Source organism: Maribellus sp. CM-23, from assembly GCF_021354595.1.
Lineage (GTDB): Bacteria > Bacteroidota > Bacteroidia > Bacteroidales > Prolixibacteraceae > Draconibacterium.
In genome coordinates this window covers 1-230,686 of record NZ_JADWYJ010000007.1, presented here as the reverse complement: position 1 = coordinate 230,686, position 230,686 = coordinate 1, and the positions used below count along the sequence as shown (strand labels likewise).

Here is a 230,686-nt window from a genome sequence, read left to right as displayed (position 1 = left end):
CGCTCGGAATTCAGTTGTCAGCATTGGCAATTCAGGATTGATCAAATAACACCGTGATTTCTGCAGTTCCAGGGCGGTTTTCCGAACACTTTATTTTCAGGTAGTTTTTCGCATCGAGTACGCGTTCGTTTCCAGCATTTTAAGACTGGTGCAATGAGTGAATGGTTTTAGAATACCGCTGTGATATCAATTGAGCTGTTGGGTGATCGTGGTGATGTAAACAGGGGTTATGCTTACCTGGCACACGTTGAGAGTTTGGAAGTATAAGGAGAGAGTAGTTTTTCGTGTTATGCACAATGATGTTGTTCAGATGGTTTATTGCATAACTGCATACACCGGAGAAACTTCCTGGCTCATCGGAGGAGCAGGTATTGCTTTAATCCCTGTTTTTTAGACGATTATTTACCCGGAACATGTGAGCCCCCAATCACATGTTTTTTATCCGGTAAGGATGTTTTTCACACATCTGTGTGATTTCACAGCTCAGCCGGAATGCAGAAATTTGTAACATGTAATACAACACTTAGAAGAAGTGAAAACAATAGAAACAGAAAACAATGAGCAAAAATTTGTCCCCGGCCTTCAACGCCGCAGGGACAAATTTCGGCGACAAGGGCAACAAAAACTGCTTCTGATCGCGGCCTTGCTTCTCCTTTTTGTGCAACTGAGTTATCAGTTCAGACACCAAAAGGAATTGCTACATCTGATTGCATTTTCTGAAAATCATCCTGTTCAGATCAGGATTGAAAAGCCGGAATGTAAAACGATAAAATTCTTACCCAAACTAAGCATTCATTTAATTAAAAAATAGCCACGAAAAACAATGAGAACACTTTCTTTATTCACACTATTAATCGCTCTTTTTTTTGTTGCCTGTGCACCACAAAAGAGTGAAGTACCTGTAACAACAGCTGAAATTTCTTTATCAGAATTGATTGTAAAAGGAGAAAAACTTGTAACCGTAATGGGGTGTAACGACTGCCATTCGCCCAAAGTAATGACGGCAATGGGGCCGGTTCCCGATTCTTTGAGGCTTTTGTCGGGACACCCCGCCAGTGAGCCCTTGCCTGAATACGATAAACAAGTTCTCCGGTCGTATGTATTGTTCAATATGAACAACACAGCAGCCATTGGCCCGTGGGGAACTTCTTTTGCGGCCAATCTTACCCCCGATCAGACAGGTATTGGCAGCTGGACCGAGGAACAGTTTATCAGGGCCATGAAAGAAGGTAAATGGAAGGGCCTCGAAAACAGCCGTTCTTTGTTGCCTCCAATGCCCTGGCAATCGTACAGCCATATGCCGAAGGAAGACCTGAAAGCCATTTTTGCGTACCTGAAAAGTATCAAGCCGGTTAAAAACCCAGTACCAATGGCAATTCCACCCTCGGAGTAGTATTCGGCAGCTTTATTGAAACAAGAGTTTTTATAGTCCCTCAATTATGACTATCCTTTAAAACCTGGCGGAAATCAATCTGCCAGGTTTTTATTATAAATGAACTTTAGTCTTTCTTCCCCCAGGACAGGACGATGACCAGCCCGGTAATGGCCGAAATCACCAAATAAGCCAGCACGTCAACAACAATGGCCGAAAGATTTAGAATCACATTGGTCATGGAGTAATAGCCCAAGTCAATGCTAAGAGCATACAGTGCCCCAATAATGGCTGCAATTTTAACGCCGTCGACAATTGTTTTGGCACCGGCCCATTTCAAAATGAGTGTGTACATAAGAGCCAATGCCAGGTTGGAAACAATCATTGCCCACCAGATCATTTCGTCTTCAGGAAGATAAATCTCCGTGTTGTAATTGTTCATTGAAAAATCCATCAGCAGGATTCCCCAAACCAGCCAGCCCAGAAAAAAGAAGGCGATAGCACCAAAAATGGTCCCTTTTAAAATTTTCATGTTTTTCGTTTTTTATGTTAGCGTATGAAAGTTATGTAAAAGACTCTTTGATCAGTAACAGAGAGAGTTAAAAACTATGTGGTGAGGATTTAAGTGCGGGTGTGAACCATCAATTTTCGAACTTGCAATTCAACTATTTTAGATTTTTTATGTCTCAGATACTGTCCGTTCAAAAAATTGTATTTTTAGTCCTTTCGAAAATTTGATATACATGAAAACAGTAACATTCGCCGTCAGTTTGCTATTACTGACAAGCGTAACCCTTGTTAAAGCACAGGAAACAACCGATCAGGAGAAATTACGAAACACTTTTCATACGATCTCGAGCAACGAGATTCTGGGGTATGTGGAAGAACTGAGTGCTCCGCAATACAAAGGACGTTTATCGGGCTCTCCCGAATACCTGGAGGCCGCCCAGTGGTGTGCCGGAAAATTCCGGGAGTGGGGGATCCAACCCGCCAACCAGGGAAGTTACTTTCAGTATTTTCAGAATGCATATTCCGAAGTTCCGTCGCTGGGAGAGGTTGTTTATTCAAATGGCAATAACCGGCAAATTCTGAAATTTCCGGACGATTATCTTCCGGGTTCCAATTCGGCAAGCGGAACAGTGGAGGCCAACCTGGTTTATGTCGGTTACGGAATTACCGCGCCCGAGCTGGGATACGACGATTATAAAAATGTGGATGTAAAAGGGAAAATAATTGTGCTGGAGCCCGGAATTCCTTACACAAAAAACGATACCACAATGATGAAGTGGACTCCCTATGCAGAGCACCGGTACAAATTCAGAAATGCAGTGAAACACGGTGCGATTGGGATGGTTTACCCAAACCTGATTGCGAACCCAAACACGGTCAACCTGGATGGATTTGTTTATGCACATGTGAGTCCGGGGTTGGCGGAGCAGATTTTTTCGGATGCAGGAAAAGATTACGCGGAAACAAAAAAGCAGCTCCAAAACGGTGATATTCCTTCGTTTGCTTTTGGTGCAGGGCAAAAAATAAAGATTTCTGCTGAAACCAGGTATTTCCTCGATGCGCAGTCGTGCAACGTAGTTGGATGGATCGAAGGCTCAGACCCGGTTTTAAAAGAAGAAGTTATTATTATCGGAGGGCATCTCGATGGTCAGGGACAAATGGGGGATGTGGTTTTTCCCAGCGCACTTGACAATGGCTCGGGAGTAGCCGATATTCTGGGGGCAGCCAAAGCTTTGGCAACTTCTGAAATCAAACCCAAACGCTCGATTCTGTTTATCCTGATAGGTGGCGAGGAATGTGGCTTGTACGGTTCGAACTTTTATGCCGAAAATCCGCTGTTTCCGATTGCCAAAACCCGTTTAATGATCAACCTGGATATGGTTGGCAACGGAACAGGATTCTATTTAACGGGGGGCAAGACCTACACCGACTTGTACCGGCATTTCGAAAAGGCCAATAACCAATGGATACACCGAAAAATGCAAACCAACGAAGTACGGAAAAATTACGGTCGTCCGCGTTCGGATGCTTCCATCTTCGAAAATGCCGGAATCCCAACTTTTGGTTTGTGGACATCGGGCAGTGTTCACCCCGTATATTATCATCATCCGATGGATAAAACGAATGTGTTGACACCTGAAATCATGGAAGATGCGGCCAAACTGCTTTACCTGGGGGTGATGGGAGTTGCCAACGATGAAACGCTCTGATTTTCTTTGAAGTGTTTGTTCAACTTTTTGGAGATTTGTCTTGTTATCGTAGTAGATTGATCAACAATGAAATCGAAAAAAGAACACTACAAACAATCGCTGCTTGATCTGGCCAACAATGAAAATCTTGTGCCCGGTATTTATAACTTTTGCGATCGTTGGTGCGAACGTTGTACCCTGACGCAAAAATGCCTGACTTACCTGCACGAACAGGAGATGAAAGAAGATCAGGATCAGCAGAATCCCGATGCGGAAAACAAGAACTTTTGGGAACAGATTCGGCTGGCCTGGGAAGTTACCATGGAATTGATTGAAGAAGATGCAGGGCGGCTGGGAATCGATCTGGATAATATTCCTGACGTTGAAATACCGGAACACATCGAAACTCCGCTGGAAGTGAAGGCCAACAGCTATGGAACAAAAATGCACAAATGGCTGGAGACGAACAGTGAATTTGTGGCTGAAAAAGCCGAAGAACTGGTAATGATCAACGACGAAGCATCGATTGTTAAATACAAAGATGCCCTGGAAGTGATCGAGTGGTATTACTTTTTTATCGGAGCCAAAGTTCACCGTGCGCACCTCGATCTGGAAGAGCGGCAAAACGATCCGGATGATGAGTACAACGTTTATTCTGATAACCTGGGGTCGGCGAAAATTGCCATCATTGCCATTGAACGATCGATGGATGCTTTATCGGTTTTTTATACCGAATGCAAAGAAAAGGAGGATGACATTCTGAACTTTCTGCTGGAATTATCCTCCATCAAAAAGCAATTGCTGCAAACATTTCCCGGGGTGATGGATTTTAAACGCCCGGGATTTGATGATTAAACACCTGCAAACTTTGGATAGTGCAACTTCTGTACTACCTTCACCTCTGAAAAATTTGACTTACACTTTATGCAATACGAAGGCAACATCCTGAAAATGCTTACCGAGCTTTGCAGCCCGGTTCACTATAAATTACCAGTGGGCGACCAGCTGGTGGATATGAATGCCCTGATCGGGAAAAACATAAAAATGCAGTTTGACGGGCGGATTAACTGTATCTCGTGCGGAAAGCAAACCAAAACATCGTTTGGCCAGGGATTTTGCTACAACTGCCTGCAAACAGCTCCTGAAGCCAGCGAGTCGATCATGCGTCCCGAATTATCGAAATCGCATTTCGGAATGGCACGTGACATGGAGTGGGCTGAAAAGCACGATTTGATCGATCACTATGTTTACCTGGCTGTTTCAAGCGAACTGAAAGTGGGGGTTACCCGGAATCACCAGGTTCCTACCCGCTGGATCGACCAGGGGGCCAGCTTTGCCATTAAAATTGCGAAAACTCCCAACCGTCATATTGCGGGAGTGATCGAGGTGTTTCTGAAAGATCATTTCACCGATAAAACCAATTGGCGGGCCATGCTGAAAAACGAGGTTTTACAGGATTTTGATCTTCCTGCCGAAAAGAAAAAGGTGATGGATCTTTTGCCGGCAGAACTTCGGAAATATGCCGAACCGGATGATGAGGTAACAGCCATTAATTACCCGGTTGAAAAATATCCTGAGAAAATCACCAGTCTTGGTTTCGACAAACAATCTGTGATTGAAGGAACACTGTCCGGTATAAAAGGGCAGTACCTGATATTGGATGAAAACAATGTGTTGAACATGCGTAAACACAACGGCTATTTCATCCGCTTGGAAGTGTAGGAAGGTACAGCTGACTGTATTTCTTGAGTTTTGAATGCATGATTGCGTGAATATTCAGCATCTAGACGCTTAGCGGTTTCGAACCGCTTAGCGCATGAAAAAAGCCAGTGCCCGCGAAATGCGTTTTTACCACCAAATAAATTGTGAGAAATACGGCTTTTAATCTGCCCCGCTGATTCTATTTTTTCCGTGTTGTAATGTATTCCATCAGCTCGATCAGCGATTCGCGTGCATCACTTTCCGGAAACTCCATTAACCCGGCTACAGCTTTGTCTTTAAATTCGAGCATGCGCAACTCGGCGTATTCCAGTCCTCCGCGGTCGATAACCAGCTGGATGAGCTCTTTAACAGACTGGGTGTTTTTATTTCTGCGTTTTACCATGCGCAAAATCCGCTTTCTTTCCGAATTGTCCGAATTATTCAGAATGTGAAGCAGGGGCAAGGTGATCTTTTTTTCCTTGATGTCGTTACCGATCGGCTTCCCGATGATGCCTTTCGATTGGTAATCAAAAATATCGTCCTTGATCTGAAAGGCAATACCGGCATCCTGGCCAATGCGGTACATTTTCTCCACTATTTCCTCGTTTTCGGTAGCCGAAGCAGCTCCAATCGCCATGCTTGTTGCAATAAGCGAAGCTGTTTTTTTGCGGATAATTTCAAAATAAGTATCGTCGTCGATGTCGAGTTTCCGGCTCTTTTTCATTTGCAGGATTTCACCTTCGCTCATGTCCTGAACCGCTCTTGAAATTAGGTGAAGGAAGTTGTATTTCTTGTTTTCGAGCTGGAGGAGCAAGCCTTTTGCCAGGATGTAATCGCCGACTAAAACAGCCAGCTTGTTTTTCCAAAGTGCTTTTACCGAGAACATTCCGCGGCGTTCGTACGATTCGTCTACCACATCGTCGTGCACCAGGGTGGCTGTATGAAGCAGCTCCACCGAGCAGGCTGCCAGTTTTGACGATTCGTTGGTTCCTCCGTGTAATTTGGCCGAAAGGAATACAAACATGGGGCGAAGTTGTTTGCCTTTGGTTCGGTACAGATAATTTAATATGGTGGCCAGAAGTGGAATATCACTTTGTAACGATTTTTTGAAATATGGTTCAAAATCAATTAACTCCTGCTCAATTGGGCTCTTTATCTTTTGTAATGCTTTCATTCTCTGAACTGTCCTGATTTCTTTTGGTGAACGAACATAAAACAATTTCACTTAAAAAAAGATTGTTTCATAAAAAAAAGTTTATCATTGTGCTGGTATTAAAGGTTTTACCCGAAGGGGAAGTCGGTTATTCTTAATTATTTATATATTTGCAGACGTAAAAGTACAAAGATGGAAGAGGTAAAGGAACTAAATGTTGAAAGATTGGAAGTAGCGGCGAGCATGTTAAAAGCAATGGCTCATCCGATGCGTATTGCCATTCTGAAGCACCTGGAAGGAGGGAAAAAACTGACTGTTACAGAAATTCACGAACTTCTGAAAATCGAGCAATCCACTACTTCTCATCACCTTGGAATTCTGCGTGACAAGGGAGTACTTTGTTCAAAACGCGACGGAAAGAACACTTACTATTACCTGAAGTTTGATATTCTGAGCCAGATCGTGGATTGTCTTCATACTTGTACCTGCGAGTAATTCTCATTTTTACCAAATATTAATTCAGGTTTCGTTGCGAAAACGAAATTGTACATCTCCGATGTAAGGATTTGATTTTGTTCTTGCGGTAATCTTTTCTCACACTAAGAAAATAGTCTTAATATTACCATCAATTTGAAATTGTAGCAGAACTTATGGTAGCTTTCCCAAAAAGGATAAATCCGTATTTTGCATTGTTGGTAGTAGTGATTTTGGCTTACTGGCAAGTGTCATTTCTTGTATCTGCCTTAAAGTGGGACCTCATTGATGTTGTTTTCCCTTTTCGGTTTTATTTCTCCGAATGCATTCAATCCGGATATTTTCCATTCTGGAATCCTTATCTGCAAACCGGGACACCTTTTTTTGCCGATTTACAAGCTCCTGTATTTTATCCCGAACTTTTTCTTACCGGTATTTCCACGGGCTATAGCATTCTTACAATGCACTTTCTGTTTGTGTTGTATACCTTTATTGCCGGTGCCGGAATGTATAAACTTTCCTTTTATTTCAACGGCGACCGGACTGCTTCTTTTATCGCAGCCCTTGCATACTCGCTTAATGGTTTTCTGGTGGGGCATGGCCAGCATTTCTTTTTGCTGGTTGGTGTGGCCTGGTGTCCTTTTGTGGTACAAAGCTACCTTCAATTATTGCGCGACCGAAGAACAATATATGTGTTAAAAACGGGGGTCTTTGTCTTTCTGATGATAACGGGTGCCTATCAGGCTTTGTCGTTTGCTTTGTTCTATTTGCTCATGCTTGTATTCTTCTATTTTCTTATAAAGGATTTGAAAAGCAGGAGTTTAAAACGCATACTCGAATTAGTACGGCTTAATTTGATGCTGTTGTTGCTTGTGATACTGTTGGCGTTGCCTCTTATCGTTTCAACCTTTGATATCCTGGATTCAGTAGACAGGCTTGAGAAAGGTATTGCCCTTGAAGAAACGCTGAGTCAGGGAATGAGCTTAAAAGCGCTGATCTCTTTTGTTCTCCCTTCTGCAACACTCAACTATCCCGAGTTTTTTGGCGGAGTGGATACTTCCATGCGAAATCACTATTTCGGGTTGATACCCTTGGTTTTACTGGCGGGTGCATTACTAAAGAAGCGAACAACTCTCGAATACCTGCTGTTGGCTTTTGGGGTAATTATTCTGGCCTCTTGTTTTAGGGCTTTGCCTGTGAGAGAGTTTCTGTTTGCCCATGCTCCTTTTATGAACCTCTTTAAGTATGCCGCTTACATCAGGGTTTTCGGGCTATTTGCCTTTATCCTTCTGGCAGCAAATTACCTGGCTTACTTCCGGGGAAATATCGAAAAAGAAAAAAAGAAAGTGATTTTTATTGTTCTCCTGCTTTTGGCTTTTATTCTGTTTCTGATTGTTTATTCCGCCGGAGAACTTAGCCCTGAAGAACAGAAGGCTATATTCGGACTACAGATTTTTAAACAACTGCCGGACGCCTTGTCTTTTCACCAGCACATTGTGGTGCAAGGTATTTTTCAATTGATTGTAGCTTCCGTTTTTCTTGTACTTGTTCTTTTCTCGCAAAAGATTAAACGTTACGATGTACTGATGGTTGGGTTGGTGGCTGTTGAATTAATTGTAGCCCTTCAATTCAACATTAATATTACTGTTACCGACAAGGAGCACAAGCCCTTGCAAATGGCAAAAGATCTGGCTTTGTATCCTGAAAAATTCCCGGTTCCGGTCGATGACAAAATCATCTATAATGATGATTTGCATGTTTTGTCCCCGCCGTTTTGGAGGAATACATATGTTTTTTCAAAACAGGTGAGTTTCGATTCGTTTTCTTCATTCAGGCTTAAATCATACGACTCATTGGATAAAAATGAAACGCTCAGGCAAGCCGTGCTAAACAATCATCTGTTCTATTTTTCAGATAAAATAAGCCCGTTGAAGCAGCATGATGAAAGGAGTATGGAAGGTTTATCAGCAACAAAAGATTTGTTTTTAAACGATGAGGATTTTCTGAAACTTTCATCGGTAAGTGTTGCAACTGACAGTGCGGATGGGTTTGAAATCAAAGTGTTCTCACCCAATAAAGTGGTGGTTGAAACAAATACCCAAAATGATCAGTTCTTTACCATGCTGCAAACAAATTTTAAAGGCTGGAAAGCTTATGTTGATAATGTTGAAATGCCACTTTATACTTCCAATTTTAATTACAGGACCATACTGCTACCGAAAGGGAGACATACTGTTTTGTACCAATACAAGAACAATAAAATACTTGTTCTTTACGTGGTTTCCAATGTCCTTTTCATTCTCGCCCTTGTTTTTCTGCTGGGGTATGGTTTAAAAAAGGTAAACAGAAAGAGACAAGTGTTTGTCGGAATTCCGGTAGCCTTTTTGCTTATAATGGCAATTTTTCTGGTAATACGGCTTAGTTATAAAGATAAAAGCCCAAAAGTAATGGATACATACAATGCCCGCTGGTCTGAAAATAGCGCGGTGTTTCATGTATCGGAAACTTTTGATCACGAGCCTTCCGGGAGTAAACAATTAACGGGTGACGATTCATATTTTACGCTGGCAAAAGTAAAGAACGAAAACGGAGCGTTGAAACAGGGAACACTTGTATTGAGAGCCAAAGTATTGTCGGATGAATATGTTGATGCTTTAATTGTCAGCGATGTGGAGGGTGAAGATAAAGAGGAGCATTGGCGAGCATCTAAAATTTCAAGGCAAATGGAAAAAACAAACAGATGGAACGACCTGATTTATTTCCGTAATTTTTACGATTTGAAGAGCGGAGATGAACTTAATTTATACCTCTGGAATAACAACAAGAATAACTTCTGTTTAGATGACGTTAAAGTGGATTTTTATCCGTTTTAACCAAAGTTACCGCTGGGTTTAACCCATTTCGGGTAAATTATCACACTGGATTATTTTCCTTACTTTTAGCAAAATTTCAAATATGGAACTTGTTTTTGCAACAAATAACAGGCATAAACTGGAAGAACTTCAGGAGCTTTTGGGAAGCGAAATAAAACTATTGAGTTTAGGAGATATCGGCTGTTACGAAGATATTCCTGAAACCCAGCCTACCTTGGAAGGGAATGCCCGTCAGAAATCTTTCTTTGTTTATGAAAAGTATGGTTACAACTGTTTTGCCGACGACACCGGGCTGGAAATAGAGGCGCTTGATGGTGAACCGGGAGTTTATTCGGCCCGTTATGCGGGAGATGCCAGGGACTCAGATGCCAATATGAAAAAAGTATTGGAAAAGCTGGTCAAAATAAATAGCCGCGAAGCACGTTTTAGAACAGTAATTTCATTGATTTTAAACGGAGAAGAAACGCAATTTGAAGGCATTGTTGAAGGTGCTATTTTAACAGAAAAAAAAGGAAATTCCGGCTTTGGTTACGATCCGGTTTTTCAACCAAAGGGTTATACACAATCTTTCGCGGAAATGAGCCTGGAACAAAAAAATAAAATAAGCCACCGCGGGCGGGCGGTAGAAAAGCTGGTCAACTTTCTCAAAAGCGGAGTGAAAAATTAAATACGATGCAAAAAGTATTACTACTGTTTACATTCATCCTGGCAGGGTGGTCGCTGAGTGCGCAACAAGCAGGAAAATGGAATAATTACCTTTCCTATAGCAATGCAACAAAAGCTATTGCTTCAGAAAATAAGGTGTTTTGTGTGACGGATGGTGGAATATTCTACTACGATCTGGAAGATCAAAGCATCAATAAACTGGACGATATAGTGACCCTTTCCGATTTTGGTGTGAAAACCATTGCATACAGTACCGAAAATAAGGTACTTGTAATTGCCTACAAAAACAGCAACATCGATTTGGTGTACAGTAACGGGAAGGTTGTCAATCTCTCTGACATCAAACGCAAAACATTATCGGCCGATAAATCCATTAACAACATTGCTTTCTCTGGTTCCGAAGCCTACCTCGCCTGTGGTTTTGGCGTTGTAGTGATTAACCTGGCTAAAGAAGAGTTTAAGGATACTTATTTTATTGGGGATCAGGGCTTGCCAATCGTCGTAAACGATATTGAAATATATAACCAGGAAATTTATGCGGCGACTAACGAAGGAATATTCAGGGCTCCAGCCAGTGGGGTCAATCTTTTGGATTATGCCAATTGGATCAAGGTTGACAATATCCCTCATTCAGATGATAAATTTAGTCAACTGGAAGAACATGGCGGAAAATTAATTGCCAATTACACTCCTGATGAATGGGCTCTTGATGAGCTATATGTGTTGAACGACGGAGACTGGAACCCTTATTTAACGAGTATAAGGTACGCCAACGATATGCAATCAGCCGGAGGGTATTTGGTCGTTGCCGGGCGAAATGCAGTTTATGTGATTGATAACAACCACAATCTTATCGGTACAATTCGGGCCTATGATTTTGGAGAAGAACAAGTTCCCGAAATAAGTCCGAGTAGTGGTATTGTAACTTCTGACGGATCCGTGTGGGTTTCGGATTACAAAAATGTGATGGTTCGTATCAAAAATGAAAATTTTGAACGTATTGCAACAGATGGCCCCATTAACAACGATATTTTTTCGCTAACGGTATTCAAATCCCAGCTATGGGCTGCTCCGGGAGATTTGTCGGGTTATAAAACTCCTTATTTTCAGGGGTACCAAAATGGTACTTGGGAGCATTTTGCCTACAAAACCAACCCTGAGTTAAGAGATTTTCACAACATTCTTGAAATTGCAGTTGATCCCTTTGATGAGAATCACTTTTTTGTGGCAAGTTGGGGAGGAGGCTTGCTGGAGTATCGGAACAATGAATTTGTTACCCGCTATTACAACAAAAACAGCCCATTGGAAACTGCGTTGCCCGAACAACCTGATGAACCGTTTACCCGTGTTGGAGGTCTGGATTTTGACGATGAAGGGAATTTATGGATGAACAACGCCGAGTGTGTACACAACTTACATCGCCTCTCTCCTGATGGAAAGTGGCAATCGTTTGTTTTGCCCGAGTTGGCAAACAAAGACAATCCAACCAAGTTGATTGTAACCCAAAACGGGGACAAATGGATGCTTGTCAGAAATCATGACGCATATGTTGTGGATAAAACTGGAGAACAAAAAAAGCAGTTATTGGTAACTACTTATTTTAGCAACGGCACCAATGAGTACTTTACCCGAATGAGTGATGTTTACTCCATTGCCGAAGACAAAGACGGAGCTATTTGGATGGGTACGTCTCTGGGAGTGGCGGTGTACAACAACCCGTCCCGTATATGGAGTACTGATAATTTTTATGCAAGCCAACCCGGACTCGATCTGAAAGACGGTATATATCACCCGCTGCTTGAAACTGAAACCGTAACAGCCATTGCCGTGGATGGCGCGAATCGGAAATGGTTGGGAACCAAAAGTTCGGGAGTGTACCTGGTTTCTGAATCGGGAGAAGACGAGATTCTGCATTTTACCGCCGAAAACAGTCCGCTGCTGTCGAACAACATCACCGCTCTTGCCATTAATGATAAATCGGGCGAAGTTTTTATTGGAACAGATAAAGGGTTGATCTCGTATCAGAGCGATGCCAACGAAGGCAACAATACCTACAGCAATGTTTATGTGTATCCGAACCCTGTGCGCGAAACGTACGATGGTCCGGTTACGATCACTGGTTTAATTGCCGATACAGATATCAAGATTACAGATATAAGCGGCAACCTGGTGTACAAAACAACATCGCTTGGTGGCCAGGCAAGCTGGGATGGCCGGAACCTGAACGGGAACCGGGTGAAGACTGGTGTTTACCTGGTTTTGTGCAATGACAAACAGGGCAACGAAACCCACATTACCAAGCTGCTGTTTATCCATTAGGGAGAGAGGGATTGAAGGATTGAGGGACTGCTGAAAAGCTGATGGACTGATGGATTGAGTTTGTGAATGCGGGAATGCAGAAATGCTATAATGCGCAAATAGAAAATAATTGGAACTGACTAAGATGGACTTAATTATTGACATCCCCATGATAGTCTACTTTGAACACTGAACTTTAAACTCTAAACTAAAGTATGCTCGCTGCCACTGAAGGAATTGTACTCCATTTCATCAAATACGGTGAAAGCAGTGTGATTGCCACTGTTTTTACCCGCGAATTTGGCCGGGAGAGTTACATGGTAAATGCTTCACGTAGCCGCAAGTCAAAAAACAAGGCAGGTCTTTTGCAGCCGCTTTTCCTGCTCGACATGGAGGTTTACCAAAAGCAATCGCGCGACATTCAACGGGTAAAGGAATTCAAAAGTTTACACGCTTACCAGAACATTCCCTTTGACATTAAGAAAGCAACACAGGCTATTTTTTTGTCAGAAATGCTTTACAAGACCATTCATGAACAGGAAAGCAATCCCGAATTGTATGACTTTATAAAAGGCAGCTTGCTGTATTTCGACCTGATGGAAGAGGGCTGGCAGAATTTTCACCTCTATTTTCTTTTTCGGCTGACCGAATATTTTGGGTTTATGCCCGACACCCGCAAAGCGGCTTTTGAATCGTGGTTCGATCTTCGGAAAGGCGCGGTGGTGCCCAACGAGCCTTCTCATCCCTTGTTCGCCAATAAAGAGGCAACCGGACACCTTCTGACACTTTCCGGGTTAAAAATCAACGAACTGGGGCAGTTTCATATCTCCCGGTCCTTGCGCGATACCCTGCTATCGGTATTGGTGGATTATTACCAACTTCATTTCGAAAACCTGGGGGAAATAAAATCGCTGAATGTATTGAAAGAGGTTTTCAGCTAAAAATTGAAATTGCAGTCGAAGCATTGTAAACAAACATTTAAATGATTTTGATTTGTCGGCCGGAAGAATCTGAAAAGACCCGATTCGGATTAAATTTACAGAAACCAATTATTCCGGGATGGAGAGATCGAAACAGGAGAAGATATTTCAATTACTTGCTGCGGCCGGTGAAGCGATTGTAGAGGTGTATAACAGCAAGGATTTTGCCGCTCAAACCAAGGCAGACCATACGCCTGTTACCCGTGCCGACAAAGCTTCGAGCCGGATATTAAATCAGGGCTTGAAAGAACTCTTTCCTGAAATTCCGATTATGGATGAAGAAAACCCCATTCCTGCCTACGATGTCCGGAAAAACTGGGAACAGTATTTTTTAATTGATCCCCTCGACGGAACCAAGGAATTTATAAAACGAAACGGTGAGTTTTGCATCAACCTGGCGTTTATAAAAGGAACTTCGCCCGAGGCCGGATGGATTTACCAGCCCCTGATAAAAACCGGTTGGTATTGCCACCGGGGAGAAGGGGTACTGGAGTTCAATGCAAAGAGAGAAACAACTCAGCTTAAGCAGCCGATGATCGACCGCGATGTGATTTGCATAGCAGCCAGTCGCTCGTTTTTTAAACCGCGTGAGGCAGAACTGATCGAAAAAATGCAGCGGAATTTTCAGGTGGAGATACTGCATTGCGGAAGCTCCAGGAAGCAGGTGCAGATGGTAAAAGGCAATGCCGATATGTACCTGAAGGCCGGCCCCTGCTCGGAATGGGATACCGCCCCGGGGCAACTGATGGTAGAAGAATTTGGCGGCGCTGTTTTGCGGCACGACAATTTCGAGACCCTGCAATACAACCGGAAGGATTTGATCAATCCTCACTTTGTGATGCTGAATGCGCGCTTGAATAATCCTGCGTTTATCCGCTTTCTGAAGGAAATTATCCGGGAGTGACCAGGTATTTTCTTTGCTTTCTGCTTGCTCTTTCGTGCAAAGTATAATACCTTGAAGGTGATTCATATTCAGAAATATTCACCAATCAATACTTTTACGCATATGAAACGATACCTTCCGCTTCTGCTTGTTGTGTTAACCGCCGGTTTACTGTTTACGGGGTGTGCGACCCAGTCTTTCGAAAACATTACCGATCCTCCCGGATTTTTAAAAGGATTGCTGCACGGATTCATTTTGCTGTTCAGCTTTATCGCCAGCCTTTTTACTGATTATGAGATTTATGCCTTTCCCAATGCGGGCGGGTGGTACAACTTTGGTTTTTTGCTCGGAGTGATGTTGTTTTTTGGCGGTGGTGGCGCAAAAGCAAGATGTTAACAAAATAAACACCCAACCCTTCCCGTTTTTAGTTGCAAACAGAATTCTGTGTAAAACTTGCCCGGGTTTCGTGCATTGATGGTACGCTTAATGTGTATCTTCGCTTTGTTCAATAACTGAAAAACAGGAATAAAATGAATAGAATAGCATTTTTTGTAGCACTTGTTGTGGTGCTTAGCGCTTGTAAAACAGTAAAGCAACCCGCACAGTCGGAATACACCAGCGACAACACGGTTCCGACCAAGGTATTCACGGTTCCGGGATCGGAAACCAAGACCGAAGTAAGCAAGCCGGTTGAAACCGTAGCCGATGAAAAACCAATCGCTATCCGTAAAGAACAGGTTTCTTTTACCGATCAGCAGGATCAGACCAAAAACGAGGGAAACACTTATTTTGTGATTCTTGGTTCGTTCGGACAGCTTGATAACGCAAAGAATTACCGGACTACCTTGTTGCAGGAAGGTTTTACCCCGATTATTTTGCACAGCGAAACCGGTTACTACCGTGTTTGTGTAAACTCGTACAAGCAAGAGGCAGAAGCCAGAAGCCGGGTGGCACAAATCAGACAGGCATTCGAAAAATATTCGGATGTTTGGTTATTGATCAAAGAATAATCATTCAGTATTTTGATACTTCAACGCCGCAATTTGCGGCGTTTTTTGTTGCTGAAAGTTCGGTTTTCCGGGGAAAAGCATTAAAAAAAATTAAAATCAAACACTGAGTGGCTCAGTGCGTTATAATTAAGCCGTTTTTCTAAAATCAATGTTACTTTTGTAATCAGGAGTAGAAAACGCTACCTATTTAAGAACAATACATAACTATGTCGAAGGATAAAAAACAACAACTGCTCGATCAGCGTTACCTTAAAATGGCCGATATCTGGTCTCAGAATTCTTACTGCAAACGGAGACAGGTAGGGGCCTTGATTGTGAAAGACAAGATGATCATTTCGGACGGGTATAACGGAACGCCGGCAGGTTTTGAGAATGTTTGTGAAGACGAGAACAACCAGACAAAGCCCTATGTACTGCATGCCGAAGCCAATGCCATCACCAAAGTGGCAAAATCGGGGAACAGCAGCGACGGAGCCACCTTGTATGTAACTTCTTCGCCGTGCCTGGAATGTTCGAAGCTGATTATTCAGGCAGGTATTAAGCGGGTGGTGTTTACCGAGAGTTACAGGCTGGAAGACGGGATCAACCTGCTTCGAAGAGCCGGAATCGATGTCGTACAGGTAGATATTTAAGCGACGTGCGGCCCATTATTTTTAACTTGGAGAAAAGAAACAATGAATAAGAAAACAGTTATACTGGTTCCCCTTTTAATTGCCATTTCAATTGCCATTGGTATTCTGATCGGGAACATGATGAAAACCAACTCGAGCACAGGCTTTAGCGGCCTGGCGATGAGTCAGCCCAATAAAATATCGACCATTCTTGATTTGGTTGATCACGGTTATGTCGACAGTGTAAATACGGGCGAGATTGTGGAAGAAACCATTCCGGAGATACTCAAAAAGCTCGATCCGCATACTTCCTACATTCCGGCGCGCGACATGCAGGAAGTAAACGAAGAAATGCGGGGTAACTTTTCGGGAATCGGTATTCAGTTTTCGCTGATGGAAGACACGGTACGCGTAATTGAAGTGATCTCGGGAGGGCCTTCGAGCCAGGTGGGCATTCAGCCCGGTGACCGCATTGTAACGGTTAACGACTCACTGATTGCAGGAGTTGGCAAGGAGAGTAACGACATTCTTCATTTGCTCCGGGGCGAGAAAAATTCGAAAGTGCGCATCGGAGTCCAGAGAAAGGGAGAGGACAATGAACTGGAGTTTGAAATTACCCGCGGAGACATTCCGCTTTACAGTGTGGATGTGACCTACATGATCGATCCGGAAACCGGGTTCATAAAAATCAGCCGCTTTGCTAATACCACTTACCAGGAGTTTGTAGACGGAATGACCGTCTTGAAAGAGGAGGGAGCCAAACGCGTGATAGTGGATCTTCGCGGAAATCCCGGCGGTGCTTTGATGGGCGTTTTGCAGATGCTGGACGAAGTACTGGAAAAAGGGGAGGCCATGCTTTATACCGAGGGTAAAAATCAGCCACGAAAGACCTACAATGCCTCGGGGAAAGGTTCTTTTGGCGATGTGGAGATGTACGTGATGATCGACGAGTTTTCGGCTTCGGCCAGCGAGATTTTTGCGGGCGCTCTTCAGGATAACGACCGCGGAATTGTGATTGGCCGCCGTTCGTTCGGAAAAGGCCTGGTACAGGAGCAGATCCTGCTGAACGATGGTTCGGCACTTCGCCTTACCGTAGCGCGTTTTTACACCCCCAGCGGACGTTGTATTCAAAGTCCGTACGAAGACGGTAACGAGGAGTATTACAACCATATTTACGAGCGTTTCCACAACATGGAGCAGCTGGTTGCCGACAGTATTCATTTTGATGATTCGCTGAAGTACACCACCAAGGGCGGCCGCATTGTTTATGGCGGCGGCGGAATTATGCCCGACTTTTTTGTCCCGGTGGATACCACAGGTAATTCGGAGTATTACGGCAAGTTGTTCCGGCGCGGACTGATTTATTCGTATGCCTACGCTTATGCCGATCAACACCGCTCAGAACTGGCGGAATTGACCGCTGCTGATGAGTTCGATGCTTATCTGGAGAAACACCATGTAATCGACGACTTTGTTAAATACGCCGCCGAAAAGGGCGTTAAAAAGGATGCCGACGGGTTGAAGGAGTCTGGGAAAATCATTAACACGCAGCTGAAAGCCTACATCGCGCGGAATATAATCGGCGAGACGGGTTTTTATCCGATCATTCAGAAGATTGATAAAACCCTGCTACAGGCCATCGAAATTTCGCGGCAGGATTTGCTGGTGCAGAACCTGATCGAAGCAGCTGATTCCACATCAACCGATATTCCAAAATAGCGGAACGATTACTACGAAATTTCAAGCATGCGCTGGATCGGGATCCTTGCTTGTTCGATGACATCTTCGGGAAGCGTAACCTCCGGTAACTCGTGTTTCAAACAGATGTACAGCTTCTGCAGGCTGTTCAGTTTCATGTACGAGCAGTCGTTGCAGGCACAGGTTGAATCGGCCGACGGAGCCGGAATGAAGATCTTATCCGGGCAAGCCTTGGTCATTTGGTGCAGAATACCGCTTTCGGTCGCTACAATAAATTTGCGGGCGTCGCTTTTTTGCACATAATTCAGCAACGCAGTGGTAGAACCAATGTGTTTGGCCAGCAAAAGAACCGGTTTTTCACATTCGGGGTGAGCAATAAATTCTGCATCGGGGTGCTGTTCCATTAATTCAATAATTCGTTCCACCGAATATTGCTCGTGAACCATGCAGGCACCGTCCCAAAGCACCATATTGCGGCCAGTAATGCTGTTGATGTAATTCCCCAGGTTTTTATCGGGGGCAAAGATCAGCTTTTCATCCTGCGGAAAACTGTTCACTATTTTCGCGGCATTGGCCGAAGTACAAACAATGTCAGACATGGTTTTAAGGGCCGCTGTAGCGTTAATGTAGGTAACCACTTTGTGGTCGGGATACTGAGCTTTAAACGCGGCAAATTTATCAGCAGGAGCCGATTCTGCCAGCGAGCAGCTTGCTTTCAGGTCGGGCAGAATAACTTTCTTCGAGGGATTGATGATCTTGGCGGTTTCGGCCATAAAATGAACACCCACAAAAACGATCATTTCGGCATCAGTTTCGGCAGCTGCCTGTGCCAGTCCGAGGCTGTCGCCCACGTAATCTGCAATATCCTGTAAAGGGCCATCTACGTAAAAGTGGCTAAGGATTACCGCATTCTTTTCCTTTTTCAGACGCCTGATTTCTTCTGCCAGTTTGATTGCCGGATCAATCGCTTCATCGATGTATCCCTTTTCTTCCAACATTTGATTGATGCTTGCCTGTTCCATCATTTCCCTTTTAGAATTCCTTTAAAAGACCGCAAAAGTAATAATTCATCTGTTTAAATTGCTTATTTATTATCGTAACAGATGGAACTCCCATGATATTAATCATTCACCTATGTGTTCCCGACTATTCGGGATCATGGTCGTTTCATTAAAGATAACATTACTATATACGGTCTGGTTTATCAGAATATGAATCCTTATCCCCACAAATTTAAAATTAGTACACTACAGGAGCTTATTGTTTGCTGAATTTGGCAAATGCGTTTTTCCCTTTTGTCGTTTCAAATTGGATCAGGTAAATTCCCGGATTTAACGAACTGACATCAACCTGATTTGTTTTCATCTCTTTCCCCAGAACCAGAGAACCTTGTGTCGTGAAAATGCGAATGTATTTTAGGTTTGAAGCATCAGAAATATGAAGAATATTCTGAACCGGGTTTGGGTAAACCGTGATCATTTCTTTTAGCTGAACGATGTCGTGAATGGCTGTCGGAACATCCAAATCTTTTATTTGGCGCGGAAGAATCTGGTAGGTTCCATTGTATTCGCTTACCACACCGACTAAATTACTGGCTGTTGACGGAAACTTTTTTTGAACAAGACGAGAGGTTCTATTAATATAAATCACTGCACTTCCGGTATTATCTGTAACGGTATACGTTGCATTCTCTTCCGGAATAACGCTGCCGGGTTTATTGTAGGTTACGTTATTTATTTGTACAAGCATACCTTCATAATCTTCGTTTATCTGCGACGTAGTAATCACAAGTGGTTCAACCGGCTTGTTGTTGTTGAAATTATAGATATAGTCTGGATTAATGATTTCCGTGAGTCGGTTGTATTCGAGTGGCTTTCCGCGAACAACCAAACTGTCGCCCACTTTTCCGGTAAATAAGGTGCCATAAACATTTATTCCTGAACGTAATTCGTTTCCTGTTTGCAGGTAAAACGAATTATCAAAATTGGCAGTTACGCGGCCTGCAATAGTAACTTGCTGGCTCAGCAATGGGCTTGCACTGCCCGTTCCCTGAACTGCTTTTATAGGGGTGATGTTTTCAGCCTGAATTATTTCAGGGATGAGGTAACTGCCCCTCATAACTGTTGAATCTTCACCTGACCGGGCTTTGATTTTAAAGTAAATCATTTGGTTCGGCAGCTCGTTGATTTTAATATTGCCCGAATAGAGATCGCCCGTTTTATTTAATCGAACAAACTGCTGGGCAGAACCGTAGTCTGGCCCGCAATAAAGCAGAACGCTGTCGGGAGTATTGTTGGATGAAACACGACAGGAAATGGTTACATTTTCGCCCGGAAGAGGTTTTTCGGGTTGCATAGTTAATTGGCCAATGCTCGTTGTGGCGGGTTCCCGGCTGCCCCAAATGAGATCAACAAATTCCGGATGATCTACAAAGGGGTTTCTGTTTTGCTGAATGCGGAAAATGCGTTCATTTCTCCTGCGCTCGAAATCGGAAGGAGGGTAGTCCTTGTTCCATTTTATGAGGGTGGACAATTTCCCGAATTTGGCCGATGGGAAAGTATTGAGTTGATCTGCAAGTTCCAGATCAATTTCATTGCCATCACTTTCGTAACGGGTGGCCATGTAAAACAAGATGCGCGCCACTTGTCCTTTGGTTAAGGGGCCTGGTTCCCAGGCGTTAGAACTGTACCAGCATTCGGTGGCTTCGGGGTGCCTGGTTCCGTTGGGTTGAACGTTGTCAAAATCCAGATTACTGCGATCTTCGTTTACCGATGCATCAGCCGGACGAAGATTTAGTGCGTCGTCATTCATCGAGCGTATATCTTCGAAATACCCGTGTGATTTGGCCCAAACATGCTCGCGGTTAATGTAGTCACCGCCGGTTCCGTAATTACTTGCATTCCGCGATACCTGGGTGTAAAAGAGAATCACCTTGTTGGGATCGTTGGGATCAGCATCGGAGTAATTAATGATATCCCGGGCGAATGAATACGAAAAATCCACATGGTCCTTTATAATATTATGCAAGGCCGTTTTTAATTCTTCTCCCGAGAGGTTTTCTGTTCCATTATAATACCCGACTGGCTGGGCCAGAAGAATTCCGTTTAGGCACATCAAAAACGTAATGACAACTGATTTTTTCCAACTTATTGAGTGATGCATTTTATTTATTTTGAAAGATTAGCAAGACAAATAACAGTATTTTATTTTATACGGTTTTAAAACTAACAGGTAAAATTACTGTAATCAAAATAAAAACAAAGGCTGTCCAATTTTACTTTTTGGACAGCCTCTTTTTATTTACTCCATTCAATTAAAATGGAAGAATGGCACATTTTATTCTGCACTTACGTGGCTGAAATAAAAAGTTGGTGAAAGTTCAATCGTCGATACTCCTGTTGTAGAGTTTACAAAGGTAATCTTCGGTCCAATTAATGTTAGTGTATCGCCAACTTTCAGACCTTTGGCAGCTATCAAACCTTTTCTGTCATTACCGCTTGCACCATAGCCCGGATAACATCCATATACGTAGATTTCACTGGCACCGTCTTTCAAATAAAGATTACCATATGTTTCGCTGGAAATTGATTTAATTTCACCGGTTACCATATAGTAAATATTTTCATCGTCAGGTTTGGTCAGCGCCTCAGCAACAGTAGCAGGAATTACCGAAGCAATAATGCTTTCCAATACAGCACCACTTACCTGTGGAGATCCGTTATATGCAGCACGTTTTCCAACAATTGTGATGATGTCACCTTCTTTTAACCCTTTTGTGGCAAAATCCTGAACTTTATAAACATAGGTTTCACCGGAGAAATCGCTTAAGTATAATTTGCCGGATGTAGCATCGTCAATCTTGGAAATAGCTCCTTTCAAACGATATTGTCTGTCACCAACCGGAGCTGCAAGGAATTCTGCAATCGTTGCATCTACAATCGCTCCTGCCTGGCTAATAGTTGTTTGAGTGCTATAGTTTTTAGATCCATCGGTAGTGCGGAAAGTGAGCGTAGTTTCACGATCTTCATCGTTATTCGCTTCGGCTTTGAATTTCACTACAGTATTGGTTCCTGCTGATTGGATGGAAGAAATGGATAACCAAGACTTGGCATCTTCAGGAATTTCTACCGATACGCCTTGTCCTTTGCAGGTAAGGTAGGCAACAAATTCGCCACCTTGGTCAGTAAGTGCTGCGTTTTGTACCGAATCAACTTTCACCAGTGATTTGTTGATTTGGATAACCATTACATTCACCATTTGAGGGTCTCCTTTGTAAGAACCTTTTGGACCTTCAATCGTCACTTCATCTCCCACTTCAAGACCCAGACTCAGGAAATTTTTTGTTCCGCCCTTCTTGTCAAGCGTACCATAAATGTATAATTCGCCTGTATCATCAGTTAAATACCAGTTGCCATAAAGTGTGTTGGTAATGTTGGTACAAACCCCTGTTATACGGAGAGTTTTTCCGTCGGGAGCAGCTTTAGCCTCTTCAACAGTAGCTTCGGAAATCTGTGCCAACCCTTGCATGATGTTAATTCTCTGGGTTTTGCCAGCACAGTTAAGTAGTACCTCTGCAGTGCGGCCATCTATGGCAGATGGGGCAGAAAAGCTAATCTCCGTCTCACCGGCAGCACCGGTAGTTGAAGAGATTGTTAACCATTTAACCGAATCTTTCTCGGTAGTTACTTTCTCTGCCGTCCAGCTATCTTTAGCCGTTACGGTAATGGATGTAGAACCTCCGTCCTGCGGGAGAGTGACGAACGATGACGATACTTGAATCTCTGGAAGTAAAGTCATGGTTTCTTCATCGTCACAACTTGTCATTAGGGCAAGCATTGCAACGAAAAATGGAAATATGTTTTTTAATTTCATAATTGTCAGAGCTTTTTAATTAGTTGAAAATATACTTGATACCAATAGAAGCATACCAGGTTTGACCCAATGTGTAACTTGGCGTGAATGTTTTGGTATTGCCATGGATTGAAGCGGGTGTAGAGAATGTAGCAATACCGTCAGCATCAACACCTTCGTATTTGAGGATGCGGGCTTCCGAGCCAATTTCCGGGTTCAAATATTTAGCCACACCCCAATTGGAGTTGAAGAAGTTCATTACGTTTTTGATATCCAGGCTAAGTTGCAGTTTGTGTCCGTTATTACCTGCTTTAAGAGCAAAATCATGTTTGTAGCTGAAGTCAACGCGATGTACCCAGGGAGAGTAAACGCTATAGGCTTCTGCATACTTACCTTGTTGATCTTTCAAATAATCATCGGCATGTACGTAGTCCATAAAACGAGTTTGATCGTCTGCAGAAACAAAGCGGAATTCGTTGTTTGCCACTTCCTCATCTGTTGGAACATAGATTGCATCGTAGTTATAACCGTCACCATTGATGTCGTTAACCGTCATATAAGAGTAGTTGGCTCCACCGCGCCATCCTTCATAGATGATACCATAGTGGTTGCCACTCTTGTCGTGGGCAGTAATCGATGCCACAAGACGATCGGGAGTGTTGTATTGAGAATTGTGCAATTTAATGTGGTTAGGACCTTCCACTGTAGGAACGTATGTAAATGCAGATTCTGCATTAGATCCCGGCATACCTGTTACATCTTTAGCAACTGTATGTGTGTAAGCGGCCATCAAACTGATCCATTCTGCTGGTTGGGCATTAAGTGTGATGTTGCCTGACCAACCGTAACCACGGCTTGTGTTTTCCAAAATAAATGCTTTTGTGCCGCTGCGATAACCATCAGGGTAAATGGGGCGATTGTCGACACCGTTAAAACGGGCAAAACCACCTACTGTTGGAATACTCCAGTCAGAAATAGAAACACCGTTGATTGTTTTGTTGTAGATTCCTTCAATTGTTGCAGATAATGGGAAAGATGTCGGGAATGCATAGTCAACAGCAAATGATGTTTTCCATACTTGCGGCATTTTGAAATCAGGATCTACAGCTGCAATAGCCGAAGGAACAGTACCATCTTCAGGCGAAATAGTTGTAGGATAACCTAAGCCTGCCAATTTATCATGTAGTGCTGCTATTGTAGCCTTGCCTTCGGCATCCGTTACAAGTCCGCCGGCAAATTCATCCATTGTAAAACCTTTCTTCGCAGCATTGCTTGCGTTTATTTGTGCCTGGTATTGAACCATACCACCGTTGGTTGGCATGTTAGTGAAGAATACAAGCGGTAAGTTACCTGAGAAAAGACCGGTACCTCCGCGAACTTTCAAGCTCTTGTCACCGGAAGCATCCCATACAAAACCTATACGGGGAGAGAAGATGATATTGGTAGAAGGCCACTCGCCTGTATCAATACTACGACCCGAATAATCAAGTTCCTTGATGGCTTGATTTGTCATCAAATCACTGTTGTTAAAGAAAAGTGCATCAAGGCGAAGACCGTACGAAAGTTTGAGTCTTTCGTTAATACTCCAATCGTCCTGAGCATATACACCAATTTTGTTTGTTGTTACACGAGCGGCAGGGTTGCTTTCTCCGTCGTATCCATAGGTCAGGTTTACAATTTCAGGAGCTTCTTCGTTTAAAAAGGCATCAAGACTTGTGTAGCGATAGTAACCTGTGCCGTTACGCATATAAGCATTATCGGCCATTTTGTATTCGTAAGCAGCACCACCAACAATTTTATGATTACCTAAATAATAGGTCACCTCATCTTTAATGTTCCATACATTGTTGTGAACACCGTTGTTCCAGGTAAATAGCTCGTAACCCAAAGAGAGGTATGCCTGGTCGTCTTTCAAAATGTCGATAAAAGGAAAAGCATCAGAATTTGTTCCGCGGATATCGTCAAGTTTAGAGAATGTTGCCAGGAATTGATTAGAGATGTTTTCCGATAAACGGCTGTTTAAGTCAAAAGAGAATGAATGAACAAGGTTGTCCATCGAATACATCGAGTTGGCATATGACATGGAGGCCTGTGACATCCTGGCCTCAGACATACGAGTACCTGCGTCCATCGAAGAAGCGTTCGGTGATCTCCATGAAACGTTCTTAGTGTAGTTATATCGTAATGCTAAACGATGTTTGTCTGTGATATTCCAATCCAAACGGGCAAGAAATTTTTTGTTGCTTTCATCCGCAGGGAAATTTGTGTAAGATCCTGTTTCATATCCATATTTACTTCTTACAAAATCGGAAACTGTCTTAAGATCTTCTTCTGTTGTGCGGGATATAAAATTGTCCGGATCAGCCACGCCATCAGTCGAGGCTCTCCAGCGATTTACAATTGTTGGTGTTTTCTCCTTTTCAGCGTTTACGAAGAAGAACAATTTGTTTTTGATGATCGGGCCACCTATTGTGAAACCGTAGGTTGTATTACGGTCTTTTTCGCGCGCTCCTTCAATTTGTTGATTTCTGACGGCATCTCCGCGCATGTTTTCATTTCTGTGATACGTATAAGCACTGGCTTTGAAGGTATTTGTACCAGATTTTGTAATGGCGTTTACACCACCGCCAATAAAGTTGGTTTGACGCACATCATACGGAGCGATTACAACTTGCAATTCTTCAATAGCTTCAATAGAGATTGGGTTACCTCCACCAGGAAGAGCGTCACTCAAACCGAAGTTATTGTTAAAATTAGCTCCATCAACTGTAAAGTTGGCCGTACGACCATCTGTTCCGGCAAAGCTCATATCGTCACCCCCATAAGGAGAAAGACGGGTAATGTCCATGATGCTGCGGTTTACTGTAGGCAAATTTTCGATCTGGTCGTTTGTGATGTTGGTCACTGCTCCGGTTTTCTCATTAGAGAATTTTGTGCGGGTTGCCGTAACCAGGACTTCATCTAATGATAATGCTTCTTCAGAGAGCACAACATTCATTACATAGTTTTCACCTAAACTCAACGTAATGTTGTTTTGTGTGTATGCACCATATCCAATGAAAGTAACTTGTACTGTATAAGGTCCGCCTACACGCATACCGTTTAGGTTGAATCGGCCCTCTACGTTGGTTACAGTGCCATAAGTTGTTCCTGAAGGGGCGTGTGTGGCAATCACCGTCGCACCTATCACAGTTCCTTCAGCATCAGTGACACGCCCACTCATACTGGAAGTGGTTACCTGTGCTTGCATTATAGTAGCTGAGAATACAATGAGTGCTACTAATAAAAAACTGATTTTTTTAATCATAGATTTGGATTTTAAATAATTATAGAATTAATGTTTCTCAAAATCAGGTTATAAAGTGTTTGAGTTTGAAGTACGCCGATGACGTTGGCAGAGTTTTCCAATCGTGTATTTGCTTTATTTCTAAATAACCAAAATTCATGTGAATAACAGTGCGTTTTTATTCCTTCTTTTTTCCTGTTATTTAGTGTTCTAACGACAGGGTAAAGGAAACCTTTCTTTGTGAACTTTATATTAACCAGAAGTTAAATTATTTAATGTGTTTTTCTTCCCTTCAGCCCAACCGTTGCGCGATTAAATTTGCCACTAAAAGTATTTAAAAACAAATGAACGCATATATAGTTGTTAAAAAAATTAACATAGTTTTTAACAAGTTATAAAGGTGTTTTCAACAGGTGCGCCCGCTGTTTTTCTCAAGTTTTTGAAATATCAAACCGCACATTATTGTTAAATATCAAAAAATCACTTCAGAATTCCCAAATTTTATTTGTCGATTAATGATTGCTTAAGTGTTTGTTAATTAGTCTAATGTGAGAAAAGGATAAAATATTTTCTAAAAAATATGGTACTATGTGTTGCATGGTACTAGAAATTATACATATATTTGTAATGCAAATAACAATGTAAAACTTAGTAGTTTTTTAAGAAAAGTTCTTTGTACAGTGTAACGGAAACAAAAAGACATCGTCTTAACAACAGAAAACAAGAAGCAGAAAAGCCTGAAAACAGGTCATGAAAACAAGAAACAATTAACAGAAAGCAGAAAACTAAAAACAGATCACCATGAAAACAAAAAACAATGTTCAGAAAGCAGTATTAAGATCAGCAGCCGTAATAGTAAGTCTTGTGCTGGTTAGTTATACGGTAAGTGCCCAGGGGTTTTGGGAAAGATTATTATCCAACAGTAGTTTTGGCGATATTGCCCTTGCGATGACCGAGACCGGCAAGATGAATGTAGAAGCTACCGGAACAAATACCGGTAATGCGCAATTTGCCACAGAAGCAGAGCAGGCTTTGCAGCTGGAAGGCTGGATGATGGATTACTCAAAATTCAACACAGCAGCATTTCACATTGAAACAGCAAGCGATGCTGAGCTGACAATTGAACCCTGGATGATGGACGAAAGTCTGTTTGAACCTGCCGAAAAGGCGCTGGAGCTGGAAGACTGGATGGTATCTGATGCAATGTGGAATATTTAGCAGGCAGATAAACAGAGCTTAGGGAGATTAACAACAAAGGATCAATTAACGAGGGACACGTTATGAAGTTAGAAAACACAAAAGCACAGATGAGGAAGGGGGTACTGGAGTACTGCATTTTGCTCGTTCTTGATGGAAAACCATTGTATGCCAGCGATATTATTGAGGCTCTGAAGGAAGCCAAAATGATCGTAGTGGAAGGAACATTGTATCCCCTGCTTACCCGCTTGAAAAATGCCGGATTACTGGCATATCGCTGGGAAGAATCAACACAGGGACCACCGCGCAAGTATTACGAATTGACCGACTCGGGCCGTAGTTTAATGGTCGAACTCGGCGATTCGTGGAGTGAGTTGGTAAATGCCATTGAGATGATAAAAACCAAGAATGCTTAAATCGTTACCGGATAATTTCAAACAAAAAACAAAATGAAGAAGACATTCACAATCAATATAAGCGGGACTATTTTTCACATCGAAGAAGATGCTTACGAAGTACTGCAAAAGTACCTGATCAATCTTAAAAATCATTTTGGAGGCGATGAAGAAGGAAAGGAGATACTTTCTGACATCGAAGCCCGTATTGCTGAGATTTTCAGCGCCAAATCGGACAACGACAAGAACGTAATAACACTGGATTGGGTGAACGAAGTAATCCAAACCATGGGTACTCCGGAAGATTTTGCTGAAGAAGAAGGCGAGGACGATTCCATCGCATCGGAAACCAAACGGAAACGTCGCCTGTATCGCGACCCTGAACACCGGGTACTTGGAGGTGTTTGTGGTGGTATGGGAGCATATTTCAACATGGATCCGGTTATTCTGCGAATCATTTTTGCCATCCTTTTCTTTGCTACTACCGGTGCGGCATTGCTGGCATACATTATTTTGTGGATTGCAGTGCCCAAGGCTTCCAGTACAACACAGCGCCTGGAAATGCGCGGACAGGAAGCTACGGTAAAAAATATTGAGAAATCGATAAAAGAGGAGGTAAAGGAAGTAAAAGAAAGCTATCAGAAATTTAAGGAATCGGATACCTATTCAAAAGGAAGAAAATCGGTAGAAGGTGCCGGCGACGTGGTTTACAACATATTTAAAGTAATACTGAAAGTATTTGTGGTGATTTTTGGCGTAGTGCTGATTATTTCCGGATTCTTCGGTTTACTCGGATTGATTTCTTCTATGGTAATCGGTCATTCGTTTGTATCCAGCTGGCCTTTGATTTGGAGTCCCGAAGTGTATGTTCCTGACATTCTGAACTATTTTGTTGAGCCCGGAACCGTAACTTTTGGGTTGGTTTTGGTAGGGGTTTTAATTGGCTTGCCTTTATTGGCCCTTCTTTTCTTCGGAACCAAGCTGGTGTTTCGTTATAAGTCAAACAACGCAGCCATTGTGTTGTCGATGATCGGGGTTTGGTTTGTGTCATTGATCGTGCTGCTGTCACTTTCGGCCACGCAGGTAAAACATTTCAAAGACCGCTCGTCCATAACAACAAGCCAGGTAATTGATTGCGACTCTTGCGAGACACTGTATCTCAACATTGCAGAAAACAAATACGAAGATTACACCAAGTTGGATGCTGATATCGAAGGCTTTGAAGTGTATGTGGTTGATGGCGAAGAAGTATTTGTGGGTGAGCCCGAATTGGATGTGGTTCGCTCCAGCTCTGACGAATTTGTAATAACCGTGAAAAGTGTTTCACGCGGAAGTTCGAGAGACGAAGCCAAAGAAAACAGCCAGCGGGTGATCTATCATTTCAATTCAAACGACTCGACCATTGTTTTTGATCCATACTTTTTCCTTGCCAAAGACGATAAATGGAGAAACCAGGAAGTTTTTATTACCGTGAAAGTGCCTGAAGGAAAAACCATTTACCTGGGAGAAGGAATGCAGGAAATAATCTACGACATTGAAAATACTTCCAATACCTGGGATAAGGACATGATTGGGAAGTACTGGGAAATGATGCCGGAAGGATTAACCTTGAAAGAAGCAAAATAAGAACGATTATAAAAAGAAACCGGTATGCCGGAAGTCAGACCGCTGACTTCGGCCCGGTTCATTAAGTGCCATCATTAAACAATTATACACTTATGAAAACATTAACTACACTTTTTTTTCTTCTCGGACTTTTGCTGGCCACGCTGTTTACTTCGGGCCAAAGCAAGGCTGATAAAATGTACGACGCATTTACCGATGCCGATGGGGTGACCAGCTTTACTTTATCAAAAGATTTTAGCGATGCGTTTAACATCGATCTGGGAGATAACGGTGACGAGAGTAATGTAACCGGCAGTTTGACACAAGTGCGTTTTATGACTTACAACCCTGAAAAAGGAGAGTTGAGCGGAGATGCTTTTATTGCCAAAGCAGTATCCATGCTTTCGTCAAAGTATCATCGCTTCGAAGATGACGAGGATGATTCGAATGCTGAAATCTGGCTTTTAGGCAAAAAAAGCAAGTACACTGAGTGTCATATTTTTATTCGGAACGAGAATAAGCAAGGTAATTCTTTTGTCGTTTCTTTTTACGGCGATTTTAACGTAAACGATCTGGAGGAATTAAAAGAAACAGGGAAGAACTTCTCTGAAGAATAGCAGGAAACAAGAAATAAAAAGACAAAAGGTGCTCTGGTTTTTACTGATCAGAGCACCTTTTGCTTTTTACTGAACAACAATTTTTCGTGAAACAGGCTCGCCGTCCAGAATAACCCTTAAAAGATAGATCCCCGGCGAAAAGTCCTCCACATTCAATTGCTTTTCTTTGCTTCGGTCAGTGTTTCTGGTCATCAGTTTCCCGGTTAGCGAATAAATTTCCACCTGATCGATCCATTTCTCCGCCGAAACAAAAAGCGTGTTTTGTACCGGATTCGGGTAGACATTCAGCTGATATTTTGATGATTGAATATCACCCACATCGGTGGTTATGTGCGGCTCCGCAAATTTTCGGGTCGAATACAGCCGGTATTCTCCTGGCTGAAGAATAAGAGTACGGTTTTGATTGGTAACTTCGGTGGAATCGCCTTTAAAAAATTCGTACCATTTACCTGTCTTGGGAAAACTGATAGTGGGCGTGCTAACCTGTATATCAAAATTTCCTACAGCTAATACTTTATTTTCTCCCGAGTTGAGTATAAACCACTTTACCGCCCCCGCTAAATCGTAAGTAAAGTTGTCGGGGGTAAATTCTTCGTACGTTTGTTTTAGTTCATTTAGTTTGGCCATTACGTCAAACAGGTCTGTCCGGTCAGTGTTTCCAAGGTAATCCCATAGGGGAGGTTTTGGGTAAGTCCGGCAGTTGTTGTTGATCGAACCATCCTCGCAACGGTTGATAGAAAGGTCGTAACCGCGCTCCCCAAACTGCCAGATCATTTTGGGGCCCGGTAAAGGCAAATGAAATACGGAGTTAAGTGCGATTCTTTTTAAGGCTGTTTTTTCGTCTTTAACATCGTAATCACCATTTGCGATACCCGATAATTTCAAATCGTACATCAGGCGTTCTTCGTCGTGGCTTTCGGGATACGAAACCAGGTTGGGAACATTCCAGCCGCGTTGGGTGTACAGGGCATCATTCAAATTTGATCCGGCAACATTTCCTTTGGCGGCCTGTAGGTAGCCGTTGTGCATATTTCCCCAAAGCATTAGGCCATAGTTGGCCAGTTCTTTTTCTTCTGAATTGTCAGTCAGGTGTTCCAGTATGATGAGGTTATCCGGGTCGCGTGCCCAAATTTGATCGGCCATACGTTTCAGAATAGCGATACGGGAGGCATCGTAAGCCCAGCCATCGCCTGTTTTCTGGGTAAATCCTTTGGTAAAATCGAAGCGGAAACCATCCACTTTATACTCACTGATCCAGAAACTGTTTACACTGTCGACTAACTCTTGCGTAGCCTGCGATTCGTGGTTAAAATCGTAGCCCCACGAATAAGTGGAATTGGGCGATGAAGTATTGTACCACGGATTGTCGGCTGTTACGGTCCAGTTGTCCATGTACATTTGTACCAGCGGACTTTGCCCGTAACTATGGTTCAGCACCATATCAATTACCACAGCAATCCCGCGTTTATGGCATTCATCAATCAGCTGCTTTAGCTTGTTCTTTGTACCGTAAAATTTGTCGGGGGCAAAATAAAACGATGGATTATAGCCCCAACTGTTGTTTCCTTCAAACTCGTTCACCGGCATTAATTCGAGCACATTAATGCGCAAATCTTCCAGGTAGTCAAGTTTTTCGATAACGGCCTGGTAATTCTGTTCGGTAGTAAAATCGCGCACCAGTAATTCGTAGATCACCAGTTTGTCTTTTTCGGGTGCTTCAAAATCGGTAACTTGCCAGTTGTAGGGTTGCTGTGCGGTTTGAATCACCGTAGCAATCCCGTCTGTTTTTCCTTCGGGGTAAGCAATCAAATCAGGATAACTGGTTTCCGGAATGTACTTATCATCCCAGGGATCTAAAATTTTCTCGGAATAAGGATCTGCAATTTTTAGCTCACCATCAATGAAATACTGAAAAATATATTCTTTGTTTTTTTTCAGATTCGGGATTACAAGCCAGAAAAAATCGCCGTCTTTTTTCATCTGGAAGTCAGTATTAACTTTCCAATCGGTAAAATCTCCAATTACAAATACATATTCTTTCAGGGGGGCATACAGAACCAATGCCACCGTATTGTCATCCACGTAATTAATACCTTTTCTGTAAGCAGCTGGTTTCGTTTCAGTCACTACATCATCGCGTACAAAAATACTGGCGGTGTCGTAAACGGTTTCATTTCCAACACTTGCTTCCGCTATAAGTTCGTAAGTACCGCCATTGGTAAAAGTATATTGCGTTGAAATACTTGTTCCGGTGGTTTCAGTCAGAAGCGTACCATTGAGGCTGAGTTTTAAGGCTGCCTCGGTTGACGTGGCTGCTGTAAGTGTTACGGCTGTATTTTTTTCAAAAATCGGATTTCCTGAGGGCTCCGTGATCTCAACAATCAGCCCTTCTTCGTAAACCGTAACATACAGGTTGTTCGTTTGCTTCGATCCGTCAGAAGAGCGAAAAACAAAAGCCATTTTTAATACTTTCTCACTGCTTGGGATGCTGTAAAATGTATAGATATCGGGTGAAATGGTCAGCTCGTAAATGCCGTTTCCCTTGTTGGTAAGTTTGGGCTGAACAGTATTGTTGCCCCAATTTCCAATCACATATTTCCAGTCATCGTTGTCGGTACTTTTATCGGTAATTACGCCGGTATGTGCATACAAGTCTGTCGTGTAGTATCCCAGGCGACTTTCTTCTGCCGAATTAAAAGTAAGGACCACCGCTTTCGATGCCACCGGCAATGCCGGGCTTGTAGTAAGCTGTGCGTTTCCGGCAAAAGCCCAAAGGAGTAAAATGAATAGGAGAGAAGTTCTTGAAAGCATGGCTTTAAATTTATTTTATGAAATGGCTGTTCATGAAAACAGAAACCTCTTCAGACGAAGAGGTTTCTGTTTGATTACGAAAAAATTAGTTTTTCTTTATTGTTGCTTTTTTGTTCCACGGATCGAGAGTAAGGGTATAATTTCCCGCTTCGGTAACAGACAGGTTAGAGCCGTCCTGAGTGAGGTTGTTAAGATCTCCTCCAAAGTTAACACCCCAGCCATCATCTGCCCTGAATTTAAACTCGCCTGGAGTAAGGTCGATTGTGATGGTAAATACCCCGTTTACTGCATCCCAGGCCATATTAAAGTCATTGGTCCAGGTTGGATCCGGAGTAGCACCTCCAACAACTCCCCATCTGTGAACAGAATAGGTATATTCGTTCGGCTTGCTTAAATCCAAGGTCACGGCATAATCATCTTCCATTTCAATTGGAATATTATTACCGCCGGCCTGCAAGGTTCCGTCGGCTGCATTGCTTCCGTAATTGTAATCCCAATTGTGGTTTGCTCGGAACTTAAATTCAGCAGCTTTTAAATGAACACCACCAATCCATTGGTTCAAATCGGCATTGAAACTTAGCGGTGTTTCATCATTCCAATCCAGAGGGGTCGCGCTCCCGATTACTCCCCAGTCGGTTTTTAATAACGAATAAGTCATTTCGCTCAGATTGGCTCTTACCCGGTAATAACCGTCTTCGGGAATGGAAATATTATTACCGGGATTGGTTAACTTACCGCTTCCGTCGTCTCCAAAAGTGTGTGCATTGTCCCAACTGTGGTCGGTGACCAGTTTAATACCGCCCTGCTTCAGATAAATATATCCTTCTGCCATTCTGTTGCTGGTAGGAGTGGAGATAATGAATTTTGCATTATCGTTGTTGCTCCATCCGTTGTAATCTCCAACTACGTAAATTGGACGGTTCCAATTAACGAATTCGATGTATACTTCATAAACGTCTTTCATCCATTCAAGGTCGGTGCTTATGGCTTTTACTGTCCAGATATACGAGCCTTCTTCAATGCCGTTTTGTCCCAGCAGAGTATTCCATTCCCCGTGTGTTTTTGAAAGCTGGCTGGCTGTTCCTTCGTCATCGGCATCCAAAACCAGAAGAGGATCTGAGAAATCGTTACCCAACGCATCAATGTATAGTTGGTAGGTAACAGCACCTGAACCTGAAGTGGCGTCGTTCCAGTCGAACACAACAGCATCATTTTCCTTGCTGCCGTCAATCTGTAAAATACTTTTGTTTAGAGGACTTACAAGATCGAAATTGCTGACACCATCTGAACTTAAAGCTATTTTCAGGTTGTTGGCAACCTGTCCCATTTGTACGTTCGGCGAACCGTTTTCGGCTTTTACATTCCACTTCAGGGAAGCTACACCAGCACCACCGGCTGCTGCATATATTTGCTGCAATTCTTCGAAAGTAAGAGTCGCTTTGGCTGTAGCTCCAGAGTTATCCGATTTTTTTGACCATACCGGACTGGAAAAATCTCCGTCAGTTCCGTCAAACAGAATGGTATAGGTAATAGGGCTTCCAAGTCCTGATTCAGCTGTTGCCCATTGAAAAACAAAGGTTTCAGTAAGCGCCTCCGTATTGATTTTTATGGTATCGTTATTGTCAGGCCCCTGCAATTCGAAACCGGTTATGGCCTCTCCGTTTACCGTAAAATCGCCCACTTCTTCCATACACGATGAGAGTATGGAAACAAGGGCAATAAACCATATATAATTGATAATTTTCTTCATCTTGATTTAACTAAAGTTATTCGTAATCCTGAAAATCAAATTCAAAAACCTTTGTCGAAACTGTTTCGAAAGATTCATCCTGGTTGTAGACTTTTCCTGAGAAAACCACCTGGCATTTTGAAACATCGTCGAGCGATTTGCCTTCCGGAAAAGCTCCCAGCATTTCGGCGATAAAAGAAAAGGCATGTTCTTTTTCGCTGGTGAAAGTAGTCTCGAAGGCCTCTGATGTAAGTAATACGGTTCCGTTTTCATCCAAAAGTGAAACAGTTGCTGTAAAAGCATCCGAAACACTTAGTTTTTGATTTTCAGAAGATTCAATCAAACTGAGGTTCAGGTAGGCCGTCACCACATCATTTTTGGAAACTTTTGCCGGAAATGTTCTGAAATAAGAGGGTTCAAATTCCAGAGGAAGCAATGTTATGGAGGTTTTCATGTCTCCGGGTGTTTGTTTGCCTCCACTGCCTCCATCCTGAGATCTAAGAAGGAACCCAAATTCTTTAATCTTTCCCGGAGTATCGCCTACTCCAAACAATTCGGCAACGTTGTTAAAAGTTACTTCAACGCCTGCACGGGTTACCGTTTTGGGTAACGATAACCTGAATTTATTGGGTTGGCCGGCAACCGGTTCCAGTTTGGCATTGTCGGAAATACTTCCCCAACTCGGGCTTCCCTGATCATAACACAAAAGCATTTCTGATGGATTGAGTCCCGGAGCCCACGACCAGATGTATACATCAGTAAGTCCTTCAACCGCTGTGCCTGTTACATCAAATTCAATAACAACATTTTCGGTTAAGGCATCGATTTCGGAAGGTGTTACTGTAAATTTTGGCAAAGCATCTTGTGCCTTCAGTACAAAGGTTCCGAATATCAGTATGGATATTATAATTAACTGTCTCATAACTCACTAGTTTTAGAAAGTGAATAAATGTATTTGATCTTGATCTTACCGGTGTCAGCTTGTTTGCGTTCTTCCTTGAACTCAACTTTGCCCAGAATTACATCGGCGAGACTGTTTAATGCAATGGTTTGAGTTTCGGAACCACTGCTAAGAATGATGGCTGAAGGGAATTCAGTGTCATCTACTTCCCAGTCTCCGCTGGTGAGCATTTGCATGTATGATGAACCGGGATCGGCAGTAAAAGTACCATCGGGATTAAACGTAATCGAGAAATCGGTGTAAGGATGTCCCGGAAATACGTTGGTTAGATCTTTTACGGTGGCAAATGCCGGAAAGCTTTTGGATTCCGCATCCGCATCAATTTGTTCAAACTTGTTCAGCTTCCAGGTGCCTGTCAACATCGGAATGTAATCGGTTGCTTCCCCGATCGGAGGAATCTCATCAGGCTGGCACGAGAAGAGCAGCAGTGTCACAAATAATATGGAAAATATCTTTTTCATCTCTTTTTTTCTTTTGATTATCTTCGCTTATATCTCCTTTTGTTTTATGGGCGAACGATTAATTAGGTTCCGGATTTGGAACAAAAACTTCGTTTGCCTCGGCGGCAGCAAATTGGATAACGAGTCCAACATAATCCCAGTCTACTCCCCTGATTACAATGTCTTCACCAGCTGAACCCCGGCGTTTCAAATCGTGCAAATGATAACCTTCGCCCATGAGTTCCAAACGGCGTTCGGTACGGGCGGCATTTAATACGGCTTCGTTTGTTGCGGTTTCCAAAAGGTTTTTCGACGCACTTGCATAAGCTCTTTCACGAATGTCATTCACGTCCTGAATAGCTGTAGCTTTATCGGGTGATGATTTTAATATGGCAGCCTCGGCACGTAAAAGCTTTAATTCAGTTAAACGCAGCACGGGCACGGTAGCATACTCGGTATTAAACTTTGTGAGAGCCACGTATTCGTTGTCGGCACCGGCATTAAATACCTGGTACCAGGCGGCAGCTCTCAGGTCGCCGGCTCCTGCTTTAATAATGTTTTTATACACATCGGGAGCAATGCGGATGTTGGGAATATTGGTGCCGTCAGAACGGAATACACCAAAATCGCCACCCACTCTTTTTCCGGTTGTCTGGCTCGATACCAGTCTGAAAATATCTTCCGTAGAACCAGGAATGGCTTCTTCCAAATCGGTGATAAAGGTAAAAGGGCCGTTGTTAATTACATCGTTGGCTTTATTGTAAGCCTTCTCGTAATCGTGCATTTGAAAATAAACCTGGGCCAAAGCTACTTTGGCTGCCCAGCTGGTTGCATACGCAAAGTTTGAGTTGCTTTCCGGCAGGTCGGTTTCAGCATCGGTTAAATCCAAAATGATCTGACTGTAAACTTCGGCCACCGTATTTCTAGGTAATAACTCTACTTTTGAATTGGTTTTGATCACAATTCCCGCATGGTCGTTATTTGGGGTATATCCGTAAGGCTGAGCAAAAAGCCGGGCCACTGCAAAATGAGCAATACCTCTTAGAAACTTAGCTTCTGCTGCCATTTGTGTGGTTTCTGCAGCTGATAATCCTGAAACCTTATCAAGGCTCTCCAGAATCAGGTTCGAGCGGAGAATGCAAATATAGGCCTGATCATAGCTTTCGTTGTCGGTAAAATATCCGGTGGTGTAACGTTTGTATATGTTCACCATTTCATCGGTTATTCCATCGCGCAATACAACATTATCGCCCAGTAATTCAGAAGTTCGCTGAAAACGACCTCCATAGAAACCATTTACAACATCGTAGGCAGCATTGAGCAGTTCGGTTACATCCTGCTTTGTGTTCAATGCATCCGATTCAAGGATTACTCCTTTATCTTCGGGGTTGATTTCAAGCCAGCTTTCGCAGGCAGAAAAAAGAAGCCCGACAGAGATTAATATGTATAGAAATTTATTTTTCATTTCACAGCAATTTTAGAATGAGACATTTAAACCAAAGGTATATACCCTTTCCTGCGGAGGCGTAAGGAAACTTACGTTAGCACTCATGTTCCTGTCGCGTGGGTCATCGTGGTCTCTGGCCACTTCAGGGTCGGCACCGGGGTATTTGGTGAAAGTAAGCAGGTTGGTTCCGGTAACAAACAGTTTGGTTCTGCTGATACCGTACTTGTTCAACACTTTTGGACTAATGTCGTAAGAGAGAGTCAGGTTCTTTAAGCGTAAATAATCGCCATCGAACAACCACATGGTTGAGTTGAACCATTGTTCTCCGTCTTTTCCGTAGGTAGATCCTTCGCGCGACATCCTTGGATATTTGGCAACATCGCCGGGTTGTCTCCAGTGGTCGAATATGTCGGTTCTGAAGTTCCAGTCAGAAGCCAGTCCCATTTGGCGTTTGGCCGACGAATCGTAAATTTGGGCGCCAACACTGAAAGTAAATAAAGCGCTAAGCGAAAAATTTTTATACCGGAAGGTATTGGTGAAACCTCCTGTAAAATCAGGAATAACTTTACCCGCAGCCACAGCAAAACCTTCTTCTCCTTCAAATTTGTAGGTTTTGGTTTCGTTACCGTTTTTATCGAGGTAAATCGGTCGTCCGTCGGCCGGGTCAATCCTGGGAACTCTCACCAGGCGGTTGGTTCCCACAGGATAGCCTTTCAGAATACGGGTGTCGTTTGTTCCTCCGCCAATTTCTTCGGTAGTTAAACCACCCAGGTCAGTAACTTCGTTGCGTAAAGTAGCGATGTTGAACTGTGTTTCCCACTCAAATTTCCCCACCAGGTTTTGTGTGGTAATACTAAATTCCAGACCTTCGTTTTCGATGGTAGCAAGGTTTTGCCACTGACTTCCGTAGCCCGAAGTAGCCGTAATAGCAAGGTTTACAAACACATCTTTTGATTCCTTAAAGAAATAGGCAGCTTCTGTTGATATTCTTCCGTCTAAGAAACGGGCGTCAATACCCAGGTCATAACTGTTGGTGGTCTCCCATTTTAAGTCAGGGTTTTCGAATTTTTCAGGATAACGAATCGGCAATTCGTTGTATTTTTCGTTTTCGTTCGTTGATATTCTGTAGGTACCAATGTGTTCGTAGTTGGGAATATTCGAGTTCCCGGTTATCCCGTAGCTGGCTTTAAGTTTCAGGAAAGAAATTATACTGCTGTTTTTCAGGAAGTCTTCTTCCGAAACAATCCATCCCAAGGCAAATGTGGGGAAATATCCGTACTTGTTATTTTTACCAAAACGTGATGAACCATCTGTTCTTAAGGTAGCTTGAGCGATATAACGGCCTTTGTACAGGTAGTTCATTCTTCCGAAGAAACTGATAAAACGCCAGTGTTCGTCTCTAAGGTCTTCAGTGGCCTTAACTTCATCGCGGCTGTAATCCCAGTTGTAGTTGGTACCGGTGGTCACCGATTCCTGTAACTCATGTCCAAGCATGGCTTTCAGATCATGGTCAGTATTGGCAAGTTTAAAGTCATAATTGGCTACAACACTGTAGTTCCAGTTATAAACCTTGCGGTTATTTTCCCAACGGTAGTCTTTTCCGGAGGTTCTCAGCTGCCCTTTTTCAACTCCCTCGTTTTTGAAGTTCAGGTAATCCAGGGCACCATTAAAAATGAACGATAATTTTTCAGTGGGTGCATAATTGAGGGTCAGGCTATTTATCATTCTGAACTCGTCATTTTTATCGTCTCTCAATTCGTTCATCATTACCGGGTTACCCGAGTTTCCTCCTCCACGGAAGAAAGAGCCGTCGGAATTATGAACCGGATAAATCGGGAGTGCATAACCCATTGCTGCTCCTAAACCTCCGTCCCAGGGGTTTCCCGGAAGACTGGTAGATGTTTGAGCAGTCGACGATGAAAGCGAGGAACTAAACTTGGATGACGGTACATATTGAAGATTCAGACCAAGGTTAATTCGCTCCAGATCGTTGTCTACCAGATAAGTCTTATCTTCTGTAACTCCCCAGTTGATTCGCGCAATCAGGTCGTCAACAATTCCGAAGTTGGCATTCAGGTTATAATCCTGTTTGTAGCCGGTTCTGGTAACTTCGTCCCACCAGTCGGTACTGTTTTTCTGAGCTTCTTCCCAGGTTAACCCACCAGGAAGTCCCGTTGGAATGCCTGTATTTCCGTCGTTTTCCCAGGCTTCTTTGTACAACTGCAACCACTCGGCCGAGTTGGTCATATTTACTTTCTTGGTTGGGTTGCTTATACTTTGTTTGGTACTGAACTCTACTTTTACTTCGTTCCCTTTAGCTTTTTTAGTAGTAATCAGGATAACACCGTTGGCCCCGCGCGAACCATAGATACCGGTTGCAGAAGCATCTTTCAGTACTTCGATAGATTCAATGTCGTTTGGGTTGATCGATGCAAGTGGGTTAATGTTCATCCCACCGGTTCTTCCACCCAGTCCGAAAATGTCGTTGGTGATTGGGATTCCGTCAACAACGTAAAGCGGGTCGCCGGCCGAGTTGATCGAGGCAACTCCCCTTACTCTTACTATCGCACTTGAGCCTGCCATACCGCTACCGGTTGTAACACTTACCCCGGGGGCCTGGCCGGCCAAAACGCCTTCAAACGATGAAGTAAGCTTGTTTCCGATATCTTCACTTTCTACTTTGGCGATAGAACCAACAATCTCGCGTTTTTTCTGAATACCATAACCAACTACTACTACTTCTTCGAGTTGTTCGGTATCTGTCTTCAGCTTAACACTGAGTTCATTTTGATTGCTAATGGCAATCTCCTGCTTTAGGTATCCGACAAAAGAGAACTGTAGTATTTGACCCGTCTCCACTTTGATCGAGTAGTCTCCGTCGAAATTGGTTATGGTACCGTTTGTAGTGCCTTTTACCACGATGGTAACACCAGGTAAGGGTTCGCCGCTGTCAGCGTCGGTAACTTTACCTGCTATTGTTTTTACTTGCGCATAACTATAGCTAAAGCTTAGCAGGGCAATCAAAAACAAGACAACTTTAAGGTTTTTACGAATGATCCTCATTTTTAATTCTATTAGTTTATAACTCTTCGTTTTTGTTAAATAATCTTTAACTGGTTAAATGGCAAAAAATCAACCGATTACATTTTGTTTCATATTCAACAAAACCAAATTCTGAAACGAAATTATAATAAATGTTAACAAAAGTCCGGGCTTTTTAACTGGCGTATTACTGCAAACGTTTGCGGTGTCGTTTGCGCCAAATATGTTATAAAACAGGTGGTTACCGGTGGGGTGAAAGCACAGGGTTTAAATGGGAGAAGAATGATATAAAAATGTATATTTGTACATACGACGAAGAAACCGGAAATCAACCTTTTTACTATCTCCCTGTTTCTGTCGGAAATAAATTATGAAAAGCGGACTTGTTACCATAAAAGATATAGCCCGTGAATTGAATATCTCTGCTTCAACTGTTTCGCGTGCGCTGAAGAATCATCCTGATATAAGTGAGGAGACCAAACGTGCGGTGAATGAACTGGCGCAAAAGCTGAATTATCAGCCGAATGCCGTAGCACTAAGCCTGAAACAACGACGCAGCCATACCATTGGCGTGATTATCCCGGAGATTGTTCACTACTTTTTTTCTTCAGTAATTAGCGGGATTGAGGATGTTGCCTATGATGCGGGTTTTAATGTGATTATTTGCCAGTCGAACGAACGGTATGAGCGGGAAGTTGCCAACGCCCGTACTTTGCTGGCCAGCCGTGTGGACGGTGTTTTAGTGTCGGTTTCAAAGCATACCGAAGACTTTCAGCACCTCCATAATTTGCAGGATAACAATATTCCGCTGGTTTTTTACGACCGGGTGGTGCCCGGGCTGGAAGCCGATCAGGTGATCATCGATGACCTGGATGCCTCGTACCGGGCAACACGCCACCTGATTGAAACCGGGCGAAAACGTATTGTGCATTTTGCAGGGCCTCAAAAATTACTGATCGGACGTCAACGAAAAGAAGGCTATATAAAAGCACTGGAGGAAGCGGGGATAAAAGTCGATCCTTCGTTGATTATTGAAGCTGATTCTTTTGAGAAAGCACGCCTGGCAGTGATGCGTCTTTTAAACGAGAAAAAGGAATTTGATGGGGTGTTCGCCACCAACGATCTTACTGCCATTGGAGCCATGCAAACCATTCAGAAAAGAGGGTTTAAAATTCCAGACGAAATTGCAGTTGTTGGTTTTTCTGACGGCCGCTTTTCAGGAATTACAGATCCAACGCTTACTTCGGTTGACCAGCATGGTTACGAAATGGGGACAGTTGCTACCGAAATGCTTTTGCGAAGAATAACCAGCGACAACAATGACTACCCTTATGAAACCCGCGTGTTGAACGCTGACCTGATCGTGCGTGGATCTTCCGTATTTTTATAAGCCGTTTTCTGCTGAAATTCATTTTCACAGCTTAGTCGAGACATTTTTTAGATGTTTCTAAAAATATGTTGTAGAATATATTTTCATTTTCTGCAAACGTTTGAAATGGGTGTTTTGGTCCGTAATCTGCCAATTTAAAGGCGTTTAGGGTGTATACCGATTTGGAAATTAAGGACATTGTGCTTTATATTTGTTTCGGCAAAATCAACGATTACTCCCATTTCATTTTCAACGGCAAAGTTCATTTGCTGTAACTTTCATTTTAATTTTTACAGCTAAACTACACTAAAGACAATTGCTATGAGTAAAAGACCTACGTTAAGCTTTTGGCAGATTTGGAATATGAGTTTTGGCTTTCTGGGCATCCAGTTTGGATTTGCACTGCAGAATGCCAATGTCAGCCGTATCTTCGAAACGCTGGGTGCTAATATTGAAGACATTCCCATATTATGGATTGCAGCCCCCGTAACCGGCTTAATCGTCCAGCCGCTGATCGGTCATGCAAGTGATAAAACCTGGAACCGGCTGGGGCGCCGGCGTCCGTATTTTCTTTTTGGGGCCATTTTTGCTTCGCTGGCACTGCTGGTAATGCCGAACTCACCTGCACTGTGGGTGGCTGCGGGTACCTTGTGGATCATGGATGCTTCCATCAACGTGTCAATGGAACCTTTTCGTGCGTTTGTAGGCGATATGCTTCCCGACGAGCAGCGAACGATGGGATTTGCGATGCAAAGTTTCTTTATCGGTACAGGTGCGGTGGTTGGGTCGCTGCTTCCGTATGTGATGACCAACTGGCTGAACATTCCCAATACGGCAGCGGAAGGAATTATTCCTCCGTCGGTGAGGTGGTCGTTTTACATTGGTGCTGCCGTCTTTTTTGCGGCTATTCTTTGGACAGTCATATCGTCGAAAGAATATTCGCCGGAGAAACTGAAGGAATTTGAAGCTGCTGAAATGAAAACCACCGAAACTTCAACCTTGTACCATGAGAAGGAAGTTGCGGGCGGCCAGTTTATAAAAGTAGGTGGAATTTTTGGTTTGGTAGGTTTACTGATTGTTGTACTCACCCTCTTTTTGCATCTGAAAGAAGAGCTTTATATCCTGGGAGGGATACTGCTTCTTTTCGCAGTGCTAATGCTGGTGGCAGTTGTTCTGAAATCAAAAAAAGGAGAAGAGAGTGCATTGGTGGAAATATTTAGCGACTTGCTTCGCATGCCGCTTACCATGAAACAACTGGCGCTGGTACAGTTCTTTACCTGGATGGCGCTTTTTTCGTTGTGGATTTATTCAACCGCCGGAATCACGAGTCATGTTTATGGAACCTCCGACACTACTTCGAAACTTTACAATGACGGTGCCGATTGGGTAAATCTGCTTTTTGGCGTTTACAATGGAGTGGCTGCGCTGATTGCTTTTGCACTCCCGGTGGTGGCAAAACTAACCAGCCGGAAAATTACGCATGCCATTAGTCTGGCCATTGGCGGGATAGCTTTGGCAGCCATTTACCTCATAGAAGATCCCAACTGGCTGATTCTGCCGATGGTAGGAGTGGGTATCGCCTGGGCGAGTATTCTTTCCATGCCTTACGCCATTCTCACCGGGTCGTTGCCGGCCCGGAAAATGGGGATTTATATGGGGATCTTCAATTTCTTCATCGTTATCCCTCAGATTTTGGCAGCCACCATTCTCGGATTCATGGTACAGGACCTGTTCAACGGAGAAGCCATTTATGCATTGGTTTTTGGCGGGGTATCCATGGCCGTTGCCGCAGTAATGGTGCTTTTTGTGAAAGATGTAGCAGCAGAAAAACAAACTTATTAGAAAGAAACAATGAAGGAGTACATAATCCATCACGAATGGAAAATTATAGAAGAGGGGTTCAATCCTGCTTTTAACCGTATTTCTGAAAGTCTTTTCAGTATTGGAAACGGGAAAATGGGACAGCGTGCCAATTTCGAGGAAAAGTACTCGGGCGATTCGCTGAACGGAACGTATGTAGCCGGGATCTATTATCCGGACAAAACCCGCGTGGGTTGGTGGAAAAACGGCTACCCGGAATATTTTGCCAAGATCATTAACTCCACTAATTGGATTGGGATTAACATCCGGGTTAATGGCGAAGAACTGGACCTGGCAAAAGTCAAAGTACTTTCGTTTGTCCGGGAACTCGACATGCAACACGGTTTGCTCTCGCGCCGCTTTGTTGCCGAACTAAAAAACGGAAACCAGGTAGAAGTGAGTTCGCATCGCTTTGTAAGCATCAATGCCACGGAGATTGGTGCTATCCGCTATTCTGTAAAAGCGTTGAATTTTTCGGGTGAGATTGAATTTACCCCTTATCTGGATGGCGATGTGGAGAACGAAGATTCGAACTACGATGAAAAATTCTGGGTGGAAGTTTCCCGCGCCATTGGCGGTCAGGAAGGCTACCTTACCGTTGAAACACTCAAAACGGAATTTCATGTTTGTACCGGAATGTGGTTCGAGCTTACTCAAAATGGAAAGAAAGTAAACACGGAAATCACTTATACAAACAGGGAGAAGTATGTTGAAGCCACTCAGAAAGTCGCGGTAAATAACGGCGATGAACTGGTGATTGAAAAACTCTCGTCAACCGTTTCATCCCTGTATTATTCAAAAGAACAACTGGTACAGAAAGCCAGGGAAGCGATCGAGTTGGCGGCATCTGCCGGGTTTGATGTGCTGTTCGAAAGTCATAAAAATCACTGGTTGGAGAAGTGGGAAACCAGCGATATTCGCATTGAAGGAGATGTGGCTGCCCAGCAGGGAATTCGCTTTAATGTTTTTCAACTGAATCAAACGTATTCGGGTGAGGATGAGCGGCTGAACATTGGACCAAAAGGATTTACAGGCGAAAAATACGGAGGGGTAACTTATTGGGATACAGAAGCCTATTGTCTTCCGTTTTACCTGAGTACGGCGCCGCAGCTGGTTTCCAAAAACCTGCTGATCTACCGGCACAAGCACCTGCAAAAGGCCATTGAAAATGCCGGTAAACTTGGCTTTACAAACGGAGCTGCGCTTTACCCGATGGTAACCATTAACGGCGAAGAATGCCACAACGAATGGGAAATTACTTTTGAAGAAATTCACCGGAATGGCGCTATTGCCTACGCTGTTTATGATTATGTGAACTACATGGGCGACAAGGAATACCTGGCACCCCAGGGTTTTGAGGTATTGCTCGGAATCAGCCGGTTTTGGAGCCAGCGTGTCAACTGGTCGCAAGACAAGCAGAAATATGTAATGCTGGGAGTGACCGGCCCCAACGAATACGAAAACAATGTGAACAACAATTTCCACACGAATTACATTGCTGTGTGGACCTTAAAATATACACTGGAAGTTATTGAATACCTGAAAACGGAACATCCGTATCTTTTTGAAGAGCTAATTCAGAAATGGAAATTCAATGAACTTCAGGAAACAGAACGCTGGGCTGATATTATTCAGAACATGTATTTTCCACGCGATGAAAAACGGGGAATCTACCTCCAGCAAGACGGATTTCTGGACAAAGACCTGACTCCGGTTTCGGAACTTTCTCCCAAAGACCGGCCGATCAACCAAAAATGGTCGTGGGACCGCATTTTGCGTGCTCCGTACATAAAACAGGCCGATACGCTTCAGAGCCTGTATTTATTCCAGGAGAATTTTGAAGAAGAGGAATTGCGCCGTCATTTTGATTTTTATGAGCCGCTAACTGTTCATGAATCTTCGCTTTCGCCTTGTGTGCATTCGATTTTGGCAGCGCGAATCGGGTACAGCGAAAAGTCGTACGAAATGTACCTGCGCACCGCCCGCCTGGATTTGGATGATTATAACAACGATACCGAAGACGGACTGCACATCACCAGCATGGGAGGAACCTGGATGGCCTTTGTAATGGGGCTTGGAGGAATGCGTGTGAAAGCTGGGAAGCTAACTTTCAGACCATTTCTGCCCGAAAAATGGAATGCCTACAGCTTTCGGATCAACTTTGGAGGCGCTCATCTTGAGGTGAAAAAGAACCGGGATCTTTTTATGGTCATCAATCATTCGGATGTGGATGTGCCGGTAACGGTTTGGGGAAACGAATCGCTGATAAAAGGGAAAACTGAGACTGCGTTTAAAAAGTAACTGGAAGACTGCCACAAATGTTCTTTCAAAAATTATAAAAGAAGAGCTGGTATAGCTCGGATAAATTCATAAAATCGTCATGATGAAACCATTTATAACTTTCTGTTTATCATTGCTGACACTTGTTGCCAGTGCCCAGAATTTAGATCGTGTTGAACCGCCTAACTGGTGGGTCGGAATGAAAACAACACACCTTCAACTGCTGATTCACGGGGAAAATATTTCACAAACCGACGTAACACTGAGTTACCCGGGAGTGGAGCTGGAATCGGTTACCAAGGTTGAAAACCCGAATTACCTGTTTGTGGGCTTGAAGCTGGCAAGCGATGTTCAGCCCGGGAAATTCAACATCGAATTCAAAAAAGGGAAGAAGTTGATGGCCACTTATTCCTATGAGCTGTGGGAGCGGGAAACAAATTCGGCAGACCGCACTGGGTTTAATTCCTCGGATGTCATCTGCCTGATTACTCCAGACCGCTTTGTGAACGGAGACCCGGGTAACGACGAAGTACCGGGCATGAAAGAAGGATTGGACCGAAGTTACAAATGGGGGCGTCACGGAGGCGATATTCGAGGGATCATCAACTCGCTCGATTACCTGCAAAAGCTGGGTTATACGGCTGTTTGGCTGAATCCGGTGCTGGAAAACGATATGCCCGAGTCATCCTATCACGGCTATGCTACAACCGATTTTTACAAAGTGGATGCGCGTTTTGGCAGCAACGACGAATACCGTGAACTAAATGAGGAGCTTGACAAGCGGGGAATGAAGCTCATCATGGACATGATTTTTAATCATTGCGGCTCGGAACACTGGTGGATGCACGATATGCCCATGAAAGACTGGATCAATAATTACCCGGAGATGAAGATCACCAACCACCGACGGACAGTACACGAAGATCCGCATGCTTCGAAGGCTGACATTAGTGCTTTGGTTGACGGATGGTTTGTTTCTGCCATGCCCGATCTGAACCAGCGCAATCCTTTTATGGCCAGGTACCTGATTCAAAACAGCATCTGGTGGACAGAATATGTGGGATTGGAAGGCATCCGGCAGGACACGTGGCCTTATCCTGACAAAAACATGATGAGTGAATGGACCAAGGAAATGCTCGAAGAATATCCCAATTTTAATATCGTGGGTGAAGAATGGAGCGTGAATCCGGCCATTGTTTCCTACTGGCAAAAAGGAAAATACAACCAGGATGGATACAAAAACCATGCGCCCAGCATGATGGATTTTCCACTGCAAAGTGCGGTGGCTGCAGGTCTTAAAAACGATGAGACCTGGGATACCGGACTAATCCAGATTTACGAAGCTTTGTCGAACGACTTTCTGTATCCCGATCCGTTTCACCTGACGATTTTCCCGGATAACCACGACATGTCGCGCTTTTATGTACAGGTGGGAGAGGATGCTGACCTGCTGAAAATGGGAGTGGCTTTCTTTCTTACCACGCGTGGGATTCCGCAAATCTATTACGGAACCGAAATCCTGATGCGCCACGAAGGAAGCGAGCACGGCGATATCCGCGCTGATTTTCCCGGAGGCTGGGAAGGCGACAAGGTAAATGCATTTACCGGAGAAGGATTGAGCGATGCAGCCAAAGACATGCAAAAGTATGTGGCAAACATTCAGAACTGGCGTAAATCGGCCAAAGTGATCCACAACGGGAAACTGTTGCATTTCATTCCAGAGAACGGGACTTACGCGTATTTCCGTTATACCGACAACGAAGCGGTGATGGTTATTCTGAATAAAAATGCAGAAGAAAAAACGATTGCTACGGATCGCTTTCAGGAAGTGATAAATGGCTATAATTCAGGTAAAGAAATTATAAGCGGCAAGGAAGTTTCTGATATCAGTAGAATTACTGTTCCGGCAAAGTCGGCGGTTATTGTTGAATTGAAAAAGTAACGAATAAAAACACGGATAGCACAGGTTAGACAGATTTTTGCTGTTATAATCTGTGTTTATCAGTTATATCTGCGTCATCAGCGTTTTATAATTATGAAGAAACTATCAATCCTACTTATCTTTTGGGCTTTCTCCGCCTGCCAATCTCCTCAAAAACAAGAAACAGAGCAGCCGGCATCTCCTAAGGGGAAACTGGTGGTTTACCAGGTTTTTACGCGCTTGTTTGGAAATACAAACACCACCAATAAGGCGTGGGGAACGATTGAAGAGAACGGGGTTGGCAAGTTCAATGATTTTACCGACCGGGCGCTGGACGAAATCAAATCGATGGGAGTAACCCATATCTGGTATACCGGCATTCCGCACCACGATGTGATCCGCGATTATACGGCTTGCGGCATCTCGAACGACGATCCGGACGTGGTAAAAGGCCGTGCCGGTTCGCCTTATGCAATCAAAGATTACTACAATGTGGATCCTGATCTGGCGGTTGATCCGGCCAAAAGAATAGAAGAATTTGAAGCGCTTATTGATCGTACGCATCAACACGGAATGAAGGTAGTCATTGACATTGTCCCCAACCACGTTGCCCGGAATTATCAGTCAATTTCGAGGCCTGAAGGTGTTTCTGATTTTGGCGATAAGGATGATACTTCGGTGGAATATGCGCGGGATAACAATTTTTATTACATACCGGGCGAAGTTTTTAAGGTGCCCGAAAGTAAAAATGGCTATTTGCCTTTGGGTGGCGAAAAGCACCCGCTGGCTGACGGTAAGTTTGACGAATACCCGGTTAAATGGACGGGCAATGGCTCGCGAAAAACACAACCCGACTTTTATGACTGGTACGAAACTGTAAAAGTGAATTACGGAGTTCGTCCGGACGGAAGCTACGATTTTGATGTTTTGCCCGAAGGTTTTGATAAAAAAGACTACCGGGAGCATTTTGAGTTCTGGCAAGACAAGGATGTTCCGGATTCGTGGAAGAAATTCAGAGATATTGCACTGTTTTGGCTTGATAAGGGGGTGGATGGTTTTCGTTACGATATGGCTGAAATGGTACCCGTTGAATTCTGGAGTTACATGAACTCGGCCATCAAAATGAAAAACAAGGAGGCTTTTCTTTTGGCCGAGGTTTATAATCCGGCTTTGTACCGCGATTATATTTTTAAGGGGAAAATGGATTATCTGTACGACAAGGTGGAATTGTATGATACGCTAAAACACATTATGCAAGGGCACGGAAGTACCGATCATCTTCCGGCAATTTACAATGGTCTGGCAGACATTGAACACCACATGTTGCATTTTCTCGAAAACCACGATGAACAGCGTATTGCAAGTGCTCTTTTTGCCGGAAAAGCTGAAAAAGGAAAACCCGCGATGGTCGTATCAACCTGCATGAGCACCTCTCCAACCATGTTGTATTTTGGGCAGAACGTAGGAGAACGGGGCGACGGAGATATGGGTTTTGGCGACGAATCGCGAACGTCGATTTTCGATTATTGCGGAGTTCCGGCCCACCAGCGTTGGATGAACAACGGAAAATTTGATGGCGGACAGCTAAGTCCTGCTGAGAAAGATTTAAACGACTGTTACAAGACTTTACTGAGCTTTTCAGCGCACTCGGAAGCGCTGCTGGGAGCGTACAAAGAGATTCATTCTTACAACCGGGAGAATACCGAAGGATATACCGATAAGTTGTTTTCGTTTGTTCGCTGGAAGGGTGATGAGCAACTTATTATCGTCAGTAATTTTGAGGAGGCTGAACATGCATTTCAGCTAAGAATGGATGGGGAAACTGTGGCCACATGGAGCCTGGAAGATGGCACTTATCGGCTGGTGGATCAGTTGAGTGGAAAAGAAGATTTGCGTTTGGTGGTTAAAAAGGGGCAAGGCTACATTGACCTCGTTTTGCCGGGGCTGGAATCTTATATTTTAAAAGTGAAAAAATAGAATCAACGTTTTAAACTTTTTCTGTAAGCAATTGTTTCATAGTAACAAAGATCGAAAGAAATTACTCACCATAGAGGTGGTTTGGTTTTTGGTTTAGTTTAGGTTTAGGTTGATTGAGAAAAGGTTGGTAAACTACCAACCTTTCTTTTTTTTATTCGTTTATTTTAACCCCAGATTCTTTTTCTTCAGCATGAGTTCAATCGATTCTTTTACGCGTCTGGCGCGCGTTTCCGGTCGCTTGGCTGTTTTTATCCAGAGAAGGTATTCCTTCTGATGTCTTTTGCTGAGCCCGTTAAAATATTCGGCTGCTGTTGTATGTTTCTCGAACTCTTCTTTAAGTTCCTGTGGAATTGTCAGATCTATTTCAGGGGGAGTGTTTACTCTGTCCCAATTGCCGTTTTGTTGGGCGGCTTCTATTTTTTGCCAACCCACAGGTTTTATTCTCCCTTCTTTTAACAATGCGGCAACCCGCTTTTTGTTGGATTCCGACCAAACGCTGTTCTCTTTTCGGGGCGTGAACTTTCGGACATAGCGATCTTCATCCAGCTTTTTTACCAAACCGTCGATCCAGCCCCAGCATAAAGCTGATTGAACCGATTCTTCGTAAGAAATTCCGGGAACATCTGTGTGTTTTTTGAAGTATACAAGCCATAATTCGGTTTCAGTGTCGTGGTTTTGCTCGAGCCAGCTTTCCCATTGTTCGGATGTTTCGAAAAAAATGGTTTTCATTTGTTTGAAGTTGATTTGTTGTCAACAAGATACAAAAACACCCGCAGACTGCATGGAGCAGATCAGCGGGTGCTAATTTTATTTTCCTGTTTTCTGTTATTTAAACTCAACCGGAAGCAGGTATTTTACCGGAACAGCTTTGCCTCGCTGTTTTCCGGGTTTCCATTCCGGCATGTTGGAGGCTATTGCTACAGCTCCTTTTGCGGCGGCATCATTGTCTTTTTCAACTACTTTGATGTCGGTGACTTTGCCCGCAGCATTTACTGTAAACGCAACTTTTGCTTTTCCTTTTACGCCTTTTTCCTGCGCTATTTTCTGCTGCATTTTGTAAACATAGTCACCCAATGCCTCTGATCCTCCGGGGTATTCAGGCATATCTTCTACTACTATAAATACTTCTTTTTCACCACTGGCTGGTGGCGGTGGTGGCGGTGGAGTTAACTTCTCCTTTTTTCCTGGAGGAGGTGGGGGAGGAGGAGAGGCAGGTGCTGCCGGGCCAATTAAAATTACCGCATCTCTCAGAACGTATTCTTTATAAAATGCTCCCTCTTTCATTTCCCCGGAAGTAATTTGAGTGTAATGTTCCACCAGGGTTTCTTTCCCGACAAAAGACAATACAATACTTGATTTTTCCGGGACATCCAGTGAGAATGTGCCATCTTTGTCAACTACTGTTCCAACAGTCCCCCCCTTTACAAGTACCGATGTTCCGGGCATTGGGTCGCCATCTTCATCCGTAACCACACCATTTAGTTTGATGTTTTTTTGTGAAATCAACTTGCTTGCTTGTACTTCACCGGTCTGCTGTTCTTGATTGGAGGCTTGATATTCCGGTTCTGCAAAAGCAAACAACAGAAGCGCAAGGGCAGGTAGTGCCCACATAAATTTTACTCCGCGTATGTGCGGTGTTCTCTTTTTCGTCATCATTTTTAATCGATTTGCGTTAAGAGCAAAGTTCAGGTTGTTGGTAATGCCAATAATCTGCATGCCCATTAACTGGTTTACTAATAAAGCCTGGTAGCGGGCTACAGTGTGTCCTTGCGCAAGAACACCTTTGTCGGCCAGGTACTCATGGTTTTGTTTAATGGATCGTTCAAAGAACCAAATAAATGGGTTGAACCAAAAGATGACTGTTAACAGTTCTATAAAAAGCAGGTCGAACCAGTGATTCTCACGAATGTGCACTTTTTCGTGAGCCAGAATTTCCGGCAGGTCGTCCTGTGTGTGAAATTTCGGATTGATAAATATTACGTTGAAAAACGAGAAGGGTAGACCGTATTTCTCATTTTCGATAATTCTGACACCTTCGAATGATTTCATCCGGTGCTTGATCATCAGTGACAATAACACAGCGGTTTGTATGAGCAGGCGCAACATGAAAATGGAAGCTCCCGTGAGATAAACAATCAAGAGTGCGTGTTGCCAATTGAAAACCGTACCACTATTGTTAATAGCTTCTGTAACCGGAATGTTTTTGAACGTATCGGCAATGGTACGAATCGGGGCGTTGGTGCCGGCTTCTATCAAAACCCTGTATTGTAGAGGGAAAACCGGCAGGAGTGCGGCAGTAAGCAAGGCCGCCAGAAGATAGAAGCGGTTGGCCTGGTGGAAAGTTTCTTTCCGGAGGAACAGCCAATACACGGAATAAAACAGAACGATACCGGCTGAGGCGCTGATTAAATAGCTTAATAGCGTTTCCATGGCTTTTCTTCCTTTTCTTTTTTTATTTCCTCCTCAGTAATCTTCATTATCTCTTCCAGCTCTTCGAGGCTCAGGTTATTCTCTTTGGCAAAAAAGGTGGCCATTTTAGGGAAAGAGCCGTTAAAATAATTTTTAAGCAACGAACTGAACTGGACCTTTGTGTATTCCTGTTTACTCACCTCGGTAAAAAAAAGATTTACGTTCCCTACTTTTTTACTCTGAACAAAACCTTTTTTTTCCAGCACCTTTAGAACGGTAGCGACAGTGGTATAAGCCGGTTTTGGGTCTTCAAATTCATCTACCACCTGTTTTACTACTGCCTCTTTTAGTTTCCAGAGGATCTGCATAATTTGCTCTTCTGCTTTTGTAAGTGTCTTCATCCTTCTAATAATTTCTACTACAAATGTAGTAATTAAAATTATATGAAAAACTATCGATGTAATAAAAATACTAAAAAAATAGTAGTTGTAGATTTGGACATAAAAAAAACCAGCTGATATTCAGCTGGTTTTAGTCTCTATCGGTTGATGCTAATTGCTAGCGTATACAACATCTTCACTTGTCATTGAGATCATCTCAACGTTCCAGGCACGATCCGCTTCAGTTGCCGTATCTTCATATAGCAACGCTTGGAAATCTACTGTGTACGTTTCTCCCGATACAAGTGTCTCTTTTAACCCGGTACTGCTACTAATAACAAAATTGACCGAGGTATTCGGGGCAAATGCAGAGAAAATTACTTTGTCTTCATCATTCTTTAAACGTATTACATAACCGTCGGCATTGGTTACTTTGTCCCATTTAACGGTAATAGAGGTATTACCGGTATTGGCAGTAACTTCTGTAATGGTAGGAATGTCAAAGTCTTTCACATCCAATTTGTCAGTTGCTGTGTGCTTAATTCCTTCGTTAACTACAGAGAAAGTAAATGTACCTTCTTCCGGAGTGTCTTTTGAATAATCAGCTGAAGCTGGATCTTTGTAAAAGGTTTGTTTGTAACCTTCCATGGCACTTAGCGCAATTGAATCTCCTGAGGGAAATTTTACGGAAGCTGAAGTCATAGCGTAGTTTCCATAGGCATAATAAGCAACCGCATAGCGGGCTGTATCGTCAACCATTTTCTTAAGTGTCACGGTTTCGCCAATTACTGCAAAAGGTGCCTTGTCGTCGTCATCATTACACGAAGCCATCCCTGCTACGATCAGGAACACCATTAATAACTTTCCAATTTTCTGAATAGTAATCATTTGAATAAGATTTAATTTAATAACAAATAATATAAGACTCTTCTTCTGTTTTTAGTCTCTGTTTACACAGATGCGACTAATTGGATTTGGTTGCGTAAGGATAACGTTTTTTTTAGAAAAAAAATTTTGTTACCCATTCAATTTGTTGAAATGGTGTCTGTAATTATCTCTTTTAGAATGTAATCGGCAGTTTCAATGTTGGGGACGTTGGCAAAAGAAAGTGTGAGTTTTCCGTTGGCTTCCTTCATTTTTCCTTTTGTTTTTCCCTTTTGGATGTACTGAACAATTTTTATAAATCGTTCAGACTGGTAAAAAGAGGAACGCTGATCGGAAACAAAATAGCAGATCATTTTTTTCTCTTTAAGAATGATCTTTTCCATGCTAAGATCGATGGCTTTCCAGCGTAAAGGGAGTACATCCAGCAGTTCGCGGCTTTCGGCGGGCAGCGTACCAAAGCGGTCGATCAGTCCTTTTGTATATTGTTCCAGCTGTTCCTGGTTTTCGATACTGTCGAGTTCGCGGTACAACATCATCCTTTCGGCATTTCCGGGGATGTAATCGCTGGGAAAGAGCAACTCCATGTCGGTGTCGATCACGCAGTCGTTCACGTATTTAATATTCAGGAAAGCTTGTGATTGATTGCCGTCCTGTTCGGCAAACAGCTCGCTGAACTCTTCCTGTTTCAATTCCTGGATAGCTTCGTTCAGAATGCGGTGGTACGTTTCAAAACCAATGTCGGCAATAAAACCGCTTTGTTCGGCTCCCAGCATGTTTCCGGCCCCGCGAATGTCGAGGTCCTGCATGGCAATGTTAAAGCCACTGCCAAGTTCCGAAAACTGCTCAATGGCCTGGATTCTTCTCCTGGATTCGGGGCTCAAAGATGCCAGCGGAGGTGTGATGAGGTAACAAAATGCTTTTTTGTTCGATCTGCCAACACGTCCGCGCAACTGGTGCAATTCGCTCAATCCAAAGTTTTGGGCGTTGTTGATAATGATGGTATTGGCATTGGGAATGTCAAGTCCCGACTCGATAATGGTGGTGGCAATTAAAACATCGAATTTTCCATTGATAAAATCGAGCATTACCTTTTCAAGCTTCGGGCCGTCCATTTGTCCGTGACCAACCACGGTTTTTACTCCAGGAACAATTCGTTTGATGGCATCTTCCACTTCAAAGATGTTCTGAACCCGGTTGTGAATGACAAAAACCTGCCCGTTCCGGTCGAGTTCAAACTCAATGGCTTCGCGAATCATTTGTTCGTTAAAACCATGTGCCTCGGTTACGATGGGGTAACGGTTGGGAGGCGGCGTTTGAATAATGGAAAGATCGCGTGCTCCCATCAGCGAAAACTGAAGTGTTCTCGGAATCGGGGTCGCGGTAAGCGTCAGCGTATCAACGTTTACTTTTATTTCTTTTAGCTTTTCTTTTACCGAAACGCCAAATTTTTGTTCTTCGTCAACAATGAGCAAGCCAAGGTCATAGAATTTCACATCTTTGCTTACCAGGCGGTGTGTCCCGATGATAATGTCGGTTTTACCGTCCGCTACTTCTTTGAGTGAATTTTTTACCTCGGCAGTAGATTTTAAACGGCTTACATAGTCGATTTTCACTGGGAAATCCTGCAAACGCTCTGAAAATGTTTTAAAATGCTGTAGTGCCAGAATGGTTGTTGGTACCAAAACCGCCACCTGTTTACTGTCGGCCACGGCTTTAAAAGCAGCGCGAATGGCTACTTCGGTTTTACCAAAGCCCACGTCGCCACATACCAGGCGATCCATCGGAATGCTTTTCTCCATGTCGCTTTTTACGGCAGAAGTTGCTTTTTCCTGGTCAGGGGTATCTTCGTAAATAAACGAGGCTTCGAGCTCAGTTTGCAGATATGAGTCGGGCGAAAATGCATAACCTTCTTCGGCCCTGCGTTTGGCGTACAAGGCAATCAGCTCCTTGGCAATGTCTTTCACTTTTGCCTTGGTGCGGTTTTTCATTTTTTGCCAGGCGCCCGTTCCCAGTTTGTTGATATTGGGCTCTGCGCCGTCTTTCCCTTTGTATTTCGAAATGCGGTGCAACGAATGAATGCTCACCAGCAACGAGTCGTTGTCGCGGTAAACCAACCGGATGGCTTCCTGCATTTTTCCGTTCACCTCGGTTTTTACCAGCCCGGCAAATTTCCCGATTCCGTGATCGATATGCACCACATAATCTCCGGGATGAAGTTTGTTTAACTCCTGCAACGAAATGGCTTCCCGCTGCGCTTTCCGGGTTTTGAGTTTGAAACGGTGGTAGCGTTCAAATATTTGGTGATCAGTGTAAAAACATGCTTTTAAGTCATGGTCGATAAATCCTTCGTGCAAAACAAAAGCAACAGGGTTAAAGCGAACACGAACGTTGGTATCTTTGAAAATAGCCTGTAAACGCTCAAATTGTTTTTCCTGGCTCGACAGGATAAAAAGCTCGTAGTTATTGCTTTGGTGCTCCACCAGGTTGGCGCCCAGTAATTCAAAGTTTTTATTGAAAACCGGTTGCGCCGATTGGGAAAAGCTGATTTTTTCAGCAGTGGGGAAAGCCAGGTCGGTACCAAAATCAAAAACGCTTAAGGACGCAAATTCTTTCTCCAGTTCGTTTCCCGAAATTATCAGGCTTGAAAAATCCTCTTCTTCACGGCTGATAATGGTTTGTCGGTGAATATCCGAAACACGGTCGAGAAAAATATGAAGGCTGTTGCCGAACCAAAACGGATCATCCTGGATAAACTGCAGCAGTGATACGCGGTTGCCTTCTATTTCCGAATCCTGGATATTGGGAACTATGGTTATTTTGTCAAAACGCTTTTTTGACAGCTGATTTTCAATGTCGAAACTGCGGATTGAATCGATCTCGTCACCAAAAAAATCGATGCGGTACGGATCTTCGTGCGAAAACGAAAAAATATCGACTATACTTCCACGTACTGAAAACTGCCCCGGTTCGTACACAAAATCAACACGTTCAAATCCGTATTCATACAAAAATTCGTTTACAAATTCGATCGAGAGTTTGTCACCGGTTTTTACCTGCAGTGTATTGTTTTCAAGGCCTTCGTTCGAAATCACCCTTTCAACCAAAGCCTCAGGGTAAGAAACCAGTAAATAGGAATTCTCTTTTTTCGACAGAAGGTTGAGTACTTCGGTACGTTGAACAATGTTCTCCTGTTCGGGCCGATCGTATTGCACCGACCGTTTGTACGATGACGGGAAAAAGAGCGTTTGCTCCGATAGTCCCAGGTTATTCAGGTCGTCGTAAAAATAAGCTGCCTCTTCACGGTCGTTCAGCAGTACCACAAAATTCTTTCCGGTGTTTTGAAAGAGTTTGGCGAGCAAAATGGTTTTGGCAGAGCCAATAAGTCCCTGCAGGTGAACTTTTTCACCCGGGGGGGCAAACAGCTTTTTTTTCACTTTTGAAAAGCCGGGATGCCCTTCGAAATATTGGAGAAACAGGTTGGTTTCCAAAACCAAAATTTTTCGCAAAGATAGTTTTTACCCGAAAGTCCGGAACAAAAAAAGGAGCAATAATGCCCCTTTGGTATGTAAATATAAAATTCGCTTTTACCAAGGCCAGTTCGGAAATACATTTCCGGCTCCGTTGGAGTGGAACCTTACCCGGAACTCTCCTTTACTGTTGATTTTTACGTTGTCGTCAACCATAATTTCAATGGCTTTTCCTGCATCGTCGAAAGTTAGCGGATGTGTCAACGCAATGTAATTCATGCCGTTTTTAGGAATCAGAAAATTACCGTCCGGTAGTTGGAAGTGGGCAATTTTTGTAATGTTTCCCGAAGGCGACACAACGGTGGTGTAACTAAGAGCCTCTATTTCTAACTTGGGACTATCCCGATCGGGGTGTGGAATCTGCAACGTTAATGTTTTTGAAAAATCTACTACTGCCTGGGATCTTGCTTCGTTGGCAAACATCAGCACAAAGCTTAATAAGAATAGAAAGGTTATTTTCTTCATTATCACAATCTTTAAGCAGGGCTGCAAATCAGTGCTAATTTAAGAATTGTTTTTGATGAATTCTAATATTTGTTGGGTGTCTTTTGTGGCATCTACTTCGGTGTTTTTATAGACGATTTTCCCTGATTTATCGATAATAAATGTCCATCTGCTGGCGGTAATTCCGCGGACGAGGTCAAAATCATGCCCGTCTATTTCGCGGGTGATGCTTCCTCCTTCGCGTGTCGGTACCCCGAATTTTTTTGCAATGCTGCCATCCGCGTCCGAAAGAAGTGTAAAATTCAGGTCGTTTGCTTTTTTAAAGAGCGCCAGGCCTTCCACATTGTCGCCGCTAACTCCCACCACAATTGCATTGGCAGAGGCGATTTCGGTTTTTAAATCGCGGTAAGCACAAGCCTGCTTGGTACAACCGCCGGTCATGGCTGCCGGGTAGAAATACACAACGATGAATTTTTTTCCAACGTAATCTTTCAGATCCCAACTTGTTCCGTCGTCGGCCAGTGTTATGAATTCAGGAGCCATGTCGCCCGGATTCAATTCCTGCGAAGCGGCATTTGTTGCAAAAACCGATAGTAGTATCATAAGTGCAAATATTGTTTTCATCATTCCAATTTTTCAACTATTGCTATTAATACAAACAGGAGTAAAAAAAGTTCTTGCAAAATGCTGTTATAAAACTACTTTCTGTCGCTTTGAAAGGTTTTTAAACCATCTGAAAATGATTAACTTTAGCAAAATCATTGTTGCATGGGGCAAGCTTATTCATATCAATGTGATCACTGTGGGTACGAAGAGAATTTTAACCAGGGACACGGGTTTCTGGTCCATTCCCAGCCTTTGCGCGACTACCTAAAGCAGCCTTTGCAGATCTTTCACTATAAAACCCATCGCTTGCTGCAAAAGCTGGCGCAGGAAAACAGGCCTTTGTTTTTAAAGGCCGGTTTCCAGATTTATAAATGTCCGCGCTGTAAAACGCTGCACGATAAAATTGAAGTAACGGTTTACGACGATGATGAGGTGGTACACAAAACAGAATTCAGATGCAATCAATGTAAATCGCGTCTGAAGCTTACCAATATTCACCGCCTAAAAAAAGCGATTTGTCCCAAATGTCACCGGCGCACCTTTCATCGAAATCACACTTATCTGGCTTTGTGGGATTAATTGGCGGCTTTGTGGATACAGTCTTCGTATAATTTCTTAAATCGGTCGTTTGCCGGATAGCCGGCACTAAGTGTTTTGAAATGCAGAGCTCCTTTTCGGAACTCTTTTTCATAATCCAGGTAAATTTTTCCGACAAAATAAGTCGAAAGGGTGGCAGTGATGTTGTTTTCCGAATGGGTGAGTTTTTCCATTTTAACGAGCGCTGCAGTTCTGTTTTCCTTTTTATTGGTGATGAAAAAAGGTTTCAGGTAATTGTCGAAATACAGGATTAATGCACTGTACAAGCGAAATAATTCCTGTTGGTCGGAATTAACTCGTGTTGATTGGTCCTTTAGTTCGTTGAAAAGGAGCAATGTCTTTTTCCGGGTGGATATGGCATCAAAAATATGGTAACGTTTTAGCTGATAACGCAATTGGTAAGAAAGCATGATCAGCTGAATTACCTTTTGATCAAAGGTTTCAACCGAATTGAGGTTGTATTGACTGAGAGTCTGCTCAAACGCTTGGTAGTCGGGAGTGTCGGTTCCGGTTACGTTTTTCCAGTAACTCAAATCGATGTCGAGCACGGCATAATAATAGGGATCGATGATTGGCTGATTGGAAGTCAGCAGAACGGTTGCCGAGTCGTATTTCTGGTTGTAGCTTAGCTTGAAAATGCGGTTGGTCAGATCATCCTGTGCTTTGGGTTGCAAGGGGATGAGCAGCAGAAGAAATAGACCAGTAAAAAAGCTTTTTGCCATTTGGGTTACTGCTTTTTATATTCGAGTAACATTCCAAAGTGCGGAATGCCGTCTTCCAGGTATTCTTCGGTGATTACAACAAATCCAAGCTCTTCGTAGAATTTCTGCAGGTATTTTTGTGCGCTGATTTTGATTTTTTCAGCTTTCCATTCCTTTAAAATATAATCTTTGGCTTCCTCCATCATTTGAATGCCCAGGCCAGTTCCCCGTTCCGATTCTTTTACAACTACTCGCCCGATCGAACAATCGCTAAAACGTGCACCCGGTTTTAAAAGCCTGGAGCAGGCAACCACAACTCCGTCTTTTGTGAAAAACTGGTGAATGGCTTCTTTGTCGTGGCCGTCCAGGTCGTTGTAAACACAGTTTTGTTCCACTACAAAAACTTCTGCGCGAAGTTGCATAATGCCGTAAAGCTCTTCGTTTGTAAGCTCCGAAAAATGTTTGAATTCGAATTTCATGTGTTGTTAATAACTGTGTTCTGCAAATTTAGAAGAATAAACTCAGCAGCAAGGTAAAAACCAGTCCGCAAACGGCAATGATCGATTCCATGACGGTCCACGAGCGGAGCGTTTGTTTTTCGTTCATCCCGAAATATTTTCCAACCAGCCAGAATCCGCTGTCGTTCACGTGTGAAAGTAACGTAGCACCCGAAGCAATGGCAATTACCACCAGTGCGCGGTGCGGATCGTTTAACGCAAATTCCTCGAGAACGGGAGCAATAATTCCGGCAGCGGTGATCATGGCAACGGTTGAAGAGCCTTGTGTAACCCGAACAACGGCTGCCAGCAGCCAGGCCAGCACAATGGGCGGAAGCGCTGAATTCGCCATGGATTCGGCCATTATTTTTCCGATTCCGCTGTCAACCAGCATTTGTTTGAGCACGCCACCCGCACCTGTTATCAGAATGATAATTCCGGCTGGGCCCAGTGCTTTGGTGCTTAGATCCAGTATTTTTTGCCTGTCCATTCCGCGGCGGATGCACAGGAAGTAGATGGCTGCCAGTGTTGCAATAATAAGGGCCGTGAAAGGGTGTCCGAGAAACTCGAGTAAATCTGTCCAGACAGATGGGGCGATTATTTCTTTTTGAACGGCAAGCCCGGTAAAAGTATTCACAAGAATCAGTAACAGAGGGATTGCAATCATCGCAGCAATCAGCCGAAAGGAGGGGAGTGCGTTCGGATCGTACGACTTTTCATTGTTGGCTTCCAGTTCGGGCGGGGGCGTGAGGTATATTTTTCCTGAAATGTACTTTCCCCACACCGGACCTGCAATTACTGCGGTTGGAAAACCGATAATGGCGCCAAAAAGAATCACCCAGCCAAGTTGCACATTAATAATATCGGCTACTGCCACCGGTCCGGGAGTGGGAGGTATAAAACTGTGCGTTGCAGCTAAACCAGCCAGCAGGGGAATTCCGTAGTATAAAAGCGATTTTTTTGTGTCGCGCGACAAGGCATAAATAATTGGCACGAGGATGATAAAACCAACATCGAAAAATACCGGGATGGCTACAATAAAACCGGTGATAACCATGGCCCACGAAGCACGGTCGGTGCCAAATTTTTTAACCAGGTAGTGTGCGAGTGCTTCTGCTCCGCCCGAACTTTCCAGCATTTGCCCGAAAATAGCTCCCAGCCCGACTACCGTAGCTACGAAACCCAATGTCCCGGCCATTCCCTCTTGTATGGAAGTTGAAATGTCTTTCAGCGGCATTCCGGAAATAATTCCGACATAAATGGCCGTTATCAGCAAGGAGATAAAAGCGCTGATTTTGAATTTCAGTACCAGGAAAAGAAGCAGCGCTACCGCTGAAAATACAATAAACAAAAGGAAGGGCGTAGTCATAGGTTTATGATTTAGTGGTGCTAAAGTTAGAATTTCAGGCGGTTTATTCCAACCGTGGGCAGATGCTGAACACAACAAAAGTGTTCTGGGGGCCTTCGAAAGTTTTTTCGTGGATTTTGTGCCTGTCCTTTTCAAAATTTAGCGGTGCTTTATTTCGATTATCTAAACGATTTCATAATCTTTACAGAAGCAGACATAATACGACCATGAACGAGATCTTATCTAAAATTGCCGAATGTGTGGAATTTGGTAAAATTAACAAGGCAGCGCCTTATCCTCCTCAAATGAAAGATCAGGATGGTGCCGATGAACTCACGCGGCAGGCGCTGGAAGAAGGTGTTTCGGCGCAGGATATTTTGACCAAAGGGTTGATGCCCGGAATGGAGACAATCGGGATAAAGTTTCGCGAAAACAAGGTTTTTGTTCCGCAGGTACTGATGGCGGCAAAAGCCATGAGCACGGCATTGATTTATCTTAAACCGTATTTTCTGACAGGGGAGGTAAAGCAAAAAGGAACCTTTATTATCGGTACGGTGGAAGGTGACTTGCACGACATTGGCAAAAACCTGGTGTCGATGATGGTGGAAGGCAATGGTTGGGAAGTTATTGACCTGGGAATTGATGTAAAAGCCGAAGCTTTTATAGAAGCGTTAAAAAAACATGAAAATGCGATTGTGGGGCTTTCGGCATTGCTGACTACTACCATGGTAAATATGGAGCGGATTGCCAAAGCGATCCGGGCTGAAATTCCGGAGGCTAAAATTGCGATTGGTGGTGCGCCGGTAACCCAGGATTTTTGCGACCGGATTGGCGCCGATGCCTATTCGGCAGATCCGCAGGGCCTGGTGGAATACCTGAATTCGTTAGTTGCTTAAAACATTCAGAAATGGGAAAGATAGTAGATTTGATAATGCAGGGAAGAATCCTGGTGTCGGACGGAGCATGGGGGACATTTCTTCAGCAAAAGGGATTAAAAGTTGGCGAATGTCCCGAAGAATGGAACCTTTCGCACCCGGATGATGTGTATGACATTGCCAAAAGTTATGTCGAAGCGGGTGCTGATATGGTGGAAACCAACAGTTTTGGAGGCACTTCTTTTAAGCTGGAAAGATATGGTTTGGGCGACAAGGTTTTTGAGCTGAACAAAGCGGCGGCAGAACTGAGTCGCAAAGCGGCGGGCAATAAGTTTGTGTTGGGATCGGTGGGGCCTACCGGAAAAATCCTGATGATGGGCGATGTTAGTGAAGACGAGATGTACGAAGCTTTTAAAGAGCAGGTGATGGGCCTGGAGGCCGGTGGAGCCGATGCAATCATGATCGAAACGATGACGGATCTGGACGAAGCGCGAATTGCCATCCGGGCAGCAAAAGAAAATACGGAGTGCGAAGTTTTCTGCACCATGACGTTTGAAAAAACGCTTAGCGGAGAATTTCGTTCGATGATGGGAATTGCCCCAACCGATATGGTAAACACGCTGATTGATGCCGGTGCCGAACTGATAGGCGCCAATTGTGGCAACGGCATTGCCAATATGATCGGTATTGTGGAGGAAATCAGAAAGGCAAATCCTGCTGTGCCGGTACTGGTACATGCCAACGCCGGAATGCCGGTTTATTGCGACGGTGAAACCCATTTCCCGGAAACACCTGAAGAAATGGCGAGGCTTGCCCCAGAACTGCTGCGTGCCGGTGCGAATATTATCGGCGGTTGTTGCGGAACAACGCCTGAGCATATCCGCAAGGTGCGCGAGGCGGTGGTTAATAGATTAATATTGTAAGAATCTTGGCGTGTAGTGCGCATTCTGGCATAAGGTTTACCCAACCTCGAGAGGAAATTATAGTAGACCTCTCAAAACGTAAATGCAAATTTTCCTTTTTATATTTTATATCCTGGCTTTTGATAATAGAATAACCCCTTTGCCTTAAAATCATTAAGGAATGTTTTGTGTGGAGAAAAGTAACTGATCTGATTTGTATTACAGCGAAAGTCTTCAGCGAAACGATGGAATTTTTCCGTAGCATTTGGATAAGACTGAATGAATTTGCTCCCTCGTGTATGAGTTGGTAGATCAGAAAAAAACGGATAGGATTTTAGTGTAACCGAGATTATATATGTAATGCATAAATGATCTGTAACGGTATTAAAAGCTATGGACAATCGGTTTATGCTGCGTGAATGAAATCAGTGAAATAAGAAAAATGCAGATGTGTCTATCGGCATTTGCGTGATTATTCTGAGGGGCTGAATATCTTTTTGTAATCCTTTGTGGCTTTAACGTAACCATGCAAAAGTGTCAAATTCTTGAATTTGACACTTTCATATAATTGCTTGCTTGTGAAATTCTTGAATTTGATACTTCCTTTCTTGTGCGGTCTCGTAATTGGTTGGTATTCTTGGTATTATTGCTAGTGGTTGCGCCTACGAAACTATTTGAATTATTTTTTATTAAATCTAAAACTTATGAAAAGCAAACTGAAAATTTTGATTTTTCTGTTGTGCATTGTATTCTCATCGAGTGCAATATTGGCACAAACAGTTACCATTACAGGTAGAGTTACCGATACTCAGGGAGAACCACTGCCTGTAGTTACGGTAGTTGTTGAAGGAACGCAAAATGGTACCCAATCTGATTTTGAAGGGAATTATACGATCACTGCGTCTCTGGGAGAAACACTGGTGTTTTCTTACATTGGCTTGGAAACCCAAAAAGTTGTAATTAGTGGCTCTACGGTTGTTAATGTAACAATGAAAGAAAGCCTGAGTGAACTGGAAGAGGTAGTCGTGACAGGCTATTCAAAGCAGTCGACCCGGAATATAACCGGATCAGTTAGTGTGGTCAATACAGAGGAGATTGCATCGGTAACACCAGTTAGCATAGAACAGGCATTACAAGGGCAGGCTTCAGGTGTATACGTTGGTTCAGAAGGTGGCCCCGGGGGCGCTGCTCTGGTTCGTATCAGGGGATTTGGTACGATTAACAACAACGACCCTTTGTACTTGATTGACGGAACGCCAACTACGTCAGGAATAAATCAATTGAATCCAGCCGATATTGAGTCGATTCAGATTCTTAAAGATGCTTCATCGGCGGCCATATATGGTTTCAGGGCTGCAAACGGCGTAGTTATTATTACCACTAAAAGTGGGAAGTATGCCAGCAAGTCTAAGGTTGAATTCAGCAGTAATGTGGGGGTTGACTTTGTTTCTAACTCAGATTTTCCGAATATGATTACACCTCAGGAGATGGCGGATCTAATATGGACCCGCTTTAAAAACGATGGTACAGCACCAAATCATATTCAATATGGCAGTGGTGCAACTCCGGTATTGCCAACCTATCTTACGCCTGCGGGGGCAAATACTGCGGATGAGTCTACATATAATGCGTTAACCAACAAAATTACCAAAGCAAACAAAGAAGGAACCGACTGGTTTGATGAATATTTTAACCCGGCATTGGTACAAGATTACAATCTCAGCATGTCGGGAGGTACCGAAACCGCAAAATTCAATGTAGGTCTTGGTGTCTTGAATCAAGATGGTGTTGCTTTAGAGACGAGTTTCAAAAGATATACATTCAGGGCTAACTCTGAGTTTAAAGCAACTGACAAAATCCGATTAGGTGAGTCATTCACGGTATCTTATTCTGACAGGGTTGCTACAGGAGGCAACCAGTCAACTGGCGGGGATATTTCGTTTATCTACAGAGCTGCTCCTATTCTTCCTATTTACGACATTGCAGGTAATTATGCAGGTACGCAAAGCCCGGGTTTGGGAAATGGCTATAACTCAATTGCGGCTGCAAAAAGGAACAAGGATAACGGAACAAAAGCTCTAAGGGTTCTTGGAAATGTATATGGCGAAGTAGATTTGTTGGAAGGATTAACTTTTAAATCAAATGTGGGGCTTGATTACAGGACACAGCACGGAGTCTTTTTTACTGCTTTAAACCCGGAAATATCGGAGCCAGTATCTGAAAACAGGCTTAGCGAAAATACATACCTGAACTTATCTACCACATGGTTTAACACTTTGAGTTATTCGAAGGTTTTTGACAACCATAAAATTGATGCCCTTGTTGGTACCGAGTATTACAATAACGAGTTTAGAGCATTTAATGCAGCAAGGTCAGAGTTCTTTACTGAGGCTATCGATTACAGATACCTGGATGCAGGAACAGGAACAAGTACAAATGGAGGCAATGGGGCAAAAAGAGCCTATTTCTCTGCTTTTGGTAAGATCGATTACGCTTTTGCTGATAAATACCTGCTTTCTTTATCATTGCGTAGAGATGCTACTTCCAGGTTTTCAAAAGATAATCGGGTTGGCTTCTTCCCTTCGTATAGTGTAGCCTGGAGAATTTCGGAGGAAGGATTTATGAAGGATGTATCATTTATAAATGATCTGAAAATTAAAGCAGGCTATGGGGAGCTTGGAAACGAAAGTATTCCGGAAGGCCGTGTTTCCAATCTGTACGGAAACGACCTGAACACCTCGAACTATTCAGTGTCAGGAGATAATAATTCAGTTTCTGCCGGATATAACTTAACATCTATTGGCAACGAAAACCTGAAATGGGAAACCACAACCACAAAAAATATTGGTATTGACGGAATCCTTTTTGATAAAAAGGTAAATTTTAGTTTCGAATATTACCAGTCGAAGACAGTAGACATGCTGTTAAGAAGTGCCGGGGACATTACATTAATCGGACATGTTACTGCTCCGTATGACAACCTGGGATCGATGGAAAATAAGGGATTTGATTTTTCTGCCGGATACAGTGGTACTATAGGCAATGAATTAAACTTTAGTTTAAGTGGTAATATATCGTCGTATAAAAACAAAATTCTGACCTTAACAGATAATTCGGAGTACTTCCTAAACGGTAATGCCGCCCGCGAAACGTATCCTTCAAGAACGCAGGCAGGTCATCCGTTGGCTTCATTCCACGGATTTGTTATCGACGGCATTATTCAGAATGAAGCAGAACTTAATGCGGCTGCTACTTATGATGGAATTGGCATAGGGACATTTAAATACCGCGATGTAAAAAAAGATGGTGTAATTAATGATGAAGATCGCACTTATATAGGCAGTCCGCATCCTGATTTTACCTATGGATTAAACCTGGCATTGGATTATAAAAACTTTGATCTTGCACTGATGTTCCAGGGAAGCCAGGGGAATGATATTTACAACTTTACAAAATTCTTTACAGATTATAACAGCTTCCCGGGAGCAAAAACATACAGGTATCTAAACTCCTGGTCGCCTGAAAACCCGGATGCAACACTTCCGAAACTGACCAACAGCCCGGCACAGCACTATTCAAGTTCCAGTACAGACTATATTGAAGATGGCTCGTACCTGCGATTAAAAAATATTCAGCTTGGTTATAATTTCAATACGGGAGTTACTTCTAAATTGGGAATTAGCACGCTTAGGGTTTATGTTCAGGCTAAAAATCTTATTACATGGACTAAATATTCGGGACTTGATCCGGAAATTAACCTGCAAAATTATGGCGGCGACAGCGTAAACCTTGACATTGGTATTGACAGGGGAGCATATCCGGTTGCAAAGTCATTTCTTGTTGGTGTTAATCTAACGCTTTAAGAAAATTATACTGAGACAGGTCACAGTACATTATGGTGAACTTCAGAAAAGATGGAAAGGAACAATAATAAAGGGCAAATAGCACGACCATTTATTAATGTGATTTAAAAATTCAATCTTAAAATTATGGAGTTCCATTTTAAACCTTAAATGAATAAACAAATTTAATAAGATGAAAAGAAACATAATAATATCACTGATTGCATTTCTTGCATTTGCGTCATGTGAAAACAAGTTGGATATTAATCCTCAGGGGACGCTCACTGAAGGGGTGATTGAAATCAACGAAAATTGGGTTGGGCAACAGCTTGTTAGCGCCTACGCCATGCTCGATGGTAATCCTGGCTATTTTTGGGCTCCTGCATCAAACTGGACATTAGGTGATGTTGCATCAGACGACTTTTACAAAGGGTCTTCCATTTCGGATCAGCCCCCGTTAAACGAAATTGAACGTTATGCACCCAACACCTCCAATCTTTATCTAATTAGTAAATGGCAAGCCATATACGAGGGAGTTTACAGGTGTAATCAAACAATTAATTCAATAACCCTGGCTATTGAGAATGGAACGGATGTAGATAAGTTGAAACCTCTTGAAGGAGAAGCACGCTTTTTAAGGGCGCATTACCACATGGATGCCAAAAAAATCTGGAACAATATTCCTTATATCACCGAAGACATCACTGAAGCCATTCCTAATACCGATGATACATGGCCTGATATTGAAGCGGATCTTCAAACGGCTATTGATTACCTGCCGGATACACAAACGGACGCCGGTCGGGCAACATCATGGATTGCCAAAGCGTACCTGGCAAAAGCACATATGTTTCAACACGATTATACTGCTGCAGCTCCTATACTTGATGATATTATCAAAAACGGGCCATTTAGCCTTGTTGAGAAATACCACGACAACTTTAATGGAGAAACAAATAATAACTCGGAATCTGTATTTGCAGTTCAAAACTCGGTGAACGATGGCGACAGAGGTTATATTAACGGAAACAGGGGTAACCGTTTGAACCATCCTTATGCTGCAGACGCACCGGGTGGTGGATGCTGTGGCTTTTTCCAACCTAGCCAGAACCTGGTTAATGCTTTTAAAACAGATGAAAATGGTTTGCCTTACCTGGATACTTTCAACGACGAAGACATGAAAAATGACCAGGGTATTCCTTCTGATGCGGCATTTACTTCTTATGCCGGCAATGTAGATCCAAGATTAGACTGGACAGTAGGTCGCAGAGGAATTGATTTTCTGGGCTGGGGGCCTATGCCGGGTATGAGATGGGTACGTGACCAGGCAAACGGAGGTCCTTATGTGGCTAAAAAACATGAAGTATGGAAGCACCAGGAAGGTACAATTTCAGCCGCGGGCTTACCTCAGTATAACGCAATTAATACTCCATTAGTGAGGTATTCGGATGTACTATTATGGAGAGCTGAAATTCATGCTGATAAGAGTGAGTTAGGAGAGGCCATGGGTTTGGTTAATCAAATCAGACGAAGAGCTGCAAATCCGGAAGGCTTTGTTAAAAATACAGAGGGTAACGATGCTGCAAATTATGTAATTGGAGAATATACTTCTTTCCCAAATAAAGAATATGCAATTAAAGCAGTTCGTTTCGAACGTAGATTGGAACTTGCATCCGAAGGACACAGATTCTTCGACTTGGTACGATGGGGGATAGCAGCAGAAGTTTTGAATGACTATGTAGCGGTTGAAAAAGCAAAGCGTGTTTACCTGAACTCCGCTGTTTTTAAAACCGGAACAAATGAATACTATCCAATACCTTTAGAAGCGATTAATACATCGAGAGGGGTGTTGGTTCAAAACGATAACTATTAGAATTAGATGGTTTAGATTTAGTTTAGAAGGGGGCAATGTCGCAACATGGCATTGCCTCCCTAAATTGAATAATGCGAACGAATCCTCAAACCTGTTAGTAAATCTCTATTGCTCAAAAAAAAGCTGTACTACAATCATGTCGTTAGTAAAATTATGGTTCTTGCCAGTAATCCTGGTACTATCTCTTTTTATGCTTTCTTGTAAAAAAAAGAAGGATGAGAGCCCGCAGGATAGTGTTGCTGTTTCTTCAGAAAATTTTATTCAGTATGTAAATCCGTTTGTTGGAACAAAAGATATGGGACATACATATCCCGGTGCAAGTACTCCGTTTGGAATGGTGCAATTAAGTCCTGCAACTAATTTTGAACCTCATAGTACCAATGGAAAATACAATCCCAAAGCCTATCAATATTGCTCGGGTTATCAGTATACCGATTCTACAATTTTTGGTTTTTGCCATACGCATTTTAGCGGTACCGGACATTCTGATCTGGGCGACTTTTTGGTAATGCCCACTATTGGCGAATTACAGCTGGAGCCTGGAAATGCTAGAGAATCTGGAAGCGGATATCATTCTACATTTTCGCACGATGACGAGTATGCTGAGCCCGGTTATTATCGGGTTAAGCTAAATGATAATAACATATTGGCAGAGCTTACGGCCAGTGATAGGGTAGGATTTCATCAGTACACCTTTCCTCAGTCAGAAGAATCGCGCATTATTTTAGATTTGATTTGGAATATCTACCATTACGAAGATAAAAATGTGTGGACTTTTGTTCGGGTTGAAAACGATTCGCTGGTTACAGGATACCGGCAAACAAGCGGTTGGGCCAGAACCCGAAAAGTATTTTTTGCCATGCAGTTTTCAAAGCCATTTGATTCGTACGGACACAAGAAGTACGATGATGTAAAGTACAATGGCTTTTACAGGCAGTTTAACGAGGAGCAAAACTTTCCTGAAATGGCAGGAAGAAATATCAGGGCCTATTTTAATTTCGAGACCGGGGAAAACGAAAAAATAAAGGTGAAGTTTGCACTTTCTTCTGTTAGTACTGCAGGGGCTGTTAACAACCTAAATACCGAGATTGCACACTGGAATTTTGAGCAAACAAAACAGGAAACACAAAAGAAGTGGAATGCTGAACTATCGAAAATAAATGTGGAGACCCAAACTCCGGAGCAAAAAGAAACGTTTTACACAGCTTTGTATCATACCATGTTAAGCCCGATTGTTTACGAAGATGTGGACGGCAAATACAGGGGGCTTGATCAAAATATCTACGAATCCGATGGATTTACCAACTATACCATTTTCTCTTTATGGGATACCTATCGGGCACTACATCCCTTGTTTAATATCATTCAGCCCGAAAGGAGTAATGACATGGTTAAATCGATGTTGGCACATTATGATCAGAGTGTGCATGGAATGCTTCCGATCTGGAGTCATTATGCGAACGAAAACTGGTGTATGGTTGGATATCATTCGGTTTCAGTTCTTGCTGATGCTGTGGCAAAAGGAGTGACCGATGCCGATTTGTCAAAACTAATCGATGCTGCAACCAGTACTGCCAGCGTTAAATATTTCGGAGGCTTGGACTCTTATATGAAATTAGGATATGTTTCCGAAAATGTCAGCTCGTATTCGGTGTCACAAACATTGGAATATGCTTACGATGATTGGTGTATCGCTCAGTTGGCAAAAAAGGCAGGAAATGAAGAGGTGTACAGTAACTATATGGGTAGGTCAAAAAGTTATTTGAATGTTTTTGATCCTGAAAGTAACTATATGAGGCCCAAAATGTCGGATGGTACTTGGCGTAAAATGTTTGATCCTTTTGACACGCACGGGCAAGGCTTTATCGAAGGGAATGCTTTGAATTACGGTTTGTATGTACCTCACGAAATCGATGATATGATTGAGTTAATGGGAGGGAAAGATAAATTTCCACAACACCTGGATATGATATTTACCAAAGAAATTGAGGACAAATACATTGAAAAGAATGAAGACATTACGCGCGATGGCATTATCGGAAATTATGTACACGGAAATGAGCCGGGACACCATATCCCGTATTTATACAATTGGACCAATCAGCCGTGGAAAACGCAGAGTCGTGTGCGAATGATATTGGATTCCATGTACAGTAATGCGGAGAACGGATTGTGTGGGAACGATGATGCCGGGCAAATGAGTGCCTGGTATGTTTTTAGTGCCTTGGGATTTTATCCTGTACTTCCCGGCTCCGAAGAATATGCGATTGGAAGTCCGCTGGTCAGTAATGCAACAATAAATCTGGGAAATGGTAAAAGATTTACCATTAAAACCGTTAATCAGGGGAAGGAAAATGTGTACATCCAGAAAATTGAACTAAACGGAAACGAGCTTATAGCAAATACATTACAGCATTCTGACATCACGGAGGGAGGCACAATAACTTTTTTCATGGGTAATGAGCCGAACACTGGCTTAGTGCAAAGACCTTAGTTTAATTGTAGGGAGCTAAATTACTCACTCAAAGCTCTTGTTAACCCCCAGATGTTTCTATAATTAGGCACAGGTAATTTTCGACATTTATACTCCTTTTATTTCCTATTCTGAAAAATTTCTAGTGAATCCTTTTCGCAATTTTCATTTTTTTGAATTATGCTACTAGGCTGTTTGTCGTAGCAAAAATTATAAGCTGTGTAAATACAGTTTTTACAAGTTACTTTTTTAATATATTGGGTTCGGATTTCTACGAAAAAACTTGATATAAGCTCCACTTAGAGAATTATATTTGTTTTTGTGTTTTGAAGCATTACTCGTTGGGAGATTAGATGGATATATAAGAAAGATACTGTGCATATTAAAATCTGGATCATAGTTTTATTGTTAACGATCAATTGCGTCAGATTGTATTCCCAGGTGAGCGACAATGATACAATTACGGCTTATTTTAAACAGATTGAAACCTTGCTTGATGACGCTAAATACAGTAAGGATATTTTTCTTGACCAGGATATGTTGCTGATTAAAAAGCAGAATACCACAGGTATTGAAAAAGTGAATGTATTGTTGGATTTATATGAAGCAACAAGGTTTAAGTCGATTAAAACCGCACGTGGGTATAATGAAGAGGCTCTTGAGCTTGCTCAGGCGATAGGTTTTCAAAAGGGAGAGTTAACGGCAAAATATAATCATGCATACCTGTTGTTTGTTAGTGGTCTTTTTGACCGAAGCATGAGTGAGGTCGAGAAAATAGAAGAAGTAGTGGAATATGATAGGTTTCCCGAATGTTACGCCGATTTAAAAACACTAAAATCCTATATTTATACGGAAAGAGGGGAGTATGACTTAGCCCTGGAAATTGGATTCGAACTGCTGGATTTTGCTGAACGGACCCAAAAAGGTTATTTGTTTTTGAAAGCCTATTTTGCATTGTCCCATTATTATCTTCGGACAGAGAATTACTCCATATCGTTAAAATATTGCTTTGAAGGACTTCATTATATTATCAAACTAAAAAAAACACAGTACCTTTTTTCTAAGATAGATGAAATTGCCCGGTTAACCGCTAAGCTGAATAATCCGAAGGGTGCTTTGGATATCTATGCATTTTGTTTGAGAATGGAGCCCAAAATTCCTTCTACCGGTAACTATATAAAAAGTGCCGTATTTATGAATATGGCAGAAATTTACATGCAAATAGGAGAATATGGAAGTGCTCAGCAATATTTAGATAAAGCATTAATGATAATCAACAAAGACGGTTATAAATTCAGGGTTCCCAGAATACTGATATTGCAAGCCGAACTTTTCTTGTTGAAAAATGATACAGTTGCTTCTATTGGTTTTTATGAAAAAAGCCTGGAAGCAGCCGAAGAAATAAATGCTTTCGATGTTGTAAAATCAAACAGTCTTATATTAGCTCAGTTATACAAGAAGCAAAATAACCTGACAAAAACGTATGAGTATAATAACTTGTATGCCGCAATCCGCGACTCGTATTTTAACAACGAAAAGGAACAGAAAATAATAATACTGGAAACCAGGCGAAAGGTTAATGAGGTAACCCAGATGAACAGGATATTAGAACTGGAAAACAAAGTTCAGCAAGACAGATTTAATTTTGTGATTGTTGTTCTTATTCTGGTTTCATTCATCTGCTTGATTGTTGCCTTGTCGTATTTCAAGGCCCGGAAGAAGAATAAAATGCTCTATCGTCATACTCTGGAGTTAGCAACCATGCAGACGGAGCTGAAACAGAAAATTCAGGATTACCGAAAGACATTTGGCGTGTCGAATGATTACAGTGGTGATGTTTCGGTTAAAAAGTGCCAGACTATTGACGAAGAAACAAAGAACTTGATTCTGCACAGATTGAATAAACTGGAAGCAGAAAACTTTTTTCTTGATCCGCATTGTAATTTAAATGATGTTTCCGTCCGGTTAAAAACAAATTCGAAATATTTGTCACAGGTAATTAACCTGGAAAAGAAAACCAATTTCAATAATTATATAAATGATTTAAGAATTAATTATCTGTTATCGAGGTTGTTGGTGGATGGCGATTTTAGGAATAGTAAATTAAATTATATTGCCGCTTCTGCTGGTTTTAATAGCATTAACACTTTTAAAGCAGCTTTCAAGAAAAGGCAGGGAATATTACCTTCCTATTTTATCGGTGAATTAAACAGCGAGTTGCAAAAAAGGGGAAAAGCATAGTATTAGGAGTCATTTTATCTTAACAACACTTAGAGCGTGGCCTGCAGGCCTTTGTGTTTGGAGTTTGTAGATGGGTCGTGGTATAATTTGGAAAGATTGATCGTGCGACTTTCCGAAGCTTTGTTATCCCAGAATTAAATCATTTGTAGAAACATTTTAAATTAGCTATTTTAGATCGCCTTTTTTGCGGATAAAAGGGGGTTCATCTACATTTGTGATGCTCTTTTAAAGAGTTATTAAATCAACCAAAATATAAATAGATTATGAGCAAATTTTTAACTGCCTCAATTGGAAGAAAGTTCATAATGAGTGTGTCGGGTCTTTTCCTGATGGTATTCATTGCGGTCCATTTAGGCATCAACCTGTTACTTATTTTTGATGACAGTGGTGATTTGTTTAATCAGGGGGCTCATTTTATGGCAACCAACCCACTTATTAAAGTAATGGAACCCGTTTTAGGATTGGGATTCATAGTTCACATCTTATGGTCGTTCATGCTGGAGTACCAGAACTGGAAAGCACGTCCGGTGAAGTACGCCAAAAAGAACATGAGTGGTGCCAGTTCATGGGCTTCGCGCAACATGCTGGTGCTGGGTGGATTGGTGCTGGTTTTCCTGATCATTCACATCCTCGATTTCTTTGTGAAAATGAAATTCACCGGGCATCACTTACTGGAAGAAGTAGTGGTTAAGGGAGTTCACATGGAAAATGCGTATGCACTTGTTTCTACAGCATTTATCCAAAGCACAGCCCTTGGCATTTTCTACATCATCGGTGGAATTTTGTTGGGTGTACACCTTTCACATGGATTCTGGTCATCATTCCAGACACTGGGGTTGAACAACAAACACTGGTTAAAAAGATGGCAGGTTATTGGCCAGGTTTATGCCGTAGTTGTGGCCCTTGGTTTTGCGATTATTCCGCTTTATTTCATGTTTGGATTGAACAATTAAAAAGGAAAGAATTATGAGCATTTTAGATAGTAAAATACCTCAGGGCCCATTGGCCGAAAAGTGGACCAAGCATAAATCGGCCATTAAAGTGGTGAGCCCTGCAAACAAGCGTAAATTAGAAATTGTAGTTGTTGGAACCGGTTTGGGAGGTGCTTCGGCAGCTGCTTCATTGGCCGAACTGGGATACAAGGTAAAAGCATTTTGTTACCAGGACAGCCCGCGTCGTGCACACTCGATTGCTGCACAGGGGGGGATTAACGCCGCAAAAAACTACCAGAACGACAACGACTCGGTTTTCCGGTTGTTTTATGATACAATCAAAGGGGGCGACTACCGTGCCCGCGAAGCTAACGTTTACCGTTTGGCTGAAGTTTCCCCCAACATTATCGACCAGTGTGTGGCACAAGGTGTTCCGTTTGGTCGCGAATACGGCGGTTTGCTTGATAACCGTTCATTTGGTGGGGTGTTGGTAAGCCGTACGTTTTATGCGCGCGGACAAACCGGGCAGCAGTTGCTGATTGGTGCATACCAGGCACTGAACCGCCAGATTGCCAAAGGTAATGTGGAAATGTACAATCGCCACGAGATGTTGGATGTGGTTAAAATTGACGGAAAAGCACGTGGTATTATTGCCCGCGACCTGGTAAGTGGAAAAATCAAAAGATTTGGAGCACACGCCGTAGTAGTGGCAACCGGTGGTTACGGAAACGTATTCTTCCTTTCAACCAATGCAATGGGAAGTAACGGATCGGCAGCATGGCAATGCTACAAAAAAGGAGCGTTCATGTCGAACCCTTGTTTTGTACAGATCCACCCGACCTGTATCCCGGTTCATGGCGACCAGCAGTCGAAACTGACTTTGATGTCGGAATCGTTGCGTAACGACGGTCGTGTTTGGGTTCCGAAGAAAAAAGAAGATGCTGTAAAACTGCAGAAAGGCGAGATTGGCCCGAACGATATTGCTGACGAGGATCGCGATTTTTACCTCGAAAGAAGGTATCCTTCGTACGGTAACCTGGTTCCGCGTGACGTTGCTTCGCGTGCTGCCAAAGAGCGTTGCGATGCAGGTTTCGGTGTAAACGCCGAAGGAAAAGCTGTGTTCCTTGATTTCAAATATTCGATCGAAAGATTGGGTAAAGATGTGATTACAGCCCGCTACGGAAACCTGTTCCAGATGTACGAAAAGATCACCGATACAGATCCGTACAAAGAGCCGATGATGATCTATCCGGCCATTCACTATTCAATGGGTGGAACCTGGGTTGACTACAACCTGATGACAACCGTTCCAGGTTTGTATTCGATTGGTGAAGCCAACTTCTCGGATCACGGTGCCAACCGTTTGGGAGCTTCTGCTTTGATGCAGGGATTGGCCGACGGATACTTCGTTCTGCCATACACCATTGGTGATTACCTGGCTGACGAAATTATGACGCCAAAAACCGATGTAAATGCTCCGGAATTTGTGGAAGCAGAAAAAGAGGTGACTGATAGAATCGAAAAACTTTTCAATATAAAAGGCTCCAAGCCGGTGGATTATTTCCACAAAAAGCTGGGCCATGTAATGTGGGATTACGTGGGAATGTCGCGTAATGCTGAAGGTCTGAAAAAAGCCATTGAAGAGATCAAGGTAATCCGCGAAGAATTCTGGAAAGACGTTCGTATTCCGGGAGAACTGGATAACCTGAATCCGGAACTGGAAAAAGCAGGTCGTGTTGCTGACTTCCTGGATATTGGCGAACTGATGGCACGTGACGCACTGGATCGTAACGAGTCTTGCGGAGGACACTTCCGTGAAGAATCGGCAACCGAAGAGGGCGAAGCAAAACGTAACGACGAACTGTTTACATACGTTTCGTGCTGGGAGTACAAGGGAGAAGGCCAGGAGCCGGTATTACACAAAGAAGATTTGGTTTTTGAGAATGTGAAACTCACACAACGTAGTTACAAGTAGTCTCACGACTCAAATCTATTAATCTTAAAATTGAAAAGAAATGGCTGATAAAATTCTGAAACAACTCAAAATAAAAGTTTGGAGGCAAAAGAACGCTAAATCCAAAGGAAGATTCGAGACTTATACGATCGAGAATATTTCGACCGGATCTTCTTTCCTTGAAATGATGGACATTTTAAACAACGACCTGATTGAAAAAGGAATTGACCCGATCGCTTTTGACCACGATTGCCGCGAAGGTATTTGCGGTACCTGTAGTCTGTACATCAACGGACGCCCGCACGGACCAGACACAGAAGTAACCACCTGTCAGTTGCACATGCGTAAGTTCAAAGATGGAGAAACCATCATTATTGAGCCCTGGCGTGCGCGTGCTTTTCCGGTAATTAAAGACCTGGTGGTAGACCGCAGTGCTTTTGAGAAAATTCTCCAGGCCGGAGGTTTCGTATCGGTTAACACAGGTGGCGTGCCCGATGCAAACGCCATTCCGGTGTCGCGCGAAGATGCAGAAGAATCAATGGATGCCGCTGCATGTATTGGTTGCGGAGCTTGCGTAGCGGCTTGTAAAAACTCATCGGCGATGTTGTTTGTATCTGCAAAAGTTTCTCACCTGGCCAAGTTGCCACAAGGGAAAGTGGAAGCTGATACACGTGCCATGAGCATGGTAGCAAAAATGGATGAACTTGGTTTCGGCGGTTGTACCAACACCCGCGCTTGTGAAGCTGAGTGCCCCAAAAGCATTTCTATCATGAACATTGCCCGCCTGAACCGCGAATACCTGAAAGCGCGTTTGAGCAGATAGTTTGTTAACTTATCATAGTTTGAAAGCCTTTTCTTTGCGGAAAAGGCTTTCTTTTTTCACATAATTCACAACCGGATGTGCATAAGTTACAAGGCGAACGCCTGCATCTGAGCTTGCGATTCTTTAAATTCGCAAAAACAAGGAGGACTTATGCCATACAGAAGATTACCCACGACGGACAAGGCAAGGCTTCGTGCGTTGGAAGCAGCCCTGAAAAAAGTAAACGCCATTACAACCCGAAATATCCCTTTTGCCAAACATTCGATCGAAGAGCTGCAGAGCGTAAAAAACCAGTTCGAAAATACATTGAAGCATTACGAACTGAATATCAAACAGCAATCAGACAATAACAAACATTATAAAGCCACCCAGGAAACCGCACGTCTGTACCTTTCTCATTTTATCCAGGTACTGTTATTTGCTTCGGAAAGAGGCGAAATAAACGGCGGATTAAAATATTACGGTAGCCTTTTGGAATTGGGAGGTAAAGTTCCTGCGCTGAATACAGAACAGGAAATACTGGAATGGGGTCGTACTATTGTAAACGGAGAGCAAAACCGTGTACGGCAGGGCGGAAGTGCCATTTACAGCCCGTCGATTGCGCTGGTAAAATTCAAATTGGAAGAGTTCAGCGATGCAGCCATATTTCAGCAAAACCTGAAGCGAAACACGTTAAGGGCCTTCGAGAAAATGCAGCAGTTGCGTAAAACCACCAATGATTTTATCTCTCAGTTGTGGACCGAAATAGAAAGTCACCTGGAGTTGGAAGCGGGGTCGGAAGAAGAAAAGCGCGCCCTGGCCGAAGAGTTTGGGATTGTTTACGTATTACGCAGAAAAGAGCGAAAATTACTGCAGCAGGTAGTGGCTAAAAAAGCTGAAGAGCCCAAAGAAGAAATTTCATTGGAAGACAAAGCAGAAGAAAAGCCAACGTTTGTACAGCGCGATCTTTTTATGCAGTTCAATTAGTACAGGATCTCGCTAGCAACAATCTTGTTGTCGGCGTTTTCCCTTTTTATCAGGTATAAAAGTGCAGCAATAATTACAAGGCTGATGGTAGCCGCGTAATAGCTGGTAGAACCGTAATCTTCCACGCCTTCTCCAATGGTTCCGTTGTTCACCAAAAACATGGCGGTAACAGCAATTGCATTGTTCAGAAAGTGTCCCAGCATCGGGAGCCACATCGATCCGCTCCAAACCAAAAGATATCCAAAAACAGCTCCCAGAACCATGCGCGGAATAAAGCCAAAAAACTGCACGTGCATGGCACTGAAAAGAATGGCAGAAATCCAGATTCCCCAGTGGTGATTGCGGGTCATCCGGGTAAAAATTTTCTGAATAACTCCGCGGAACAATAATTCTTCACCAATAGCCGGTAAAAACGCCACCATAAACAGGTTAAATGCCAGTCCCGGAATGGTTTTCACATTCAGGAATGCTTCGGTCAAGCGGGCAGCTTCATCTTCTGAATTTCGCATCCATTGTTCCACGTCCGACAACCAGCTGGGTAACGACAGGCGGCTGTTTAGTTCGGCGGTGAAATTGATAAAGGGCATCATAAAAACCATCAGTACAATTACCATCAGAAAAGAGGACCCCTGGAATGATTTATTCAGGTAAAGATATTTCGAGATGTTGCCTTGGTAAAGGTAAGCGAGAATTAGCGGGGGGAGGATGAATAAGCCGATGGCCTGAACGGTTTGGAAGTATTTTAATACGATCAGACTCTCCGGGTTTTCCAGATCGCCAAGAGTGGGAAGACTGAGTATGGAGTCGAATCCAAAAACAGGAACGGCAATTATCAAAGAAAGGATCAGGAAAGCCAGAAAACAAACTAAAATTACAAAAGCGGAGAATAAAAGTTGTGGAAAAGGCTTCATGCCCCTGAATGCAGTAATTGCCATATTTTTTGTTTTTGGAGTAAAGATAATTTTTTGCCTGAGTTCAGAAAAATAATGGTCATCCACTCAGAAGAGAGAATGACCATTATTCGGGTAGATTCCCACTTTCGTGGGAATGACTATTGTGCTGAACTATATTTCCCTGATCTTGATATTCTTGAACATGGTTAAGCCGCCATGGTCCTGCAAGCCAATGCACCCGCTTTTACCCATTCCGTATTCAGGAGCATCCGCCCACTTGCTGTTGGCTTTTTGGGCTTTCCATGCGTCCGACCACAGTTCGTATTCAACTACTTTTGTGCCGTTGAGCCAGTGTTCAACATGCGGGCCATTCACAACAATACGGGAGGTATTCCATTCTCCTACAGGTTTAACTTCTGCATTCTGGGGAGCATTCATTGCGTAGTTGGCGCCCGAGTATTGATCGGCATCCAATTTGCCCGGCCAGCCTTTTCCGTCTATCAGTTGGTACTCCGGCCCCGATTCGTAAATGGCATTGGTGAGCCCTTCCTGAACATGGTAAAAAACGCCTGAATTACTTTGGGGCGCAATCTTCCATTCGAGGTACAGTTCAAAATTGGTAAACTCCTTTTTGGTAACAATGTCGCCACCATGGTCAGAGCCAACACCTGAATTGTGTAATACGTCGTCCTCAATTTTCCAGCCGGTAACTTTACCTCCGTTAAACGTTTTCCAGTTGTCGAGCGATTTGCCATCAAATAGCAGCTCCCAGCCTTCTTTGATTTCTTTTTTGGTAAGCGTGTTTGGCTTTTGTTCTGTTTGGCACGAAGCAAACAGCAAAATAATTCCAAGTGCAAAAAATGCGGTAAATGTTTTCATTAGGTAACTGAATTTAGGATTTCTAATAAGCTTCAAAAATACAAATTCGGGATGAAACAAGCCGGGCAAAAACGCTTTCTTTTTCTGGGGCAAGAATGAGGTATTTAGTAGGATTCCGATTAATTTTAAGCAATATCAAAAAAAGTAAACCTTGGAACTGAATAAAACCATAATCGGGATGGTGCATGTGGGGGCTTTGCCCGGAACACCTCGAAATGATCGTTCGCTTGCACAGCTGATTGCCGATGCGCTTGCCGATGCCAAAGTGCTTCAGGAAGAAGGCGTAGATGCCATCATGATCGAAAACATGCACGACCGGCCTTACCTGAATCGGGAAGTGGGGGCAGAGGTCATTGCGTCGATGACTGCCATTGCCTGTGCGCTGCGTTCCGTAATAAAAATACCATTGGGGATACAAATTCTGGCGGGTGCCAACAAAGCGGCACTGGCAGTGGCTTTAGCTGCCGGGTTTGATTTTGTCAGGGCCGAAGGTTTTGTTTTCGGGCATTTGGCTGACGAAGGAATGATAAACAGCGACGCCGGAGAGTTGCTGAGGTACCGGAAGCAAATAGGTGCCGATCGGGTGAAAATATTCACAGACATTAAAAAGAAGCATTCGTCGCACGCTGTTTCGTCAGATGTTTCAATTGCGGAAACGGCCAGAGCAGCAGAATTTTTTCTTTCGGATGGAGTGATTGTTACCGGAAGTTCAACCGGAGAGAAACCATCGCTGGAGGAGTTGAAACAGGTTAAAAGCTCGGTAAAAATTCCTGTACTTATTGGTTCGGGTATTGGCGCCGGAAATATCAACGAATACTGGAATTGGGCGGATGGGTTTATTGTCGGGTCGTCGCTAAAGAAAGACGGAAACTGGGAGAACAAAGTAGAACGGAAACGTGTGAAACATTTTATAAAAACTATAAACCAACTTAGCAAATAGCTTATGGAATTTGATACCTGGCACTTGTGGGTACTTGCTGCCATCGTTTTTTTTATTCTCGAGATTTTCATCCCTTCGTTTTTAATGGCCAGTATTGGCATTGGTTGCGGTTTTGCGTTTCTGGGAGCTGCATTGAATGCTCCTTTCGCGCTGCAAATTATTCTGTTTATCATTGGAACCCTTGCTGGATTTATCGGGGTGAAACCGCTAATGACAAAATATGCCTACCGCAAAAAAGCGATTAACACCAATGCCGGTGGTTTGGTTGGCAAGCTTGGAAAAGTGATTGAGGAAATCGACGAGAAAAACAATTCGGGCTGTGTGGCCATCGACGGCGATCAGTGGAAAAGTGTGGCTGTTTCGGGAGAGGTGATTCAGGTGGGTGAAAAAGTTCGGGTGGTGGCGATCGACAGCATTGTGCTTACCGTGGAGCCGCTCGAAAACAATCATCCCCAAAAAGATCCGGAGGAAGTTATTCCGGAGAAAAAGGAAAGCGAGCGCTTAACGTTAAAAGTGGGAAGCAAGACTTTCTTCCTCGGGCTGGATGAAATCGCCTTTCTATACTCAGCCAACAAAATTACCTACGTGGTTACCAAAGCCGGAAAACAATACATCCACGATATGTCGCTGGAGAACCTGAACGGTTTGTTATCTACTGAAATGTTTTTCAGAGCCAACCGACAGTTCATCGTTACCCGAAATGTAGTGGCCGAAATCAAACCTGAAAATAACGGGAAAATTAAGGTCACACTGAATGTTCACAATGGATTTCCGGGCAGTTTGATCATCAGTCGTTTAAAGGCGGCTGCATTTCGGGAATGGTTAAAAACCAACTGAACCCGATGAAATGTTTCATCCCCTTTTTTATGACACTTCAGAAAGAGAAGCCCTTGAAAATTACAGAAAAGATGCTGCCGGTGCTAACTTTGGTTCATCCGTTAAAATTTAAAAATTATGGAATTTGAACTTTGGCATATTTGGTTACTGGCCGCTCTGTTGTTCTTTATAATGGAGATTTTCGTTCCTTCATTTGTACTTTTCAATTTCGGTATCGGGGCATTGATCGGTTCGCTGGTTGCGGGTATGGATGTTTCGCTCGAGTGGCAGATTGTGTGCTTCTCGGCGGGTACATTACTCAGCTTTTTTCTGATACGCCCGCTGATGCGAAAAATCGCTTACAAACGATCGGACGATACAAAAACCAATGTTGATGCCATGATCGGAAGGTTGGCAACCGTTTCCGAAGAAATTAGCAATGAAAACAACCGGGGCCGTGTGTCGCTTGACGGCGACGACTGGAAGGCCCGCTCTCTCGACAATGATGTGATTCCCGCAGGAACCACCGTTGAAATTGTTCAGTTAAACAGTATTGTAGTTACCGTTAAAAAAATCAATTAAAATCTATTACGATGAATGCAACAACCTTGATTCTTATTTTACTGGCCATTTTTGTTATCGTATTTGCTGCAGCCGGTATTCGCATTGTTCAACAATCGCAAACCATGATCATTGAACGGCTGGGAAAATACCACCGTACGCTTACTTCCGGAATTAACATCATTATTCCGATCATCGATCAGCCGCGAAAAATTATCTGGCGTTATGTACGCGAAGATTTCGACGGGCGCAAGATCGTAAGTTTCAAAACCAAAGACCGGATTGACCTGCGCGAAACCGTGTATGATTTTCCGAAACAGAACGTGATTACCAAAGACAATGTGGGAACAGAGATCAATGCACTTTTGTACTTTCAGATCATGGACCCGATAAAGGCTTTGTACGAAATCGAGAACCTGCCTGATGCCATTGAAAAACTTACACAAACTACGCTTAGAAATGTTATTGGCGAGCTTGACCTTGATGAGACCCTGACTTCCCGCGACACAATCAACTCGAAATTGCGTATCATTCTCGACGATGCTACCAACAAATGGGGAGTAAAAGTTAACCGTGTTGAATTGCAGGACATCAACCCTCCACGCGATATTCGCGATGCGATGGAAAAACAGATGCGCGCCGAACGCGACCGCCGCGCGAAAATTCTGGAAGCCGAAGGTTCCAAAAAATCGATGATCCTCGAAGCCGAAGGTTTTAAAGAATCGCAAATCAATAAAGCGGAAGGGGAAAAGCAGGCTGAAATTCTGAAGGCCGAAGGAGACGCCATGGCCCGTGTTAGGCGTGCCGAAGGTGAAGCCGAAGCCATCCTGAAAGTAACCGAAGCTATTTCGAAAAACGGTGACCCGATCAACTACCTGGTGGCGATGAAATACCTGGAAACATTTAAAGAAATGGTAAGCGGACAAGACAATAAAACAGTTTACCTGCCCTATGAAGCCAGTGGAATCCTTTCTTCCATCGGAGGAATCAAGGATTTGTTGAAAGGTTCATAAACAAGGTGTCAGCAGTGATTGCCTTGTTGGTTCGCAACCGGAAAACCGCCTGTTAATTTGCAGGCGGTTTTGTTGTATAATTTATCCTGATTAATTTTAGGCGTATCAAATAGGGTATAGCGTTGTATTCGCATTACATTTACAGTTCAAAATAATTTAAAAAACTACTATGAAAAATTCGATTGTAGCTCTGTTGCTGGTGCTTTTGTTCGCATGTGCTCCTGAAAAGAAAATGCCCGAACTGATACCTGCGGCCAATTTTCAGAAAGAAGTAGAGGAAAAGCCGGTCAATCTTTATACCCTGAAGAACAGCGAGGGAATGGTAACACAGATCACCAATTTTGGCGGAAAAGTTGTTTCGTTGTGGACAGCCGACAAACAAGGGAACTTTGGCGATGTTGTGCTGGGCTTTAATACGATAGATGAATATTTGAAAACGAGCGAGAAATACTTTGGTTCGTTGATCGGCCGTTACGGAAACCGGATTGCCAACGGGCAGTTCGCCTTGAACGACACCGTTTATACATTGGCTAGGAATAATGGCGAAAACGCTTTGCACGGAGGTATTGTGGGGTACAACAATGTAGTTTGGGATGCAGAGCAGCCCGATGATCAAACGCTGGTACTTATGTATCATTCTCCGGACGGGGAAGAAGGTTATCCCGGAAACCTGGATGTGAAAGTTCAGTATAAACTGACCGATGCCAACGAACTGAAAATAGAATATTGGGCAACTACCGATAAATCTACTCCGGTGAACCTGACCCACCATTCGTTTTTTAACCTGAAAGGTGCCGGGCAAGGCGATGTAAACGAGCACGTGGTGCAGATCAACGCCGATGCTTACACTCCGGTGGATGCAGGACTGATCCCAACCGGCGAAATTGCTCCTGTGGAAGGAACTCCCATGGATTTCAGAACTCCGACGGCTATCGGCTCCCGTATAAACGATGATTTCGAGCAGTTGAAACTGGGTAACGGTTACGACCACAACTGGGTATTGAACCAGGCGGGCAACGGTCTTACCTTTGCCGCAAAAGTAGTGGAGTCACAAACCGGACGTACCATGGAAGTGTATACCAACGAACCCGGTATGCAGTTCTACGGCGGTAATTTCCTGGATGGAAAGGCGGTTGGAAAAGAAGGTGTTCCGTATGCATTCAGAGGTGCTTTCTGTATGGAAACGCAGCACTTTCCTGACAGTCCGAATAAACCCGAATTCCCGTCGACTATTTTGGAACCGGGAAACGAATACTACTCAATTTGCGTCTATAAATTTGGTGTGGAATAATACCTTGTTTCAAAGATATTGCAAAGGCTCGGTGGTTTCCGGGCCTTTTTGTTTTTATCTGCTTGATAAGATTTGCCGGCTCATTGAAAAAGGATTAGGTAACATTCTGCCAATAAGCTCATTTTTGAGTTCAGCCCCTAAAAAAATTTCTATATTTGCATATTTTTTAAAATCAGCAGATTAGGAAGAGTTTCTTATGAGTAATAAATTTCAGGAATACAAACAATTAGATTTATCGCAGATCAATAAAGATGTGCTGGAGCGTTGGGAAAATGATGATACTTTTCACAAGAGTATTTCAACGCGTGAAGGGCACCCTACTTTTGTATTTTACGAAGGCCCGCCATCGGCGAACGGAATGCCCGGCATTCACCACGTAATGGCGCGTGCGATCAAAGATATTTTCTGTCGTTACAAAACCATGCAGGGATTTCGTGTTCACCGCAAAGCCGGTTGGGATACACACGGACTTCCGGTGGAACTGAGCGTTGAAAAAGCGTTGGGTATTACCAAAGACGACATAGGCAAAAAAATTACCGTAGAAGAATACAGCCAGGCCTGTAAAAAAGAGGTGATGAAATACACCCGCGAGTGGGAAGAACTTACCCGTAAAATGGGCTATTGGGTAAATATGGACGACCCGTACATCACCTACGACAACCGCTACATTGAGTCGGTTTGGTGGCTGCTGAAACAGATCTACCAAAAAGGATTGTTGTACAAGGGCTATACCATTCAGCCCTACTCGCCGGCAGCCGGAACAGGTTTGAGTTCGCACGAGCTGAACCAGCCGGGTTGTTACCGCGATGTAAAAGATACAACTGCTATTGCGCAGTTCAAAGCAGTTCGCAACGAGCGTTCCGAATTTTTGTTCGAAGGACTGGATACCGATCTGCACTTCCTGGCATGGACGACCACTCCGTGGACTTTGCCATCGAACACCGCCTTGTGTGTGGGACCAAATATCCGCTATGTGAAGGTTCGGTCGTTTAATCCTTACACCGGAGTGCCGGTGACTTTGATCCTTGCAAAAGACCTTTTCCCGGTTTATTTCCCTGCAAAAAATGCCGAGCTGGCATTGGAGGATTATAACCCGGGCGATAAAAATATTCCTTACAAAGTGCTGGCTGAATATACCGGCGAGCAACTAAAAGGTGTTCAGTACGAACAGCTGATCGATTGGGTAAAACCCGAAGGAAAAGCTTTCGAAGTAATTACCGGCGATTTTGTAACCATTGAAGACGGCACCGGGATCGTTCATATTGCGCCAACGTTTGGTGCGGATGACGACCGCGTGGCAAAACAACATGGAATTTCTCCGCTGATCGTGGTTGATACAGATGGTAAAAAGCAGGCGTTAGTAGATCGCAAAGGACGTTTCTACCCAACCATCGACCTCGATCCCGAGTTTGTTGAAAAATATGTCAATACCGAAAGCTATCACGAGTTTGCCGGTCGCCCGGTGAAAAACGAATACGACGATAAGCTGGAGGAAGATGCTTCGACGGTGGATGTTGACATTGCCGTGATGCTGAAACAGGAGAACAAAGCTTTCAAAGTAGAAAAGCATGTGCACAGTTACCCGCACTGCTGGCGTACGGATAAACCGGTGTTGTATTATCCGTTGGATTCATGGTTCATCAAATCAACCGCGGTGAAAGACAAGATGGTGGAGCTGAACAAAACCATCAACTGGAAACCGGCATCTACAGGAACAGGCCGTTTTGGAAACTGGCTCGAAAACCTGGTGGACTGGAACCTGAGCCGTTCGCGTTTTTGGGGAACTCCGCTGCCGATCTGGCGTACCGAAGATGCTTCAGAAGAAATCTGTATCGGTTCGGTGAAAGAGTTGATGAGCGAAATTACGAAGTCGGTGGAAGCCGGTTTCATGACTGAAAATCCTTTTGACGGATTTGAAGTGGGTGACAACTCGCTGGAGAACTACGAAAAGATCGACCTGCACAAATCGCATGTGGACCCAATTATTCTGGTTTCGCCAAGCGGACAGAAAATGTACCGCGAGTCGGATCTGATCGATGTTTGGTTTGATTCGGGCGCCATGCCGTATGCGCAGCGTCACTATCCTTTTGAGTGGAAAGAGAACTTCAAAAGTGTGTTCCCGGCCGACTTTATTGCCGAGGGAGTGGATCAAACACGTGGCTGGTTCTTTACTTTGCATGCCATCGCTACCATGATCGACGAGTCGGTAGCTTTCAAAAATATTATTTCGAACGGGCTGGTACTCGACAAAAGCGGCATGAAAATGTCGAAACGCTTGGGCAATGCAGTCGATCCGTTTGAAACCATCGAGAATTACGGTTCTGACCCGCTGCGCTGGTACATGATCACCAATGCGCAACCGTGGGATAACCTGAAATTCGACATTGCCGGGGTGGAAGAAGTAAAACGTAAGTTCTTCGGAACACTTTATAATACGTATAGTTTCTTCTCGCTTTATGCCAATGTTGACGGCTTTAAGTATGCCGAAGACGAAATTCCGGTGGCTCAGCGTCCGGAAATTGACCGCTGGATTATTTCGCTGCTGAACTCGCTGGTAAAAGAAGTGGGCGAAAGCTACGAAAGTTACGAGCCAACCCGTGCAGGCCGTGCTATTTCTGAATTTGTAACCGAAAACCTGAGTAACTGGTTTGTGCGTTTGAGCCGCAAACGTTACTGGGGTGGAGAGTATTCTCAGGATAAAATTTCGGCTTACCAGACCTTGTACACTTGTTTGACAACAGTAGCCAAATTAATGGCGCCGATAGCACCGTTTTATGCCGACCTGCTTTTCTCTGACCTGAACAAAGTGACTGGAAAAGAAGCTGATCAGAGTGTGCATTTGCTCGATTTTCCGGGGTATGACGCAACACTGATCGATAAGGATCTGGAAGAAAAAATGGACATAGCACAACGTGCTTCATCAATGATCCTGGCACTGCGACGCAAAGAGAAACTGAAAGTACGTCAGCCGCTGGCCAAAATTATGGTGCCGGTATTGAATCCTCACTTTAAAGAGCAGTTCGAAGCAGTTGCGAACATCATTCTGGCAGAAGTAAATGTGAAGGAAGTTGAATTCCTGACGGATACTGCGGGAGTGATCAAAAAGAAGATCAAGCCGAATTTCAAAACACTTGGGCCGAAATACGGCAAGATCATGAAACAGATCGCAGCAGCAGTAAATCAGTTTGATCAGGCCACCATTTCAACGATCGAAAGCAACGGTGAATACGAGCTGGTGGTGGGAGAAGAAAAAGTGATGCTGGCACTCGAAGATGTGGAAATTCAGACAGAAGATATTCCAGGCTGGACAGTAGCCACCGAAGGGCAGATGACCATTGCTTTGGATATTAACGTTACAGAAGAGTTGCGACAGGAAGGAATTGCGCGCGAATTCATCAATAAAATTCAGAACCTGCGCAAGGAAAGCAACTTTGAAGTGACGGACAGGATTAAACTTTCGATCGAGAAAAATGTGGCTTTTGAAGAAGCCCTGGAAAACCACCGCGAATACATCTGTTCGCAAACGCTTGCAGATTCTTTGACATTGGTGGATAAAGCAGATCAGGCACTTGCAAAAGAAGTGGAGATCGACAAAGACGTAATGGCAAAAATCGAAATCGAAAGGTTGTAGAAATAATTGCACAGAAGCGCCGGATTTGATAGGTTTTTTTTATTACTTTAGGAGCTTCTTGAAAAACAGAAATGAACTAAAACCCAAGAGCTATGGGAGTTAAAAACAGATATTCGGATGACGAGTTGGTTGAATTCAAAGATCTTATCCTGAGGAAGCTTGAAAAAGCACAGGCCGATTACGAAATGTACAAGAATTCGATCACTCAGGGCGACGGGAATGATATCTCGGACACTTCGCCAACGTTTAAGGTATTGGAAGAAGGAGCAGCAACCCTTTCTAAAGAAGAAGCAGGAAAACTGGCTCAACGTCAGCAAAAGTTCATTCAACACTTGCAGGCTGCTTTGGTTCGTATCGAAAACAAAACATATGGTATTTGTCGCGAAACGGGCAAATTGATATCAAAAGAAAGATTACGGGCTGTCCCCCATGCAACGCTCAGTATTGACGCGAAAAAAGGACAGGCCTGAGTAAAATGAAACAAAGATTTTAATTTGCTCTTCGAAAACAGCATGAACTGACATCGGAGAGCATTTTATTTTAATGTAACAGAATATGTCGCGGACGAAAAAAGCGCTGCTTATAATTTTTCTGATTTTGGTAGTAGATCAGGTTCTGAAGATCTGGATCAAAACAAACCTAGCGATCGGTGATGAAATCGTCGTTTTTAAAGACTGGTTCATTCTTCATTTTGTGGAGAACAACGGAATGGCTTTTGGATTCGAATTTGCCGGCGAATACGGTAAAATGGCTTTGAGTATTTTTCGTATACTCGCCGTTATTGCCATTGGCTGGTATCTGTTCAAACTTGCCAAAAACAAGGAGATTCCGTTTGGATTCATTGCTTGTATATCGTTGATTTTTGCAGGAGCCATAGGTAATATCATCGACAGCTTGTTTTACGGAATCATTTTCAATAACAGCTGGGGGCAGGTGGCAACCATGTTTCCGTCCGAAGGTGGCTATTCAAGCTTTCTGCACGGCAGGGTTGTTGACATGTTTTACTTTCCTTTGATCGAAGGGCGTTATCCGGAGTGGGTGCCGGGTGTGGGCGGAAATCCTTTTATCTTTTTCCGTCCGGTGTTTAACATAGCCGATTCTTCGATTACAGTGGGAATTTTTTCCATTTTGTTGTTTTACCGCAAGTATTTTAACAAGGCAGAACTGCACGAAGAAGAAAGCAAAGCCGTTGATCAGGCAACTCAGGAATAGGAGGCTGTTGATTACTTAACGAGGCCGGAAATCCCTTATTTATCTTACCTTTGCACCATTATTGGGATTCATAAGATATGATGGAAAATCAACTATTTATTTACAATACCTTAAGCCGGAAAAAGGAAGAATTTAAACCGCTGGTGGAAGGAAAAGTGGGACTTTACGTTTGCGGTCCTACCGTTTACAGCGATTCGCACCTCGGGCATGCCCGTCCGAACATCACTTTCGATCTTTTGTTTCGGTACCTTACTTTTTTAGGTTACAAAGTGCGTTATGTCCGCAACATTACGGACGTAGGCCACCTGGAAAACGAAGCAGAAGAAAGCGGCGAAGATAAAATCGGCAAAAAAGCAAGGCTCGAACAATTGGAGCCAATGGAAGTGGTTCAGAAATACCTGAACTCTTTTGTTCACAATATGGAGAACCTGAACGTGTTACCTCCGAGCATCGAACCGCGTGCGAGCGGCCACATTATTGAACAACAGCAAATGGTTCAGGAAATACTCGACAATGGTTTTGCCTACGAATCCAAAGGGTCGGTATATTTCGACGTGGAAAAATACAACCAGAAGTACAAATACGGAATTTTGTCGGGCCGTAACCTGGACGATATAAAAACCAATACGCGCGAACTGGACGGACAAAGTGAAAAGAAAAACTCTTTCGATTTTGCTTTGTGGAAAAAGGCTTCGCCGGAACATATTATGCGTTGGCCGTCGAAATGGAGCGAAGGATTTCCGGGCTGGCACCTCGAATGTTCGGTGATGAGTACCAAATACCTCGGCGAACAATTTGATATTCACGGGGGTGGCATGGACTTAACGTTTCCGCACCATGAATGTGAGATTGCGCAAAACGTTGCCAGTAACGGCCGGGAAGCGGTAAGGTACTGGATGCACAACAACATGATTACCATCAACGGGCAAAAGATGGCGCGTTCGCTGGGCAATTTCATTACGCTAAAAGAGCTGTTTTCTGGTAAGCACGCCATGTTGCAGCAAGCGTATTCACCCATGACGATTCGATTCTTTATTTTGCAGGCGCATTACCGCAGTACCATCGATTTCTCCAACGAAGCGTTGCAGGCGTCAGAGAAAGGTTTGGAACGACTGATGGCGTCGGTAAAAACGCTGGGCGAGCTAAGTCCTTCTGATCAATCGACCGTGGATGTGGCTTCGCTCAAAGAAAAGTGTTTTGCTGCCTTGAGCGACGATTTGAACAGTCCGATTGCGATTGCTCATCTCTTCGACGGAGTGAAAATGATCAACTCAATAAAGGCCGGAAACGAGAAGATTTCGGCAAGTGACCTTGAAGAGCTTAAAACCTTCTATCAAAACATTGTTTTTGATGTGCTTGGTTTGAAGGAAGAAGAAACCGCCGATTCAGGGGATAACCAGGCTTTAGCCGGGGCGATGGAGCTGCTGATTAATCTTCGCAGGGACGCAAAAGCCAATAAAGACTGGGCTACTGCCGATAAAATCCGCGACGATTTGAGTGCCATCGGTATTGAGCTGAAAGACACCAAGGACGGGGTGGAATGGAGCCTTAAATAAAGGCAGATTTTAGAATGATGATTAACGATTGATGATTGACGAAGGTATTTTATTCGTTGTAACATTGAAAAAATAAACTGAGTAAGAAAGTCTCTGAACTTTAAACTCTAAACTTTAAACTAGTTATGTTTTCAGGAATAGTAGAAGAATACGGAACAGTGGTTGCCATCGAAAAAGATCAGGAAAACGTTCATTTTACGCTTACCTGTTCGTTTGCCGACCAATTGAAAGTTGACCAGAGTTTATCGCACAACGGTGTTTGTTTAACTGTGGTTTGGGTAGATAAAGCAGAGAAAAAATACAAAGTAACAGCGATTAAGGAAACGCTTCTGAAGTCAAACCTGGGCTTACTGGAAGTGGGTTCAAAAGTAAACCTCGAGCGTAGCATGATGATGAATGGTCGTCTGGATGGTCATATCGTTCAGGGCCATGTGGACCAGACAGCTGTGTGTAAAAAGGTGGAAGAAGCAGATGGTAGCTGGTACTACGCTTTTGAATACGATTTCGATATCGAAAAGGCAAAGCAAGGTTATATGACCGTAGAAAAAGGCTCGGTAACGGTTAATGGTGTCAGCCTTACCGTGGTGAATTCAAAGGACAATTCGTTCCAGGTGGCGATTATTCCGTTTACGCATGAAGTAACCAACTTTCATACGTTTAAAGAAGGTTCGGTGATCAACATCGAATTCGACATCATCGGAAAATACCTGAGCAAGCTGAATTCTTACAGTAGCTAAGTAATTTCAAAAAGAAATAGCAGAAGGCCCGTTTTTCGGGCCTTTTTTTTGAACCAAGCGCCCACATACCTGTTATTTGCGGAAGATTGGGTAACTTAGAGACATGAATCCTACAGCACTAATAACAGGCGCATCGAAACGAATAGGCAAGGCTGTTTCGCAACATCTGGCAGCAAACGGATGGAATGTAATCATTCATTTTAACCGTTCGGCAGAAGATGCGATCACCCTTGTCCGGAAGTTGGGCGAAAAGTACCCGAAACAACTGTTTTCATCGGTTACAGCCAATTTGAGCGAAGGGCATGAAGTGGAAAGCCTTATTCCGAATATTGTTTCAAAATCAGGCCCTTTTGAGCTGCTGATCAACAATGCTTCGGTTTTTGACAAAAGTTACCTGCGGGAAACATCGGCAAAGCTGTTCGACAGCCAGCTGGATGTAAACCTGAAGGCTCCTTTTTTGCTGATCCGTGACTTTGCTGTGTATTGTAAAAAGGGAAACATCATCAATTTTGTGGATACCCGAATTAGCGGAAACACTTCCAACTTTGCAGCTTACACCCTGTCGAAAAAGGCTTTGTGGGAACTGACAAAGATGGCTGCTTTGGAGTTTGCCCCTGCAATCCGGGTGAATGCGATTGCTCCGGGAGTTACGCTGGCTCCGGTGGATGAGGATGAAGACTACCTTCAAAATCTTGCACAAAATATCCCGATGAAACAACCGGGTGGTGTGGTGCCAATTCTGAACAGTATCGATTTTATCTTGAAAAATACGCACCTAACCGGGCAACTTTTGTTTGCTGACGGGGGCGAAAACCTTGGAAAAAACATTGAATAAATGGCGATAATACGTGTAAAAAAACTGTTGATCAGAACCTACATCGGGTTCAATCCTGAAGAGCTGGTAAATAAGCAGGATGTGGTGATCAATATTGAAATTGAAACAGATATTCCTGCTTCGGCGCTGGAATCGGATGAGCCGGATGGCATTTTTGATTACAAGACCATCACGAAAAAAGTGATTGCTTTTGTTCAGGAAGGGCGGTTTAAGTTGCTGGAAGTTTTGACGCGGAATATTCTTGACTTGGTAATGGAGGACGAACGTGTCATTCGGGCAAAAGTGGAAGTCGATAAGCCACATGCGTTGCGTTTTGCCGAATCGGTTTCATTGGAAATGGAGGCTAAAAGATGAATACGGTGATTGTCGGCATTGGGTCGAACATCAATGCTGAGAAAAACATTCCCCAAATGATGGAGATACTTCGCACCAAAGTAGAAGTAGTGAAAGTTTCACACATGATCAGAACCAAGGCGGTGGGAATTACAGATCAGCCAGACTACACCAATGGTGCGGTAAAAATAAATACTGAACGAGACCGGAAGGAACTGACAAAGTTGTTAAAATCGATTGAAGACCAACTGGGGCGCGACCGTACTGGGCCTAAATTCGGGCCCCGGACCATGGATCTCGACATCGTGGTTTGGAACGGTGAAATAGTCGATAAGGACTACTACACACGCGATTTTTTACAGAAAAGTGTGGATGAAGTTCAGTGAGGCTTGCTAAATTGCTACGCCTGATTTTTCAGGAACAGTTCGTTCAAACCGTTTATCCCGTTTATCTCCTCCAGATCGCTTACCACGAAATCGGCACCGTTTTCGGCAAGTTCATCTTCATTATTCTCGCGTGCAATTCCGAGTGTCAATCCAAATTTTCCTTTTGCACCGGCCTGAACACCCGAAACAGCATCTTCCACAACGATTGATTTGGTAGGCGTTGATCCCAGCATTTCGCAGGCAGTGGTAAAAATATCGGGTTCCGGTTTCCCGTGCAACCCGAGTTCTGCAGAAACTACCCCGTCAACACGGGCGCCAAATGCAGACAACAGATCGAGCGCTTCAAGAACTGGCGCGCAGTTTTTACTCGATGATGCTACGCCCAGTTTAATTCCCGCAGCTGTAAGGTCCTCCAACAACTTTGCGGTGGATTCGTAAACTTCTACACCATCGCGGGCAATTACTTCGTTAAAAGCATCGTTTTTGCGGTTTCCGAGGCCGCAAATGGTTTCTTTTCCTGCTTCATCCGAAGGATCGCCAAAAGGAATGGAAATATTCCTGGATTCAAGAAATGAGGCAACGCCTTTGTAGCGCGGTTTGCCGTCAACATAAGCGAGGTAGTCGCTTTGGGTAAATTCATTAAACTTTTCGTTGTTCCTGTCTGCCCGGGCCTGAAGAAATTCATCAAACATCTTTTTCCATGCTGCTGCATGAGTAATCGCTGTTTTGGTGATCACCCCGTCCATGTCAAAAATTACCGCTTCGAATGCCAGTTTTCCCATTTTCTGTTGTTTTTATTTCCTGTGCAAAATTAGTGGTTTTTTTAGATGATAATGAAATGACTGCAAAACTGATATTTGTCCTGTGGAAATTGCGGGAAAGCTTCTTACCTTTGTTCGAAATACTGGACATGTTTAAATTTTTACTGGCCATATTTCTTCACAACCGCCGCTACCTGAATATCAAAAACAGGGATTCTTTTAGATTGTAGATTTCAGATTCGTGATTTAGGATTTCAGATTTCATATGCAGTTAACCATCCTAAATTTTATTTAGTAAATCATTATTTAATTTTCTTACAAAAGAACATCGATTTCGAATTGCATGTTTGGTTTTATATGGAACCATCGCAATTCATCAATCGTTGATCATCATTCATAAATCAGATTTAAATGGAATTACCTTTTGCAGAATCATATAGAATAAAAATGGTGGAACCCATTTTCAAAAGCACCCGCGAACAACGCGAACAGTGGATCAAAGACGCACATTACAATTTATTTAACCTGAAAAGCGAACAGGTTTACATTGATTTGCTTACCGATAGCGGAACCGGCGCTATGAGTCACAATCAGTGGGCTGCCATGATGACGGGAGACGAAAGTTACGCCGGATCTTCGTCGTATTACAACCTGAAAAATGCCATTCGTGATATTTTGGGATTTGAGTATTTTCTTCCGACACACCAAGGCCGGGCAGCCGAGAATGTTTTGTTTTCGGTTTTGGTGAAACCTGGAAATGTGGTGCCCGGAAATAGCCATTTTGATACAACCAAAGGCCACATCGAATACCGAAGTGCTTCAGCGATTGATTGCACAATCGACGAGGCGTTCGATACCGAATCGCTGCATCCGTTTAAGGGCAATATCGATTTGGAAAAGCTGGAAAGTGTTTATTCTACCTATCAGCACGACGAAATTCCGATGGTGATTGTAACGCTTACCTGCAATACCTCCGGCGGGCAACCGGTATCGATGCAGAATTTGAAAGACGTTTCCCGGCTTTCAAAAAAGTACGGGATTAAAGTGGTATTCGACTCTGCGCGTTTTGCCGAGAATGCCTGGTTTATCAAGGAACGGGAGCCGGGGTACGAAGAAAAGTCCATTCGTGAAATTGTAGCAGAAATGTTTTCATATGCCGATGCAATGACCATGAGCAGCAAAAAAGACGGCATTGTAAACATCGGTGGGTTTATTGCCATGAAAGACGAGGAGCTATTTCAAAATGCTTCGGTATTCAACATTATGTACGAAGGCTTTAATACTTACGGCGGAATGGCCGGACGCGATATGAATGCGCTTTCTGTTGGCTTGAACGAAGTAACCGACGAGCATTACCTCGAAAACCGTGTTAAACAGGTGGAGTATTTGGGAAACAGGTTGATGGAGTGGGGGATTCCGGTTCAGAAACCTATTGGCGGACATGCGGTTTTTGTAGATGCCCGGAAATTTCTGAAACACGTTCCGAAAGAAGAATACATTGCGCAAACGCTCGCAATTGAGCTTTATCTTGAAGCGGGTGTGCGCGGGGTTGAGGTAGGTACTTTGCTGGCCGACCGCGATCCGAAATCCGGAGAAAACCGTTTCCCGAAGCTTGAAATGTTACGCCTGGCGATTCCGCGCCGAACCTATACAAACAACCATATGGATGTGGTGGCAGTGGCGCTGAAAAATATCTTTGACCGCCGGGAAAAGATCGTACACGGCTTCCGAATTGAAAAAGAAGCGCCCATTATGCGGCACTTTACGGTGGAGCTTGAACGAATCGATTAGTTCTTTTTGATGGCATGTTCTTCAATAAACTCGTTGAAGTTCATGCCATAGTTTTCCCCCATGCTTTTTTTGTAACGGGTACAGAACGATTCAAATTGAAACTTGGCTAGGTACAGATTATTGGCCTGCTGGTGCGCCCAAATTTGCAGCGAAACAGCTTCTTCGCTTAGTTCGTCGTAGTCGAGCATGCGTTGGGCTACTTTTTCCACCTCGTTGATCCGGTTCTCTTTTTGTAAATAGGTTCCCAGTTTCAACAGGTGGTCCATAACCTGGTTTCCGATAAATCCGCGAATATCGTCCAGCCAGGGCCAGTCAATTCCTTTTAAAAGGCTGCCATCTTTCACCAGTAAGTAAAAGGTATCGAGCTGTTTTCGGGTCATTCCTTCAGGAATTGTGCACAACTTGAAAGCTTCCAGGTAGTCGCACGACAGGTTGCCTGAAACTTTTAATTGTAAAAAGCCATTGTTCGAGTTGATTTCAATCGCGTTTAACTGAACAAGTATTTTACGGAGCTTGTTAAGTGTTACTGCCCGGTTGTTCGCAATCTTCCGGTCCTGTATTCCTGCCCACAAACAAGAATCAACATCTGAAATCGGAACGCCCATTTTGTTGCGCACAGAGCCGATCAGGATGTAAATAAAGAGTTCCTTTACCTTTGGGGTGAACAAAGAGCTAATGTCTTCTCCTTTGTCGTTCATAACCTGAAAATCGCCAAAAAGGCGTATGTGATTCTCGAAGCTGGGTTTTTGTACTTCAAATCCCTGGTAGTGGTTCTTTGTCTTTCTACGGATGATCATTACCCAAAAAAGAAGAACAAATACCAGGAGAATCAATAAGGAAAAACCGATATAAAGTGGTTGAATAAAATTTCGTTGTTTTTTATCTTTTTCCGGCAATGCCAGTATCTCTTCATCCAATGCCAGCCGGCTGATTTCCTCGTTTCCAAGCGGACGGTTCCAGATGTTAAGGTTGTCGATGTAGCCGCGCATGCTTGCTCCATTCGAAAGCGCGCTGCCTATGTGTAGGTCGCTTGTGCCCGAATACGGTGGATGCCCGTCTGATCCGCCAACGTATTTGCCGTTCAGGAAAATAGCTTGTTGCCCGGTTTCAATGATGTAGCGCCAGGTGAGGTGAAACCAGGTATTGTTCTTTAATACTTCTTCCGACATAAAATCGTTCGACCACAGCCCAAAATAAGGATGCCCGGAACGTAAAACCAGGTGCATTCCGCGACGATAACCCTGCTCGTTGTTCCCAAGAATCGCATTGTCGCCAAACTCCAGTATGTCGGTGAATTTTACAAAGCAGCTGACCGTAAAACTGCTGTTGGGAAGCTTGTACAATTCCGGGTTTCCGATAAACACTTGGGCATTTTCAGGAAGTTTGAGCACGGTTCCCCTGTCGATATCCTGGCTAAAAGAATAGTTGGTACCAGTATATTTCTGTTCCGGATTGACATTGTCGATCAGGTTTCCGTCGAAGTTGAAATTGGCCGTTAATCCCTGGTTAAGGCCAAGCGGCGAGGCCAAGACCGAATACTCCTCGGGCAGCGCCATTTCGGCGGTAACAATTAGTTGAGCCGGCGTCATGCTGTAACCGGGGGCAAAAGGCGAAAGAATTACTTCTTCGCCACCGCGTATTGGAAAACTGAATTTACCTCCTGAAATCAGAACTTCGGGGTTTTTCCAGTAAACTCGTTCGAGGTTTTTCCCAACCGTCCGAACCTGTCCTTTTACGTCGTTGAATGAGTTCAGCTGTGATACCAGGAAGTCAAAACTAATAATCGCATTGCCAACACTGATGAAATTGGGTTTCTTGCCGTACTTGGTCCAGCTGTCAAGCAGAAAGTTCACATAATCGGGCACCTGGTTTTTTCCCAGCCTGTTGGAAACAACACCCGTCGGAAGATTTTGAAAATCATTGATTTTAAAGAGTTCCTTGTTGATATTTGATTCGGAACTCAGAATTACGGAGTTGGGTGTGATCTGACTGGCTGATATTTCCAGTGCATAATTTTTTACCGGGTGAAGGATTCTGCTCTCGTTGGTCGTGTTGCCTTCCACAAAAAATATAATACGGCGGTTTGCTTGTACCAGGTAATTGATGGATGGCCATGTTTCTCCCTGCGGTAAATAGAAAATACGATCAGAAATGGAAGAAGCATTAATTACTGAATCCAGAAAGTGGATATTCCCGTCAAAGTGAATGAAGATCGGAACTATTTTGGATTCTTTTTTATCTATTATACTTCTTATTTGGTCCAAAACAGCTGTCATCTCGATGGCGCTGTTTTGCAGGTAAGCATAATTTCCGGTGCTGTCTATTTCAAGCTCAATACCCACCCAGTCGTTTGCCTCTACAAAGCTCCACAAGCGGTTATTGGAAAGATCATTTTCACTGATATTGGCAATAAGGAAAGTGTTGTCGGCAAAATCAGTAGCACTGGATGAAATGGTCAGAAACAGACTCATCCAGGTAAAAATGATTCCGATATAACAGCTGGGTTTGTTCATTTTAACGGTCGCTTATTCCTTAATTTGCTATTATTTTTCCCTCAAATATATCAAAAATGAGCATAACTGAAATATTTGACAACAAAAGTTAAGATTTTGTAATAAATTTTTAATCAATAATTTGCGCTTCGTATTAATGGGAAATTAAGAGTCATTTAAGCTGTCGATGGTGTTTGGGTTAAGGTCGTGCTAATCACGTGCGTGTATATTGGTGCTTCAATTCTATTTTGGGATGACAGATAAAACAATCAAACGAAGGCATTACCTTATTTTTATAGCGGGAGGATTAAGCGTTATCCTTTTTCTTTTGCTTTTTAACAAAACCGTAGAATATACTTCTACCGATGAGTTTTGTAACAGTTGTCATGTTCACACACATGCAGAGGCAAGTTGGCGATTATCGGTTCATAATAATACCTCAAGCGGCGTATCGGTAAGATGTGTCGATTGCCATTTACCTCCCGAAGATCAAACAGCCTATTTCCTTACCCGGAAAGCATATCACGGATTTCACGATTTGTACGTATATCTTACAAAAGATGCCGATGAGATTGATTGGGCAGCCAAGCGATCAAACGAGGCTGCTAAACGATTTGTTTACGAAGACGGATGTGTAAAATGCCACACTAATCTTTTTCCCAGCACATTGAGCGCTCAGGGCGGACAGCAACACCTGAAATACATACGCGAACCCGAAAAAAACTCCTGTTTACAGTGTCATCACGAGATGGGGCATTACCGGGGTGAAAATACCGGCTTTGCTGCTGATGAGGACAATGCAAGCCCAAAAGAAGTTTTTAAGGAGCTTACAGTCGTAACAGATTTCGCAACTTTTGAGGAAAAGATTCCGGGCACTGACGTTTCATTTAAAATGATGGCGGTTCCCGGGGGACAGTTTAAAATGGGTAGCCCGCAAGACGAGCCTTATCGCAGAAAAGATGAAGGGCCAGTGCGCGAAGTGGCTGTTGACAGTTTCTGGATGGCAGAGATTGAAGTTTCGTGGGATGAGTACCTGGCGTTTTTCTCGGCTACCAGTTCGCAGGGAAGGAAAGAGGCCGTTGAGGTAGACGAAGAAACCGATGGGGTTTCCGGAGCAACACCACCCTGGGGAGCGCCAGACCAGGGCTGGGGAAAAGGAAGCCGTCCGGCAATCACCATGAGTCACCATGCTGCGGAAACATATTGTCGCTGGTTGAGCCAGGTGACGGGCCGGAAATACCGTCTGCCAACGGAAGCGGAATGGGAATATGCTGCACGCGGAGGAAGCCAGACTGCTTATTTCTTTGAGGGTTCTCCAAAAGATTATGAGGCCGATGGCTTTTTGAAAAAGTTGCTGGGGGCCAATACCGAATTATTCAGCAAATACGTGGTTTGGAACGGCAACAGCCCGGGGAAAACACAACAGCCGGATATCGTGGAGGCCAATCCGTTTGGATTAAAAAATATGTTGGGGAACGTTGCCGAATTCTGTCTGGATTATTACGATCCCTCGGTTTACGGAAAGTACCCCAAGGGAGTTGTCCATAACCCGCGTGGACCAAGGAGCGGCAACGAGCATGTGGTTCGCGGAGGCTCGTTCAAAAATACACCTAAGGATTTAAGGCTGGCACGTCGCGATTTTACCAGAACTACTGACTGGCTGGTAACCGACCCGCAGATACCAAAGAGTATCTGGTGGTACTCCGATGTTAAGAGTGTAGGTTTTAGGGTGCTTTGCGAATATCATCCTGATGAATTAAAAAATACAGAAAAATAAAAACAATCAACCATGGATAAGAATCAACTATCACGTAGAAATTTTCTCGGAAAATCGGCCATAATTGGAGCAGCCGGTGTGATCGGAATGAGTGCCTTGAGCTCTTGTTCTGCCAAAAGCCAAACGGTTGATTATGAATTTCCTCCATTGCTAGACCTGGCTCCCGACGGGAAGCCTTTAAAGGCGGGTTTGGTAGGTTGCGGAAACCGGGGAACCGGGGCTGCACTTAACTTTTTGGCAGCCGGGCACGACTTGCATTTGGTCGCTTTGGCTGATGTTTTTGAAGACAAAGTGTGGGATTGCCGCAATAAACTGATGAAACAACGGGTGGAAGTTCCGGAGCAAAATTGTTTTTGGGGCTTTGACGGCTACAAAGAATTGATGGCTTTGGATTTGGACGTGGTGATCCTGGCAACGCCTCCGCATTTCAGACCGACACATTTTGATGCGGCTATTCAGGCCAAAAAGAATGTATTTCTGGAAAAGCCGGTTTGTGTTGACCCGGTGGGAGCTCGCCAGATTATTGCAACGGCCAAAAAAGCCGAAAACCTGGGATTAACTGTTATCACCGGAACACAACGTCGTCATCAGCGCGATTACCTGGAAACCTACAAACAGGTAGCAGGTGGTGCCATTGGCGATCTGGTTGCTGCCAAGGCTTTCTGGATGCAGTCGCACGTATGGTTCCGGACCCGCGAAGAGGGTTGGAGCGACATGGAATACATGCTGCGCAACTGGAATAATTTCTGCTGGTTGTGTGGCGATCATATCCTGGATACACATGTACATAATATCGATATCATAAATTGGTTTATGGGGAAACATCCGGAAGAGGCGGTCGGTTTTGGGGGCCGCGCTCACCGGTTGACCGGCGACCAGTACGATTACTTTTCCATTGATTTTGATTTTGGAAACGGTGTTTTCTCTCATAGCTTTTCGCGTCAGATTGATGGATGTGCCAACCAATTGGGCGAGTTGATTATGGGAACGGAAGGCTACACCAATTGTAAAAATACGATTTACAATCCGGACGGGTCGGTTAAGTGGACCTACGAATATCCGAAAGATAAAGATGGGCGCTCAACCGGTGTGGTAAAAGTTTCTCCTTATGTACAGGAACATATTCACCTGGTGACTGCGATCAGAACCAATAAACCGGTGGTGGAAGCAGAACGGACCGCTGTTTCAACGTTAACGGCCATTATGGGTAGAACGGCCGCTTATACGGGGCAGAAAGTAACGTGGGAAGAAATGATGACCTCGAACATGAAACTGGGACCTGAAAAGTATGAAATGGGACCCGTAGATATGGACTTTCCGGTGCCGGTGCCCGGAACACAGCACAAAGCTTAAAAAAGAGTAGAGATGATTTCCATAGTTATACCGCTTTACAACGAAAGCATTTTGGTCGACCGTCTTTTGCAGGAGGTGATCAAAAATGTGAAGGCTGAAAAAGAGCCGTTCGAAGTGGTGTGTGTTGACGATGGAAGCACAGACGATACGCTGAACAAATTATTGATGTTCAGAAAGGAAGCTCCGGAGGTGAAAGTGATTTCGTTGTCCAGGAACTTTGGTCTACAGGCTGCTATAACCGCAGGACTGGAGTTTTCCAAAGGAGAAAGGGTAGTGATCATGGATGGCGATTTACAGGATCCTCCGGAAGTGATTCCGCAGCTTCTTCAGAAAATGAAAGAAACCAGTTGCGATGTTGTTTCTGCCGTTCGGAGCAAGCGAATGGAGAACTTCAGCAAGCGTTTCTTCATCAAAGTTTTTCATAAAATATTCAGCAGCATTTCGGAAGGGAACCAGGTAGAGCAAAGCGGAAATTTCTGTTTGTTAAGCCGCAAAGCCGTTCAATCTGTTTTGGCTTTCTCGGAGCGAAACCGGTATTTTCCGGGTATTCGGAATTTTATCGGGTTTCAGCATGAGTTTGTAATGTACGACCGTGCCGACCGCGCTGAGGGGGAAGCAAAGATGACCAGCAGAAAATTATTTTCGCTGGCTGCTGATGCTATTTATTCCTTCTCGAAATGGCCGATAAAAGCCTGCCTTTACCTGGGGTTACTCGGGGTGGTAGTTTTCCTGCTGGCCATTGTATATACGCTGATTTCGAAATTCACAGGGCTTGCACCTTTTGGCTGGTCTTCCACTTTTTTGGCCATCAGCTTTTTTGGATCGGTGCAGCTTACTTTCCTGGGGCTGATCGGCGAATACATTTTCCGCATCTACAAAGAAGTTCAAAAGCGGCCTGTGTACCTGGTGAAACAGGTTTTTGATGATTCTGCAAACGACCATGAAGTCAATATTAAAATAAATCAAACAAAAAGATCTGATGCATAAAACATCCGACATATTCACGGCACGTAATGTGTTTGTCTTCAGCCTGATTTTGGCTGAGACAATACTGGCATTGCTGGCTCCCAAAGCCGCTGTGAATGTGGATGAAATGCTGCACTATCCTCACGCTAAAAAAGTAGTAAACTGGTACTATACGGGCGGAGAGGATGCGTCGTGTCTGGATACGCCGGTTGACAATCTCAAGTATTACGGGCAATCGGTTGACAATTTTACAGCGTTATTTAATCGTATTTTCTCGGTTGATAACGAATTCCTTACCCGGCATTTTACCGGCGCATTTTTCTTTTGGTTGTTGCTTTTGGTAGCAGGCCTTTTGGGAAAAGAATTGAGTGGCTCGTACTGGGTTTCGGCTTTGGTGGTACTTTCACTGATGGTAACTCCACGGCTTTTCGGACAGGCTTTTGGCAACCTGAAAGACATTCCGTTTGCTGTCGGATACCTGGCCGGGGTAATGTTTATCATCCGTTTTCTGAAAGAGCTGCCGCAACCCAGATGGAAAACAGCCATTCTGCTGGGATTAAGCATTGCATTTACCTGTTCGGTGCGCATTGGCGGGCTGATTCTCTTCGCTTATTTAGGCCTGGGATTACTCACGATATTATTTGTAAAGCCTTTTTTACTTAAATATTTTATTTCAACTAAATCTTGTTTTGTAAGGCTTGCGGGCCAGGTTTTAGTAATAGCGGTTACCGGTTACTTTATCGGGCTGTTATTCTGGCCCTTCGCCTTGCAGGATGTCTGGCGCCATCCGCTCGAAAGTCTCTCCATGATGGAACACTACAAGGTAAGCATCAAACAGATTTTTGAAGGATCGGTAACCTGGAGTTCACAGTTGCCGTGGAAGTATCTTCCGCACTGGTTTTGGATAACAACACCCGAGTTTGTCTTACTGGGTTTGATATATTTTGTCGCCTTTTTAACCTATATGTTTACTAAGCTATTTGACGAACAACTCTTTTTAGAGTTGTTCGTGTTTTTTACACTTGCTTTCCCGGTTGTTTACGTCATCGTTATAGGCTCGAACCTTTACAGCGGAATACGTCAAATGCTGTTTGTTGTGCCGGTGATGGTCGTACTGGCCTCTCTTGGTTTTTACAAGATGATCCGGTCGCAAAAAAGCAGAGGAAGAAAGATTCCGTATTTGCTTTTGTTTTTTGGGGTGATGTTGTTACCGATGGTGCACCAGGCAAAGACTTTCCCGGTCGACTATGTGTATTTTAACCATGTAAGCGGTGGAAATAAAAAGGCCTGGAGCAACTTTGAATACGATTACTATTTCCACGGAATGAAGGAGGCCACCGACTATCTTTTAAACGAGATAGGCGATGAAGAAGCGATAGTGGCCATGAATTGTCAGTTGCCTAATTATTTTGAGAAAATACCGAACGTGTCGTTTCAATACACCCGCTATCTTGAACGTAGCTCAAGCAACTGGGATTATGCCCTGTTTGGCGTAAACTATATTCACCCGTGGCAACTGAAACACAATACCTGGCAGTCGGCAAAAATCAAAAAAATATTTTACCACAAGGGAAATCCGTTGGTGGTGTTATTGGAGCGCGGAGAAAAAGACGATCTGCATGGAATAGAGGCCGTAAAAAGCGGTAGTTGGGACGAAGGGGAGAAAATATTGCAAAAAGCATTTGAAAATGAGCCGAATAATGTTTGGATCTGTGTAAATTTGGCCAACCTTAAAATGGCTCAGGGTAAGTTTGCAGAGGTGGATAACTGGCTTCAGAAGGGAAGGGCCATTCATCCGTTTTATGAACCCTTGTATTTGATCGAAGCGCAAAAGCTTTACGATCAGGGAAGTTACGCGGGGAGTTTGGCCGTTTTGAACCAGCTGATAGAAATAAATCCCCGGTATGCAAGTGCCGGCCCTTTATTCAGAAAAGTGAAAGAGAAACTAAGTATAAATCAGAATTAAAAAAACGTTGAAAATGAAAAGAGTAATTGCTTTGATCGGATTGTTTATTATGAGTTTACCCACTTTGTTAATGGCCCAGGAACAGGGAACATACATTGAAAATCTGGGAGCGCAAGACAGTTCGTATATGGAAGAGGATCTGTTAAGCCCGGTTCAACAATCATCGGGTTCAAATTCAACCGTAATTATTGTAATCGTGGTGGTGGTAATTGTGGCCGCTGTTGCATTTTTCCTTTTGAAGAAAAAGAAAAAGTAAATAATTATTTCTTTATCAAGTGATTGAAATAAAAAACCCGGCTTTAAGACCGGGTTTTTTGTTGGGATCGTATTTGATTATCCAATTTTTTCAATCGCGGTTTTTATTCTGTCAATGGATTCTTCTTGTCCGAGAAGTTCACAAATCACAAACAAATCGGGCCCCATATTGCCTCCCACCAGGCACAGGCGAAGCGGGTTCATAACGACGCCAAAACCCCATTCTTTTTCGTTCATAAATGCTGAAAATGCTTCTTTTATCACATCGGCTTTCCATTCAGAAACCGAAGCAAAAACATCCGCAATAGCCAGTAATTTCTCAGGTGTATCTTCTTTCCAGCGTTTGCTAATGGTTTTTTCGTCGTATGATTCAGGCGCTAGGAAGAAATACGAACTCTGTTCCCAGATATCAGTAACAAATTCGCAGCGTTCTTTTACCTCTGAAACCACCGCAAGTATCTTTTCGTCGGATGCGGCTACGCCTTTCTTTTCAAGGACTGGCTTAAATAACTGAGCCAATTCCTGTGCTTCCTTTTGCTGAAAGTAATGTTTGTTGAACCATTTGGCTTTTTCGGGGTCAAAGCGCGACCCTGATTTTACCACGCGGTCGAGGCTAAACAATCCGCTCAATTCTTCGATAGAAAAGAACTCCTGGTCGTTGCCCGGGCTCCATCCCAGCAGTGCGAGCAAGTTGATAAATGCTTCCGGGAAATAGCCATCTTCGCGGTAACCACGCGAAATATCGCCTGTTTCCGGGTCGGTCCAAAGCAGTGGAAATACGGGGAAGCCCATTTTATCTCCATCGCGTTTGCTAAGTTTTCCTTTACCAACCGGTTTCAAAATCAAGGGTAAATGAGCAAAACGCGGACGGGTATCTTCCCATCCAAAAGCTTTGTAAAGTAAAACGTGCAATGGCATCGATGGTAACCATTCTTCGCCGCGGATAACATGTGTGATTTCCATCAAATGGTCATCCACCACATTGGCCAGGTGGTAAGTTGGCATTCCGTCGGATTTGAAAAGAACCTTGTCATCCAGACTTTTTGTGGTATTAAAAGTTACACTGCCACGAATTAAATCCTCTTCCGTTACATCAGTGTCTTCGGGCATTTTAAAACGGATAACATAGGCTTGGCCACCGGCAATTTTATCCTCAACTTCTTTTGCTGAAAGCTTCAATGAGTTGTTGAGTTGCTCGCGGGTACCAATTCCGTACGAGAATGTTTCTTTGATGGCTTCTGCCTCTTTTCTCAGCGTTTCAATTTCTTCCGGAGTGTCGAAAGCATAGTAAGCCCAACCGCTCTCGATCAGCTGATCGGCATATTTTTTATAAATTTCTTTACGCTCACTTTGTCTGTAGGGGCCAAAGTTTCCTCCAATTCCGGGGCCTTCCACCGGATTTAGTCCGCACCACGTCAAGCTTTCAATGATGTATTCCTCGGCGCCGGGTACATAACGGTTTTGGTCGGTATCTTCAATGCGAAGGATGAAATCACCTCCGTGTTTTTTGGCAAACAGGTAATTGAAAAGGGCTGTGCGAACACCTCCCATGTGCAAAGGTCCTGTTGGACTGGGGGCAAAACGTACCCTCACTTTTCTTTCGCTCATTGTCTTGATATTAATTCGGTGCAAAGATAAAAATTTAGGAATGATTAGAGATTGGAATCTGAATTCCTCTAGTGAAATGGAAAATGTATCTGTAAAAACGAGTGTTGTGTTAATACTACTAAGGTGAAACTTATTTTCTGCTTTTTATCACTGTTTATCTTTTGGGTATTTTTTTACTTTGTAACAGTTAATTTTTAAAAATATCCGAAAGTATGTATGGCAAAATGAAACAAGACCTTCAGCAGACGCTTGAACAGCTGAAAGAGCAGGGCTTGTATAAAACAGAGAGGATCATTACTTCTTCTCAAAGTTCAGAGATTAGTGTGTCTTCGGGGCAAGAAGTATTGAATTTTTGTGCCAATAATTACCTGGGACTGGCCAACAACCCGGAGGTAGTGAAAGCTGCACAGGATATTATGAACGACTGGGGTTTTGGACTTTCGTCGGTACGCTTTATTTGCGGAACCCAGGATATTCATAAGCAACTGGAGGAAAAGGTTTCTGAGTTTTTGGGAACTGAAGACACCATATTGTATTGTGCCTGTTTTGATGCCAACGGCGGGGTTTTTGAACCATTGCTGGGCGAAGATTCAGCCATTATTTCTGATGAACTGAACCACGCTTCGATTATTGACGGTGTTCGTTTGTGCAAGGCGCAGCGTTTTCGTTACAAGCATTCGAACATGGATGAGTTGGAGCAGTGTCTGAAAGATGCTGCCGGAGCCACTTACCGCCTGATTGTTACTGACGGTGTTTTCTCGATGGACGGTGACCTGGCAAAATTGCCTGAAATTGTTGCCCTAGCTGAAAAATACGATGCTTTGATTATGGTAGACGAGTCGCATGCTACGGGTTACATTGGTAAAACAGGCCGCGGTACGGCAGAGCACTATGATTTGCTGGGAAAAATAGACATCATCACCACCACTTTCGGAAAAGCAATGGGAGGTGGCAACGGAGGATGTACTTCGGGTCGTAAAGAGATCATCGATATGTTGCGTCAGCGTTCGCGTCCGTATTTGTTCTCCAATACGCTTGCACCGGCAACCGTGGGGGCTACCTTAAAAGTAATTGAAATGCTTTCGGGTTCTTCTGATCTTCCGGCCAAAACAATGGCCAATGCCAAGCGTTTCCGCTCCAAAATGGAAGCTGCGGGTTTTGACCTGGTGAAAGGAGATACCGCCATTGTGCCGGTAATGCTTTACGACGAGCCTTTGGCGATCAAATTTGCCGACGAACTGCTAAAAGAAGGTGTTTATGTGATCGGATTCTGTTTCCCGGTGGTACCTCGTGGTAAGGCCAGGATTCGGGTTCAATTGTCTGCTGCCCATTCGTTTGAGCAAATCGACAAGGCCGTTGATGCCTTCATTAAAGTGGGAAAAAAACTGGAAATTATATAGTCCTATATAAGTTGTGTTAAAACCGGGGACGCTCTTTTGGGCGTCCTTTTTTTGTTGCTTTTTTTACTATTTGCAGCATCAATTTACGATTTAAAGGTTGGTTTGAGGGGAAAAAGATCACATTTGCGGTGTGGTTTTGTAACCCAAAAAGTCATATAACATTCTTAAAAATATCCGGGATAGCACGTTGAATACGACTGATTCCGACCCCAAGGAATGAAACTAAATGCCCAAAAAAAGGTGGTCTCTGAAAAGAGCCACCTTTTTGCTTTATGGTAGAATTACTTTCAGACTTCAAATGAATCCACTTTCCGGTAAGCTTCAATAAGTGCCAGTTCACCTTCTTTTCCGCCGATACTTTTTCCATGCTCGCAACACAGTACTCCGTCGTAGCCTTTGTTGTAAATGTGTTTGAAAATATTTTTGTAGTTGATCTCGCCGGTGGTTGGTTCTTTTCTGCCGGGATTGTCGCCAATGTGAAAAGCTCCGATGTAATCCCAGCACAGATCCATGTTCATGATCAGGTTCCCTTCTGTTATCTGCTGGTGGTACATATCGTTCACAATTTTACAGCTCGGGTGATTCACGGCCACGCAGATCATTTTAGCCTGTGGCATTTTGGTCAGAAACAGTCTTGGGTGATCCACCTGGTGATTGAGAGGCTCCAAAACCAGCTCCAAACCTGTTTTTCCGGCTACCTCGCAGCAGGCACGCATGTTTTCAATGACGTTAATTGTTTGGTAATCCCAATCCATCTTTTCGTCGTAAATGCCCGGAGTAATCAGCCCGGTTTTTGCCCCGGTCCGCTTTTGCACTTCAAGCGCTTCGGCTGTTTTAGTCTGTAGAAGCTTCTTAACTTCCGGATCGTTGGTTACCATGTATTTGGCGCCGTGGTCGGCATATACGATAAACGGCCCCAAATCCATTCCAAGCCGGGCAAGTTCGTTCCCGATTTTTTCCTGCATTTCAGGTGTTCTGCCTGCCAGGCCGTTGTCAAAAACGGCACGGAAGCCCTGATCAGCAATAAACTTAATGTTTTCAATGGGATCGTTGCCCACATGGTTGCTAAACATGCCAAGATGCGGCGCATATTTCAGTTTAAATTTGGCCGTATTGGAACTTCCGGCAGCCGAGGCCGAAGTTCCGAGCATGGTTCCCAAACCGCTCAATGCGATGCCACTGGCTGCAGTATTCCTGATAAAGTTTCTTCGTTTCATTATAATGATGGTTTAAAATAATTTTCTGGTCGAGCTTTAAAAGTAAAGAATATTCTGTTTGGTGCCTCATTTGGGCGCCTCACTTTAGTTAAAAATTCAAGTTTGCTCCTATGTATTTCGGGAATTGATAAGGGCCGGTGATAATCCTTATAAGCTGGCATTAATTTGTGTTGATTTTGTAAGCTATTGACTCAGATTATTTTAAGTCTTAACTTTGTTTGGTTAGTACCATTAAATCATCCGTCCGAAGGACGCTTTATGAAATCGAGAAGATCGAAAGCAGGATTTAATTTCAGCTGGATTCTAATTGTTGCCCTGCTGATTTTACTGTATTCTTCTTACTTCCTTTTGTACATTCCAAAGCAGGAGATGTTGGTGAAGGAACGTGGGTTCAGGATATTGGAGGAGTATGCCGAAAACATTCACAAGAAAAAAGACTACTACAAAACCCATGTTCAGAATTATGGCCCTTACTATGCATTGCGTCCCTGGCTGGATTCGTTATCAAAAGCATTTACGCAAACTGACACTAATTTTGATTCGCTTCAGATTGCAGATGTTATCACGAGCCTCGAGAAAAAGATTCGCTTGGATAGCTGTTCAGTTGATGTCATTTCTTATTTAGGGGAAAAGGAGGAAAAATACATTGCATTTCCGGTGAATGAAGATCCATCGCAGATAAAAAGTATGGCGATTTGCGACGAGGTTTGCCACGGACAAAATTGCGCGTTGGTGCCCGTTGCCAAGTTAATGGAGAACCTGAAGTTTGACAAGCTTTTTGAGAACATTGCCTTTTTGGACAGAAAAGGGGTGATCGACAATTCGAACGGAAATGTGGTGAACGATATCACTAATTTTGATGCGCTGCTAAAAGATACGGTGGTGCGAAACCAGGGAGGAGTTTTCCAGGAGCTGGAAATACAGGGGATGGAAACTCATGTTTTGATCCTTCCCATTCGCTTTCTGAACCGGGATTTTTACCTGGCAGGCTTTATTTCGGATAAGGATTTTCGAAAGAAAACGCGGGCCATCAACAATCAGTTATTTACCATTTTGTCGGGAATATTGCTGTTGTTACTGGTTTGTATGCCAGTTTTGAAGATTGTGTTTATCAATAAAAAGGAGCGGATGAATGTCCGCGATGCCCACAATACAACGATTTCGGTCATTTTGGGAACCAGCATTCTTGTGCTGCTTTTTATCGGTACCATGAAATATTATTTTATAGACCGAAGTCAGGCAAACAAACGAATTGAGCATGTTTCCAAGCGCCTCACGTCTAACATCGAAAACGATCTTCAGCACTTGTTTTCGCTGACGGGCCGAATTATTCAGGACAAAGATGTTTCTTCGGACAGTTTGTTCAGTTACCTGGAAACTCCTAACTCTTATTACGTGGTCGACACAAGCATTTATGCCGATTACATACCCTTCAACGAGATCATTTTTATGAATGAGGATGGGAGGGCGGTAAAGGCAGTCACGCGCACTGCCTTTTCTAACCTGGTGCAACTCGATCTGAGCAACCGGAATTACTTCACCAACTTAAAGGAAGATTCAGGCTTGAGCTGGCCGTGGAAGGATGAAGGAAATGACAGTATCGACGCCTTTTTTATTGAGTCGATAAAATCGTACAATACCGGTTTTAAAGAAACAGCTCTTTCTTTCCGGCTGAAAAATTCGGTTTCGACGGGGAAGGGCAAAGCGCATTATTTTGCCATTACCTCGCATGTGCCGTCGTTTTACGACCAGGTACTTCCAAAAGACATGGCGTTTATGGTGATCGACCGGAAAGGGGAGGTGTTGTTTCATTCCAACCAGGCAAAAAATCTGCACGAGAATTTCCTGGTGGAGAGTAATTATCAGCCTCGTTTAGCGGGGGGAATCGACTACCGAACGGTGGAACGTGCGCGGATAACCTACAACGAAAGACAGTGGCTGGCACTTATTGTTCCGTTGAAAGGAGTTCCGCTGTACCATGTTACGCTGATCGACCTTCAGATGACAGACAATAAAAATACCCGCATTTATCTGTTTACCTTTTATTTCCTGCTTTTCACATTTCTCTGTATTGTTATTGGGATGCAGGTTATACAACGCCTGGGTACCAACTCCCGTTTCATGAGAACCAAAAACTGGTCGTTCGAATGGCTGATTTTTAACAAACAAAAAGGGCGGCTTTACCAAAAACTGATGCGGGTTTTACTGTTGCTGATCGGGTTTCAAATTGCGGGATCGTTTTTCCTGAAGAAACCTGTGGCCATTTTATTCTGTCAAATCGTTTTTATTGGCCTGGCAGCCCTTTGTTCGTATTTGGTATTGAAAAAGGAAAAGCGAAAAGCTGCATTGGTGTTACTGCTTGGTCTAAGCTTTCTGCCCCTACTGATTTTAAGTTTGCTGGGAGCCGGAAGTTTATTGTTTAGCCTGATTACCATTGGCGTTTTTATCCCGTTGCTGTTTATGCTGTATAATTTTGTGGCCAAGGTGAACCATAACTCCGAAAACAAATCGGACCTTGAAGTGGCAGCGGCACGAAATGCCTACTTGGTTTATATGTTTCTGTGGTTGTTGAATTTGTCGGTGGTGCCGGTTGTTTGCTACTATTATTCAGTAAAGTTTCAGGAAAATACATTGGCAGAAAAGGCCGAGATGATTCATGTGGCCAAAGCCAATCTGCAGTTGCACAATAGTCATTCTGAATCCCGGGAAGATACCTTTAAGGAGCCGGTTAACGGAAGCGGAATCGACAACCTGGTGGTTCGTTTGGAGAAGCGAAACCATCACGAAAAGGCAGAGAAGCCGGAGAACGATGGAGGTCAATCGTGGCTGGCAGGTGGCTTTACGGGGACCGAAACCTATTGTAGCAACCAAAATTTTGATATCCTTTACCGGGCATTGCGCAGCCCCTTAACCAAAGACGATTACCTGATGACGCTTTTACAGGAACACAATCTGGGCAAAGACTGGATTAAAAATGATTCGCTTGTTTATACAGCGCCATCGGCCAGCGGAACGGTCGTTGTTAAATCGAATACCGATTTTTTCAGTTTAGTGCTGGAGGCTTTAAAAAGGCTGGTTCTGTTGCTGATTCCGGCCCTGCTGCTGGGCGTTCTTTTATGGTATGCTTACACGTATATTGCAGAACTGGTACTCGGGACGATTGTGGGGAAGTGGAAATTACCCAACACTCCAACCTGGCAACAGTTGATTGAGAACGATGCTTTTGACCGGATTTTATTGATCACTTTTAAAGGAGAAAACTACCGGGAAGCGCTGAAAGGAAAAGTGGTTGACGTGGATGCCCGGGATGTGTTTGATGAGAAAAATTCGATTGACCGGACCCCGGACAAAAAACGGAAAACGGTTTGGGTGAGAGGCCTGGGTGAATATTTGCTTAGGGTCGACAAAGCCGATCAGATCATTTCGAAACTGAAATTGCTGGCGAGGCTCGAAAACTGCCGGATTATTTTTGAGTTGCCTTACGATATAGACCTGATCCGCGAAAAGTTGATGGAACAAATTTCGGAATTTAATCCTGCAGAAGAGGAGGAGTTGCATATTCATACCTACCTGAATGAACTAACTCTGCTGTTTAGCGGGTTCTATCGGTTTACGGGGGCGGTAGACAAAACTGCCATCGAGCGTGAATTGGATAAGCTACATCCCGAGGTGGAGGAAGCCGACGAAGAGTCGCGTATTTTGGCCGATGCACACATTATGAAGCTTTACTACGGCTATATATGGAACAACCTGAGTCGCATGGAGAAATTGATTTTGTTTGATCTGGCAGACGATGGAATGTTGAATTTCAAAAACCGTTTTCTGATCAACCGGCTGAAATCAAAAGGATTGATCGAATTGGACCCTTACCCGGCCATCTTTACTCCCGGCTTTCAGTATTTTCTGAAATACTCGATCGACCCGGACGAAACGACCCTGCTGGAACAGAAGTTAAGCAAAGAAGGCAAATGGAGAAATACGCGTTACCTTATACTCCTGCTTTTGATTCCGTTGGCTGCTTTTGTCTTTATCTCGCAGGGAACCTCCATCGAAAAAGTAATCGGTATCCTAACCGGTGTTCTGGCTCTTTTCTCAGGTGCCATGCGGATTATGGATAGCAGCTTGTTTCGGAGTGTTTCGTAAGTGGAGATATGTTAATATATAATGTTACTTCGTCATAATAATATTTATTTTCTAGTTAAGATGATGAGGAAGCATGATTTTCAATAGCAATATTTTCGTAAAGGTTAATGAGCAAAAGTGCAGATAATAAGTGGACGGTCATAAGTACAAGCGAAATATGAAACAGGTTGATTCTGCTTCCAAATTTACAACAACGAGTTTCTGTTTATAAACTATTACCTAATCAAATATTCTTCTCCTTTTGTTGTAACAAAAATGTCTTTACTCACCAATTTGATAGATGCTTTTTACTCATTAACCTTTAGGAAATAGAAAACACTTCTTTTCGAAGAATGCAGTTTAGTAATATGTCGGTTGATATCTTACATGGCATTTTACTTCTGATGTGAACCAATAGACGCTTAATTTATTGATTTATAGATAAAACTTCTGACTCTAATCCATCGATATTAATTTTTAGCCGTTTGTCCCCATAAACAACTGTCATCTCTTGCCTAGTTTCCGATAAATTCCACAACAGTATTGAACTTATTGAGGGGTACCAAGCACAGACTACTGGTAGGTCTTCCTTGACATAAGGAATGTCGGTTAGGGTTTCTACAATTTCATGCTTAAAAGAAAAAATATCATCCATGATTTCGGGAATATATTTCATTGCAGCCAAGTCTTTATATTCCGGGTTCCCATGAATGAGTTTGGTTCCACTGGTTTTTAGTTTTCCTTTAGTTACTGATCGAACGTCATATTCTGAAAGGAAAGTCCAACCATCTTCACCTAAAGCATCAGTTATTTCAAATGGTACTCCTGATGCAAGGAAGAGACTGTATGGCTGATCATTGCTAACATAGCGACTTGCATCTCCCCAATAATGTTTTAAAGGTCCTTTAGGAACCTGACCTGCTACCTTTTCATGGAGGCTTGCATTCTTAGTCATTGCAGGAGCAAGAGTTGACCAATATTCCAAAGGGAAAGAAGTCAGCCCACTCATAAACAGCGTATTTCGAACATCACTCAATAGAGACACATTTAGTTTGGCTGCCAGGTTTTTGGCCGATAGATTTTTGGGAGGATAAGCGGTTGTTTCACTAAATGCAAGTTCCGGAGTTACGAAACGCCTGTGAAAAAGGGAACTGAAAAGTTCATCTGTTTTGCCTTTGATTTTCCCAAATGAATTGTCATCGAACATCATTTCCCCTACACGCAACAGAGAATCCTTGTAGTCACTTAAACGGATCCCCGACTTTTCGGCACCTAAATACATCACCATTATCCCCAATTGGATGTCAGTTACAGAAGATTGCATTCGGTTATATTCAGAAGAAAGCTGGTCGCAAGTATAATTTACCCAAGAGTGTAGGACTTCTGTATGGTCACGTTCTTTTATATTGTGAAGCAGATCATTCCAGGAATTATTGTTATATCCATATTTATTCAGGAAGGCTTGCTTATGCTCTGAGCAAAAACATCCACCAATAATGCCGGGAAGCGTTCCGAGTCTAAAATCATCATCAAGGAATACTTTTTTAAAGCCAAAACCTTTTGATTTCTTCAACGCTTCAATATTTTCTTCAATAACTGGAGGGTGGATGGAAATACCGGAATACAAAGATCCGTCGGAAACAGTTGTTTTCTTCCAGTGTTTGGGAGTTATATTTGGAATTTCTCCTTCTATCCCTAAAGAACTGGATCCCTTGTGCGCCGATAGATTTGCGGGATGCCCCAGAGGCACATGTAGGATATGCGCTGCCACACCTGTTTCAATAAAGCGATTTTTCCAGAACTTAATCCTTTCTACCGGATAATACCAATACCCATTAATGTATCCGGTTAGCCAAACATGTGTAATTCCACTTTGAGAAATAAGAGCGAATAGGTCAGGGTTATTATCAAGAGAATAAGAACTGACAGATAAATGAAATGTTCTTACCTCGTTTTTTTTATTAAAAAAGCTTAGTGCACTCACCTGTTGAGTGCACAGTGCTCCACCGGCTAAAGCCAGAGAACTTATAAAATCTCTTCGTATCATTTTGATTGTTGTTAGCTAAATCTTTATTAAAATCATCCTCAATGGTAAGCTATTCAGTTAATTAATCTCGGTTGTTTTGATTACCAAAAGAGAAATGTCGTTCCTCAATTTAAGTTATGCGATCTGATCCAAAAAGCATAACTCAAAAACTGGATTTGTCACTTAATTTCCCAATCATCAGTACGGAATGAAGATGCTGGCAATCCCTGGGTATTATAAAGTTCTCCAACAACAAAGTCTTCAAAAGCATACCTTACAGCAACCGGTTTTTCAACCTTTGGCGAGAACAAAATAACCTCACTCCCTTTGATAAAAGCTTCAGCTGGCACAAAGTGTTTGTTTTCTCCAGCTATTTTGAAATTCACAAGTTTTTTCCCAAATGAAGTCAGACCATTTCCGGTGTGATCAAAAGTAAGTTTTGCGACTTGTCCATCAACAATCATTTCGTTAAACACTGGCCCTGAATACCCGAATCCTTTTTGGTCATAGGTTTTCGATAATGCAAGAAAAGCCAACCTTTCTCCGACCAATTTTTTGTTGGCTGGATGAACACTATTGCTCTCTCCAATATCCATTGTGCTGGCTAATCCGGTGTTTGGGGTTGCTGTTGATGCTTTAAGCTGGGCCTCCCGAAGAAAAGCGGAATTTAATCCCTGTCCTGGGTAAATGAAAGGAGCAATTTGCACAAAGAAAAAAGAAAAATCCCCAATTCCCCATGCTTTTCTCCAGTCTTGAATTAAACCATTCATAAGTTCTTCATACTGTTTCGGTTCATCTTTGTTTGATTCGCCCTGGTACCACAATGCTCCTTGAATAGTGTAGCCAACCATTGGAGCAATCATTGCATTAAAAAGAACGGTGGGAGTTTGTGGCGATAATTCTCCTTTCTCCTTTTTGTCGGGTAAGCTTACCCAGTCAAAACGTTTTAATTCGTTTTCACTTATCCAGGGTTCAATGCGTGTTCCTCCCCAACTTGAGCAAATAATTCCAATTGGTACATCCAATGTTTGCTGAATCATTTCAGCGAAAAAATAGCCTACTGCACTAAATTCTGCTACATTTTCAGGAGTACAGGGAGTCCACTCTCCCCGAAAATCAGCTTGGGGTTCAAGACTCTTTACCATGTCCACAGTAAATAGTCTGATCGCTTTATTAGTGGATGTGGCAATCGCTTTATTTGAACCATCAACCGGCTCGTTCCAATAGCCTTTCATTGGCATTTGCATATTTGACTGTCCCGAACAAATCCAAACTTCTCCAATTAAGATGTCATTTAGTGTTATCTTTTTGCCATCTGATATGGTTAAGGAATATGGACCGCCCGCAACTGGGGTCTGAATGGCCAACTCCCACTGGCCATTTTTGTTGGCTTTTGTAGAATAGCTTTTTTTATTCCATGATGTAACGACTGTTACTGTTTTGTTTGGAGTTGCTTCTCCCCAAATCGCAGCATTGGCTTGTTGCTGCAAAACCATATTGTCTCCAAAAATTGATGGGAGTTTAATGTCGGCCATTACCCACACCGGGGATAAACATAAGACTATGGCTATTGCGATAAAGTAGATGTGCTTCTTTTCCATGATTATAATTGTGTTTTAAGTTAGTATAGAGAGTTCTCAACATATCTGGGTTAGCTGATCGTTTTTGAATGCTAACCTTTTGAAACTGGTAAATTTTGTAAACAGGGACTATTCGGATTTTTTCCTTGTCAGAAGGATTAAATCCGAATAGCCGTATTGATTTTAGTAATCCTAAAAGTCGATCAATAATTAGGATTTTGAACTAACTTATCATTTTTATCCATAGCTCTTTGTGGAATAGGCAACAAGTAATGTTTGTCACGATCAAAAACCTGAAAGATATTGAAGGTATTTTTTACGACAGAGTAGGTTAATGTACCATTATCCTGCTTTTCAATTTGCATTCCGTGTAATACATATCCATTTATCATTGACTCCGCTAGTTTTAGCCTTAACAAATCAAGCCATCTTTTGTCCTCAAAAGCTAATTCAACTCTTCTTTCCCTATAAATAGAAGCCCGCATTTGGTCCTGAGTTAAGCCTTCTTCAAGTTCTGGCAAATCTGAGCGTTCTCTCACTTGATTCATTGCATTGTATACCTCGGGTGTTGGTCCATTCGCTTCGTTTAAAGCTTCAGCGTACCCTAGCAGAACTTCAGCATACCTGAAAAATGGCCAATCAGCACCGCTTAATTGACTATATCCAAAAACAGTATATTTAGGGTCGATTGTTTTCCTCCAATAATATCCTGTAGCACTACCTCCTTGCGGTTCTGCAATGTTTGAAGGAATTTCCATGTATTCTCCAAGCCATGTTGATCCGTAATAGCAGATTGATTGGTAGAAGCGTTTTTCTCTATTAACATAAGGGTTTTGTGGATCATAGCCGGAAGCCGGATCTGTAATCGGAAGTCCGTTTTCCATCACGTATGAATCTACCAGTTCCTGGGTAGGGACAGAACCATTCCATGACATTAATGACCCATTCACCCAGGACGGGCCAAGAAATCCTTCCCGGCTGCCTCCAGTGCCTTGTAATACCTGCTTTGAAAAAATATACTCCTTGTTATTATCATTGTCATCATAAAATAAGGACTCATAATCCGGAAACAATTCATACACATCCAGATCAATAACTTTTTTATAAGTAGAAGCTGCTGTTGCCCATCTTTCTTTGTTATTAGAGGGATTTCTTTGTGGACTAGCCTTGAAAAGTTCGCACCAGGCTTTCAGTGTTAATGCAGCCCCTTGAGTTACCCTTCCTTTTGATTCGGCAATTTTTGGTAGGTCAGATTCAATTTGCTGCAATTCATCAACGAGAAAATCAAAAGTCTCATCTTCAGTATTGCGCTCCCTGAATATTTGTTCGCCTTGCGTATTATAGTCCAAAACATTTGTAATGATTGGAACTCCACCATATTGCATCCATAGTTGATGATAATAATATGCCCTGAGAAACCTTGCTTCGGCCAACCTTAATTTTTTCCAATCCTCGTTAAAATCAGTTACACTTACATTTTCTATGAATAGGTTGCATGCCCGAATATAATGATAACAGCCAGACCAAATATTGTTTGGGGTATTTGAAGGAGTATATGCGCCTATGTTATAGGTGCTTCTGCTGTATGCATTATATTGCATCGGGTTTATAGCATTGTCAGAAAAGTTTTCGATGGGATCAGTCTCGTTGATGGGCGCATATATGCCCCCATAAATTTCGTTTAAAATCAAATCAGCACTTGACGCTGATTCCCAGACATAATCATCAGAAACACGATCTTTGGGTGTAACATCTAAATAATCAGTACATGCAGTAACAAAAAAACTTAGTGCCACAAGTAATGATATTCTTTGTAAAATATGTGTAATATTTGATTTCATATTCTATTTCTTTTTTACAATAGTTTTATATCGTAATTTTTAGTCCCAATGAAACTACTTTCTGCAGAGGATACTGCCAACCCTGGTTGGGCGAAGCAAAGCCAAAATGTCCAATGAAATTTTTGTCAAGCACCTCTGGGTCAAAGTTTTTGTTTTTAGTAAAAGTTAATAGGTTTTGTCCTGAAAGGTAGATTTCTCCTTTTGAGATTTTAATTTTTTGCAAAAATTTAGCAGGCAATGTATAGGATACATGGATGTTCTTTAATCGAACATAACTTACGTCGTACACCCATTTTGATGAATTAATGGTATTATTGGTTGTGGGCGAAGGTGTTATTCGCGGATATTTCGCATTTGGGTTATTCGGTGTCCAATAGTCCATATGCTCTTTATGGGCACTCATTCCATTGTGAAATGCCCATGAGTATAATCCATAGCCATAGTAGTCTGCTTTGCCTGCGCCTTGTACGAAAATATCCAAGGAGAAATTCTTATAGGTTATAGACGGTGACAATCCATATACTAATTGCGGATTTTGGGCCATATAACCCATATAAGTTTGGTCATCACTTTCATCGATTTTGCCATCAGGAACGCCGTCTGGTCCAGACAGGTCTGCATACCGAATATCGCCGGGATGGACCTTTCCCCATGGCTGTGTTGGAATGCCGGGTTTTAGATTTCCTTCGCTATCAAAATCAGACTCCTGAAAATATCCAATTGCTTCTAAACCAAAGATTGCTCCTAAAGGCCTCCCGGTTCTTCTTCTATTGGGATTGTTATAGGTTTGATCCGTTTCAAATATTTCAATTAATTTATTTTTAGCAAAAGTCAAGTTTCCTGAAATTGAGACTGATAGATCGTTGTTGACTTTCTTATAGGTTCCTAAAGTCAGATCGAAACCTTGATTCTGCATTACACCTGCATTGATTTGATTTAAGCCAATTCCATATTCGCTTGGGACTGTAATGTTGGGTGATACCAGCATGTTAGACCTTTTTTCATGAAAAAAATCAGCTTCTATCCGGAATAAACTGTTAAGTATTGAAAGTTCGAAGCCAACATCTGTCTTTTTTGCTCTTTCCCAGGTAATGTTTTCATTGGCAGGGGAGGTTTCTCTTAATCCAACAACCCCTTGGTCATCAAAATTATATCCTCCTCCAATACCGTACATGGAGATATATTGGAAAGGCGCTCCTGCTAAAGCACCAACTTCCCCATATGATCCTCTGACTTTCAGGTTATCAATCCATTCCACATTGTCTTTTATGAATCCTTCTTCTGAAATTCTCCAGCCCAAGGCAACTGAAGGAAAAAATCCCCATCGTCTTTCAGGAGCGAAATAGTAACTGCCATCATACCTTCCGCTAGTTTCAATTAGATATTTTGATTTATAATCATAAGTCAATCTATAAACCAAACCCATTTGTTTGGCATGGTTCGATCTTCCTCCAATTCCCCAATCTGATTTATTTGAACTACCCATGTCTATTTCATCAATATACAGTGAGTAATTCTGTACACTTGTTCTGATTCTTGAACTTTCATTTTCTCTTGATTCGAGCAAAACGAGTGCACTAAAGTTATGTTCATTGAATGATCTTGAATAATCAGCGCCAATCTGATATGTCAATTGGCTAGCCTTTCCATAGCTTTCTATTAGCTTGGGTTTTGTTATGCCAAAGGGGCTCTCTTTAATGACATTGGGTTCGCCCGGTTGGGAAATTAAAGACGCAATTTTAATGGGAATTTGGAACCGTTTGTTCGTCCAAAAACTTGCGTCATAGGCAATACTTGCTTTTAAACTCAAGCCTTTGATAAATGGGAGGTCTTGTTTTATTGAAAATGTAGAAAAGACAAGGTTATCTTCTTCGCTTACTTGCCCGCTGTCAAAGGTAGACCTATAGGCATAATGTCCGACCATCCCGTTACTAAATATTGTAGGAATATCTGGCCACATGTATCCAATTAGCTCAAAAATCCTAAACTTATAAAAGGCTTCATTGTCGGTTGAGGGTTCTAGTCTCTTTTTTAACGATCCTGTCAGGTTCAAGGAAACAGATGTCGTATTGGTAATTTCAGCATCAACATTCGACGTAAAATTGTATTTCTTTGAACTTGCAGTACTCCACATTCCCTTTTGGTCTTGGTAACCAATATTGGCGAAGTAATTTAACTGGTCATTTCCTCCTGAAATACTTAGGCTATGATTGGTAATGGGAGCATTGGGAGAAATGATATAATCAATAGGTTTTTCAGTCATCGGAGAATACCGGTCCGGATCAGAGCCATCTTGAAATGCCAGTAAGGCTTCATCATTATAGAGCGGAGGAAGACCAACATTTTGATTCGCTGCGTTTTTAAGTAAAGCATACTCATATGAATTTACATACTCGGGAAGGGCGGTGTAATTTTGAATACCATAGTAGCCATCGTATGTAATTGTAGGTTTCCCCTTTTTTCCTTTTTTGGTTGTAACCAAAACAACCCCGTTTGCGCCTCCTATACCATAAGGAGCAACGGCTGCTCCGTCTTTTAGAACTGTAATGCTTTCAATGCTATTGGGATCAAGTGTTGAAAAATCACGCGGCACACCATCAACAATAAGCAGGGGAGCAGCATTTCCAGTTGTGCTGATCCCTCTGACAAATATTTTTGCTTTATCATCGCCAGGAGCACCAGAGTTTTGACGCGTGATTAACCCGGATACTCTTCCTCCTAAACCGGCACTAAGATCAGTGATCGGAACCTTGGTTAGTTCTTCTCCTTTAAATGAGGAGACCGAAGATGTTAATGATGTCTTTTTCATGGAACTGTATGCAATTGTAACAACTTCCTCAATCCCAATCGTCTCTTCTTCCATTCGCACATCAATGTTTACTTGGCTTCCAATTGGGATTTCCTGTTGTCTCATTCCTACAAATGAAAACACTAATGTGGCATCCTTTTGGGGTGTGTTCAAAGAGTATTTACCATCTGCATCGGTCACCGTGCCCTGTGTGCTACCTTTAATCACAACGGTCACGCCAGGCAAAGGGTGACCGGATTTGTCGGTAACTTTCCCTGAGATTTTTTTACCCTGCTGGCTATCTGTTCCATTCGAATTAAGACTATTTCCTTTCATTAACAGAACCAATTTTTCCTCTTTTAAAGAATAGGAAATATCTGTTCCTTTAAAGATGTCTGTCAAGATTTCTTCTACGGTTGCATTTTGGGTTTGGACGGTTACCCGACGATTCAATTCAATTTGCTCGTTCTGGTAGAAGAAACGAAATTCACTGTTGGTCTCAATTTCATTCAAAACATCGATAACCTTTTGGTTTTTCAGATTAAATGAAAATTTGACTGACTGAGAATATACTGAGGCAGAAACCTGAAGCATTCCTGCAAGTAGTAATATCCAGGTTAGTTTCATAATAATCATAAGTTTTCGGACGGCCCTAAAATGAGTAATAGGCCGATTCATAAAAAATTTCATAAATTTGATTGTTTTAGTAATTAATTATGGTGTTGGAGCACCGTTATTAAACTCAAATGCCGGTTGATGTTGGAGCATCGCCGGCTTTTTTCATTGGCCAGTTAGGTTTTTATCATAGGCACTTTATTTGATTTTTGTTATTATTATTTTCTGTCCGATAATTTCATAGTTAAGTGGAAGTGTGTGCGAAATCAAATCGAGTACTTCCAGGATGGTTTCGTTTTTGATTGTGCCAGTATAATGCAGGTCGAGAATCTGAGGATTTGAGATCTCAATATCTACCCCAAATTTACGTTCAAGAAGTACAAAGAGCTCATCTAAATCCATATTTATGAAAACCAGCTTATTGTCTTTCCAAGCAGTGTATATTTTTGTATTTACCTTGCTCAAAATAGCTTTCTGGGTTTCTTTATTTAATGAAAATTGTTCGCCAGGTTTTAATTCGGGGGAATAAGCAAGTGCTATTTTTTCGCCCGACTCAATGGCTACACTTCCTTTTTCCAATGTGGTTGTAATTATGTCGTCTTCTTCGTAAGCTTTTACATTAAATTGTGTTCCTGTAACATTTACATTGTAATGCGATGTTTTTACAACAAATTTCCGCTCCGGATTAGGATGAATATCGAACCATGCCTCCCCGTTTAAACGAACTTCGTTTACCTGGTTGTTGTTTCCCAATGCGTACTCCAGCGTGGAGCCTGCATTCAAAACAACCAAGCTGCCATCAGGCAGTAGCGTTTCTGAAATGGAACCTTTGGGAGCATGCGCTGTAAAGTACGCAGGCGCATAGGGGGCTTGTCTTAAATTCGAAACAAAATATCCTGCAACCAACCCGATAACAAGAGCAGCAGCAACCCGGATAAATATATTTCGTAGGTTATTCCGGGTTTTCCGATCCTCTTCCTGAAGCCATATTTGGCTGATGATTTTTTCAAAAACATGTTGTTCAGGCTGTTCTGATCTTTGTTCACCATAAGCCTCCCAGGAATCGTCCAATAAGGGTTCGATTTCTTTGTATTCCGAATTGTCCCTCAACCACTGCTTCATCTGTAAATGGTCGTTTACAGAATAGTTCCCCTTTAGGTATCTTTTTAGTACTTTATTTTTATTCGATTCAACCATTTTATCTGGATTAAAAGAAGAAGAATACTTATATCCCCCTCTTTTCTTTCTAACTAAACTAATCTATACAAATTCCATTCGTCAGCTGACGAACTTTTAAAAGCAAACAATTTTGAACACATGAAATACAGATTCAATTCGTGCTTCTAATTACTACATCAAAAAATGCAGAAAATCCCTAAGGTTTTTTTTGATTTTTTTTGTAATACTAGAATGAGGATTGTCTAAGTGGTTGATATTTAGTGGTCCAGGAGGCCGCGTCTTTTGTCCATGTTTGATAATATGAAATGCAGTACTATGCTGGATATTCCCAATGATTTAAATTCCTCCCTTAAATATTTCATCGCCTTAGTGATATGATATTCTACCATTTTAACTGAAATATTTAATTCCCGGGCAATGTCTTTGGCTTTTTCTCCTTCGAGCTTTTTCCTGCGAAATACCAGTTTCCTTTCCTCGGGCATTTTCTCAATCAATTCTTCCAGCTTTTTAAGCAGGTCTTCATAAGAGTCGTTAAGCGAAAATTTTTCTGAATCCCAGACTAACTGAACCAGTAATTCGTCTTTTAAATCTTTTTCTCTCGACAAATTATTATAGGAACGACGAATCAAATTAAAAGCAATGGTTTTAAGCAAAGATTTGAATGAGCCTGTAGTTTTTATAGCAGATCTTCTATCCCAAATTTTAATAAAGGTTTCCTGAACAATATCTTCTGCCGCATCTTTCGATTTTAAAAGGTGGTATGAAAAGCAATACAGCTGGGGGCTATATTTAACATATAGTCCTTTAAAACTTGAATGTTTTCCTTCATTCAATCCTTTAATAAGCGCTATTTCTGAGTCATTATTAGAATCAACCATCACGGAAGTGATTTCTCGTTTATAAAAATCACGTTAGATACGAAAATAGTAAAATCGTATTCAAATCCCATTCGGATGTTGCAAAACACAGAGTAAACAGATAGGCTGCATCTACTTCCTGTTCATTAGTACGGGAGTTTGCAGTACGTCTTTATTTGGTGCTTACCTTATGGGAAACTATTTCTCATATGTTAATACTTTCAAGTGTTTTTCAGATGATAAATGGCACCAGTCGCGCAAAAAGCAATGTTGCATTTGTAAAGAATTCCCAAGCAAAATCCCAAGAGTCAGGATAAAAATAGGAAGCCATCTGTCGTCAGATATTGATTTTACTCTTCGTGATAATCGACATTTTTTGGGAGAGCTATCTTACATTGGAAAGACAGAAAGTTAAAAACATTCAGAATTGTTTGACGAGATATTGGGATTTTCATTAGATTCCCAAGGAATCTTCTTGATTATTACCAGTTTTGAGAAAGTACCAATGACCAAACATCATTGACAAGGGGAGGGGTCATGCCTCCTGCAATCCATAATTTGTCCTGAAACACGAAGGCAGAATGCTCATGTCTCTCTTTCCAAGTGGGGTCATCGGTTTTTAACTCTCTCCATTCTTTGCCATTTTGGGAGTACCAGATGTCTCCCCAGTTTTTATAAGGATTGCCAGACCATCCGCCGATCACCCAGATATAATCCTTGAAAACTGCGGAGCAGAACCAAATTCGTTCATGCCAGCTTGCATTACTCACTTCTTCTCTCCAGTGGATACCATCCGAACTGCTCCAAACATCATTGAACGCAAAATATTCCGGGTCGTAATTTCCTCCGCCCATCACATAAATTCGATCGTTAAAAACAACTGCCTGGTGGAAGGCCCTGGGAGACCAGGCTGCATTGGCTGTTACTAATGTCCAGTTTTTTCCGTCTTCAGAATACCAGACATCGTTTAGCAGGCTGTCTTTTCCTCCGTAATAGTAGGCAGAGGTGCCTCCCAGTATCCACATTTTTTCTTTGAAAGATACTGTTGCAGCTGCACATCTGGCAGACCACCCGGCCTTTTCAGTGATCAGACTCCAGTCTTTTCCATTTTCTGAAGACCAAACCCTATTGCTGGCAGATCTCTCTTCCAACCGGCCATTATACCAACCTCCCATCATCCACATTTTGTTCTTAAAAACCAAAGACATGGGCAAATCACTGTGTTCCCAGGGGGCCTGTTCTAAAACCAGTTCCCAGTTTTTTCCATCTTTTGATTTCCATACATCCTTGGGAGGAGAAGAGTATGAATCGTGCCATCCACCAAATATCCACATGTAACCGTTGTATACAACCTCGCCCTGAGAATCTCTCGGCGCCCACGCGGCGTTTTTTTGCTCCAGCACCCATTGAGCCGAAGGAACTTGTGCAAACATTATCTTCTGGATAAATAGTAAGGAAACAGAAAGTATAATGTAGTTTTTCATATCTGCGACAATTCTGTTACTTAAGAATTTTATCGATAAAGTTATAGGACTCCTGTCGCATATCTTTAGGAAAATCGTGTTCGCATCCTGGGTAAAGCACCTTCATTTTGTCCGATGCATTCAAAAACTCATATACTTTTTGAATGTTTGCTTCTCCCTGCCTGACGCCTTCTACCGAAAAATTGAGATCATTGACCGGGGAAACAGATAGAAACGCACGCGGGGCAATAGCCGCAATTATTTCATCAAAATCAAAAGGAATCTGTTGTGAGTCCAGATTATATTTTGTCTTAATAAACGGCATGTATTTATCCTGTGCCCAGGGACCCAAACGCCCGCCATACAACTTTGCTACCTTTTCTCCTGCATTATAGTAGCCCATCAATGTCCATCCGCAGCTTGTTACTGTTACTTTTATACGCGGATCAAATGCTGCAACAAAAATCGCATTATGGCCTCCCAGGGAATGCCCAATGACTCCAATTTTATCTTTGTTCACGTAATCAAGGGTTTGCAGTAAGTCAACGCAGGAAATATGGTTGTTAATACCTTTCATTGTCCCTGACGTGTAGCGGTCATTTTCAAAATTATAATCGAGAAGTTCCCCAAATCCCGGATAGTCAGGGGCAATAACAACATACCCTTTTTCTGCCAGTTCCTTTGCGTAGCCCCTGTCTTTCTTCGGTGTGTCGTCGTCGATAATGCGCTTTCCTCCTGCACCAGTGCTGTGCAAAGCCAATATAGCAGGCGATTCTCCCTTGGTGATTCGTGGTTTATATAAATACGCGTAAACTCTTTCTGAAGGTGCTGCCAGGAAATTTATGGAATAGCGTATGTAATTATTCTGCCGTAAAGAATCCGTATATTGAAGGTCAATATCATGAATTTTATTTGCCGGAAGCTTCCCTGCTGCTTCCTGGAAATTTTCCAATATTCTTTTTCTGTTTTTCTGCCACTCTTTTTCGGTTGTTATTTTTTTACAATTCCCATTTTGCTCGCGATAAGTTAGCAGTGTGTTGCAATTATTGTTTTGAGTATTTGCCAGAAGATTCCTCATATTATCCATAATAATTTCCTCTGAATCTTCTGTGACAGGACTTGATTCTATTTCATAGCCTCCTTCAGCATAGGCTTGCCGGGTTCCAATATAAAATGGTCCGTAATCTCCGTAAGCAGCCATTGCCACAAAGTTATTCGGCGCCATATCTTTTGCGGCCAACTGGTATTCCACGAACAGTTCTCCCGGCATAAATAACATTCTGGCATTATTTATTGCCAAACAGGCCGTTTCAATACATTTGCCTCCCATCCTTCTTTTGTACCAGCCTAACCGGCCCATGTTGTTGGCCAGAACGCGCGGGCTCATTTCGTGCATCTTGTTTTCTATCTCTTCCACTTTGGGGTTCAAGGGGAGGAACAGAGGTTCTGTTTCCCATTTTACATGGGCTGCATCAATGGTATATTTTTCAGTATTTTTCCAGGCACGTTCCATGCCGTCAGCCATTCTTTGAGCCAGAAGTAACCTGGTTTCATGGCTCCCATCATTGTATTTTCCCGCAGCAATATTTCCCCCTGCCCCATTAAAATGAATGTGTAACGCATCTGGTACAGCTAATTGGCGGAAAAAACGTGAGATCCCGGGAAAATCAGGATTTGCAATTTTGGTTAGGTAATAACTCTGTGGATGGGTGGCATAAAAGCTGAGTATTGCCAGAGGTTTGCCTTTATTCCAGAAACTGATTAATGATATTTCCGGATCAATTACACCTTCGGGCATAGCACGCAGAAGGGAATCTTTACAGGAAGACCCCCGCATCGAAACTATTTTTCCGTCTTTCTTATTGACCCTCCGGTTTGATGCTACTTTATACACATTTGCTTTGCCTGTGCCTATTTCTGTTACCGGCTGGGCGTTCTCAATTCCCTGAAGTATCGATTTCTGAATGTTTTCTATCAACTGCCTTGCAAAAGTTCCGTCGAAACAGCCTGCCGGAATATTATTTTCCTTTAGTAATTTTTCCGCCGAAAAATCGCAAATCGGGGTATCGTGCTGATGGATGGTGTGCACTGCAACCCTGTCGGGTGTGGTGCCGGCAGCTTCGGCTAATGTTTGTTTAAAAACATCCTGCGACTCATTTGCAATACCTATCCAGTCAATCGCACACAATACAATGGGCTTGCCTGCCCCCTGAAGTATTATTCCCCGTGCGCGAAGACTTAGATCGCTCGAATTTATCATGGTATCGTAAGTGAGCTGGCTCCCCAGGGGAGGAGTGGCGTCTACATCAAAAGTTGACAACAATATTGATGGCTGCCCGTTTTGGGCAGCCACTGTTGTAATATCCGAAAGAAAAGAAAAAGACAGTCCTGCGAAGTACAGAAAGATAATGCGAAGGACATTTTTCATCGTAAAAAAGTTAAATGGATTTAAGCTGGTCGCGGTTTTCATATACTTTAGCCAGGGCGTTGATCACATCGTCCATGTCAGCCGTTGTTCCAAGCAATGGCCCCGAGGCCCATAACATAATCATCTCTTCGTCGCAAACCAGATCGCACACAGGACAATCCATGTCTTGTTTAAATTCCTCAAGCCTGCTTTTACCATACATTTGCTGGTACTCTTTCCTGCCCATGATATTGTCAACCCACGGCTCTCTGTGCAGTCCGTTTTTTATATAAGGACTTAATCCGACACCTTCGGCAGCCAATGCTTTCAGGTACTTTTCTCGAGGAATACCGTTGTATTCTTCCTTATTGTAGTTCATGGTATACAGGTAGAAAGAGCCTTCTTCGGTGCCGTCATAGAGCTTTTGTGGTGTGATTCCCGGAATGTCTTTGATTTTGGAAGTGAGGTATTTCGCATTTTTGTTACGTAGGGCATGACGTTCCATGGCAGTGGGAAGCTGCCCCAATAAAATAGCCCCTTCAAATTCGTTCATCCGGTATTTTGGCCCGATCGTTTCGGTGCGGCCAAATTTGGAGGTTCCGTGGTTTTGTACTGTGTAGCATTGCTCCATTAACTCTGCATTATTGCTTATGATACTACCTCCTTCACCACAAGAGATTACTTTGGAGGACTGATGGCTGAAGCATCCGATGTCGCCAACAGAACCGAGCATTTTGCCACGGAACTTTGCAAAGTGTGCCTGGCATGCATCTTCAATGAGAAAGAGGTTGTACTTGCGGGCTATTTGCAGGAAGCGGTCCAAATCGGCTGGTTGTCCCATCATGTGTACTGGCATGATGGCTTTGGTATTTTTAGTAATCTTGCGTTCCACATCGTCGGGGTCTACCTGGAATGAATAGCGGTCGATGTCTGCAAGTACGGGCAGAGCCCGGGCCGATAGGATGGCGGCAATGGTACCGGGGTCGGTATAAGGAGAGGTGATTACCTCGTCGCCGGGCCCCAGTCCGAGGGCTTCCACTGCAGTGTGGAGTGCCTGGGTCCCTGAGCCTACTGCTACACAGCGGGTGACTCCCATCATCCGGGCATACTCTTTTTCAAAAGTGGGTACCGTTCCGTCTTTTGCCTGGATGCGGCACCAAATACCGCTTTGTGTTGTTTTTTCAATGGAATCCATTACATTTTTATCCACATAGGGCCAATCGGGCCAGCTTTTATTTTGGCGCACCGGGTTGCCTCCAAGGATGGCCAGTTTATTACTTGTCTTTGTTGCTCCGAATGCTGGGAAGCTACCTATTGCTACTGCTCCAAGGGTACTTGCAGAGACAGTCCCTACAAATTTTCTTCTTGTGAAATTCTTTGCTTTCATTTGTTTATTTTTAAGATAGTTATTTCTTTAGTCATTGTTAATGTGAATGTCAAACAAACATTCTTTTACGATGGCGGCTGTTCGGTTATTTGTTTCCAAAGGGATTTTGAATTTTCACAAAATCTTCAATTTCTTTGCCTTCGTGTTTAAACCTGGCCAGTGTATAAACTGTTCCGTCTTTTCCGACAGCAATTGAATTTACATAGATTGGTCTGCTGCCGTCTTCATAAAATATGGGGCCGTGGTCGATGTATGTGCTGGTAGGAATGTGGAAGGTAATCAGGTGAAGGTTTTCAAGTCCGCGTGCCGCGCCCATGGCTATTTCCTCAACACCTTTCGCCCTTTTCCCGTCGATGTATATGGGACCGCCGGTCAGGTAATAAATTGTTTTCCCGTCGGGACCAAGGTCAAAGCCCAGGTAGCCGTAACTAAAGTAGTCAAACATCCCACTTTTTTGTGAGGGTTCGGAAGTTATGCGTTGCACGATTTCGACGGTTGATTTTTTTGGGTCAAACCGGAATAAATACCCTGAATTTCCATGGACACCGTAAGCGACGTTTTCTTCGGGGTACCAGACAATACGCCTCCAGTTGTACTGCATGCTGCCGGGACGGGTCGGATCGTATTTCCCAAAATAGTCGAGTTTTAAATCTACGCCCTCTACTTTTTTGATGGAATCCCAATCGGGGTGGTAAGATAAAATGTTCCCTTCGGAGGTAGAGAAGTAAACGATTCCGTCACGTGGGTCAACGACCATAGAACGGCAGAGCACACGGTAGTCTTCTCCCGGCTTCCCGGCTTCTCCGTTGGCAGATACTTTTCCGAGGTTTTTTAATTCATCCTTTTTTACATCATAATGGAACAGGTATCCGTAAGGCCATGAAATGGAATAAATATGCTGGCGCAGCGTGTCCATTGTCATGGTTACAATGGCTTCCCCGTGTGGAAGGATAGCCAGGTCTTCAAACTTTCCGGTGGCTAAATCATAGGAAACGATATGCCCCCCGGGATATAACTTATAACCTTCGGGCGCGTTTTGAACCATCATCTCCATGCCGTCAATCATTTCATAATAACCGGCATGGGTAGATACATAGAGTTTTCCTTGGCTTTCATAAAAATTGGAGTGAGACTTTCCCTGTGGAATGGCTTTGGCGTCGGCTTCTCCACATATTTCCGTGATGTCGCCCAGGTGTTCTGTCTTATCTGTTTTGGGATCGTACACGTAGTATTGTCCACCGATATCAATAGACTGGGAGGAGAGGCAGTAGTAAATCCGTCCGTCGCTGGCAGTAGTAATGGTGTTGTAGGTGTCGTGCGCCAGCGGAAATCCTGAGTAGTAATGTTGGGCGGTTAATTGTTTTTTCCCCGCAACTGTAGAGTTGGTCGTTTCTTTTTTGTTTGAATCAACACATCCTGCCCCAAACATTATAATGGAAAGGGCAAATAAAGATATAGATCTCATAATTTATTTATTCGTTAGCAGATAAGTAATTTGTTTATTTCATGTTGAAATTCAGATAGGGTCTGTCTGTTTTTTTTAATCTTGGATTTTATTTCTCAGCGCCTGGCGTTTAAAAGTTGGAGCATTGCCTCCATCAATATGTCTTCGGATTCGGGTGTTACTTTGGAAACAACAACTTCATACCCCCGTTGCGGAAAAGCGGTAGCAGTTGGAATATATCCTGGGGTGTAATCACCGTAAGCGGCCATTGTAACAAAAAGGTCTGGCCGCATTTTTTTGGCTGCCAACTGGTATTCCACAAACAGCTCTCCCGGCATAAACAGGACAGATGCATTGTTATTCAGCGAAAGACACTGGATATCAATCTTTGCCTTTCCTGATTTGTATCGTTCCACATAGATATTATTTTTGGTTGTATCGGCAGGTAAAATAACGGGCTTTACTCCCCAGTGGATAGCATTTGCTGAAACCGGCTGCAATTCAGTGGACTCCCAGGCCCGTTTTATGCCATCAGCCAACCGTTCAGCCAGAATGAGCCTGTTTTCTTTAGCGCCGTCATTGTATTTACCCGCACCAATATTACCGCCGGCACCGGTAAAATGAATGTGTAACGCATCGGGTACAGCAAGCTGACGAAGAAACCGGGCAATGCCGGGAAAATCAGGGTTGGGTATCCCGGTGCGGTAATAGCTTTGCGGATGTGTGGCATAAAAGCTCATAATGGCTATCGGCTCTTTTTCTTCCCAGAAACTTATAGCCGACACCATCGGGTCGATTACTCCCTCGGGTTCTGCCCGTAAAGCGGAATCACGACAGGTAGTGAAGCGGGGTGCCCGCACCGTATCGGTTTTTACGTCCAAGATACGCCTGTTAGAAGCTACTTTATATACTTCTGCTTCGCCCAGCCCGATGTGTGTGACCGTTCGGGTGTTTTCCAGCGATTGAATCACAGCCATTTCCAGGCGGTGAATTGCTGCAAGAACAAAATCATCTTGGATATCGCCTCTTGGTGCGTCGTGCTGATGAATGGTGTGCACTGCCACCCGCTCGGGCACTGTGCCAGCAGCCAAGGCAAGGGCGCGTTTAAATTCGTCGTAACATGCATCATCGATGCCAATCCAGTCAATTGCTGCCAATACAATGGGTTGCCCTGCTCCGGACAACACAACGCCTTTGGCGCGCAACCCCATGTCCCACGATTGGATCATTGGATCGTAGGCCAGGTCATGACCAACTGGCGGGGTGACGTCAATGTCGAATGTGGAGAGTTTTAATGGGGCGGTTTGTGTACTTCCGGACAAGGGAAAAATCATAGTCAGTCCGGTGAGCGTCAAAAAAAATAGAAAAAGAAAATCAGTGGAGAATTTAAAGAACAAGTTGTCGTATTTATCCATGACCGATAATTTAAATTTTTCTTTTCGTTAAGAAAAGCAAACTGTTATTCGTTTTTCTTTACCTATTCATGCGTTTCCGGGTTAGAATCAACTGTTTGGACTTATCCGGATTCAGGATGTGTCCAAACAGTTGATACCCTTTTAAAACAGTCGAGCCAAGCTTATTTGGTTTGACCGATTGTTTTTTACATTTTAAGTTCTATTCATAACCGGGGTTTTGTGGAAATTCAGCATCCACATTCAGATCGATTTGATTTTGCGGAATAGGCCATAGTACATTATGTGGCTCTATATCAGCTCCCGGGATGACAGGATTGTCATTGTACTTTCTTACTCTTTCTATGAGTTTGTTTGTTCGCCGCAAAATAATGAGTCTCCATTCTTCTCCATAAAGTTCTCTGGCCCTTTCATCCAGGATGTAATCTATATCTATTGCTTCTGGCGATACGGGGTTTGCATTCGCTCTCGCTCTAACTTTGTTTACATCAGCGGCAGCGAGGTCGGGCTGATTGGTGCCAAGATATGCTTCTGCTCGAAGCAATAGCGTTTCTGCAAACCTTAGCGCGTACCAATCCTTGTGGGTTCTTCCTCCTCCAGCTCTATTCGGCTGTTCGAAATAATTTAGAGGATCCAGAAATTTTGTGTGTACTGGGTAAAGACACTTTGTTGTGTCCTCTAAAGGATTTGGGCGTGGCGGATTGTAAAGACTAAAGTCTATTTTTTGCTTATGATACGCTGAGGCAGGGTTGTCGAAATAGATGTTTCTTTTTAGATTGTGCTCAGCATTCCGGGTGTCGTTGTTCCAATTATCTTTCCAAATTGCATAGTAAACAAGACTGGTGCCACGGACATTAGCAGTTCCCCTGCTTAGTGTATCAGAATATCCGGTGTACCTGCCATCGTATATCGTTCCAAGAATAGCCTGGTATCCGTCAGGAGTCAGCCCTATATCAAAATAACGGGGACCGAAAATATAAGCGCCCTGAACAAATCCTCCACCCTGTATGAACGGTTCAACCTGAATAACCCACATGGCTTCTTTGTTTTCAGCCAGATTGTGATTTTCATATCCAAAAAGATCATAGTAAGCATCTCCTGAGCCGAATATGTCTTTATCTAAGTGATTACCGAAACGTTCGGTCATTAGGTCGTAATTAAAATTGTTAATTGCCTTAGTGAGCACATCAACAGCTAATTGAGGTTCTGCCTTTTCCAGATATGTTTCACCAAGATAATGCAATGCCGGTCCTTTTGTGATTCTACCGGGGGCAGCCTCTTCACCGGGATTGGGCAAATGATCTGATGCAAATTTAAAGTCTTCTTCCATCAGTTTATGAATTTCAGATACCGGGTCCCTGACAAAATCAGCTTTGGCCGATTTAACTGGTTCCTTCAAAAGAGGAATATCACCATAAGTTGAAACAAGGTATCGGTAAGCGAAAGCCCTGAAGAATTTTGCCTCGCCCAAATACAGATTTTTTCCTGCTTCTCCATCTTGAAATATCCCTGCATCCAACTCCTCTATTTTTTCAATAAGTACATTTGCCCATTGGATAATCTGAAAGCCTGTATTCCAAGTGTCTACAACATATCTTCTGATCGGGTTTACATCCTTATAGCTATTGATATAATACGTATTGTGCTGAGGGGCCTCCCCCATGTAGCCCAAATCACTTCCGTGAACCCTCCAGCTCATCGTGCCAAACTCTCCAAATGAATAATAGGCCATACGCACACGGTCGTGGAGCGCAACGATTCCCTGCATTACTCCCTGTTCTGTCAGAAAGGCATTGTCTGGAGAGAAAAAGTCAAGTGGTTTTTCCTGAAGTATATCTTCGTTACAAGAAGGTAACATTGACAGCAGAATGGCAGCGGTCAGTATGCACTTTTTGCTGAACGAATAAAAATATTCTTTCATCACTTTATTATTTTTTGATTTCATAATTCCTTGATTTTGGATAAAAAATTATAGACTAAGTCTTATCCCGGCGATAATGTTTCTCATAAGTGGTGTATCGCTGGTTCCTGTTTCAGGATCCCAACCTTGCCACTTCGTCCAGACATATGGATTTTTACTGGATATATAAAACTGGCATTCCTGGAGTTTTAAGATATCCAGTAAACTCCGTCCAAGGTTATAGGAGAGCGTAACATCCTGGAGTCTAACAAAACTCCTGCTTTGGTAAATTCCGCTTTCCTGAGGAGGATTGTTGTAAATTCCAGTTGTGTTTGTTGTTGGTGCATCAGGTCTCCAATAGGGATTAATAGCTGAATTATTCATCCTATGTTGCATATAAAAGCGAGGACTTATATTCGAAGCATTATCTCCTAAATAGTATTTATCGCCTCCCTGAATGGAATTGATGAGGAAGCTTAAAGTGAAATTCTTGTACGATAGCGTATTATTTATACTAAACCTATAGCTAGGTGCTGTATAGCCAATTATTGTTCTGTCGTAGTCAGGAGTAATCAGGCTATCGAGATTCTGGTCAACATATCTGAACTGTCCCGGATACCAACCTTTTAAAGGGATGTCTCCTGCAAAAAATTCTTCTTCAGTCCATACTCCTCCTGCCATTTCATAATCGTAAATGGCGCTTATGGGCTCTCCAACAAACCATTGATTCCCGATATCCGCATCATCATTTTCTCCGTAAAGCTTGGTGATCTTGTCTCTGTTAAGCGAAAATATAAAACTACTTTCCCATTTAAAATTGTTGTTATCAATATTAACAGACCTTACCTCGAATTCAATTCCCTTGTTATTTAGTCCTCCGATATTGGCCCAAACACTAGTATATCCTGCAGCTCGAGGGAGCTGTCTTTGAACCAGAACATCTTTCGTTTCAGAAGTATACACGTCAACAGATCCTGTGAGCTTATTGTTCAGAAATCCGAAATCTACTCCAAGGTTATACGATTCAGTTGTTTCCCAGCCCAAATCAGCGTTACCTAAAGTGGAAGGGTAAAGGCCGATAGCTGTTGTCTGGCCAAAAACATAATATCGGGTTCCCATCCTCGATAAGCTGGAGTAACGTCCAATTCCCTGGTTTCCGTTCTTACCGTATGAAACTCTTAGCTTGGAATAAAAATCCATGTCGCTGAAAAATGATTCATCGGAGAATACCCAAGCAAGTGAAAGAGAAGGAAAGGTTGCCCATTTTTTTTCTGCTCCAAATCCTGAGAAGCCATCCTTCCGAATAGTACCTGTTATCATATATCTGGATTTGTAACTATAATTTAACCTGGCCATATATGAAAGGCTGTTTTCTTCCCATGCCGAAGAAGAAACGGTTGAAACCTCTCCTAAACCCATATTGTTATATCCCAGGGCCTGGTTGTCAAATCCCTGAGCATTAAGAGATGAAGCATCTCCTAATCTACCTTCACGGCTGAAAAGTAACGTTGAATTCAGTTGATGGTCTCCAAAAGTCTTGGAATATGTTACAATATTATTGAGGATCCAGTCTCTGCTTTTAGAAGGTTGTTTTATGGCAAGTCCCCTGTTTGAAACTCCCGAAGGTGTATTGTAATTATGATAAGAATTATTATCGGTCTGAGTGTATCTGTTAGAATAGTTGATCTCATTTGTCAATCCTTTGATCCAAGGAATCTTAATTTTGGCGTTGCCAATGAGATGCAGTTGATTTCTGGTATTTGAATTGTCTATGTAGGTATAAACCAGAGGATAGGGCTGAAATAATTCCCCGCCAAGGTAGATGTCGTACGAAGATTCTCCGATAAAATTATTTACAAGAGGACTTGCTACTCTTGCATCGCCAAGGGAAGCAGGTTGTCCGGAGTTGTCCGTATATGAATAGGATGTATTAATTGATAGGGAAAGCCAGTCATTGACTTCACTTACAAGATTACTTCGTAGGGTAAATCTTTTATATTTATCATTTAGTTGAATTCCTTCCACATCGGCATAGGATCCTGATACAAAGTAATTAACCCTATCTCCGCTTTTTCCCGATAGGCTTAGGTTGTAGTTTTGCATAGGAGCAATATGTAAAACTTCATCAACCCAATCAATTTCATTTCCAGCAAGATAATTATCTCGTTCCTCCTGTGTTTTTAAATAAGTAGCCACTAGTTCGCGATTTGTAATGTCCGGTCGTACAGGCCTTCCTGCTGCACTTGTTGGGTTTGTTGTATACCATTGATAAACAAGATTTTGGTGACTCCAGTCAACTAGTCTGACTGCAAATTCTTCCGCATTCATAACGCGCATAGGGTTGTTGGTCATGTCCTGAAACCCGTAATACATGTTGAATGAAACTACAGGGCTTTCAGATGTTCCTTTTTTAGTGGTAATAATCATCACACCGTTGGCCGATCTGGAACCATAGACTGAGGCAGCACTTGCATCCTTGAGGATGTCGATTGATTCGACGTCATTGATATTGATATCAGCGATGGAGCCATTATAAATAATCCCGTCAATAACTATGAGAGGGCGGTTGCTTGCTGATAATGATGTCTGTCCTCTTACGGAAAAGGAGGGTTCGCTCCCGGCGCCACCTCTTCCCTCAATATTCACCCCTGCTGAGGTTCCGGCCAGTGTTTGAAGAAGGTTTACGTTTGCTTGGTTTTCTTTCTGTTCCATTTCAACTCTTACCACAGAACCTGTCAAATCACTTTTCTTCATTGTTCCATATCCAATGGCAACAACTTCCTCCAAACCAATAGCATCCACTTCCATGGTAATATTTATTAAACTTTGGTTTTCAACTCCAACCTCTTGTGCTTGCATCCCCACAAATGAAAATACGAGTATTGCATCTTCCGGAAGGTTTGTTAGAGAGTATTTTCCATCTGCATCGGTAATCGTTCCGTCCGTAGTACCTTTAACAACAATGGTCACCCCAGGTAAAGGCTGGCCAGATTTGTCTGTAACCGTTCCTGAAACAGTTTTTTGTTGCAAGTCAGGTGTTGCAGGAAACTTATTTGTCGTTTTTATCAGGATGTTTTTATTGACTATTTCGTAGCTTACAGCCTGCCCTTCGAAAATTTCATCCAGGATTTTTTCTACGGTTTTGCCTTCGATGTCGACTGATACTAATCGATTGTCATCGAAATTGTCGCGGCTGTAAAAGAAATAGAAATCGCTTTGCTGCTCAATAGCATCAAACACATCGGCAATTCTGCAGTTTTTCATTTTAACTGTAAGCTTGGTTGCCTGCGAATAAACACTGGCAGTGGAAGCAAGAACCGATATTAATACGAGAAAAGTACTTAATCTCATAATTAACAGAAGTTTTTTCGCACCGGGATAGAACCCTCCCAATGCTTCTGATTTTTTTTTCATAAATTTGGTTGTTTTAAATTAATAAACTGATTTAGTCTGGAGCAGGCTGATGAAGTTTTGCAAAGAGGGAATGCGACCAACATGTCCCTCTTTTCTTTCTTCATTTTGCTTTCTTAAATCTAACTAACCTGAGAAAAATTTTCGGATCATATTGTTTACGTTTAAGTTATAGGTTTAATTTCGGTGCTCTACATTGTCTATCTTTTAAATAGCCACACCTCCTTGTTTTCAATGTAGTAATCGATATTGGCCGTTCGTTTTACTTTTTCCAGGGCCTCAATCAGGTTGTTGTTGTAACTGAACATACCTCTGAAGCGAAATTCGCCCAGTTTAGGATCTTTAAGATGAAAACGAATATCGTAGATACGTTCGAGTTCTTTCACCAAATCGTTGAGCGTAGCATCTTTAAATAATATTTCGCCGTTTCGCCACGAGGTATAAAATTCCGCTTCTACCTTTTCAATGGAAATTTCTCTCTTTTCTTTTCGGAAGACAGCTTTTTCCCCGGGAACCAGGTTTACCTTTTCATGGATTTGGTTATTGAGTTCCATCTCAACTCCTCCTTCGGCTAAAACTGTTTCGAAAAGACCACTTCCTGGATAGGCCTTTACGTTAAACGATGTACCGGTTACATGGATATTGGCTTCTTCTGTTACCACTTTAAAAGGCTTTTCCATATTTTTCACCACTTCAAAATAGGCCTCGCCTGATAGTTGCACTTCACGCGATTGCTGATTAAATGAGGTGGTGTTGTAAGTAAGAGTGGAGCCTGTATTTATCCATACTTCTGAGCCATCGGGAAGAATGCATTTGGCTACATGTCCTTTAGGGGCAGTAAGTTCACAAAAGAAATCTTCCGGTATTGGCTGCCCGCTGTTTTGAAGAAAATACCAGCTAAGTGCAAAAGTAAGCGGAATAGCGAGCATGGCGGCAATTTTATAGATGAGCAACTGTCTGCGGGTGCGTTTAAAGGAAATGGTTTGTTGCTGCTGTACCTCACGGAGTACGTTTGTTTTATCCTGCTCTGTTTTTTCAATGGAGATGTAGTTTTGGCTCAGTTGCCAGGCTTTTTTGCTTTTTAAGTAGAGTTGCTTGTTTTCAGGAGAAAAATTAAGCCATGAATCCAACTCTTTTTTTTCTTCTGAAGAAATATTACCGGAGAGGTATTTGCTGATAAGAATATCGGTATGATTGTGCAGTTCGTTCACTCGTCTATTGATTTAATCACCTCTTAGACGAAAAATATGAACGTTACCCTGTAAAGGCGTTTAACTTTTTTTTGAATGAATAAATACAATGAGATTAACAATTTGATAATCAGATAGACTTTCTCGTAATTTTTTTAATGCAATTCCCATTTGCATCTCTACCGTTTTAACCGATATTTCCAGTTTTTTAGCTATTTCTGAATATTTAAAACCCTCAAAACGACAAAGAATAAATACCTCGCGGCACTTTTCGGGCAACTGCTGGATGGCCAGGTTTATACGATTGTTGAGGTCTGCCTCTTCCATCAAATCACGAAACGGAACAGATTGCACCGTTTCTACAGACTCACTGACCGGGACTGTTTTCTTTTCTTTCCGAAGGTAATCGATAGAACGGTTCTTGACCGAATGGTATAAATAGGATTTTGGAGAAAACTGAATGTTTAGTTTCTCGCGCCGGGCCCACAAATCGACAAAAACTTCCTGAACAAGCGAACGCGACAAATCCAGATCTGACAGGTATTTATTGGCAAAGAAACAAAGAGGGGAATAAAACTCGTCGAACAACTGGCTAAAAGCTTCATTATTCCCCTTTTTTATCTCTTGAAAAATATGTATACCCGAAGATTTCATTCAAGTGTCTTTCTGGTAAATCAGGCTCCAAAATACTGTTTTAATTCGGAAAAGAATTTGTCAGAAGTGTATCGAAACTATTTTACAATAAATTTCTACGATGTTGTAAAACACTTTCGGTAAACAAGACTTTCCACATCTGAAAAAACTCAATCTTTTGTAATCATGCTTCCCCACCAGTTGTTTTTGGGATCGAAATCCGGGGATAAAAATTCCAGTCGTTGTTCTTCGAGTTGTGGCCATCGCTTTTGGATAACCTGCCGAAGGTGTTCTTCTTCCTTCTCTGCAGTCCACTCCGGGTCGCGCGACGGATATCTGGCGCCCATTTCTTCCAAACGGGTAAAAAGATCTTCACTCAGTTGTTTAACCAGGTCGGGATGGTCAGCGGAAACATCGGTGGTTTCTTCCTTGTCGTCTTTCATGTTGTAAAGCTCTTCTCGCCCGTCTTCGTAATAATGGATCAGTTTCCAGTCACCCTGGCGAATAATGGATGACGGTTCACCTCCCTGGTTCCCGTAATGCGGATAGTGCCAGATAAGTGGCCGAACAGCAATATTTTCTCCTTTTAGCAGGGGAAGTAAACTCACACCGTCAACATGTTCTTCGGGTTTTAGATCAGCGCCCGCGAGTTCAAGAAGGGTCGGATAAAAATCAGTTCCGCTAACCGGAATGTTACAGGTTTGACCGTTGCCCATTCCGGGAACTTTTATGAAATAAGGCTCGCGGATTCCACCTTCAAACTGGTAGCCTTTACCTGCACGAAGCGGAAGGTTGGAAGTAGCGAAAGCATCGCCGGCTGCCACGCCTCCGTTGTCAGAAGTAAAAATCACAATGGTATTTTCTGCAAGGCCGAGTTCATCCAGCGAATTCAGCACATACCCCACCGCGTCGTCCATCGATTCAACCAAACCGGCATAAACCGGATTATCCTGAACCTGTCGGATGGGCAGGAAATGCCCCATTTCAAACCCACTTTCCGCAATGCCTATGTTTTCGGCTTTCTGACGGTATTTTGCCCATTTTTCCTGCGTGGTTTGAATCGGTCCGTGAACGGCATAGAACGAGAGGAAGGCAAAAAAGGAAGTATCCCGGTTGCTTTTGATAAATTCCGCGGTTTCTTTTGCCAGACGCATGGTCAGGTTTTCTCCGTCAGGGCCGTTTTCAAGGTTGGGATTGGTCCATGGAGCAAAATAACCACCAATGGGGCTTCCTTTGTCCCAGCCTCCTTTGTTGATGTCAAAACCATGGTCTTCCGGCCACGAGCCTTTGTCGCCTAAATGCCATTTCCCGGCAAAGAAAGTGAGGTATCCGGCTTCTTTCATCGCCTCAGGAAGAGTGGTATATTCCTGAGGGAGGGCGTGTACATATTCAGGAGGAAGAAGCTGGTTGAAGCGACCGGCCTTTCGCCAGTTTTCACCTGTTGGTGCTCCAATCCAGTCGGTAATTCCATGGCGGGCAGGAAATTTTCCCGTCATGATGCTGGCTCTCGAAGGACTGCAAACCTGGCAAGCGGCGTACCCGTCGGTAAAAATCATGCCTTCCTGCGCTATCCGGTCGATGTTGGGCGTTTCGTAAAACTTACTTCCTGTTATGCTTAAATCGTGATAGCCATAATCATCAGCAAGGATGAATAACACGTTAGGCCTTACTTTTTCCGGTGTTTTGGTTGTGCAGGAAAACAGTGAGAGTGCTATGATCAGTGCCCAGACACCCGTTTTGCAATATGTTTTTTGATGAATCATTGTGTCTTATTTTTGAAAAGGAAATGTTTCGGAGGGAGTTCGTGCATTTTCCATAAGCGCTTCCAGTTCCTGAACCACATCAGGGTGATCGGTAGCTACATTGTTTTCTTCTCCCGGATCGGCCTCCAGGCTATAGAGTTCAGTCGTGGTTTCTTCCGGTTTGTTCACCTTGTAATGAACAAGCTTCCAGTTGCCTTTTCGTATGGCTTTCCGGCCACCCATTTCATGAAATTCCCAATACAGGTAATCGTGTTCTTTTTGTTGTTCTCCAAGCAACGTTGGTAAGAAAGAAATCCCATCTGTATTTTCAGGAACCTGGGCACCGGTTAATTCGCCCACGGTTGGAAATACATCCCAAAAAGCCGAAATGTGATCGCTTTTGCTTCCGGCTTTGCTTTTTTTACCCCAAACGGCGATCATCGGAACGCGAATGCCACCTTCGTACAAATCACGTTTGTAACCTTTAAATGGCCCGTTGGAATCAAAATAATCGGGATCGGCGCCTCCTTCTTTGTGGGGCCCGTTGTCGGATGTGAATATGATCAGGGTATTGTCATAAACGCCCAGGTCTTTAAGTTTGGCAACAATTTCACCTACCTGCATATCCAGATAATCGACCATAGCGGCAAAAGCAGCATGTGATTCGCCTTGCGATCCGTAGGGGCCTTCCCGAAAGTTTTCCCCTTCGTCAACGCCTTTGTATACTTTTTCGGGATCAAATTTGCCACGGAACTTTGCAATGTATTCTTCCGGGGCAAAGAGCTCGGCATGCGGAATAATCGAAGGATAATACATAAAGAAAGGCTTGTTTTTGTTGTCCTCTAAAAACTTCAGAGCTTGTTTGTGAATCACTTCGGGAGCATATTCGCCGGTTTGTTGGCCTGCATTTCCTTCGAGCATAACTTTTTTCTGGTTGTGCCACAGGTGGTAGGGATAATAGTTGTGTCCCATTCTCTGGCAATTGTACCCGAAAAATTCATCAAAACCCTGCATGTTCGGGTCTCCTTCTGAGCCGGGATAGCCAAGACCCCATTTCCCAAATGCGCCGGTAGCATACCCTTCTTTTTTTAAGGCTTCGGCCATTGTTACCGCATCTGCTTCCAGGGGATATTGTCCTTCCGGGTTCCACTCTTTATTTCCGCGAATGAACGTGTGCCCGGTGGTTTGCCCTGTCATTAAAGACGAGCGTGAAGGCGCACAAACCGTACATCCTGCATAGTGTTGGGTAAACTGCATTCCCGATTGGGCGAGGTTGTCGATATTTGGCGTTGCAAAATGTGTTTGTTCGTAACAACTCAAATCTCCCCAGCCAAGATCATCGGCCAGAATGTAAACAATATTGGGCTTTTGAGTCTCAGCCGCTTCTTGTTTCGATGAGGAGTTGCACGAATTTAGCAGAACTGAAAGGAGGAAAATAAATAGGATCGTCTTTTGCATTTTTATCAGGATTATTAATGGTTGAAATTATATGGATTCTAATTCAATTTTTCCGGCTTCAAGGCCTTCGCCTGTAACTTCGAATGTGATGGCTCCGGCTTCCTTCAGCGATTCAACCGTTACCACAAGTTGGCCGTTGAATGCTTTCATGGTAGGAAGATGAAACATTTCGAGCGAAGTGGCATCGCCGTTGCACACTACTTTGAATTTTCCGGCACCTCCCACCTTAAACCGGAGTTGATTATCTGCATTTGGGCACAGGTTTCCGTCTTTGTCCACTACCGAAACAGTTACATAACTCAGGTCTTTTCCGTCAGGGATAATGTCTTTTCGGTCCGCTTCCAACACCAGGTGATGAGGTGCTCCGGCTGTTCGGATTTCTTTTTCTGCTGCCGGATTCCCGGAATTATCCAAGGCTACTACTTTTATAGATCCGGGTTCGTATTTTACGTTTGTCCACATCAGGCGGTTCCGGGTCAGAAGAGAGTCGTTGTTTTTCTTTTGAACGCCCATGCTTTTGCCATTCACAAACAACTCGGCACTGTCGTAATTTGTGTATGCAAAAACGGGGATTGTCTCACCTTCGCGGCCTTCCCAATTCCAGTGGGGGAGTAGGTGAAGCGTTTCTTGCCGGGTATTCCATTTGCTACGATATAAATAGTAGCGATCTTTTGGAAGCCCTGCCAGATCACAGATCCCGAAGTATGAACTTCTGGATGGCCAGTATTCATCGTAAGGTGTGGGCTCGCCCAGATAGTCGAAACCGGTCCATACAAATTCGCCGATCACCCAGTCAAAGTTGTCTTGCCAGTAGAAGTCTTCGTCCGGAACATTTGACCAGGAGCAAGCCTCCAGATCGTACGATGAACATTGCCCGTCGGGATAGGTTTTTTGTTTGAATTGTTCTGCCGGGAATTTGTACACTCCTCTGGAACTAACCGTGGAGGCTGTTTCTGAACCGAGAATAAAACCTTGCGGGAACCGTTCGTAAGCTTCGTTGTAAAGTGGCAACCGATAATTTAATCCCGGAATGTCCCAAATGGCACCAAAGCCGTTTTTGAGTGTGTTGGCCACCTGGTCCATCCCTACAGTAACCGGACGGGTTGGGTCTTCGCGGTGGAAAATGTCCTGTAACCACTTACCACGTTTTATGCCTTCGTTGCCCCATTGATCGGGCACTTCGTTTCCTGCACTCCACATTACAATACAGGGGTGGTTACGTGTTGCGCGAACCAGGTTGACGACGTCTTTTTCGGCGTATTCATCAAAAAAGCGATTGTAGCCGTTTTTTACTTTGGGGCGTTTCCATTCGTCAAAGCTTTCGGCCAGAAAGAGAAAGCCCATCTCGTCGCAAAGCTCCAGTTGTTCGTGCGACGGCATATTGTGCGAGGAACGAATGGCATTGCAGCCCATGTCTTTTAATATGGTAAGCTGGCGTTTCAGGGCGGCGACATTTACCGCTGCCCCCAATGGTCCGAGGTCGTGGTGCAGACAAACTCCTTTAAACTTGGTTGCCTTGCCGTTTAAAACAAGGCCTTTCCCGCGTTCGTATTTTACATCGCGTATGCCAAAACGGATGGTTTGCTCATCTTTTAACTCGTTCCCCGAATAAAGTTTCATGGAGGCGTGGTACAAATGAGGCGTTTCAGTATCCCACAGTTTGGGGTTTGGAACGGCAAGATTTTGCTCCGCTTTGTTGCCAAAAAGTTGTTCCGTAGTTCCGGATGCCACCATGTTTCCTTTTTCGTCCCTGATTTCGGTTACCACTTTTATGTTTTCGCCGGCAATTTCCGATTTGATATTGACCTGTGCACTTGCTTCAGAAACATAGGGCGTAGTAATAAAAGTGCCCCACTGTTTGAAGCTGGTATTGTCTTTTACAACGAGCTGAACCTTCCGGTACAAACCGGCACCCGGGTACCAGCGTGAAGATTCTCCCAGGTTTTCAAGGCGTACAGCCAACAGGTTTTCTTTGCCGGGTAGGAGGAGTTTTGTAATGTCGAAGTAAAAATAGGCGTATCCATATTTCCACTCCCCAACTTTTTCTCCGTTGATAAAAACCTGGGGTTCACTCATAGCTCCATCGAAAACAAGCAAAACTTTCTTGCCTTTTTGAAATTCAGGTACTTCAAAGCTGTTTCGGTACCAGCCCACTCCAATGTATGGTAAAGCTCCGGTGCGGCCGGTTTTCTCGGTGGCGGTGTTTTCCTGGTTTTGTTCGATTCGTACGGTTTGTTTGTCAACCTCCTTGTCAAAAGGACCTTTAATGGCCCAGTCGTGCGGAATGGTTACCGTTTCCCATGTATCAGTGTTTATGCCTGGTTTTTGGCCGTTTTCAATATCCTGGTTGATGAATTTCCATCCTTCTTCAAGGGTGTATACGTGACGGGGCGTTTGTTCGGAAGAGCAGGCCGTAAAAAGACAGGCAATGAAAAGGAAGTAAAGTATCGGTTTCATGCGGCGCGAATCGTTAATAGTTGTATTGTAGTTTAGTTTTTTCGTCTCAACAAAATGAGAGGAATCTTTTGTCAAAGAATTTCATCCTGCTCCGGTATTTCAAAAACGTGTTGCTGCGATCCTCTGCAAAGATGGGAGTTTTACTTTAATATTCTTCGTTTTACCGGTATTTCATGCGGCACGTACGCGTACTGTTGGTCGGCTAAATGCTTTCTTTTGAACTAATTTACGCTCGTTTAAGAGGTAAGCTGAAACCAAAAATACTGCCCTTGCCCGGTTTGCTCTCGACCCAGATCTTGCCGCCGTTTTTTTCCACAAACTCCTTGCAGAGTATCAATCCCAGTCCTGTGCCTTTTTCTTTGGCTGTGCCATCTTTCTGAACGGAGTGTTCAATTTTGAACAACTTTTGAAGGGTTTCTTCGTCCATACCCATACCGTTGTCCCGGATATTGCATTCAACCATTTTTCCGTTGGCTGAAACCGAAACATCGATGGTATCTCCTTCATAAGAGAACTTGATCGCGTTGTTCAGAAGATTACGGAAAATGAAGTTAACCATATTGAAATCGGCCACCACGATTTCGTGGTTGGAAGGCCAGTTAATGGTAATGCTTTTTGATTTTGCTGCTTCTTTGAACAGTATTTCGTTGGATGAGAGGACTTTGTTGAAGTAGAAAGGTTGTGGCTTGTACTGAAGGTTTCCTGTTTGCGTGCGCGACCATTCAAGCAGATTTTCCAGCAAATTATAACCCGATGTAGCGGTTTGGAACATCCCTTCCACCAGTGTTTCAAAGTCTTTGGAATTTTTGATGTCGCTGTTGGTACGGAGCAGATCTGAGATTCCGATCAATACATTGAACGGATTTTTCAGGTCGTGCGCAATGATCGAAAAAAACTTGTCTTTGGTCGCATTTAGTTCCTTTAGTTTTCGCTCGTCTTCTTCCATTCGCCGGAGGTTTCTTTCAAGCAATACCTTTTGTTTATGAATGGTTTCGTAGTTTTCATTCAGAACCGCGGCGTGGTTTCTTCTTAGCCACAGGTAGTATCCCAGAATGATTACAACGATAACCAGCATAATGGCTGCAAAGGCTGCAATTTGTAATTTGATCCGGCTTTTAAATTTATCGTTCCTGATTTTTTCTTCGTTCAGTTTTGCCTGAAGCTGCGCCTGCTCTTGTTGTTCCCGTAATAATTCCTGGTGTTCAAATTCACCAAGAACCTGTGCTATTTTGTTGGGCTGCAGCATTGCATTTGACTTGTTGGCCAGTTGCTGAATTTCGTAAGCCCTTTTGTATTGCCGCAATTCGGCCAGCGCTTCTGTTTTTGCACTGTAAATGTCTTTTACGAGGTCGTGTCTGTCCATCTTCTCACAAAACGTAAGCGCGCTATTAAAACAGGCCAAAGCATCCGTAGATTTCTTCTGTTTTAAGAAAAGCTTCCCTTTCAGATAAGCCAGGTCGGCTCTCATCCGCTCAAAATTTTGCTCGTTGATCATTTGCTCGGCTTTTTGGATATTTTTTTCAGCCGCCAACAGGTCATCGATCTCGAGATAATAGTACACAAACAAGATGGTTACCTGTGTCTCGAAATGAAGGTCTTCGATTTGAGGCAGGAGTTCCTGTGTTCTTTTCAGGTTACTGAGCGCTTCATCCAGCTTTTTGAGTTTGATATTTACAAAACACAAACCGGTTGTAAGCACCGCAATGTAATCCACTTCCTTTGTCTGCTCGGCTATTTCGAGGGCTTTCATGTAATAGCGGTAAGCGCCACGATACTCTTGCAGGTATTCGTAGTACCAGCCAACGTTGGTGTAAGCTTCGGTTAATCCGAAGCCATTGTCATCAAGGGCTTCAGCCAGGTTTTTTGCATTTATGGTATATTCAAGTCCTTTTACAAGGTCAGGACCGTAGGAATATATAAGACCAAGGTTTAGCTGGCAGGCAATAATATTGGAAGTGTCCTTGATTTCTTCAAAAATAGAGATGGCATTTTGGAGGTTGTTGATGGCATCGTCCCATTGCCCGGATTGATCGTAGCAATAGCTGATCCGAAACAGTGCCGTGCCTTCTCCTCTGCGATACTCCGCCTTTTTTGCCAGATCGAAAGCTTTTTGCGCATAAAAAAGCGAGCTGTCGGAATTGGAATAAGTAAAATAGACCGATAATGCATTATAATTGTCCACCAATTTAATGGAATCCGTTTCGGTGAGGCATGCAGTTCTTAAGGAATCTATCTTCTGATCCATAGCAAACAGCGAAGAACTAAACAGCAAACCGAAACAAAATATAAGGCAGGTTGATATGTGTCTAAATTGAACTTTCATTTAGCCGGCAATTCCGACCAAATATAGTAAAATCGGCAAAACCATAGTCCTTTTGCTGACAGATAAAAAGAAAAGTAGAGGGACAAAACATAACATTGTTATTTTTGCGTTTTGAATGGAAGAAATTTATTTGATCGTTTGAGCCGCTTGGATTGTTGAGGAATAAAAGGCATTATCCTTTTAGTATGTTCTTAAAAAACGTAACTTTTTTTACCTTGTAGTCAGAGAAAGATTGCAAACTGTAATAAATTTTTATGGGAAAACAGCTTCGCTATCTATTTTTTATCCTACTTCTTGCCCTGACTTCGTGCGGATTATTTGGCGATAGAAAGGCAGGGAAGGAGAGAGAATTAAAGTTAAAACACGATTTACCTCAGATTCTTGATGACGGTGTGCTGAAAGTGATCACGTCCTACAGCGGCACCAGTTATTTTCTTTACAAAGGGCAGCCAATGGGGTATGAGTACGACCTTCTGAAACGCTTTGCCCGGCATCTTGGAGTTGAGTTAAATATCATTGTTTCCAACAATCTGGATACCATGTTTTATCAGTTGGGAGAGGGAAATGTGGATTTGATCGCTCATGGTCTTACGATAACCAATGAGCGAAAGAAAAAAGTGACTTTCTCCGATTATCTGTATCTCACCCACCAGGTATTGGTGCAGCGAAAACCCGAAAACTACCGCAAAATGAAGTGGAGCGAAGTTCAGGCTTCGCTTGTTCATGATGCCATTGAATTAATTGGCGATACCGTGTCGGTAAGCGCGAATACCTCTTATTTTTCGAGGCTGGCAAACCTGAGCGAAGAAATTGGCGGGGAGATCCATATCGATACTTTGCCGGGAGATTTATCTACCGATAAGATTATTGAAATGGTGGCCAACGGCGAAATAAAATACACCGTAGCCGATAACAACATAGCAAGTATCAATGCTTCGTACTATCCGGAGTTGGATGTTCGGGTCCCGATCAGTTTTTCGCAACGGATGGCCTGGGCGTTACGTCCTCAAAGCAAAGAGTTGGAAAAGGCATTGAACGAGTGGATCAATGAGATGAAGGACGGAGTGGAGTATTATGTGATTTACAACAAATATTTCAAAAACGAGCGTGATTTCAGACGGCGCGAAAACAGCGACTTTTACAGCCTGAACAACAACCGGGTGAGTGCCTACGACGAATTGATACAGGCCGGCGCTGATACGCTTGGCTGGGACTGGCGCTTAATGGCGGCCATGGTTTTTCAGGAGTCGAAGTTTAACCCGGGACTGGAATCGTGGGCCGGCGCCCAAGGGCTGATGCAACTAATGCCCGGAACTGCGGAGCGCTTTGGGGTGAAGGATCGGACTGACCCGGTTCAAAGCATGGATGCTGCCACTAAGATACTGGAACTTCTTTGGGATCGTTTTGAAGATATTCCGGATTCCGTGCAACGCATAAAGTTTACCATGGCAGCTTATAACTGCGGGTATGGCCATGTGGAAGATGCACGAAACCTGGCAAAACTGGACAAACTGGATCCGGATACCTGGGATAAAAATGTGGAAGAATCGATTTTGAAGTTGAGCTATCCCGAGAACTACAATAAATCGGTGGTGAAATACGGTTATGTTCGTGGCGTGGAACCTTATACTTATGTGAAAGAGGTGTTTGCACGCTATGAAAATTATACGCTGTTTTTGGAATAGTGTAACTGAGGATTTCTGAAAAAAAGAAATAAAAAAAGCGGAGAGTCAATCTCCGCTTTTTTGCTATTCAAGTATCTGTTGTTCGTTTACAACTTGCTGATGGGGAAGATTGCCGGTCCATTTCCGGATGGTGTAATTGATGCGAATAGTGATCATGTACATTACCGGAGAAATAACCAGCGTAAGAACGGTGGCAAAAGTCAACCCGAAAATAACGGTCCACGACATTGGCCCCCAGAATGCAACGCTTTCGCCCCCGATTGAAATTTGCGGATCGAAATGGGTGTACAGCGAAAAGAAGTCGAAGTTGAGCCCAATCGCCAAAGGCAACAGCCCTAGAACAGTTGTAATGGCGGTTAGCAATACGGGCCTCAAACGGGTACGGCCGGCTTCAACCAGCGCCTCGCGTTGTACCTCCTTGGGTAAGAATGCATCTTCGGGCAGGCCAAGTTCCTCTCTTTTCCGTTTCCGGGTAAGGTCAATATAGTCGATCAGTACAATACCGTTGTTTACCACAATCCCCGCCAGTGAAATAATTCCGATTCCGGTCATGATCACCACAAATTCCATCTGGAAAATGCCCAGTCCGAGGAAAACCCCGATGGTGCTGAAAATTACAGTGGCAATGATGATCGCGGGCCGGATAAAGGAGTTAAACTGTGTTACCATGATGATCATGATCAGCGCAATGGCAATCAGCAGCGCAAAGAATAAAAACTCCATACTTTCAGCCTGTTCCTGCTGTTCGCCGGTAAATGCGTAAGTATATCCTTCGGGCATTTGATAGTCTTCCAGAATCTGGGCGATGCGCGCATTGATCTCGTTGGGGTTGTGCCCCTCAACAACTTCGGAAGAAATAGTGATCTCGCGTTTAAAATCAATCCGGCTGATTTTGTCGTAGGTAGTGGCATATTTAAAGCTGGCCACCGAAGAGATGGGGATACTGTGTTCTTCTACCTTAATTTTCTGGTTCATTAAAGTGGAAACGTCGTTGCGGTATTCTTCGGCCAGGCGAACAAATATGTCGTACTCATCTTCACCGTCTTTAAACTTGCTGGCCTCATAACCGTAAAGGGCGTTTCTGAATGCCAGTGCAATTTCCTGCGTGGAAAGTTCGTACAAACGGGCTTTTTCGCGGTCCACCTCAATCAGCATTTCAGGCTGGTTTACGTTGATGTTGAGCTTTAGCTCGTCGACCCCCGGAATGTTATCTGCCTCGATCAGTCGAATAAAGTCATCTGTGATTTTTATCAGCTGGTTGAATTCGTCTCCTACAACATCAATGTTAACAGGAGCTCCGGTTGGCGGACCTTCGTCGTTCTTTTCAACATAAATTTTTGCCCCCACAAAACCATCGAGGTTTTTGCTTATGTCCTGCATGATTTTGCTGGTGTTGATGCCTTCCCGGTTTTTGTATTCAGTAAACGACACCAATGTGAGTGATTTGTTAGGGCTTGATTCGCTTTCAAACATACCGCCTTTACCCACTCCCACGTTGGTGGTAACCGATTTTACAATGTGTTTAAACGGGTCGATGGTTTTTTTAACGATGGCTTCAACCTGCCGGGATACTTCGTCGGTTTTTTCAATCGATGTTCCGAGCGGAAGTTCCATAGTGACATAAATGGTTGCGGGGTCGGTATTTGGGAAGAAGACCGTTTTGGGGCTTCCTCCAAAGTAAAACTGCATCGAAAAAATCAATAGCAAAACGGTTCCTCCAAAGTAAACATATGGCCAGGGGCCGGTTAGCGCATGGCGTAAGCGACGGGTGTAAACCCCTTCGAGCCATACCAGAAACCGGGTTTGGAACCAGCGGGCCAATGGGCGCAGTGCAACAATATTAAGAACCATTAATAAGGCAACAGTAAGCAGTAAATTACCGAGAAGATACACTTTCAGCACATAGAAAATAGCCGACACCGCTGCAAAGATGGCCGCATTCTTCAATATCTTCTTTTTGTTAGCCTTTTTCATGATATCGTCAATCTTCATGTAGCTGGCGATAAACGGCGGGTTAAGAATCAACGCCACAAAAAGAGACGAGGCCAGTACCACAATAAGTGTACGCGGAAGGATGGACATAAATTCGCCAATCATTCCTTCCCAGGCAAGCAGGGGGAAGAAAGCAGCCAGCGTAGTTAATGTGGAAGAAATAATAGGGAAGGCAATTTCGCTCACACCCCTTTTGGTGGCACTCATCAGCGAGTAGCCCTGGCTGTAAAGCCGGTACACGTTCTCCACAACCACAATTGCATTGTCGACCAACATCCCCAAAGCCAGAATAAGGGCATACAGCACCATCGAATTCAGGGTGACTCCCGATTGCTCAAGGATTACAAATGAAAGGAACATCGACAGCGGGATGGCGAGCCCTGCAAAAAGTGCATTTCTGAAACCTAAAAACAGGAAGAGCACAAAAGTAACGAGGATCATCCCCAGGATAATGCTGTTTTCGAGGTTGGAGATGGTGTCCTCGATGTAGGTTGTCATGTCGTCGGTGACAATCACATCCAGGTTTTTGGGTATTCTGCCGCTTTCTTTCAGGGTCTCAATTCCTTTGAAAATATTCTCAGAAGCCGACAGAATGTTTTCGCCCGACTTTTTGGTAATTGAAAGCGTTACTACCGGCTTGTTATCCAGACGGGCAATGGTGCTTTGTTCCTTGTATCCGTCGGTAACGGTTGCTATGTCGCGAATGTAAACAGGTTTACCATCGTTTACTTTTATAATGGTGTTCCTGATCTGGTTCATATCCGTGTAGTTGGCTTCCGTACGAATGGTACGCCTGATTTTATCGGCCGTAAACTGACCGGCGCCCATGGTAACATTTTCCAGCTGAATGGCCAGCGATACATCTTCGAAAGTAAGCCCGGTGGCATCGAGTTTATAAGGGTCGATATCGATCTGAATTTCCCTTTCCTCCACGCCGCGGATGTTGGCTTCCGAAATCTCGCGGTAACTTTCAAACTCGTCCTGAAGCAGCTCGGCGTATTTTTTTAGCTCGCGCATGCTGAATTCACCCGAGATGTTTACGTTCATGATCGGGAATTCCGAAAGGTCGAAGTCGGTTACATACGGATCGCTCGGAAGATCGTCGGGCAGTTCGGATTTTGCTTTGTCAACACGGTCTTTGGTATCCTGCAAGGCCTGTTTAATGGTAACATTGGTGTTGAATTCCACCATGATAGTACTGACATCCTGGAAAGAGGCCGATGACACTTTTTTCACTCCTTTCAAGCCTTTGAGCTCTTTCTCAATGGGGCGGGTACAAAGGTTTTCAATGTCAACGGGTGAGTTTCCCGGGTACAAAGTCTGTATAAAAATGTACGGAACCACAATCTCGGGCATCGCTTCGCGCGGCATTTGCTGGTACGAGAACATACCAAAGAACACCAACAGAAAAGTGAAGATGTAGATGGTGGTTTTATTTTTTAACGCGAGGTAAGTCGGTCTGAACTTCCGCGTTATTTCGTCTTTTAATGCATGTTTTTCTTTCTCCATTTCATCAGAGTTTTTGGAGTAATTAGTTGATGGCGACTGTTGTGCCGTCCACGATCTGGTTGTAGCCTTCTGAAACAACCTGCATACCGGCGCTTAATCCGCTTACTACTTCGGTGAGGTTATTGTCGGTTACACCCGGTTCAACATAAACTTTTTTAGCGACTGTTTTTCCTTCTTTTGAGTCAACAATGTAGGTGTAGTGGCCCGTAAAATCTTCTTTAATGAACAGGGTGGGAACTACAATGGCATTATCATTCAGGTAATCGCGGAATTTCAAAACTGCCACCAGGTTGGGCTTTATCTGTTTCCGGGGGTTGCTGATGTTGATGCGCACCCGGAAAGTGCGGCTCGCCGGATCAATCGTATTCCCGATCTGGTCGATGGTTGCAAACATGTTGGAACTCAGGGCCGGGAAGTTGATTTTAACGGAGTCTCCCTTGTGTATTTTGGTGATGTACGATTCAGAGATGTCTCCGTAAATTTTCAGGTGCGTAACATCCACCACTTTGGCAAACGGGGTCTGCGGACTTCCAATGTTGCCTTTCTTTTGGTAAACAATATCCACAACACCGTCAGAAGGAGCTTTTATTTCTGCCAGTTCAATCTGGGTTTTCAGACCCAGGATGCGGGTTTCGAGGCTTTCCTTGTTGTTCTTGGCCTGTAAAAACTGCATTTCGGAACCGATGTTTTGGTCCCAAAGGTTTTTCTGGCGCTCGTAATTGGTGGTGGCCAAATCAAGCTGCACCTGCAATTCTTCAATCGAACGCTCCAGTACATCGGTGTTAAGGCGGGCCATAATCTGGCCTTTCGAAACCTGCTGTCCTTCTTTAATCAAAACCTCCATAATAACTCCGGAGGTTTCCGGGCTTACATCTACGTCGTGTTCGGCTTCCACCTGGCCTGTTACTTCGATGAAGTGCTGAAACCTTTTGTTGGTCAGTGTTTCTGCCTTTATTTTTATGGTTTCCTCTGTTTGATTGGCAGAGAGTTCTTTTTCCAGTTGATCAATTTGCTGCTCAAGCGTGTGTACCTGTTGTTTCAGTTCCTGAAGCTTGGTTCTTTTGGTATTGTCATCTTCTACTGAAGAGCTTCCGCAAGCATAAACGAACAATGCAGTAGTCAGGATGAATAGAATCTTTTTCATGTGATTGTAATTGTTTATTTTCCGGGGCAATCGGACGGAATTAACTTCGCTTTGTTTGAATTTCCTTCTCATGCCCATTTTAAGGTGTTTCTGTTTTTATTTTTTGTTTATAGTGCGCCTGCCGCTTTTTTAAGTTTTAAATCGGCCTGCAACAATTGAAGAGTGGATGTTACCAGCGCCTGGAACGCGTTAATGTACTGTGTTTCCTGTTGCGAAAGTTCCGCACTGCTGATCATACCATTGTTGAACTTAATGTGGGTCTTGTCCAGAATGCTTTGAGCCAGGTCCCGGGTCTCCCGATCGTTCAGGAAGCGTTCGCGGGCAGTCTGCAAATCAGCAGATGCTGTCAGGTAGTCTTTCTGAAGGGTGACTTCTGCCAACTTCTGATCGGTAGCTGCTTTGTCTCTTTCGAGTTGAGCTTGCTGTACTTTTGAACGTTTTTGCCCCGAGTTAAAGAGCTGGATTTTTGCCTGTAGGCCAACCAGCGACGACGGAAACCAGTCTTCCCTGAAAACATTGGCGCTGTTGCTGTAAGCGGTTTTGCTGTAGTTGTAAAAACCGCTGAGGCTAGGCAAATAAGCTGCTTTTTCAAGTTTCAGCAGTTTGTCGGATACCTGAAAGTTGGCCATTGCCAGTCGATAGTCGATGTGTCTGTTCAGATCGAGCGGAACCGGAGTTTTCTCATTGGTCAGAGGCAGTACAAACCGATCAAGCTGATCTGATAAGTCGATGTTCGTATTCAGGTCGTAGCCCATGGCATATTTCAATACAATTTTGGAAACCGATAATTCACGTTCTGAACGGAGTACTTCGTTTTCTGCATTTCGCATTAAAATTTTTAGCTGATCAACGTCCTGCGACTCACGAAATCCGTTGTCGAAATATACCTTGGTCTCTTCGTAAAGCCGTTGGGTATTCTCAAGGTTATCAAGCATAACCTGTTTGTAACGTTCACTGATCAGTACCATGTAATAAGCCTGCGAAACAGCATCGCGGATGTCGATTTCTGCTTTTTCGTGGGCTTGCCTGGCTAAGTTTACGTATAGCGTGGCCGAGCTAACGCCTACAATCCACGATCCGTCGAAAATTTGCTGCGAGATATTTAATCCAAAATCGGAATTGTAATCCTGTCCAAACTTTACGGGAATATAGGTGCCGGCATCTTCACCAAAAAACTCACCCGGAATAAGCGATACGGGCAGGTTTAAAAATTTGTTGTAGTTGGCACTTCCCGACACCTGTGGCAACCCGGTCGATATGGTCTCCCACACTTTCTTTTGAGCAATGCTTATGTCCTGGTTGGTATTGTGCAGCACATACGAGTGCTCCATGGCAAAGTCAATTGCCTGGTCGAGCGTAAAAGATTGTGGCTGCTCCTGTGCTCTTGCAAAAACGGATAGCAGCAGGATGAGGCCCAGTAACAAGGGGAATTTTCTAGTTGTTCGTTTCATCTCATTATAATTGTTTGTTTTCAAAGGTATTCGATGTAACTCGCCTGTAATGCTAGTTTTAAGTGTTGGCGTTTTACGAGCTCGTTTCATTCTGAATGTTGTTTGTTAGCTGTTTGTAGTAGTGCAACCCTTCGGGGGTGCAAATGGCATGCATATGATAATCTAAAATATGATCATAAAGGGCGGTTGAATGTACTTCGTATTCTTCAAATATTTTGTATTCCGGATTCATTGTATAAAGAATCCTCCCAACAATTAATTTTGAAATAAAAAAGGGATCAATATCAGGGCGATACAAATCCTGCGAGATCCCAAGTTTCAGATTCTCCATGGTATTGTCAAAGATTCTTTTTCTCTTGAAATCGTACACCCGGTGGTAAAGGGCCGGATAGGTTCTTTTCAACTCGGTTTCCATGTTGTGGTGGTACATTTTTAATACCGGGGAAATGCGTTTCCGCAGGGCAATGGTCATATCAATCGCGTTTCCGATAGCCGGATTGTTGAATTTGAAGTCCTGCGAGGCAATCAAAAACTCCACCACCTCGGTAACCAGGGCTTCTTTGTCGGAAAAGTACTGATACAGCGTCTTCTTTGATATGCCGAACTCGGATGCAACGTCATCCATGGTTACATTCCTGATGCCTCGTTTGAGAAAACGATAGGCCACATTTTCTATGATGTATTCTTTTTTTTCTTCCATGGATGTAAAATTAGCTATTATGTACGAAGGAAACTGTTGAGGTGTTAAGAGTTTATTTTACTCCGGCACTGTTTAATTGTTTTCTAAGTTTCATGTAGTTAGCTAAAAAGCAGCGTAAAACTAAATCATTCTTTGGAGTTTCCGGTAAAATTATCGGTGAACGGCGAAATTTAATCTACGAATGGTTTTTTTGATGTTGCGAACTGAAAAACGGAGGTGTTTCTTTAGTTCTCTGTTGACAGCAGAAAGGTGGCAATCCGAATATCTTCGGGATAGGTAATTTTGATATTTGTGCGGTTTCCTTCCACCGTGTTAATGGCCTGGCCTGTATTCTCCAAAACCGATGCATCGTCGGTAAACAATTCGGAATACGCTTGTTCGTAAGCTTTTTTTATGAGCGAAACCCGAAAGGTTTGCGGCGTTTGTACCAGGTAATACTTCGAGCGGTCGAGCGACGAATTACGGGTGCCATCCACATAGCGAACCGATTCAGAAACGGGAACCACGGGTAAGGCATTGCCTTTTTCTTGTGCTGTCTCAAAGCAATTCCGTATGGTTCGCCCGGAAACCAGCGGTCGCACACCGTCGTGAATAAACACAACACCCTCTTCGCGGATGAGGTGGAGGCCGTTCTTTACCGATTCAAAACGGTTCGAACCTCCGGCAGTCAATTGGTGCGGAATAGTGAAGCGGTGTTTTTCGCACAGTTCTTTCCAGCGGCTAAACTCGCCGTCGGGTAAAACCAGCACAAACGAAATGTTGGGATCGAAGGTGTAAAATGCTTCGAAAGTATGCATGAGAACAGGCTTTCCGGCCAGTTCGAGAAACTGTTTGGGAACCTGGTTGTTCATTCTGGAACCACTTCCGCCAGCCACTATTAATGCAAACTTCTTAGGCATATTACTGTTTTTGTCGTATTTTCAGAGAGTAAAAATAGGGGAAACGAGCATAAGAAAAAAGTCTTTCCAATACACGGGAACATGATTGTGCTGGTTTCATGCGTCAGTTGACGGACCTTAACAAGAAAACAATTTTAAACAGAAAATATTAGCAGATGGATAGTGTATTGAAATTTTTGAATGAACTGGCCGCCAATAACAATCGCGAGTGGTTTCAGTCAAATAAAAAATGGTACGAAGAAAGCCGGGAAAAAGTATTGTTTCTAACGGATGTACTGATCAACGAAATAGGGCAGTTTGACCGGGAAGTAAAAGGTTTGCAGCCCAAGGATTGTATGTTCAGGATCTTTCGGGATGTCCGTTTTTCGCATGATAAGAGGCCGTATAAAACAAACTTTGGTAGTTTCATCTGTAAAGGCGGGCGTAAAAGTATGAATCCCGGGTACTATTTTCACATAGAGCCAACGGGTTGCTTTATGGCAGGTGGAATTTATATGCCACCCGCTGAACCGCTCAGAATCATACGGACTTACCTGGCTGATCACGCCGAAGAATTCCTGGAGATTACTGAAGTCCCTGATTTTAAAAAGGAGTTTCCGGAACTGTATAACGATCAGCTAAAAACGGCTCCCAAGGGATTTCCGAAAGACCACCAGTATATCGATTTACTGAAGTACAAATCGTTTATTTATTCGAAAGACATGGCTCCTTCGCTGGTAAGTAATGAAAAATATGTGGAAACAATGGTGGATGGTTTTAGCACCCTGTATCCCTTGAACCGCTTCCTTTACGAGGCGCTTTCCCAATAACGCATTTTTGAACGTTTGTGATTTTAGTTATCATAATGGGGGTTACTTTTTCTGCCGAAACGGAATATAATTATATAGACCCTTATTTTTTATCTTCCCGATTTCAACAAAATGCCCCGGAGTTCCCTTCCGGGGTTCTTTTTTGTCCTTTTTTTGTCCCTGAATTAAGGATGAAAAAGTATGCTAATACGGCCGAAAATTCCCCCGTATTTTTACTGTTTATATATTATTAACAAATTGTTTCAGTGAACTGAAGATGAGTTAAAGAAATAAGTATTTTTAGGCCCTGTTTAATCATTTATTATCATTCTAATTATGAAAAGAATTCTACTTTTATTTTCATTGTTTGCTTTTGCAGCATCAACTTATGCCCAAAACATCCAACTTCATTACGACATGGGGAAGGACCGGAAGTTGTTTACTTCTACCGTTGAGATGTTTCGTCCTGACAAGTACGGTTCAACTTTCTTTTTTATTGACATGGACTACAGCTCAGACGCCCGCAACGTAGATAACGGAGTTTCTTTGGCTTACTGGGAGATTGCCCGTGCTTTTAAATGGAACGAAACACAGAAATTTATGCCACGTGTGGAATACAACGGTGGTGTATTGAAACTGGACGGAGATGAAACACCCTTTATTCCGATTGAAAACTGTTTCCTGGCAGGGTTGGAGCGCACATGGGCATCAGCCGATTTTTCTAAAATTTTAACCTTGCAGGCTAACTATAAATATATCAAAGACAAAGAAGATGCATCGTTCCAGGTTACGGCGGTTTGGACCGTAAACTTCCTGGATGGAAAAATGTCGTTCCTTGGTTTTGCTGACTTCTGGAAAGAAGAAATGTTCTGGGGAACTGATTTCCGTTTCTTGTCTGAACCACAATTGTGGTATAACTTCTGCAAAAACTTTTCGGCAGGTACCGAAATTGAACTGAGTAACAATTTTGTTGGTGATGAATTCACTGTTAAGCCTACGCTGGCAGTAAAATATACTTTCTAAAACTAAATCCAACTAAAAATGCTAAACAAGTTTTTCAAACTCGACGAAAACAAAACAACAGTAAAGACCGAAATTCTTGCGGGGATTACGACCTTTATGACAATGGCCTACATTCTGGCGGTAAACCCCGATATTCTGAGTGCTACCGGAATGGATAAAAATGCCTTGTTTACAGCAACGGCTTTATCTGCATTTGTTGCTACTGCTGTAATGGCATTGGTAGCTCGCTTGCCTTTTGCACTGGCTCCCGGAATGGGGTTAAATGCTTTCTTTGCCTTCACGGTTGTACTCGGAATGGGTCATTCGTGGCAATTTGCATTAACGGCTGTTTTTCTGGAAGGGATCATTTTTATCCTGCTTACAGCTTTTAACATTCGCGAACTGATTGTAAATGCAATTCCGCTGCCGTTAAAACATGCTGTTTCTGCAGGTATTGGATTGTTTATTGCATTTATCGGACTTCAGAATGCCGGTGTTATTGTGAACAACGATGCCGTATTGGTTGGACTTGGCGATATGAGCTCTCCTGCCGTACTGATTGCTTTGGGGGGTGTTATTCTTACCGCCGTTTTGCTGGCACGCAGAGTTAAAGGTGCCTTGCTGATTGGTATTTTTGTTGCCACTGTTGCTGGTATTCCTTTTGGCGTAACTCATATGCCCGAAGGTCACCTGGTGGATGTTCCACCGTCGTTGTCGCCTATCTTTATGAAGTTTGAGTTTCACAACATCTTTACCTGGGACATGTTGATTGTATTGTTTACATTCCTTTTTGTGGATATGTTCGATACAGTAGGTACACTGGTGGGTGTTTCGTCGAAAGCGGGAATGCTTGACAAAGAAGGCCGGGTGCCGCGTGTAAAACAAGCACTGTTTGCCGACTCAATCGGTACTTTCTTTGGTGCAATTGTCGGAACAAGTACTGTAACAACTTATGTTGAAAGTGCATCGGGTGTTGCCGAAGGTGGTAAAACAGGGTTAACATCCTTAGCTACTGCGGCTCTGTTCCTGATCGCTTTGTTCTTTGCCCCGTTATTTACCATGGTACCTGCAGCAGCCACTGCGCCTGCGCTAATTTTGGTCGGTTTCTTTATGATGTCGCCAATACTCAAAATCGATTTTGATAATTTTACCGAGTCTATCCCGGCTTTTGTTACCATTATAGTAATGCCGCTTACTTATAGTATTGCCGAAGGTATTGTGTTTGGTATGTTATCATATGTTCTGTTGAAAGTTCTCACCGGAAAAGTGAAAGACATTTCTGTGGTGATGGTTGTGCTTTCAGTACTGTTTATCCTCAAGTTTTTTATATAAGCAATTATATTTTTACGATAAAAAAAGAGACATTTAAAAGTGTCTCTTTTTTTGTTATTTTTGCTGCCAGTGAACGAGGCATTAGCTCAGTTGGTTTAGTCCGTCAGCTGACGGATGACAGGATAGGGGTCGTTAGTTCAGTTGGTTCAGAACGCATGCTTGACAGGCATGAGGTCACTGGTTCGAATCCAGTACGACCCACCAAAACTCCAGGTACATGTATCATACCTATGTTCTGTATTCTGAAAGGTTTAACAAGATTTATGTCGGGTACTCATCAGATCCGATAAAACGACTCGCAATACATAATTCCGCAGAAAATACTGGTTGGACAAGCCGCTATCAGCCGTGGAAGATTATTTATCAGGAAGAATTTGAGACTAAAACAGAAGCACTAAAGCGTGAGAGGCAGCTTAAGACTTCACGCGGGCGTTCTTTTATCAGAGGATTGTTGCAATAGTATTGTTGAGGTAAAAAAAGGAGTTCGATACTTTCGAACTCCTTTTTTTTATACCTGAATTTTGTTTATCTGTCGAAATGATTGGTGCTGTAATAAGCCTGTTCTCCTACAATTTTCCCGTCGTCGTTAAACGAATGAGACAGCATGAGAGGCATTACCACTTTTTTCCCGGTTTCAACATAGGTAAAGGAATACTCCCACCAGGAATAAACTTCGTAGCGGTTATTTTTGGCGTAGTAGATACAGTCAGGATAACCATTTTGCTTAAAGTGAATGTCTTTTATCTTTTCGAACGTGGTTTTTATTCCTTCTTTTCGGGTGGCTAAATCGATGGTTTTGTTCCATTGGTATTCAATACTTCCAAAACGGGCATTGTCGGTATAAAAGCTCAGCAGCGTTTCCATATCCTTGGCTGCATAGGCATTCATCAGTTTGCGTACTGTAACAATGTAGGGGTGGCTGATAAATACTTTCCCGTTTTCTTTTTCCAGGTTGCCGTTGTCGATTTCTTCAAACACACTGTCGTCGAAATACTGGATCAACATAGCAACTTTACCTTCCTTATTAAACGCATAAAGATTGTGAAGACGTAGTTCCAGATTTATTGCGGAAGTTTTGTGCGTTCCCGTAATCAGTAACCAATCCTGCACCCATATTCCACCGTCGGCATATTCTATTGCATCCGGATAGGCCGGGGTATCATCCTTTACACTCAGGTTTTCAATGTTATTCTTCCACCAGGTAATGTTGTTGCCAAAATTCGCTTTGGCAATTTTCCGGTATTGCCCGTTTCGCATCAGCCCGATACTGTCAGCAAAAAAGCTCTTGTAAGTGTCTACGTCACCGTTTGTGAAAGCCTTCCATAATTCACGGGTTTTTTCAATGTCAGGGTGTTCGTTGTAGACCGTTCCGTTTTTCTTTTGGGCGAACGTGGTCGTAAAGGCGAGGGTTAGAATCAGTAAAAACGCAAAATTCTTCATAGTGGTAATTTTTAATTAATAAATACGATTGCTGCTGGTTCTATCCGAAATTTTATATGGGCAGGTATATTCAAGTTACAAAAAAGTTGGAACGAAATGACTTTTATGTTATTTAATAATTGCTGTAAGTCAGTTCGTTATGTTTAGTCGGAAAGTCTGCTTTATTAGAGGCAGCACATCTGGTGCGAGCTTTAGCGTGTTTTTACCGTAGTATTCCCCGGTATTATTGATTATGAAAATATGATACGTATTGTTCTAAAAATTAATAAACGGCACGTAAGATCGGGCAGCTATGTGTTGTGAAACCGTAAAGCAGAGGTTTTATTAATGCGTTTTTTCCGCTACTTTTAGTACCACTAAATCAACAAAAGCATGAGATCACATTCAAGGAGAAATTTCATAAAAACCAGTGTTGCGGCTGGTGCCGGAGCGGTTCTGATTCCGGACATTGTTTCGGCAAGTGTAAGTCGTAAGTCCGAATCTGCTTTGGCAGGAAAGAAAGTGCTGTACGTTTACGGTGGCTGGGAAGGCCATGAGCCCAAGCAGTCGGTAGATTTATTTGTGCCGTGGTTGCGTTCGCAGGGGGCGGATGTAAAGGTCTCCGATTCTCTGGATGCCTACCTGGATGAGGAATTGATGGATTCGGTGGATTTGATCGTTCAGATCTGGACCATGGGAACCATTACCGGGGAACAGGAAAAAGGCCTGCTGGCGGCGGTTAAAAAAGGCGCAGGACTGGCCGGTTGGCACGGTGGAATTGGTGATTCGTTCAGAAACAATGTGGAGTACCAGTTTATGGTGGGCGGACAATGGGTGGCTCACCCCGGCGGAGTGATCGATTATACTGTTCACGTTGGCGATCAAACTGACCCGGTGACAAAAGGATTGAACGATTTTGCGATGCATTCGGAGCAGTATTACATGCAAGTTGATCCAAATGTGAAAGTACTGGCCACTACGAAATTTTCGGGAGAACATTCTGCGTGGATCGACGGCTGCATTATTCCGGTAGTCTGGAAAAAATATTACGGTGATGGCCGTGTTTTTTATTCTTCGCTGGGGCACGTAATGAAAGACTTTGAGGTTCCCGAAGCGCTGGAGATTATGCAGCGGGGTATTCTTTGGGCGGCAGAAAGCAAATACCAGCCTAAGGAAAAATGGCTGAGCCCGGTTTATGGGGGATAGTTGTGGTTGCTGGCAGAACAAGATTTGTTTTTCGCACACGCACTCTTCATTTTTTTACGCGCGGGTTTGATTTTCGATCACGCAAGGTTGATTTTTGATGACGGAAGATCCATTTTTCTACTCCGAAGTTCATTGTTTGTAATCTGCAGATTGCAGAATGATCAGCAAGATTCGATTTTTGTAAGGCAGAGATAGCAGATTTAACTACCAAATCGGTTGGAACATAAACGGGATTGATTGGATGAACTCCGAAGCCGCTTGTTCGAACACCAGAGTTGTCTGGAAGTAGTTTTCCTGTTGTGAAATAGGGTGATAACCAAAATCCATAAAAAAAACCGTCCTTCGGCTGAAGAACGGTTTCTTGTTTATAGTATTCAATAGTTATCCTTTTAATGCTTCGGCGCCCCCCACAATCTCCAGGATTTCGCCGGTAATGGCTGCCTGGCGGGCTTTGTTGTATTGTAGGGTAAGATCGCCCAGCAAAGTAGTTGCGTTATCGGTGGCCTGGTGCATAGCGGTCATACGCGCACCGTGCTCGGCAGCGTGAGAATCCAGCAAAGCTTTGTAGAATTGAATTTTCAGGGATCTGGGTATCAGTTCCTGAATAATGTATTCTTTTGAAGGCTCGTAAATGAAATCGTAATTGGCAGAATCACCGGTTTCTTCGGGCATTTCTACCGGAAGAAATTGCTCGGTTGCCTGTATCTGAACCGCTGCATTCCGGAATTGGTTGTAAACCAGTTCTACCCGGTCGTATTTCTTTTCTTCAAAAGCTTTCATTACCTCTTGGGCAATCCTGGATACATTCTCGAAAGTAAGTTCGTTGTACAGGTCGTTCTCATCGGCCACCACACTGTAGCCGCGGTGTTTTAAATTACGCTGCCCGATTTTTCCGATACACATAAAATCGAGTTTGCCCATTTGCAGCTGGTTGAAATAGCTTGAATTGGCCAGTTCAATAGCTTTTTTGGCAATATTGGTATTAAAACCACCACACAATCCACGATTGGAAGCCACCAGGATGATCAGCACCTTTTCGGGATGCCTGGGCTGGGTATAAACCGAATCTTCCACATTTTCGAGGCTGGCGCTCAGGGAGGTCAGAATCTCGTGCAGCTTTTCGGCATAAGGCCTGATCTGCATAATGGCGTCCTGCGCTTTTTTGAGCTTGGCCGCCGAAACCATTTTCATGGCACTTGTCACCTGCCGCGTGGTTTTTACCGATGCTATCCTGGTACGTATTTCTTTTAATCCAGCCATATTGTATTGATTGAATGATTGATATGGAGAAGGACTGAAATCAGTCCCTCAATCCCTCAATAAATCAGTCCTTATTGTTTGTATTTCTCTGCCGTTTCAGCTGCTACTTTCCGAATCACTTCTTCGATTTCAGCATTGATGTTACCGGCTTTTAATTCATCCAGCGTTGCCCGGTGCGACATTTCCATGGCGTCCAGGAAATCAACTTCAAAAGCTTTTACTTTTTCCACCGGAACCTGGCGAAGCAATTCTTTTGTTCCGCAGTAGATAATAGCCACCTGGTGTTCGATCTTCATCGGCGAATACTGTCCCTGTTTCAGGATTTCCACGTTCTTGCGTCCTTTGTCGAGCACGCGTTTGGTGGCAGCATCCAGGTCGGAACCAAACTTCGAAAAGGCTTCGAGTTCGCGGAACTGAGCCTGGTCAAGTTTCAGCGTACCTGCAATTTTCTTCATGGCTTTGATCTGCGCATTACCACCTACACGAGATACCGAAATACCTACGTTAATCGCGGGGCGGATACCCGAGTTGAACAGGTTCGATTCAAGGAAGATCTGTCCATCGGTAATCGAAATAACGTTGGTTGGGATATACGCTGAAACGTCACCGGCCTGTGTCTCGATAATCGGAAGGGCCGTAAGCGAACCGCCACCTTTTACTTTGTCTTTCAAACAATCGGGCAGGTCGTTCATGTTCTTTGCAATATCATCCGATTCGATGATTTTCGCGGCACGTTCCAAAAGACGGGAGTGCAGGTAAAATACATCACCCGGATAAGCTTCACGACCCGGAGGACGACGAAGCAGCAGGGAAACTTCGCGGTACGAAACGGCCTGTTTTGAAAGGTCGTCGTATATGATCAAGGCATCGCGGCCGGTATCGCGGAAATATTCACCGATAGCGGCACCTGCATAAGGTGCATAAAACTGCAAGGCGGCCGGATCGGCAGCTGTAGCAGCAACAATTACAGTGTAATCCATGGCGCCGGCTTTGGTTAAAGTAGCTGCAATGTTGGCAACCGTTGAGCCTTTTTGCCCGATGGCCACATAGATACAGTAAACCGGCTTCCCTTTTTCAAAATTCTCGCGTTGGTTGATGATGGTGTCGATGGCCACAGCGGTTTTACCGGTTTGGCGGTCGCCGATGATCAACTCACGCTGGCCACGTCCGATCGGGATCATGGCGTCGATGGCTTTCAATCCTGTCTGAAGCGGTTGTTTTACCGGCTGGCGGTAAATAACCCCCGGCGCTTTGCGTTCGAGCGGCATTTCAAAAAGTTCGCCCTGGATGGCTCCCTTGCCGTCGATGGCTTCACCGATGGTATTGATAACGCGGCCCAGCAAATTCTCGCCTACCTGGATGGATGCAATGCGGCGCAAACGTTTTACGGTGTCACCTTCCTTGATTTCTTCGGTAGGCCCCAACAGAACGGCTCCAACGTTGTCTTCCTCGAGGTTAAGAATGATCCCTTTCACACCACTGTCAAATTCGATCATTTCGTTGGCCTCTACATTCGACAAACCATAAATACGGGCAATTCCATCGCTTACCTGTAAAACGGTGCCCACTTCTTCCAACTCGGCAGCCGATTTAAATCCTTCTAGTTGTTGCTTGAGAATTTCAGATACTTCAGCAGGTTTTATATTCGCCATGTTCTATCTTGTTTTTCTTTGTTGACTACGTTTTATAATTCAGTTTCCAAAAGGTTTTGCTTGATTTTCCTGAGTTGAGAAGCCACGCTGGCATCGTACTGTTTGTCGTCGAGGCGTAAAACCAGGCCTCCCAGTATTTCCGGATTTACCTGTGTGCTCAGCTCGATGGTGGCATTCAGCTCTTTTTCGAGCAATTCCTGTATTTTTTGAAGGGTGGCCGCATTTGCTTCCGAAGCGGTAGTAAGCACTGCCGACCGTATGTTCTGATCTTTTTTGGATAGATCAAGAAAATTTCTGCAGATGCCGGGAATAAAAACTTCACGTTTATTTTCCACGATCAGCAGAAGGAAATTCAGGGTTAGGGGATTGACCTTGCCTTCAAAAATCTGTTTGATCAGTGCTGCTTTTTTGGAAGTCTTTACAACCGGACTTTCCAGCAACAGAACAAAATCAGGTACCGAATGGCATATCTCCAAAACCGAATGAATATCTGCCTTGAGCGTATCGAGCAGCTTTTTCTCTTTGGCCGTGGAAAAGAATGCCTTGGCGTAACGAACGTTTATTGCACTTTGATCCATAACCTTAATTCAGCTTGATATCGTCGATAAGACCATCTACCATTTTTTCCTGTTCTCCTTTTTCGGCCAGTTCTTTCCGGATCACTTTTTCTGCGATCATCACCGAAAGTTCGGCTACCTGCTTTTTGATGGTATTGATGGCGGCCGTTTTTTCAGCATCGATTTGCTGACGGGCTTCGTCGATGGTTTTTTGTGCTTCCTGGGCGGCTTTTTCTTTCGCCTCGGCCACAATTTTATCTTTTAACTCTTTGGCCTCTTTTAGAATGGCGTCTTTTTCGCGACGGGCTTCGGCAATAATTTTTTCGTTGTCAGCTTTTAATCCTGCTACTTCCTTTTTGGCTTCTTCGGCCGAGTTCAGGGCATGGGCAATCGATTCCTCGCGTTCTTTCAAAGCATTCAGAATCGGCTTCCAGGCGAACTTTTTCAGGATAAAAAGTACAATCGCGAAAATGATGATCATCCAGATAATGGTACCCGGATTCGGCATTACTAATCCCATACTTTCAAAATTTTAAGTGGCAACAGCATCCCGGGCAATCCCCGGGATGGCTGCCAAAGTTTTTTGCTATACAAAAACGATAAGGATACAAACAATAACGGCAAAGAAGGCAACACCTTCAATCAAAGCTGCCGATACAATCATGTTTGACCGAATGTCACCGCTTGCTTCGGGCTGACGGGCAATGGCTTCCATGGCACTGGCACCGATTTTACCGATACCCATACCAGCTCCAATGGCTGCCAAACCTGCACCAATTGCTGCTCCCATTTTACCCACTGCAGCTCCGGCGGCCGCTTGTAGCAATACTGTTAAAATAGCTGATAACATAGCTTTTTACTTTAAGTATTAATATTAATGATGATCTGAAGTCGCCATTCCGAAATAGAGTGCCGACAACAGCGTAAAAACATAAGCTTGTATAAACGATACCAACACATCGAGCAAAAGGATAAACACCGAGAAGACGATGGATACCGGGCTTGCTCCCAATCCTACTGCCGGGCCGAATAAACTGCCGAAAACAAAAATCAGGCTGATGAACACCATTACAATGAGGTGACCGGCCATCATGTTGGCAAAGAGTCGCACCATCAGTACAAACGGCTTGGTAATAACGCCTGAAAGTTCAACAATTGGCATCAATGGTATCGGGAATTTCAACCACCACGGAACATCGGGATTGTAAATTTCTTTCCAGTAATGTTTGTTTCCGTTGATAGTGGTAACAAAAAAGGTAAACAAGGCCAAAACCATGGTTACACTTATATTTCCGGTTACGTTGGCTCCAAATGGTACAATGGGGATAAGCCCCATGAAGTTGTTGATCAGAATAAAGAAAAAGAGCGACAAAAGGAAAGGCATAAATTTTTCGTATTTGTGCTCTCCGATGGCGGGTTTTGCCACTTCGTCGCGAATAAAAAGAATGATCGGCTCCAGCAGGTTCTGAACTCCGCGGGGTGCTCTGCCTTTGTTTCTTTTGGCCGAGCGGGCCATCGAAAACAATAACCAGAACAGGATAACCACCGATGCCAAAACACCGGCAATGGCTTTGGTTATGGATACATCAATCGGTTTCCCGATTTCGTGGCCGTTGGCATCCAGTTCAACAATTTTGCCTTTGAAATCTTCGCTTTGCGAAATTTTAAAGCCTTTGTAGGCATCGTGCCCGTGATGGAATTTCGAAGACATAAACACATGAAATGCTTTTCCATCGTGCAGTTCCGGGTGTTTGCTGTAAAGAATGATGGGCAAGGGAATGCTGACATGGGTTTCGCCCCATGAAGTAATATGCCAGTCGTAAGAGTCAGAAACGTGGTCGATCACGAAATCGCCGGCACTAAACGCTTCCTCGTGCGAAGCGGCAGCATGACTTTCCGATGCCTGGGCATGTTCTCCCTCGTTGGTGTGTTGTGCAAATAAAGCACTAAAACTGAATAACAAAAATGCCACAGTTATGACGTAACTTTTGGAAAGTTTAAGCATGGTTTATTCAATTATCTTCTTTATTCAATCTGTTTATCGACACAGAAACAAACCAACAGACAAGGGATTTGTTCTATGCAAGCACAAAATTTTTTGAGCGATTTAATTGTTCGTCTACAAATTTAGCAGAAAATTCTGACCATGGGTTGAAATTCCGGAATTTCAAAAAAGAATTAATAATGTTTAAGAACCTTTTTATGAGAGGGATTAATTGAGGGAAGTCGTGGGATGAAGGGAAAATTATTTTCGAGTTAAGCGGTTTATTTTGGAGACCTCTTTTACTTCAAAAAATGAATAAACCAGGTATAAAAACATCAGCCCAACTACAAACTGAATGGCATTTTCGCGGTCGAGTGCGATGTAAATGACCGCTAAAACGGAGTAGGTCATTAACTTAAAAAAGGTGATAAGCATGTTGCTGCGTGCAAACTTCCCGATGTCTTTTTGCGCTATTCTAAGCTGGTAGGCGTGAATGGCAAGTGTTACCACAAAAAAGAACCCAAGCAGAAAAGGGAACACCGGAAGGTAATATTCGGGTAAAAACAAAGAAAAAACCAACCATCCGATTAGGGCAATGGCGAGGGTGAGAACCGTTAATTTTGCAATAAAGCTTTTCATCTTATTTAGCCTCGGGCCATGAGCATGAGCTCAGAGCTTTTAAAATTCATTTCTTTTTTAACAGACTTCGTGTTCCGTAAACAATGGCAACAATTACCGAAAAAATGGCCAGAACGAGTGTAAATCCTTTGAATTCGTTTGCCATCCACTGGTCGATTTTATAACCCAAAAAGGTAAATCCCCCGATGATGGCCATCATTTCGAAACCAAGACTGGAGTAGCGGACAAAATTGTCAAATTTGTTCTTTGAGTTATTTGGCTGCTTCGGGCTCATGTGCCGGTTTTGCAATTCCCATGCTACACGTACCGGTGAAAACAGCCCCCGGTTCAACCGATAGTTTTCCGGCGCTGATGTCGCCTTCAATTTTTGCTGAAGACTTCATGTTCAGCAATTCTTTGGCAATAACTTTTCCTTTGATAAAACCGGATACTTCGATGTTGTTTGCCTGAACCTGGCCTTCGATTTTGCCGTGTTCGCCAATTACTACTTTGCCTTTTGCCGCCAGGTTGCCAACCATTTCTCCATCGATGCGAATGTCGCCATTGGAGATAATGTCGCCCTTGATCTTTGTTCCATCGCTCAGTATGTTAATAAGTTGCGATGAGTCTTCTCCGTTAAACCGAGTTGTTTGTTTTGCCATGCCGTTCGTGTAACTGTTTTGTTCTGATTTTCCCAAAATAAATGCGCGTTTGAAGATACAATAAAATAAAGCTTGCACCAATAAATAAAACGCATGAAAAGCGGAACAAACTGAAATTACAAACCAGTTTCAAAATTGTTTAAAAGCGGGGAGCAAAAACTGCGGTAACCTGATTATTGAGGATCGTAAGCCCATTTCAGGTAGCAGCTGCCCCAGGTAAAACCGGCGCCAAAAGCTGCCAGTACCACGTTGTCGCCTTTTTTGAGTTGTTTTTCGTAATCAAACAAACACAGGGGAATGGTCGCTGCCGTGGTGTTTCCGTAATGCTGAATGTTGATCATTACCTTGTCTTTGGCGATTTTCATCCGCCTGGCTGTGGCTTCAATAATTCGCATGTTGGCCTGGTGCGGAACCAGCCAGGCAATATCTTGTGCACTAAGATTGTTTTTCTCCATTATTTCGGCCGCCACATCTGCCATGCTCGAAACGGCTGCTTTGAAAACCGCCTGACCTTCCTGGTACAGGTAGTGCTCTTTGTTCTGAACGGTTTCAACAGAAGCAGGCTTTAACGAACCTCCGGCTTTTATGTGTAAATGGTAGCGGCCCAGTCCGTCAACCCGGTTGATGTAGTCGATAACACCCAGGTCTTCAGTGGTGGGTTCAATCAGAACTGCTGCTGCGCCGTCGCCAAAAAGCGGGCAGGTAGTGCGGTCTTCGTAGTTGATGATGGACGACATTTTTTCGGCTGCCACGATCACCACTTTTTTGTACCGGCCTGATTCGATGAACTGAGTTGCCGTTGATAAGGCAAAAATAAAGCCCGAGCAAGCTGCGTTCAGGTCAAAACTCCAAGCGTTGTGAATGTCGGCTTTGTGGGCAATTATATTGGCAGTTGCCGGAAGAACCATGTCGGGGGTAATGGTGGCACAAATAAGCATGTCGACTTCATCGGGACTTGTGCCGGTTTTTTTGAGTAAATCCTGAACAGCTCTTGTTCCCAGGTCGCTGGTGCCCTTTCCTTCTTCTTTGAGAATACGTCTTTCCTTGATCCCGATTCTCTGCATGATCCACTCATCCGTGGTGTCCACCATCTTACTGAGTTCATCATTTGTCAACCTGTATTCAGGTAAATAGGCTCCCACACCCGTAATTGCTGCTCTTACTCTAGCCATCTTTTACTAAATCTAATTTTTCTTGTTTTGCGTTTCTGAAAATCGGGGATGAATATAGGAGCAAAAGAAAATTCCAACAAAGAATTGCGTTTGTATGTGTACTTCCGCCCCGGTTTTTTTGATATAAAGGGCGAACAATTCATAAGCATGTTCGAAAAGTCTGTATTTGGGAATTAGCGGCATAAAAAAATTCCATCCCCGAAACGACGGAGATGGAATCCCTTCACTATAAGATCAAATGGCTTATTGAGCCATGCGTTTGTCTTATACAGCTATTTCTTTTTCAATAACCTGTTTTCCTCTGTAGTAACCACATTCCGGGCAAACGGTGTGATATTTTACGGTAGTTCCGCAGTTTGAACAAGTAGCCAGAGTAGGAGCAACAGCTTTGTAGTGTGTACGTCTTTTGTCCCTTCTCGCTTTGGATGTTTTATGCTTTGGATGTGCCATTTTTATAAGTTTTTAATTGTTATTTTTCAAATTTCTTAATGCTGCCCAACGGGGATCTATCTCTTTTTCATCCTGTTCTTCCTCCGTTTCGTGCAGTAAATATGTTTTTAGCTTTTTGAGCATCTCCGGATCACAACTGTTTTCTCCGGTTTTATTCGGATGGACATGTTTCAGCGGAATGCTCAATACTATGTATTCATACATTACCTGAGTAAGGTTGATTACGTGCTCTTCGGGCAGAACCCAAATCACATTGTCGCCTTCATCAAACTCATCTTCTTCGCCAAATTTAACAAAGATATCGGTAGCGAGTTCAATGTCTTGCTGGTAAGGCTCCAGACATCGGTCGCAGATAAGTTCTACCCAACCCGAGAAATCGAAATTCAATTTTAAAAAAGAACTTCTTTTTTCCAGTTGAACCTTGATCTGAACCTCGCCGGTTTCAACCAACCCTTCGTCAAAATGCTCAAAGAACCTTCTGTCGGCTTCAAATTCGTAATCGTGAAGGCCTTCTTTAAGACCTTTAAACTCAATATTATATTTTGTTTTCCAGCCCACGATCCCAAAAAAGTGGATGCAAAAGTATAAATTTTTTATTAACAGCTAAAGAAATAGCAGAATTATTTTGATTTATAGCCTTGTAGCTCCAAAATCACTTAAGAATAAGGTGTTGAAAGTTTGTTATGGTTCATTTTATTTTAACGAAGGCATTTCATCGAGTGTAATTACAGCATCGCTTTCCAGTGCATCTTCCCACCATGTGGCATTGGCATGTTGGTGTTCGGGCTGATTGAAATCTGCTTCCGCTTTGTTGTTTGTTCTTTCGTAATCGTACCACGGCATAAAATACGACCAGGCTGCCCCTGCTTCCCATTGCACCGAAATATTGGCCACGTTTCCCATTTCGCTCAAAGCGATCATTTTTGTGGGGTACTCCTCTTGTATGGCGGCAAACTCTTCGGCAATTGTGCCGGTCTGGGTATTGTTGTAAATATCCCGTCCGATAATATCGACATAATCATCACCGGGATAAAAGGCGTTGTCTTTGGTTTGGGTGGTCCAAACCCAGATTAGGTTGTTAAGTCCTTGTTGCTGAAAATAGTTGAACATGTAAATCCAAAGCTTTTTATAGGCTTCGGCACCGCCGTTCCCCCACCAGAACCAGGCAGTTCCGCCCTGGTATTCGTAAATATTGCCGGCAGCTTCGTGCAAAGGGCGCCATAATACGGGTATGTTTTTATCGTGGAGCAATTTCAGGTACGCGGTAATTTTCTGCAGATCGGCTTTTACCACCTTGTTTTCCCAGGTGCCGTCAATCGTTGCGTTCGAAGCCTTGAATGTTGTTTCAGATGTGTAAAAAGCATATTCGGTTGAACCATCGGATTTGGGCACATTCCAGTGCCAGCAGGCAGACACCAGACCATTGTTGTTCCACCAGTCTTCAATAAAGGAAGTTGTGGTATAGTCAATCCAGTTGGCCGGCGAATAGTGCAGATGGATATAATCGACGGTTGCCATAGCTGGGTACTTACCTGTTTGCAGTTTTACCCAGTCGGCTTCGTTGAGGTTCCAGCTTACATTGGCCATTGCAGAGGAAATAATCTTCTTGCCGTATTTATCAAGCAGGAAGTTGTATAGGTTGACTGCTTCGGGAGAAGGATTGGGAGTTACCAGCGTTTGAGTCAGGTTGACGGGAATGGAAGCCTCCGTTGTGAACGAAAACTGAACGGCCTCAGCCAAAGGCACCTCGTCTTTATTGATTAAAGCTCCTTTGGGAATATTTATCAGGTAATTTTTGCCCTTCTCCAGAACCGCATTGATCCGGATTTTGGTAAATGCTTCCTCAACATCCACTGCATCTCCATTTACGGTTATTCCGTGATTCTTGACGAGGTAAACCAATTCGTTGAAACTCACTTCGATTGGAGTTGATGGCTTCACATTTGCTTCGTTGTTTGCCGGAATGCTACTTCTAAAAACAGGAGGTTCTTTTGGAGCCTCGTCTGTTTTATTGGAGCATGATATAAGAAGAATCAGGGTTAATGCAACTACTGTTTTCATTTTCATGTTATGTGCATTCTAAAAGAAGAAAGGCCGCTTAGACGATTAAACGGCCTTCCTAAAAAGTTAGTGAAATTTACTATTTAAGATCAAGTCTGAAATTATCGAATGATATACCGGCAGGAATTGGGCCTCCGTATAGACCATTCGTTCCGTTAGACAGGTCAAGTGTGCCCGACAATCCCAATGTGGTTGCAGGCACCGAGATGGTTATCCATTGTCCGTTTGTTGATGCAGGGAATAATCCGGCTCCATACCAATTCCAGCTATTCCCGAGAATAAATTGTATTGTTGATGCATTCTCAGCTCCGGTCACCCCTTCTTCTATCCTGATATCGAGTTTGAAAACATAGTTTTGAATGTTGTCCACAATTGGTCCTAAAGCTCCACTTGACTGGTGATTGCAGTTAATTATCCAGGCATCTCCGGAAGAAGCTGATTTGATTCTTGTGAAAGTATTGCCATTTTCAACCAGGATTTCTGAAATACCTGACCAGCTATTATCCCAATAGCCATTATGACCTCCATGTTGTTCATAATCGTTGATCATGATTGTTGTTGACAGGATCGGGTCGGTACCTGGTATGTTGAACTCGGGAGAAGTGATTTCGGTCAGATCAAAAGCCACTAACTTTAAAGTAACTGTCCCTGTTGTGGCATTTTCGGGAACATAAACTTCTATCCTGTTTTCTGATCTTATTCCATACTGAGTTGCCTTAATATCATCCTGAAATACGACGGATTCCACAAAATTCAATTTTGTGCCTTCAATAACCAGCAATTCGCCCGGATAGACCACATTGGTGATGGACGTGATAACTGGTGTATTGGGAGTGGTAATTGCCAGGGATTCCATCGACTCGACTTCGTCTCCGTTAATTGTTACCAATTTAATAGTACCGCTTTCTGCAGCTTCAGGAACCGTTACTGTGATGGATGTTTCTGATTCAGGAGTGACGTTCACGGCTAAATTAGTGTTGAAAATAATCGTTTTTACCAAATCGAAATCAGTTCCTGTTATGGTGATGTCGTTGCCTGCAATAAGTGCCATTGGCTCAATGGAAGTAATGGTGGGCTTAATCAGACTAAGTTCGTCACTAAGCGCACTCTTGTTTGAAAGTGTTGATACTGTTACCGGTCCTGTTACTGCCAGATCAGGCACTGTTACCTGTATCTCGGTGGCTGACTGGTTTACGATGGTCCCGCCGACACCTCCGCTAAACGTTACTGCTGATACAAGATCCAGATCGGTACCTGTTATCGTTAAATCTGCCCCATTTTTTACCGGATTTGGAGAGACTGAAGCAATTGTTGGAGCTACCAAAATCAATTCATCCTCCGACTCCATTTTAATATTTGAGGCGGTTATGATGGAGATGGTGCCATCCAGCGCATCAGCCGGTATGATCACTTCCATTGTTGTGGCAGTTTGTGAAACAAATTCAGTGACATTTTTATTTCCTCCAAACACCACTGTTTTCACCAAATCCAGATCGGTTCCGGTAATGGTTAAAGCGGTACCAGCCTTTGCCGGATTAGGTGAAATGGCTGTTAAGGTAGGGAGTGTTACAGTCAGGTCAGTGGTTGTTGTGATGATGATGGGATCTGCCTCGCCATTGGATACTGCGATTGGCCCCGTTTGTGCTTCGGCCGGAACAACCAGCTTTAGCTCCTTGCGGCTTTGTGCTGAGAACAACGTGTCTCCCACCGAAACCCTGCTGGTAAAGATCACTTCTTTCACCAGGTTCAGGTAATCTCCGGTTAAGGTTATTTCCTGTCCAGGTTTTACAGAAGCAGGAGCGAAATTATCGATGGAGATAGGTTCGCTGTAACCCATTTGTGTTTTGCTGGTTATTGTTTCGTTTGCAGTAACAAGCTGCACAAAACCAACAGCGGCATTCTGTGGCACAAGTAGTTTAATGCTGGTTTCAGTGTGCTCCGTGAATTCCGATGCGGAAATTTCAATTCCAGCCGGTAAGATTACAGTTTTTACCTGGAGGAAATTTGTGCCAATAAAACGAAGCTCCGCACCCCGTGCAATAGGCATTGGTCCGTAACTCAACAGCGAAACTTCCGACGACATTTTATCATCATCGTCATCGTCACACGATACAAACATTATCCCGGACATGCTGACATACAGTAACGCCAGCAGGATTGTCAGGAATCTTATTTTGATATTGTTCTTTTTCATCGTTTTTCTCATTAATTGTTTAATACTTATTAGGCACAATTCTGAAATTGTCAAAACAAATATCACAATCCAGGGCTCCGTTACCGTGGAATAATATTCGGGTCCAGTAACCTTCGGGCCTAACCACCAATGTTACGCCTAAATCCTCGTATGACTTCACTATTTCACTATAAGGAATGGTGATTGTTTCCCACTTCCCTTCGGTATCATATGGCGGGTTCCATTTGTAAGCATCGTTGAGTTCTGAGCCTAATCCAAAGTTGAATTTAATCAGATTGTTGTTGTATGGCTTAAGCGTATTGATCTCGAATTTGAGACTGTACAGCCCCGGGTGTAAAATGGCCTCATCGGGAATGTTTTTACTGATGTCTCCCATTGCACTTGCCGGTCCTCCTGCTACTTCTGTCCATGCCCAGCTTCCAATCGTTTTTTGAACCCGAATGTAATTCCCGTTTATTTTTTCAGGAGCGTCTTCTCCCGGATCGGTTACCACATAAGATGCGTTCCACCAACCGGTAAAGGGGTCACTGCTGATTACAATATTGCGGTCGTCACGGAACTTGAAGGTAGATAATCCTGTTCCAAAATTTGATTTCACAGTTATTTGTCCGGGAGATGTTCCCGACGGCACCATTACTTTAATGGCCTCGTCCTCAACGGAAACAATTTCGCCCTCTAATTCTCCGGGGAAAATGACTTGAAGCGGCTCGTAAAAATAATTACCATAAATGACCGCCATACCGCCGTCGTTTACATACTCGCATTCCATAGAGGTAACACTCGGTTTATTGATTGATACGGTGAAATCATAGGGCAGACTGGAGCCATCACTGAAATAGATGACCAGTTGGTTGGTGACCTCCGATGGTACTTCCGATGGTACACGAACCAGAATGGAAGTGTTGGTTACATATGGTGAGGTTAAAGTTGCGGGCAGGTTATTGAATTCTATTCCCATCGCTTTCCCAAGGTTCTCGCCAATGATGGCAATCAGCTGTCCCTGACCTGCACTTACAATCAGCGAATCGGAAGATGTTGGTTCCGTAATACGGATGTAGTCGATTCGGGGCGTACCTGATGTTTCATCATCGTTGCAGGCGCTATAGACCATCCCGAATGTCAGTGCAATCAGTATTGTATATATGTATCGAAATTTAGTTTTCATTCTTCTCAATTTAAATTTGATTTTTCCATCCAAATTCTAGTTACTCCCGTAATAATCAACAGGCTCTTCAGTTAAGCTTGGCATACCTCCTAAGTCGGCGGTTGGAATGGGCAGGTAGAAATTGCCTTCGGTGGCCGTAATCGACCGTTCGGTGTGCCACGATGTTTTTACGAAAGTCCATGAATTAGGATCGGGATAAACATCCGGATAAATGGCAAATAATCCACGGTCCTGGTTGTTCAGGATACCCAGTGCCTTGGCTTTGTCGTAATAGAAAATATTACTCAGATCGTACATGAACATGCTTTCCATGGCAAATTCCAGCGTTCTTTCTTTAAATACATCCGCAAAAGTGAAATAGGTTTTGTCCCCATCTCCTGAATCATTTGGCAGATTGTTCAAGCCAGCGCGGCGACGAATTTTGTTGACATATTCCAACGCGGTTGCATCAGAGGATTGTTCGTTGTTCCCCAGTACTGCCTCTGCATAAATCAGGTATATTTCAGCGAGGCGCAACATGTAGGTGTTGTTGGGGTAATGTTGAGACGAAGCTCCTTCAGCCACATCAACGGCTTTGCCTACAATGTACTTTTTGGTACAGGCAAAACTGTAATCGCTGGTGTTATTCGGATAAATACACTCTCGTTGGCCAACCGTGCCATCAGAAGCAGTATAATCCTGCGTAATTTCGGGATAATGGGCGCCCGGCAACATAAAGGTGTTGTAAAGGCGGGTATCGAGCGTGGCTCCGCGGATGGAGTCGCCGGTTGTTCCTATTACATTGATCCCTTCGTATTGTGAGATGACATACCAGGATGCACTGTAAGCACCTCCCCATCCATCGCCGTTGCCAATATCCGAGTTGTAGGCCAGGTATGCCGGAACAGAGTTGCTTGGTCCCCACGCAGATGAATACACCCACTGTAGTTCGAATAGCGATTCATTGTTGTTGTCGTAAGGATACAAGAACAACGAACGATAATCGTCCAGCAAAGATTTGCCACTATTTACGATGACACTTTGTGCGTAATATTTGGCACTGTCAAGGTACGTTTGATTGCGTGTGCCTCCGTCTGACTCAACTCCGGCGCGCGTCAGGTAAAAACGGGCCAGCATTCCTTCGGCAGAGTATCGGGTAACACGGCCGGTAGCGTAAGGTTCTTCGGGTAGATCTTCGGCAGCGGCACGCATTTCGTTGGTCAGAAATTTCCAAATACTGGAGATGGTATTTCGCTTGATATCCGTATCGTTCATGATGGCAATGTTGTCGGTGATGATCGGTACAGGTCCCCAGGCCAATACCAGGTTCCGGTATGCACAAGCCCTCATAAAGCGGGCTTCAGCTACGGCCATTTTTTTGATGTCCTCGGAAACCGCCTCTGTTGCATAAGTATTTATGTTACGAATAGCCAGGTTGGCCTGCTGAATTACGGTAAAGAATGCATTCCAGCCTGCAATTACTTCCGAGTTATCGCCGTTGGCATTGAAGGCACCAAACTCCCGGCTGTTCCAGGGCGCCATCATTATGCCGCTTCTCAGGTCTCCGATACTGTAAGATGCTTTATCGTTGTAGTCGAACCACATGCGGCTGTACAGGGGGGCAGTAGCTGCCATCACTTCTTCGTTTGTCTTATAAAAATCGACATCGGTAAGTGAATCTTCCGGAGGTCTCACCAAGTAGTCCTCAGAGCAATTGGTAAGCGTAAGTAGCGCGATGAGACCGATAAACCAGCTGTATTTTAATGTTTTCATAATTTCTGTTTATCAAAAGTTAACCATCAAATTAAACGTATAGGTGGGAGTTAAAGGATAACGCCCTGTGTCAATCCCTATGGCCTGATTGGCACTTGAGGCATTGCTGCCCACGTATGAACCAACTTCGGGGTCGTACCCAGTGTAGTTGGTTAAGGTATAGAGGTTTTGAGCACTCACGGCCACTCTTACTTTTTTGACAAAGCCTGTCTTGGATAGCAAGGATTTCGGTACGGTGTAGCCAAGTGTAATGTTTTTGAGTTTGATAAACGATCCGTCTTCCACCCATCTGCTGGAGAAGCGAGTCCAGTTGTTGTTGGGGCCGTACGAAATGCGCGGCAAATCGGTATTCGGGTTGGTTAAATAAGCAGCACCTTCATCGTTGGTTGCCAGTTTGGCATAATCGATTGCATGGGTCATCAGGTTGCGTCCTACGTTAATCTGCGATGGATTGGAGTTGACCATGCGTACATAGTTGTAGATGTCGTTTCCGTAGTTGAATGTGATGAAAACACTTAGGTCGAAACCCTTGTACGAAAAATTGTTCGTCCAGCCTCCATAGAACTTGGGCCATGGATTTCCGATGTAAGTTCGGTCGCCAACATCGATAACTCCCTCGGCGCCGTCCACTCCGTTAATATTCTTGTATTTTACATCGCCAACCCATACACCGTCTTCACTAATTTCCAACCTACCTCCATTGGCGTCAGTAGGGATGGCACTGGCATAAATTTCCTCTTCTGACTGGAAAATTCCGTCGTAAATGTATCCCATAAACATCCATGGAGATTCCCCAACGGCAGTACGCTGTGTCCAGTTATTCATCCACCACGAGGTACGATCAAAGAATCCCAGTTCACTGTTCAGTTTTTCAACTTTTGTATTTACTCCCGAGATATTGAAATTCATATCCCACCTGAAATTGGTTGTTTGAATGTTGGTTGTGTTAAGGTTGATCGCCCAGCCTTTGTTGCTGATCTTGCCTGAGTTAACGGTAGGAGCTCCTGCTCCTCCATTGCCTGAGCTACCCATGAAACCGGGTAAACTTGCGTCAAAGATCAGGTTGTTAGTTTTTTTCTCGTAAACATCAGCTTCCAACTGAATACGGTTATCAAACAAATGGATATTGATCCCAATATTATTGGTTAATGTTTCTTCCCATTTCAGGTCGGGGTTGGAGATTTTATTGGGCGAGAAGCCGGTTCCCCATTCGGTGGCAGTAGTTTGTAGAGGCGAATAGATACCGGTTCCCCATCCTGTGTTGCCGGTTAAGCCGGTTTCGAAGCGTAATTTCAGTTCATTCATGAATGGAACATCAAACCATTTCTCTTTGCCGATTCTCCAGGCTACCGAACCGGCAGGGAAGACTCCCCAGCGGTTATTGGCGCCAAAATAGGAAGATCCGTCACCCCTGATAGATCCATTGACGATATACCGCTCGTCGTAATTGTAAATGATTCTGAAGAGGTAGGATTCCATTGCCCACGAGCTGCTTCCTCCCTGGGCAACGGAAGTGCTTTCGTCGCCGGCGTTTAAATCCAGGATGTCGTTTGTCAAGAAGCCTTCACGGTAGCCCCTGTTTTGCTTCCAGGTACCTTCTTTGTACTCGTGCAGTGCTGTGGCATCAACTGAATGTTTTCCAAAAGTATTGTTGTATGTAAATTGTTGATCCCAGCTGTAAAAGGTGCTGACACTGGTGAAATCGCTAAAACTAGCACGGTCAACTACATACCAGCCAATTTGCATTTTTGGGTTAAAAAGTATGGAGTTCCGGGTGTTATAGCTTCCGTTTGCCGAAGTGCGAAAAACAAGTCCTTTCACTATGTCAGCTTCCAGGTTGAATCCACCGTTTAGCTCTCGCCGAACATTTTCATTGGTTCTTAAACTGGCAATTGCAATCGGGTTAATCGGAGCGTATTGATTGGAGCCTTCTTTGCTCTCAAATCCACCCCAGGTTCCGTCAATATTTTTTACTGGTACTCGCGAAGTATTTTGCAAAGCATTACTGATAACACCTTCGTCGGTAGTGGTTAATGTTTCTTTGATTTGCCTGAAGTTGGCGTTTTCTCTTAAGCGCAGCCATGTTCTTGGTTCCTGCGATGTATTTATTCTCAGGTTGTAACGTTTAAATTCCGAACCGATAGCAACCCCTTCCTGGTTGAACATCTCGCCCGAGATATAATAGGTTGATACTTTACCCGCTCCGCTAAAGCTAATCTGATGTTTCTGCATAGGAGCGTTTTTAAATAACTCTTCCTGCCAGTCTGTGCCTTTGCCCAAAATGGATGGATCGAGAAATTCTTCGGGTGTTGTTCCTCCTGCAATGACATGGAATTCTTTTACCATTTGGGCGTATTCTCTTAAGTTCATTACGTCCAGTCTTTTCGGCGGGGCCTGAACGGAGTAAGAGAAATCGTAGGATATGTCAGCCTCGCCCTGTTTCCCTTTTTTGGTGGTGATAATAACAACTCCATTGGTTGCCCGGGAACCGTAAACAGCTGTGGCTGATGGTCCCTGAAGGATCTGTACGTCTTCGATATCCGAAGGGTTGATTCCCGCTAAGGCGTTGGATGAGCTTGTGCTACCATATTCGACTGATGAGCCCTGAACCTGTAAGCCGTCAATTACATACAATGGTTCGGTTGAGCCGTTGATCGTACTTACACCGCGGATTATCATGGACATTCCTCCACCGGGCTGTCCGGAGTTTTGGGTGATATAAACACCCGCAGCACGCCCCTGTAGTGCTTGCTCCAGTGTTGTGTTTACTGTTTTTTCAATTTGCTCGTTGGTAACACCAACCTGGGCCGTTGTGAGGTTTGTTTTTTTTACGGCTCCGTAACCCACCACAACTACTTCTTCCAGGTCGGTGACATCTTCAAGCAGGGTGATGGCAAGGTTAGTTTGGTTGCCAACTGTTATTTCCTGTGTTTTGAAGCCAATAAACGAAACGATTATCACGTCAGAAGCACCTGCGTCAAGAGTAAATTTCCCCTGAACATCGGTTACTGCTCCTGTTGTTGTTCCTTTAATTACCACGGTAGCTCCAATTACAGGTAAATTGTCGACAGCCGAAGTAACGGTACCGGTTATTGTCTTTTTTTGCTGATTCGAATCGGTAGCATTCGAATGCAAGGTCCCAGACAACAACAGCATCACACTTAACCCTAAGGCAAGTATGATCTTTAATTCAGAACGATTCCAAAAGAATAGTCTGCTGGTTAGCCTTTTTTTCATAAATTATTAATTTGATTGTTAGTTCCTCGTTTATTTAGTTAGTGCTGATCGAAAAGAGCTTGTGCAGTAGTTTCTTTCGGTACGAAACCGGAAGCCGAGTGTCAATATTCTGGTTATGAAGGTTTATCATACTTATTATTTTTTATTAAAACTCATATTGTCATAAGTACAATAATGCATTAACACAATATTACTAATATTTTTTCAAAAAAAACAGAGGGAAGGGGAGAAACGGAATAGAATAGAACGCTAGCGTTTCCTGTGGAAAAATGGAGGATGGTGTAATGTGTAGATATTTAGATGGTTAAATAGGAGTTGAACAAAATTGAAAGGGCATAAATATGCCCTACAACAGGTGTTTGAAGAAGAAGCCGGTGCCTATTTATTTAGTATAATCCTGAAAGTTGTACCCTTGCCAACCTCTGACCATTTGATGAATATTTTGCCGCTGTGGTAGATTTCAACGATTCTTTTGGCAAGTGATAACCCAAGGCCCCACCCCCGCTTTTTGGTGGAAAACCCCGGTTGGAAAATCGTTTTGTGATTGGACTTCGGAACCCCGCAACCCGAGTCGGTAACGTCGATTGTTACGTTCTTTTCTTTTTCAGTAATGGCAACAGTAATGCTTCCTTCGTTAACCATCGCATCGATGGCATTTTTACACAGGTTCTCGATTACCCACGAAAAAAGGGCAGCGTTTAAAGGTACTTCTATGGAAGCGCTTTCTTCATAGTTGGCAATAAACTTAACTTTGTTGGAAGATCTTGTTTTCAGGTAGCTTAATGCCGAATTTATTACCTCAACCACATTGATCCGTAGTAACTCCGGTTTGGAGCCAATTTTTGAAAAGCGTTCCGTAATGCGTTCCAGTCTTGAAGTGTCGCGTTCCAGCTCTTGTACAAGGTCTTCGTCTACGTCTTTTAGTTTGAGCAATTCGATCCAGGCCATCAGGGAAGAGATGGGAGTGCCGAGTTGGTGGGCCGTTTCTTTCGACATGCCTACCCACACCTGGTTTTGTTCGGCGCGGTTGGTAGCCAGAAAAGCAAAATAGGCCACCACAATAAAAACCATAATCACAATCAGCTGAATGATAGGGTACAGGCGAAGATTTCGAAGGATGCTTGATTCGCGGTAGTAAAGGAGTTGGTGTTCATTTTCACCCAAATCAATGTGGATGGGCTCAACACGCTCCTTCATCTTTTTTAGTTCTTTCTGCAGAACTTCGTCTTTTCGGGCTTCGTTGTAATGAATATTGGCATCGGAATTAATCGAGCCGTCAGCATCTAATACAATAATCGGAATGGTGGTATTTTGCTGTATTACTTCAAGTAGGAAGTTAATGTATTCGGTGTTGGAGTTTTTAAAGCTGATAATTTGACGTGTAGCTTCGGCCCAAAGTTCTACTTTGTTTCGTTCTTGCCGGGCCATTTTTTTGGTTAGCCAGTTGGTATAAAGCAGCGATGCAACACCAATGGTTATTGCTGCAATAAGCAATAAAATTTTTCCCCGCCGTCTTTTCAGATAAATATCCAATGTAAGTGGTTTTAGTACTTTGTAGCAAACGACTTAAAGATAAAAATATTATACTGAATTGTGTTTGTTAGAAAAATAAGGAGAAGCCGGAAAGCCCGCTTTATTTTCCCAAAGTATCCAGCACGCCCTTCTTAATGCCATTGGTATCGATACCGCACTCTTTGTAAAGATCTTCTGTGGTGCCGTGTTCAATAAAGTGGTCGGGAATTCCGAGCAGTTTGATCTTGGCTGAATAACCTTTTGTCGCCATAAATTCCAATATGGCTGATCCAAATCCTCCCTGAATGGCCCCGTCTTCAGCCGTAACAACTTTATCGAATTTTGTAAAAACCTCGGTCAGCAATTCTTCATCTAAAGGTTTTACAAAACGAAGGTCGTAATGTGCGGCTGAAATGTTTTCACTGGCCAGGCTTTTCACCGCTTCCAAAGCAAAAATCCCGGATTTTCCAATGGTAAGAATAGCAACATCGTTTCCGTCAGAAATTTTCCGTCCTTTTCCGATTTCTATTTTTTCGAAAGGTTGTTTCCAGTCGGGTTTAATGCCACAGCCTCTCGGGTAGCGAATTGAAAATGGTTGTGCATTTTCTTCAAGCTGAGCAGTGTACATGAGGTTGCGTAAATCCACTTCGTCCATGGGAGCCGAAACGATCATGTTCGGAACCGTGCGCATGTAGGCAATGTCAAAAACCCCGTGATGTGTAGGCCCGTCTTCTCCTACAAGTCCGCCACGGTCGAGACAGAAAATAACATGCAGCTTTTGAATGGCCACATCGTGTATCACCTGGTCGTACGCCCGTTGCATAAAGGTAGAGTAGATGTTGCAGAACGGAACCATGCCTTGTGCAGCCAGTCCGGCAGAGAAAGTTACGGCGTGCTGTTCTGCGATCCCGACGTCAAAAGCGCGGTGAGGCATTTGTTTGATCATCAGGTTCATGGAGCAGCCGGTAGGCATGGCCGGTGTTATTCCAACGATCTTTTCATTTTGTTCGGCCAGCTCAACCAGTGTTTCTCCAAATACATTCTGAAATTTAGGAGCCCTTTCAGCGTCACAGTCGCAACGGTGAATTTCTCCGGTTTCTTTATCAAAAATTCCGGGGGCATGCCATTTGATCTGGTCCTTTTCAGCAAAAGGAAATCCCTTTCCTTTTTGCGTAATCAGGTGTAATAATTTAGGCCCGGGAATTTCACGTAAATCTTCCAGCACCTCTGTCAGGTATTGCACGTCGTGTCCGTCAACTGGTCCGAAATACCGAAAGTTAAAGGCTTCAAACAGGTTGTTTTCCTTCAGCAGCATGTTCTTGAGTGCATGCTGGTTTTTTTGAATAAATGCCCGGGTCTTGCGTCCGATGCCATCCAGTTTTCCCAATCCTTCCCACACGTCGTGTTTAAAACGGTTGTAGGTATTCGATTTGGAAATATTGAGCAGGTATTTGTTGAGGCCTCCCACACTTGGGTCGATGGCCATGTTATTGTCGTTCAGGATAACCAGCAGATCGGCATTTTCGCCGCCGGCATTGTTGAGAGCTTCAAAAGCCATTCCTCCGGTCATGGCGCCATCCCCGATTACTGCAACTACTTTTCGGTCGTTTTCATTTTTGATCCTGGAGGCGATTGCCATACCCAAAGCTGCCGAAATGGAAGTGGAAGAGTGTCCCACGCCAAAGGCATCGTAAGGGCTTTCGCTGCGTTTGGGAAAACCGCTCAGTCCTTTGTATTTGCGGTTGGTGTCGAAATTATCCCGGCGTCCGGTCAGGATTTTGTGCCCGTATGCCTGGTGCCCCACGTCCCAAATCAATTGGTCGTATGGAGTGTTGTAAACATAGTGTAAGGCAACGGTAAGCTCAACTACGCCCAAACTTGCACCAAAGTGTCCCGGATTGGTGGACACCACATCAATAATATAATCGCGCAATTCTTTGCACACATCATTTAGCTCGCTTTTCGAAAGCTTTTTCAGATCAGCCGGGCTGTTTATTTTTTCCAGAAGGTTCCCCTTTACACTCTCCATCAACTCAAAATAATTGCAAAGATAACATTTAGTTACCTACCGTTTGTTCATGACTGTCACGATCAGAACGAATCAACGGTTGTAAATAAAACATTTTTAAACGTAAGAAACAATGAGCTTAGTATATGCTAAGCGGCCCATTTAAGGTGTCGCTATCAGTTCCGAAATCAGCACCAGCCCGTCAAGTGTAAGCATCGGCTCAATGGTTTTGATCCGGGAGGTAAGAGGGGCTATCACCGAGCTCAATCCTCCGGTTGCCACAACAGTTAAGCTTTCATTAAGTTCTTGTTCGGTTCGGTTCACAATCGAATCAACTAGGCCGGTGAAGCCATAAACCACCCCCGACTGTATTGCATGAATTGTGTTTTCGCCTAAAACCGAAGGAGGCGGAGTGAGATGTATCTGTGGCAGTTGCGCGGTTTTCCCGGCAAGAGCGCTGACAGCTGTTTGTAATCCGGGAGCAATGGCTACTCCTTTTATGGTTTTGTCGGCACCAATGGTGGTAAAAGTTAGCGCTGTTCCAAAGTCGATAACCATGGTAAGCGGACCGTATTTATGATAAGATGCCACCGCGTTGGCTACCAGGTCGGTGCCTATTTCAAAGGGATTCAGAATTTTTACAGGCAGCTTTCCATAAATCGAAGGGTTTACGGTTTCGATGCGGGCTGATTCAAAAATTCCGTACAGCATCTGTTCAAAAGGGCGCACAAGCGAAGGCACCACACTGCTCAGAATAATCGACTTGACATCGTTTTTGCCGATTTCTCCACCGGTGAGCAACGAACGAAAAATTACTTCGTACTCATCAGCTGTTTTTAAGGGATCTGTTTGTATCCGCCAGTGGTTGACCCAGGTTTTGTTTTCGTAAACTCCAAAAACGATGTTGGTATTTCCGATATCAATTGCCAGTAACATATGTGATTTTGTTTTCAAGTTAATGGTTAAAACCCTGCGGTGGAATTACAGCTACTTTCCTTCTGTCTTCAATCCTATGTATTTCCAATGCAAAGTGATTTATTTCTGTTTATCCTTCTAAAGTTGTTCTTTACATCAAACAAACTTACGGGATTATCTGTTTGCAAAACTACTTTTTTAGCTTTTTTCAGCGTTGATTTAATAGGATATTATGATAATAAGAGCAAGATGTTTGTTTCGCTGCGGCGGTTTTTGCCTGTAGGTGAAACAGCGGAAATAGTGGCGGGAAACACTTGTTTTTCTCTCGTTCCGGACAAACAAATTGCACGGCTAACAAACGATATTCGAAATAATTACGTTAATTTAGATGGACAGTTTGTTGCGATTGTTTTCTTTGAAAAAAGTATTATTTTTAAACCTGTTGCTAAGTCATCAATTCCAAAGTTATGCAAAAAACAAGAAATCCATTGATTTTCATCATTGAGAACAGTGTTGTTTATAAAGACTTGATTGTTGGGTATTTGCAGTCCAAAAAATACACAAACGTTAAGGTCTATCAGAAAGGTGAAGATTGTATGAAAGATCTCCATCTGAAACCCGATCTGATTGTTCTCGATTACCTGTCGGCCAGCATGACGGGTTTGGAACTGATGGTGAAGGTAAAAAAGGAACACCCCAATGTTGATTTCATATTTTTGAGCGGGCAAAACGACTTGGAAGTGGCCGTTCAGATTATGAAAGTGGGGGCTGCTGATTACATCGTAAAAAACGATAAGGCTCCGCAACGGCTGGTAAAATCGATCGAAAGCCTGTCGCAAGCCGCCAAACACGATAAGCAGACAAAAGGATTCCGCATTGGAGTAATTGGCTTCTTTGTGCTGCTTTTCCTGGTTATTATGATCATTATTTTTGTTTCGTTCTTTCTGGGGTACGAATTTTAGCATTCCGGTTCGTATCGTATTTCCCTGATTTTATTTTACAAAGGCAGAGGTCTTTGTAAGGGAACCTGTTTGGTATCTCTTAGCGGGGTTTCAGAATGGTCGATTTTTATTACCTTCCCGCCTTCAAAAACATACGATCATGGGATTTATCGCTGTAATTAAAAAGTACAACCGTAGTTTCTGGACCTCCAACACCATCGAGCTTTTCGAAAGATGGGCATGGTATGGCTTTTACCTGGCTTTTCCGATTTTTCTGGTTGGATCAACTGATACGGGAGCATTGGGATTTACAAACGGACAAAAAGGAGCGATAATGGGTACCGGTTCTGCGTTGTTGTATTTTTTGCCGGTAATAACCGGGTCGATTGCGGATAAACTGGGGTACAAACGTATTCTGCTTTTGGCATTTGCCATTTATATCTCCGGATTTTACATGATCAATATTTTTAACAGTTACGAGCTGGTTTACTTTGCTTTTATCTGGATTTGTGTGGGCGGTGCATTTTTTAAGCCCATTATTTCAGCCATGGTTGCCAAAACCACCAACGAAGAAACAGCCTCCATCGGGTTCGGGATCTTTTACATGATGATAAACATCGGTGGTTTTATCGGCCCGTTTATCGCCGGTGCTTTGTTGAAGCTGAGCTGGGAGTATGTTTTTTACATGTCGATTGCAGCAATGGGCGTAAATGTGCTATTAACCTTGTTCCTATTCAAAGAACCGGGGCGCGAAAAAGACGATTCCCCCTTGCTGCGGAATATTGTTTTGGCTTTTAAGAACATTTGGCTGACACTTCAGAACTGGAAATACGTACTGTTTCTGATTATTATGATCCTTTTCTGGACGGCTTTTAACCAGTTGTATTATTCGTTTGGGATTTTTATTGACCAATGGATCGATACCACCCAGGTGTACAACGGGCTACACAGTGTTTGGCCATGGTTGGCCGAGACGATCGGAGAAGACGGTACCATCAATGCGGTTTCGATGACCAGCATGGATTCTTTCTTTATCATTGTTTTTCAATTGATGGTTTCAGCCTTTGTAATGCGCTTTCGACCCTTGGCGGCTATGATGGGGGGAATACTGGTTCTTTCCGGTGGTCTGGGGCTGATGTTTTCCACGCAAAGCGGATGGTTGATTCTGTTAGGTGTGCTTATTTTTGCTTTGGGCGAGATGGGAAGTTCTCCAAAGTTTACAGAATATGTCGGTAAGATTGCTCCTGCAGATCAGAAAGCACTTTACATGGGAACTTCATTCTTGCCGATTGCCGCAGCCCATAAAATTGCTGGCTGGCTATCGGGTGATTTTTACGAAGGCATTTCTGACAAATACTTTCTGTTGCATAAAGAGGTCGCTAAACAAGGTTTTCAGTTTCCGACAGAGTATAGCGAAACGTTTACCAAAAATGACTTTTTCAGCCAGGCGGCCGAAAAAATGAACATGAGTCAAACGGAGTTAACGCATTACTTGTGGCAGAATTATCATCCTTCCAATATTTGGATGGTGTTTTCGGGGATTGCAGTGGCTGCCGTTGTATTTCTTTGGCTGTACAACCGCTTTATTGTTGGGCAGAAATAAATGCGATATATATCGAATAACCAATGTTCGATGCTGAATATTCAACGGGCATTGGGTTGGATTGATCATTCTATATTCAATGTCGTTTACTTAGGAGAGAAGTGAAACAAACTGAAAATAATACACTCTTCGACTCCGCTCAGGGTGACTGTCAGACTGAGCGAAGTCGAAGTCTGTTATCGTTAACTAAGCGACATCGATTCTACATTGACTATTTCTCTGCAACAAACCGCCAGGGCATGCTGATCCAAGGCTCGCCGGCATAATTAATTCCAATGCGGGGAGTGGCAATGTATTTGGGTTGTAGTCCCGCATCTTCGAGCCAGATTCGTTTCGATGTTGAGAGGTCTTCCCCGTAAAACGATTTATCGAGTTGCAGGGCGCGTCCAACTCTTCCGGGGCCGGAAATGCCCTCCAGTCCGCGGATGAGAACAGCAGTCGGTTCATTCTCCGTTCCTGTTACAAAATTCAGCATCCAGTACATGCCATAGATCAGGTAAACATACACAAGGCCCCCGGCGTGAAACATCACCTCGGTACGGGCCGTTCTTCCTTTGCTGGCGTGGCAGGCCAGGTCTTCCATCCCGCGATAGGCTTCCACTTCGGTAACGACGAAACGCTGAACACTACCGTCGGCAAACCGTCGGACAAGTATTTTGCCCAACAGCCGCGGCGCTACATCGGTTACTTCGTGCCGGAAAAAGGAGGGAGGAAGACGTTTGTTGTTCATTCTCTTATTCTGTTCTGTGCGCAAAATGCAAAATAATTGCTGAAACAAAGCCGAAGCACACTAATTTTATATTTTTAAAGTTTTATTGAAAGAATTCAGACCGGATATGCAAACCATCCACTTTTCAGATCTTTACGGGCAGTATCTCACCATGAAAGATGAGATTGACGAGGCAATTCAGGACGTGATTCGTTCCGCTCAATTCGTGAAAAGCAAAAAAGTGGCGGAATTTGAGGAAAAACTGGGAGCTTATCTTGACACGAATGTAATTGCCTGTGGAAACGGAACCGATGCTTTGCAAATCGCGTTTATGGCGCTGGGCCTGCAGCCCGGTGATGAGGTGATTACTTCGCCATTTACATTTGTGGCAACTGTAGAGACAGCTGTTTTAATGGGACTGAAACCTGTATTTGCAGATATTGATCCCGATACATTCAATATCGATGTTTCGCAGATTGAAAGAGTTATTTCTCCAAAGACAAAGGCGATTCTGCCCGTTCATTTGTTTGGGCAATGTGCCAATATGGACGAGGTTCTTCACCTTTCGGAGAAGTATGGTTTGTGGGTGATTGAAGATGCATGTCAGGCATTGGCGACCGAATTTATTTTTAGTAACGGAGCCCGGCAAAAGGCGGGTGCAATCGGAAATATTGGGTGTAACTCATTTTTTCCTTCAAAAAATCTGGGCGCTTTTGGCGACGGCGGCGCTGTTTATGCCAACAATGACCAACTGGCTGCGGTGATTCGTTCCATCGCCAATCACGGTATGAAAGCAAAGTATGAGTATGAACGAATAGGGGTAAATTCGCGGCTCGACAGTATTCAGGCAGCTATTTTGGAGGTAAAGCTGAAATACTTGGAAAAGCACCTGGTGGCCCGGCAAAAGGCAGCAGCTTATTACGATAAGCACTTAGCAGGAATTGATGGATTAAAAACTCCTGTTCGGGCCAATTACAGTACGCACACGTTTCATCAATATACCCTTCAAACGGATCGAAGAGATGATCTGCAGGAATTTCTGAAGAATAAAGGAATTCCAACGATGGTGTATTATCCGAAGCCCTTACACTTGCAGGAAGCTTACCGTTTTTTGGGCTACAGGAACGGTGATTTTCCAGTGAGTGAGAAAATGTGTAAAACTGTGTTGTCGCTACCGATGCACACCGAATTAGAAATGGAACAATTGGAGTATATTGTTAAGAGCATTAATGAGTTCTTTTAATTAATTTGAAGAGACCTAGGTATAATAAATAGTCACAGTTTACAGTCTCAGTCAACAGACCGATGAGTGGAACTGATGGCCAAGTATGTAGAAAATGACAAAGCAAGAATATTACGCACATGAAACAGCAGCTGTCGATCAAGGTGCAAAAATTGGTTCCGGCACAAAGATTTGGCACTTCTCGCATGTGATGGGTGGCGCAGAGATTGGTGCCAATTGCGTGCTTGGGCAGAATGTTTTTGTGGGCAACAACGTAAAGCTGGGCAACAACGTAAAAGTGCAAAACAATGTTTCGGTGTACGAAGGAGTGCTTTGCGAGGACGATGTTTTTCTGGGGCCATCGATGGTGTTTACCAATGTGATTAATCCGCGTAGTGCGGTCGATCGTAAACGTGAATTCAAAAAGACCCTCGTGAAGCGGGGTGCCACTATCGGTGCTAATGCTACCATTATTTGTGGAGTTACGCTTGGCGAATATTGTATGATTGGTGCGGGAGCTGTTGTTACAAAGGATGTCAAGGCTTTTGCTTTAATGACCGGAGTTCCGGCCAGACAAACAGGTTGGGTGAGCCGGGCCGGGATGGTACTGGGTGACGATTTGGTATGCACTGAAACCGGAGAGAAGTACGAATTGGAGAATGATCAACTCAAATTGGCTGCAGATGAATAAGAAAAATATTTTGCTTCAAAAGATCGAAAGCAGACAGATTACAGTCGGGGTGATTGGCCTTGGATATGTCGGTCTTCCATTAGCGGTCAATTTTGCTGATGGTGGAGTTAATGTGATAGGGTTTGATACATGGGAAGAACGCATAGCAAAGTTGAGTGCTGGGAAGAACTACATTCCGGATGTGGATGATCAGTTGGCAGGCAGCTTGCTTTTGGAAAAGAAACTGATTCCGACCACTGATTTTTCGTTGCTTAAAAGCTGCGATGCCATTTTTATTTGCGTGCCTACTCCGCTCGACGAACTACGGAAACCTGACATGTCGTTTATCCGGCATGCCTGCGAAGAAATTGGGAAATACCTGACGCCCGGAACTTTTATCAGCCTGGAAAGTACCACCTACCCGACAACTACGGAAGATTTTGTTTTGCCGATTCTGGAGAAAGAATCCGGATTAACGGAAGGCGCTGATTTCTGGCTGGCTTATTCGCCTGAAAGAGTTGACCCCGGCAACAAGGATTTTAACACAAAGAATACCCCAAAAGTATTGGGAAGTCTGAGTAAAGAGGGACTTGAAATAGGTGAAGCTATTTATACGCTCGCGGTTGATGAGGTTCATACGGTGAGTTCGCCGCGTGTCGCCGAAATGGTGAAAATACTCGAAAACACTTATCGCCTGGTGAATATTAGCCTGGTAAATGAACTGGCTTTATTAGCTGGGAAAATGGACATCAATATGTGGGAAGTGATTGAAGCTGCCAAAACCAAACCGTTCGGATTTCAGGCTTTCTACCCGGGACCGGGAATAGGTGGCCATTGTATTCCGCTCGATCCGTTTTACCTGGAAAGTATTGCCCGGAAATTCAACTTTGAACTGTCGATGATCCACACCGCCGGGCACATCGATCTTTTAATGGCGCACCGGATGACTTTGAAAATTACTTCGGCACTGAACAGGCAAAAGAAATCCATTAACGGCAGTAAAATTCTCTTCCTGGGAGTGGCTTACAAGCCTGATGTTTCAGACGATCGCGAATCACCGGCATTAAAAATCATGGAGGAGGTTGTGAAGAAAGGTGGGGAGGTAAGTTATCACGATCCTTATATTGCTGAAATCAACTTAAGTGAAGGGAATAATATTGGTTCTGAAACTCTGACTGCAGAAACTTTGGGAGAGGCTGATTGTGTAGTGGTCTCAACCAATCATTCCGCGTTCGATGCAGGATTTATTGAAGAGCATTCAAAGCTGATCGTCGATTTGAGAAACATGATTAAACAGGCTTCTGATAAAGTGTATAAACTTTGAAAGGATGAAAAATCTCGGTGGCTCTCCGTGTTGTACTTTGGCTTTGTGGGAAAAAAGATTAACCACAGAGTTCGCTGAGAAGTCACAGAGCTATGCAGAGAAGAAAGAATAAAATGAAACGATTTGCAATAATAGGAGCGGCAGGCTTTGTGGCAGAACGTCACATCAGGGCGATAAAAGAGACCGGAAACGAAGTAGTTGCCGCCATGGATCCCTTCGATGTAATGGGGCGTATGGACAGTTATTTTCCCGAAGCCGAGTTTTTTAGCTCGGAAAATGAGCTGGCTGCGTTTATCGGTAAATGTAAAAAGGAAGGGAATCCGGTCGATTTTCTAAGTATTTGTTCCCCCAATTTTCTGCATTTTAAGCACATTGAACTGGCATTAAAATCTGGTTGTAATGTTATTTGTGAAAAGCCGCTTGTGATTCAGGCTGCCGATCTGGATAAAATAAAAATACTGGAAGAAGAAACCGGGAAGAAGGTTTACACCGTTTTGCAGCTACGTTATCATCCAGCCATCTTGCAACTAAAAAAGGAGGTTGATAGCAACACATCCGGGAGTTATTCAGTGAATTTAACCTACATCACATCGCGCGGTAAGTGGTATGTCAAAAGCTGGAAAGGCGACCCTGTGAAATCGGGAGGTGTTGCTGCCAACATTGGGATTCATTTTTTTGATATGCTTAGCTGGATATTTGGGAGTGTAAAAAAGAATGAGGTAAAATTTTATGAACCGACAAAAGCTTCCGGCGAACTCACTCTTGAAAAAGCAAGCGTAAACTGGTTCCTGAGCATCGACGCAGCAGATCTTCCGGATGCAGCAATTATCAACGGTCAGCGTACCTGGCGCTCCATTACAGTGAACGATACCGAGATTGAATTCAGTGACGGATTTACCGATTTACACACCGAAACGTATCGCCAGATATTGGCCGGTAATGGCTTTGGAGTGGAATGTGCGAGGGAGAGTATTCAGTTGGTAGAAGAAATGGTTATCTGATTTTATCCATGATTCGATCGCATGTTTTGAATCGTTTTCTGTTCCGTTTTAGCAGGTCTGTTATGAAACATGTGCCTGGTTAATTGATTTATTTTGAATTACTTCTTAACTTGTTTCTCAAACACATCGAGAAAGCAAGAATGATCTGCCCATCACATAGCAATACAAGAATAATTGGAATTTTTAAAAAACCGGCAAGCTTATGCGGAGCCTGCCGGCAGAGATAAATAATGCCCCTGAGGGCATCGTATTAACTTCATAAAAATAGTGATTATGAATAAAATTCAAACCAATCAGTTGCGAATGCATTTAAATGTGCAGACAGCGCTTGATTCAAATTCGTTGTTGTGGAACGCCATACCCATATTGGTGACTGCTAAAAACGAACACGATGAGCTGATTCTGCGAATCAGGGAGGTAAACGAAAAAACCAATGCAGACAGTACAAGCATTACCGAAGACAAGCTGAAAAAGCTGGAGGCATTGTCGGATAAGGGAGTTGTATTGGCGGGTATCCTGTATGCTTATGCCAGCTATTCGGACAATGCAAAGCTGATGGAAAAGTAAAACTTACGCGGTCGGATATCAGGAATGCACGGGAAACCGATGTGGAAAAACTGGTACAGCCGGTTATTGACGAAGCCAGGGCTAATTTGCCGGAGCTGGCCGATTTTATGCTTACCGAAGAAATGATTGTGGAAACCGAAACCACGCTGGATGATTTTAAAGCGATGATAGGGCAGCCACGCACGATCCGTAACCAGGCTTTTGCTGCCATGACTTTGCTTGACGACCTGTTTGCCCAAATCAATGCTTTGGTGAAAGACAAAATGGATAAACTGATGATCCGCTTTGAAATCACCAATCCCGAATTTTACGATGAATACAAGCGTGCCCGTACGATTGTGGATTAATGATTTGGTGGTTTTCCATGAGGATGTTGCCGCTTAAGCGGTAACCATAGGTTTTAAGGATTAGTAAACCCTTCGTCTTCGGGCGAAGGGTTTTTTTTGATCTCAGGGAAATGTTGTTTTATGTCAGCGGGTGCTTGTTTGATCATCAAAGATCGTTGTTTTAAGTCCGTGATCTGTTGTTTGATCATCAAAAGTTGTTGTTTTCACTCCGAAGGTTCATTTTTTCACTCCGTGATCGCTTGATTATAATACGCAGATAGCAAAACGATAACGAAGATTAGATTTTTGTAATCTGAAGATTGCAGAACGATCAGCAAGCATTCATTTTTTAACTCCGCAGATAGTAAAGTGGTCATTAGTGCGAGTTGGAAGCAAGCCGAAGTTGGCGGATTGAACCCGGCAACGGTTTTGGGAAGGCAGGGGGGAGGATTTCGGTTTTCAAACAGTTTGCGGGAACAAAGAGCCAACTCTTGAATGCTCACTCTGATGAGATTGTTGGAATAAAGGTTATTTTTGGCGAATCAACCAAAAGGCTGAAATCTGCCAAAGGCGATTTTGTTTTACATACTTTTAGCGGAAGGGTTGAGTTTATAAACTTGTTATGGGCATTATCATCAAACAATCGATTAAGGGAGCCGTCTGGTCGTATCTGGGTGTTGTAATTGGTTTTATAACCACCGCCTACATTTATCCCAACTATCTGACTCCTGAAATTGTGGGTTTGTTTGCCTTGTTGATGGCCTGGTCCGATTTATTTGCACAGTTTTCAATGCTGGGTTTTCAAGGGGTAACCGCCCGGTTGTTCCCTTACTTCCGGGATAAGGCAAAAGGACATAACGGATTTCTGTTTATTGCCTTTATGGTGATGCTGACAGGGTTTGCACTGAGTGTTATTACTTTTTTCTTTCTGAGAGGTTGGCTGGTGGAAAGCAACCTCGAAAAATCGGCTTTGTTTGTCGATTATGTCAATGTGCTCATCCCCCTGATCTTTTTTGGGCTGCTTTTTAATTTCCTCGATATATTTATTAAGATGTTGTACGATGCAGTACTGGCATCGTTTCTAAAAGAATTTCTTCAACGCGTCCTTATACTTGCCATACTGCTGGTATATATTTTCGGATGGATTTCGCCCAATGCTTTGATATTTGCCTATGCCGGGGCAGTCTGCTTTAAAGGAGCATTTTTGTTTTTTTATCTGTTGTTCCGGAAAGAGATTAGTTTGAGCCCACAGCCGGGTTTTGTCGACAGAAAGCTAAAAAAAGAAATGCTTAGCGTAGCTGTATTCGCAATTTTATCGGGTATTGGCGGAAGCATTGTTTTCCAGATCGATAAAATAATTATTAACCAGGCGATGGGTTTGAGCGCTACAGGTGTTTATACCATTGCTTTCTTTTTTGGTACGTTGGTGGTGATCCCTTCACGTACACTGCTTAAAATATCGGGGACGCTGATTGCCGATGCTTTTAAGCGAAACGATATGAAGACGATAGCCGATATTTACAGGAAAAGCTGCTTGAACCAGTTTATTATAGCCGCTTTTTTGTTTGGAGGGATCTGGATCAATATCAATAATATTCTGACCATTTTAGGACCCGATTATGCCGGTGGAAAATGGGTGATCTTTTTTATTGGCCTTGGTTACATGATTGATATGGCAACCGGAGCCAATAGCCATATCATCAGCCTTTCAAAATATTACCGAATGGGCCTGTGGTTTCTTGTGATCCTAGTCGTGATAGTAGTTGCAGCCATGTTTCTTTTTATTCCAATCTGGGGAATCAGTGGTGCTGCTGCTGCCATTGCATTGGCTTTCTTTCTGAATAACTTAATGCGTTATGTCTTTCTGAAGATTAAGTATGGTTTTCAGCCCTTTACCCTGAAGTTCTTATATGTCCCTATTGTTTTTTTTGTTGCCTGGGGCATTTCATCATTTATTCCTGAACTAAAATTTATTCCGGATATTTTATTGAGAAGTTCCGTATTTACTGTTTTATTTTCTATTTTGATTTATTTTCTGAATGTGTCGGAAGACGTAAATGTATTGGTGAATAAATTGATAAAAGATAACTTTAACCGCTTACTAAAAAATTAGTAATGGGGAAATGACCTTAATATTCTTGAGAGAAGATAAAAAGTTGTTTATGTAAGATATGCTAAAATCTATAAAAGAAAAATATTATCAATTACCCTATCGTTTCAGGCACGGTTACAAAACCATAAAAAGAACGACTGCCTTTATTCAAAAGTTTGAGTATGCGGATAAGTCTGAGATTGAACAAATGCAGTTTCAACATTTACAGCAGATAGTAAATTTTGCATGGAAAATTAATGGGTATCGTGAATTGTGGGAAACGGCCAATTTCTCTCCTGATAAATTGAAATCAATTGATGATATTCAAAAGATCCCCTTTGTTACAAAAGAGTTAATCAGAGATAACTATAAAAAGTTTTCTGTTCCTAAAAAATGGAATGTTCAATATGTGTCGACAGGGGGTTCAACGGGTATTCCAATGGGGTTTTATGAAAAACTTGAAAACACCCCTATTGAAAATGCCTTTATATATGATATCTATAAAAGAGTACATCCTGACTTTAATATTGATGAAAAGTCATTCACCCTTAGAGGAAGGGCTTTAAAAAACATATATGAAAGCAATCCTAAAGGTATCAACTTATCCTCGTACAACATAAATGAGAGCACTGTAAAAGAATATACTGCATTGATAGATAAGTATAAATACCGTTATTTAAAAGCTTATCCATCATCTTTATACCAGGTTGCAAAACTAATGGAGGATAATCATCTTATTATTCAACATCATTTTGAAGCATTAATGTTAGGGTCAGAGCCTCTGTTTGATTTTCAAAAAGAGCTGATTCAACGGGTTTTCAATGCTCCAATAGCCCATTGGTACGGGCATAGTGAGAAGGCTGTACTCGCTGCCAATTGTAAGCATTCCGATAAGTTTCATGTTTATCCTCAATATGGAATAACCGAAGTGGTAGATAAAAACGGAAATTACGTAAAAGAAGGTGAAGTCGGAGAAATAATTGGGACAAGTTTTTGGAACTTTGCAACCCCCTTTGTCCGTTACAAAACAATGGATTATGCAGAGCTAGGGGCAAGTAAATGCACCGAATGCGGTAGAAACTATCAACTGTTAAATAGAATTGAAGGCAGGGATCAAGACTTTGTGATTGACGTGAAAGGGAATAAGATAACGTTAACGGCACTTATTTTTGCTCAGCATTTTATTTGTTTTGGCAGGATAAAACAAATGCAAATTAAGCAAACGGAAAAAGGAAAAATAAGTGTTCTTGTTGTTCCAACAAAAGACTACAATGAGAAGGATTCCGAAGAGTTGCTAACAAAAATCAAAAAAGCGGCAACAGGAGGATTAAGTGTGGAGATTAAAGTCGTTGAATCCATAGAACCTTCAACAAATGGGAAAGTGAGATTTTTAGATCAAAAATTGGATGTTGGCGAATTGTATTAAGCTAATGTTAGCAAGTAAAAAATAAAAGGATAATGTTCGAACACTTTTTAATTACCAGGTTCAATTTAAAATTAGACAGCATAGAGGAGTTAAGTAAGTTTCCTAACGAATTTGTCTTTCTTAATTCAAATAATAAATTATCAAAGCCGAATATAAGATTTAATGAAAAGGATTGGATTGAATGGACAGAAGAACGATTCGGGATATTTAACGAGTTTACGCTACCATCAGTTTTACAACAGGAGTCAACGGAATTTAAATGGTTGATATATTTTGATGTTGAAACACCATCTGTTTTTACTGAAAGCATTGAAAAAATAAAGCGAGCTAATAATATTCATATTCTTTATGCAAAAGGGGTAAAAGGATTTCACGAGCAGTATATTGAAGATATTTATCACCTTTCTGAGCACAAAGAATGGATAATAACTACGCGCTTGGACAATGATGATTGTTTAGAGAAACAAGCAATTCGTACAATTAATAGCATGTTTAATCATCAAGAAAATATTATTTCAATGGCCTCTGGTTATAAATATAACTATGATAATCATGAGTTAGCTCACTCGTATTGGCCAAATGGGCCATTTATTTCAATTGTCGAAAAGATTAATAATGGTAAGATCAAAGGTGTCTTTCATAAGCCTCATGGTCGATATCGGGAGACAAAAATCAATTGGAACAATCTATTAAAAAGAAAAAAGGCTTCATTCATTTTTGACAAACCTTTATGGTTAGTTGTTTGTCATGGTAAAAATGTTTATAACGACTTCTATACTGGCTTTCCCGTTTTAAGTAAAAAAGATCTTTCTGGTTTTGGTTTATCTCAAGACTCAAAATCATCTTCGCTTACTAATATCACTAAATTTGCAAATTACGTAATTTGGAAACGTCATTTGTTTTCTTTAATAACACGGTTTCTTAAATTATATATTAAATAGAATATTATGACTCCAATCGGTCAGTTTTGTAAAAAACTATTCCCATTTGTTTATTTTCCTTTAGAAAGACTCAACAATTACTTTAATCGTTCGATTTATGTTGTTGATGACCTTGGTTATAGCTTTAAGAAATATGTATCTGAGAAAAATTTGGAACAGGTCATGGTAGACCTAAAGGTTAATTTAGATGACTATTCTCAGAAGACGGTAGATATCATTTCGGAAAGAGTATTAAACTATCCTGATAAAAGATATAATGTAAAAGTAAGTCCAAGTAAGAAGAATGTTATTGGAGGCCTTCTTGAAGAGGAGAAGAAAGAAGTGTCTATTGGTCGCATGAAAACTAGAGGATTGGTGCTTGAGCATAAATATATCGAGGAGTCAATCTTTTATTATTATCATGGTCTAACTCTTTTGCCACAAGGCGTTAGAAGTTATATAGAGAATGAAGATTTTATTGATTTAGGAGCTTATGTAGGAGACTCTGCAATTGCTCTTAATGCATTTCATTACAGAAAGATATACTCTATCGAAATGTCATTAAGTTCAATTGAAAAGTACATTTTGAATTTATCAGAGAATAATATCCCAAAGGCAAAATACGAGATTTTAAATTATGCTATTTCTTCAGACAAAAACCTTCATATTCCCAATTTCTCTTCAGGAGGTCTTTCCTTAAAAAAGAAAGTTTTCAAAGACAAGGAGACTGTTCATGTTGAATCTAAATCTTTGGATGAGATAATTGAGCAGTATCAAATAAAGCCACGCTTTATAAAAGCCGATATTGAAGGTGCATTAATGGACTGTTTAACATTGGGGATAGCTTCGATAAAAAAATTCAGACCTGTTTTGTCGTTAGCAATTTATCACAATCCTATCGAATTTTTTGAAGCGAAACCTTTCCTTGAAAAACATTTAGACAATTATGTTTTTCTTGTCAGGAAATTAAACAGCAAAATATACAATAATCATTGTCACGCCGAAACAACTTTGCTTGCTTACCCTATCGAAGCTTTACGAGAAACATGATTTTTAAGAAATCAAATAACTTTAGCTAAAAGATTTTATTGGCTCAAATACTCTTTTAAATATGAATGATCTAGAAAATTACTTTAAGAGAAATGACAAGAGACGTATCTTTAAATGGATGCATTATTTTGATATCTACGACAGACACTTTTCTAGGTTTAGAAACAAAGAAATCGTGATTCTTGAAATTGGTGTGGCACAGGGAGGAAGTCTACAGATGTGGAGAAATTATTTCGGTGACGAAGCCAAAATATTTGGTGTGGATATTAATCCGAGATGTAAAGAATTGGAGGAAGAAAATATTCAAATATTTATAGGATCTCAATCGGACAGAAACTTTTTAAAAGAATTAAAGAAGCAAATTCCACCTGTTGATATTTTGATTGATGATGGTGGACACACTATGCGCCAACAAATTGTTACTTATGAGGAATTATTCGATGTTGTAAAAGAAAACGGAGTCTATTTATGTGAAGATTTACATACATCTTACTGGGCCCGATATGGGGGTGGGCATAAACGCAGTGGAACCTTTATCGAGTATAGTAAAAACTTTATAGACTATTTAAATGCCTATCATTCTGAACAAAGGTCTTTACCAATAAACAATTTCACTAAATCAGTTGATTCAATTCACTATTACGATAGCATAATAGTTATTGAAAAAAGAAAAAGAGAAAAACCCTATCATGAAAAGACCGGAAAAATTTCATTTCAGAATGAAGAAACTAATTCAACTAAAGTAAAAAACAAGATAAAAAATGTTCTTCTTTTGAGAATAGATAGATTTTTACGTTGCTTTCGAATAAAAAGTATAATTCGAAGTTAAATGTTTCCCGATAATGATTCTTCTCCTTAGTGTTTAGAATTGTTACATCAAAACTGGATATTAAAGGTGAAATCCATTTCATTCTATATTAAAAAAATAAAAGGCAGTTCCTTTCCTGAACTTTTGATTCTTCTGTATTCAAAAATTAAAAGAAACGTTTCCCCTGTATTCAGATTTCGAGACTTGTATTTCGATACCAAATCAAATTCCGATTTAAAGCTTAATTCAATAATAAACACTGGCGAATTCAAAGAGCTTGATAAGACTCTTCTTCATTATTTTGAAGATATGTGCCTGGCGCATCGTTTCAATTTGCTTGGAAGCGGATGGATAAGCAACGGCTATGATTCCCGTTCTCCCGGAGTTGAAGGACATCGTTATAAAATGAATGCGACGGTAAAAGAGTTTGACAAAGAAGGCCGGTGGTTAAAGACGATCGTTCGGAGATCGCACTTCAAAAATGCTCAAAAAATATGGAAGCTAATCGATGATAACGACTATATACCCATTGATTGGCAAAAAGATTTTAAAAGTGGATTTCGTTGGAGTAGTAAAGATTGGTATAATGACGTAAGAAAAGGGATTGTTGGAGAAAAACCAGGTGTAGACATAAAGGTGCCATGGGAGTTGTCGCGGATGCAACACTTTCCATATTTGGCACTACATTCAACCGGCAAAAATAGAAATGCCCTTGTTAAAGAATTTCGAAACCAGGTTTTAGACTTTATTGCCACCAATCCGCCTCGTATGGGAGTGAATTGGAAGTGTACAATGGATGTAGCCATAAGGGCAGCCAATCTCTTGATTTCTTATGATATGTTTTGTCAGAAAGATGACGGGAATGTATTGGATAAAGAATTTAGAACGGCGTTTACCAATTTTATGTACGAACATGGCCGGCATATATTTCATAACCTGGAGTGGCAGGTAGATATGACATCAAACCACTACCTGGCAGATATAACGGGGTTGTTGTTTATTGCTGCTTATTTAGAAAACTCAAAAGAAACTAATACGTGGGTGGTGTTTTGTACAAACGAAATTATAAAACAGTACCAAAAGCAATTTTATGAGGATGGAGCAAACTTTGAAGCGAGTACCAGCTATCACCGCTTAAGTAGCGAAATGATCGTTTATGCTACCGCTTTGTTACTTGGACTGCCAGATGAAAAGGTAGCGGTTTTAAAACACTTTAAAAAATATAACGGAAATGTTCCGTTTTTATACCGGGATAAAACACAATATTACAAGATAGAGGACAGCAAATTATCTTTCCCCGACTGGTATTTGCAAAAACTCTCCAACACCAGACATTTCACTAAAAACATTTCCAAACCTTCGGGAGATGTAGTACAGATAGGAGACAATGATAGTGGGCAATTCTTCAAGTTATTTCCTGTGGGTAATTTTATGAGCAATAAAGAAGCCGGGGATATTTACCTAAATCTGGAAGGCTACAGTAATTTGATGTCTGAAAATGATCTGTTTTGGGACGAAAATGCACTTAATCACTCCGGTTTATTGAATGCATTTTCCGGATTATATGATTCAATCGTTCATAGTGTAGAGGCTGGTTTTGTCAAAAAGCTCTCTCGTAATTGCATGTTAAAATATAATCCGGAGTATTATAAATTAAAGACCGACGCCAATTTTGGTATTCCAGAATTACCGTTTGAGGATCAACTAATAACCGATGTCGGAAATTATACGGATAATCCGATTTTGGAAGGGGTAAAGCTTTATAGTTATCCCGATTTTGGACTGATAATTATTAAATCTCCGGAATTGTTCTTTTCGGTTTTTTATGGTCATCATCAAAATTATTATTGCAACTGGGGGCATGCTCACAGCGACAAATTATCGGTGGAATTATCTATAAATGATACCGATATTTATAGTGATCCAGGAACTTATATTTATACTGCATTACCCGAAAAAAGAATGCTTTTTGCAAAAGCATCAGCTCACCATGCTATAAATACGGGAGTTGAAAGCCTCAAAAGAGAATCTACCTTTCTTGCAAGCGCAGATTATCGAATTAAGATCATACATTGCGATGTTTCGAAGGTTGTCCTCTATATTGAATATGGTGATGTGAAACATCTGAGAGATATTTCTATTTCGAATGAAGCAATTATTATTAAAGATAGATGTAACAAGCATTTTACCTATCCTCAGTTTGAGTTTATGTCAAATGGATATGGCAAAATCAAAAAGCTAGATTTACGATAGTGTCTGAAATTCTAAAAATATTACTTCATAATAAGCTGAATCTAACCTTCTGGGGGAAAGTGTTCAGGATCATTGTATTTAAGATTAAAAGCCCTTCGTTGAGACGCGAAGCACTAAAGGGAGAAACACGCTGTTATACCAAATACCAGTCTTTGAACACTTTTTTGAGTGTGAAAGATATTCAGCACAGTATTGAAGAATCGGTTGTTGATTATCATATTAAAATGTACCTCCGTCATCGTTACGACTTATTGGGAAGTGGATGGGTAAAGCAAACATACTGTTCACAACCGTTGGGAGTGGAGGGCATCAAGTACAATGAAAATATAAAAATCGAAGACTTTGATAAGGCAGGGAATTGGCTGTCTAAAATTTTAGCACCGGCGCACCTTGAAGAATCAAAAAGAATTTGGGCCTTGACGGATGAAGGCTATGAACCGATTGACTGGCAGAAAGATTTTAAGTCGGGGGCCAGGTATGGCAATAACATCTGGTACAAAGACTGCAGGAAGATTGTCAATAAAAAGGGGGTGGATGTAAAAGTGCCTTGGGAACTGTCCCGGATGCAACATTTAGCACAACTTGCGGCTTTTTCTATCTTCAAAAATAAAGAAGTCCGGAGCAAAATTATACGGGAGTTTAGAAATCAGTTTCTTGATTTTTCGGCCACCAATCCACCACAAATGGGAGTGTGCTGGAATTGTACTATGGATGTTGCCGTTAGAGCCTCCAACCTTTTAATCGCCTATGATATTTTAAAACAAGTAGACGACGAAAATATTTTAGATGATGCCTTTCGGGCGCTCTTTGTTCAATCAATATATGAACACGGAAAACACATTGTAAACAATATTGAGTACGCCTTTATTCCCTCTAATCACTTTCTTTCGAATGTGGTCGGTTTGCTCTATATATCTGCCTACTTGCCTGGCTCGGAAGAGACTGATACCTGGCTGGCTTTTTCTTTACAGGAAGTCATTGCCCGCATGAAACAGCAATTTTTCGATGATGGGACTAACTTTGAGAGTTCAACGGCTTATCACCGAATAAGCACTGAGATGATGCTGTATGCCACAGCACTTATCGTAAGCTTACCTGAAAACAGAAAGAAGGCCCTGGCAAATTACGACCATAAGCGTTGGACGAAAAATCCGGTATTAAAAGCCAGGAAATTCCAGGAATGGAATTCAGAATCCGGGAAAATACTTCCTGACTGGTTTGTTAAACGCTTATACCAGGCCGGACGTTTTGTTTTTGATATTACAAAACCGACGAATGAAGTACCGCAAATAGGAGATAACGATAGTGGCAGGTTCTTGAAACTTAGTCCTGTTGGGAAGTTTGTTCCAAATAAGGAAGTCGAGAAAAAATATGCCAACTTAAATGGCTACAATGAACTGATAAGCAATTATGCTGAAGTAGATGAGGACTTTTGGGATGAAAACGCATTAAATCATTCTTCATTACTGGCAGCGATGTCAGGCTTGTTTGATGATTCCGACTTTGATCGTTCAAATGATTTATGGTTGGAGAAGAGTCTTGTACAAAGTTTAAGCAATGGAGAAAAATTTCGCATCCCTCGCACGAATAGTATTGTGAGCTCTCTTTCGGCTAGTACAGAAAATTTAGATTACAAAAACGAATGGGTATTTACGGCAAGTTTTAATAACCGTGATAGATTAACCGACAAGCTGCAATTTATTGCATATCCTGATTTTGGGGTTTACATTTTCAGATCGCCCAGAATTTATCTTTCAATATTGGGAGTAACAAATTCTTCTAATCAACCGTTTGCACATTTTCACGATGACAAGCTTTCGTTTGAGCTTACTATTGATGGGAAAGATATAGTTGTAGATCCTGGTTCGTATTTGTATACTCCTTTGCCTGACATATATAAGGCCTTTAAAAGCTCAAAAGCCCATCATTCAATAATTGTGGAAAACAGGAAGCAAGGATTAATTCATAATTTGTCAAGAAAAAACAGATACCCCAAGATAGACATAGTGGGATTAGACGTGAATAGCATTTGCTTACAAGTCAAAATGAAGGACATTATAAAACAACGAAGATTTACTATCGAAGAGAATAGAGTTGTCATTGAAAGTTCTTGCAATAGAGCGTTTCTGGATAATACCGGAAAAGTTAAAGAGTATTCTAACGGGTATGGAAAATTACTACGATAAATGAAGAAACTTAAAATATTATATCTGCGCACACAATTTTATTTCAAAAATGTGGGCGGTTCTGTGGGGCACACTTCTGGTGTTATTAATGGTTTTGAACTGCAAGCCGATTTGAGCGTGGTCTCTAATAGTCTTCTTAGTGGTGTAAAAAGGGAAATATCTTTAGTAAAGGCGGGCATTCTAAAACAGTTTCCCGAGATAATTGGAGAGCTACTTTATAATTTTCGCGTTATACGCAAGCTAAGAAATAAAATCTCAACTTATGACTATCTGTATCATCGCTTTTCTGAGTTTTCGTTTTCCGCAGCCAAACTGTCTGAACAATGTGATGTGAAGTTGATTCTGGAGTTTAATTCTTTTGCTAGTTGGAAATGGCAAAATTGGTCAAAGAATAAACCAATGCTAAAGCGAATATTGATTTGGCTTTTTATCTTACCTATTGTTAGACGGATTGAAAATTATAACTTAAAAAAAGCTGATTTATTTGTGGTGGTTTCTCAAGTGTTGAAAGATCAATTATGTGATAATGGAGTTCAAAAACATAAAATTCTGGTTAATCCCAACGGTGTTGATCCTGAAAAGTATAATCCAAATATTACGGGCGATGAGCTTATTAAAAAACATAGTCTCGAAAATAAGACTATCATTGGTTTCATTGGTACTTTTGGTGTGTGGCATGGGGTGGAAAACTTATTGGAAGCCTATATTCTTCTTTTAAAGAAAAATCATGATTACAGAAATACGACCAAACTCATGTTAATTGGAGACGGCAAACAGATGTTTCAGGTTAAAAACAGAATCGAAGAAGAAAACATGAGCGATAATGTTATTGTTACCGGACTTGTCGCTCAGAATGAAGGGCCAAAATATCTTTCCTGTTGCGATATTTTGTGCGCACCAACAAAACCCAATCCTGATGGTTCCCGGTTCTTTGGTTCTCCTACAAAACTATTTGAATATATGGCGATGGGTAAAGCCATAGTTTCATCGGATATAGAACAACAGGGCGAAATTCTGGAACATCAAAAAGATGCGATTCTTACTAAGCCAGGAGATGTTCCTTCGCTTGCAGAAGGAATAACACAGCTACTTGAAGATTCGTTATTAAGAGATACTCTGGGAAGAAACGCCCGAAAAAAAGTAATTGAAAATTACACCTGGGAAAAACATACCCAAAAGATTTTAGACGCTCTTATACAACTGCAAAACTGATTTCTGTTGTCTGTACCATATCCCAAAATTCAATGGGCCAAGCTCCACCGTCCTTTAGGCTTTTATGCAAAGCTATTAATTCCTCTTTCTGTCCTTTTTGACTAGCCGTGCTTGTGATATTTTCTACTTTGATTCCAAATCCTTCCAGTTTTTTATAGTCGGTCATTAAAATGGATTTTTCATCGAAATGCACCTCCATTTGTTCTTTGGGCAATTGTTTACTTCCATTTGCAAAGTAGTGAATATTGCAAACCGAACCGTCTTTGTATTTAAGGACTATGGCAACATTGTCGGAGCTGCTAAAATAACCTGTCTTAGGATTGAGTTTTTCGTAACTGATACTTTCAATTTCAGAGCCCGTAAAATAGGTCATCAAATCAATAATATGACAAGCTTCTCCAACAATCCTTCCTCCATCTTCATGTACCCAATGATCCAATGGAATGTACCCTGCATTCATCCTGTATTGAATAAACAGTGGGTTTATTCGCTTATCGGTATGTTTTTTTATTTCGTTCGCGTATTTACTAAACCTACGGTTAAACCCTGGCATTAAGACTGGTTTATCTTTGGTTTCGTTGGCGTAAAACTCCTTGATCTTATCTAAACCTTGCTGAGTGGTTGATAAGGGTTTCTCCACAAAAACGTGCTTCCCTGCTTCCAAAAACTTTAATGCAAGTTCTGCGTGGCTGTCATGACGAGTACAAATTAATGCTAAATCAACATTCTCATCGTTTATTATGTCTTCAATATTGCTCGTCACAACATTCGCCCCAAACTGAGTTCCAAGTGCTTTTGCTTTATGTCCGGTTCTGTTTACCACCGCGTAGAGGTTATATTTATCCGACAAATCGTTAAGATTAGGTAAATGCATTCCAGTAGCAAAAGAACCGGCACCTATTAATGCCACATTTATTTTATCGTGATCAACCTTCTTATTGTTAACAATAACTTGCCTGGGATGATGTAAGAGGGCTGCTAATTCCTCTGATGGTTCTCCATATTCAAGAATAACCATTAGCGGCTTGTTCTCTTTGTCGTGGTACGTATTGTAGGCTTCTTCTACATTTTCGATTGAAAAAGTTTTCTCGATAATTCTATCCAGTGTTATTTCGCCAGAACCGAGTAACCTTAAATATTCAGTCATATTTCGGTTTTCAGTCCACCTTACATAACTAAAAGGGTAATCCAATCCTTTTTCTTCGTAATTATTATCATACCTACCAGGTCCATAAGATGTAGAAATCAGGAAATCAAGTTCTTTAGCATACATGTCTCCTCTTTTTATTTCCATCCCGGATACGCCTACCAATACTACTCTTCCCTTTCTTTTACAGGACTTAAAAGCATCTGATAATGGCCCGGAACTAGCAGTGGCTGCGGTAAAGAGAACTGCATCAGCACCGTAACCATCCGTGTGGTTTGTTATCAATTTTACCTGATCTTCTTGTGCCGGGTTAATGGTAAGCTCTGCTCCTAATTCTTTCGCAATCGATAATCGCTTGTTATCAATATCAACAGCAATAACCCTCACCCCCGACACTTTCAGCATTTGCACCGATAGTAAGCCCAGAATCCCGGCTCCAACTACAACTGCTGTTTCTCCAAAGCGCAAATCGGCACGTCTTACCCCTTGCATTGCAATTCCTCCCAGTGTAACGGTCGATGCTTCTTTAAAATCTAACCCATCGGGCATTTTCATGACAAGATTCTGAGGAACATCAATAAATTCGGCATGATTCGCTATTCCTGCCCCTGCGGCAGCGACCTTGTCTCCAATTTTAAAACTTGATACTCCTTCGCCTAACCCAATTACAACACCACTTGCAGAATACCCAATCGGTTTTCCTCCTTCTTTTTGCCCTTTAATACGTTGCATGGTTTTTTTTATACCATACTGCTGGATCATTCCCAAGCCTTGCTTTACAAGCTCAGGTTGATCTAAGGCCAATTGTATCAACGATTTTTTGGTAACATCAATATTTGACATCTCTGTTCCTGCAGAGATACAACTATTAACGACTTTAATTAAAATACCACCATTTCTAGTCAAAGGAGCGGGAATGGTTTCATTGATAACTTTCCCCTTTTTTACGATTGCTTGTTGCATATTGATAATTGGTTGTTGCGGCGAATTTAAAAAAATTTTAACCAACACTAAAATGTGCTACTTTTGTGTACCACATAAACTTTCATTAATATGAAATTGAAAAAGTACTTGCCATATCTTGTTGCCATATTTTCGTTTGCAATTTTTACGGTTATATATTTTGCTCCTTCCATTTCCGGAAAAATTATCTATAGTTCTGATGGGGTGAGTTCTATTGGATCTAGTCGTGAAGTTTCAAAATATCATGAAGAAAGTGGGAAGAAATACAATCCAATTATATGGACTAATTCGTTATTCTCAGGTATGCCTACCTATATGGTAGCTGCTCCGGACTGGAAAAACAAGACAATTAATATTACGCGAATTAGCAGAAATATATTCAACACCCGGTATGCCTATATTTTTGTTGGACTTGTAGGAGTCTTTTTATTGTTAGTAATGCTTGGGATCAATCCATGGTTGAGTATTGTCGGGGCATTTGCTTATAATCTGGCTTCTTTTCATTATATATTAATGGCTCATGGGCATAATGCAAAAGCCATGGTCGTCAGTCTGTATGCCTATGTTTTAATTGGTATGATACTGGTTTTGAAACATCGAAGGTACTTTTGGGGAACTTTATTGTTTACATTTTCTGTGGTATGGCAAATTGTAGCAGGTCATATTCAAATGACATATTATTTACTATTTCTCGCTTTGGGATACTATATCGCGGAAGGGGTAGCTATGTTCAAACAAAAGCAACTGAAAGAGTTTGCCAAAGGAACAGGATTATTGCTCATAGGAGCTGTCGTTGCAGTTAGCACCAATACCGGAAAATTATGGACTGAATATGAATACGGGACGCATACCATGAGGGGGGGGAGAGAAATAACTTCTCAGAATACACAGGCATCTGCTTCCGAAACATCAAAAGAAGGACTTAGTAACGAATACATTCTTGCCTACTCTTACGATTTAGGAGAGTCTTTTTCTGGATTCTTGCCTCAGGCTAAAGGACTTTATAAACCACTTTCAGAACAGTCTGCGTTGTATAAAGCATTGAAAAGTAGCGGGAATGAGGCTGTTGCGAAATCGTTTAATAAAGATGGGCAATATTTTTACTGGGGGCACCAAACCGCCTCTGCGGCACCGTTTTATTATGGTGTTGTTGTTTTTGTATTATTTATTCTGGGCTTATTTTTCGTGAAAGGCCATGTAAAATATTGGCTGGCATCGGTCGTTTGTGTGACATGGATACTTACCATTGGGAAAAACAGTTATGGAGAATATTCTGGATTATTCTATAGTATTCAAAGTTTCTTTATTGAATACATTCCGTTGTATGACAAGTTCAGGGATGTTAAGAACATAGTGTTCGTGCAGTCATTGGCAATGATGTTACTTGGGTTCATTGGATTATCAAAACTCTTTACGAAGGAGCTTTCAAAGAAAGAACTAACAACCGCACTTAGGAACGCATCAATTATTGTTGGTGGTTTGTTTTTGATTGTAGTCGTATTCCCAACAGTTCTGGGGAATACAGCTTCGCCCAGAGATGCAATGATATTTAAAGGATGGCCCGAATTTTTGATGACCGCACTGCAGGATACCCGTGCAGAAGCAATACGTAGCGATGCTATCCGAGGATTAATTTTTGGAGGGGTAACGTTTGGTTTATTGTTACTGGTAGTAATAGATAAGTTGAAAGTGGGTTATGCACTTATGGGTTTGTTGGGTATTATTTTTATAGATATGGTGCCATTTGATCTCAAGTCACTTAATTATGACACTTTTGTGACCCAAAAATCAACAGATAAGTTGATACAAGAATCTCAGGCAGACATCGACATATTAAAAGATAAAGATCCGAATTATAGAGTCTTGAAATTTGGAGATACTTTTAATGATGCTCTAACTTCCGCGTACCATAAGTCGATTGGGGGATATTCTGCTGCCAAATTAAGCCGTTACCAGGATTTGATTGAGTATTGTCTTTCCCCATTTATGAGAAAAGTTGCAGCAAGTAAATCAAATGCAGAAATGCAGGAGAACTTATTTAGTAATAACGTTATAAATATGTTGAATACTAAATATTTCATTCTTGACGAAAATGCCCAACCGGTAAAAAATCCTAATGCTTATGGCAATGCATGGTTTGCTCATCTATATATCACTTCAGATGGGGCATTGGATGAAATTACAAAGCTTCAGACAATCAATACGAAGAAAGAGGTAGTGGTTGATAAAAGGTTTGTACATTTTGTTGACTCTAAGGTATTCGCTGAAGATTCTGCTGCAACTATTTCTTTGGAAAAGTATCATCCAAATCATTTGGCCTATAAAAGTCATACAGAGAGCGAACAAATGGCTGTTTTCTCTGAAATATTTTATGCTCCCAATGGTTGGCAGGCATATATTGATGGGGAAAAAGCTGATCATTTCAGAGTGAACTATGTGTTACGGGCAATGATTATTCCGGCAGGTACTCATACAGTTGAATTTAAATTTGAGCCTACTTCGTATTACGCCGGAACGAAGATATCATTAGTGACTTCCTATCTTCTCACATTACTACTTATTGGTGGGGGTGTATTTGAAGGTTATAAATATTGGAAACGAAATAAAGAGAAAAAAACGGTTTAGTCTTTATGGAAGGAATTGCTCTTTAAAAACATCTTTTCCCATTTAGCATAGCCTAATACTACCCAAAGATAGTTGTAATGCCAACGTAATTTAGGATGGGCAGGATAATCTAAAATACGTCGAATATAACTGTAGTTAAAAATGCTTTGTTGGCGAATAAACTCAGGTGTAAGCTCTTTCTCTATCTCGGTTTTAAGGTCTTTTTTGAACTGCAAATAAGAATTCACTGTAAACCCCCATTTTTTCTTGGTTATGATTTTTGGTGGTAGTTTATCCTCCATTGCTTTTCTAAAAATAGCCTTTGTTGTACCATGATTAATCTTCATTTGTACTGGCAACGAAAAACCGAACTCTACCAAATCTTTATCCAGGAAGGGTACCCGTTCTTCTACCGAATTTGCCATCGACATGCGATCATTGGTCAACAGATAGTCATTGACCATCTTGGTTTGAAATTCAGTAAACAGAACTGCATCAACCGCATTTGTCCCTTTCTCGAGCGCATCGAAGAAAGGTTTAAATTCATGAACCACTTGCCAACGCTCTTTCAATATCAGATCACAAAATTCAGGGGCATAAATTTCTCTATAAAAGCCTTCGTCGAAGTCCCAAACATTGCGAATAATCAGATAAAAACGTTCTATTTGACCAATGGATAAAAGCATCTGAACACCTCGGCGGTATTCATCAAAACGCAAAGTTCGACTTGAATTTTGGAGCTTGAATAAAATATCAGACTTAATCCGGGCCAATTTCTGCATCCATCGCGGCATATTTTGATGCCATGTATTAAATGGATAGATAAACTTATGAATGTCGTATCCGGCAAAAAGTTCGTCACCACCCAATCCGCCAAGAACCACTTTTATGTTTTGGCTTCTGACAAATTCCGACATTTTATAGCCTTGCAATAAATTTATTTTAGGTTCCTCTGCGTGCCATATTACTTTATCCAAATCTCCGAGAGGATTCATGGACAAACTGTGTGTGTGATGGTTAGTATTGAATGCTTTGGCTATTCGTTCTGCATCAGGAAATTCGTCAGTAGGTTCGTTAAACCCAAGCGTATAGGTGTTGATTTGCGGAACACCTATTTCGTGCATCTTTTGGACAATCGTAGAAGAATCAAGTCCTCCCGATAGATAAACTCCGATAGGGACATCACTGATCAATTGACGTTCTACTGCTTGTTTGATGTGAAAATTAACGCCTTCGATGGCTTCGTTTTCCGAAATAGTATGATTTGTTTCAGGAGTAAGCTTCCAATACGGTCTTACCTCCAGACTATTATTCTTAAATACTGCATAGTGAGCAGGAGGTAAGCGTTTAATACCCGCAAAAAGTGTTTCGTTGCTTTGTGTATAGCGCAAGTTTAGATGGTAGTGCAGAGCTTTGTAATTAACTGCAGTATTATATTTGGGATGTAGAATAATGGATTTTTGTTCCGATCCAAACAGGAATACAGCGTCTTTATGATAATAATGCAAAGGTTTTACCCCGAAATGGTCGCGTCCCAACATGAGTACCTTTTCGTTCAAATCATAAATAGCAAACGCAAAAATGCCGTTTAGTTTATCGACAAAGTTGGGCCCATGCTCTTCATAGAGATGGACTAATATTTCAGTGTCGGAATTGGTAGAGAAGTGGTGACCTCTACCCTCCAGTTCTTTCCGAATTTCTTTAAAATTATATATCTCACCATTGTAAACAACAGCAATGGTCTTGTCTTCATTAAAAATAGGCTGGTTTCCGGTACTTAGGTCAATAATAGAAAGCCTACGGTGTCCCAATATACAATCGCCGTGTGCAAACAGCGATTTATCATCAGGGCCACGGTGAGCAATTGCATCAAGCATTTGGGACATTAATTCCCGGTTGTTTTTTCCTTTTTCGATTATTCCTGCAATACCACACATAAGAAATTCCTTTCTTACAGCCTGTTCATTTTTCTGAGTGCTGTAAATTTTAGCTTATACATTCTTACAACATTGAAAGAGCGGTCGTAGTTTCTTAACTTTGAAACGTATTCCCCGATTACTTTATTCCCTGATATGCTTTTTAGTATCTGCAATTGAGCTGTAACCAACCTTAAATATCCGACAGTACAGGGGTCGTTGGAGGGATAAAACTCCAGGTCACAAAGATTAAATTTCATCCAAAATCCCAAATCATATTCGGGTAAACGTTTAACAAGTCCTTCTATTCCGGCATTAAATATTTGGCGAGCTAAATTATGCCCCTCTGCATCCACATCCGGAGTTATTGCCCTAACCGCGTCATACACTCCGAAAAGAGAGAACATATGGCCATCTAGTACACGCGTAGGTTTTTCGGCAATATATTCCTCGTAAAAAGGAGCAGCATTCAGGTCAACTGCTACTCCTCCTTCAGAAACGCTATAAGTGAACGGGACCAGGGCTTTTTTGCAAACTTCCAAATATTTTATGTTTCCGGTTAGTTGCCAGGCTCTTAATAAAACAGAAAGTCCTCTGCTTTGACTGAATGCCGATTTCCATGGTTTTGTAATACCGTATTCTGGTTTTGGAGTTTCTGTTAACCAATATACACCGAGTTTATCATCCTCGGTTTTGTTTTCATAAAACCATTCTGCAATTCTCAGGAAATGTGCTTTTTTTTGCTCGTCGTGCGTGTTCAAATACGAATGGAAAACAGCCAGGGCATATTGTCCTATGGTGATCGGGTAGTAGTAATAGCCGGCCCGATCTTGTACGTCAATATAAGAATGAACCTGGGGAACTCCATGATCGTCAAACTGAAATGCCTTATTCCCTCCTCTGCTGTTTACCAGTTCTTCTTTAAACTTTATGTAATAATAGTTTAAATCATTTGGGTAATCGAAATTGAGCTCTATCTCTTTGTTCTCTTTTAGATCAGTACGAAGTCGTTTTAAAAAGAATATGATCTTTTTGATTTTCATGATAATCCGTCAAAAATTTCTGCTAATCTTCTGCTTAATTCTTTTCTCTCGTAATTCTTTACATTCTTATTTTGCCCGGACAGAATCTTTTCTTTCAATCGTTGCTCGATAAAATCCTTAATTCCTTCAACATCATCATAGTCAAACAATACTCCGGAACCAGTTTCTGTTAAAATATTATCTACACTACATCCTTTTTTGCCAAGGGCAAGCACCGGGATTCCGCATCCAAGATAATCAAAAAGCTTTCCTGCAATAAATAAATCGTTGTTAGGAACATTGTCAATTGGAAGAATACATGCTGTACTGGATTTTATCTCGGCGATAACCTCCTGGTATGGTATGTACGGTTTATAAACAACAATATTTTGTAAGTTAAACTTTGAGATCTCCTTCTTTATTTCATCAGAGATATTACCGATAAATTTTAATTCGATGTTTTTGTAACTTTCCGACTGCAGGACTTTTAAAAGAGAATATGGGATTCTCTCTTTGGGTAAAGTACCTGTATGGATCAATGTTAATTTTTTATTTTCCGAAGGAGCTACTTTATCAATAAATTCTGCATCAAAACCGTTGGTAATGGTTTGTATTTTTTCTTTGGGTATCTGATACTTCTCGTTGATTAACCGGGTAAATCCATCGCAGGTTGTAATAATCCTATTCGTATTATTAAAAACCTTACGCTGTAGGTTAATATTCCGTCTGAATGGATATGAATTGGGATCCATCGTCTGGTAGGTGACAAATTCCATCCATGGATCACGAAAATCAGCGACCCATCTTAATTTCGATTTTTTAGCCAGCTTATTGGCAATAAGTTGAAGCGAATGAGGAGGAGAACAGGAATATATAACATCAATATTCTCTTCTTTTATTATTTTCATCCCTGCTTTTACGGCGAAGCTCATCCACCCAATCCTTGCATCAGGAATAAAAATATTCATCCTTATAAAATGCGCAAGTCTTTCGAAAAAGCTTTTCTTCTTATTCGTTAGAATATAGGTGTCTATTTTTGCATTTTTCTTTTTCCCGGTAAGCCATTTATAAATTGTAAAAGGTTCAATTGTCTGGGTTTTATAAACCTTTACTTCTTTGGGAATCTCGTTTTCTAAACTATTGTCGACTGCCGGATAATCCCCATTCTTAACTGTCAAAACTATAGGTTGCCAACCGAATTGTGGTAAGTACTTAGCAAACCTGAGTACCCTTTGCACTCCCGGACCTCCGGAGGGAGGCCAATAGTAGGTGACAATCAGAACTTTTTTCACTTAGATTCAATTTTTAAGAACTCCGCAAAAATCAAGGAGAACTTTATCATTTGTCTGTTTTATAGCTTTAAACTCTTTGTGAGCCACAAGAAAAACTACAATGTCGGCATTTTTGTACGCTTCTTCATAAGAGGTCAGCTTAAACCTATTGTGAGTTGAAATGTTCGGCTCTGCAATAAACACATCTTTTTCATTCAGTTCCTGTAATAACAGCTCAACAATATATTTTGCGGGAGATTCCCTTAAGTCATCGATATTGGGTTTAAATGCAAGCCCCATAAGTGCAATGGATGGTTTTCTGCCATTCTCCAGTTCATACTTAAGCATCGTATTTTTAGTTTGTTCCACACACCATAGAGTTTTGTAGTTATTTATTTCGCGGGCTTTTGCTATTATTTTTGATTCTTCAGGAAAATGGGACGTAATAAAATAAGGATCAACAGCAATGCAGTGTCCGCCTACACCACATCCGGGCCATAAAATATTTACTCGTGGGTGTTTGTTTGCTAATTCGATTAATTCCCAAACGTTAATTCCAGCCTTATGGCATATTATTGAAAGTTCGTTTGCAAAAGCGATTTGAACATCCCGGCTCGAATTTTCGGTCAGCTTAACCATTTCTGCTGTTCTTGCATTCGTACGATGCAATTTTCCACGAACGAACTTCGTGTAGAACTCTATTGCTGCATCTGTAGATTTTTCATCAATTCCACCTATTACCCTGTCATTATTTTCCAGTTCAAAGATCACATTACCGGGTAATACTCTTTCAGGGCAATAGGCAATATTGATTTTGTTATGAAGTTCGGGACGTAACGAAAGGATCAGTTCAGCCATTTTTTCTGTCGTCCCAATCGGTGATGTGGATTCAATTATATATGTATCTCCCTCTTTCAACAAGTTGACAATACTCAAGGTTGCTGCTTCTACATAGGAAATATCGGGTTCATGATTTCCTTTAAATGGAGTGGGAACCACAACCAAGTATACATCACTTAATTCAGGTTTTAATGAGGCTGTCAGGTTGCCTGATTCTACTACCGATTTGGTCAGTTCGCCTAGCCCTGGCTCAACAATATGTATCTTCCCCTGGTTTACTGTGTTAACTATATCTTCATTTATGTCAACGCCAATAACCGTTAGCCCTTTAGAAGCAGAAACTACTGCTGTAGGTAGTCCTATGTATCCCAGTCCTATAAAACAGACCTTCATCTCTATATTGCTTTTATGTATTCAATAATTTTTTCTGTTGCTTTGCCATCACCGTAGGGATTATGCAGCTCGCTCATGCTATCAAAATGAACGGAATCTTTTAATAGTCTTTCCGCTTCCAATACTATTTTTTCTTTATCTGTTCCGACTAATATTACTGTTCCTGCCTCTACTGCTTCAGGTCTTTCTGTTGTATCCCTCATTACGAGTACTGGTTTTCCCAGGCTTGGCGCCTCTTCCTGGATGCCTCCCGAGTCAGTTATTACAAAATATGATTTCGACATTAGGTAAACAAATGCCAGATATTCTAAAGGTTCTATTAGAAATACATTACCCACATTGTTTAATATTTCGGTTACAGGCTTTCTAACATTCGGGTTTAGGTGCATTGGGTAAACAATATCGATATCAGGATTAGAAAGGGCAATTTCTTTCAGAGCCTCACAGATATTGATAAAGCCATGCCCGAAATTTTCCCGCCTGTGTCCGGTTACGAGCAAAAATTTCCTTTCACTGATACTGTATCCTTTGTTTCTGATAGCACGTTCTATCGATATTTCTTTATTTCTGTCATTTTTTATTTTATCCAGAACTAAAAACAAAGCATCAATTACGGTATTGCCCGTAACAACAATATTTTTATCGGAAATATTTTCTTTTAGGAGATTATTTTTTGCGAAAACGGTAGGGCAGAAATGATAGCTCGCAATTCTTCCTGTCATTTGGCGGTTCATTTCCTCAGGCCACGGAGAGTATATATTGTTTGTTCTAAGTCCAGCTTCAATATGAGCTACCGGAATTTGCTGGTAAAAGGCAGCAAGTGCGGCAAATGTAGAAGTAGAAGTATCGCCGTGTACAAAGACAATATCAGGAGTAAAATCTTGTAAGATATTTCTTATTCCCAACAGCACCCGGGCACTTATATCAAATAAGTCCTGCCCTTGTTTCATAATATCTAAATCATAGTCGGGCTTAATATCAAAAATATCCAAAACCTGATCTAACATTTCTCTGTGTTGTGCAGTAACGCAAACTTTTGTCTGAAAGTAGTCAGAATGCTTCTCAAATTCCTTTACCAATGGAGCCATTTTTATGGCTTCCGGTCTTGTCCCAAAAATTATTAATACTTTCATCTGTGTGATAACTCTTTTAAAGGGTGCAATTTTATCGGCTTTCCAGTTTCTTTTTACTGTAATAGTTTTTTACGAATCCTTCAGCTTCTTTTCTTCCCAATATTTTTGTTTGCCAAAGAGCTTTAATCAGTCCCAAACCATATGCAAATACTTGTATGTTTAATGTAACCGGTGACAGTAAGGCAGCCTCAATGTTTCTATATTGAATAAATGATTGAAAAAAGGCAGTCAGGTTTACCAGTAAATATACAAGCCCCGTTATTGCCCAGAGGTATCCGCCCCATTTGGGAAAAATCATCGTAAAAAAAGCAAGTAGAATCAAGCCAAGGACAACTACTGCCGGAATCAGGTGAATTGGTTTTAACAGAGATGGATGAGCCAATGATAAATTAATTCGAGCTACACCCCAATTAAAAATCTGCCGATAAAACTTCGAAAGGCTGGTACGTCGCTTGTGGTAAACAAAAGCATCAGAAATCAACCCAACTTTATAACCGGCATCATAGATTCGCTGCGAGAAGTCCATATCCTGCCCGTGGCGAAGTTGGTTCATTCCTCCAATATTTTCAAATACCTTCCGGTGGATCCCCATATTAAAGCTGCGGGGATAGAATTTGCCAATACTTTTTTTCTGTCCCCGTGTGCCACCTGTACCAAGTTTTGATGTCATGGAATAGGTAATGGCTTTCAATAAGGGGCTGAATGATTCATGACAAGTATCAGGACCACCAAAAGCTTCGTAGCCGTGTTGTTTTATTTCTCTGTCGATCGTACAAAGCCAATGGGACGGAAACATGCAGTCTGAATCAACAAAGATAAAGTATTGCCCGGAAGCATTTCTCATCCCATTATTTCTCGCTTCTCCCGGGCCTTTGTTTTCTTGATAAATGGTTCTTATTTGTATGCCTGTCTTTGAACGATAGTGCTCAATATAATTTTGGAACCCATCTTTTGACCCATCATCCACAAAAAGGAACTCAAATCTTTCTCTGTCAAAATCAAGGTTCTCTGCACTTTCCAAAAGCTCCTTAACTTCTCCGGTACGATTATACACCGCTATTATTATCGAATACATCATCATTACATGAGCCTTCTTTAACTTTTCCGTTAATACTCAGGGAAACATAATTGGCTATAGAAAAGATAGAACGTGCTATTAAAAAGAAAATCCGATTTTTGCGTGAACTTTCGTCTTAACAAGCAGAGTCTAATTTATTTTCCCAAACAAATTCTTCATACTGACCTGTTCGCCAATGATCTTTCCGAGATCGGCGATTGCAACGCGTTCCTGTTCCATGGTGTCGCGGTAACGGATAGTAACGGTGTTGTCTTCCGCAGTTTGATGATCGACGGTAACACAGAACGGTGTTCCAATGGCATCCTGGCGACGGTAACGTTTTCCGATAGAGTCTTTTTCGTCGTACTGGCAGTTGAAGTCGAATTTCAGTGCATCGATGATTTCGCGCGCTTTTTCAGGCAGACCATCTTTTTTTACCAACGGCATAACCGCCAATTTTACCGGAGCCAGAGCTATAGGAATCTTGAGCACAACACGTGAGTCTTTCTCCAGCTGCTCTTCGCAGTACGAAGCCGAAATTACCTGCAGGAACATACGGTCCAGTCCAATGGATGTTTCCACCACATAAGGCACGTATGATTCGTTCAATTCGGGATCAAAGTAACGAATTTTCTTACCCGAGAATTTTTCGTGTTGCGAAAGGTCAAAGTCAGTACGCGAGTGAATTCCTTCCACTTCTTTAAATCCGAAGGGGAATTTGTATTCCACATCCACCGCAGCATTGGCGTAATGCGCTAGCTTTTCATGTTCGTGAAAACGGTAGTTTTCGTCGCCAAAACCAAGGGCACGGTGCCACTTTATACGTGTTTCCTTCCATTTTTCGAACCAGTCGAGTTCACTGCCCGGACGAACAAAGAACTGCATCTCCATTTGTTCGAATTCGCGCATGCGGAAAATAAACTGACGTGCTACAATTTCGTTACGGAAAGCTTTTCCGATCTGCGCAATCCCGAACGGAATTTTCATACGGCCGGTTTTCTGTACGTTCAGGTAATTCACAAAAATTCCCTGAGCAGTTTCCGGGCGCAGGTAAACTTTCAGCGCTCCGTCGGCAGTAGATCCCATTTCGGTGGCGAACATCAGGTTAAACTGACGTACATCGGTCCAGTTGCGGGTTCCTGAAATAGGGCAGGCAATTTCTTCGTCAACAATAATCTGACGCAGTTCGTTCAGATTGCTGTCATTCAAAGCCTGTGCAAAACGGTTGTGCAATGCATCCCATTTTGCCTGGTTGTCCAACACACGCTGGTTGGTTTCGCGGAATTGTTGTTCGTCAAAAGCATCGCCAAAACGCTTGGCGGCCTTGGCCACTTCCTTGTTTATTTTTTCTTCGATTTTTGCCAGTTGTTCTTCAATCAGCACATCGGCACGGTAACGTTTTTTCGAGTCTTTGTTGTCGATCAGCGGATCGTTAAAAGCATCCACGTGGCCCGATGCTTTCCAGATAGTTGGGTGCATAAAAATAGCTGAGTCGATCCCAACCACATTTTCGTGCAAAAGCACCATGCTGTCCCACCAGTATTTTTTGATGTTATTTTTTAACTCAACGCCGTATTGTCCGTAATCGTACACTGCTCCCAGCCCGTCGTAAATTTCGCTCGATTGAAATACATATCCGTATTCTTTGCAGTGCGCAACCAGTTTCTTGAAAATATCTTCCTGTGCCATTTTTTGTTAAAATTCTGAATTGAAGCACAAATGTACACGATTTTTTTGATTTGGATCGAGAAGAGTTGAGGGTTCAAAGTTCGGGGAGGAAAGTTTTGAGGGATAAACCATTCTGAAGCTTTGAAAGCCAGAAAGAATAGGTGCAAAAACTACTGGTGGAATTACCTGAAGGGAAGGATTAAAGAAAGGCGGACTGCATGCAGACCGCCTTCGCTTGAAAACAGAGTTACAAAACTCTAAGATTATGATTACCAGTCAATTGGTCGAAGTGCAATAATTTTTACCCAAATCCCACCAGATTTTTGTACTCACCTGGTCGGTGCCTCCCAGCAAGGTTAATGCTTTGTTGTATTCAACCTCGTTCAGGGTTTTTTCACTTTCGGGATATTCAACACGCTTGATATAGTTGGTCACGTCTTTTACATCGGTACTGTGACTGGGCCATATCAGTTCATTTCGGTCGAGTGCCACGTCAGTGCGGGGGAGGTTCAGGCGACGCTTGTCATTCCAGGCTTCTTGCGACATGTCGGGGAACAAGGCAATGTATTTCTGGGTAATAATTTTTTCCAACGCGGTATTGCCTGCACCGGAAGTATCGTCGAAACGGGCACTTGTTCCGGCCACATTTTTTTCGGTAGATGAAAGGTAGGCATCGGCTTTATCCGCAACACCCCAGGTAGCAAAAGAAGCGTTCACTCCTTTTTCATATTCTGTTTTTGCATCCAGCCCCGAAACAAAGCCACGGAAGGCCGCTTCTGCTTTCAAAAAACAAACCTCTTCATACAGAAATAAATCATAAGGGCGTGCAGTTCTGATTGCTCCGTTGTTTTTCAGGAAACCCATTTCTGCAAAAACTACCGACCTGTATTTTGTCGGATCTAGCTCGGGATGCTTGGTAATGTCCATCCCATCGGGCATGCCGCGCCAGTCGCCATTTTCAAAGGCCGGGTCAAACATTTGGGGGCCGCGGGGGTCGACCATTGTGGGGTGGTTAGCCGAAAGTTCTTTGCCGCTTCGATCGTTGGTTACTGAAGCAGGGAAATCGATACCTCCGATACCCGACAACAGTTTCTCCATCGTAGAACTCATATTCAGCGGGCCTCCCCAGGTAATTTGGAACATGGTATAGTTGTAGTTTTGTCCCCACGAACCATCAGCTTTTGGCGGCAGCAAAGCATTGTCGGCCGGACTTTCCATTACACCGGCATTGATTGCTTTCTGAACCTCGGCTTTGCAGGTAGTCTCATCCACTTCAGATAAACGCAAGGCCAAACGAAGGTGCAGAGAGTTGCCAAAGCGGCGCCATTTCTCCACATCGTTGTCAAAAATGATATCATAGTTCTGGTTACTGAAAATAGGATTTCCACTGGCAGCAGACAACAAGGCATTGGCTTCCTCCAATTCAGTAAAAAACTCGGCATAAGCAGCCTGCGGCGAAACATAGGGCGGATTTTCCACTACTTCGCCGGAATAGCCCGGAAGAGGAATGGGGCCGAACCAATCGACTCCGACAGAAGCACACCATACGCGCCAGATCTTTGCTACCGCTTTTGCGTGGTTGAAAGCATCTCCCTGCTCTTCCTGAGCACGAAGCACCAGGTTGATGTTGGCAATGCTGTTTTGTACCCGGCGAAACATGCGGGAATTCCAGTCATCGTTCATGATGTAGTAACGGGTGGAAAAACTACCGCCGTCCAGCATTTGTGCATAAAAATCGACCATGAGTGATTTTACGCGCTGTTCGTCGTCTCCTTCAATGGCCGGAATTGTTGTGCGGAAAACAGAACCCAGCGATGATTCAGAAAAATTATAATTGACGCTACCGTCGGGCTGGTTGGGGTTGACATTGGAGACCAGGTCGTCACACGCTGAAAAGGCCCCTGTGAATAATACGCTTGCTATGAATAGTATTTTAAATCTTGTCTTCATTTTTCAAAGTTTTACAGGTTAGGTTATTAAAACGAAACATTGATGTTGAACCCAATACTGCGCATGGTTGGCATCGAGTTAAATTCAACCCCCATAACACTGTTGGCATTACTGAAACCGGCTTCGGGGTCAAAACCTTCGGTGGTGCTGTAAATCATAAATAAGTTACGTGCAACTACACCCGCCTTCAGAGAGGTAAACGGGGTTCTTGCAATTAATCTCTGCGGAACCGAATAAGAGAAGTGTAATTCGCGCAAACGAATATTGGCGGCATCGTAAATAAAAGCCTCGTTGATGCCGCTAATGCCTTTCCAGTATTGCTCTGCATTGATTGATACATCGTTGGGAGTTCCGTCTTGTTTTACACCTTCCACTACCAGGTTGCCTTCGCGGTAATCCGAAGTCATAGCCAGTGTTCCGTGGTTGGTTCCGGTTTGAATGGATCCCATAAATACTTTGGCTCCGTATGACATGTCTACCAGCCAGCCAAGCGACAGGTTGTTGAGTGTTAAAGTGTTCGACCAGCTTAGCATTCCTTTGGGCTGAGTATTGCCCAGGTTCTTTAGTTCAGCAGCCTGAACAGGAACCCCACTGGCTCCGATAACAATATTTCCCTGGTTGTCGCGCTCGTAAGCTGTACCGTAAATGTCGCCATACGAGCCGCCTTCTTCCGCTACAATCTGGAACGGAAGACCGGTTCCTTCACTAAGAATTTGTCTCTTGGTTGTTTTGGTGAGACTGATGATCTTGTTTTTATTGGTTGACCAGTTAATCAGCGTATTCCACTCGAAACCACGTGCTTTCACCAGCGTGGCATTTAAAGCCAGCTCCCATCCCTGGTTTTGAATGTTTCCGGCGTTAACCAGGTCGTAACTGTAACCCGTTGCCGGCGGAATGGCAATTCTCAGGATTTGGTTGAAAGCATTCTTTTTGTAGTACGAAACATCGATGCCTACTCGGTTTTGCCAGGCCCGTAATTCAAAACCGGCTTCTATTGAGCGAACGGTTTCGTTTCTCAGGTTGGGGTTGGCGCGCCAGTTCTGACGGGTCACCTCCATCAAACCGTCTTTGATGTTGTAGTCAAGACCAAAAGTGTTGGCAAGCATGTACGGATCGGTGTCATTTCCTACTTCTGCCCACGACGCACGGAGTTTTCCAAACGAGATAGGTTTCAGGTCGATTCCTTGCTGTCCGAGGGTTTCAGAGAACACCCAGCTTCCACTAACGGAAGGGTACCAGTAATTGTTTTTATCGGATGGCAGTGTGGAAGACCAGTCGCCGCGTAAGCTCAGGTCAAGATAAAAAGCATTCAGGTACGAAAGCGATGCGGTGCCGTACAACGAGTTTATTTGCTTTTCAGATGTGGTGTAAAAAGCCTGGTGTTCGCGGCCTGCCGAGATCGTGTAGAAATCAGGAATTTCGAGGGCGCCCGACCAGTTTACATCCTCTGTTGCTTCGCGTTTCATTACGTTACCACCCACGGTGGCGCTCAGTCCAAGGTCTCCAAAGCTTTTGTCGGCTGTTAAAAGCCAGTCCGAGTTGATTTCCTTGAAAGTTTGTTGCGTGGTGCGATACGAACCTTCTACTTCCCAGTATGGATTGCCGGTTGCGCGAGTCAGGTCGTAAAAGAAGGAATAGTTATCCATCCCTGTTCGCAATTTTAATTTCAGCCAATCGGCAAGCGAAAGGTTCAGGGCTATCATCCCGATGTAGCGGTCGCGTTTATCGCTGTTGCGGTTTTTTTCTGTCATCCAGAAAACGTTATCAGGCGAAGCGTTGTGATCAAGTACATAGGCTGCCGGTTTTCCATCGGCCCGTTTCCAATCGGTGGCGCGATAGGCTTCGTAATCGGAAAAAGAAACACTTCGTGGACGGTACAGGTTGTCCATGAATATGTTGTTGGGGTCGCGTGCCAGCGAGATACGGTTTTTGGTGTTTTGGTTGATGTAGTTAATTTTTGACTCTGCTGTGATCCATTCTGCCAATTTTGCTGTGGCGCTGAAATTTACAGTGGTGCGGTCCATTCCGCTGTTCGGAACAACGGCTTTGTTATCGAGCCGGGTTACCGAAAAACGGTAGGTCAGGTTTTCATTGGCTTTTGACAGTTCAACACTGTTTGTCCAGCTGGTACCTGTTTGCAGAAAGTCTTTGTATAAATCATTTTGACGGGCTGCATAAGGAAAACTGCCCAAAGCCATTTCAACTGTCTTTCCATCCATTTTCGGGCCCCAGCTACCCACCTGGTTATTGTCGAAAACACCGTTAACTCCTTGTCCGTACTCATTTTGGAACGAGGGAACCTGCATCGGGTTTTCAAAGGTAAAGTTGGAACTGAATGAAATGCCGAGACCTCTGGAGCTGCTACCGCTTTTGGTGGTTATCAGTACAACGCCGTTTCCTGCACGGCTACCGTATAACGCCGCTGCCGCTCCGCCTTTTAAGATGGAAATGCTTTCAATATCATCAGGAGAAATGTCTCCTAAGCCGGAGCCTTTGTCAATGGTGCTGTTTCCCCAGTAGTCGGCCGGAGAGCTGGAAAAGTTATCGATCGGAATACCATCTACCACAATCAGGGGCTGGTTGTTTCCGGCAATCGAGTTATTACCGCGGATCACGATTCTGGTGGAACCTCCAACTCCGGTGCCGTTCTGTCTGATCTGAACCCCCGCAATTTTACCCGCCAAAGCATTTGCAACGTTTGCATCGCGCGATTCGGTCAGGTTATCACCACTAACATCCTGCACTGCATATCCCAAAGCTTTTCTTTGTTTTTTTATTCCCAGGGCAGTTACCACTACTTCTTCCACATCCATTAAATCAGATTCGAGGGAGATGTTTACCGTTGTTTGGCCGGTAATAGGGACTTCCTGGCTTTTCATTCCTACAAACGAAAAAACCAGTATGCCGTCTTCCGGAATGCCGGGGAGCGAATAGTTCCCGTCGGGATCGGAGATGGTACCGATGGTTGTGCCTTTTACAACAACAGAAGCCCCAGGCAGCGGATTGCCGTCAGCATCTGTTATCGTTCCTTTTATTTCGTTTTGCTGTGGTTGCTCCATAAGATCGGGAGTCGCGCCAGGTTCGGCTTCCCTTGCTTTCAAAAGCACTTGTCTGTCCAGGATTTCGTAATCCACCTCCGTGAGTTCGCAGAAGGCTTTGATAACGTCTTCAACTTTTGTGTCAGTAAAGTAAACCGAAATCTTTTGCGAGAAATCAAAAATGTCGTCTTTGTACAAAAACACGCAGTTTGATTGGGCCTCAATCATGCTGATGGTTTCCCGGATGTCGGCATTGTTGAGATGAAAGCTTAGTCTTGCCTGTGAGAAACTATTCCCGAAGGTGACTAATCCCAGAAATAGCAAAATCACTGTTAGTTTCATTTTTCTAAATTTCAGTTTAAGTTCCCTGTTTCCGGAGAACTCAATAGTTCGCTTTTTTTTCATAAATTTGATTTGTTAAATGAGTATTTGTAATATTTAACACACTTAAATTTAGACTGGAAGGTGGTGCAACACCTGCCAGTCTTGTTTATTTCATATGTATTCCTCCTTTTTTTATCATTCTTTGTTTCTTATCTCATACCGGTTCTCTTCTGTTTTTACGATATCAACCGAAGCCGTTCGGGAGATGCGGGCAATAAGCTCGTCCTGACTTTCCTGTAATTCAAGTTTCCCGGAGATCACTATGTCTTTCAATACCAAGTCGCTGTAGCTGAAACGTATGTTGTAATACCGCTCCACTTTGCTTAACACATGAAATAAGTTTGAACTCTCGAATTTCAGGATTTGGTCTTTCCACGACACATAATTTTCTACATCAACAAACTGGAGCGTGGATTCACTGGTACGTTTGTCGAAACTTGCAAGCTGGTTGGGCACAAGCTCTATTTTCTTTTCAAATAAGCCCGATTTATTTTTTTGAAGAACAACTTTTCCTTCGGTCAGTACGGTTTCAATAATGTTGTCGGAAGGATAGGCAGACAAATTAAAATGAGTTCCCAACACTTCCACCGATAAATCGCTGGTTTTAACGATGAATGGATGGTCCGGGTCGTGACTGACCTCGAAAAAAGCCTCCCCGCTTAAAAATACCTGGCGTTTGGAGCCGGTAAAGTGCTCGGGGTAAACCAGCCTTGTTCCGGCGTTGAGATACACTTTGGTGCCATCGGCCAACAGTATCTCCGAGTTTTTTCCATACGGAATAATCAACTGGTTGAGTGCCTCCTGTTGAGGAGCTTTGGGTGCCCCTGCACTTTTTATGGTGTCCTGGTTTACAACCAAAAGCCCGTCGTTCGAATAAGCAACGGTCGATTTGTCTTTTTCAAGGTCAATACTTTCGCCGGTATAGCGTATCAGTTTTGCATCGCCATCAGAAACGGTTTCGTTTAGTTCCTCAGCAAACAGGAAATTTTCGGGCTGGTTGTCGGACTGATAGAAAAGAATGGCACCAAGTGCAAAAAAAACAATAGCGATTGCAGCATACCTCACCACGTGCGAGTGGAATAAACGCAGAACGCGGGATTTTTCACGGCGCTCGATTTTGTGCAGCACAGCCGAAAATAAGTCAAGCTTCTCTTCTGCTGTTATTTCTTTTCGCTTTGATTTAAACTGAAGTAAAACGCTTTTGGCTTCATCGATGTTTTTTCGTTCGCGATTATTAGCCCCCTCGTAATAATCACTCCATTGTTTCTCCAGTTCATCAGAGGGAGAGAAAACCCACTGGATAAAACTTTCGTCGTCAATGTATTGGCTTATCCTTTTCACTCGGTTTTTTATTGAGTACACACTAAAGGACAGAAAAGCGTATCACATAGACATTTTTTATTGCTTTTTTTTGAAAAAAGACAGCAACACAATGGAGCCCTGTGTTTTTAATATCTTCTTAATGGTTTTAATGGCGCGGTATACAAGGGTTCTGGCAGACTCTACAGAGATGTTAAGAATTTTTGCAATTTCTTCGTACGGAAGGGTTTCGTCGAAGCGAAGGTAAACGGCTTCTTTTTGCTTGGCGGGTAATTTCAACAGGGCATTTTTGATTTTTTCTTCCAGTTCTTTTTCCGATTCTTTCTTTATGGTCTGGTATTCCGGGTTGGTTTCGGGTTCCGAGTAAAAATCATCTTCTTCGTTGTTGACCTGCTGTTTTCTTTCTGCCTGAAGTTTGCGGATTAGGTTTCTTTTTAGGGCCAGCAGAAGGTAGAATTTTATACTATGAGATTTTTGAATGGATTTTCTCTTGATGTAGAAATCATAAAAAACTTCCTGGATAGCATCTTTTACAGTGGATTCGTCGGGGTGTAATTTGCTGCCGTATTGAAAAAGGCCGTCAATGTTGTCCTCGTAAATAAGAGCAAAGGCTTTCTTATCTCCATCTATAAAACGTTCCCACAACGATTGCCAATGGTCGCTATTCTCAAGTAATGCGTTCAAGTTTGTTTTGTTAGTTTAATGCATTGAATATAACTAAAGTAAGCTAACAATAGCAAGAAACGCTGAATAAATATTTGGAAGGAAGGAATATCCCGTTTCATAAATCTTCCTGTGTGTGATATGGGAGAAACTAGAGTGTGTCAGAAAATTTTTTGACAGAATCATTTACCCGATGCTGATGTTTCTGTTAGTCCACTTCTTCAAAATCAACATATTCGCCTTCGCTGCCGTTGTTTCTTTTCTGTTGGTTGGGGTTTCCTTCAATAGTAACTTCTCCTTCGTTGCGGCGCTGCCGTTGCTGGCTGCGTTGCTGCTCCTGCATTTTTTGCTGCATATTTTTCACGCCTTTATCAATCAGCATCGGTAGAATGTAGCGTGACACAAAGCGGATCGCAAAGTAAATCAGTGCAATAATGAATAAAGTGCGCAGGAAGTTCACCAGGAACAACGTTATGAATAAGGTCATGTTCTTCTAATTTTGAAAGGTGGAAAATAAAAAATTCACTCCAAAAGACAAATTTAAGCTTTTTGCGGAGGAGGGTTTTATAAGTCCGGTAATATTATTTGTGCTCAGGAAATATTGGGCACGGCGGCCCGTGTAACTGGCACCGATTCCTGGCAGTATCTTTTGTGTTTTGTAAAGGCTGACAGTTCCGGCCAGGTTCCAGCGTTCGCCCAGCCCGGTATGGTAAAACGCTGTGAGATAATTGTACGACCTGTCGGGGTAACTTGTGAATTGGTTGGAAATACCTGCCTCCGAGGTTTTGCTTAGCCGGGTTTTTATGCCGGCAATCATTTTTAACGGAAGCTTTTGTATAACTCGTTTTTTTACCGGCTCTCCGCTAACGATGTAGGGCGTTCTGTCTGAAAAATCCTGGAGGGCCAGCTTGGGTTCCTTGTAATTGATCGGCGAATCAGGATTGTTTGATTGGTATAATTCTTCCTGCGCATAACGAAGCGGACCCGTAAATTGAACGTCATAGGCACGGTGTTTAAAACCCAGGTATCCAAGGTCGAGCAGCGAAACAGCCACTTCAGTTTTTTTGTCAAAGCGGTAAGTAAGCCCCAGATCAATGGCCGGGCTTAGGTTGTGAAAATTGAAAAAGTAATCGCCCGGCTGTGGATTGGGACGGATAAAAGTAGCCTGTTCTTCTTCTTTGTAGGTGACGTCAATCGGGCCGGCAAGGGTGTATGTTCCCCGCGGAGTAACCAGCAGTTGCTGCTGTTCGGTATCGGTTTCCACTTCCACATGCAGGTCAGAAACATCGTAAAGGAAACGGGCAAACAGCAGCTTGGGGCGAATGCCAATGGTGAGCCCGTCCCATATTTGGTTGGAATATCCAAAGGCCACTTCGCGGTAATGAAAGGCATTGAACGACAGCGGGCCAAAAGTTTCTTTTTCGCGGTTGTAATAGGGAAGGAGTCCCTGGTCGATAAAGTGCAGGATGTGGTGGTCGAAGTTAGTGGTGGCAACGGTTTTCTCGGAAACAGAAAAGCTGAAGTTTTGCAATCCTTGCCGTTTGCTGATGTAAAAAACGGGAACCGTGGCCGACGGGAAAGCATCACCGGGTTCTCCCAGTTCGTTGAAAAAGCGGTCAAAACTGTACGAAAAGCGCTTGGCAAAAATATAGTCGGGGGCGAAATTGGCTTTCCAGTCAAGGGTTAAGCCCGACAAAAAGGGTAAGCCAATCACCATTCGTTCGTCTTCGTTTTGATAAGCCGGGTTGGTGTTGGCTGATTGGCTGACACTCCGGATAAACTGAAGCGCATTCCCTTCCTGCGACCACGAAGTGATCGATCCGGAAAGAAGAATGATGAGAATAATAATGATTCTTTTAGGCGCTTTGTACATACTGGTTAAAATGCAAGCGCAAAATAAGTTATTATCTTCAAAACGACGGATCAAGTCACAAAAAAAGGCGGGTATTCCGCCTTCCTGTATGGTTATTCTTTTGATTATCGTTGGCGAACGTCACCACCGCTCGATTCATCAATGTCTTTTGTTTTCGGATTTCCGTAATAGACAATGTCGGCGCCGCTACTGGCTTTGGCGTGAATTTCTTCAGTAACGGTTAAGCTAATGTCCGAACCGCTGCTGGCTTTGGCAGTGCAAACTAGCGATTCCAGGTCGCTGGCGTTGATGTCGCTTCCGCTGCTGGCTTCGGCGGTCAGGTATTTAACTCTTCCGCTGAGTCGTGCATCGGAGCCGCTGCTGGTGTCGATGGAGAAATTCTTCACATGCAAGGCCAGTTTTACATCGCTTCCGCTGCTGGCTTTTACTTCCAGTTTATCGCCCTCCAGTGTATTCTCTGTTTCTACGTCCGATCCTGAAGAAGCATCCAACGCAACCAGCTCTTTTACGCTTACATAGGCTTTGCGTGTTTTATTACCGCTCCAGTTAAACCAGCTGTTGTTTTGTTTCATGTAAATGTGCAACACGCCGCTTTTTACTTCGGTTTTGATGTTGTCAATAATGTCGTCTTCGGCTACAATTTTTACTGACTCTTCATTGCCCATCGACAGGTAAAGGTCTATTCCTGTAGATACTTTGATGGCATTGAAATCTTTGACATTTCGGTTTTGAGTTTCGTCGCTGGCCAATACTGTTCCTATCCCTGTAAACGCGATCATGATCAGGAGCAGCATGCTTGTTAATGTTTTCATATTCGAATTGTTTGTTTTGCTTTTTGTTTAGGTAATGACGCCGGGTTAAACGGAAAGTTACACTTTACTTAGTTTTTTATCACATTTCCTCCCGACGACTTGTTTATCTCCGTTTGCGAAGGATTGCCTGCATAGAAAATATTCCCCCCGCTGCTGGCTTTCCCTGTGAAACTATGGTCAACCAAAGTCCAGATATTGGCCCCGCTGCTTACTTTTATTTCGGCTTTGTCGGTTTTCAGGTCACCGGCTTTGATGTTGGATCCCGAACTGGCTGTCGCATGCAGTTCGTCGGCAGCTCCCTTTAGCCAGATATTCGATCCGGCGCTGGCCGAAACAATTGTTTTGTCGGCTTTTACTTCGAGATTAATATTGCTGCCGGCTGATGCTTTTACGTCCAGTTCGTTAGCGCGGATACCCGACTCGGTAAACACATTGCTGCCGGCACTGGCTTTAACCGTTTCCACGTTGGGTAGGGTAACATAAACCGCCTTTGCTTTGGCTTTTCGGATGTTGGCGCTGCTGCTAACAACCAAAATACCGTTGTCCACTTGTGTTTCAATATAGTCATGCAGGTTTTCATCGGCCTTTACCATAACGCGAAAGTCATCTCCCTGCGTTATGTACACATTCATGCCCCTGCTGGCTTTGATTCCGTCAAAATCGGCTGTCTTACGTTCTTCTTCGGTAACATTTCCATCTCCTTTGACAGACGGAGACAACACACACGAATGCATGGAAACAGTGAGAATGAGGAGGCTCAGGATTAAGATTTTTTGCTTCATAATTTTGCTGTTTTTGTTTGGCTTATTTCGTTAAAGTTAGGTGAAACACTTTCGGGACTAGGAATTAAATCGTTGAACGTAGGAATTTTGTCGGTAAAGCTTTTTGAACGACGGTTTTCAGCTGGTGAAAACAAAACAACCACGATCGAGGCCAATCACCCACGGGAGTGAAAGTATTAGCATATGAAAACAAATAATTTTTAGACTGATTGACTCGTCCTAAAAAAAGTTTACAGGTTATAACTCCAAATTTATTTGTTTTCTGTAATAGTTCTTCCATCTTTTTTTGATGGTTATTCCTTTGATGAGATGTACTTGAGTTGGAGTAAG

The 230,686-nt window shown here is 42.8% G+C and carries 170 protein-coding genes and 1 tRNA gene (1 of these 171 cut by a window edge); 81 read left to right on the top strand and 90 right to left on the bottom strand.

What is annotated here, in order from left to right; translation table 11 throughout:
* Positions 1-41: the final stretch of a hemerythrin domain-containing protein gene (locus INQ51_RS20940; RefSeq protein WP_233379940.1), read on the top strand. 628 nt of this gene lie to the left of the window's left edge; only the last 41 of its 669 coding nucleotides appear in the window; the start codon falls outside the window, past its left edge; its stop codon occupies positions 39-41.
* Positions 42-823: 782 nt separating this feature from the next.
* On the top strand, positions 824-1,393 hold the full coding sequence (locus INQ51_RS20935) for a c-type cytochrome (RefSeq protein ID WP_233379939.1): 570 nt from the start codon (positions 824-826) through the stop codon (positions 1,391-1,393).
* Between the two features lie 106 nt (positions 1,394-1,499).
* Here INQ51_RS20935 and INQ51_RS20930 read toward each other — a convergent pair whose 3' ends face one another.
* On the bottom strand, positions 1,500-1,904 hold the full coding sequence (locus INQ51_RS20930; RefSeq protein ID WP_233379938.1) for a hypothetical protein: 405 nt from the start codon (positions 1,902-1,904) through the stop codon (positions 1,500-1,502).
* 211 nt (positions 1,905-2,115) lie between these two features.
* On the opposite strand from INQ51_RS20930, the gene INQ51_RS20925 reads away from it, so the two are divergent.
* The 3 genes from INQ51_RS20925 to INQ51_RS20915 all read left to right on the top strand — a co-directional run bounded on the left by INQ51_RS20925 (position 2,116) and on the right by INQ51_RS20915 (position 5,292).
* Complete coding sequence (locus INQ51_RS20925; protein WP_233379937.1) at positions 2,116-3,591, top strand: M28 family peptidase; 1,476 nt, start codon at positions 2,116-2,118, stop codon at positions 3,589-3,591.
* A gap of 66 nt (positions 3,592-3,657) precedes the next feature.
* Complete coding sequence (locus tag INQ51_RS20920; protein ID WP_233379936.1) at positions 3,658-4,425, top strand: hypothetical protein; 768 nt, start codon at positions 3,658-3,660, stop codon at positions 4,423-4,425.
* 69 nt (positions 4,426-4,494) lie between these two features.
* Positions 4,495-5,292, top strand: a complete 798-nt coding sequence (locus tag INQ51_RS20915) for a DUF2797 domain-containing protein (RefSeq protein ID WP_233379935.1) — start codon at positions 4,495-4,497, stop codon at positions 5,290-5,292.
* 178 nt (positions 5,293-5,470) lie between these two features.
* Here INQ51_RS20915 and INQ51_RS20910 read toward each other — a convergent pair whose 3' ends face one another.
* Positions 5,471-6,445: a polyprenyl synthetase family protein gene (locus tag INQ51_RS20910; protein ID WP_233379934.1), complete on the bottom strand. Its 975-nt coding sequence runs from the start codon at positions 6,443-6,445 to the stop codon at positions 5,471-5,473.
* 171 nt (positions 6,446-6,616) lie between these two features.
* Between INQ51_RS20910 and INQ51_RS20905 the strand changes: the two genes are divergently transcribed.
* The 10 genes from INQ51_RS20905 to INQ51_RS20860 all read left to right on the top strand — a co-directional run bounded on the left by INQ51_RS20905 (position 6,617) and on the right by INQ51_RS20860 (position 17,938).
* Positions 6,617-6,919, top strand: coding sequence for an ArsR/SmtB family transcription factor (locus tag INQ51_RS20905; RefSeq protein ID WP_119437547.1), 303 nt, complete (start codon positions 6,617-6,619; stop codon positions 6,917-6,919).
* 155 nt (positions 6,920-7,074) lie between these two features.
* Complete coding sequence (locus INQ51_RS20900; protein ID WP_233379933.1) at positions 7,075-9,771, top strand: hypothetical protein; 2,697 nt, start codon at positions 7,075-7,077, stop codon at positions 9,769-9,771.
* An 82-nt stretch (positions 9,772-9,853) separates the two neighbouring features.
* Positions 9,854-10,438 (top strand): non-canonical purine NTP diphosphatase, encoded by a 585-nt coding sequence (locus tag INQ51_RS20895; protein ID WP_233379932.1) that lies wholly within the window; start codon positions 9,854-9,856, stop codon positions 10,436-10,438.
* Positions 10,439-10,443: 5 nt separating this feature from the next.
* A complete protein-coding gene (locus INQ51_RS20890) occupies positions 10,444-12,756 on the top strand; it encodes a two-component regulator propeller domain-containing protein (RefSeq protein ID WP_233379931.1) in 2,313 nt (770 codons plus the stop codon).
* A gap of 194 nt (positions 12,757-12,950) precedes the next feature.
* Positions 12,951-13,676, top strand: a complete 726-nt coding sequence (recO, locus tag INQ51_RS20885; protein WP_233379930.1) for a DNA repair protein RecO — start codon at positions 12,951-12,953, stop codon at positions 13,674-13,676.
* Positions 13,677-13,794: 118 nt separating this feature from the next.
* Positions 13,795-14,619, top strand: a complete 825-nt coding sequence (locus INQ51_RS20880; protein ID WP_233379929.1) for a 3'(2'),5'-bisphosphate nucleotidase CysQ — start codon at positions 13,795-13,797, stop codon at positions 14,617-14,619.
* Positions 14,620-14,721: 102 nt separating this feature from the next.
* Positions 14,722-14,994, top strand: coding sequence for a hypothetical protein (locus INQ51_RS20875; protein ID WP_233379928.1), 273 nt, complete (start codon positions 14,722-14,724; stop codon positions 14,992-14,994).
* A 134-nt stretch (positions 14,995-15,128) separates the two neighbouring features.
* Positions 15,129-15,608, top strand: coding sequence for an SPOR domain-containing protein (locus INQ51_RS20870; RefSeq protein ID WP_233379927.1), 480 nt, complete (start codon positions 15,129-15,131; stop codon positions 15,606-15,608).
* Positions 15,609-15,814: 206 nt separating this feature from the next.
* Positions 15,815-16,240: a deoxycytidylate deaminase gene (locus tag INQ51_RS20865; RefSeq protein ID WP_233379926.1), complete on the top strand. Its 426-nt coding sequence runs from the start codon at positions 15,815-15,817 to the stop codon at positions 16,238-16,240.
* 42 nt (positions 16,241-16,282) lie between these two features.
* Positions 16,283-17,938: a S41 family peptidase gene (locus INQ51_RS20860; protein WP_233379925.1), complete on the top strand. Its 1,656-nt coding sequence runs from the start codon at positions 16,283-16,285 to the stop codon at positions 17,936-17,938.
* Positions 17,939-17,949: 11 nt separating this feature from the next.
* Here the strand turns inward: INQ51_RS20860 and nadA are convergent, their stop codons facing one another.
* From nadA to INQ51_RS20840, 4 genes are all read right to left on the bottom strand, one after another.
* The gene (gene nadA, locus INQ51_RS20855; protein WP_233379924.1) at positions 17,950-18,939 is read right to left on the bottom strand and encodes a quinolinate synthase NadA; all 990 of its coding nucleotides are present in this window, start codon (positions 18,937-18,939) and stop codon (positions 17,950-17,952) included.
* Between the two features lie 235 nt (positions 18,940-19,174).
* Entirely contained in the window at positions 19,175-21,079 is a 1,905-nt protein-coding gene (locus tag INQ51_RS20850) for an endonuclease (protein ID WP_233379923.1), read from the bottom strand.
* A gap of 174 nt (positions 21,080-21,253) precedes the next feature.
* Positions 21,254-22,789, bottom strand: coding sequence for a BACON domain-containing protein (locus tag INQ51_RS20845; protein ID WP_233379922.1), 1,536 nt, complete (start codon positions 22,787-22,789; stop codon positions 21,254-21,256).
* Positions 22,790-22,808: 19 nt separating this feature from the next.
* The gene (locus tag INQ51_RS20840; RefSeq protein WP_233379921.1) at positions 22,809-26,075 is read right to left on the bottom strand and encodes a TonB-dependent receptor; all 3,267 of its coding nucleotides are present in this window, start codon (positions 26,073-26,075) and stop codon (positions 22,809-22,811) included.
* A gap of 780 nt (positions 26,076-26,855) precedes the next feature.
* Here INQ51_RS20840 and INQ51_RS20835 point away from each other — a divergent pair.
* From INQ51_RS20835 to INQ51_RS20820, 4 genes are all read left to right on the top strand, one after another.
* Positions 26,856-27,272: a hypothetical protein gene (locus INQ51_RS20835; RefSeq protein ID WP_233379920.1), complete on the top strand. Its 417-nt coding sequence runs from the start codon at positions 26,856-26,858 to the stop codon at positions 27,270-27,272.
* Positions 27,273-27,334: 62 nt separating this feature from the next.
* On the top strand, positions 27,335-27,667 hold the full coding sequence (locus tag INQ51_RS20830; RefSeq protein ID WP_119437531.1) for a PadR family transcriptional regulator: 333 nt from the start codon (positions 27,335-27,337) through the stop codon (positions 27,665-27,667).
* 33 nt (positions 27,668-27,700) lie between these two features.
* Positions 27,701-29,272, top strand: coding sequence for a PspC domain-containing protein (locus INQ51_RS20825; protein ID WP_233379919.1), 1,572 nt, complete (start codon positions 27,701-27,703; stop codon positions 29,270-29,272).
* Positions 29,273-29,364: 92 nt separating this feature from the next.
* Positions 29,365-29,868, top strand: coding sequence for a DUF4252 domain-containing protein (locus tag INQ51_RS20820; protein ID WP_233379918.1), 504 nt, complete (start codon positions 29,365-29,367; stop codon positions 29,866-29,868).
* A gap of 66 nt (positions 29,869-29,934) precedes the next feature.
* Here the strand turns inward: INQ51_RS20820 and INQ51_RS20815 are convergent, their stop codons facing one another.
* The 6 genes from INQ51_RS20815 to INQ51_RS20790 form a co-directional block, all read right to left on the bottom strand.
* On the bottom strand, positions 29,935-32,679 hold the full coding sequence (locus INQ51_RS20815; protein ID WP_233379917.1) for an alpha-amylase family glycosyl hydrolase: 2,745 nt from the start codon (positions 32,677-32,679) through the stop codon (positions 29,935-29,937).
* Positions 32,680-32,764: 85 nt separating this feature from the next.
* Positions 32,765-34,429 (bottom strand): SusE domain-containing protein, encoded by a 1,665-nt coding sequence (locus INQ51_RS20810; protein ID WP_233379916.1) that lies wholly within the window; start codon positions 34,427-34,429, stop codon positions 32,765-32,767.
* Positions 34,430-34,445: 16 nt separating this feature from the next.
* Positions 34,446-35,330, bottom strand: coding sequence for a hypothetical protein (locus tag INQ51_RS20805; RefSeq protein ID WP_233379915.1), 885 nt, complete (start codon positions 35,328-35,330; stop codon positions 34,446-34,448).
* Positions 35,327-35,830, bottom strand: coding sequence for a DUF5004 domain-containing protein (locus INQ51_RS20800; protein ID WP_233379914.1), 504 nt, complete (start codon positions 35,828-35,830; stop codon positions 35,327-35,329). Before INQ51_RS20800 ends, INQ51_RS20805 begins: the two co-directional genes overlap by 4 nt.
* A 58-nt stretch (positions 35,831-35,888) precedes the next feature.
* Positions 35,889-37,274: a RagB/SusD family nutrient uptake outer membrane protein gene (locus INQ51_RS20795; RefSeq protein ID WP_233379913.1), complete on the bottom strand. Its 1,386-nt coding sequence runs from the start codon at positions 37,272-37,274 to the stop codon at positions 35,889-35,891.
* Between the two features lie 12 nt (positions 37,275-37,286).
* Positions 37,287-40,319 (bottom strand): SusC/RagA family TonB-linked outer membrane protein, encoded by a 3,033-nt coding sequence (locus tag INQ51_RS20790; RefSeq protein ID WP_233379912.1) that lies wholly within the window; start codon positions 40,317-40,319, stop codon positions 37,287-37,289.
* A 349-nt stretch (positions 40,320-40,668) separates the two neighbouring features.
* On the opposite strand from INQ51_RS20790, the gene INQ51_RS20785 reads away from it, so the two are divergent.
* The 5 genes from INQ51_RS20785 to INQ51_RS20765 all read left to right on the top strand — a co-directional run bounded on the left by INQ51_RS20785 (position 40,669) and on the right by INQ51_RS20765 (position 49,705).
* Positions 40,669-41,688, top strand: a complete 1,020-nt coding sequence (locus INQ51_RS20785; RefSeq protein ID WP_233379911.1) for a LacI family DNA-binding transcriptional regulator — start codon at positions 40,669-40,671, stop codon at positions 41,686-41,688.
* A 300-nt stretch (positions 41,689-41,988) separates the two neighbouring features.
* Positions 41,989-43,509, top strand: coding sequence for an MFS transporter (locus INQ51_RS20780; RefSeq protein WP_233379910.1), 1,521 nt, complete (start codon positions 41,989-41,991; stop codon positions 43,507-43,509).
* Between the two features lie 9 nt (positions 43,510-43,518).
* Positions 43,519-45,828 (top strand): family 65 glycosyl hydrolase domain-containing protein, encoded by a 2,310-nt coding sequence (locus INQ51_RS20775; RefSeq protein WP_233379909.1) that lies wholly within the window; start codon positions 43,519-43,521, stop codon positions 45,826-45,828.
* 82 nt (positions 45,829-45,910) lie between these two features.
* Entirely contained in the window at positions 45,911-47,749 is a 1,839-nt protein-coding gene (locus INQ51_RS20770) for a glycoside hydrolase family 13 protein (protein WP_233379908.1), read from the top strand.
* Positions 47,750-47,842: 93 nt separating this feature from the next.
* Entirely contained in the window at positions 47,843-49,705 is a 1,863-nt protein-coding gene (locus INQ51_RS20765; protein ID WP_233379907.1) for an alpha-amylase family protein, read from the top strand.
* A 159-nt stretch (positions 49,706-49,864) separates the two neighbouring features.
* Here INQ51_RS20765 and INQ51_RS20760 read toward each other — a convergent pair whose 3' ends face one another.
* From INQ51_RS20760 to INQ51_RS20730, 7 genes are all read right to left on the bottom strand, one after another.
* Positions 49,865-50,434, bottom strand: coding sequence for a YdeI/OmpD-associated family protein (locus INQ51_RS20760; RefSeq protein ID WP_233379906.1), 570 nt, complete (start codon positions 50,432-50,434; stop codon positions 49,865-49,867).
* 96 nt (positions 50,435-50,530) lie between these two features.
* A complete protein-coding gene (locus tag INQ51_RS20755; RefSeq protein WP_233379905.1) occupies positions 50,531-52,135 on the bottom strand; it encodes a M56 family metallopeptidase in 1,605 nt (534 codons plus the stop codon).
* A complete protein-coding gene (locus INQ51_RS20750) occupies positions 52,120-52,515 on the bottom strand; it encodes a BlaI/MecI/CopY family transcriptional regulator (protein WP_119437515.1) in 396 nt (131 codons plus the stop codon). The genes INQ51_RS20755 and INQ51_RS20750 overlap by 16 nt, the downstream gene beginning before the upstream one ends.
* A gap of 150 nt (positions 52,516-52,665) precedes the next feature.
* The gene (locus tag INQ51_RS20745) at positions 52,666-53,382 is read right to left on the bottom strand and encodes a hypothetical protein (RefSeq protein WP_233379904.1); all 717 of its coding nucleotides are present in this window, start codon (positions 53,380-53,382) and stop codon (positions 52,666-52,668) included.
* A gap of 137 nt (positions 53,383-53,519) precedes the next feature.
* Positions 53,520-56,867, bottom strand: a complete 3,348-nt coding sequence (mfd, locus tag INQ51_RS20740; RefSeq protein WP_233379903.1) for a transcription-repair coupling factor — start codon at positions 56,865-56,867, stop codon at positions 53,520-53,522.
* Positions 56,868-56,963: 96 nt separating this feature from the next.
* Positions 56,964-57,371, bottom strand: a complete 408-nt coding sequence (locus INQ51_RS20735) for a hypothetical protein (protein WP_233379902.1) — start codon at positions 57,369-57,371, stop codon at positions 56,964-56,966.
* A gap of 39 nt (positions 57,372-57,410) precedes the next feature.
* Positions 57,411-57,974, bottom strand: a complete 564-nt coding sequence (locus INQ51_RS20730; RefSeq protein ID WP_233379901.1) for a peroxiredoxin — start codon at positions 57,972-57,974, stop codon at positions 57,411-57,413.
* 144 nt (positions 57,975-58,118) lie between these two features.
* Between INQ51_RS20730 and INQ51_RS20725 the strand changes: the two genes are divergently transcribed.
* Positions 58,119-58,535, top strand: a complete 417-nt coding sequence (locus INQ51_RS20725) for a zinc ribbon-containing protein (RefSeq protein ID WP_233379900.1) — start codon at positions 58,119-58,121, stop codon at positions 58,533-58,535.
* On the opposite strand, the gene INQ51_RS20720 is transcribed toward INQ51_RS20725, so the two are convergent.
* From INQ51_RS20720 to INQ51_RS20710, 3 genes are read right to left on the bottom strand one after another with little or no spacing between them, the layout of a single operon-like run.
* Entirely contained in the window at positions 58,532-59,275 is a 744-nt protein-coding gene (locus INQ51_RS20720; RefSeq protein ID WP_233379899.1) for a hypothetical protein, read from the bottom strand. The two genes, INQ51_RS20725 and INQ51_RS20720, sit on opposite strands and share 4 nt — an antisense overlap.
* A gap of 5 nt (positions 59,276-59,280) precedes the next feature.
* A complete protein-coding gene (locus INQ51_RS20715; RefSeq protein WP_233379898.1) occupies positions 59,281-59,733 on the bottom strand; it encodes a GNAT family N-acetyltransferase in 453 nt (150 codons plus the stop codon).
* A 28-nt stretch (positions 59,734-59,761) separates the two neighbouring features.
* Positions 59,762-61,120: a GntP family permease gene (locus INQ51_RS20710; protein WP_233379897.1), complete on the bottom strand. Its 1,359-nt coding sequence runs from the start codon at positions 61,118-61,120 to the stop codon at positions 59,762-59,764.
* 206 nt (positions 61,121-61,326) lie between these two features.
* On the opposite strand from INQ51_RS20710, the gene INQ51_RS20705 reads away from it, so the two are divergent.
* The 10 genes from INQ51_RS20705 to INQ51_RS20660 all read left to right on the top strand — a co-directional run bounded on the left by INQ51_RS20705 (position 61,327) and on the right by INQ51_RS20660 (position 77,980).
* Positions 61,327-61,995, top strand: coding sequence for a B12-binding domain-containing protein (locus INQ51_RS20705; RefSeq protein WP_233379896.1), 669 nt, complete (start codon positions 61,327-61,329; stop codon positions 61,993-61,995).
* An 11-nt stretch (positions 61,996-62,006) separates the two neighbouring features.
* Positions 62,007-62,897, top strand: coding sequence for a homocysteine S-methyltransferase family protein (locus INQ51_RS20700; RefSeq protein WP_233379895.1), 891 nt, complete (start codon positions 62,007-62,009; stop codon positions 62,895-62,897).
* Positions 62,898-63,580: 683 nt separating this feature from the next.
* A complete protein-coding gene (locus INQ51_RS20695) occupies positions 63,581-66,739 on the top strand; it encodes a SusC/RagA family TonB-linked outer membrane protein (protein ID WP_233379894.1) in 3,159 nt (1,052 codons plus the stop codon).
* Between the two features lie 172 nt (positions 66,740-66,911).
* Complete coding sequence (locus tag INQ51_RS20690; protein WP_233379893.1) at positions 66,912-68,591, top strand: RagB/SusD family nutrient uptake outer membrane protein; 1,680 nt, start codon at positions 66,912-66,914, stop codon at positions 68,589-68,591.
* Positions 68,592-68,727: 136 nt separating this feature from the next.
* Positions 68,728-71,085: a GH92 family glycosyl hydrolase gene (locus INQ51_RS20685; RefSeq protein WP_233379892.1), complete on the top strand. Its 2,358-nt coding sequence runs from the start codon at positions 68,728-68,730 to the stop codon at positions 71,083-71,085.
* A 420-nt stretch (positions 71,086-71,505) separates the two neighbouring features.
* Positions 71,506-73,305, top strand: a complete 1,800-nt coding sequence (locus INQ51_RS22670) for an AraC family transcriptional regulator (protein ID WP_233379891.1) — start codon at positions 71,506-71,508, stop codon at positions 73,303-73,305.
* A gap of 263 nt (positions 73,306-73,568) precedes the next feature.
* A complete protein-coding gene (locus INQ51_RS20675; RefSeq protein WP_233379890.1) occupies positions 73,569-74,258 on the top strand; it encodes a succinate dehydrogenase cytochrome b subunit in 690 nt (229 codons plus the stop codon).
* A gap of 13 nt (positions 74,259-74,271) precedes the next feature.
* Positions 74,272-76,212 (top strand): fumarate reductase/succinate dehydrogenase flavoprotein subunit, encoded by a 1,941-nt coding sequence (locus tag INQ51_RS20670; protein WP_233379889.1) that lies wholly within the window; start codon positions 74,272-74,274, stop codon positions 76,210-76,212.
* Positions 76,213-76,252: 40 nt separating this feature from the next.
* Positions 76,253-77,014 carry a succinate dehydrogenase/fumarate reductase iron-sulfur subunit gene (locus INQ51_RS20665; protein WP_119437500.1) on the top strand — a complete coding sequence of 254 codons (762 nt, stop codon included), beginning with the start codon at positions 76,253-76,255 and terminating at the stop codon, positions 77,012-77,014.
* A 150-nt stretch (positions 77,015-77,164) separates the two neighbouring features.
* Positions 77,165-77,980 carry a hypothetical protein gene (locus tag INQ51_RS20660; protein ID WP_233379888.1) on the top strand — a complete coding sequence of 272 codons (816 nt, stop codon included), beginning with the start codon at positions 77,165-77,167 and terminating at the stop codon, positions 77,978-77,980.
* On the opposite strand, the gene INQ51_RS20655 is transcribed toward INQ51_RS20660, so the two are convergent.
* Positions 77,977-78,915, bottom strand: coding sequence for a CPBP family intramembrane glutamic endopeptidase (locus INQ51_RS20655; protein WP_233379887.1), 939 nt, complete (start codon positions 78,913-78,915; stop codon positions 77,977-77,979). The genes INQ51_RS20660 and INQ51_RS20655 overlap by 4 nt on opposite strands.
* Positions 78,916-79,044: 129 nt before the next feature.
* Positions 79,045-79,752, bottom strand: a complete 708-nt coding sequence (locus INQ51_RS20650; protein WP_233379886.1) for a DUF1080 domain-containing protein — start codon at positions 79,750-79,752, stop codon at positions 79,045-79,047.
* A gap of 151 nt (positions 79,753-79,903) precedes the next feature.
* Between INQ51_RS20650 and INQ51_RS20645 the strand changes: the two genes are divergently transcribed.
* The 13 genes from INQ51_RS20645 (at position 79,904) to folK (ending at position 93,063) form a co-directional block, all read left to right on the top strand.
* Positions 79,904-80,692, top strand: a complete 789-nt coding sequence (locus tag INQ51_RS20645) for a BtpA/SgcQ family protein (RefSeq protein WP_233379885.1) — start codon at positions 79,904-79,906, stop codon at positions 80,690-80,692.
* Positions 80,693-80,695: 3 nt separating this feature from the next.
* Entirely contained in the window at positions 80,696-81,529 is an 834-nt protein-coding gene (locus INQ51_RS20640) for an NfeD family protein (protein ID WP_233379884.1), read from the top strand.
* Between the two features lie 117 nt (positions 81,530-81,646).
* Positions 81,647-82,090, top strand: coding sequence for an NfeD family protein (locus tag INQ51_RS20635; protein ID WP_233379883.1), 444 nt, complete (start codon positions 81,647-81,649; stop codon positions 82,088-82,090).
* A gap of 11 nt (positions 82,091-82,101) precedes the next feature.
* Complete coding sequence (locus INQ51_RS20630) at positions 82,102-83,082, top strand: SPFH domain-containing protein (protein WP_233379882.1); 981 nt, start codon at positions 82,102-82,104, stop codon at positions 83,080-83,082.
* A gap of 169 nt (positions 83,083-83,251) precedes the next feature.
* Complete coding sequence (locus INQ51_RS20625; protein ID WP_233379881.1) at positions 83,252-84,373, top strand: aldose epimerase family protein; 1,122 nt, start codon at positions 83,252-83,254, stop codon at positions 84,371-84,373.
* Between the two features lie 196 nt (positions 84,374-84,569).
* Positions 84,570-88,004: an isoleucine--tRNA ligase gene (ileS, locus tag INQ51_RS20620; protein ID WP_233379880.1), complete on the top strand. Its 3,435-nt coding sequence runs from the start codon at positions 84,570-84,572 to the stop codon at positions 88,002-88,004.
* A 92-nt stretch (positions 88,005-88,096) separates the two neighbouring features.
* Positions 88,097-88,474 (top strand): TraR/DksA family transcriptional regulator, encoded by a 378-nt coding sequence (locus tag INQ51_RS20615; protein WP_119437491.1) that lies wholly within the window; start codon positions 88,097-88,099, stop codon positions 88,472-88,474.
* An 85-nt stretch (positions 88,475-88,559) separates the two neighbouring features.
* The gene (locus INQ51_RS20610; protein ID WP_233379879.1) at positions 88,560-89,216 is read left to right on the top strand and encodes a lipoprotein signal peptidase; all 657 of its coding nucleotides are present in this window, start codon (positions 88,560-88,562) and stop codon (positions 89,214-89,216) included.
* 80 nt (positions 89,217-89,296) lie between these two features.
* On the top strand, positions 89,297-90,772 hold the full coding sequence (gene cysS, locus INQ51_RS20605; protein ID WP_233379878.1) for a cysteine--tRNA ligase: 1,476 nt from the start codon (positions 89,297-89,299) through the stop codon (positions 90,770-90,772).
* A 125-nt stretch (positions 90,773-90,897) separates the two neighbouring features.
* Positions 90,898-91,509, top strand: a complete 612-nt coding sequence (locus INQ51_RS20600; protein ID WP_233379877.1) for a riboflavin synthase — start codon at positions 90,898-90,900, stop codon at positions 91,507-91,509.
* A 103-nt stretch (positions 91,510-91,612) separates the two neighbouring features.
* Positions 91,613-92,344 (top strand): SDR family NAD(P)-dependent oxidoreductase, encoded by a 732-nt coding sequence (locus INQ51_RS20595; protein ID WP_233379876.1) that lies wholly within the window; start codon positions 91,613-91,615, stop codon positions 92,342-92,344.
* Positions 92,345-92,698, top strand: a complete 354-nt coding sequence (locus tag INQ51_RS20590; protein ID WP_233379875.1) for a dihydroneopterin aldolase — start codon at positions 92,345-92,347, stop codon at positions 92,696-92,698.
* Positions 92,695-93,063 carry a 2-amino-4-hydroxy-6-hydroxymethyldihydropteridine diphosphokinase gene (gene folK, locus INQ51_RS20585; protein WP_233379874.1) on the top strand — a complete coding sequence of 123 codons (369 nt, stop codon included), beginning with the start codon at positions 92,695-92,697 and terminating at the stop codon, positions 93,061-93,063. The genes INQ51_RS20590 and folK overlap by 4 nt, the downstream gene beginning before the upstream one ends.
* Positions 93,064-93,077: 14 nt before the next feature.
* Here the strand turns inward: folK and INQ51_RS20580 are convergent, their stop codons facing one another.
* A complete protein-coding gene (locus INQ51_RS20580) occupies positions 93,078-93,845 on the bottom strand; it encodes a beta-phosphoglucomutase family hydrolase (protein WP_233379873.1) in 768 nt (255 codons plus the stop codon).
* Positions 93,846-94,235: 390 nt separating this feature from the next.
* Here INQ51_RS20580 and INQ51_RS20575 point away from each other — a divergent pair, with 390 nt between their 5' ends.
* Positions 94,236-95,615 carry a tryptophanase gene (locus INQ51_RS20575; RefSeq protein ID WP_233379872.1) on the top strand — a complete coding sequence of 460 codons (1,380 nt, stop codon included), beginning with the start codon at positions 94,236-94,238 and terminating at the stop codon, positions 95,613-95,615.
* Here INQ51_RS20575 and INQ51_RS20570 read toward each other — a convergent pair.
* Complete coding sequence (locus INQ51_RS20570; protein ID WP_233379871.1) at positions 95,612-98,128, bottom strand: LamG-like jellyroll fold domain-containing protein; 2,517 nt, start codon at positions 98,126-98,128, stop codon at positions 95,612-95,614. The two genes, INQ51_RS20575 and INQ51_RS20570, sit on opposite strands and share 4 nt — an antisense overlap.
* A gap of 232 nt (positions 98,129-98,360) precedes the next feature.
* On the opposite strand from INQ51_RS20570, the gene INQ51_RS20565 reads away from it, so the two are divergent.
* Genes INQ51_RS20565 through INQ51_RS20545 form a run of 5 tightly spaced genes read left to right on the top strand, consistent with a single transcriptional unit; the run spans position 98,361 to position 104,425 of the window.
* Positions 98,361-99,884, top strand: a complete 1,524-nt coding sequence (locus INQ51_RS20565) for an SUMF1/EgtB/PvdO family nonheme iron enzyme (protein WP_233379870.1) — start codon at positions 98,361-98,363, stop codon at positions 99,882-99,884.
* A 12-nt stretch (positions 99,885-99,896) separates the two neighbouring features.
* A complete protein-coding gene (locus INQ51_RS20560) occupies positions 99,897-101,237 on the top strand; it encodes a Gfo/Idh/MocA family protein (RefSeq protein ID WP_233379869.1) in 1,341 nt (446 codons plus the stop codon).
* A gap of 12 nt (positions 101,238-101,249) precedes the next feature.
* Positions 101,250-102,224: a glycosyltransferase family 2 protein gene (locus INQ51_RS20555; RefSeq protein ID WP_233379868.1), complete on the top strand. Its 975-nt coding sequence runs from the start codon at positions 101,250-101,252 to the stop codon at positions 102,222-102,224.
* Positions 102,217-104,169 carry a tetratricopeptide repeat protein gene (locus tag INQ51_RS20550; protein WP_233379867.1) on the top strand — a complete coding sequence of 651 codons (1,953 nt, stop codon included), beginning with the start codon at positions 102,217-102,219 and terminating at the stop codon, positions 104,167-104,169. Before INQ51_RS20555 ends, INQ51_RS20550 begins: the two co-directional genes overlap by 8 nt.
* A 13-nt stretch (positions 104,170-104,182) precedes the next feature.
* On the top strand, positions 104,183-104,425 hold the full coding sequence (locus INQ51_RS20545) for an LPXTG cell wall anchor domain-containing protein (RefSeq protein ID WP_233379866.1): 243 nt from the start codon (positions 104,183-104,185) through the stop codon (positions 104,423-104,425).
* 77 nt (positions 104,426-104,502) lie between these two features.
* On the opposite strand, the gene gltX is transcribed toward INQ51_RS20545, so the two are convergent.
* On the bottom strand, positions 104,503-106,032 hold the full coding sequence (gene gltX, locus INQ51_RS20540) for a glutamate--tRNA ligase (RefSeq protein WP_233379865.1): 1,530 nt from the start codon (positions 106,030-106,032) through the stop codon (positions 104,503-104,505).
* A 212-nt stretch (positions 106,033-106,244) separates the two neighbouring features.
* On the opposite strand from gltX, the gene kbl reads away from it, so the two are divergent.
* Positions 106,245-107,432, top strand: coding sequence for a glycine C-acetyltransferase (gene kbl, locus INQ51_RS20535; protein WP_410796534.1), 1,188 nt, complete (start codon positions 106,245-106,247; stop codon positions 107,430-107,432).
* Between the two features lie 287 nt (positions 107,433-107,719).
* Here the strand turns inward: kbl and INQ51_RS20530 are convergent, their stop codons facing one another.
* A complete protein-coding gene (locus INQ51_RS20530) occupies positions 107,720-108,649 on the bottom strand; it encodes a hydroxypyruvate isomerase family protein (RefSeq protein ID WP_233379863.1) in 930 nt (309 codons plus the stop codon).
* Positions 108,650-108,907: 258 nt separating this feature from the next.
* Between INQ51_RS20530 and INQ51_RS20525 the strand changes: the two genes are divergently transcribed.
* Positions 108,908-112,792 (top strand): hypothetical protein, encoded by a 3,885-nt coding sequence (locus INQ51_RS20525; RefSeq protein WP_233379862.1) that lies wholly within the window; start codon positions 108,908-108,910, stop codon positions 112,790-112,792.
* Positions 112,793-113,198: 406 nt separating this feature from the next.
* Here the strand turns inward: INQ51_RS20525 and INQ51_RS20520 are convergent, their stop codons facing one another.
* From INQ51_RS20520 to INQ51_RS20430, 19 genes are all read right to left on the bottom strand, one after another.
* Positions 113,199-114,818 carry a hypothetical protein gene (locus INQ51_RS20520; protein ID WP_233379861.1) on the bottom strand — a complete coding sequence of 540 codons (1,620 nt, stop codon included), beginning with the start codon at positions 114,816-114,818 and terminating at the stop codon, positions 113,199-113,201.
* 158 nt (positions 114,819-114,976) lie between these two features.
* Positions 114,977-116,398, bottom strand: coding sequence for a sialate O-acetylesterase (locus INQ51_RS20515; protein ID WP_233379860.1), 1,422 nt, complete (start codon positions 116,396-116,398; stop codon positions 114,977-114,979).
* Between the two features lie 182 nt (positions 116,399-116,580).
* Positions 116,581-118,218, bottom strand: a complete 1,638-nt coding sequence (locus INQ51_RS20510; protein WP_233379859.1) for a RagB/SusD family nutrient uptake outer membrane protein — start codon at positions 118,216-118,218, stop codon at positions 116,581-116,583.
* Positions 118,219-118,243: 25 nt separating this feature from the next.
* Positions 118,244-121,633: a TonB-dependent receptor gene (locus INQ51_RS20505; RefSeq protein WP_233379858.1), complete on the bottom strand. Its 3,390-nt coding sequence runs from the start codon at positions 121,631-121,633 to the stop codon at positions 118,244-118,246.
* A gap of 186 nt (positions 121,634-121,819) precedes the next feature.
* On the bottom strand, positions 121,820-122,818 hold the full coding sequence (locus tag INQ51_RS20500; RefSeq protein ID WP_233379857.1) for a FecR family protein: 999 nt from the start codon (positions 122,816-122,818) through the stop codon (positions 121,820-121,822).
* Between the two features lie 239 nt (positions 122,819-123,057).
* Entirely contained in the window at positions 123,058-123,678 is a 621-nt protein-coding gene (locus INQ51_RS20495) for an RNA polymerase sigma factor (RefSeq protein WP_233379856.1), read from the bottom strand.
* 461 nt (positions 123,679-124,139) lie between these two features.
* Positions 124,140-125,141 (bottom strand): hypothetical protein, encoded by a 1,002-nt coding sequence (locus INQ51_RS20490; RefSeq protein ID WP_233379855.1) that lies wholly within the window; start codon positions 125,139-125,141, stop codon positions 124,140-124,142.
* A 16-nt stretch (positions 125,142-125,157) separates the two neighbouring features.
* Positions 125,158-127,548, bottom strand: coding sequence for an alpha/beta hydrolase family protein (locus INQ51_RS20485; RefSeq protein WP_233379854.1), 2,391 nt, complete (start codon positions 127,546-127,548; stop codon positions 125,158-125,160).
* A gap of 10 nt (positions 127,549-127,558) precedes the next feature.
* Complete coding sequence (locus INQ51_RS20480) at positions 127,559-128,914, bottom strand: DegT/DnrJ/EryC1/StrS family aminotransferase (protein WP_233379853.1); 1,356 nt, start codon at positions 128,912-128,914, stop codon at positions 127,559-127,561.
* An 85-nt stretch (positions 128,915-128,999) separates the two neighbouring features.
* Complete coding sequence (locus INQ51_RS20475; RefSeq protein WP_233379852.1) at positions 129,000-130,379, bottom strand: hypothetical protein; 1,380 nt, start codon at positions 130,377-130,379, stop codon at positions 129,000-129,002.
* A 95-nt stretch (positions 130,380-130,474) separates the two neighbouring features.
* On the bottom strand, positions 130,475-131,773 hold the full coding sequence (locus tag INQ51_RS20470) for a hypothetical protein (protein WP_233379851.1): 1,299 nt from the start codon (positions 131,771-131,773) through the stop codon (positions 130,475-130,477).
* 199 nt (positions 131,774-131,972) lie between these two features.
* Positions 131,973-133,715, bottom strand: coding sequence for a RagB/SusD family nutrient uptake outer membrane protein (locus INQ51_RS20465; RefSeq protein WP_233379850.1), 1,743 nt, complete (start codon positions 133,713-133,715; stop codon positions 131,973-131,975).
* A 24-nt stretch (positions 133,716-133,739) separates the two neighbouring features.
* Positions 133,740-137,084: a TonB-dependent receptor gene (locus INQ51_RS20460; protein WP_233379849.1), complete on the bottom strand. Its 3,345-nt coding sequence runs from the start codon at positions 137,082-137,084 to the stop codon at positions 133,740-133,742.
* A gap of 197 nt (positions 137,085-137,281) precedes the next feature.
* On the bottom strand, positions 137,282-138,292 hold the full coding sequence (locus INQ51_RS20455; protein ID WP_233379848.1) for a FecR family protein: 1,011 nt from the start codon (positions 138,290-138,292) through the stop codon (positions 137,282-137,284).
* A gap of 60 nt (positions 138,293-138,352) precedes the next feature.
* On the bottom strand, positions 138,353-138,925 hold the full coding sequence (locus INQ51_RS20450) for an RNA polymerase sigma-70 factor (protein ID WP_233379847.1): 573 nt from the start codon (positions 138,923-138,925) through the stop codon (positions 138,353-138,355).
* A gap of 149 nt (positions 138,926-139,074) precedes the next feature.
* On the bottom strand, positions 139,075-140,667 hold the full coding sequence (locus INQ51_RS20445) for a sulfatase (RefSeq protein ID WP_233379846.1): 1,593 nt from the start codon (positions 140,665-140,667) through the stop codon (positions 139,075-139,077).
* 6 nt (positions 140,668-140,673) lie between these two features.
* Entirely contained in the window at positions 140,674-142,104 is a 1,431-nt protein-coding gene (locus INQ51_RS20440; protein WP_233379845.1) for an arylsulfatase, read from the bottom strand.
* A 27-nt stretch (positions 142,105-142,131) separates the two neighbouring features.
* Positions 142,132-144,561, bottom strand: a complete 2,430-nt coding sequence (locus INQ51_RS20435) for a DUF4982 domain-containing protein (protein ID WP_233379844.1) — start codon at positions 144,559-144,561, stop codon at positions 142,132-142,134.
* 226 nt (positions 144,562-144,787) lie between these two features.
* Positions 144,788-146,806, bottom strand: a complete 2,019-nt coding sequence (locus tag INQ51_RS20430) for an ATP-binding protein (protein WP_233379843.1) — start codon at positions 146,804-146,806, stop codon at positions 144,788-144,790.
* 332 nt (positions 146,807-147,138) lie between these two features.
* Between INQ51_RS20430 and INQ51_RS20425 the strand changes: the two genes are divergently transcribed.
* Complete coding sequence (locus INQ51_RS20425; RefSeq protein WP_233379842.1) at positions 147,139-148,569, top strand: transporter substrate-binding domain-containing protein; 1,431 nt, start codon at positions 147,139-147,141, stop codon at positions 148,567-148,569.
* A gap of 63 nt (positions 148,570-148,632) precedes the next feature.
* Here INQ51_RS20425 and INQ51_RS20420 read toward each other — a convergent pair whose 3' ends face one another.
* From INQ51_RS20420 to INQ51_RS20400, 5 genes are all read right to left on the bottom strand, one after another.
* On the bottom strand, positions 148,633-152,070 hold the full coding sequence (locus tag INQ51_RS20420; protein ID WP_233379841.1) for an efflux RND transporter permease subunit: 3,438 nt from the start codon (positions 152,068-152,070) through the stop codon (positions 148,633-148,635).
* Between the two features lie 22 nt (positions 152,071-152,092).
* The gene (locus tag INQ51_RS20415; RefSeq protein ID WP_233379840.1) at positions 152,093-153,214 is read right to left on the bottom strand and encodes an efflux RND transporter periplasmic adaptor subunit; all 1,122 of its coding nucleotides are present in this window, start codon (positions 153,212-153,214) and stop codon (positions 152,093-152,095) included.
* A gap of 107 nt (positions 153,215-153,321) precedes the next feature.
* Complete coding sequence (locus tag INQ51_RS20410; protein WP_233379839.1) at positions 153,322-154,665, bottom strand: TolC family protein; 1,344 nt, start codon at positions 154,663-154,665, stop codon at positions 153,322-153,324.
* Positions 154,666-154,738: 73 nt separating this feature from the next.
* A complete protein-coding gene (locus tag INQ51_RS20405; protein ID WP_233379838.1) occupies positions 154,739-155,365 on the bottom strand; it encodes a TetR/AcrR family transcriptional regulator in 627 nt (208 codons plus the stop codon).
* A gap of 224 nt (positions 155,366-155,589) precedes the next feature.
* Entirely contained in the window at positions 155,590-156,264 is a 675-nt protein-coding gene (locus tag INQ51_RS20400; protein ID WP_233379837.1) for a 2-C-methyl-D-erythritol 4-phosphate cytidylyltransferase, read from the bottom strand.
* 155 nt (positions 156,265-156,419) lie between these two features.
* On the opposite strand from INQ51_RS20400, the gene INQ51_RS20395 reads away from it, so the two are divergent.
* From INQ51_RS20395 to INQ51_RS22770, 5 genes are all read left to right on the top strand, one after another.
* Positions 156,420-157,073, top strand: coding sequence for a DUF2461 domain-containing protein (locus tag INQ51_RS20395; protein WP_233379836.1), 654 nt, complete (start codon positions 156,420-156,422; stop codon positions 157,071-157,073).
* A 315-nt stretch (positions 157,074-157,388) separates the two neighbouring features.
* The gene (locus INQ51_RS20390; RefSeq protein WP_119437452.1) at positions 157,389-158,075 is read left to right on the top strand and encodes a DUF5020 family protein; all 687 of its coding nucleotides are present in this window, start codon (positions 157,389-157,391) and stop codon (positions 158,073-158,075) included.
* An 18-nt stretch (positions 158,076-158,093) separates the two neighbouring features.
* The gene (locus INQ51_RS20385) at positions 158,094-159,386 is read left to right on the top strand and encodes an NCS2 family permease (RefSeq protein ID WP_119437451.1); all 1,293 of its coding nucleotides are present in this window, start codon (positions 158,094-158,096) and stop codon (positions 159,384-159,386) included.
* Between the two features lie 126 nt (positions 159,387-159,512).
* A tRNA-Val gene (locus INQ51_RS20380) sits at positions 159,513-159,590 on the top strand.
* 13 nt (positions 159,591-159,603) lie between these two features.
* Complete coding sequence (locus tag INQ51_RS22770; RefSeq protein WP_410796530.1) at positions 159,604-159,846, top strand: GIY-YIG nuclease family protein; 243 nt, start codon at positions 159,604-159,606, stop codon at positions 159,844-159,846.
* 65 nt (positions 159,847-159,911) lie between these two features.
* Here the strand turns inward: INQ51_RS22770 and INQ51_RS20375 are convergent, their stop codons facing one another.
* On the bottom strand, positions 159,912-160,826 hold the full coding sequence (locus INQ51_RS20375; RefSeq protein WP_233379835.1) for a nuclear transport factor 2 family protein: 915 nt from the start codon (positions 160,824-160,826) through the stop codon (positions 159,912-159,914).
* A 372-nt stretch (positions 160,827-161,198) separates the two neighbouring features.
* Here INQ51_RS20375 and INQ51_RS20370 point away from each other — a divergent pair, with 372 nt between their 5' ends.
* Positions 161,199-162,011, top strand: a complete 813-nt coding sequence (locus tag INQ51_RS20370) for a ThuA domain-containing protein (protein WP_233379834.1) — start codon at positions 161,199-161,201, stop codon at positions 162,009-162,011.
* A 381-nt stretch (positions 162,012-162,392) separates the two neighbouring features.
* On the opposite strand, the gene atpG is transcribed toward INQ51_RS20370, so the two are convergent.
* The 20 genes from atpG to INQ51_RS20270 all read right to left on the bottom strand — a co-directional run bounded on the left by atpG (position 162,393) and on the right by INQ51_RS20270 (position 185,231).
* Positions 162,393-163,271, bottom strand: coding sequence for an ATP synthase F1 subunit gamma (gene atpG / locus INQ51_RS20365; RefSeq protein ID WP_233379833.1), 879 nt, complete (start codon positions 163,269-163,271; stop codon positions 162,393-162,395).
* A gap of 71 nt (positions 163,272-163,342) precedes the next feature.
* Positions 163,343-164,923, bottom strand: a complete 1,581-nt coding sequence (gene atpA / locus INQ51_RS20360) for a F0F1 ATP synthase subunit alpha (protein ID WP_233379832.1) — start codon at positions 164,921-164,923, stop codon at positions 163,343-163,345.
* 32 nt (positions 164,924-164,955) lie between these two features.
* A complete protein-coding gene (gene atpH, locus INQ51_RS20355) occupies positions 164,956-165,501 on the bottom strand; it encodes an ATP synthase F1 subunit delta (RefSeq protein WP_233379831.1) in 546 nt (181 codons plus the stop codon).
* A gap of 4 nt (positions 165,502-165,505) precedes the next feature.
* Positions 165,506-166,000: a F0F1 ATP synthase subunit B gene (locus INQ51_RS20350; protein ID WP_233379830.1), complete on the bottom strand. Its 495-nt coding sequence runs from the start codon at positions 165,998-166,000 to the stop codon at positions 165,506-165,508.
* 66 nt (positions 166,001-166,066) lie between these two features.
* Positions 166,067-166,330: an ATP synthase F0 subunit C gene (gene atpE / locus INQ51_RS20345; protein ID WP_119436375.1), complete on the bottom strand. Its 264-nt coding sequence runs from the start codon at positions 166,328-166,330 to the stop codon at positions 166,067-166,069.
* Between the two features lie 24 nt (positions 166,331-166,354).
* Positions 166,355-167,485, bottom strand: coding sequence for a F0F1 ATP synthase subunit A (atpB, locus tag INQ51_RS20340; RefSeq protein WP_233379829.1), 1,131 nt, complete (start codon positions 167,483-167,485; stop codon positions 166,355-166,357).
* Positions 167,486-167,725: 240 nt separating this feature from the next.
* Complete coding sequence (locus tag INQ51_RS20335; RefSeq protein WP_233379828.1) at positions 167,726-168,103, bottom strand: hypothetical protein; 378 nt, start codon at positions 168,101-168,103, stop codon at positions 167,726-167,728.
* A gap of 46 nt (positions 168,104-168,149) precedes the next feature.
* On the bottom strand, positions 168,150-168,377 hold the full coding sequence (locus INQ51_RS20330) for an AtpZ/AtpI family protein (protein ID WP_233379827.1): 228 nt from the start codon (positions 168,375-168,377) through the stop codon (positions 168,150-168,152).
* Positions 168,355-168,744, bottom strand: coding sequence for a polymer-forming cytoskeletal protein (locus tag INQ51_RS20325; RefSeq protein WP_233379826.1), 390 nt, complete (start codon positions 168,742-168,744; stop codon positions 168,355-168,357). Before INQ51_RS20325 ends, INQ51_RS20330 begins: the two co-directional genes overlap by 23 nt.
* Before the next feature lie 173 nt (positions 168,745-168,917).
* Entirely contained in the window at positions 168,918-169,916 is a 999-nt protein-coding gene (locus INQ51_RS20320; RefSeq protein WP_233379825.1) for a beta-ketoacyl-ACP synthase III, read from the bottom strand.
* Between the two features lie 264 nt (positions 169,917-170,180).
* Complete coding sequence (gene rpmF, locus INQ51_RS20315) at positions 170,181-170,366, bottom strand: 50S ribosomal protein L32 (protein WP_119436380.1); 186 nt, start codon at positions 170,364-170,366, stop codon at positions 170,181-170,183.
* A gap of 12 nt (positions 170,367-170,378) precedes the next feature.
* On the bottom strand, positions 170,379-170,924 hold the full coding sequence (locus INQ51_RS20310; protein ID WP_233379824.1) for a YceD family protein: 546 nt from the start codon (positions 170,922-170,924) through the stop codon (positions 170,379-170,381).
* A gap of 135 nt (positions 170,925-171,059) precedes the next feature.
* Positions 171,060-172,433, bottom strand: a complete 1,374-nt coding sequence (locus INQ51_RS20305; RefSeq protein WP_233379823.1) for a glycosyl hydrolase — start codon at positions 172,431-172,433, stop codon at positions 171,060-171,062.
* Between the two features lie 73 nt (positions 172,434-172,506).
* Entirely contained in the window at positions 172,507-174,621 is a 2,115-nt protein-coding gene (locus tag INQ51_RS20300) for a glycan-binding surface protein (RefSeq protein WP_233379822.1), read from the bottom strand.
* 19 nt (positions 174,622-174,640) lie between these two features.
* Positions 174,641-175,786, bottom strand: a complete 1,146-nt coding sequence (locus INQ51_RS20295) for a glycan-binding surface protein (RefSeq protein WP_233379821.1) — start codon at positions 175,784-175,786, stop codon at positions 174,641-174,643.
* 36 nt (positions 175,787-175,822) lie between these two features.
* Complete coding sequence (locus tag INQ51_RS20290) at positions 175,823-177,538, bottom strand: RagB/SusD family nutrient uptake outer membrane protein (RefSeq protein ID WP_233379820.1); 1,716 nt, start codon at positions 177,536-177,538, stop codon at positions 175,823-175,825.
* 12 nt (positions 177,539-177,550) lie between these two features.
* Positions 177,551-180,775 carry a SusC/RagA family TonB-linked outer membrane protein gene (locus INQ51_RS20285; protein WP_233379819.1) on the bottom strand — a complete coding sequence of 1,075 codons (3,225 nt, stop codon included), beginning with the start codon at positions 180,773-180,775 and terminating at the stop codon, positions 177,551-177,553.
* Positions 180,776-181,153: 378 nt separating this feature from the next.
* Entirely contained in the window at positions 181,154-182,308 is a 1,155-nt protein-coding gene (locus INQ51_RS20280; protein WP_233379818.1) for a sensor histidine kinase, read from the bottom strand.
* 100 nt (positions 182,309-182,408) lie between these two features.
* Positions 182,409-184,316 (bottom strand): 1-deoxy-D-xylulose-5-phosphate synthase, encoded by a 1,908-nt coding sequence (gene dxs / locus INQ51_RS20275; protein WP_233379817.1) that lies wholly within the window; start codon positions 184,314-184,316, stop codon positions 182,409-182,411.
* A 141-nt stretch (positions 184,317-184,457) separates the two neighbouring features.
* Positions 184,458-185,231, bottom strand: a complete 774-nt coding sequence (locus INQ51_RS20270) for a type III pantothenate kinase (protein WP_233379816.1) — start codon at positions 185,229-185,231, stop codon at positions 184,458-184,460.
* 39 nt (positions 185,232-185,270) lie between these two features.
* On the opposite strand from INQ51_RS20270, the gene INQ51_RS20265 reads away from it, so the two are divergent.
* The 3 genes from INQ51_RS20265 (at position 185,271) to INQ51_RS20255 (ending at position 187,754) form a co-directional block, all read left to right on the top strand.
* Positions 185,271-185,702 (top strand): hypothetical protein, encoded by a 432-nt coding sequence (locus INQ51_RS20265; RefSeq protein ID WP_233379815.1) that lies wholly within the window; start codon positions 185,271-185,273, stop codon positions 185,700-185,702.
* Positions 185,678-186,172 carry a response regulator gene (locus INQ51_RS20260; protein ID WP_233379814.1) on the top strand — a complete coding sequence of 165 codons (495 nt, stop codon included), beginning with the start codon at positions 185,678-185,680 and terminating at the stop codon, positions 186,170-186,172. Before INQ51_RS20265 ends, INQ51_RS20260 begins: the two co-directional genes overlap by 25 nt.
* Positions 186,173-186,311: 139 nt before the next feature.
* Positions 186,312-187,754: an MFS transporter gene (locus tag INQ51_RS20255; RefSeq protein ID WP_233379813.1), complete on the top strand. Its 1,443-nt coding sequence runs from the start codon at positions 186,312-186,314 to the stop codon at positions 187,752-187,754.
* 211 nt (positions 187,755-187,965) lie between these two features.
* Here the strand turns inward: INQ51_RS20255 and INQ51_RS20250 are convergent, their stop codons facing one another.
* Positions 187,966-188,484 (bottom strand): DNA-3-methyladenine glycosylase, encoded by a 519-nt coding sequence (locus INQ51_RS20250; protein WP_233379812.1) that lies wholly within the window; start codon positions 188,482-188,484, stop codon positions 187,966-187,968.
* A gap of 85 nt (positions 188,485-188,569) precedes the next feature.
* On the opposite strand from INQ51_RS20250, the gene INQ51_RS20245 reads away from it, so the two are divergent.
* From INQ51_RS20245 to INQ51_RS20180, 14 genes are all read left to right on the top strand, one after another.
* Positions 188,570-189,706 (top strand): DegT/DnrJ/EryC1/StrS family aminotransferase, encoded by a 1,137-nt coding sequence (locus INQ51_RS20245; protein WP_233379811.1) that lies wholly within the window; start codon positions 188,570-188,572, stop codon positions 189,704-189,706.
* A 94-nt stretch (positions 189,707-189,800) separates the two neighbouring features.
* Positions 189,801-190,376 carry an acyltransferase gene (locus INQ51_RS20240; RefSeq protein ID WP_233379810.1) on the top strand — a complete coding sequence of 192 codons (576 nt, stop codon included), beginning with the start codon at positions 189,801-189,803 and terminating at the stop codon, positions 190,374-190,376.
* Complete coding sequence (locus INQ51_RS20235) at positions 190,369-191,679, top strand: nucleotide sugar dehydrogenase (protein ID WP_233379809.1); 1,311 nt, start codon at positions 190,369-190,371, stop codon at positions 191,677-191,679. Before INQ51_RS20240 ends, INQ51_RS20235 begins: the two co-directional genes overlap by 8 nt.
* A gap of 113 nt (positions 191,680-191,792) precedes the next feature.
* A complete protein-coding gene (locus tag INQ51_RS20230) occupies positions 191,793-192,680 on the top strand; it encodes a Gfo/Idh/MocA family oxidoreductase (protein WP_233379808.1) in 888 nt (295 codons plus the stop codon).
* 273 nt (positions 192,681-192,953) lie between these two features.
* Positions 192,954-193,247, top strand: coding sequence for a hypothetical protein (locus INQ51_RS20225; protein ID WP_233379807.1), 294 nt, complete (start codon positions 192,954-192,956; stop codon positions 193,245-193,247).
* Positions 193,248-193,288: 41 nt separating this feature from the next.
* The gene (locus tag INQ51_RS20220; protein ID WP_233379806.1) at positions 193,289-193,594 is read left to right on the top strand and encodes a hypothetical protein; all 306 of its coding nucleotides are present in this window, start codon (positions 193,289-193,291) and stop codon (positions 193,592-193,594) included.
* Positions 193,595-194,195: 601 nt separating this feature from the next.
* Entirely contained in the window at positions 194,196-195,686 is a 1,491-nt protein-coding gene (locus INQ51_RS20215) for a lipopolysaccharide biosynthesis protein (protein WP_233379805.1), read from the top strand.
* Positions 195,687-195,744: 58 nt separating this feature from the next.
* Positions 195,745-197,091: a phenylacetate--CoA ligase family protein gene (locus INQ51_RS20210; protein WP_233379804.1), complete on the top strand. Its 1,347-nt coding sequence runs from the start codon at positions 195,745-195,747 to the stop codon at positions 197,089-197,091.
* 32 nt (positions 197,092-197,123) lie between these two features.
* Positions 197,124-198,032 carry a glycosyltransferase gene (locus INQ51_RS20205; protein ID WP_233379803.1) on the top strand — a complete coding sequence of 303 codons (909 nt, stop codon included), beginning with the start codon at positions 197,124-197,126 and terminating at the stop codon, positions 198,030-198,032.
* Positions 198,033-198,038: 6 nt separating this feature from the next.
* Positions 198,039-199,061, top strand: a complete 1,023-nt coding sequence (locus INQ51_RS20200; RefSeq protein WP_233379802.1) for an FkbM family methyltransferase — start codon at positions 198,039-198,041, stop codon at positions 199,059-199,061.
* A gap of 61 nt (positions 199,062-199,122) precedes the next feature.
* Positions 199,123-199,890, top strand: a complete 768-nt coding sequence (locus INQ51_RS20195; protein ID WP_233379801.1) for a class I SAM-dependent methyltransferase — start codon at positions 199,123-199,125, stop codon at positions 199,888-199,890.
* A 183-nt stretch (positions 199,891-200,073) separates the two neighbouring features.
* Complete coding sequence (locus INQ51_RS20190; RefSeq protein WP_233379800.1) at positions 200,074-202,122, top strand: heparinase II/III family protein; 2,049 nt, start codon at positions 200,074-200,076, stop codon at positions 202,120-202,122.
* Between the two features lie 98 nt (positions 202,123-202,220).
* Positions 202,221-204,308, top strand: a complete 2,088-nt coding sequence (locus tag INQ51_RS20185) for a heparinase II/III family protein (RefSeq protein ID WP_233379799.1) — start codon at positions 202,221-202,223, stop codon at positions 204,306-204,308.
* Positions 204,309-205,520, top strand: coding sequence for a glycosyltransferase family 4 protein (locus tag INQ51_RS20180; RefSeq protein WP_233379798.1), 1,212 nt, complete (start codon positions 204,309-204,311; stop codon positions 205,518-205,520).
* On the opposite strand, the gene INQ51_RS20175 is transcribed toward INQ51_RS20180, so the two are convergent.
* The gene (locus INQ51_RS20175) at positions 205,501-207,630 is read right to left on the bottom strand and encodes a bi-domain-containing oxidoreductase (RefSeq protein WP_233379797.1); all 2,130 of its coding nucleotides are present in this window, start codon (positions 207,628-207,630) and stop codon (positions 205,501-205,503) included. The two genes, INQ51_RS20180 and INQ51_RS20175, sit on opposite strands and share 20 nt — an antisense overlap.
* 90 nt (positions 207,631-207,720) lie before the next feature.
* Between INQ51_RS20175 and INQ51_RS20170 the strand changes: the two genes are divergently transcribed.
* Positions 207,721-210,255 (top strand): YfhO family protein, encoded by a 2,535-nt coding sequence (locus INQ51_RS20170; protein WP_233379796.1) that lies wholly within the window; start codon positions 207,721-207,723, stop codon positions 210,253-210,255.
* Here the strand turns inward: INQ51_RS20170 and asnB are convergent.
* From asnB to INQ51_RS20095, 15 genes are all read right to left on the bottom strand, one after another.
* The gene (gene asnB / locus INQ51_RS20165) at positions 210,252-212,171 is read right to left on the bottom strand and encodes an asparagine synthase (glutamine-hydrolyzing) (protein WP_233379795.1); all 1,920 of its coding nucleotides are present in this window, start codon (positions 212,169-212,171) and stop codon (positions 210,252-210,254) included. The genes INQ51_RS20170 and asnB overlap by 4 nt on opposite strands.
* Positions 212,172-212,185: 14 nt before the next feature.
* On the bottom strand, positions 212,186-213,193 hold the full coding sequence (locus INQ51_RS20160) for a D-glucuronyl C5-epimerase family protein (RefSeq protein ID WP_233379794.1): 1,008 nt from the start codon (positions 213,191-213,193) through the stop codon (positions 212,186-212,188).
* Entirely contained in the window at positions 213,190-214,464 is a 1,275-nt protein-coding gene (locus INQ51_RS20155; protein ID WP_233379793.1) for a glycosyltransferase family 4 protein, read from the bottom strand. The genes INQ51_RS20160 and INQ51_RS20155 overlap by 4 nt, the downstream gene beginning before the upstream one ends.
* 6 nt (positions 214,465-214,470) lie before the next feature.
* Positions 214,471-215,676 carry a UDP-N-acetyl-D-mannosamine dehydrogenase gene (gene wecC, locus INQ51_RS20150; protein ID WP_262909966.1) on the bottom strand — a complete coding sequence of 402 codons (1,206 nt, stop codon included), beginning with the start codon at positions 215,674-215,676 and terminating at the stop codon, positions 214,471-214,473.
* Positions 215,677-215,678: 2 nt separating this feature from the next.
* Positions 215,679-216,809, bottom strand: a complete 1,131-nt coding sequence (gene wecB, locus INQ51_RS20145; RefSeq protein ID WP_233379792.1) for a non-hydrolyzing UDP-N-acetylglucosamine 2-epimerase — start codon at positions 216,807-216,809, stop codon at positions 215,679-215,681.
* Between the two features lie 31 nt (positions 216,810-216,840).
* Entirely contained in the window at positions 216,841-217,890 is a 1,050-nt protein-coding gene (locus tag INQ51_RS20140; RefSeq protein ID WP_233379791.1) for a glycosyltransferase, read from the bottom strand.
* A 126-nt stretch (positions 217,891-218,016) separates the two neighbouring features.
* Positions 218,017-219,555: a glycine--tRNA ligase gene (locus tag INQ51_RS20135; RefSeq protein WP_233379790.1), complete on the bottom strand. Its 1,539-nt coding sequence runs from the start codon at positions 219,553-219,555 to the stop codon at positions 218,017-218,019.
* 255 nt (positions 219,556-219,810) lie between these two features.
* The gene (locus tag INQ51_RS20130; protein WP_233379789.1) at positions 219,811-221,484 is read right to left on the bottom strand and encodes a SusD/RagB family nutrient-binding outer membrane lipoprotein; all 1,674 of its coding nucleotides are present in this window, start codon (positions 221,482-221,484) and stop codon (positions 219,811-219,813) included.
* Positions 221,485-221,510: 26 nt separating this feature from the next.
* Positions 221,511-224,864, bottom strand: coding sequence for a SusC/RagA family TonB-linked outer membrane protein (locus INQ51_RS20125; RefSeq protein WP_233379788.1), 3,354 nt, complete (start codon positions 224,862-224,864; stop codon positions 221,511-221,513).
* 177 nt (positions 224,865-225,041) lie between these two features.
* Entirely contained in the window at positions 225,042-226,247 is a 1,206-nt protein-coding gene (locus INQ51_RS22665; protein WP_233379787.1) for a FecR family protein, read from the bottom strand.
* 57 nt (positions 226,248-226,304) lie between these two features.
* On the bottom strand, positions 226,305-226,910 hold the full coding sequence (locus tag INQ51_RS20115; protein ID WP_233379786.1) for an RNA polymerase sigma factor: 606 nt from the start codon (positions 226,908-226,910) through the stop codon (positions 226,305-226,307).
* 187 nt (positions 226,911-227,097) lie between these two features.
* On the bottom strand, positions 227,098-227,376 hold the full coding sequence (locus INQ51_RS20110; protein ID WP_233379785.1) for a DUF4834 family protein: 279 nt from the start codon (positions 227,374-227,376) through the stop codon (positions 227,098-227,100).
* 6 nt (positions 227,377-227,382) lie between these two features.
* The gene (locus INQ51_RS20105; RefSeq protein WP_233379784.1) at positions 227,383-228,762 is read right to left on the bottom strand and encodes a DUF5723 family protein; all 1,380 of its coding nucleotides are present in this window, start codon (positions 228,760-228,762) and stop codon (positions 227,383-227,385) included.
* Positions 228,763-228,866: 104 nt separating this feature from the next.
* Positions 228,867-229,574 (bottom strand): head GIN domain-containing protein, encoded by a 708-nt coding sequence (locus INQ51_RS20100; RefSeq protein ID WP_233379783.1) that lies wholly within the window; start codon positions 229,572-229,574, stop codon positions 228,867-228,869.
* 68 nt (positions 229,575-229,642) lie between these two features.
* Positions 229,643-230,356: a head GIN domain-containing protein gene (locus INQ51_RS20095; protein WP_233379782.1), complete on the bottom strand. Its 714-nt coding sequence runs from the start codon at positions 230,354-230,356 to the stop codon at positions 229,643-229,645.
* Positions 230,357-230,686 lie beyond the last annotated feature (330 nt).

Coding starts and splice junctions, on each gene's coding strand:
- INQ51_RS20935 (WP_233379939.1), top strand. CDS start 824: ATGAGAACACTTTCTTTATTCACACTATTAATCGCTCTTTTTTTTGTT.
- INQ51_RS20930 (WP_233379938.1), bottom strand. CDS start 1,904: ATGAAAATTTTAAAAGGGACCATTTTTGGTGCTATCGCCTTCTTTTTT.
- INQ51_RS20925 (WP_233379937.1), top strand. CDS start 2,116: ATGAAAACAGTAACATTCGCCGTCAGTTTGCTATTACTGACAAGCGTA.
- INQ51_RS20920 (WP_233379936.1), top strand. CDS start 3,658: ATGAAATCGAAAAAAGAACACTACAAACAATCGCTGCTTGATCTGGCC.
- INQ51_RS20915 (WP_233379935.1), top strand. CDS start 4,495: ATGCAATACGAAGGCAACATCCTGAAAATGCTTACCGAGCTTTGCAGC.
- INQ51_RS20910 (WP_233379934.1), bottom strand. CDS start 6,445: ATGAAAGCATTACAAAAGATAAAGAGCCCAATTGAGCAGGAGTTAATT.
- INQ51_RS20905 (WP_119437547.1), top strand. CDS start 6,617: ATGGAAGAGGTAAAGGAACTAAATGTTGAAAGATTGGAAGTAGCGGCG.
- INQ51_RS20900 (WP_233379933.1), top strand. CDS start 7,075: ATGGTAGCTTTCCCAAAAAGGATAAATCCGTATTTTGCATTGTTGGTA.
- INQ51_RS20895 (WP_233379932.1), top strand. CDS start 9,854: ATGGAACTTGTTTTTGCAACAAATAACAGGCATAAACTGGAAGAACTT.
- INQ51_RS20890 (WP_233379931.1), top strand. CDS start 10,444: ATGCAAAAAGTATTACTACTGTTTACATTCATCCTGGCAGGGTGGTCG.
- recO (WP_233379930.1), top strand. CDS start 12,951: ATGCTCGCTGCCACTGAAGGAATTGTACTCCATTTCATCAAATACGGT.
- INQ51_RS20880 (WP_233379929.1), top strand. CDS start 13,795: ATGGAGAGATCGAAACAGGAGAAGATATTTCAATTACTTGCTGCGGCC.
- INQ51_RS20875 (WP_233379928.1), top strand. CDS start 14,722: ATGAAACGATACCTTCCGCTTCTGCTTGTTGTGTTAACCGCCGGTTTA.
- INQ51_RS20870 (WP_233379927.1), top strand. CDS start 15,129: ATGAATAGAATAGCATTTTTTGTAGCACTTGTTGTGGTGCTTAGCGCT.
- INQ51_RS20865 (WP_233379926.1), top strand. CDS start 15,815: ATGTCGAAGGATAAAAAACAACAACTGCTCGATCAGCGTTACCTTAAA.
- INQ51_RS20860 (WP_233379925.1), top strand. CDS start 16,283: ATGAATAAGAAAACAGTTATACTGGTTCCCCTTTTAATTGCCATTTCA.
- nadA (WP_233379924.1), bottom strand. CDS start 18,939: ATGGAACAGGCAAGCATCAATCAAATGTTGGAAGAAAAGGGATACATC.
- INQ51_RS20850 (WP_233379923.1), bottom strand. CDS start 21,079: ATGCATCACTCAATAAGTTGGAAAAAATCAGTTGTCATTACGTTTTTG.
- INQ51_RS20845 (WP_233379922.1), bottom strand. CDS start 22,789: ATGAAATTAAAAAACATATTTCCATTTTTCGTTGCAATGCTTGCCCTA.
- INQ51_RS20840 (WP_233379921.1), bottom strand. CDS start 26,075: ATGATTAAAAAAATCAGTTTTTTATTAGTAGCACTCATTGTATTCTCA.
- INQ51_RS20835 (WP_233379920.1), top strand. CDS start 26,856: ATGAAAACAAAAAACAATGTTCAGAAAGCAGTATTAAGATCAGCAGCC.
- INQ51_RS20830 (WP_119437531.1), top strand. CDS start 27,335: ATGAAGTTAGAAAACACAAAAGCACAGATGAGGAAGGGGGTACTGGAG.
- INQ51_RS20825 (WP_233379919.1), top strand. CDS start 27,701: ATGAAGAAGACATTCACAATCAATATAAGCGGGACTATTTTTCACATC.
- INQ51_RS20820 (WP_233379918.1), top strand. CDS start 29,365: ATGAAAACATTAACTACACTTTTTTTTCTTCTCGGACTTTTGCTGGCC.
- INQ51_RS20815 (WP_233379917.1), bottom strand. CDS start 32,679: ATGCTTTCAAGAACTTCTCTCCTATTCATTTTACTCCTTTGGGCTTTT.
- INQ51_RS20810 (WP_233379916.1), bottom strand. CDS start 34,429: ATGAAGAAAATTATCAATTATATATGGTTTATTGCCCTTGTTTCCATA.
- INQ51_RS20805 (WP_233379915.1), bottom strand. CDS start 35,330: ATGAGACAGTTAATTATAATATCCATACTGATATTCGGAACCTTTGTA.
- INQ51_RS20800 (WP_233379914.1), bottom strand. CDS start 35,830: ATGAAAAAGATATTTTCCATATTATTTGTGACACTGCTGCTCTTCTCG.
- INQ51_RS20795 (WP_233379913.1), bottom strand. CDS start 37,274: ATGAAAAATAAATTTCTATACATATTAATCTCTGTCGGGCTTCTTTTT.
- INQ51_RS20790 (WP_233379912.1), bottom strand. CDS start 40,319: ATGAGGATCATTCGTAAAAACCTTAAAGTTGTCTTGTTTTTGATTGCC.
- INQ51_RS20785 (WP_233379911.1), top strand. CDS start 40,669: ATGAAAAGCGGACTTGTTACCATAAAAGATATAGCCCGTGAATTGAAT.
- INQ51_RS20780 (WP_233379910.1), top strand. CDS start 41,989: ATGAGTAAAAGACCTACGTTAAGCTTTTGGCAGATTTGGAATATGAGT.
- INQ51_RS20775 (WP_233379909.1), top strand. CDS start 43,519: ATGAAGGAGTACATAATCCATCACGAATGGAAAATTATAGAAGAGGGG.
- INQ51_RS20770 (WP_233379908.1), top strand. CDS start 45,911: ATGAAACCATTTATAACTTTCTGTTTATCATTGCTGACACTTGTTGCC.
- INQ51_RS20765 (WP_233379907.1), top strand. CDS start 47,843: ATGAAGAAACTATCAATCCTACTTATCTTTTGGGCTTTCTCCGCCTGC.
- INQ51_RS20760 (WP_233379906.1), bottom strand. CDS start 50,434: ATGAAAACCATTTTTTTCGAAACATCCGAACAATGGGAAAGCTGGCTC.
- INQ51_RS20755 (WP_233379905.1), bottom strand. CDS start 52,135: ATGGAAACGCTATTAAGCTATTTAATCAGCGCCTCAGCCGGTATCGTT.
- INQ51_RS20750 (WP_119437515.1), bottom strand. CDS start 52,515: ATGAAGACACTTACAAAAGCAGAAGAGCAAATTATGCAGATCCTCTGG.
- INQ51_RS20745 (WP_233379904.1), bottom strand. CDS start 53,382: ATGATTACTATTCAGAAAATTGGAAAGTTATTAATGGTGTTCCTGATC.
- INQ51_RS20735 (WP_233379902.1), bottom strand. CDS start 57,371: ATGAAGAAAATAACCTTTCTATTCTTATTAAGCTTTGTGCTGATGTTT.
- INQ51_RS20730 (WP_233379901.1), bottom strand. CDS start 57,974: ATGAAAACAATATTTGCACTTATGATACTACTATCGGTTTTTGCAACA.
- INQ51_RS20725 (WP_233379900.1), top strand. CDS start 58,119: ATGGGGCAAGCTTATTCATATCAATGTGATCACTGTGGGTACGAAGAG.
- INQ51_RS20720 (WP_233379899.1), bottom strand. CDS start 59,275: ATGGCAAAAAGCTTTTTTACTGGTCTATTTCTTCTGCTGCTCATCCCC.
- INQ51_RS20715 (WP_233379898.1), bottom strand. CDS start 59,733: ATGAAATTCGAATTCAAACATTTTTCGGAGCTTACAAACGAAGAGCTT.
- INQ51_RS20710 (WP_233379897.1), bottom strand. CDS start 61,120: ATGACTACGCCCTTCCTTTTGTTTATTGTATTTTCAGCGGTAGCGCTG.
- INQ51_RS20705 (WP_233379896.1), top strand. CDS start 61,327: ATGAACGAGATCTTATCTAAAATTGCCGAATGTGTGGAATTTGGTAAA.
- INQ51_RS20700 (WP_233379895.1), top strand. CDS start 62,007: ATGGGAAAGATAGTAGATTTGATAATGCAGGGAAGAATCCTGGTGTCG.
- INQ51_RS20695 (WP_233379894.1), top strand. CDS start 63,581: ATGAAAAGCAAACTGAAAATTTTGATTTTTCTGTTGTGCATTGTATTC.
- INQ51_RS20690 (WP_233379893.1), top strand. CDS start 66,912: ATGAAAAGAAACATAATAATATCACTGATTGCATTTCTTGCATTTGCG.
- INQ51_RS20685 (WP_233379892.1), top strand. CDS start 68,728: ATGTCGTTAGTAAAATTATGGTTCTTGCCAGTAATCCTGGTACTATCT.
- INQ51_RS20675 (WP_233379890.1), top strand. CDS start 73,569: ATGAGCAAATTTTTAACTGCCTCAATTGGAAGAAAGTTCATAATGAGT.
- INQ51_RS20670 (WP_233379889.1), top strand. CDS start 74,272: ATGAGCATTTTAGATAGTAAAATACCTCAGGGCCCATTGGCCGAAAAG.
- INQ51_RS20665 (WP_119437500.1), top strand. CDS start 76,253: ATGGCTGATAAAATTCTGAAACAACTCAAAATAAAAGTTTGGAGGCAA.
- INQ51_RS20660 (WP_233379888.1), top strand. CDS start 77,165: ATGCCATACAGAAGATTACCCACGACGGACAAGGCAAGGCTTCGTGCG.
- INQ51_RS20655 (WP_233379887.1), bottom strand. CDS start 78,915: ATGGCAATTACTGCATTCAGGGGCATGAAGCCTTTTCCACAACTTTTA.
- INQ51_RS20650 (WP_233379886.1), bottom strand. CDS start 79,752: ATGAAAACATTTACCGCATTTTTTGCACTTGGAATTATTTTGCTGTTT.
- INQ51_RS20640 (WP_233379884.1), top strand. CDS start 80,696: ATGGAATTTGATACCTGGCACTTGTGGGTACTTGCTGCCATCGTTTTT.
- INQ51_RS20635 (WP_233379883.1), top strand. CDS start 81,647: ATGGAATTTGAACTTTGGCATATTTGGTTACTGGCCGCTCTGTTGTTC.
- INQ51_RS20630 (WP_233379882.1), top strand. CDS start 82,102: ATGAATGCAACAACCTTGATTCTTATTTTACTGGCCATTTTTGTTATC.
- INQ51_RS20625 (WP_233379881.1), top strand. CDS start 83,252: ATGAAAAATTCGATTGTAGCTCTGTTGCTGGTGCTTTTGTTCGCATGT.
- ileS (WP_233379880.1), top strand. CDS start 84,570: ATGAGTAATAAATTTCAGGAATACAAACAATTAGATTTATCGCAGATC.
- INQ51_RS20615 (WP_119437491.1), top strand. CDS start 88,097: ATGGGAGTTAAAAACAGATATTCGGATGACGAGTTGGTTGAATTCAAA.
- INQ51_RS20610 (WP_233379879.1), top strand. CDS start 88,560: ATGTCGCGGACGAAAAAAGCGCTGCTTATAATTTTTCTGATTTTGGTA.
- cysS (WP_233379878.1), top strand. CDS start 89,297: ATGGAAAATCAACTATTTATTTACAATACCTTAAGCCGGAAAAAGGAA.
- INQ51_RS20600 (WP_233379877.1), top strand. CDS start 90,898: ATGTTTTCAGGAATAGTAGAAGAATACGGAACAGTGGTTGCCATCGAA.
- INQ51_RS20595 (WP_233379876.1), top strand. CDS start 91,613: ATGAATCCTACAGCACTAATAACAGGCGCATCGAAACGAATAGGCAAG.
- INQ51_RS20590 (WP_233379875.1), top strand. CDS start 92,345: ATGGCGATAATACGTGTAAAAAAACTGTTGATCAGAACCTACATCGGG.
- folK (WP_233379874.1), top strand. CDS start 92,695: ATGAATACGGTGATTGTCGGCATTGGGTCGAACATCAATGCTGAGAAA.
- INQ51_RS20580 (WP_233379873.1), bottom strand. CDS start 93,845: ATGGGAAAACTGGCATTCGAAGCGGTAATTTTTGACATGGACGGGGTG.
- INQ51_RS20575 (WP_233379872.1), top strand. CDS start 94,236: ATGGAATTACCTTTTGCAGAATCATATAGAATAAAAATGGTGGAACCC.
- INQ51_RS20570 (WP_233379871.1), bottom strand. CDS start 98,128: ATGAACAAACCCAGCTGTTATATCGGAATCATTTTTACCTGGATGAGT.
- INQ51_RS20565 (WP_233379870.1), top strand. CDS start 98,361: ATGACAGATAAAACAATCAAACGAAGGCATTACCTTATTTTTATAGCG.
- INQ51_RS20560 (WP_233379869.1), top strand. CDS start 99,897: ATGGATAAGAATCAACTATCACGTAGAAATTTTCTCGGAAAATCGGCC.
- INQ51_RS20555 (WP_233379868.1), top strand. CDS start 101,250: ATGATTTCCATAGTTATACCGCTTTACAACGAAAGCATTTTGGTCGAC.
- INQ51_RS20550 (WP_233379867.1), top strand. CDS start 102,217: ATGCATAAAACATCCGACATATTCACGGCACGTAATGTGTTTGTCTTC.
- INQ51_RS20545 (WP_233379866.1), top strand. CDS start 104,183: ATGAAAAGAGTAATTGCTTTGATCGGATTGTTTATTATGAGTTTACCC.
- gltX (WP_233379865.1), bottom strand. CDS start 106,032: ATGAGCGAAAGAAAAGTGAGGGTACGTTTTGCCCCCAGTCCAACAGGA.
- kbl (WP_410796534.1), top strand. CDS start 106,245: ATGTATGGCAAAATGAAACAAGACCTTCAGCAGACGCTTGAACAGCTG.
- INQ51_RS20530 (WP_233379863.1), bottom strand. CDS start 108,649: ATGAAACGAAGAAACTTTATCAGGAATACTGCAGCCAGTGGCATCGCA.
- INQ51_RS20525 (WP_233379862.1), top strand. CDS start 108,908: ATGAAATCGAGAAGATCGAAAGCAGGATTTAATTTCAGCTGGATTCTA.
- INQ51_RS20520 (WP_233379861.1), bottom strand. CDS start 114,818: ATGATACGAAGAGATTTTATAAGTTCTCTGGCTTTAGCCGGTGGAGCA.
- INQ51_RS20515 (WP_233379860.1), bottom strand. CDS start 116,398: ATGGAAAAGAAGCACATCTACTTTATCGCAATAGCCATAGTCTTATGT.
- INQ51_RS20510 (WP_233379859.1), bottom strand. CDS start 118,218: ATGAAATCAAATATTACACATATTTTACAAAGAATATCATTACTTGTG.
- INQ51_RS20505 (WP_233379858.1), bottom strand. CDS start 121,633: ATGAAACTAACCTGGATATTACTACTTGCAGGAATGCTTCAGGTTTCT.
- INQ51_RS20500 (WP_233379857.1), bottom strand. CDS start 122,818: ATGGTTGAATCGAATAAAAATAAAGTACTAAAAAGATACCTAAAGGGG.
- INQ51_RS20495 (WP_233379856.1), bottom strand. CDS start 123,678: ATGGTTGATTCTAATAATGACTCAGAAATAGCGCTTATTAAAGGATTG.
- INQ51_RS20490 (WP_233379855.1), bottom strand. CDS start 125,141: ATGAAAAACTACATTATACTTTCTGTTTCCTTACTATTTATCCAGAAG.
- INQ51_RS20485 (WP_233379854.1), bottom strand. CDS start 127,548: ATGAAAAATGTCCTTCGCATTATCTTTCTGTACTTCGCAGGACTGTCT.
- INQ51_RS20480 (WP_233379853.1), bottom strand. CDS start 128,914: ATGAAAGCAAAGAATTTCACAAGAAGAAAATTTGTAGGGACTGTCTCT.
- INQ51_RS20475 (WP_233379852.1), bottom strand. CDS start 130,379: ATGAGATCTATATCTTTATTTGCCCTTTCCATTATAATGTTTGGGGCA.
- INQ51_RS20470 (WP_233379851.1), bottom strand. CDS start 131,773: ATGGATAAATACGACAACTTGTTCTTTAAATTCTCCACTGATTTTCTT.
- INQ51_RS20465 (WP_233379850.1), bottom strand. CDS start 133,715: ATGAAATCAAAAAATAATAAAGTGATGAAAGAATATTTTTATTCGTTC.
- INQ51_RS20460 (WP_233379849.1), bottom strand. CDS start 137,084: ATGAAAAAAAAATCAGAAGCATTGGGAGGGTTCTATCCCGGTGCGAAA.
- INQ51_RS20450 (WP_233379847.1), bottom strand. CDS start 138,925: ATGAAATCTTCGGGTATACATATTTTTCAAGAGATAAAAAAGGGGAAT.
- INQ51_RS20445 (WP_233379846.1), bottom strand. CDS start 140,667: ATGATTCATCAAAAAACATATTGCAAAACGGGTGTCTGGGCACTGATC.
- INQ51_RS20440 (WP_233379845.1), bottom strand. CDS start 142,104: ATGCAAAAGACGATCCTATTTATTTTCCTCCTTTCAGTTCTGCTAAAT.
- INQ51_RS20435 (WP_233379844.1), bottom strand. CDS start 144,561: ATGAAACCGATACTTTACTTCCTTTTCATTGCCTGTCTTTTTACGGCC.
- INQ51_RS20430 (WP_233379843.1), bottom strand. CDS start 146,806: ATGGATCAGAAGATAGATTCCTTAAGAACTGCATGCCTCACCGAAACG.
- INQ51_RS20425 (WP_233379842.1), top strand. CDS start 147,139: ATGGGAAAACAGCTTCGCTATCTATTTTTTATCCTACTTCTTGCCCTG.
- INQ51_RS20420 (WP_233379841.1), bottom strand. CDS start 152,070: ATGGAGAAAGAAAAACATGCATTAAAAGACGAAATAACGCGGAAGTTC.
- INQ51_RS20415 (WP_233379840.1), bottom strand. CDS start 153,214: ATGAAAAAGATTCTATTCATCCTGACTACTGCATTGTTCGTTTATGCT.
- INQ51_RS20410 (WP_233379839.1), bottom strand. CDS start 154,665: ATGAAACGAACAACTAGAAAATTCCCCTTGTTACTGGGCCTCATCCTG.
- INQ51_RS20405 (WP_233379838.1), bottom strand. CDS start 155,365: ATGGAAGAAAAAAAAGAATACATCATAGAAAATGTGGCCTATCGTTTT.
- INQ51_RS20400 (WP_233379837.1), bottom strand. CDS start 156,264: ATGCCTAAGAAGTTTGCATTAATAGTGGCTGGCGGAAGTGGTTCCAGA.
- INQ51_RS20395 (WP_233379836.1), top strand. CDS start 156,420: ATGGATAGTGTATTGAAATTTTTGAATGAACTGGCCGCCAATAACAAT.
- INQ51_RS20390 (WP_119437452.1), top strand. CDS start 157,389: ATGAAAAGAATTCTACTTTTATTTTCATTGTTTGCTTTTGCAGCATCA.
- INQ51_RS20385 (WP_119437451.1), top strand. CDS start 158,094: ATGCTAAACAAGTTTTTCAAACTCGACGAAAACAAAACAACAGTAAAG.
- INQ51_RS22770 (WP_410796530.1), top strand. CDS start 159,604: ATGTATCATACCTATGTTCTGTATTCTGAAAGGTTTAACAAGATTTAT.
- INQ51_RS20375 (WP_233379835.1), bottom strand. CDS start 160,826: ATGAAGAATTTTGCGTTTTTACTGATTCTAACCCTCGCCTTTACGACC.
- INQ51_RS20370 (WP_233379834.1), top strand. CDS start 161,199: ATGAGATCACATTCAAGGAGAAATTTCATAAAAACCAGTGTTGCGGCT.
- atpG (WP_233379833.1), bottom strand. CDS start 163,271: ATGGCTGGATTAAAAGAAATACGTACCAGGATAGCATCGGTAAAAACC.
- atpA (WP_233379832.1), bottom strand. CDS start 164,923: ATGGCGAATATAAAACCTGCTGAAGTATCTGAAATTCTCAAGCAACAA.
- atpH (WP_233379831.1), bottom strand. CDS start 165,501: ATGGATCAAAGTGCAATAAACGTTCGTTACGCCAAGGCATTCTTTTCC.
- INQ51_RS20350 (WP_233379830.1), bottom strand. CDS start 166,000: ATGGGATTAGTAATGCCGAATCCGGGTACCATTATCTGGATGATCATC.
- atpE (WP_119436375.1), bottom strand. CDS start 166,330: ATGTTATCAGCTATTTTAACAGTATTGCTACAAGCGGCCGCCGGAGCT.
- atpB (WP_233379829.1), bottom strand. CDS start 167,485: ATGCTTAAACTTTCCAAAAGTTACGTCATAACTGTGGCATTTTTGTTA.
- INQ51_RS20335 (WP_233379828.1), bottom strand. CDS start 168,103: ATGAAAAGCTTTATTGCAAAATTAACGGTTCTCACCCTCGCCATTGCC.
- INQ51_RS20330 (WP_233379827.1), bottom strand. CDS start 168,377: ATGAGCCCGAAGCAGCCAAATAACTCAAAGAACAAATTTGACAATTTT.
- INQ51_RS20325 (WP_233379826.1), bottom strand. CDS start 168,744: ATGGCAAAACAAACAACTCGGTTTAACGGAGAAGACTCATCGCAACTT.
- INQ51_RS20320 (WP_233379825.1), bottom strand. CDS start 169,916: ATGGCTAGAGTAAGAGCAGCAATTACGGGTGTGGGAGCCTATTTACCT.
- rpmF (WP_119436380.1), bottom strand. CDS start 170,366: ATGGCACATCCAAAGCATAAAACATCCAAAGCGAGAAGGGACAAAAGA.
- INQ51_RS20305 (WP_233379823.1), bottom strand. CDS start 172,433: ATGAAAATGAAAACAGTAGTTGCATTAACCCTGATTCTTCTTATATCA.
- INQ51_RS20300 (WP_233379822.1), bottom strand. CDS start 174,621: ATGAAAAAGAACAATATCAAAATAAGATTCCTGACAATCCTGCTGGCG.
- INQ51_RS20295 (WP_233379821.1), bottom strand. CDS start 175,786: ATGAAAACTAAATTTCGATACATATATACAATACTGATTGCACTGACA.
- INQ51_RS20290 (WP_233379820.1), bottom strand. CDS start 177,538: ATGAAAACATTAAAATACAGCTGGTTTATCGGTCTCATCGCGCTACTT.
- INQ51_RS20285 (WP_233379819.1), bottom strand. CDS start 180,775: ATGAAAAAAAGGCTAACCAGCAGACTATTCTTTTGGAATCGTTCTGAA.
- dxs (WP_233379817.1), bottom strand. CDS start 184,316: ATGGAGAGTGTAAAGGGGAACCTTCTGGAAAAAATAAACAGCCCGGCT.
- INQ51_RS20270 (WP_233379816.1), bottom strand. CDS start 185,231: ATGTTACTGGCAATTGATATCGGAAATACCAACATCGTTTTTGGAGTT.
- INQ51_RS20260 (WP_233379814.1), top strand. CDS start 185,678: ATGCAAAAAACAAGAAATCCATTGATTTTCATCATTGAGAACAGTGTT.
- INQ51_RS20255 (WP_233379813.1), top strand. CDS start 186,312: ATGGGATTTATCGCTGTAATTAAAAAGTACAACCGTAGTTTCTGGACC.
- INQ51_RS20250 (WP_233379812.1), bottom strand. CDS start 188,484: ATGAACAACAAACGTCTTCCTCCCTCCTTTTTCCGGCACGAAGTAACC.
- INQ51_RS20240 (WP_233379810.1), top strand. CDS start 189,801: ATGACAAAGCAAGAATATTACGCACATGAAACAGCAGCTGTCGATCAA.
- INQ51_RS20235 (WP_233379809.1), top strand. CDS start 190,369: ATGAATAAGAAAAATATTTTGCTTCAAAAGATCGAAAGCAGACAGATT.
- INQ51_RS20230 (WP_233379808.1), top strand. CDS start 191,793: ATGAAACGATTTGCAATAATAGGAGCGGCAGGCTTTGTGGCAGAACGT.
- INQ51_RS20225 (WP_233379807.1), top strand. CDS start 192,954: ATGAATAAAATTCAAACCAATCAGTTGCGAATGCATTTAAATGTGCAG.
- INQ51_RS20215 (WP_233379805.1), top strand. CDS start 194,196: ATGGGCATTATCATCAAACAATCGATTAAGGGAGCCGTCTGGTCGTAT.
- INQ51_RS20210 (WP_233379804.1), top strand. CDS start 195,745: ATGCTAAAATCTATAAAAGAAAAATATTATCAATTACCCTATCGTTTC.
- INQ51_RS20205 (WP_233379803.1), top strand. CDS start 197,124: ATGTTCGAACACTTTTTAATTACCAGGTTCAATTTAAAATTAGACAGC.
- INQ51_RS20200 (WP_233379802.1), top strand. CDS start 198,039: ATGACTCCAATCGGTCAGTTTTGTAAAAAACTATTCCCATTTGTTTAT.
- INQ51_RS20195 (WP_233379801.1), top strand. CDS start 199,123: ATGAATGATCTAGAAAATTACTTTAAGAGAAATGACAAGAGACGTATC.
- INQ51_RS20180 (WP_233379798.1), top strand. CDS start 204,309: ATGAAGAAACTTAAAATATTATATCTGCGCACACAATTTTATTTCAAA.
- INQ51_RS20175 (WP_233379797.1), bottom strand. CDS start 207,630: ATGCAACAAGCAATCGTAAAAAAGGGGAAAGTTATCAATGAAACCATT.
- INQ51_RS20170 (WP_233379796.1), top strand. CDS start 207,721: ATGAAATTGAAAAAGTACTTGCCATATCTTGTTGCCATATTTTCGTTT.
- asnB (WP_233379795.1), bottom strand. CDS start 212,171: ATGTGTGGTATTGCAGGAATAATCGAAAAAGGAAAAAACAACCGGGAA.
- INQ51_RS20160 (WP_233379794.1), bottom strand. CDS start 213,193: ATGAAAATCAAAAAGATCATATTCTTTTTAAAACGACTTCGTACTGAT.
- wecC (WP_262909966.1), bottom strand. CDS start 215,676: ATGAAGGTCTGTTTTATAGGACTGGGATACATAGGACTACCTACAGCA.
- wecB (WP_233379792.1), bottom strand. CDS start 216,809: ATGAAAGTATTAATAATTTTTGGGACAAGACCGGAAGCCATAAAAATG.
- INQ51_RS20140 (WP_233379791.1), bottom strand. CDS start 217,890: ATGATGATGTATTCGATAATAATAGCGGTGTATAATCGTACCGGAGAA.
- INQ51_RS20135 (WP_233379790.1), bottom strand. CDS start 219,555: ATGGCACAGGAAGATATTTTCAAGAAACTGGTTGCGCACTGCAAAGAA.
- INQ51_RS20130 (WP_233379789.1), bottom strand. CDS start 221,484: ATGAAGACAAGATTTAAAATACTATTCATAGCAAGCGTATTATTCACA.
- INQ51_RS20125 (WP_233379788.1), bottom strand. CDS start 224,864: ATGAAACTAACAGTGATTTTGCTATTTCTGGGATTAGTCACCTTCGGG.
- INQ51_RS20110 (WP_233379785.1), bottom strand. CDS start 227,376: ATGACCTTATTCATAACGTTGTTCCTGGTGAACTTCCTGCGCACTTTA.
- INQ51_RS20105 (WP_233379784.1), bottom strand. CDS start 228,762: ATGTACAAAGCGCCTAAAAGAATCATTATTATTCTCATCATTCTTCTT.
- INQ51_RS20100 (WP_233379783.1), bottom strand. CDS start 229,574: ATGAAAACATTAACAAGCATGCTGCTCCTGATCATGATCGCGTTTACA.
- INQ51_RS20095 (WP_233379782.1), bottom strand. CDS start 230,356: ATGAAGCAAAAAATCTTAATCCTGAGCCTCCTCATTCTCACTGTTTCC.